This is a genomic window from Pseudomonas sp. NFR16, assembly GCF_900108875.1.
GTDB lineage: Bacteria > Pseudomonadota > Gammaproteobacteria > Pseudomonadales > Pseudomonadaceae > Aquipseudomonas.
The window spans coordinates 1,729,387-1,960,072 of sequence record NZ_FNYJ01000001.1; the positions used below are offsets into that span (position 1 = coordinate 1,729,387).

General features: G+C 60.9%; 197 protein-coding genes, 1 other RNA gene and 1 pseudogene. 72 read left to right on the forward strand and 127 right to left on the reverse strand.

The window, feature by feature from the left end:
- Positions 1 to 160 precede the first annotated feature (160 nt).
- The 3 genes from BMZ10_RS07680 to BMZ10_RS07690 all read right to left on the reverse strand — a co-directional run bounded on the left by BMZ10_RS07680 (position 161) and on the right by BMZ10_RS07690 (position 2,318).
- Positions 161 to 931, reverse strand: a complete 771-nt coding sequence (locus BMZ10_RS07680) for a molybdopterin-dependent oxidoreductase (RefSeq protein WP_093459390.1) — start codon at positions 929 to 931, stop codon at positions 161 to 163.
- Entirely contained in the window at positions 924 to 1,547 is a 624-nt protein-coding gene (locus tag BMZ10_RS07685; protein ID WP_093459391.1) for a cytochrome b/b6 domain-containing protein, read from the reverse strand. The genes BMZ10_RS07680 and BMZ10_RS07685 overlap by 8 nt, the downstream gene beginning before the upstream one ends.
- A 165-nt stretch (positions 1,548 to 1,712) precedes the next feature.
- A complete protein-coding gene (locus BMZ10_RS07690; protein WP_093460142.1) occupies positions 1,713 to 2,318 on the reverse strand; it encodes a hypothetical protein in 606 nt (201 codons plus the stop codon).
- Positions 2,319 to 2,614: 296 nt separating this feature from the next.
- Between BMZ10_RS07690 and BMZ10_RS07695 the strand changes: the two genes are divergently transcribed.
- Together BMZ10_RS07695 and BMZ10_RS07700 are read left to right on the forward strand one after the other, a co-directional pair.
- Positions 2,615 to 3,310: a heavy metal response regulator transcription factor gene (locus tag BMZ10_RS07695; protein ID WP_093459392.1), complete on the forward strand. Its 696-nt coding sequence runs from the start codon at positions 2,615 to 2,617 to the stop codon at positions 3,308 to 3,310.
- A complete protein-coding gene (locus tag BMZ10_RS07700) occupies positions 3,283 to 4,674 on the forward strand; it encodes a heavy metal sensor histidine kinase (RefSeq protein WP_093459393.1) in 1,392 nt (463 codons plus the stop codon). The genes BMZ10_RS07695 and BMZ10_RS07700 overlap by 28 nt, the downstream gene beginning before the upstream one ends.
- A gap of 14 nt (positions 4,675 to 4,688) precedes the next feature.
- On the opposite strand, the gene BMZ10_RS07705 is transcribed toward BMZ10_RS07700, so the two are convergent.
- The gene (locus BMZ10_RS07705) at positions 4,689 to 5,357 is read right to left on the reverse strand and encodes a polysaccharide lyase family 7 protein (RefSeq protein ID WP_093459394.1); all 669 of its coding nucleotides are present in this window, start codon (positions 5,355 to 5,357) and stop codon (positions 4,689 to 4,691) included.
- Positions 5,358 to 5,884: 527 nt separating this feature from the next.
- Between BMZ10_RS07705 and BMZ10_RS07710 the strand changes: the two genes are divergently transcribed.
- The 7 genes from BMZ10_RS07710 to BMZ10_RS07740 all read left to right on the forward strand — a co-directional run bounded on the left by BMZ10_RS07710 (position 5,885) and on the right by BMZ10_RS07740 (position 13,483).
- Positions 5,885 to 6,337, forward strand: a complete 453-nt coding sequence (locus tag BMZ10_RS07710; RefSeq protein ID WP_093459395.1) for a MarR family winged helix-turn-helix transcriptional regulator — start codon at positions 5,885 to 5,887, stop codon at positions 6,335 to 6,337.
- 5 nt (positions 6,338 to 6,342) lie between these two features.
- On the forward strand, positions 6,343 to 8,433 hold the full coding sequence (locus BMZ10_RS07715) for an FUSC family protein (RefSeq protein WP_093460145.1): 2,091 nt from the start codon (positions 6,343 to 6,345) through the stop codon (positions 8,431 to 8,433).
- Entirely contained in the window at positions 8,430 to 8,639 is a 210-nt protein-coding gene (locus BMZ10_RS07720) for a DUF1656 domain-containing protein (protein ID WP_093459396.1), read from the forward strand. Before BMZ10_RS07715 ends, BMZ10_RS07720 begins: the two co-directional genes overlap by 4 nt.
- Positions 8,636 to 9,595 (forward strand): efflux RND transporter periplasmic adaptor subunit, encoded by a 960-nt coding sequence (locus BMZ10_RS07725; RefSeq protein WP_256214398.1) that lies wholly within the window; start codon positions 8,636 to 8,638, stop codon positions 9,593 to 9,595. Before BMZ10_RS07720 ends, BMZ10_RS07725 begins: the two co-directional genes overlap by 4 nt.
- The gene (locus tag BMZ10_RS07730) at positions 9,592 to 11,016 is read left to right on the forward strand and encodes an efflux transporter outer membrane subunit (protein WP_093459397.1); all 1,425 of its coding nucleotides are present in this window, start codon (positions 9,592 to 9,594) and stop codon (positions 11,014 to 11,016) included. Before BMZ10_RS07725 ends, BMZ10_RS07730 begins: the two co-directional genes overlap by 4 nt.
- A 379-nt stretch (positions 11,017 to 11,395) precedes the next feature.
- Positions 11,396 to 12,217 (forward strand): aldo/keto reductase, encoded by an 822-nt coding sequence (locus BMZ10_RS07735; protein WP_093459398.1) that lies wholly within the window; start codon positions 11,396 to 11,398, stop codon positions 12,215 to 12,217.
- 249 nt (positions 12,218 to 12,466) lie between these two features.
- Positions 12,467 to 13,483, forward strand: coding sequence for a transporter (locus tag BMZ10_RS07740; RefSeq protein WP_093459399.1), 1,017 nt, complete (start codon positions 12,467 to 12,469; stop codon positions 13,481 to 13,483).
- Positions 13,484 to 13,791: 308 nt separating this feature from the next.
- Here the strand turns inward: BMZ10_RS07740 and BMZ10_RS07745 are convergent, their stop codons facing one another.
- Positions 13,792 to 14,139 (reverse strand): hypothetical protein, encoded by a 348-nt coding sequence (locus tag BMZ10_RS07745; RefSeq protein ID WP_093459400.1) that lies wholly within the window; start codon positions 14,137 to 14,139, stop codon positions 13,792 to 13,794.
- Between the two features lie 646 nt (positions 14,140 to 14,785).
- Here BMZ10_RS07745 and BMZ10_RS07750 point away from each other — a divergent pair.
- From BMZ10_RS07750 to BMZ10_RS07760, 3 genes are all read left to right on the forward strand, one after another.
- On the forward strand, positions 14,786 to 16,402 hold the full coding sequence (locus BMZ10_RS07750) for an inorganic phosphate transporter (RefSeq protein WP_093459401.1): 1,617 nt from the start codon (positions 14,786 to 14,788) through the stop codon (positions 16,400 to 16,402).
- Positions 16,403 to 16,758: 356 nt separating this feature from the next.
- The gene (gene ssuD, locus BMZ10_RS07755; protein ID WP_093459402.1) at positions 16,759 to 17,895 is read left to right on the forward strand and encodes an FMNH2-dependent alkanesulfonate monooxygenase; all 1,137 of its coding nucleotides are present in this window, start codon (positions 16,759 to 16,761) and stop codon (positions 17,893 to 17,895) included.
- A gap of 218 nt (positions 17,896 to 18,113) precedes the next feature.
- Positions 18,114 to 19,217: a sigma-54 interaction domain-containing protein gene (locus tag BMZ10_RS07760; protein WP_177182085.1), complete on the forward strand. Its 1,104-nt coding sequence runs from the start codon at positions 18,114 to 18,116 to the stop codon at positions 19,215 to 19,217.
- A gap of 76 nt (positions 19,218 to 19,293) precedes the next feature.
- On the opposite strand, the gene BMZ10_RS07765 is transcribed toward BMZ10_RS07760, so the two are convergent.
- The 4 genes from BMZ10_RS07765 to rlmM all read right to left on the reverse strand — a co-directional run bounded on the left by BMZ10_RS07765 (position 19,294) and on the right by rlmM (position 23,414).
- A complete protein-coding gene (locus tag BMZ10_RS07765; RefSeq protein WP_093459403.1) occupies positions 19,294 to 19,782 on the reverse strand; it encodes a hypothetical protein in 489 nt (162 codons plus the stop codon).
- A 225-nt stretch (positions 19,783 to 20,007) separates the two neighbouring features.
- Positions 20,008 to 21,426 carry an FAD/NAD(P)-binding protein gene (locus BMZ10_RS07770; protein ID WP_093459404.1) on the reverse strand — a complete coding sequence of 473 codons (1,419 nt, stop codon included), beginning with the start codon at positions 21,424 to 21,426 and terminating at the stop codon, positions 20,008 to 20,010.
- Positions 21,427 to 21,660: 234 nt separating this feature from the next.
- Positions 21,661 to 22,224 (reverse strand): helix-turn-helix domain-containing protein, encoded by a 564-nt coding sequence (locus tag BMZ10_RS07775; protein WP_093460151.1) that lies wholly within the window; start codon positions 22,222 to 22,224, stop codon positions 21,661 to 21,663.
- 122 nt (positions 22,225 to 22,346) lie between these two features.
- The gene (gene rlmM / locus BMZ10_RS07780; protein WP_093459405.1) at positions 22,347 to 23,414 is read right to left on the reverse strand and encodes a 23S rRNA (cytidine(2498)-2'-O)-methyltransferase RlmM; all 1,068 of its coding nucleotides are present in this window, start codon (positions 23,412 to 23,414) and stop codon (positions 22,347 to 22,349) included.
- A 278-nt stretch (positions 23,415 to 23,692) separates the two neighbouring features.
- Here rlmM and acnA point away from each other — a divergent pair, with 278 nt between their 5' ends.
- The 5 genes from acnA to BMZ10_RS07805 all read left to right on the forward strand — a co-directional run bounded on the left by acnA (position 23,693) and on the right by BMZ10_RS07805 (position 31,854).
- Positions 23,693 to 26,434: an aconitate hydratase AcnA gene (acnA, locus tag BMZ10_RS07785; protein ID WP_093459406.1), complete on the forward strand. Its 2,742-nt coding sequence runs from the start codon at positions 23,693 to 23,695 to the stop codon at positions 26,432 to 26,434.
- A gap of 921 nt (positions 26,435 to 27,355) precedes the next feature.
- The gene (locus tag BMZ10_RS07790) at positions 27,356 to 28,147 is read left to right on the forward strand and encodes a CPBP family intramembrane glutamic endopeptidase (RefSeq protein WP_093459407.1); all 792 of its coding nucleotides are present in this window, start codon (positions 27,356 to 27,358) and stop codon (positions 28,145 to 28,147) included.
- A gap of 104 nt (positions 28,148 to 28,251) precedes the next feature.
- Positions 28,252 to 29,817 carry a methyl-accepting chemotaxis protein gene (locus BMZ10_RS07795; protein WP_093459408.1) on the forward strand — a complete coding sequence of 522 codons (1,566 nt, stop codon included), beginning with the start codon at positions 28,252 to 28,254 and terminating at the stop codon, positions 29,815 to 29,817.
- A gap of 292 nt (positions 29,818 to 30,109) precedes the next feature.
- Positions 30,110 to 30,775, forward strand: coding sequence for a hypothetical protein (locus BMZ10_RS27835; protein WP_218147176.1), 666 nt, complete (start codon positions 30,110 to 30,112; stop codon positions 30,773 to 30,775).
- Between the two features lie 422 nt (positions 30,776 to 31,197).
- Positions 31,198 to 31,854, forward strand: coding sequence for a hypothetical protein (locus BMZ10_RS07805; protein ID WP_093459409.1), 657 nt, complete (start codon positions 31,198 to 31,200; stop codon positions 31,852 to 31,854).
- Between the two features lie 100 nt (positions 31,855 to 31,954).
- Here the strand turns inward: BMZ10_RS07805 and BMZ10_RS07810 are convergent, their stop codons facing one another.
- The gene (locus tag BMZ10_RS07810) at positions 31,955 to 33,835 is read right to left on the reverse strand and encodes an autotransporter outer membrane beta-barrel domain-containing protein (RefSeq protein ID WP_256214438.1); all 1,881 of its coding nucleotides are present in this window, start codon (positions 33,833 to 33,835) and stop codon (positions 31,955 to 31,957) included.
- 766 nt (positions 33,836 to 34,601) lie between these two features.
- On the opposite strand from BMZ10_RS07810, the gene BMZ10_RS07815 reads away from it, so the two are divergent.
- From BMZ10_RS07815 to BMZ10_RS07825, 3 genes are all read left to right on the forward strand, one after another.
- Complete coding sequence (locus tag BMZ10_RS07815; protein ID WP_218147177.1) at positions 34,602 to 36,470, forward strand: hypothetical protein; 1,869 nt, start codon at positions 34,602 to 34,604, stop codon at positions 36,468 to 36,470.
- Between the two features lie 314 nt (positions 36,471 to 36,784).
- Positions 36,785 to 38,443: a hypothetical protein gene (locus BMZ10_RS07820; protein WP_256214399.1), complete on the forward strand. Its 1,659-nt coding sequence runs from the start codon at positions 36,785 to 36,787 to the stop codon at positions 38,441 to 38,443.
- A 107-nt stretch (positions 38,444 to 38,550) separates the two neighbouring features.
- Positions 38,551 to 39,021 carry a hypothetical protein gene (locus tag BMZ10_RS07825; RefSeq protein WP_143070270.1) on the forward strand — a complete coding sequence of 157 codons (471 nt, stop codon included), beginning with the start codon at positions 38,551 to 38,553 and terminating at the stop codon, positions 39,019 to 39,021.
- 3 nt (positions 39,022 to 39,024) lie between these two features.
- On the opposite strand, the gene BMZ10_RS07830 is transcribed toward BMZ10_RS07825, so the two are convergent.
- Complete coding sequence (locus BMZ10_RS07830; protein WP_093459412.1) at positions 39,025 to 39,714, reverse strand: alpha/beta family hydrolase; 690 nt, start codon at positions 39,712 to 39,714, stop codon at positions 39,025 to 39,027.
- Positions 39,715 to 40,647: 933 nt separating this feature from the next.
- On the opposite strand from BMZ10_RS07830, the gene ccoN reads away from it, so the two are divergent.
- From ccoN to BMZ10_RS07900, 14 genes are all read left to right on the forward strand, one after another.
- Positions 40,648 to 42,090, forward strand: coding sequence for a cytochrome-c oxidase, cbb3-type subunit I (gene ccoN / locus BMZ10_RS07835; RefSeq protein ID WP_093459413.1), 1,443 nt, complete (start codon positions 40,648 to 40,650; stop codon positions 42,088 to 42,090).
- Positions 42,090 to 42,701: a cytochrome-c oxidase, cbb3-type subunit II gene (gene ccoO / locus BMZ10_RS07840; protein ID WP_093459414.1), complete on the forward strand. Its 612-nt coding sequence runs from the start codon at positions 42,090 to 42,092 to the stop codon at positions 42,699 to 42,701. The genes ccoN and ccoO overlap by 1 nt, the downstream gene beginning before the upstream one ends.
- A 5-nt stretch (positions 42,702 to 42,706) precedes the next feature.
- Entirely contained in the window at positions 42,707 to 42,898 is a 192-nt protein-coding gene (locus BMZ10_RS07845) for a cbb3-type cytochrome oxidase subunit 3 (RefSeq protein WP_093459415.1), read from the forward strand.
- The gene (gene ccoP / locus BMZ10_RS07850; protein ID WP_093459416.1) at positions 42,895 to 43,878 is read left to right on the forward strand and encodes a cytochrome-c oxidase, cbb3-type subunit III; all 984 of its coding nucleotides are present in this window, start codon (positions 42,895 to 42,897) and stop codon (positions 43,876 to 43,878) included. The genes BMZ10_RS07845 and ccoP overlap by 4 nt, the downstream gene beginning before the upstream one ends.
- Before the next feature lie 146 nt (positions 43,879 to 44,024).
- The gene (locus tag BMZ10_RS07855) at positions 44,025 to 44,276 is read left to right on the forward strand and encodes a type II toxin-antitoxin system Phd/YefM family antitoxin (protein WP_093459417.1); all 252 of its coding nucleotides are present in this window, start codon (positions 44,025 to 44,027) and stop codon (positions 44,274 to 44,276) included.
- A complete protein-coding gene (locus tag BMZ10_RS07860) occupies positions 44,276 to 44,722 on the forward strand; it encodes a type II toxin-antitoxin system VapC family toxin (RefSeq protein WP_093459418.1) in 447 nt (148 codons plus the stop codon). The genes BMZ10_RS07855 and BMZ10_RS07860 overlap by 1 nt, the downstream gene beginning before the upstream one ends.
- Positions 44,723 to 44,862: 140 nt before the next feature.
- A complete protein-coding gene (ccoG, locus tag BMZ10_RS07865) occupies positions 44,863 to 46,278 on the forward strand; it encodes a cytochrome c oxidase accessory protein CcoG (protein ID WP_093459419.1) in 1,416 nt (471 codons plus the stop codon).
- A gap of 12 nt (positions 46,279 to 46,290) precedes the next feature.
- Positions 46,291 to 46,824, forward strand: a complete 534-nt coding sequence (locus BMZ10_RS07870) for a FixH family protein (RefSeq protein WP_093459420.1) — start codon at positions 46,291 to 46,293, stop codon at positions 46,822 to 46,824.
- Positions 46,825 to 46,828: 4 nt separating this feature from the next.
- Positions 46,829 to 49,282, forward strand: a complete 2,454-nt coding sequence (locus BMZ10_RS07875; RefSeq protein WP_093459421.1) for a heavy metal translocating P-type ATPase — start codon at positions 46,829 to 46,831, stop codon at positions 49,280 to 49,282.
- Positions 49,283 to 49,307: 25 nt separating this feature from the next.
- On the forward strand, positions 49,308 to 49,526 hold the full coding sequence (ccoS, locus tag BMZ10_RS07880; RefSeq protein ID WP_093459429.1) for a cbb3-type cytochrome oxidase assembly protein CcoS: 219 nt from the start codon (positions 49,308 to 49,310) through the stop codon (positions 49,524 to 49,526).
- A gap of 92 nt (positions 49,527 to 49,618) precedes the next feature.
- Entirely contained in the window at positions 49,619 to 50,302 is a 684-nt protein-coding gene (locus BMZ10_RS07885; protein ID WP_093460163.1) for a sulfite exporter TauE/SafE family protein, read from the forward strand.
- A 127-nt stretch (positions 50,303 to 50,429) separates the two neighbouring features.
- The gene (gene hemN, locus BMZ10_RS07890; RefSeq protein ID WP_093459430.1) at positions 50,430 to 51,812 is read left to right on the forward strand and encodes an oxygen-independent coproporphyrinogen III oxidase; all 1,383 of its coding nucleotides are present in this window, start codon (positions 50,430 to 50,432) and stop codon (positions 51,810 to 51,812) included.
- Between the two features lie 119 nt (positions 51,813 to 51,931).
- A complete protein-coding gene (gene fnr, locus BMZ10_RS07895) occupies positions 51,932 to 52,666 on the forward strand; it encodes a fumarate/nitrate reduction transcriptional regulator Fnr (protein WP_093459431.1) in 735 nt (244 codons plus the stop codon).
- A 65-nt stretch (positions 52,667 to 52,731) separates the two neighbouring features.
- Entirely contained in the window at positions 52,732 to 53,280 is a 549-nt protein-coding gene (locus BMZ10_RS07900; RefSeq protein WP_093459437.1) for an adenine phosphoribosyltransferase, read from the forward strand.
- Positions 53,281 to 53,402: 122 nt separating this feature from the next.
- On the opposite strand, the gene recR is transcribed toward BMZ10_RS07900, so the two are convergent.
- The 4 genes from recR to dnaX form a co-directional block, all read right to left on the reverse strand.
- Positions 53,403 to 54,005: a recombination mediator RecR gene (gene recR / locus BMZ10_RS07905; protein WP_093459439.1), complete on the reverse strand. Its 603-nt coding sequence runs from the start codon at positions 54,003 to 54,005 to the stop codon at positions 53,403 to 53,405.
- A 69-nt stretch (positions 54,006 to 54,074) separates the two neighbouring features.
- Positions 54,075 to 55,103 (reverse strand): NADP-dependent oxidoreductase, encoded by a 1,029-nt coding sequence (locus tag BMZ10_RS07910; protein ID WP_093459444.1) that lies wholly within the window; start codon positions 55,101 to 55,103, stop codon positions 54,075 to 54,077.
- Between the two features lie 316 nt (positions 55,104 to 55,419).
- The gene (locus BMZ10_RS07915) at positions 55,420 to 55,746 is read right to left on the reverse strand and encodes a YbaB/EbfC family nucleoid-associated protein (protein ID WP_062385680.1); all 327 of its coding nucleotides are present in this window, start codon (positions 55,744 to 55,746) and stop codon (positions 55,420 to 55,422) included.
- Positions 55,747 to 55,813: 67 nt separating this feature from the next.
- A complete protein-coding gene (gene dnaX / locus BMZ10_RS07920) occupies positions 55,814 to 57,940 on the reverse strand; it encodes a DNA polymerase III subunit gamma/tau (RefSeq protein ID WP_093459446.1) in 2,127 nt (708 codons plus the stop codon).
- Positions 57,941 to 58,118: 178 nt separating this feature from the next.
- Here dnaX and BMZ10_RS07925 point away from each other — a divergent pair, with 178 nt between their 5' ends.
- The 3 genes from BMZ10_RS07925 (at position 58,119) to BMZ10_RS07935 (ending at position 61,754) form a co-directional block, all read left to right on the forward strand.
- Positions 58,119 to 58,889: a substrate-binding periplasmic protein gene (locus BMZ10_RS07925; protein WP_093459448.1), complete on the forward strand. Its 771-nt coding sequence runs from the start codon at positions 58,119 to 58,121 to the stop codon at positions 58,887 to 58,889.
- A 121-nt stretch (positions 58,890 to 59,010) separates the two neighbouring features.
- Positions 59,011 to 60,732 (forward strand): acid phosphatase, encoded by a 1,722-nt coding sequence (gene acpA / locus BMZ10_RS07930; protein WP_093459451.1) that lies wholly within the window; start codon positions 59,011 to 59,013, stop codon positions 60,730 to 60,732.
- 185 nt (positions 60,733 to 60,917) lie between these two features.
- Entirely contained in the window at positions 60,918 to 61,754 is an 837-nt protein-coding gene (locus BMZ10_RS07935) for a PhzF family phenazine biosynthesis protein (RefSeq protein ID WP_093459463.1), read from the forward strand.
- A 41-nt stretch (positions 61,755 to 61,795) separates the two neighbouring features.
- Here BMZ10_RS07935 and BMZ10_RS07940 read toward each other — a convergent pair whose 3' ends face one another.
- Both BMZ10_RS07940 and coaA read right to left on the reverse strand, forming a co-directional pair.
- Entirely contained in the window at positions 61,796 to 62,164 is a 369-nt protein-coding gene (locus BMZ10_RS07940; RefSeq protein ID WP_093459466.1) for a Rap1a/Tai family immunity protein, read from the reverse strand.
- A 32-nt stretch (positions 62,165 to 62,196) separates the two neighbouring features.
- Positions 62,197 to 63,123 carry a type I pantothenate kinase gene (coaA, locus tag BMZ10_RS07945; RefSeq protein WP_093459469.1) on the reverse strand — a complete coding sequence of 309 codons (927 nt, stop codon included), beginning with the start codon at positions 63,121 to 63,123 and terminating at the stop codon, positions 62,197 to 62,199.
- A gap of 80 nt (positions 63,124 to 63,203) precedes the next feature.
- Here coaA and BMZ10_RS07950 point away from each other — a divergent pair, with 80 nt between their 5' ends.
- The gene (locus BMZ10_RS07950) at positions 63,204 to 64,757 is read left to right on the forward strand and encodes a hypothetical protein (RefSeq protein WP_143070271.1); all 1,554 of its coding nucleotides are present in this window, start codon (positions 63,204 to 63,206) and stop codon (positions 64,755 to 64,757) included.
- Positions 64,758 to 64,890: 133 nt separating this feature from the next.
- On the opposite strand, the gene BMZ10_RS07955 is transcribed toward BMZ10_RS07950, so the two are convergent.
- On the reverse strand, positions 64,891 to 66,018 hold the full coding sequence (locus tag BMZ10_RS07955; RefSeq protein WP_093459475.1) for an alkene reductase: 1,128 nt from the start codon (positions 66,016 to 66,018) through the stop codon (positions 64,891 to 64,893).
- A gap of 136 nt (positions 66,019 to 66,154) precedes the next feature.
- Between BMZ10_RS07955 and BMZ10_RS07960 the strand changes: the two genes are divergently transcribed.
- Positions 66,155 to 67,096 carry a LysR family transcriptional regulator gene (locus BMZ10_RS07960; protein WP_093459478.1) on the forward strand — a complete coding sequence of 314 codons (942 nt, stop codon included), beginning with the start codon at positions 66,155 to 66,157 and terminating at the stop codon, positions 67,094 to 67,096.
- A 96-nt stretch (positions 67,097 to 67,192) separates the two neighbouring features.
- Here BMZ10_RS07960 and ffs read toward each other — a convergent pair.
- An RNA gene (gene ffs / locus BMZ10_RS07965) (signal recognition particle sRNA small type) lies at positions 67,193 to 67,289 on the reverse strand.
- Positions 67,290 to 67,519: 230 nt separating this feature from the next.
- On the opposite strand from ffs, the gene BMZ10_RS07970 reads away from it, so the two are divergent.
- The gene (locus BMZ10_RS07970; RefSeq protein WP_093459481.1) at positions 67,520 to 68,008 is read left to right on the forward strand and encodes a GNAT family N-acetyltransferase; all 489 of its coding nucleotides are present in this window, start codon (positions 67,520 to 67,522) and stop codon (positions 68,006 to 68,008) included.
- Positions 68,009 to 68,014: 6 nt separating this feature from the next.
- Here BMZ10_RS07970 and BMZ10_RS07975 read toward each other — a convergent pair whose 3' ends face one another.
- The 6 genes from BMZ10_RS07975 to BMZ10_RS08000 all read right to left on the reverse strand — a co-directional run bounded on the left by BMZ10_RS07975 (position 68,015) and on the right by BMZ10_RS08000 (position 79,249).
- Positions 68,015 to 69,820, reverse strand: a complete 1,806-nt coding sequence (locus tag BMZ10_RS07975) for a putative bifunctional diguanylate cyclase/phosphodiesterase (protein ID WP_093459484.1) — start codon at positions 69,818 to 69,820, stop codon at positions 68,015 to 68,017.
- 166 nt (positions 69,821 to 69,986) lie between these two features.
- On the reverse strand, positions 69,987 to 71,153 hold the full coding sequence (locus BMZ10_RS07980; RefSeq protein ID WP_093459487.1) for a zinc-binding metallopeptidase family protein: 1,167 nt from the start codon (positions 71,151 to 71,153) through the stop codon (positions 69,987 to 69,989).
- 236 nt (positions 71,154 to 71,389) lie between these two features.
- Positions 71,390 to 73,753, reverse strand: a complete 2,364-nt coding sequence (gene ligA / locus BMZ10_RS07985; protein WP_093459490.1) for an NAD-dependent DNA ligase LigA — start codon at positions 73,751 to 73,753, stop codon at positions 71,390 to 71,392.
- Positions 73,754 to 73,966: 213 nt separating this feature from the next.
- A complete protein-coding gene (zipA, locus tag BMZ10_RS07990) occupies positions 73,967 to 74,833 on the reverse strand; it encodes a cell division protein ZipA (protein ID WP_093459493.1) in 867 nt (288 codons plus the stop codon).
- A 264-nt stretch (positions 74,834 to 75,097) separates the two neighbouring features.
- Complete coding sequence (gene smc / locus BMZ10_RS07995) at positions 75,098 to 78,586, reverse strand: chromosome segregation protein SMC (RefSeq protein WP_093459496.1); 3,489 nt, start codon at positions 78,584 to 78,586, stop codon at positions 75,098 to 75,100.
- Positions 78,587 to 78,589: 3 nt separating this feature from the next.
- On the reverse strand, positions 78,590 to 79,249 hold the full coding sequence (locus BMZ10_RS08000; RefSeq protein WP_093459498.1) for a GntR family transcriptional regulator: 660 nt from the start codon (positions 79,247 to 79,249) through the stop codon (positions 78,590 to 78,592).
- Positions 79,250 to 79,535: 286 nt separating this feature from the next.
- On the opposite strand from BMZ10_RS08000, the gene xdhA reads away from it, so the two are divergent.
- The 4 genes from xdhA (at position 79,536) to guaD (ending at position 85,760) form a co-directional block, all read left to right on the forward strand.
- The gene (gene xdhA / locus BMZ10_RS08005) at positions 79,536 to 81,008 is read left to right on the forward strand and encodes a xanthine dehydrogenase small subunit (protein WP_093459500.1); all 1,473 of its coding nucleotides are present in this window, start codon (positions 79,536 to 79,538) and stop codon (positions 81,006 to 81,008) included.
- Entirely contained in the window at positions 81,001 to 83,409 is a 2,409-nt protein-coding gene (xdhB, locus tag BMZ10_RS08010; protein ID WP_093459502.1) for a xanthine dehydrogenase molybdopterin binding subunit, read from the forward strand. Before xdhA ends, xdhB begins: the two co-directional genes overlap by 8 nt.
- A 176-nt stretch (positions 83,410 to 83,585) precedes the next feature.
- Positions 83,586 to 84,437 carry a xanthine dehydrogenase accessory protein XdhC gene (gene xdhC, locus BMZ10_RS08015; protein WP_093459504.1) on the forward strand — a complete coding sequence of 284 codons (852 nt, stop codon included), beginning with the start codon at positions 83,586 to 83,588 and terminating at the stop codon, positions 84,435 to 84,437.
- A gap of 18 nt (positions 84,438 to 84,455) precedes the next feature.
- Positions 84,456 to 85,760 (forward strand): guanine deaminase, encoded by a 1,305-nt coding sequence (gene guaD / locus BMZ10_RS08020; RefSeq protein ID WP_093459506.1) that lies wholly within the window; start codon positions 84,456 to 84,458, stop codon positions 85,758 to 85,760.
- 99 nt (positions 85,761 to 85,859) lie between these two features.
- On the opposite strand, the gene BMZ10_RS08025 is transcribed toward guaD, so the two are convergent.
- Entirely contained in the window at positions 85,860 to 86,624 is a 765-nt protein-coding gene (locus BMZ10_RS08025) for a GntR family transcriptional regulator (RefSeq protein ID WP_093459508.1), read from the reverse strand.
- Between the two features lie 345 nt (positions 86,625 to 86,969).
- Between BMZ10_RS08025 and BMZ10_RS08030 the strand changes: the two genes are divergently transcribed.
- Together BMZ10_RS08030 and BMZ10_RS08035 are read left to right on the forward strand one after the other, a co-directional pair.
- Positions 86,970 to 88,316 carry an NCS2 family permease gene (locus tag BMZ10_RS08030; RefSeq protein ID WP_093459510.1) on the forward strand — a complete coding sequence of 449 codons (1,347 nt, stop codon included), beginning with the start codon at positions 86,970 to 86,972 and terminating at the stop codon, positions 88,314 to 88,316.
- A gap of 169 nt (positions 88,317 to 88,485) precedes the next feature.
- Positions 88,486 to 89,112: a LysE family translocator gene (locus BMZ10_RS08035; protein WP_093459513.1), complete on the forward strand. Its 627-nt coding sequence runs from the start codon at positions 88,486 to 88,488 to the stop codon at positions 89,110 to 89,112.
- Positions 89,113 to 89,232: 120 nt separating this feature from the next.
- On the opposite strand, the gene uraH is transcribed toward BMZ10_RS08035, so the two are convergent.
- On the reverse strand, positions 89,233 to 89,586 hold the full coding sequence (gene uraH / locus BMZ10_RS08040) for a hydroxyisourate hydrolase (RefSeq protein ID WP_093459515.1): 354 nt from the start codon (positions 89,584 to 89,586) through the stop codon (positions 89,233 to 89,235).
- A 372-nt stretch (positions 89,587 to 89,958) separates the two neighbouring features.
- Between uraH and puuE the strand changes: the two genes are divergently transcribed.
- The 7 genes from puuE (at position 89,959) to BMZ10_RS08075 (ending at position 97,259) form a co-directional block, all read left to right on the forward strand.
- Entirely contained in the window at positions 89,959 to 90,888 is a 930-nt protein-coding gene (puuE, locus tag BMZ10_RS08045) for an allantoinase PuuE (RefSeq protein ID WP_093459517.1), read from the forward strand.
- A complete protein-coding gene (gene uraD, locus BMZ10_RS08050) occupies positions 90,885 to 91,400 on the forward strand; it encodes a 2-oxo-4-hydroxy-4-carboxy-5-ureidoimidazoline decarboxylase (RefSeq protein WP_093459519.1) in 516 nt (171 codons plus the stop codon). Before puuE ends, uraD begins: the two co-directional genes overlap by 4 nt.
- Before the next feature lie 43 nt (positions 91,401 to 91,443).
- On the forward strand, positions 91,444 to 92,439 hold the full coding sequence (gene alc, locus BMZ10_RS08055; protein WP_093459522.1) for an allantoicase: 996 nt from the start codon (positions 91,444 to 91,446) through the stop codon (positions 92,437 to 92,439).
- Between the two features lie 209 nt (positions 92,440 to 92,648).
- Positions 92,649 to 93,152 (forward strand): ureidoglycolate lyase, encoded by a 504-nt coding sequence (locus BMZ10_RS08060; protein WP_093459525.1) that lies wholly within the window; start codon positions 92,649 to 92,651, stop codon positions 93,150 to 93,152.
- Positions 93,153 to 93,200: 48 nt separating this feature from the next.
- A complete protein-coding gene (locus BMZ10_RS08065; protein WP_093459527.1) occupies positions 93,201 to 94,499 on the forward strand; it encodes a urate hydroxylase PuuD in 1,299 nt (432 codons plus the stop codon).
- 234 nt (positions 94,500 to 94,733) lie between these two features.
- Positions 94,734 to 96,089, forward strand: a complete 1,356-nt coding sequence (locus tag BMZ10_RS08070) for a nucleobase:cation symporter-2 family protein (protein WP_093459530.1) — start codon at positions 94,734 to 94,736, stop codon at positions 96,087 to 96,089.
- A gap of 381 nt (positions 96,090 to 96,470) precedes the next feature.
- Positions 96,471 to 97,259, forward strand: coding sequence for an outer membrane protein OmpK (locus tag BMZ10_RS08075; RefSeq protein WP_093459533.1), 789 nt, complete (start codon positions 96,471 to 96,473; stop codon positions 97,257 to 97,259).
- An 81-nt stretch (positions 97,260 to 97,340) separates the two neighbouring features.
- Here the strand turns inward: BMZ10_RS08075 and BMZ10_RS08080 are convergent, their stop codons facing one another.
- Together BMZ10_RS08080 and BMZ10_RS08085 are read right to left on the reverse strand one after the other, a co-directional pair.
- Positions 97,341 to 97,565 carry a hypothetical protein gene (locus BMZ10_RS08080; RefSeq protein ID WP_256214402.1) on the reverse strand — a complete coding sequence of 75 codons (225 nt, stop codon included), beginning with the start codon at positions 97,563 to 97,565 and terminating at the stop codon, positions 97,341 to 97,343.
- Between the two features lie 31 nt (positions 97,566 to 97,596).
- Complete coding sequence (locus BMZ10_RS08085) at positions 97,597 to 98,526, reverse strand: DUF808 domain-containing protein (RefSeq protein ID WP_093459535.1); 930 nt, start codon at positions 98,524 to 98,526, stop codon at positions 97,597 to 97,599.
- A 147-nt stretch (positions 98,527 to 98,673) separates the two neighbouring features.
- Between BMZ10_RS08085 and BMZ10_RS08090 the strand changes: the two genes are divergently transcribed.
- Positions 98,674 to 99,282: a TetR/AcrR family transcriptional regulator gene (locus tag BMZ10_RS08090; protein ID WP_093459538.1), complete on the forward strand. Its 609-nt coding sequence runs from the start codon at positions 98,674 to 98,676 to the stop codon at positions 99,280 to 99,282.
- Positions 99,283 to 99,284: 2 nt separating this feature from the next.
- On the opposite strand, the gene BMZ10_RS08095 is transcribed toward BMZ10_RS08090, so the two are convergent.
- Positions 99,285 to 99,677: a response regulator gene (locus BMZ10_RS08095; protein ID WP_093459541.1), complete on the reverse strand. Its 393-nt coding sequence runs from the start codon at positions 99,675 to 99,677 to the stop codon at positions 99,285 to 99,287.
- Positions 99,678 to 100,288: 611 nt separating this feature from the next.
- Here BMZ10_RS08095 and BMZ10_RS08100 point away from each other — a divergent pair.
- The 4 genes from BMZ10_RS08100 to BMZ10_RS08115 all read left to right on the forward strand — a co-directional run bounded on the left by BMZ10_RS08100 (position 100,289) and on the right by BMZ10_RS08115 (position 104,984).
- Entirely contained in the window at positions 100,289 to 101,920 is a 1,632-nt protein-coding gene (locus BMZ10_RS08100) for a methyl-accepting chemotaxis protein (protein WP_093459544.1), read from the forward strand.
- A gap of 140 nt (positions 101,921 to 102,060) precedes the next feature.
- Positions 102,061 to 102,948 carry an urea transporter gene (locus BMZ10_RS08105; RefSeq protein ID WP_093459547.1) on the forward strand — a complete coding sequence of 296 codons (888 nt, stop codon included), beginning with the start codon at positions 102,061 to 102,063 and terminating at the stop codon, positions 102,946 to 102,948.
- Positions 102,949 to 102,993: 45 nt separating this feature from the next.
- On the forward strand, positions 102,994 to 103,884 hold the full coding sequence (locus BMZ10_RS08110) for an ion transporter (protein WP_093459549.1): 891 nt from the start codon (positions 102,994 to 102,996) through the stop codon (positions 103,882 to 103,884).
- 101 nt (positions 103,885 to 103,985) lie between these two features.
- A complete protein-coding gene (locus BMZ10_RS08115; RefSeq protein ID WP_093459552.1) occupies positions 103,986 to 104,984 on the forward strand; it encodes a sulfate ABC transporter substrate-binding protein in 999 nt (332 codons plus the stop codon).
- A gap of 55 nt (positions 104,985 to 105,039) precedes the next feature.
- On the opposite strand, the gene BMZ10_RS08120 is transcribed toward BMZ10_RS08115, so the two are convergent.
- The 10 genes from BMZ10_RS08120 to ccmA form a co-directional block, all read right to left on the reverse strand.
- Complete coding sequence (locus BMZ10_RS08120; protein ID WP_093459554.1) at positions 105,040 to 105,453, reverse strand: hypothetical protein; 414 nt, start codon at positions 105,451 to 105,453, stop codon at positions 105,040 to 105,042.
- Between the two features lie 27 nt (positions 105,454 to 105,480).
- A complete protein-coding gene (ccmI, locus tag BMZ10_RS08125) occupies positions 105,481 to 106,686 on the reverse strand; it encodes a c-type cytochrome biogenesis protein CcmI (protein ID WP_093459557.1) in 1,206 nt (401 codons plus the stop codon).
- Positions 106,683 to 107,156, reverse strand: coding sequence for a cytochrome c-type biogenesis protein (locus tag BMZ10_RS08130; RefSeq protein ID WP_177182060.1), 474 nt, complete (start codon positions 107,154 to 107,156; stop codon positions 106,683 to 106,685). The genes ccmI and BMZ10_RS08130 overlap by 4 nt, the downstream gene beginning before the upstream one ends.
- A 242-nt stretch (positions 107,157 to 107,398) precedes the next feature.
- Complete coding sequence (locus BMZ10_RS08135; RefSeq protein ID WP_093459560.1) at positions 107,399 to 107,935, reverse strand: DsbE family thiol:disulfide interchange protein; 537 nt, start codon at positions 107,933 to 107,935, stop codon at positions 107,399 to 107,401.
- Complete coding sequence (locus tag BMZ10_RS08140) at positions 107,932 to 109,905, reverse strand: heme lyase CcmF/NrfE family subunit (protein ID WP_093459564.1); 1,974 nt, start codon at positions 109,903 to 109,905, stop codon at positions 107,932 to 107,934. The genes BMZ10_RS08135 and BMZ10_RS08140 overlap by 4 nt, the downstream gene beginning before the upstream one ends.
- Before the next feature lie 3 nt (positions 109,906 to 109,908).
- Entirely contained in the window at positions 109,909 to 110,388 is a 480-nt protein-coding gene (gene ccmE / locus BMZ10_RS08145) for a cytochrome c maturation protein CcmE (protein WP_093459566.1), read from the reverse strand.
- The gene (ccmD, locus tag BMZ10_RS08150) at positions 110,385 to 110,561 is read right to left on the reverse strand and encodes a heme exporter protein CcmD (protein WP_093459569.1); all 177 of its coding nucleotides are present in this window, start codon (positions 110,559 to 110,561) and stop codon (positions 110,385 to 110,387) included. Before ccmD ends, ccmE begins: the two co-directional genes overlap by 4 nt.
- Positions 110,558 to 111,331 (reverse strand): heme ABC transporter permease, encoded by a 774-nt coding sequence (locus BMZ10_RS08155; RefSeq protein WP_093460172.1) that lies wholly within the window; start codon positions 111,329 to 111,331, stop codon positions 110,558 to 110,560. Before BMZ10_RS08155 ends, ccmD begins: the two co-directional genes overlap by 4 nt.
- Positions 111,332 to 111,462: 131 nt before the next feature.
- Positions 111,463 to 112,134 (reverse strand): heme exporter protein CcmB, encoded by a 672-nt coding sequence (gene ccmB / locus BMZ10_RS08160; protein ID WP_093460175.1) that lies wholly within the window; start codon positions 112,132 to 112,134, stop codon positions 111,463 to 111,465.
- Positions 112,131 to 112,766 (reverse strand): cytochrome c biogenesis heme-transporting ATPase CcmA, encoded by a 636-nt coding sequence (gene ccmA / locus BMZ10_RS08165; RefSeq protein WP_093459572.1) that lies wholly within the window; start codon positions 112,764 to 112,766, stop codon positions 112,131 to 112,133. Before ccmA ends, ccmB begins: the two co-directional genes overlap by 4 nt.
- A 181-nt stretch (positions 112,767 to 112,947) precedes the next feature.
- Between ccmA and BMZ10_RS08170 the strand changes: the two genes are divergently transcribed.
- The gene (locus BMZ10_RS08170; protein WP_093459575.1) at positions 112,948 to 114,576 is read left to right on the forward strand and encodes a flagellar hook-length control protein FliK; all 1,629 of its coding nucleotides are present in this window, start codon (positions 112,948 to 112,950) and stop codon (positions 114,574 to 114,576) included.
- Complete coding sequence (locus tag BMZ10_RS08175) at positions 114,576 to 114,902, forward strand: EscU/YscU/HrcU family type III secretion system export apparatus switch protein (protein ID WP_093459578.1); 327 nt, start codon at positions 114,576 to 114,578, stop codon at positions 114,900 to 114,902. Before BMZ10_RS08170 ends, BMZ10_RS08175 begins: the two co-directional genes overlap by 1 nt.
- Before the next feature lie 612 nt (positions 114,903 to 115,514).
- On the opposite strand, the gene BMZ10_RS08180 is transcribed toward BMZ10_RS08175, so the two are convergent.
- From BMZ10_RS08180 to BMZ10_RS08470, 59 genes and pseudogenes are all read right to left on the reverse strand, one after another.
- Complete coding sequence (locus tag BMZ10_RS08180; RefSeq protein ID WP_093459581.1) at positions 115,515 to 115,910, reverse strand: DUF2802 domain-containing protein; 396 nt, start codon at positions 115,908 to 115,910, stop codon at positions 115,515 to 115,517.
- On the reverse strand, positions 115,911 to 116,390 hold the full coding sequence (locus tag BMZ10_RS08185; RefSeq protein ID WP_065987319.1) for a chemotaxis protein CheW: 480 nt from the start codon (positions 116,388 to 116,390) through the stop codon (positions 115,911 to 115,913).
- Positions 116,391 to 116,462: 72 nt separating this feature from the next.
- Positions 116,463 to 117,437, reverse strand: coding sequence for a CheW domain-containing protein (locus BMZ10_RS08190; RefSeq protein ID WP_093459584.1), 975 nt, complete (start codon positions 117,435 to 117,437; stop codon positions 116,463 to 116,465).
- A 114-nt stretch (positions 117,438 to 117,551) separates the two neighbouring features.
- Positions 117,552 to 118,340 carry a ParA family protein gene (locus tag BMZ10_RS08195; protein WP_093459587.1) on the reverse strand — a complete coding sequence of 263 codons (789 nt, stop codon included), beginning with the start codon at positions 118,338 to 118,340 and terminating at the stop codon, positions 117,552 to 117,554.
- Positions 118,341 to 118,381: 41 nt separating this feature from the next.
- On the reverse strand, positions 118,382 to 119,263 hold the full coding sequence (gene motD, locus BMZ10_RS08200; RefSeq protein WP_093459590.1) for a flagellar motor protein MotD: 882 nt from the start codon (positions 119,261 to 119,263) through the stop codon (positions 118,382 to 118,384).
- Between the two features lie 7 nt (positions 119,264 to 119,270).
- A complete protein-coding gene (locus BMZ10_RS08205; RefSeq protein ID WP_093459593.1) occupies positions 119,271 to 120,011 on the reverse strand; it encodes a flagellar motor protein in 741 nt (246 codons plus the stop codon).
- Positions 120,011 to 121,168, reverse strand: a complete 1,158-nt coding sequence (locus BMZ10_RS08210) for a protein-glutamate methylesterase/protein-glutamine glutaminase (protein WP_093459596.1) — start codon at positions 121,166 to 121,168, stop codon at positions 120,011 to 120,013. The genes BMZ10_RS08205 and BMZ10_RS08210 overlap by 1 nt, the downstream gene beginning before the upstream one ends.
- 182 nt (positions 121,169 to 121,350) lie before the next feature.
- Complete coding sequence (locus BMZ10_RS08215; protein ID WP_093459599.1) at positions 121,351 to 123,627, reverse strand: chemotaxis protein CheA; 2,277 nt, start codon at positions 123,625 to 123,627, stop codon at positions 121,351 to 121,353.
- 144 nt (positions 123,628 to 123,771) lie between these two features.
- Positions 123,772 to 124,560, reverse strand: coding sequence for a protein phosphatase CheZ (locus tag BMZ10_RS08220; RefSeq protein WP_093459602.1), 789 nt, complete (start codon positions 124,558 to 124,560; stop codon positions 123,772 to 123,774).
- A gap of 19 nt (positions 124,561 to 124,579) precedes the next feature.
- Positions 124,580 to 124,954 carry a chemotaxis response regulator CheY gene (locus BMZ10_RS08225; RefSeq protein WP_175500148.1) on the reverse strand — a complete coding sequence of 125 codons (375 nt, stop codon included), beginning with the start codon at positions 124,952 to 124,954 and terminating at the stop codon, positions 124,580 to 124,582.
- Positions 124,955 to 125,218: 264 nt separating this feature from the next.
- Positions 125,219 to 125,959: an RNA polymerase sigma factor FliA gene (fliA, locus tag BMZ10_RS08230; protein WP_093459605.1), complete on the reverse strand. Its 741-nt coding sequence runs from the start codon at positions 125,957 to 125,959 to the stop codon at positions 125,219 to 125,221.
- The gene (fleN, locus tag BMZ10_RS08235; protein ID WP_062385964.1) at positions 125,956 to 126,789 is read right to left on the reverse strand and encodes a flagellar synthesis regulator FleN; all 834 of its coding nucleotides are present in this window, start codon (positions 126,787 to 126,789) and stop codon (positions 125,956 to 125,958) included. Before fleN ends, fliA begins: the two co-directional genes overlap by 4 nt.
- Before the next feature lie 118 nt (positions 126,790 to 126,907).
- Complete coding sequence (gene flhF, locus BMZ10_RS08240; protein ID WP_093459608.1) at positions 126,908 to 128,260, reverse strand: flagellar biosynthesis GTPase FlhF; 1,353 nt, start codon at positions 128,258 to 128,260, stop codon at positions 126,908 to 126,910.
- Between the two features lie 11 nt (positions 128,261 to 128,271).
- Positions 128,272 to 130,401, reverse strand: a complete 2,130-nt coding sequence (gene flhA / locus BMZ10_RS08245; RefSeq protein ID WP_093459611.1) for a flagellar biosynthesis protein FlhA — start codon at positions 130,399 to 130,401, stop codon at positions 128,272 to 128,274.
- 971 nt (positions 130,402 to 131,372) lie between these two features.
- A complete protein-coding gene (gene flhB, locus BMZ10_RS08250; RefSeq protein ID WP_093459614.1) occupies positions 131,373 to 132,512 on the reverse strand; it encodes a flagellar biosynthesis protein FlhB in 1,140 nt (379 codons plus the stop codon).
- A 1-nt stretch (position 132,513) separates the two neighbouring features.
- Positions 132,514 to 133,299: a flagellar biosynthetic protein FliR gene (gene fliR / locus BMZ10_RS08255; RefSeq protein ID WP_093459617.1), complete on the reverse strand. Its 786-nt coding sequence runs from the start codon at positions 133,297 to 133,299 to the stop codon at positions 132,514 to 132,516.
- Between the two features lie 7 nt (positions 133,300 to 133,306).
- Positions 133,307 to 133,576 (reverse strand): flagellar biosynthesis protein FliQ, encoded by a 270-nt coding sequence (gene fliQ, locus BMZ10_RS08260; RefSeq protein ID WP_093459619.1) that lies wholly within the window; start codon positions 133,574 to 133,576, stop codon positions 133,307 to 133,309.
- A gap of 25 nt (positions 133,577 to 133,601) precedes the next feature.
- Entirely contained in the window at positions 133,602 to 134,345 is a 744-nt protein-coding gene (gene fliP, locus BMZ10_RS08265; protein ID WP_093459621.1) for a flagellar type III secretion system pore protein FliP, read from the reverse strand.
- Positions 134,345 to 134,833: a flagellar biosynthetic protein FliO gene (fliO, locus tag BMZ10_RS08270; protein WP_371265953.1), complete on the reverse strand. Its 489-nt coding sequence runs from the start codon at positions 134,831 to 134,833 to the stop codon at positions 134,345 to 134,347. Before fliO ends, fliP begins: the two co-directional genes overlap by 1 nt.
- Before the next feature lie 60 nt (positions 134,834 to 134,893).
- On the reverse strand, positions 134,894 to 135,358 hold the full coding sequence (gene fliN / locus BMZ10_RS08275; RefSeq protein ID WP_093459627.1) for a flagellar motor switch protein FliN: 465 nt from the start codon (positions 135,356 to 135,358) through the stop codon (positions 134,894 to 134,896).
- 61 nt (positions 135,359 to 135,419) lie between these two features.
- Positions 135,420 to 136,388, reverse strand: coding sequence for a flagellar motor switch protein FliM (gene fliM / locus BMZ10_RS08280; RefSeq protein WP_093459629.1), 969 nt, complete (start codon positions 136,386 to 136,388; stop codon positions 135,420 to 135,422).
- A gap of 9 nt (positions 136,389 to 136,397) precedes the next feature.
- Entirely contained in the window at positions 136,398 to 136,901 is a 504-nt protein-coding gene (fliL, locus tag BMZ10_RS08285; protein WP_093459632.1) for a flagellar basal body-associated protein FliL, read from the reverse strand.
- A 209-nt stretch (positions 136,902 to 137,110) separates the two neighbouring features.
- Positions 137,111 to 138,532, reverse strand: coding sequence for a flagellar hook-length control protein FliK (locus BMZ10_RS08290; RefSeq protein WP_093459635.1), 1,422 nt, complete (start codon positions 138,530 to 138,532; stop codon positions 137,111 to 137,113).
- A 78-nt stretch (positions 138,533 to 138,610) separates the two neighbouring features.
- Positions 138,611 to 139,009, reverse strand: a complete 399-nt coding sequence (locus BMZ10_RS08295) for an Hpt domain-containing protein (protein ID WP_256214404.1) — start codon at positions 139,007 to 139,009, stop codon at positions 138,611 to 138,613.
- A gap of 21 nt (positions 139,010 to 139,030) precedes the next feature.
- Complete coding sequence (locus BMZ10_RS08300) at positions 139,031 to 140,740, reverse strand: fused response regulator/phosphatase (RefSeq protein ID WP_093459642.1); 1,710 nt, start codon at positions 140,738 to 140,740, stop codon at positions 139,031 to 139,033.
- Positions 140,740 to 141,042 carry an STAS domain-containing protein gene (locus BMZ10_RS08305; RefSeq protein WP_093459645.1) on the reverse strand — a complete coding sequence of 101 codons (303 nt, stop codon included), beginning with the start codon at positions 141,040 to 141,042 and terminating at the stop codon, positions 140,740 to 140,742. Before BMZ10_RS08305 ends, BMZ10_RS08300 begins: the two co-directional genes overlap by 1 nt.
- Positions 141,043 to 141,181: 139 nt before the next feature.
- On the reverse strand, positions 141,182 to 141,631 hold the full coding sequence (gene fliJ, locus BMZ10_RS08310) for a flagellar export protein FliJ (RefSeq protein ID WP_093459648.1): 450 nt from the start codon (positions 141,629 to 141,631) through the stop codon (positions 141,182 to 141,184).
- A gap of 6 nt (positions 141,632 to 141,637) precedes the next feature.
- Positions 141,638 to 142,996 (reverse strand): flagellar protein export ATPase FliI, encoded by a 1,359-nt coding sequence (gene fliI, locus BMZ10_RS08315; RefSeq protein WP_093459651.1) that lies wholly within the window; start codon positions 142,994 to 142,996, stop codon positions 141,638 to 141,640.
- On the reverse strand, positions 142,986 to 143,801 hold the full coding sequence (fliH, locus tag BMZ10_RS08320; RefSeq protein WP_093459654.1) for a flagellar assembly protein FliH: 816 nt from the start codon (positions 143,799 to 143,801) through the stop codon (positions 142,986 to 142,988). The genes fliI and fliH overlap by 11 nt, the downstream gene beginning before the upstream one ends.
- Positions 143,802 to 143,816: 15 nt before the next feature.
- Positions 143,817 to 144,836 (reverse strand): flagellar motor switch protein FliG, encoded by a 1,020-nt coding sequence (gene fliG, locus BMZ10_RS08325; RefSeq protein ID WP_093459657.1) that lies wholly within the window; start codon positions 144,834 to 144,836, stop codon positions 143,817 to 143,819.
- Positions 144,829 to 146,607 carry a flagellar basal-body MS-ring/collar protein FliF gene (gene fliF / locus BMZ10_RS08330; protein ID WP_093459660.1) on the reverse strand — a complete coding sequence of 593 codons (1,779 nt, stop codon included), beginning with the start codon at positions 146,605 to 146,607 and terminating at the stop codon, positions 144,829 to 144,831. Before fliF ends, fliG begins: the two co-directional genes overlap by 8 nt.
- 14 nt (positions 146,608 to 146,621) lie before the next feature.
- Complete coding sequence (fliE, locus tag BMZ10_RS08335; RefSeq protein WP_093459663.1) at positions 146,622 to 146,951, reverse strand: flagellar hook-basal body complex protein FliE; 330 nt, start codon at positions 146,949 to 146,951, stop codon at positions 146,622 to 146,624.
- A 245-nt stretch (positions 146,952 to 147,196) separates the two neighbouring features.
- Complete coding sequence (locus tag BMZ10_RS08340) at positions 147,197 to 148,624, reverse strand: sigma-54-dependent transcriptional regulator (protein WP_093459666.1); 1,428 nt, start codon at positions 148,622 to 148,624, stop codon at positions 147,197 to 147,199.
- Complete coding sequence (locus BMZ10_RS08345; RefSeq protein ID WP_093459669.1) at positions 148,621 to 149,850, reverse strand: sensor histidine kinase; 1,230 nt, start codon at positions 149,848 to 149,850, stop codon at positions 148,621 to 148,623. Before BMZ10_RS08345 ends, BMZ10_RS08340 begins: the two co-directional genes overlap by 4 nt.
- A 122-nt stretch (positions 149,851 to 149,972) precedes the next feature.
- The gene (gene fleQ, locus BMZ10_RS08350; protein ID WP_093459672.1) at positions 149,973 to 151,448 is read right to left on the reverse strand and encodes a transcriptional regulator FleQ; all 1,476 of its coding nucleotides are present in this window, start codon (positions 151,446 to 151,448) and stop codon (positions 149,973 to 149,975) included.
- Between the two features lie 170 nt (positions 151,449 to 151,618).
- Positions 151,619 to 151,915 (reverse strand): flagellar protein FliT, encoded by a 297-nt coding sequence (gene fliT / locus BMZ10_RS08355; RefSeq protein WP_093459675.1) that lies wholly within the window; start codon positions 151,913 to 151,915, stop codon positions 151,619 to 151,621.
- Between the two features lie 10 nt (positions 151,916 to 151,925).
- On the reverse strand, positions 151,926 to 152,321 hold the full coding sequence (gene fliS / locus BMZ10_RS08360; protein WP_093459678.1) for a flagellar export chaperone FliS: 396 nt from the start codon (positions 152,319 to 152,321) through the stop codon (positions 151,926 to 151,928).
- A 122-nt stretch (positions 152,322 to 152,443) separates the two neighbouring features.
- Positions 152,444 to 153,886 (reverse strand): flagellar filament capping protein FliD, encoded by a 1,443-nt coding sequence (fliD, locus tag BMZ10_RS08365; RefSeq protein ID WP_093459681.1) that lies wholly within the window; start codon positions 153,884 to 153,886, stop codon positions 152,444 to 152,446.
- Between the two features lie 76 nt (positions 153,887 to 153,962).
- Positions 153,963 to 154,343, reverse strand: a complete 381-nt coding sequence (locus BMZ10_RS08370; RefSeq protein WP_093459684.1) for a flagellar protein FlaG — start codon at positions 154,341 to 154,343, stop codon at positions 153,963 to 153,965.
- 73 nt (positions 154,344 to 154,416) lie between these two features.
- Entirely contained in the window at positions 154,417 to 155,265 is an 849-nt protein-coding gene (locus BMZ10_RS08375; RefSeq protein ID WP_093459687.1) for a flagellin domain-containing protein, read from the reverse strand.
- Between the two features lie 293 nt (positions 155,266 to 155,558).
- The gene (locus BMZ10_RS08385; protein ID WP_093459694.1) at positions 155,559 to 156,692 is read right to left on the reverse strand and encodes a flagellin N-terminal helical domain-containing protein; all 1,134 of its coding nucleotides are present in this window, start codon (positions 156,690 to 156,692) and stop codon (positions 155,559 to 155,561) included.
- Positions 156,693 to 156,856: 164 nt separating this feature from the next.
- A complete protein-coding gene (locus tag BMZ10_RS27395) occupies positions 156,857 to 157,183 on the reverse strand; it encodes a hypothetical protein (protein WP_143070272.1) in 327 nt (108 codons plus the stop codon).
- Between the two features lie 111 nt (positions 157,184 to 157,294).
- The gene (locus BMZ10_RS08390) at positions 157,295 to 157,588 is read right to left on the reverse strand and encodes a hypothetical protein (RefSeq protein WP_093459697.1); all 294 of its coding nucleotides are present in this window, start codon (positions 157,586 to 157,588) and stop codon (positions 157,295 to 157,297) included.
- Positions 157,585 to 158,880, reverse strand: coding sequence for a motility associated factor glycosyltransferase family protein (locus BMZ10_RS08395; protein WP_093459700.1), 1,296 nt, complete (start codon positions 158,878 to 158,880; stop codon positions 157,585 to 157,587). Before BMZ10_RS08395 ends, BMZ10_RS08390 begins: the two co-directional genes overlap by 4 nt.
- Positions 158,881 to 158,957: 77 nt before the next feature.
- Positions 158,958 to 159,890, reverse strand: a complete 933-nt coding sequence (locus tag BMZ10_RS08400; RefSeq protein ID WP_177182061.1) for a ketoacyl-ACP synthase III — start codon at positions 159,888 to 159,890, stop codon at positions 158,958 to 158,960.
- A 332-nt stretch (positions 159,891 to 160,222) separates the two neighbouring features.
- Positions 160,223 to 161,276: pseudogene (gene pseI, locus BMZ10_RS08405) on the reverse strand (pseudaminic acid synthase).
- Between the two features lie 89 nt (positions 161,277 to 161,365).
- On the reverse strand, positions 161,366 to 162,436 hold the full coding sequence (pseG, locus tag BMZ10_RS08410; protein WP_093459706.1) for a UDP-2,4-diacetamido-2,4,6-trideoxy-beta-L-altropyranose hydrolase: 1,071 nt from the start codon (positions 162,434 to 162,436) through the stop codon (positions 161,366 to 161,368).
- The gene (pseF, locus tag BMZ10_RS08415; RefSeq protein ID WP_093459709.1) at positions 162,436 to 163,182 is read right to left on the reverse strand and encodes a pseudaminic acid cytidylyltransferase; all 747 of its coding nucleotides are present in this window, start codon (positions 163,180 to 163,182) and stop codon (positions 162,436 to 162,438) included. The genes pseG and pseF overlap by 1 nt, the downstream gene beginning before the upstream one ends.
- Before the next feature lie 11 nt (positions 163,183 to 163,193).
- Positions 163,194 to 164,360, reverse strand: coding sequence for a UDP-4-amino-4,6-dideoxy-N-acetyl-beta-L-altrosamine transaminase (gene pseC, locus BMZ10_RS08420; protein ID WP_093459712.1), 1,167 nt, complete (start codon positions 164,358 to 164,360; stop codon positions 163,194 to 163,196).
- On the reverse strand, positions 164,357 to 165,358 hold the full coding sequence (gene pseB / locus BMZ10_RS08425) for a UDP-N-acetylglucosamine 4,6-dehydratase (inverting) (protein ID WP_093459715.1): 1,002 nt from the start codon (positions 165,356 to 165,358) through the stop codon (positions 164,357 to 164,359). Before pseB ends, pseC begins: the two co-directional genes overlap by 4 nt.
- Before the next feature lie 21 nt (positions 165,359 to 165,379).
- Positions 165,380 to 168,310: a TIGR00180 family glycosyltransferase gene (locus BMZ10_RS08430; protein ID WP_093459718.1), complete on the reverse strand. Its 2,931-nt coding sequence runs from the start codon at positions 168,308 to 168,310 to the stop codon at positions 165,380 to 165,382.
- A gap of 278 nt (positions 168,311 to 168,588) precedes the next feature.
- Complete coding sequence (locus BMZ10_RS08435; protein ID WP_093459721.1) at positions 168,589 to 172,188, reverse strand: glycosyltransferase; 3,600 nt, start codon at positions 172,186 to 172,188, stop codon at positions 168,589 to 168,591.
- 119 nt (positions 172,189 to 172,307) lie between these two features.
- Positions 172,308 to 173,909 (reverse strand): flagellar hook-associated protein 3, encoded by a 1,602-nt coding sequence (locus BMZ10_RS08440; protein ID WP_093459724.1) that lies wholly within the window; start codon positions 173,907 to 173,909, stop codon positions 172,308 to 172,310.
- Between the two features lie 13 nt (positions 173,910 to 173,922).
- Positions 173,923 to 175,959, reverse strand: a complete 2,037-nt coding sequence (flgK, locus tag BMZ10_RS08445; RefSeq protein WP_093459726.1) for a flagellar hook-associated protein FlgK — start codon at positions 175,957 to 175,959, stop codon at positions 173,923 to 173,925.
- A gap of 10 nt (positions 175,960 to 175,969) precedes the next feature.
- Positions 175,970 to 177,241: a flagellar assembly peptidoglycan hydrolase FlgJ gene (gene flgJ, locus BMZ10_RS08450; RefSeq protein WP_093459729.1), complete on the reverse strand. Its 1,272-nt coding sequence runs from the start codon at positions 177,239 to 177,241 to the stop codon at positions 175,970 to 175,972.
- A gap of 10 nt (positions 177,242 to 177,251) precedes the next feature.
- A complete protein-coding gene (locus BMZ10_RS08455; RefSeq protein ID WP_093459732.1) occupies positions 177,252 to 178,361 on the reverse strand; it encodes a flagellar basal body P-ring protein FlgI in 1,110 nt (369 codons plus the stop codon).
- 13 nt (positions 178,362 to 178,374) lie between these two features.
- Positions 178,375 to 179,088: a flagellar basal body L-ring protein FlgH gene (gene flgH / locus BMZ10_RS08460; protein ID WP_093460178.1), complete on the reverse strand. Its 714-nt coding sequence runs from the start codon at positions 179,086 to 179,088 to the stop codon at positions 178,375 to 178,377.
- Between the two features lie 119 nt (positions 179,089 to 179,207).
- On the reverse strand, positions 179,208 to 179,996 hold the full coding sequence (gene flgG, locus BMZ10_RS08465) for a flagellar basal-body rod protein FlgG (protein WP_093459735.1): 789 nt from the start codon (positions 179,994 to 179,996) through the stop codon (positions 179,208 to 179,210).
- 47 nt (positions 179,997 to 180,043) lie between these two features.
- Positions 180,044 to 180,784, reverse strand: coding sequence for a flagellar basal body rod protein FlgF (locus BMZ10_RS08470; RefSeq protein ID WP_093459738.1), 741 nt, complete (start codon positions 180,782 to 180,784; stop codon positions 180,044 to 180,046).
- Positions 180,785 to 181,054: 270 nt separating this feature from the next.
- Between BMZ10_RS08470 and BMZ10_RS08475 the strand changes: the two genes are divergently transcribed.
- The gene (locus tag BMZ10_RS08475) at positions 181,055 to 181,234 is read left to right on the forward strand and encodes a hypothetical protein (protein WP_093459742.1); all 180 of its coding nucleotides are present in this window, start codon (positions 181,055 to 181,057) and stop codon (positions 181,232 to 181,234) included.
- A gap of 49 nt (positions 181,235 to 181,283) precedes the next feature.
- Here BMZ10_RS08475 and BMZ10_RS08480 read toward each other — a convergent pair whose 3' ends face one another.
- The 7 genes from BMZ10_RS08480 to BMZ10_RS08510 all read right to left on the reverse strand — a co-directional run bounded on the left by BMZ10_RS08480 (position 181,284) and on the right by BMZ10_RS08510 (position 188,488).
- A complete protein-coding gene (locus BMZ10_RS08480; RefSeq protein WP_093459746.1) occupies positions 181,284 to 183,095 on the reverse strand; it encodes a flagellar hook protein FlgE in 1,812 nt (603 codons plus the stop codon).
- A 274-nt stretch (positions 183,096 to 183,369) separates the two neighbouring features.
- Positions 183,370 to 184,695 (reverse strand): flagellar hook protein FlgE, encoded by a 1,326-nt coding sequence (gene flgE, locus BMZ10_RS08485; RefSeq protein ID WP_093459749.1) that lies wholly within the window; start codon positions 184,693 to 184,695, stop codon positions 183,370 to 183,372.
- Positions 184,696 to 184,723: 28 nt separating this feature from the next.
- Complete coding sequence (gene flgD / locus BMZ10_RS08490) at positions 184,724 to 185,419, reverse strand: flagellar hook assembly protein FlgD (protein WP_093459752.1); 696 nt, start codon at positions 185,417 to 185,419, stop codon at positions 184,724 to 184,726.
- 15 nt (positions 185,420 to 185,434) lie between these two features.
- On the reverse strand, positions 185,435 to 185,878 hold the full coding sequence (gene flgC, locus BMZ10_RS08495; protein WP_081568811.1) for a flagellar basal body rod protein FlgC: 444 nt from the start codon (positions 185,876 to 185,878) through the stop codon (positions 185,435 to 185,437).
- Between the two features lie 3 nt (positions 185,879 to 185,881).
- On the reverse strand, positions 185,882 to 186,289 hold the full coding sequence (gene flgB / locus BMZ10_RS08500; RefSeq protein WP_093459755.1) for a flagellar basal body rod protein FlgB: 408 nt from the start codon (positions 186,287 to 186,289) through the stop codon (positions 185,882 to 185,884).
- 393 nt (positions 186,290 to 186,682) lie between these two features.
- Positions 186,683 to 187,510: a protein-glutamate O-methyltransferase CheR gene (gene cheR / locus BMZ10_RS08505; protein ID WP_093459758.1), complete on the reverse strand. Its 828-nt coding sequence runs from the start codon at positions 187,508 to 187,510 to the stop codon at positions 186,683 to 186,685.
- Positions 187,511 to 187,555: 45 nt separating this feature from the next.
- Complete coding sequence (locus tag BMZ10_RS08510; RefSeq protein ID WP_093459761.1) at positions 187,556 to 188,488, reverse strand: chemotaxis protein CheV; 933 nt, start codon at positions 188,486 to 188,488, stop codon at positions 187,556 to 187,558.
- Positions 188,489 to 188,565: 77 nt separating this feature from the next.
- Here BMZ10_RS08510 and flgA point away from each other — a divergent pair, with 77 nt between their 5' ends.
- The 4 genes from flgA to BMZ10_RS08530 all read left to right on the forward strand — a co-directional run bounded on the left by flgA (position 188,566) and on the right by BMZ10_RS08530 (position 191,144).
- Entirely contained in the window at positions 188,566 to 189,327 is a 762-nt protein-coding gene (gene flgA / locus BMZ10_RS08515; RefSeq protein ID WP_177182062.1) for a flagellar basal body P-ring formation chaperone FlgA, read from the forward strand.
- Positions 189,328 to 189,487: 160 nt separating this feature from the next.
- Positions 189,488 to 189,805: a flagellar biosynthesis anti-sigma factor FlgM gene (flgM, locus tag BMZ10_RS08520; RefSeq protein WP_093459767.1), complete on the forward strand. Its 318-nt coding sequence runs from the start codon at positions 189,488 to 189,490 to the stop codon at positions 189,803 to 189,805.
- A 49-nt stretch (positions 189,806 to 189,854) separates the two neighbouring features.
- Entirely contained in the window at positions 189,855 to 190,322 is a 468-nt protein-coding gene (locus BMZ10_RS08525; protein ID WP_093459770.1) for a flagella synthesis protein FlgN, read from the forward strand.
- An 81-nt stretch (positions 190,323 to 190,403) separates the two neighbouring features.
- Positions 190,404 to 191,144, forward strand: coding sequence for a flagellar brake protein (locus BMZ10_RS08530; protein WP_093459773.1), 741 nt, complete (start codon positions 190,404 to 190,406; stop codon positions 191,142 to 191,144).
- Between the two features lie 527 nt (positions 191,145 to 191,671).
- Here the strand turns inward: BMZ10_RS08530 and BMZ10_RS08535 are convergent.
- Both BMZ10_RS08535 and BMZ10_RS08540 read right to left on the reverse strand, forming a co-directional pair.
- On the reverse strand, positions 191,672 to 193,126 hold the full coding sequence (locus BMZ10_RS08535; protein WP_093459776.1) for an MFS transporter: 1,455 nt from the start codon (positions 193,124 to 193,126) through the stop codon (positions 191,672 to 191,674).
- Between the two features lie 230 nt (positions 193,127 to 193,356).
- On the reverse strand, positions 193,357 to 194,598 hold the full coding sequence (locus BMZ10_RS08540) for a glutamine synthetase family protein (RefSeq protein ID WP_177182086.1): 1,242 nt from the start codon (positions 194,596 to 194,598) through the stop codon (positions 193,357 to 193,359).
- 349 nt (positions 194,599 to 194,947) lie between these two features.
- Here BMZ10_RS08540 and vioA point away from each other — a divergent pair, with 349 nt between their 5' ends.
- Genes vioA through BMZ10_RS08560 form a run of 4 tightly spaced genes read left to right on the forward strand, consistent with a single transcriptional unit; the run spans position 194,948 to position 200,990 of the window.
- The gene (gene vioA / locus BMZ10_RS08545; RefSeq protein ID WP_093459782.1) at positions 194,948 to 196,066 is read left to right on the forward strand and encodes a dTDP-4-amino-4,6-dideoxy-D-glucose aminotransferase VioA; all 1,119 of its coding nucleotides are present in this window, start codon (positions 194,948 to 194,950) and stop codon (positions 196,064 to 196,066) included.
- The gene (locus BMZ10_RS08550; protein WP_093459784.1) at positions 196,066 to 196,788 is read left to right on the forward strand and encodes a class I SAM-dependent methyltransferase; all 723 of its coding nucleotides are present in this window, start codon (positions 196,066 to 196,068) and stop codon (positions 196,786 to 196,788) included. The genes vioA and BMZ10_RS08550 overlap by 1 nt, the downstream gene beginning before the upstream one ends.
- A 27-nt stretch (positions 196,789 to 196,815) precedes the next feature.
- Positions 196,816 to 197,427, forward strand: coding sequence for an acyltransferase (locus BMZ10_RS08555; RefSeq protein ID WP_093459786.1), 612 nt, complete (start codon positions 196,816 to 196,818; stop codon positions 197,425 to 197,427).
- Positions 197,428 to 197,447: 20 nt separating this feature from the next.
- Positions 197,448 to 200,990, forward strand: a complete 3,543-nt coding sequence (locus BMZ10_RS08560; protein ID WP_093459788.1) for a glycosyltransferase family 2 protein — start codon at positions 197,448 to 197,450, stop codon at positions 200,988 to 200,990.
- Positions 200,991 to 200,994: 4 nt separating this feature from the next.
- Here BMZ10_RS08560 and BMZ10_RS08565 read toward each other — a convergent pair whose 3' ends face one another.
- Positions 200,995 to 202,020: an AraC family transcriptional regulator gene (locus BMZ10_RS08565; RefSeq protein WP_093459790.1), complete on the reverse strand. Its 1,026-nt coding sequence runs from the start codon at positions 202,018 to 202,020 to the stop codon at positions 200,995 to 200,997.
- 190 nt (positions 202,021 to 202,210) lie between these two features.
- Between BMZ10_RS08565 and BMZ10_RS08570 the strand changes: the two genes are divergently transcribed.
- Both BMZ10_RS08570 and BMZ10_RS08575 read left to right on the forward strand, forming a co-directional pair.
- Entirely contained in the window at positions 202,211 to 203,395 is a 1,185-nt protein-coding gene (locus tag BMZ10_RS08570; RefSeq protein ID WP_093459792.1) for an acetyl-CoA C-acyltransferase family protein, read from the forward strand.
- A 14-nt stretch (positions 203,396 to 203,409) separates the two neighbouring features.
- A complete protein-coding gene (locus tag BMZ10_RS08575; RefSeq protein ID WP_093459794.1) occupies positions 203,410 to 204,261 on the forward strand; it encodes a 3-hydroxybutyryl-CoA dehydrogenase in 852 nt (283 codons plus the stop codon).
- Positions 204,262 to 204,381: 120 nt separating this feature from the next.
- On the opposite strand, the gene BMZ10_RS08580 is transcribed toward BMZ10_RS08575, so the two are convergent.
- The 9 genes from BMZ10_RS08580 to BMZ10_RS08620 all read right to left on the reverse strand — a co-directional run bounded on the left by BMZ10_RS08580 (position 204,382) and on the right by BMZ10_RS08620 (position 216,110).
- A complete protein-coding gene (locus BMZ10_RS08580; RefSeq protein WP_093459796.1) occupies positions 204,382 to 206,763 on the reverse strand; it encodes an efflux RND transporter permease subunit in 2,382 nt (793 codons plus the stop codon).
- Between the two features lie 27 nt (positions 206,764 to 206,790).
- Positions 206,791 to 207,891, reverse strand: coding sequence for a WD40/YVTN/BNR-like repeat-containing protein (locus BMZ10_RS08585; protein ID WP_093459798.1), 1,101 nt, complete (start codon positions 207,889 to 207,891; stop codon positions 206,791 to 206,793).
- 417 nt (positions 207,892 to 208,308) lie between these two features.
- Entirely contained in the window at positions 208,309 to 209,268 is a 960-nt protein-coding gene (locus BMZ10_RS08590) for an omptin family outer membrane protease (RefSeq protein WP_177182063.1), read from the reverse strand.
- Positions 209,269 to 209,563: 295 nt separating this feature from the next.
- Positions 209,564 to 212,230, reverse strand: coding sequence for an aminopeptidase N (gene pepN, locus BMZ10_RS08595; protein ID WP_093459802.1), 2,667 nt, complete (start codon positions 212,228 to 212,230; stop codon positions 209,564 to 209,566).
- A 32-nt stretch (positions 212,231 to 212,262) separates the two neighbouring features.
- Positions 212,263 to 213,093: a DUF2797 domain-containing protein gene (locus BMZ10_RS08600; protein WP_177182064.1), complete on the reverse strand. Its 831-nt coding sequence runs from the start codon at positions 213,091 to 213,093 to the stop codon at positions 212,263 to 212,265.
- A complete protein-coding gene (locus BMZ10_RS08605) occupies positions 213,090 to 213,350 on the reverse strand; it encodes a YeaC family protein (protein WP_093459806.1) in 261 nt (86 codons plus the stop codon). Before BMZ10_RS08605 ends, BMZ10_RS08600 begins: the two co-directional genes overlap by 4 nt.
- A 29-nt stretch (positions 213,351 to 213,379) precedes the next feature.
- Complete coding sequence (locus BMZ10_RS08610; RefSeq protein WP_093459808.1) at positions 213,380 to 214,252, reverse strand: rhomboid family intramembrane serine protease; 873 nt, start codon at positions 214,250 to 214,252, stop codon at positions 213,380 to 213,382.
- The gene (locus BMZ10_RS08615) at positions 214,249 to 215,220 is read right to left on the reverse strand and encodes a metallophosphoesterase (RefSeq protein ID WP_093459810.1); all 972 of its coding nucleotides are present in this window, start codon (positions 215,218 to 215,220) and stop codon (positions 214,249 to 214,251) included. The genes BMZ10_RS08610 and BMZ10_RS08615 overlap by 4 nt, the downstream gene beginning before the upstream one ends.
- The gene (locus BMZ10_RS08620) at positions 215,220 to 216,110 is read right to left on the reverse strand and encodes an NAD(+) kinase (RefSeq protein WP_093459812.1); all 891 of its coding nucleotides are present in this window, start codon (positions 216,108 to 216,110) and stop codon (positions 215,220 to 215,222) included. Before BMZ10_RS08620 ends, BMZ10_RS08615 begins: the two co-directional genes overlap by 1 nt.
- 181 nt (positions 216,111 to 216,291) lie before the next feature.
- Between BMZ10_RS08620 and BMZ10_RS08625 the strand changes: the two genes are divergently transcribed.
- Positions 216,292 to 217,290, forward strand: a complete 999-nt coding sequence (locus BMZ10_RS08625; protein WP_093459814.1) for a DUF1853 family protein — start codon at positions 216,292 to 216,294, stop codon at positions 217,288 to 217,290.
- Here the strand turns inward: BMZ10_RS08625 and BMZ10_RS08630 are convergent.
- From BMZ10_RS08630 to BMZ10_RS08670, 9 genes are all read right to left on the reverse strand, one after another.
- A complete protein-coding gene (locus BMZ10_RS08630; protein WP_093460181.1) occupies positions 217,253 to 218,536 on the reverse strand; it encodes an arsenic transporter in 1,284 nt (427 codons plus the stop codon). The genes BMZ10_RS08625 and BMZ10_RS08630 overlap by 38 nt on opposite strands.
- Entirely contained in the window at positions 218,536 to 219,741 is a 1,206-nt protein-coding gene (locus tag BMZ10_RS08635; protein ID WP_093459817.1) for an MFS transporter, read from the reverse strand. The genes BMZ10_RS08630 and BMZ10_RS08635 overlap by 1 nt, the downstream gene beginning before the upstream one ends.
- Positions 219,742 to 219,983: 242 nt before the next feature.
- Entirely contained in the window at positions 219,984 to 221,324 is a 1,341-nt protein-coding gene (locus BMZ10_RS08640; protein ID WP_093459819.1) for an MFS transporter, read from the reverse strand.
- Between the two features lie 228 nt (positions 221,325 to 221,552).
- The gene (locus BMZ10_RS08645; RefSeq protein ID WP_093459822.1) at positions 221,553 to 222,458 is read right to left on the reverse strand and encodes a 1-aminocyclopropane-1-carboxylate deaminase/D-cysteine desulfhydrase; all 906 of its coding nucleotides are present in this window, start codon (positions 222,456 to 222,458) and stop codon (positions 221,553 to 221,555) included.
- Between the two features lie 338 nt (positions 222,459 to 222,796).
- Positions 222,797 to 224,836, reverse strand: a complete 2,040-nt coding sequence (locus tag BMZ10_RS08650; protein ID WP_093459824.1) for an NADPH-dependent 2,4-dienoyl-CoA reductase — start codon at positions 224,834 to 224,836, stop codon at positions 222,797 to 222,799.
- 250 nt (positions 224,837 to 225,086) lie between these two features.
- Positions 225,087 to 225,914, reverse strand: coding sequence for an alpha/beta fold hydrolase (locus tag BMZ10_RS08655; RefSeq protein ID WP_218147198.1), 828 nt, complete (start codon positions 225,912 to 225,914; stop codon positions 225,087 to 225,089).
- A 732-nt stretch (positions 225,915 to 226,646) separates the two neighbouring features.
- Positions 226,647 to 228,281 carry a GMC family oxidoreductase gene (locus BMZ10_RS08660; protein WP_093459826.1) on the reverse strand — a complete coding sequence of 545 codons (1,635 nt, stop codon included), beginning with the start codon at positions 228,279 to 228,281 and terminating at the stop codon, positions 226,647 to 226,649.
- Positions 228,278 to 228,820, reverse strand: coding sequence for a sorbitol dehydrogenase family protein (locus tag BMZ10_RS08665; RefSeq protein ID WP_256214407.1), 543 nt, complete (start codon positions 228,818 to 228,820; stop codon positions 228,278 to 228,280). Before BMZ10_RS08665 ends, BMZ10_RS08660 begins: the two co-directional genes overlap by 4 nt.
- A gap of 15 nt (positions 228,821 to 228,835) precedes the next feature.
- Positions 228,836 to 230,236 carry a c-type cytochrome gene (locus BMZ10_RS08670; RefSeq protein ID WP_093459830.1) on the reverse strand — a complete coding sequence of 467 codons (1,401 nt, stop codon included), beginning with the start codon at positions 230,234 to 230,236 and terminating at the stop codon, positions 228,836 to 228,838.
- Between the last annotated feature and the right edge of the window lie 450 nt (positions 230,237 to 230,686).

Below are 230,686 nucleotides of genomic sequence, written 5' to 3' on the forward strand. Positions count from 1 at the left end.
AGCCGGGAACAGATCTGTTGAACACCGCGGCCATTGCGGTGTGATACACGACGTCTTCCCGGCTGAAGCCGGTCCTACAGGATTGCGCGACACATGACGCCTTGCCTACAGGGATTGCGCGGCAGGGAGGGCCGCAGCGCAGCGACGGCGCGAAACAACCTCAAATCCCGCTGAACCAGTTATACCCCTGATCCTCCCAGTACCCGCCCGGATAATCGTTGGTCACGAAAATCTCGACGATGTGCTTCGGATTCTTGAACCCCAATTTGGTCGGCACCCTCACCCGCAGCGGATAACCGTAATCCGGCGGCAAAGCCACCTCGCCGAAATCCAGCGCCAGCAACGTCTGTGGATGCAATGCTGTCGGCATGTCCAGGCTCGAGTAATACCGGTCAGCGCACTTGAACCCGACGAACTTCGCCGTCGTGTCCGCGCCCACATGCTCAAGGAACGTTTTGAGCGGTACGCCGCCCCACTGCCCGATCGCGCTCCAGCCCTCTACGCAGATCAGTCGCGTGATGTCACTGCGCTGCGGCAATTTGCGCAAGCCATCCAGCGTCCATGGCGCCTTGTCCCGCACCAGCCCCGACACACCCAGCTTCCAGTCCGCCACGTCCAGATCCGGAATATCGTCTTCGGAATAGAACGCGTTGAACGGGAACGGGTTTCTGATCTGCTCCTTCTTGAACGTCGGCGCCAGTTTCTGCCCGCTGAACAGCCAGGCCTGCACCCGGTCATTCCAGCGCGACATAGCCCACAGGACTTTATCCACCTGATCGCCGTCCTGCAGGTTGCAACCGGTGAGCAGGGCCATGGCGCCGACCGTCAAGCCGCCTCGCAGAAAGTTGCGGCGCTGAATACTTTCCAGCTGGCTCAGCTGCGCAGGCTCCAGCCTGACGCGCTGGATGGCGCGTTTTTTCGGCTCAATCATGTTCGACCTTCCCGTTTTCAACTGGCCGTACGCCGCCGGTGATCATCGGCAGCAAGGTTTTCGGCACCATCAACACCAACGCCAGGTGCACCACGACGAATGCGCCAATCGCCGCCATCGCCGCGAAATGCACGAAGCGGGCGAAATCATAGCCACCGAATAACGCGGTCAATTCCTGCAGTTGAATCGGTTTCCAGATCGCCAGTCCCGACACCACGATCAACACACCCGCAGCCAGTACCAGCCAATACATCAGCCGCTGCACGGCGTTGTATACGCCCTTCTCGTGTTTGAGACGAAAGCGCAGGGCGTCGAGCAGATCGCGTTTGACTGCTTTCGGGGAGACGGGCAGAAAATCCCGTTTGAAGTGCCTGCTGAACAGGCTGTAAAGGACGTAGATCAGGCCATTGATCACCAACAGCCACATCACCGCGAAATGCCAGGCCAGTGCGCCGCCCAGCCAGCCGCCGACGGTGAAGTCCTTTGGAAAGGTAAAGCGGAACAACGGCGAGGCGTTGTAAATGCCCCACCCGCTCATGAACATGCAGACCATGCCGAAGGCGTTGATCCAGTGCGTCAGGCGAATGGGCCAAGGATGAATTCTGGTTTTTTTCATCTTGAAAGGCTCTTCATGGATGAATGTGGTGAGCCGAGCCCTGCAGGAGCGCGCTTGCCCGCGCTTGCTGTGTGTCCGAACCCTGTTTTCTCAGACAGACCGCAATCGCGAGCAAGCGCTCCTGCAATGGACGCGCAGCGGTGCGACAGGCACCCCGCGACCACGTTACATCGGTGGCTGGAAGCCGTCCTTGCCGACCGCTACACCACGGGCGGTCTTGCCGTCTTCACCCGGGAAAACCACGACCTTGGCGCCTTTGACCAACTGGTCGACCTTGCCCGCTTCAACGTAAGCGATCGGCACGTCTTGCGGCACGACCAGTTGCTTCTCGCCGCCTTTGTAGCCAACGCTCAGCGTGCGGCCGTTGGCCTTGCTCAGCTTGCCCACGGTGCCGTTGGTCATGGTGCCGGTGCTGCCATCGGCATTCTGCCAACCGTAGTGACCTTCGCCGCTGCCCTTCAGGCTAGCTTCGAACACGGTCACTTCCAGCGCTTTCAACGAACCGTCGGCTTGCGGGATGGCGGCAGACCCGATGAAGCTGTCAGGCTTGATCGATTCGATATCGGTCTTGGACACCAGCCGGATGCCGGTCTGGTCAGTCAGGCCGATGCTCTGGTGAGCGCCTGAGCGGGTGGTGAAGTTCAGGGTCTTGTTGTCGACACTGTCGACTGTCCCGCGCAGTGGCTTGACCACAGGCATGTCAGCGGCAGCGGCAATAACGGCGGCGCCAAGCATGAGCACGCCGAACGTGGTGGACAGAGCAGTCTTCATCTTCATGTGAACATTCCTTGAGGCAGTTTCGAGAGTCGTGCTGGAGGGTCATGACGTGTTGAACGAAGGCCATCCTGTACCCGCAACCGGCACACCACAATGACCGGGCGATGACATTTTTGTCATTCGCACGACGCCCCCATCACCGCTCGAATCAATGACAAAAATGTAATCGGCCGCGCCCGGCCAGTTGGTTACACTCCACATCCGACGCGGCATGCAGCCGGGTTGCAGGCCCCCGATCCGACATGCCATGCCGGTGACAGCGCCACGACGTGAAGCGAGCCCGACCGACGATGCACATTCTGCTTATCGAAGACGACACCAAAACCGGTGAGTACCTGAAGAAGGGGCTCAGCGAATCCGGCTACAAAGTGGACTGGACCCAGCACGGCACCGACGGCCTGCACATGGCGCTGGAGCACGCCTACGATCTGCTGGTGCTGGATGTGATGCTGCCGGGCATCGATGGCTGGCAGATCATCGAAATCCTGCGCGCCAGGCAAGACGTGCCCGTGCTGTTTCTCACCGCTCGCGATCAATTGCAGGACCGGATCCGCGGCCTGGAACTGGGGGCCGACGACTATCTGGTCAAACCGTTCTCCTTCACCGAACTGCTGCTGCGTATCCGAACGATTCTGCGTCGCGGCGTGGTGCGCGAGGCCGATCATTATCATCTGGCCGATCTTGAACTCGACCTGCTGCGCCGCAGGGTCACTCGCCAGCAGCAGGTCATCACCCTGACCAACAAGGAGTTCGCCTTGCTGCACCTGTTCGTGCGGCGGGAGGGCGACGTCCTCTCCCGGGCGCAGATCGCCTCGGAAGTCTGGGACATGAACTTCGACAGCGACACCAACGTGGTGGACGTCGCGATCAAACGCCTGCGCAGCAAGATCGACCTGCCCTACCCGGTCAAACTCATCCACACCGTGCGCGGCATCGGTTATGTCTGCGAGGTGCGGCCATGCGAGCCCGACGCCAGCCATCCCTGACCCTGCGTTCGACCCTGGCGTTTTCGGTGGTGGCCATGCTGGCCGTTGCCAGCGCCGGCATGTACCTGTACGAAACCATGAAAGATGCGGTGATGACCCGCACCGATCACGCCGTGCTGGCGCGGCTCGATCACTTCCGCAAACTGCTGCAATACGACCTGACGCTGGACAAGCTGCAAGGCAGCCCGCAGTTGTTCGAGAACATGCTCGACAGCGAGGATGACATTTTCATCATCACCGAGCCGGACAGGCCGCCGGTCATCATGGTCAATCCGCTGCATGCGCCGTTGCCGCCGACGCCGGTGGTCGCGGCCAATGCACCGTTGAGCGTCGCCGACATGCGCAGCGGCGAACTGGCGTCAGGCGTCCTCATGCGCGCGGCCACGGTGGAAGTGATGTCCAGCGGCAGACGCGTGCACCTCACCGCCGCTCACATCGCCGTGAAAGAGATGGCCACGCTGGCGAATTTCCGCAATCGTATTTTGTCTTCGGTTGCGCTGGCCTTCGTGCTCACCGCCGTGCTGGGTTATGTGCTGTTGCGCCGAGGCCTGCGGCCGCTACGCCGAATGGCCAGCCATGCTGCCGCGATCACGCCGGCCCGTCTGGAAAGCCGGATGGACAACCGCGACACGCCGGTGGAGCTGCAACAGTTGGGCGACGCCTACAACGCCATGCTGGACCGGCTGGCAGACGGTTATCAGCGCCTGACCCAGTTTTCCGCCGACCTGGCTCATGAGATCCGCACACCGGTCGGGTCGCTGATGGGGCACTGCCAGGTCGCCCTTCGCCAGCCGCGCACGGCGGATGAATACCAGGCGCTGCTGGCGTCGAATCTCGAAGAACTGGAACGCATTTCGCGGATGGTCGAAAGCATCCTGTTTCTGGCGCGGGCGGACGACGCACAAGCGGCGCTCAATCGTCAGACGCTGGACATGGCGCAAGAGCTGCAGCGTGTCTGCGGCTATTTCGAGGGCCTGGCTGAAGAACGGCAACTGATCGTCAATACCTGCGGCGATGCCCGCCTGAGTGCCGATCCGCTGCTGCTGCGCAGAGCGCTGAGCAATCTGCTGGCCAATGCCATTCGTTATGCCGACGAGGGCAGCGTGATCGACATCCGCGTCCTCGAGGGCGGCGGTGAATGTCGCATTGAAGTGGAAAATCAGGGGCCGGTGCTGAGCGAATCGACCCTGGGCAGATTGTTCGACCGTTTCTATCGGGGCGACGCCTCGCGTCACCAGAGCTCCGACTCCAACGGCCTGGGCCTGGCGATTGTCACCGCGATCATGCAGTTGCATGGTGGCGAGGTGAAGGTCAGTCAGCCGGAACACGGCAAAATCCGTTTTGCCCTGGTATTCCGGGCCTGAGCTCGCCGCTGTCTTCAAGCCTTCTTGTCGTGGGACACCGTCAGTTTGTAGAACGTCGCCGCGCCGCCTTCGGTGGCGTAGCCGGTGTTGTCCTGGGTGTAGACGCCAGCCTTGAAATACAGCTGTCTGGTGCTCCAGCTCGCGTCCAGCTTCGCGCTCCATTGCATGTCGTGGGCGTTGACGGTCAGCGAGCCCGTCGGCGTCAAGTGGATGGTGTAGGTGAAGCGCTCCTTGAGCAGCACGCCGGTCGCGATCTGGATCACCGCAGGCTCCGAGGTCGGCGTCAGACGGAACTTGGCGACGATGTTGCCCGTCTTGGTCTTCTCTTTGTACTGGTACTCGAGCTTGATCAGCGGCTCGGTACTGCCATAGCAATGAATCTGCCCGATGACGATCTTGCCCGACGACGGCACCTGATCGACGGTCAGCGCCGCCCGCAGGAAGTTGTCGGCCTGACCGTAAGTCCAGTTGTGCACAGCGCCGTTGGGGAAGGTTTCGCGCAGCTCGGTGCGTGGGTAGATGGCGTTGTCAGTCCTTGACCCGGTTACCGGTGCCCAGAAGAACAAAGTGTCTCCCGAACGGAAGTAACCATCCTTGTAACCCGAGACCAGTTTCGGCGTGTCGATGGTAGCGGCCGGAATGCCGACGGGTACAGAAAGATTCCAAATGGCGAGGTCGATCATGTGGCTCTCGTGGTGCGCTGGCGCACAGCAAAGGGATGTCTCTGGAACGGGGTTTTGAGCCCTGTTTCCTGTCGCCTTTGCTATCGGCTGAATCGGTTGTTCTTTAACCAGCCGAAACAGTCAAGAAACCGCCGAAATCGCCTAAAAAACGATCAATGCCACTCTCTCGCCATCATTTCGGCGCAGCCGATTTTTCATGCCGTTCGTCAGGCGTGGCGAAACTCGCCAGCGCCAAGCCATTTAAGTGGCGTCATTTTTTTGAATGAGCGGGATGGAATTTTTCAAAAAAAGTTCAAACAGATGCCTAAATGCCGACAGACGGTCGAAAAATTATCCCGGTAAAGCCTTCAAGTTCGGTTTTTCGACGATTGCTGTCTGACTCACCACCGCGCTCTTCGACCCATTTTTCAGTTGACGAAAACCTTTTGTTACCGGATATTAATAGTTAGCAACCTAATAATACAGAGACTAATCATTCACTGCCTAACCAAACCGTTTCGAACGAACCTACTCCAGTGGCACCTCCCATGACTCTAGATTCACTGCAAATGCACATCACCGGCGGCGTCGTTGCAGCCTCTCGCCAATGGCGCCGGGTCTGCCAGACCACGCTGATGAACTATGGCGTGTCCGAAGCCTGCGCCGGTCCGTTGCTGATGATCGCGCGGCTGGGTGAAGGTGTCAGGCAGGTGACGGTTGCCCAGGCGTGCGGTCTGGAAAGCCCTTCGCTGGTGCGTCTGCTCGACCAATTGGGCAAGGCCGGCCTGGTGCAACGCACCGAGGATCCGACCGACCGCCGCGCCAAATCCCTGAGCCTGACACCGGAAGGCCGCGCGCTGTCGGACGCCATCGAAAGCGAATTGATCCGCCTGCGCCGCGACGTGTTCGGCAGCGTCGAGCCGGCCGATCTGGAAGCCACCTTGCGCGTCTTCAAAGCCATTGCGATGGCAACCCCGATGGCCCCGGAGCTATCATCTTGAACGACCTGTTTAAAGGCTTTTTCACCGGCGTACCGCCTGCCCGCGACTGGTTTTACGGCATCCGCACCTTCGTCGCATCGATGCTTGCGCTGTACATCGCGCTTGTCTTCGAACTGCCGCGTCCTTACTGGGCGATGGCAACGGTGTACATCGTCTCCAGCCCATTCGTCGCGCCCACCAGCTCCAAGGCGTTGTACCGCGCCGCCGGCACCTTTCTCGGTGCGGCCGCGTCGGTGCTGATCGTGCCGCTGTTCGTGCAGACGCCCTTTCTGCTGGCACTTGTGATCGCGCTGTGGACGGGCACCCTGCTGTTCCTCTCGCTGCACCTGCGCACGGCCAACAGCTACGCGCTGATGCTGGCCGGTTACACCATGCCGCTGATCTCGTTTCCGGTGGTCGACAACCCTCAGGCGGTGTTCGACATCGCGGTATCGCGCACCGAAGAAATCCTTCTCGGCATTGTCTGCGCGGCAGTGGTGGGAGCGATGTTCTGGCCGCGCCGTCTGGCGCCGGTGCTGGTCGATTCCATCGGCAAGTGGTTCAAGGACGCCTCGACCTACAGCGACCTGTTTCTTTCACGCGGCGCCACGCCCGAAGCGGTGGGCGGCCTGCGCACATCCATGGTCGCGACGTTCAACAGCCTGGAACTGATGATCGGCCAGCTGCCGTATGAAGGTACTCACCGCCAGACGTTACGCAACGCCAAAGAGCTGCGCGGCCGGATGATCCACTTGCTGCCGGTGATCGACGCCCTCGACGATGCGCTCTGGGCACTGGAACGTCGCACCCCTGAACTGGTGGCTGGCCTCGCGCCCTTGCTGATCGAATGCCGCGACTGGGTGGAAAAAACCGTCGACGGTGCGCCCATCCACTACTGGCAGGCGCTGCACGATGAACTCGATCGGCTGCAACCTACCGCCGCTCAGCTCGACGATCGCCGTCAACTGCTGCTGTCCAACGCGCTCTACCGGCTGCGCGAGTGGATCGACCTGTGGCAGGACTGCCGCACGCTGCAACACGCCATCCGCACCGATGATCACACCCCCTGGCGCGCGGTGTACCGGCATTGGCGTCTGGGGCGCCTGTCGCCATTCCTGGATCGGGGCATGATGCTGTATTCGGTGGCCACCTCGGTCAGTGCCATTCTCGTCGCTTCGGTGCTGTGGATTTTGCTCGGCTGGCAGGATGGCGCGAGCGCGGTTGCGCTGGCGGCGGTGTCCTGCAGCTTCTTTGCGGCCATGGACGACCCGGCGCCGCAGATCTACCGCTTCTTCTTCTGGACGCTGATGTCGGTGATTTTCGCCAGCCTGTACCTGTTCGTGGTGCTGCCCAACCTGCATGATTTTCCGATGCTGGTGCTGGCGTTCGCGGTGCCGTTCATCTGTGTGGGCACGCTCACCGTACAGCCGAAGTTTTACCTCGGCACGCTGCTGACGATCGTCAACACCTCATCGTTCATCAGCATCCAAAGCGCCTACGACGCGGACTTCCTCAATTTCGTCAACTCCAACCTGGCCGGGCCGGTGGGACTCGCGTTTGCATTTGTCTGGACCCTGATTGTCAGGCCGTTCGGCACCGAGGTGGCGGCCAAGCGCCTGACCCGTTTCAGCTGGGGCGACATCGTTTCGCTCAGCGAGGAAGCCACCCTGGCCGAACACCGGCAGATGGGCGTGCGCATGCTGGACCGCCTGATGCAGCACCTGCCGCGTCTGGCGATAACGGCGCAGGACACCACTGTCGCCCTGCGCGAAGTGCGAGTGGCATTGAACATGCTCGACCTGCTGGCCTACATGCCTCGGGTCAACGCGGTGCCACGCCAGTTGCTGCGGCAGGTCGCCACCGAGGTCGGCGGCTATTTCCGGGCCTGCCTCAAGGCGCGCGAGCGTTTGCCGGCGCCCAAAGGTCTGTTGATGACGATGGACCGCGCCCGCCGCTCGCTGAGTTACGAATGGATGGGCGATGACGAGTCGCGTCTGCACCTGCTGCATGCGCTCAGCGGCCTGCGTCTGGCGCTGTTGCCGGGCGTGGAGATCGTCGACGTGCTCGCCGAGCAGGAAGAACAACCGCCGTATGGCATCGATGGAGCGCCACTGTGATCGGTGATCTGGATATCAGCGGGATTTTCCTGCCCACATTTCTGGTGCTGATGGGCATCGCATATGTGATTTTTCTGGTGGTTCACGCCTTGCTGTCGCGTGCCCACTTCTACCGCCTGGTCTGGCACCGGGCTTTGTTCAACGTCGGTCTATACGCTTTGCTGCTCGGCGTCGTGGATACCCTCAGTCGATACTTGATGAAATGAAAAAACCTCTGCTGACTCTGGGCCGCGTGGTCCTGACCCTGCTGGTCGTCATTCTCGCCGCCGTCGTCGTCTGGCGCATGGTGATGTATTACATGTACGCGCCCTGGACCCGGGACGGTCATATCCGGGCCGACGTGATCCAGATCGCGCCGGACGTGTCCGGGCTGATCGAAAAGGTCGCGGTCAGCGACAACCAGCCCGTGAAAAAAGGCCAGTTGCTGTTCACCATCGACCAGGACCGCTTCCGCCTGGCGCTGCGTCAGGCTCAGGCCACCGTGGCCGAGCGCAAGGAGACCTGGGAACAGGCGCAGCGCGAGAACAAGCGTAACCGTGGCCTGGGCAATCTGGTCGCGCGCGAGCAACTGGAAGAAAGCCAGTCTCGGGAAGCCCGAGCGCTGTCGGCGCTGAACGAGGCGCAAGTGGCGGTCGATGCAGCGCAGTTGAACCTGGATCGTTCGGTCATCCGCAGCCCCGTCGACGGTTACCTGAACGACCGCGCGCCACGCGACCGCGAGTTCGTCAGCGCAGGGCGTCCGGTGCTCTCGGTGGTGGACAGCAACTCGTTCCACATCGACGGCTATTTCGAAGAGACCAAGCTGGACGGGATTCACATCGGTTCCGGCGTCGACATCCGGGTGATCGGCGACAACGCCCGCCTGCGTGGTCACGTCGTGAGCATCGTCGCCGGTATCGAAGACCGCGACCGCAGCAGCGGCTCCAACCTTTTGCCCAACGTCAATCCGGCGTTCAGCTGGGTGCGTCTGGCGCAACGGATTCCGGTGCGCATTGCCTTCGATGAAGTGCCGGCAGATTTCCGCATGATTGCCGGGCGTACCGCCACCGTGTCAATCATCGATGCCGACGGCGACGCAGTGGGCGTCCGCAGCACTGACGCGCCAGCCAGTTCTCCCGCCGTCGGCCATGCGCCGTCCACCGATAATGGAGCGAGCAAATGAAACACAGCGCGCGCCTGCTGACAGCGGGCCTGGGCTTATTGCTGTCGGCCTGTACCGTGGTCGGTCCGGATTACCAGTTGCCCAAAGACGCGGCGGTCAATCGCGCCGATCTGCAGGGCGACCTGGCCGGCGAATCGGCGAATGTGGTGTCGGCGCCCGTGCCGGCCGACTGGTGGAAGTTGTACAACGACCCCCGACTCGACGCGCTGGTCAGTCAGGCGCTGGCGTCCAGTACCGATTTACGCGTGGCCGCGGCGAACCTGCAGCGGGCGCGCTATCAGACCAACGAAGCGCAGGAGGCCGGCGGTTTCACCAACTCCGCCAAGGCTGGCGCGCAACGCCTGCAGGAAGCCGGGCAAGCATTCCTGTTGCCCGAGAAGGTGCCGGTGGCGAACATCGGTGACGTGGGGCTGACCACCTCTTATCAGTTCGACCTGTTCGGCGTGCTGCAACGCGGTATCGAAGCCGCGCAAGCCAACACCGACGCGGCGCAGGCCGCTGCCGACACTGCGCGTATCACGCTGGTGGCCGATGTCGTGCGGTCGTACACGCAAATCTGCGCCGCCAACGAAGAACGCGATATCGCCCTGCAATCGCTGGATCTGCAGCAGCAGAGCGTCAACCTGACCCAGCGCCTGCGCGACGCCGGACGTGGCGATGAAACCCAGGTGACCCGCTCGCAGACCCAGTTCAAATCCCTGCGTGCCGAACTGCCGCGTTATCAGGCGGCGCGACAGGCTGGCCTGTATCGCCTGTCGATGCTGCTCGCGCGGCCGCTCGATCAACTGCCCAAAGGCGTTTCCGAGTGCGCAGAGCTGCCTCATATCGGGCAGGTCATGCCGGTCGGCGATGGCGCCGCTCTGCTCAAGCGTCGCCCTGATGTGCGTCAGGCCGAGCGCCGGCTGGCGATGTCCACGGCGGCCATCGGCGTGGCCACCGGCGAGTTGTACCCGGACATCAGCATCGGCGCGACGGTGGGCACCGTCGGTATTCTCGACGAACTGGGCGATCCATCGACCAACCGCTGGGGCTTTGGCGGCGTGATCAACTGGACCATTCCGTCCAACGGCGCCCGTGCGCGCATTCACATGGCCGAAGCGTCGAATCAGGCCGCGCTCGCGCATTTCGACGGCGTGGTGCTCAACGCCATTCGCGAAGCACAGACCGGTCTGTCGCAATACACCTCGCTGCTGGAACGCCGCGACGCGCTGGCCGAGGCGGAAGAGTCGGCGCGTCAGGCAGCGGATCAGACCCACCGTTTCTTCCTTGCCGGCCGTGAGTCCTTCCTCGCAGACTTGCAGGCAACGCGCACCTACACCGATGTCACCGCGCAACTGGCTGCGGCCAACACGCAGGTTGCCATGAGTCAGATCGACCTGTTCCTGGCCCTCGGCGGCGGATGGGAGAACACCCATAAATGATGTGTAACCCGTGACACTGGCCGCCAAACCCACCACAGGACCGGCTTTAGCCGGGAACGCGTCGGTCGTCGCACCGCAAGATCGGTGGCGTTCACACCAGCCTCTTCCCGGCTGAAACCGGTCCTACTGACAGACCGTGTGCCCCTTGTAGGACCGGCTTTAGCCGGGAATGCGTCGGTCGTCGTATCGCAAGATCGGTGGCGTTCACACCAGCCTCTTCCCGGCTGAAACCGGTCCTACTGACAGACCGTGTGCCCCTTGTAGGACCGGCTTTAGCCGGGAATGCGTCGGTCGTCACGTTCTTGAGATTGAACCCCTGCCCGCTTGCACTGCCTGAGTTCTCTATACACACGCAGTCATCATCGGCACGAGGCCTCCCATGCGCACGCTTCAACTGGCAGACAAAACCGTTCCCGTCATCGGTCAGGGCACCTGGCGAATGGGCGAAGATCGCCATCAGCGACAAGCCGAAGTGGAGGCCCTGCAAACCGGTATCGATCTGGGCCTGACGCTGATCGACACCGCCGAAATGTATGGCGAAGGCGGCGCCGAAGAAGTCGTCGGCCAGGCCATCGCCGGCAAGCGTGACCAGGTCGTGCTGGTGAGCAAGGTCTATCCCCACAACGCCAGTCGCAACGGCATCCCCGCCGCATGCGAACGCAGCCTGCAGCGCATGAAGACCGACTTCATCGATCTCTACTTGCTGCACTGGCCGGGCTCCTACCCGCTGGAAGAAACCGTCGAGGCGTTCGAACGTCTGCGTGAGGCAGGCAAGATCGGGCGCTGGGGCGTTTCCAACTTCGACGTCTCCGACCTGCTGGATCTGAACAACGCCGCCTGCGCGACCAATCAAGTGCTCTATAACCCGCAAGAACGAGGTATCGAATACGACCTGTTGCCATGGATGCAAAACGTCGCGATGCCGCTGATGGCTTACTGCCCGATCGGCCAGGCCGGGGATTTGCTGTCCAACCCGGCCATCCTCGAGGTCGCCGATCGCCATGACGCCACGCCCGCCCAGATCAGCCTGGCGTGGGTGTTGCGTCAGGACGGCGTCATTGCCATCCCGAAAGCCGTCGACCCGCTCCACCTTCGAATCAATGCCGAGGCGGCGCAGATCGACCTGAGCATTGAGGATGAGCTGCTGATCGACTCGTCCTGGCCGGCGCCGCTGCGCAAGACGCCGCTGTCGATGGTCTAGCAGCCACCTGTGAGAGCGTGGCCTGTCCCGCGATCGGCGGCGAACCCGTCGTTAATGGCTGCACCTGTTGCTGCCGGATACACCGCGGCGTGTGGGCTGCCGAGAACTTCGTCGCCGATCGCGGGACACGCCAAGCTCCCACGAACAGCCACAACCCCTTACAAACTGTCACAGAACTGTCAAAAACCCTTGCGATGATGCGGCTTTCGACCCTGCTGCCCGTTGGGCACTCCTCGTCTGTGAGCCCGCATGAATCCAAGCATTGCCCGTCATCAGGACTCTGACATTTTTGGTCTGCTGTATGGATTTCGTTTCAGACCGGACGAGCCCGGTCGCGAGATCGATTCGGCCACGGCGCTTGAGTTTTTGCACAATCCCAGCGAACCGGGCGAGTTCGTCTGGCTGCACTTGAACCTTGCTCACGCCAGCTGCGAACGCTGGTTGAAGACCCATCTGGAATTGCCGGATGAATTCCTCGAGGCGCTGCATGAGGGTTCGAGGTCGACCCGTATCGAACACGTCGACTCCGCCCTTCTGGCCGTGGTCAACGATGTGGTCTTCGATTTCAATCGCGTCTCCACCGACATCGCCACGTTGTGGGTGTGCGTGCGCAGCAACCTGATGATCTCCGCGCGGCACCACCCACTGCGTTCGGTGGACAGATTGCGATCGTCAGTCAAGCAAGGCGAAACCTTCCGCTCGCCCCTCGAGCTGCTGGCGCATCTGCTGCGCGATCAAAGCGAAGTGCTGGCGCAGTTCATGCGCAAAACCAGCATCAGCGTCGACAAGATCGAAGACCAATTACTCTCCCAGCGCTTGAGTAACAACCGCACCGAGCTGGGTGCCATGCGCCGCGTACTGGTGCGATTGCAGCGCCTGCTGGCCCTGGAACCTGGCTCACTGATGCGCCTGTTACACCGCCCGCCCAAATGGCTGATGGAAGAGGATTTGCAGGAATTGCGGCAATCCACCGAAGAATCGGCGCTGGTGATCAGCGACCTCACTGCCCTCGGCGAACGGATCAAATTGCTGCAAGAGGAAATCGCCGCCAACCTCAACGAGCAAAGCAGCCGTACGCTCTTTACCTTGACCGTCGTCACGGTGCTGGCGTTGCCCATCAATATCGTGGCTGGTTTCTTCGGGATGAATGTCGGGGGCATTCCCTTGGCGGGTGATCCCCACGGCTTCTGGGTACTCGTAGCGTTGGTTGCAACCTTTACGTTTATCGCCGGACGCTGGGCGTTTCGTAAGAGCCGTGATTATTGAAAGGATATCGTTGAAGAACCTGATCACCCGGCTTGAGAGACAGTTGGGTGACGACCCTGCCTCAATGGCGTTAGCCTGTTCCCCTACACCCATTGACCAGTGAGCCAAGGATCCTGGCAGTCATGGCGCTGGTAGCGTCCGACACCCCAATTGCCGGCGCTGGCCGTGTCCAGGAGTTGAATGATTGAGTGGCGTGAGACGAGATCACACTGACGCCCCGGCTCAGTTATGCAAGAGCCGGGAAGTCAGGTCATTCCTGAGCAGCCATAAGAGCTAACAGCCACATGGGTACTTTGTTGAGCTAATCCTTACTCGATTACGTACGTCTGACCCTTATGAGAGTATTTACCCCCTGCGGCCGACGCGTCAAACATCACGGTGACCGTGTCTCCTGAAGAGGCTTTGCCGTTAAATCTTTGCTTATTAGACAGGTAGGTTTGCCAAAGTTTGTCCTCGGGGATAAAGGTCATTGACTTCACAGGGCCTGAACAGGTCTCGCCGGCATCATTGACAAGCCAAAAATAATAATTATGAAGATCGTTATAGCGCCCGTACATAATCATCTCGATCGGTTGCTTCAGCGAAATCTTCTCACCCGTTTTCGTACCAGTTAAGTGAGGCCAATCCATACGCGGCCGTTTATCATCTGCGCTCATCATCGTATTCCTTGATCTGTAGTTAATTTCAGAGATTAGAGTCAAGCGTTCAGCTTACCCAGGCGTATCGTTGGTCATATGCACCTCTTCTGTCCTCCAGGGACGGTCGACCTCTCACTGTGAGATAACGGTTAAAGCGAAAACGAAGATCATTAACGACTGTTCAAGGGATTGCAGTACATCGGCGCGGGCGTCGCGCTGTACGCTCTGTTTTATGTTGAACTGAACAGTAGTTCCGTATTATCGGTCATTCACGGCCGACCCCCCAGGCAACACAGCATCCGGATCGAAGGCAGCGAGGTGAGGAAAATCAGAAGCCTCCAGCCATGTATCTTTCTAACGTCCATGCAAGCAGTCCATTGCATATAAAAATAAGATGACCCCATAGTTTCTACAGTAGTGGCAACGTTAATTAACCGCCTCCGATAATGGGACAGGATCGACAAACGGTTATATTCTTTCGCGATAGATACAATAGCGATTAATCAACATCGATCTCCCAACTTGCATCACGCGCCCAGACCAATACGTCCAAAAAAATCGGACAGGCCGCTGCCGCCGCCGAGCATTTCGTGATCCACGTCGCATCTTTGTCACATTTTGAAATGATCATAGGTGCCATCCCATCTCGACAGGATCGCAAATCATGGCAACCCCGACACTGGCCCAAGGCTCTCTGCAGCAGGGCGCCGGACTGAGTTCTACCTTCGGGCGCAAGCCCGGCGTTCTGACGGTGGTAATTTTCTTCGCCATACTCGGCCTGGGTTTGCTTTACACCGGCTTCAGTCTCAAGCAGGACATGGACGAGCTGGGCACCGTGGTCCTGACCTGGACACCCTTCATCCTGCTCGGCGTGGCGTTGGTCATCGCGCTGGGCTTCGAATTCGTCAACGGCTTCCATGACACCGCCAACGCGGTCGCGACGGTGATTTACACCCATTCGCTGCCGCCGAACTTTGCGGTGCTCTGGTCCGGGACCTTCAACTTTCTCGGGGTGTTGTTCTCAAGCGGCGCGGTGGCGTTCGGCATCATCGCCCTGCTGCCGGTGGAGCTGATCCTGCAGGTCGGCTCGTCAGCGGGCTACGCGATGATCTTCGCCCTGTTGATCGCAGCGATCCTGTGGAACCTCGGCACCTGGTGGCTGGGCCTGCCGGCGTCCTCGTCGCACACACTGATCGGCTCGATCATTGGCGTGGGCGTTGCCAACGCGCTGATGCACGGCCGCGACGGGACCAGCGGCGTGGACTGGAGCCAGGCCACCAAGATCGGCTATTCGCTGCTGCTATCGCCGCTGGTCGGCTTCACCTGCGCCGCGTTGCTGCTGCTGGCCTTGCGCGCGTTCGTGAAGAACCGGGCGCTGTATAAAGCACCGGAAGGCGCCACGCCGCCACCGCTGTGGATCCGCGGACTGCTGATTCTCACCTGCACCGGCGTGTCCTTCGCCCACGGCTCCAACGACGGCCAGAAAGGCATGGGCCTGATCATGCTGATTCTCGTCGGCACGCTGCCGATGGCTTACGCCCTGAACCGTGCGATGCCGGCCGATGAGTCCGTGCAGTTCGCGGCAGTGGCGCAGGTGACTCAGCAGGCGCTGATCAAAACCGCGCCGCTGCCCGCTCCGGCCGACTCACGCCAGACGTTGTCCACCTACATCCGCGACAAGCAGGCGACGCCCGAGCTGATTCCGGCGCTGGCGGTCATGGCGGGCAAGATCGGCGATCAGGTCGCCAGCTACGGCTCGCTGTCCAAGGTCCCGGCAGAAGCGACTGCCAACGTGCGCAACGACATGTACCTGACCTCCGAGGCCATCCGCGTGATGGACAAGAACAAGGTCGGCAACTTCGACGCCGATACTCAAGGGAAGGTGCAGCTGTTCAAGCAGCAGATCGACAACGCCACCCGCTTCATTCCGCTGTGGGTGAAAATTTCGGTCGCCATCGCGCTGGGTCTGGGCACCATGGTGGGCTGGAAACGCATCGTCGTGACCGTCGGCGAGAAGATCGGCAAGACCCACATGACCTACGCACAAGGCGCATCGGCAGAAGTCGTGGCGATGCTCACGATCGGCGCGGCGGACATGTACGGGCTGCCGGTATCGACGACTCATGTGCTGTCCTCCGGCGTGGCGGGCAGCATGACTGCCAACGGCTCCGGGCTGCAGATGCGCACGCTGCGCAATCTGGCGATGGCCTGGGTGCTGACGCTGCCGGCGGCGATCCTGCTGTCAGGCGGTCTGTACTGGTTCTTTACGCAGATTTTCTGACGGTCAGCGTTTCCCTACTCTCCTTCACGGGCGCTTCGGCGCCTGTTTTTTTGCGCGTAAAGTCTGGGTGTCCAGACTGCTCATCTGGCGCGGAACCCTTGTAGGAGCGCGCTTGCCCGCGAAGAGGTGCGTCAGACGACGCTGCGCTCACGGGTAAATCGCATTCGCGGGCTAGCGTGCTCCCACAGAATTCTTCGCCACCCATGCGCGCGCGTCTGCCCTCTCAGAAGCAAACAAACGGGGCATATCTCCATCGGTTATAAAAATATGGAATTCAGTTCTTTTACGGAATAAATCGAAGCCTTTATAACGGGTGCACTCGTCACAAGCCACCGATTCTGCTCGAAGGATTTCTCATGGATGTTTTCTGGTTTCTACCGACACACGGCGACGGCCATTTTCTGGGCACCACCAAAGGTGCGCGTCCTGTCACGCTCAACTACCTGAAACAGGTCGCGCAAGCGGCTGACGATCTGGGTTACCACGGCGTGCTGATCCCGACCGGTCGCTCCTGCGAAGACTCCTGGGTGATCGCCTCGGCGTTGGTGCCGCTGACCGAACGTCTGCGGTATCTGGTGGCGATCCGCCCGGGGATCATTTCCCCGACCGTATCGGCGCGCATGGCGGCGACACTGGACCGTCTGTCGGGCGGCCGCCTTCTGATCAACGTGGTGACCGGTGGCGACCCTGACGAAAATCGCGGCGACGGCAGCTTCCTCGATCACAGCGAACGCTACGAAGTCACCGACGAGTTTCTCAAGATCTGGCGCCGCGTCCTGCAAGGCGAAGCGGTAGACTTCGAGGGCAAGCACCTGAAAGTGCAGAACGCCAAGGCGCTGTACCCGCCGATCCAGAAACCCTATCCGCCGCTGTATTTCGGTGGCTCGTCGCAAGCCGCCCATGAGCTCGCCGCCGAACAGGTCGACGTGTACCTGACTTGGGGCGAGCCGCCTGCGGCCGTTGCCGAGAAACTGGCTGACATCCGCGAGCGCGCGGCGCGAAACGGTCGCACCGTCAAATTCGGCATCCGTCTGCACGTGATCGTGCGCGAAACCAGCGAAGAGGCCTGGAAAGCGGCCGACACGCTGATCGAGCACATCAGCGACGAGACCATCGCGGCGGCGCAGAAATCCTTCGCCCGCTTCGACTCTGAAGGCCAGCGCCGCATGGCCGCGCTGCATGACGGTCGGCGCGACAACCTGGAGATTGCCCCGAACCTGTGGGCCGGTGTCGGCTTGGTGCGCGGCGGTGCGGGCACGGCGCTGGTGGGTAATCCGCAGGAAGTGGCCGAACGGATCAAGGAATACGCCGATCTGGGCATCGAAAGCTTCATTTTCTCGGGCTATCCGCACCTGGAGGAGGCCTACCGCTTTGCCGAGCTGGTCTTCCCGTTGCTGCCCGAGCCGTATCGCAGCCTCGCCGGTCGCGGCATTACCAATCTGACCGGCCCGTTCGGCGAGATGATCGCCAACGATTTGCCGCCGCAGAAGTAAGCGACACCGCCGCCCCGTTGCAGGGGTGAGCGTGCTCGCGCCAGCGATCTGAATGCACCCGTGCACCCAGTGACCATCGCTGACGCGAGCAGGCTCACCCCTGCAGGACAGCCCCGTTAGCCGGGCGAAAGCATGACGCTCGGGCCACAGGCATCGCCTCGGCGACAAGGAGTTCCCGGATGACCGCCAGCGTACCGTTTCAACCACAAGTGATCCCCATGCAGCTACTGACCTTACCGCCCTCGCCCGCCCTGGCTACGTCGATCCGCGCCACCGCGCAGGTGTTCGAAGACCCCAGATCCCAGGCGCTGCTGTCGCACATTCAGCAAGTGGCACCCAGCGACGCGAGCGTGCTGATCATCGGCGAAACCGGCACGGGCAAGGAGTTGGTCGCGCGCCACATCCACAACCTCAGCAGCCGCAAGCATCAACCTTTCGTGGCCGTGAACTGCGGTGCGTTTTCCGAATCGCTGGTAGAGGCCGAACTGTTCGGGCACGAGAAAGGCGCCTTCACCGGCGCATTGACCGCCAAGGCCGGCTGGTTCGAGGAAGCCAACGGCGGCACGCTGTTTCTCGATGAAATCGGCGATCTGCCGCTGGCCATTCAGGTCAAGCTGCTGCGCGTCCTGCAAGAGCGTGAAGTGGTTCGCCTGGGTTCGCGCAAAAGCACGCCGATCAACGTCCGCGTGCTGGCAGCGACTAACGTGCAACTGGAACGCGCGATCAACGCCGGACACTTTCGAGAGGACCTGTTTTATCGCCTGAACGTGGTGAACCTGCAGCTGAGCACCTTGCGTGAACGGCCTGGCGACATCATGCCGCTGAGTCGGCATTTCATTGAGGTCTACAGCCAGCGTCTGGGCTGCGGGCCGATCCAGATCAGCCCGGATGCCGAGCACAAACTGCGCAGCTATGGTTGGCCGGGGAACATTCGCGAGCTGGAAAACGTCATTCATCACACGCTGCTGATCTGCCGCAATGGCGTGATTCAGGCCGATGATCTGCGTCTGTCCAACCTGCGTCTGGAGCGTCAGGAAGAATCATCTCCAGCAGTCGACGATTCAACCGAAGCACTCCTTGCCCTCGCGTTTCAGAAGCTGTTCGAGGAGCAGGCCGGCGCCCTGCACGAGAAGGTCGAAGACGCGCTGCTGCGTGCGGCCTATCGTTTCAGCCATTACAACCAGGTTCATACCGCGCAGTTGCTGGGCCTGAGCCGCAACGTCATCCGCGCGCGGCTGATCAAGATCGGCGAACTGGCCGTGAACAAACGCCGCCCCGGCGAACAGTTGCAGGGCGACCGGATGATGCAACTGTCGGTCTGATGCCAGCTGCGCGACACAGCGCCCATGCGCCCTCAACGTCGGCCAGCTATTGGCACGCAGCCGTGCGTCTGCCGGATCAGGATTGAAGGTTTTGCGGGCTTACCAGCGTGCCTGCCAGTGTGCGATCGGCCAGTGACAATTTCATTTGCTGCATGGCCTGATTGAGTTCGTTGGTCGCCTGGATGAGCGAGTTGGTCATGGCCATGATTTCCATCTGCAATTGACGGATCTTGCCTTCCCGGGCGCGGGGCGAAAGTGAGCGGTCGTTCATGAAGGCCTGCATGTCGTGCATGCGTTTGGCGATACGCTCCTGCATCGAGCGAATCAGCTTGAGCTGCTCCTTGATCCGGTCAGGCAGATGGCTGGCGTCGATGTCGGCGTTTTTGTCACCTGATTTCGCCGCCTTCTGTGCCTCGGGCGACAACAGCACCTCAATGCCCCGCCGCACCTGCTCGGCGGCGCTGTCGGTGTCCGGAACGTCCTCGAGGCTTTGCTGGGGCTGGGCGACAGTCTGCTGCACCAGCGCCGCACCTTCGGCGGGATTTCTGAAACTCAAGCTCAACATGAATGCATGCCTCCATAGCCCTGATGTAATCGCTTCGGTCCCTGCCGCTGTTACACGGTTTTATCGCTTCGATCACGGGCTGTCGGCTCGTTCGGACAGCGCTTTAGAGCAGACACGGCGATTTGTGTCGGAGTCGACACAAATCGCGAAACGGCTCGAGGTCGTCGCGCGAAGGAATGCGCAACTCGCTCATCGCCAGCGGGTTGCGCATCCTTGCCGCCAGCGTCAGGCCTGAAGGGCCACCAGACGCGCGGCCAGCGCCTTGGCTTGCAACGCGACGTCGGTCACGGCAGTGCTTTCCCACCACATGCCACGTAACGGCGGGCCCATGGCGAACAGCTGCGCAGAGACCTGGCCCTGAGCGTCCAGTACGGCGCCGCCCGGATCGGCGGCGATGCCCAATGCCAGCGGGCCGGGCTGGATCAGGCCGCGCTCAAGCAGCCGCTGCGGCAAGGCGCGATCCACCCGGCGCCAGTCGTACTGGATGCCCGTTGAGTTGATCAGGGTCGCGCCGCTCTCGACGCGCGACGCTGGCTCGCCGCGATAACGCACGCGAATCTGCACCTGCCCCGGCGGCGCCTCCTCGACCCCCTGCAGCGTGGCGGCATGCACGCGCAGACGCCCCGTTTGCAGCAGCCGCTCGATCAGCTTTGCACTGGGCGGCGGAGAACGGTGGTGATGACTTTCCCACCAAGGCCGGACATGGCGTACGAACTGACGCCGCTGAACGTCAGTCGCCTGACTCCAGAGCCGGGGAATATGCACCCGCACCGTGTCGAGCGGTGCTTGCCAGTCAATGCCTTGTTCGATCGCCAGTCGGCACTGCTCGCGCAGCGCCCGAACCAGCTGCCGAGTGCTGCGAAGACTGTGATCGGCCGCCAGAAAGTCCGGCCACGCCGGAGGCTGGCGGCGCACATGAGGCAGCAAGCCATGGCGGGAGAACACGTCGATCGGGCCTCGATGCCCGGCTTGCTCCAGGGAAACCACGGCATCGACCATCGTCAGTCCGGAACCGATGATCAGCACTCGCCCCTGCCGGTCAAGTTGCGTCATGGCGGCAACGTCCCAGGGATCGACCGCGGCCGCGTTCAACGCGTTGGAGTCGCGCTGTGGCGTGCGTGCGGCGGCGAACATGCCGGTTGCCAGCACCGCGAAGCGAGCGCTCACGGCGCGGCCGTCCGCGAGGGTCGCACGCACGCCGGACTCATCGCTCTGCAGGTCCGTCACCTCGCCACGCACATGCGCGACGCAGGAACCAGACGCAGCACCGATCGCCTGCGCCTCGGCCAGACGCTGCTGCACGTAAAGGCCAAAGATCCCGCGCGGCGGGAACAGCTCCGCGATGGGCACATGCTGCTCATCGGACTCGGGCCAGCCGCCCGCCGCAATGTAGTCACCCAGCCATTGCGTCAGGTCCTCGGCGTTATCGGGGTCGACGCTCATGCGCGCCGCGTTGCCGTTCAGGGTGTGTCCCAGCTCCGTGGCACTGTAGGCCTCGCCACGCCCTAGCTCGCTGCGCGATTCCACGATCACGATTCGGCGCTGCCCCGGCAGACGCAACAGTTGTACAGCCAGCAGGGTGCCGCTCAGGCCGCCGCCGACGATGAGCACATCTGCGGGGGATCGGCTGTTATCAGAGGTCATTGCTTCTCGCCTTGTTTTCGCCACAGTGGCACGCACGCCTGATTATGGCCAGCGTGCGGATGGATTCAAACCGGACCCGCTCAGGTCCGTTGCGGTATGAAGGATGCAGAGCACGACCCATGCCGGGATCAAGGCAGGGTTGCCTGTATGAAACACGCGCAATCTGTTGATGGGCTGTTGCTGGAGCAGCAGCGCAGAGCCAGTTGGAGCGATAGTGGCGCGGCGTATCGCCGTCTACAGCACCACGTTTCTGACAAAACGCAGCCTGGCGTCGCCTTCGTTGCGATAAGCGTGCGGCTGGTTGCTGGCAAACATGAAGAACTCCCCTGCCGACACGAGGCGTGACGTATCGGGCAATACGACGGTCAGGCAGCCCTCGATCACATAGACCTGTTCACTCCAGCCTTCAGGGTCGGCTTCGGAGCGATAAGTTTCGCCCGGCATCAGGCTGAACTCCCACAACTCGACCTCCCGGCGCGCGACGGCTTTGGCCAGCAGCACGGCAGTGCTCTCGGGATGCGCTCCCGCCCAGGCAACTTCGTTGATCCGGCTGGGATCGCGGCCGTCCGGGGCCTGAATCAAATCGCTGAACGCCACATCCAGCGCTTCGGCGACACGGTCAAGCGTCGCCAGACTGACGTTTTTCTCGCCCGCCTCGATGGCGACAAGCATGCGCCGGCTGACACCGGAGCGCTCGGCGAGCGCGGTCTGGCTGAGGTCCGCTGCATGCCGCAAGCGCCGCACGTTAAGGCTGACGTGCTGCAGCACCGACGCTCGTTGCGAATGTTCCTTCTGCACTTTGATGTCCACTCCCGGCTTTGAGCACTGCCGCCTGATTGATCGTGGAAAAAACGACTGCCTGGGCCACGCCGCCCGGCGGGCTTATGCCAGCGACACACTGGCGGCCCTTGGAGCCTCGGTCAACTGGCGCGCTTGATGTCCAGCCGGCGCAAGTGACACGTCACCTCTTCGCGGTCGTGATACAGCTGTTTGCAGCCGATCGACACTCTGACCCCGCGTGCTTTGAAGCCTTCTTCGATACGCTCGAGCAAGCGCCGGACTTCGGCATAGCGCTGCTTCATCGGCAACTTCAGGTTGACCACCGCTTCGCGGCACAGGCCTTCGCCCAGCCAGGTTTCCAGCAAGGCAGCATTGCGCGCGGGCTTTTCGACAATGTCGCAGACCATCCAGTCCACCGGCTGGCGTGGTTTGTAGGTAAAGCCGTCAGCCATCAGGTGCTGGACCAGACCGGTGTCCATCAGGCTCTCGGCCATCGGGCCATTGTCGATCGCGGTCACCAGCATCCCCCGCCGGACCAGTTGATACGTCCAGCCGCCGGGCGCTGCGCCCAGATCCACGCCGGTCATGTCGCCCGACAGACGCTCGTCCCACTGATCGCGCGGGATGAAATGGTGCCAGGCCTCCTCAAGCTTCAGGGTCGACCGGCTGGGCGCCTCGCGGGGAAACTTCAGCCGCGGAATGCCCATTGGCCACATGGCGGAATTAGCGGCATCGGCCAGCCCCAGAAACACTTCCCGGCCGCTTTTGAAGGTCAGCAACAGACGCGGCAGGCTGGCGTTATCCACCAGCTTGCCGGCCTTTTCCAGGGCTTTGCGCAACGGGCCTTCGAATTTTCGGCAAAAGGTCGACAGTTCCTTGCCGTCGTTGGTGTCGACCACTTCCAGCCAGAGGCTGCCGCAGGTCGCGAATTCAGACATATGCTCGAGGATGACACTGATACGGTCGGTCTCCGGCAGGTCGAGGAACACGCCCCGGGCCCACTGCCGTGGAAAAATCAGGTCGGTGAAGCGCACACCGTTCATCAAGCGCTCCGCACCGTCGGGCTCGGTGCAGACGAACTCGGCGCAGGCCGCGTTGGGCTTGGCCCTGGCATAGCCGGACACTGCCAGACGCGCGGCATGCTCGCTGATCTCCGAGCAGACTTCGCCTTCGAAACCGGGGCGGCAATGCATAAACAGGGTATTCACCGAATCTTCTCCACAGGACGCTCATCGACACCTCGACGCAAGGCATCGGCACGGCGCACCGGCCAGACTGCCAACGCACCCTATACTCGAGGATTAATCTCAATGACTCGAAAGCGGCGCATGATAGCCGAATCAGGAACCACTGGCTCAGCCAGAGGGTCCAGTACTACTCAACGAGCATTCAAGCCGCCGCAGAGCGGACAGATTCCGGTCTTACCGTTTGCTGGTCAGTTGGGTTCACCGGTCCGTGCCGTGCGGACACGTCAAGGAGTTAGTTCATGCCCTCCCTCGATAGCCTGAAAAGCCTCAAGACACTCGTCGTCAACGACAAGACATACCACTATTTCAGCCTGCCGGACGCTGCCAGGTCGCTGGGCGATCTGGACAAGTTGCCGATGTCGCTCAAAGTGCTGCTGGAAAACCTGCTGCGCTGGGAAGACAACAAGACCGTCACGGGCGAGGACCTCAAGTCCCTCGCCGCCTGGCTCGGCGAGCGCAAGTCCGACCGGGAAATCCAGTACCGGCCTGCTCGCGTACTGATGCAAGACTTCACCGGCGTGCCCGCCGTGGTCGATCTGGCCGCCATGCGTGCGGCAGTGGCCAAGGCCGGCGGCGATCCGCAGCGCATCAATCCCCTGTCGCCTGTCGATCTGGTCATCGACCATTCGGTCATGGTCGACAAGTTCGGCGACGACAAGGCATTCGGCGAGAACGTCGACATCGAAATGCAGCGCAACGGCGAGCGTTACGCGTTCCTGCGCTGGGGCCAGAGCGCCTTCGACAATTTCAGCGTGGTGCCGCCAGGCACCGGCATCTGCCACCAGGTCAACCTCGAATACCTAGGCCGCACCGTGTGGACCAAGGAAGAAGATGGCCGCACTTATGCCTTCCCTGACACGCTGGTGGGTACCGATTCCCACACCACCATGATCAACGGCCTCGGCGTGCTCGGCTGGGGCGTCGGCGGTATCGAAGCGGAAGCGGCCATGCTCGGTCAACCGGTGTCGATGCTGATTCCGGAAGTGATCGGCTTCAAGCTGACCGGCAAGCTCAAGGAGGGCATCACCGCCACCGATCTGGTACTCACCGTCACGCAGATGCTGCGCAAGAAAGGCGTGGTCGGAAAATTCGTCGAATTCTACGGTGACGGCCTGGCCGATCTGCCGCTGGCCGACCGCGCGACCATCGCCAACATGGCCCCGGAATACGGCGCCACCTGCGGCTTCTTCCCGGTCGATGAGGTAACACTGGAATACCTGCGCCTGTCGGGCCGTCCGGACGACGCCGTGCAGTTGGTCGAAGCCTATTGCAAGGCGCAAGGCCTGTGGCGTCTGCCCGGCCAGGAGCCGGTGTTCACTGATGCGCTTGAGCTGGACATGGGCTCGGTGGTGGCAAGCCTGGCCGGCCCGAAACGTCCGCAGGATCGCGTGGCCCTGCCGGATGTTTCGCAGGCGTTCAGCGATTTTCTGGGTCTGGCGCTCAAGCCGAGCAAACACGAAGAAGGCCGTCTGGAAAGCGAGGGCGGCGGTGGCGTTGCGGTCGGCAATGCCGAACAGGTCGGCGAAGCGGAATATGAATACGAAGGCAATCGCTATCGCCTGAAAAACGGCGCCGTGGTGATTGCTGCCATTACTTCGTGCACCAACACCTCGAACCCGAGCGTGATGATGGCGGCGGGTCTGCTGGCGAAAAAAGCCGTGGAAAAAGGCCTGCGACGCAAACCTTGGGTCAAGAGTTCGCTGGCGCCGGGTTCGAAGGTCGTCACTGACTATTACAAAGCCGCGGGCCTCACCGAGTACCTCGACGCACTGGGCTTCGACCTGGTGGGTTACGGCTGCACCACGTGCATCGGTAACTCCGGCCCGCTGCGCGATCCCATCGAAAAAGCCATTCAGCAATCGGACCTGACCGTGGCTTCGGTGCTGTCCGGCAACCGCAACTTCGAAGGCCGCGTTCACCCGCTGGTGAAAACCAACTGGCTGGCGTCGCCGCCACTGGTGGTCGCCTATGCCCTGGCGGGCACAGTGCGCATCGACTTGAGCAGCGAGCCGTTGGGCGAAGGGTCCGATGGTCAGCCGGTCTACCTGCGTGACATCTGGCCGAGCCAGAAGGAAATCGCCGACGCGGTCATGAATGTCAGTACCGGCATGTTCCACAAGGAATACGCCGAAGTGTTCGCCGGCGACGCGCAATGGCAGGCCATCGAGGTGCCGCAAGCGGCCACTTACGTCTGGCAGGACGACTCCACGTACATTCAGCATCCACCGTTTTTCGACGACATAGCCGGGCCTTTACCGGTGGTTGCCGACGTGCACAATGCGCGAGTGCTGGCGATCCTCGGCGACTCGGTGACCACCGACCACATTTCTCCCGCCGGCAACATCAAGGCCGACAGCCCCGCTGGCCGCTACCTGCGCAGCAAGGGCGTGGAACCCAAGGACTTCAACTCCTACGGTTCGCGACGCGGCAACCACGAAGTGATGATGCGCGGCACCTTCGCCAACATCCGCATCCGCAACGAAATGCTCGGCAATGAAGAAGGCGGCTACACCCTGCATGTGCCGACCGACGAGAAGCTGCCGATCTATGATGCGGCCATGCGCTATCAGCAGGCGGGCACGCCGCTGGTGGTGGTTGCTGGTCAGGAGTACGGCACAGGCTCCAGCCGTGACTGGGCAGCCAAAGGCACCAATCTGCTGGGGGTGAAGGCGGTCATCGCGGAGAGTTTCGAACGTATCCACCGCTCGAATCTGGTCGGCATGGGCGTGCTGCCCCTGCAGTTCAAGAACGGCCAGAACCGCAAGACGCTGGAGCTGACCGGTAAGGAAGTCATCACCATCACCGGCCTCACCGGTGCGACGTTGCAGCCGGGCATGAGCCTGACGCTGCAGATCGCCCGGGACAACGGCAAGCAGGAAAATGTCGACGTGCTTTGTCGGATCGACACGCTGAACGAGGTGGAATACTTCAAATCCGGCGGCATCCTGCATTACGTCCTGCGACAGCTGATCGCGTCGTAAACCCGGTAATCCGGGCGTCGAGCCCGATGCCGGACCTGACAAGGACGCTCGCTCGCGAAGGCTGGGTTTCGGCCGGTACATCTTTAGTGGATGGACCGGCCTCTTCGCGAGCAAGCACGCTCCTCCAATGATTTGCGGCGCTCTCCGACTATCTTTAACGCCCCTTCTATCAACGGCGTAATACCCAACGCCTTCCCGGCTGAAGCCGGTCCTACGGAAAACTTGCAGCATCTGCAGGACCGGCTTCAGCTAGGAAAAGGCCGGTGCATGCGTGCAGATGCGGCGTCTGGAATTCAGTCTTCGCGGGCAAGCGCGCTCCTACAGGATTCGAGTCAGGGAGGAGAATCGCGAATGCCCGGAGATCCCTGTGGGAGTGAGCTTGCTCACGATGAGGCCGATATGCTCGCCGAAGAGATATCGCGTGGCAGTCGGCCTTCGAGTTTCGTGCTCGATACAAACCTGGCAACCCCACAAATCCCTCGTAGGAGCGCGCTTGCCCGCGATCTGGCGCGCAGCGGCAGCGGAATCAGATGACGGGGTGTGTCAGGCAGACTGCATGGCCGGGCTTTACGACCACTTCGTCGCCGATCGCGGGACAAGCCACGCTCCTACTGGCAGTGCATCAAGCCTTCGCGAGCTTGCTCGCTCCCACAGGTTTTGTGCTTGACCCAATACCAGGCGACGCCGCAGAAATCGTGTGGGGGCGAGCTTGCTCGCGAGACGTCTTGTCAGTCGGTAAAGCAGCATCTGAGTCAGCGCAGTATCCAAGCCCCAGTGCCATCTCTAACGCCCCCGTGCGGCAGTCTGCGCCCTACCGGACTTCACCCGCCGTCGTCCAGAACTTTCAGCCCATTCCCACAAGCACACCTGTTTAATCAACGGTAATATCGCCGCCTTCATTAAACGCTCAAGGACGGCAACATGCCGGCGCAACGCTGGATCACCCTGACCCTGCTGGCATTCGGCTATTGCATTGCACTGGTCTACGGGCAACTGAGCCTGCCGGTCGTCGTCACCCTCGGCCTGCTGGTGATGGCGGGGCTGTGCGTCACCCGCTTCAATCACCGGGCCGTGCATGCTGCGGGCTACGGGCTTTTCATCGCTTTGGCCCTCGGCCTTGCCATTCACTGGTTGCCAGGATTCTTCAGCGCCCGGGTGATTGCCGGCGTGCGTTTCAGCCCAGAAGCGGCGCCCTTTTCGATGTACCTGAACCTCGACAAACCCTTGATCGGTTTCTGGATAGCGATCGCCTGCCCGTGGGTGTTTGCCGGCGTCCTCTGGCGGCGGTCTCTGAAAACATCGGCGCTCGTGCTGCCGATCACGACGGCAGTGTGTCTGGCAACGGCCACCGCCCTTGGGGTCACCGGCTGGTCGCCCAAGTGGCCACAGCAAACCGGCCTCTGGGCACTGAATAACCTGCTGCTGGTTTCACTCACCGAAGAGCTGCTGTTTCGTGGCTACGTTCAGGGCGGGCTGACGCGTCTGCTGCGCAGATTCCCATGCCACAAGGCACTGGCGATCGTGCTGGCGGCTTCGCTGTTTGGCGCGGCTCACCTCGGCGCGGGCTGGCAGTGGATGCTTCTGGCGGGGATGGCGGGCATTGGCTACGGTATTGCTTACCGTATCGGCGGACTGCCTGCGGCAGTGCTCACCCATTTCGGGCTGAATCTGGCGCATTTCGGGCTGTTCACTTACCCGATGTTCGACCGCTGAACGTTGACCTGCGGCAAACGGACCCATGACGCAGTTCACAAGACGCTTAATTTCCTGACCCATTGGCCGATAACTCGTCAAAGCCTTCCTGGATTGAACAGCTCATGCGAAATAACCAGCCCATCACTCAACGCGAACGGACATTTCCGGCGCAGCAACGGTTGATCTCGACCACCGATGCCCGTGGCGTGATCACCTACTGCAACGATGCGTTCGTTGACATCAGCGGTTTTTCGCGGGATGAGCTGATCAAGGCCCCACACAACACCGTTCGCCATCCGGACGTGCCGTCTGCCGTCTTCGAGCACATGTGGGGCACCCTCAAACAGGGCTTGCCGTGGATGGGCATCGTCAAGAATCGCTGCAAGAACGGTGACCATTACTGGGTGAACGCGTACGTCACGCCGATCTTCGACCAGAAACAAGTCATCGGCTTCGAATCCGTGCGGATCAAGCCAACCGCCGAGCAGATCCGTCGCGCAGAAGCCCTGTATTCGCGCCTGAACAATGGCAAGCCGGCCGTGCCGACCCGGGACAAATGGCTGCCGGTGCTTCAGGACTGGCTGCCCTTCATTCTGGTCAGCCAACTGAGCTTCCTGATCGGCGTCTGGCTGAATTCACATTGGGGTTTTGCTTTGGCGGCGGCGCTGTCCGTACCGCTGGGCCTGCTGGGTCTCAGCTGGCAGCAGCGCGGAATCAAACGCCTGCTGCGTCTGGCGGAGCAGACCACTTCCGACCCGCTGATCGCGCAGATGTACACCGACAGTCGCGGCCCGCAGGCCCGCCTCGAGATGTCCATTCTGAGCCAGGAAGCGCGCCTGAAAACCTGCCTGACGCGTCTGCAGGACACTGCCGAACACCTCAATTCCCAGGCGCGGCAGTCCGACAGCCTGGCCCAGTCCAGCTCCAGCGGCCTTGAGCGTCAGCGCGTAGAAACCGAACAGGTCGCCACGGCGGTCAATCAGATGGCAGCCACGACCCAGGAAGTCGCCAGCCACGTACAGCGCACCGCCGACGCCACGCAGCAGGCCAACGAACTGACCCGCCGCGGCCGTGACATCGCCAGCGAAACCCGTGAAGCGATCCAGCGTCTGTCGACATCGGTTGGCGAAACCGGCCTGACCGTCACACAACTGGCCAAGGACAGCGACGAAATCGGCGGCGTGGTGGATGTCATCAAGGGCATTGCCGATCAGACCAACCTGCTCGCGCTGAACGCCGCCATCGAAGCGGCTCGCGCCGGGGAAATGGGCCGTGGATTCGCGGTGGTCGCCGACGAGGTGCGTCAGCTGGCGCAGCGCACGACGGAGTCCACGGGGCAGATTCACGCGCTCATTGCCAAGTTGCAACAGACCGCCAACAACGCCGTGCAGACCATGAACATTGGCCGTCGTCAGGCGGAAGAAGGCGTCGAACAAGTCATGGAGGCTGACAAGGCGCTGGTGGGCATCAGCGACGCCGTGGCCAACATCACCGACATGACCACGCAAATCGCTGCTGCAACCGAGGAGCAAAGCTCGGTGGCCGAGGAAGTCAGCCGCAACATCAGCACCATCGCCCAGCTCGCCGACCAGACCTCTGACGAAGCGCGCCGGTCGGCCACCCTGAGCGCCGAACTGACCAACACCGCGCACACCCAATACTCGCTGGTGGAGCGCTTCAACCGCTGACCTGGACGCGTCCCACCTCGAGCCCCGACAGCCTTGCTGCCGGGGCTTTCTGTTTTTCGGGGCTCAAAAAGTAGGACGTTTCTGAAATTCCACGAATACCCCACCTCACCCGTCGAAATGCCAACCGAAGGCCAAATTCGGGATTGACAGCGATCCCACTCTCCTATTAGTTGAATTTTGTTAGCGATAAATAATTAATACCACAACGGTGTTATTCGCTGATCTGACCAATTAATTAACGAGCACTCTTTCGCGCTGGGAAAGCGCGTGGCTGTGCTTAATGGAGAAGTTTATGGGCAATATATTTACACAACATCCCTTCATCGCCCCAACGGTTCCTATTTCCGACCCTACTGACGGACTGTTACAAGCATCGGATCTGCTCAAGCCAATTCCAGTCGACATCTCAATTTGGGACGACGCTCAGCCTGGGTATTCGATACAAATAAAAGTCAATGAACGTCTGGTCGGTGACTCCTACGTGTTGACTGAAGATAATCATCCAGGCGATGTCATCCGGCTTTTACTGGATCACAACTGTTTAGCCAACGATGGCGAATATCGAATCAGCTATCGCGCGACAAATCATTGGAATGGCGTATATGACGACTCGCCACAAACCACTCTCAAAGTCGATCGCACTCCCCCAGGCGCAGCCCTGCTCGCCCCACTCATCTTTCCCACCGCCAGTTTCGGCGATCGCCTCATTGGCCTGCTCCCCGGCTACGCCGGCATGGCCCGGGGCGACGTGATTCAGACGCTCTGCAATGACGTTCCCGGCCCGGCACACACCGTGGCCGCCGATGAGCTGACCCTGCGCCCGATCGAAATCGGTTTTGACCGCGAACTCCTGCACAGTCTTGCGACCGATACAGTGCTGATCGAGTACATCGTGACCGACCGGGCGGGCAACGGGTCGACCACGTCACTGCCAACGCTGGTTTCCCTGCAAGTGTAACCAATCATTTTTGCCATTCGTCTGGATATTTCAAGCAGCAAACCCCACGTTTTTGAGTGGGGTTTCTGTCAACAAAATCACAGGAGCAAATTATTTTAATTTATTTTGTGCACACTCCTTCCTCAAAACCTACAGCTCCATCAGACATGTCCGAAGAGCTAGCAAATTTGAGTTCTCTGTAACATATAAATATATATTGATTTCCCAGTAAAAACGCGGAAACACCCCGGCCTACACAAAGACGAAATACATTCAAGAGGCAGTTTCTGAGTCGCAATGCTATGTAATCCCTTGCAGGGCTGTCATTTGACAGTCTTCTGCTGCGAACACACCATAGACATCTGTAGCGCAGAGTCCTACATAGACATTCATCGATCCAAATCTTTTAATCCTCGCAACCGCGATATGATCAAGGAGTTCCAATGGAAGACGAGAAGGATATCCAGTCACCAGGCGATCCGGATGGAACGCCATCCGGCATCAATAAGGAACCAGAACAACCGGCGATGAATGCCGATGCACCGAGCAGCGAACCGCCCGCGGACGCCTCAGTGCCGCTGTACGAAGAGTTTCACGCCGTGCCCGCGCCTAAAAAGACTGCGTCGGAAACCGCGCTTTGCTACGCGGAATACCTGCACAACGCGCCGGGCTTTCCCTGGAAACAGGAGCAGGCGTTGCTTGATCCGACACCCAGCTTCGAAGCTCCGTACATCACAGGTGCCAGCGCCGACCGTCTAACGGACAGCGAGTTGATTTCGGGGATTTTTCTCAATATTCCCAGGTCGCCAAGGCTCTGGGTCGGGGATCAGCTGAAGCTGCGCTGGGGGCACAACACGTTCTATACCACCATCGGAGAATCCAAAGGCCGTAACGGCCCCCGGTTGATTCAGTACCTGAACAACGAATCCCTGGCCGATTACGACAACGGGCTCGTCGAGGTGCGGTATGAAGTGGTGCGACGTTCCCGGCTTGTCGGCATCTCTGAAACCCTGACCATCAATCTGCACCGGGAGGGCGCGCGACGTCGCCGATCCGCAAACCGTACCCGGGCCATACGCCGCCGCAGGGCGCCCCGATAACTCAACTACAGCGAGCACCACCGCAAGCTCGCATGAAAAAAGCCCCGGCTGCATGTCTGCAGCCGGGGCCATTACCGCCAGAGATCAATCGATGCTGCGATCAGAATGCCAGACGCAGGCCCACATTCGCGCCCCACGGCTGCTCGACGTGCTCACCCTTCATGTAGTCGAAGTCGGCATGGACTTGCAGCCGCTCCGACAACGAAACCGACACCCCGGCGCCCAGCTCTGCCCGCGAGCCGAACAGGCCGTTATCGAAACGCTGACCGTTGACCTTCACCTCGTTGTTGCGAGAGAACTCATGAGCCAGCGCAGCGCGCACATAGGGCTGCACCACCCCGCCGTCCTCAAGCACAAAGCTGCGGCCGACCGTACTGCCGATCTTGCCAAGCACCGACTGCGTACGACCGGTGTCGGCCTGCAGTCCGTTGTCGAGCGTGTAGCTGTCGCCGTCGATCCAGACGCTGGACATCTGCACGAAAGGCTCGACAAAGTATCCGTCGGCAAGCTTGACGTGCTTGCCCACTTCAATCGAGCCACCCAAGGCCGTGTTGCTGTAATCGCCTTTGGCCTTGGTGCCATCGCTCATCGCAACGTTCGATTCGTTGTGGAACTGGTTGAGCTTCAGCACGCCGTCAACGTAATAGCCGTCGTCCGACAGCCAGGTGCCGTAAGCACCGACGTAATAGCTGTCGACCTGACCGGACGTCCCTCTGCCGATGTCCAGATCGGACTTGCTGTAACCGCCCATCACACCGACCATCAAATGCCCGTCGCTGACCGGCACAGGCGCGTCGGCACCGAACGACAAGCCCTGCTGCTTCTGTTCATAGCTGACGCCGGAGTCGAGCGATGCGTTGAACCGGTTGCCGTAGCTGCGCATCCAGCCGCCGCCCTCCTCGCTGCCCCGCACCTCGCCGAGGCGACTGCGCAACGTCGTCAACTCACTGTTCCAGACCGTCGGCGCGGCATTGAACAATGCCAACGCACTCTGCGTGGAAGGACTGATCACCTTGCCGGAACCGACAATGAACCAGTCAGTGCCCTGGCGCTGAAGCTCGTAGGAATACACCCCAAGGTCCGCGCGGCCACCCACCAGGCCAAACTCGGCATTGCCACCTTCGGTATGAACCACCCGCAACGCCTCGAAACTCTCCGGCACCGCTTCGACACCGGTGTTTTGCACGCGCAACCGGTAACGACCCTCCGCTTTCCCGGCAACATCGAGCAGATCACCTTCGCCGCTGTCCAGGTTGATGCGCATGTCGAACAACCCACGCCCCGACAACGACTCAAGCTTAAGAGAATGGAAACCTTCTCCGGAAAAACCAATGCTTCCGCTATCCATTGCCAGCGCTTTCACGCTGTTATCCGCGTCTATTTGCCAGTGACCGCTTGAGTCGATGATCAATGAGTTTGCATTGATGATGTTGCCATCGAGACGGCCATGATTACGCAGAATGACATTCAGTGTACTGGTGTCATCGGCAACGAAATCGCCGGTGAGGCTGCTGTTATTGACTTCTACCTTGGCCGTGCTTTCAAGGTTCACGTTAACGAGCTGCCCGTTCCCTGACTTCAGAGAACTGCCATTGCGTATGATTATGTTCGCGGACGTTTTATCGTTAAGCGCCAAGGATCGCTTGGTGACGTCAATCGCAGGACCGCTAATCCCCGTAACCTTTGAATTATCGATTTCCAAAAGATTTGTCTGCGCGATTAAACCATGGGTGCCGTTTATCAAACGAACTCCCACATCATCTCCGATGACATGACTGGACTCAGCTATCAAAGCTTCGCCGCCGGACAATTTAATTCCTCCGTTACCTTCAAAGTGCTGCGACAATCCATTTCCAGTCACCCTGGTATTGTAAAGGCGAAGTTTGCCATTCGCGGAAACCATTACGCCATATCCAGCGCCAGTGAGTTCGCTGCCCGATGCATTCATCGTTGCACCTGAGCTCACATCCTGTGCGTCCATGATCAATTCAACGGCAGCACCGTCCGATCGGCTGACTGCCGATCCACGGACATTCGCAAAGCCTCCAATGATATCAATCCCTTCATGGACTACCCCTCCATCTATATTCAAGTCAGACTTTTGAACCCCGACCCAATCGGCCTGCCCACCCTGTGAAATATTTAAAACGGCCTGATTCTTTGCGAGGTAACTCCCACTTCCCATCGACGAATCCACTGTGTATGTGGTGCCGTCAATCTCAATAACAGGCCGCTGAAGATTTGCTGCCGTCCACCCTCGAAAAATCCCCAGAGCCGAAGACACGTTTCCGAGATCCGGATGAAATGACTCCGTTGCAGTGACCCAAGGCGAAATGAAGCCCACCGAGATCATAAGCACTCGACGCCTGAAAACAACCTTATTCATTCCTACGGACACGACCTTACTCCTACAGTTGAATGCAAATTCTTGTAGAAGGTGATCGAGCACTGAAAAATATTTCATTTTTTCCTACGTAGGAAATTTCCTAAAAGCATGAGGCTTTTGCCTGACGCAAAAAAACCTCGCATCCCCGACTCTGCTGCGTAACGAAGGAAAAATGCGCATGACTTCCGCGGCATGTTTTTTGTCTTCCTACAAATATACAGATGGGACTACAAAACACCGGCATGCCTGCGGTTGCACCGGATATAGAAACAGTATTAGGTAATTAAGAACTAGGGAGCTCCCTGGTCGCCCGAAGCAAAAGCCGGGCTTTGAAGCCGAAGAAAAAAATCAAAGGATATTTATGAAATTCGCAAACCAAAAACCTACCGTTATTTCCCTGCGTTCCAGTCGTGCGCCTGTTCCCATTGCTGCCCCTGACGTCGCAGTTGCATTCCACGACGCCGACGATTTGGGACTGATTCCCGTATCGGCACTTGGCGCTCCCATAACTGTAGATCTCACTGTTTGGGAGGGGGCGGAAGAAAGATATGTCTATCAATTGCTATGGGACGGCGAGCCGCATGGTCCGGAAAAAGAGATTACTTCTTCTGAACAGCCGGGCGATCCGCTGACATTGGAGATCCCGGTCGCACTGCAAACCAACGGTCGCCATAGTCTTGCCTTTCGCACCTATAGCCCAAACACCACCGTAGAGGACGAATCCGCTGTGTTCCCGGTCGTCATTGACCGATCGGCGCCGGGCAAACCCCTGCTAGCTGCTATTCAATTTCCGGTAGAAGTTCAGAATGGTCTTACTGCGGCGGAACTGGAGCAACTCGGCGACAAGCTTGACGTCGAGATTGCGGGATATACGGGCATGGCCAAACATGACGTTATCAAAACCTACTGGGGCGACGTCTTGGGACCAACCGCAACGGTCACTGAAAATGATATGGGTTTGAATAAGGTTTCGTTCGACTTCCCTAAAGATTTCCTTGACTCCATCGAACCGGGTCCGCATGCCGTTAAATACAACGTCACCGATCGCGCCGGTAACGTCTCCGAGTATTCAGTCGAAGTCACTATTCTCCTGCTACTGACGCAAATCCCTACCGATTACCCGGCGCCGCTCGTTGATCCTTCGATAGGTGATCTCATCGATCACGCCGAAGCCCGTCCCGGCGTCAAAGTAGATGTACCCCATTATCCAGGTGCCACCGAGTTCGATCTCATTACACTTTTCTGGGGAGCGGACAAACCTATGCTTCCGGTTCAAATCGCCCCAGGAGACGAGAATGAGCAGATTGTTCTGTCTGTTCGCGTTCCGTACGAGACGATTGCAGCAACTCCTATCGGACAAGTAGAAATCACTTACAGCGTTTCGCGCCAGAACCAGCTTAATGGCTCCTCTCTTCCGGCCCAAGTGGATGTGTTCATTACATTGCCAATTGCTGAACCGATGACGGCGCCTGTCATTCAAGGTACCAGCGTCCAGAACCCTGATAAAACCGATAATTTTATTGACGAGGATGACTACGAGCTGAACGGTCGTGCGATTGTTGAGTGGACTGACGAATTTGAGGTCAATGACGATCTCAATTTGTTCTGGGGAGATCAACAGCGGCTCCAGTGGCACCAAATCAATGAAGAAGACGTTGCTCAAAAGCGCGATTTGATTATTCCTATCGCTAACTCAATCATGAAAGCGCAAGGTACTGGCTCGGAAATCCCAGTGCGCTACACAGTGACGCGTGCGGGCAACCCGAACTCAGCTGCATCCCCTGCCCAGAAGGTGACTGTCAGATCCAAAGAAGAGTTGCCAGGTGGTCCTGACGGTATTGACGGTCCCACTTTCGTCGTGACTCCAGCCGGCTATATCTCACTAATTGTGGCACCAGATGGGACAGAAGGCAGCGTAGCGCCTTACCTGAACATTGCAGAAAATCAAAAACTGTTCTTCACCTTCAAAGGATTTGACCTGAATAACAATCCCATTGAGGCAGCGACCTATACAGCAAGCCGCGAACTTGATGATCGTGACGTGGTAGAAGGCTATAAGTTCAAAGTCCCCTTCAATACCCTTAGGACCATTTGCCGAGGCTATTGCGAAGCATACATTCGGGTTGAACCCGCGCCAGGTAGCAATCAGAGCGCTGTGACTTCCAGAATTACACGAGTACCCGTTGACATGCGCCGCACCAATGAAAGCGTGTGCAGCATTAGCGCATAAACCTCTTCATCAAGGCCGGGGGAACTAGCCCCCGGCATCTAACAGTAAGGATACATACCTTGACCCTATCAACGCATAACACCCAACCAAGAGCCCCTATTCCTCTGGAGCTTCCGAAAGTTCCCGCAGCATTGGAAAACGGTGTAATTCCGTTGGACGATTTGTCCGCCCCCATTAAAGTGACTTTTCCCGTATGGCCCGCGGCTGAGCCCGGTTATACCTATCAGTTGGTCTTTGACCGCATCTCAGTAGGGCCGGAAAAAACAATTACAGATTCGGATAAACCTGGAGATCTCCTTGAGGTTGAAATTCCGGTGGCATTGTTTACGGAGGGACCACACAAAGTATCGTACCGTATTTACAGCCCCACCACTGAGTACGAAGTTTTCTCCGACTCCGTCACCATCCTGATCGACAAAACCGCCCCAGGCGCCCCACAACTCGCCCCCATCATCTTCCCCGACGCCGTCCAGAACGGTCTGACGTCGTCGGAACTGGAAATGCTGAACAACGTTCTGCCCGGCAAGATCGCCAGTTACAGCGGGATGGCGGTGGGTGATGTGATTCGCACCTATTGGGGTCCGGTTGAGGGGCCGATGGCGTTCGTGGATGCGAACGACATGGGTTTGAACCGCGTGATGGTGGATTTCACCCGCAGTTTCCTGGAGCAGGCGGACGGCCTGAACGCCGCGGTGTTTTATACCGTGACGGATCAGGCAGGCAATGTGTCGATGCCGTCGGATTCGATTTCGATCCAGCTGCAGCTTTCGATGCTCAAACCGCTGCCCGCACCTGTTATCGCCGAGGCGAAAGGCGACACGCTGGACCCGGCGGATACCCTCAATGGCGCGACGCTGAACGTCGCGGCCAGCGCGAACCTGCGTGAAGGTGAGACGGTGATTGCGCGATTCGAAGGCCCAAAAGGCAGCGAACAGAAAGAGAAGCGCATTCTGCCGGACGAGGCCGGAATGGCGGTGTCGCTGGTATTCAGCAGGCCGCTGGTGACCGCCAACGACGGGCAGCAGGTCGAGGTGTCTTACAGCGTCACGCGCGCCAGCGGCATTGTGCAGGATTCGGAAACGCTGCCGCTGACGGTCATGAGTGCGGCGCTGGAGCTGCCAGCGCCGACCATGGACACCGTGGGTCCCGACGGCATTTTGCGCCCTTCGCTGATTACCGGCTGGGATGCGATGGTGCGCGTCAGCTACCGCGACATGCAGGCGAACGATCTCGTCAAGGCGCGTTGGGTGGGCAAGACCACGTTCGACACCGGCATGAAGAATGTGGGCGGCATGACTGAACTGGTGTTCGGCATTCCGAAAATGCTCATTCAGCAAAGTGAGGGCGGCAGCGCATCGGTGACCTATTTCGTCATCCGTAACGGCGTCGAAATGGAGTCGCAGACGCTGGCATTGACGGTCCGCGAAGGCATGATGGTCGACACGACGCCGGTGACCTTGCCCGGCAAGATCTATCTGATCCCGGGTCATCCGGACCTGCTCCCTTCGTTCCCGAGTGGCACGACGATCAAACGTGTTCCCAGCGGCGGCCTTGCGCCGTACACCTTCACCACCAGCGATGCGAAGGTGGCAAAAGTGGACGCAGAAGGCCTGGTATCGGTACGCGGCAAAGGTGTGGCAACCATCAGCGTGACCGACGCGTCGGGTGACTCGAAAAGCTATGTCGTCACGGTCACTGGCGTGATCGAATGCCACGGCGTCGGGTCTGGCAACTACACGCAAGTCTCCAATGGCGCGGCTCGCGTGGGCGGCCGCATCCCGAGTATTCACGAGCTGATCGAAATCCATAACGCCTATGGCAATCGCTGGCCGATGGGCAACGCCAACTATTGGTCGTCCACCGTTGCCAAGAATGTGCTGGGCGCCAAATGGTATTACGTAAAGAATCTGATTACCGGCAAGGACTACAAGCTGCTGCACATCAATAACAGCCTGGGCGTGGCAATTCGCTGATACCGGCGGATGATCAACCGCCGCCCAACACCCTGATTCCATGACCCGGAGACGTGCGCCTGACGCAGCGTCTTCGGGTTGTTCGCGCAGACGAAGAACCCGCCACCATGACTGATCCGGTTCACCACCATGTTGCAAAGCCCCAGGCCAGCGTCGAGCGGGACCACTTCGAAGCGTTGGTCAATGGCAGACCGTTCGTGTGCAGTCGGGTGGACAGCAGGTTTTGCCTGCGCGCCGAACTGGACGCCGCCCGACGTCGACGGATCTGGAAGATCAACGCGACGGGGCGGGTCGGCAACGATGGCACGACGTTCGGCGTGTTCATCGACCACTCACTCGCACCGGGCATCCATGACCTGAAAGGCAATACGCTGCTGACCGTGATCTATCACCTCACGCCCAAGCGTATGTCGCGCATTTATCACTCCGCGTATTTCCAGCAAGGCAGCATGACCTTGCTCGGATGCGCCGCCGGAGGACGCCTGCGGGGCACGTTTCACTTCGCCATTCCGGCAGTGGGCTTCTGGGTCAGTGAAGGCGTTTTCGATGTTGCCTGCCCGGACGACAGAGGCATCTGACCGTCAACCCAGCAGGCGCGCCACGACGCGATCCGCCGTGTCCTGCAGACAGTCGGCGTAGCTGACGCCTGCCGATTTCAGGGGTTTGAGGTCATGATTGGCCGTCGGCAGCCAGTGCACTTCGATGCTGGATGACAGCTTATAGCCTTCGACCGCCTCGCGATTGCCCAGCGCATCGCGCTCGCCTTGGACGATCAGGGTCGGCGTGCGTAAATCGGCCAGATGAGCCACCCTCGGCTTTTCCGGTTTACCCGCCGCATAGAACGGATAGCCAAGGCAAATCAGCGCCTGCGCCTGAAGCTCATCGGCGACCAGGCTGGCCATGCGCCCACCCATGGATTTGCCCCCGATCGCCAGTCGTCCGCTGACCACCGGACGCACCGCAGCGTAGACCTGATGCCAGCATTCCAGCAGTTTCGCCTGCGGGTTCGGCGGACGTCTTCCGCCATCAGCACGGCGTTGTGCCATGTAGGGAAATTCGAATCGCAACACGCCAACGCCTGAAGCGGCAAGCCGCGTGGCGATGTCATTCATGAACTCGCTGTCCATCGGCGCACCGGCGCCATGAGCGAGAATCAGGATCGCCAATTGTCCGTTCGAGCTATTCGACGGCGCCGTCCACAGCCATCCGTGCTGCCGGGCCAGATGCCCACATTGATCGGCGTCAGTGCTCGCCGGTTGACCTTTGCTCATGCTTGCCTCTTCGGTTACGCCTTGTCAGTGGCAACGGTTGTATGCCGGTCATTATGCCGGGCAAAGCAGCTGCCGCGCGCGGGGAAACGTGCAGGCCGGCCCTTGGCGCCTGAGCCGTCGTCGTGGACGTCACGCTGACAGACGCCCGAGTGACGCTCATGAAGATTGCCGGCGGAGACAGCCTGGGTTCAGCTCGGCGGTTCTACCCTGCCAGAGCACTTCGGACGAAAGCACCGGAAGGATGAGCGCCCCAACCCGCACGCAACCGGGCGGTTTCATTCTCGGAAACAGGCTTCGCTCCGGCATGGGTCGATCAACCGCGACGATCGCCGATGCCATCTGCCAGCTCGGGCCAAATTTTTTTGGGCGATGAAACGTGCAACCGTCGACGGCATTTTTTGTATACAACCCGAGGTGCAGAAACACTCTTGCAACGCACGGAAAGACTGCAAGAGGAACGTTTCAGCACTGTGTCGAATCATCGAGCGCCGCGTCTGCCGATGGACGCGGCGGTTCGATGCGATTGCGCGACCAAGTGTCGCACTCATCAATCGCGAGGCTTCCCACGCCAGCGTTTCGCGTCTAAGCTTGCGTCGCAGAGTGGTTCGGTAACAGCCGGCCACAGGCTTGGTAGAAGGATTGTGCACGGTACTCCAACCCGCTTGCAGACAGACAGCGCCGATCTGTTCGTCACCCGCCGGGTTGTATCCAATTCCCCCACTCACGCGCGCTGTCCCAATCGACCTGTCCCCGCACTTTCGGCCCACATAGGCAGAACCTTATTGAGCCAGTGCGTGGGCGTCTGTCTGAAAACCGCATCAGTCGTTTTCCGTTGACCTGACCCGCCGCTTGTGGCGTGGCAAAAGGTCTACGCTTACACGATGTTGCGGCCGTTACCACACTAATAAAATACCCAAACCGTGGAACCCTATAATGAGCACAGCAATCAGTCCGACTGCTTATAACTATAAGGTGGTCCGCCAGTTCGCCATCATGACGGTGGTCTGGGGGATCGTTGGCATGGGGCTCGGCGTCTTCATTGCCTCGCAACTGGTCTGGCCTGACCTCAACTTCGGCCTGCCGTGGACGACATTCGGACGCCTGCGCCCGCTGCACACTAACCTTGTGATCTTCGCCTTCGGCGGCTGCGCCCTGTTCGCCACTTCCTATTACGTCGTGCAACGCACGTGTCAGACGCGGCTGATTTCCGACGGCATGGCGGCGTTTCACTTCTGGGGCTGGCAGGCGGTTATCGTCGGCGCCATCGTCACCTTGCCGATGGGCTACACGACCACCAAGGAGTACGCCGAACTGGAATGGCCGATCGCGATCCTCCTGGCGGTTGTCTGGATCACCTACGCGGCGGTGTTCTTCGGCACCATCGTCAAGCGCAAAACCAAGCACATCTACGTCGGCAACTGGTTCTACGGCGCGTTCATCGTGGTGACCGCGATGCTGCACATCGTCAACCACATCTCGCTGCCGGTGAGCCTGTTCAAGTCGTATTCGGCCTACTCAGGCGCGACCGACGCGATGATTCAGTGGTGGTACGGGCACAACGCAGTAGGCTTTTTCCTCACGACCGGCTTTCTAGGGATGATGTATTACTTCGTTCCGAAACAGGCCGAACGTCCGATCTACTCGTATCGCCTGTCCATCGTGCACTTCTGGGCGCTGATCACCCTGTACATCTGGGCCGGTCCGCACCATCTGCACTACACCGCCCTGCCCGACTGGGCGCAGTCGCTGGGCATGGTCATGTCGATCATCCTGCTGGCGCCCAGCTGGGGCGGGATGATCAACGGCATGATGACCCTTTCCGGCGCCTGGCATAAATTGCGCACCGACCCGATCCTGCGTTTTCTGGTGGTGTCCCTGGCGTTCTACGGGATGTCGACGTTCGAGGGGCCGATGATGGCCATCAAGACCGTCAACTCGCTTTCTCACTACACCGACTGGACCATTGGCCACGTTCACGCTGGCGCTCTGGGTTGGGTGGCGATGATCTCCATCGGCGCGGTGTACCACATGATTCCGAGAATTTTCGGACGCCCGCAGATGCACAGCATCGGCCTGATCAACACGCATTTCTGGCTCGCCACCATCGGCACCGTGCTGTACATCGCCTCGATGTGGGTCAACGGCATCACCCAGGGCCTGATGTGGCGCGCCATCAACGATGACGGCACGCTGACGTACTCGTTCGTCGAAGCGCTGCAGGCCAGTCATCCGGGTTACATCGTGCGCGCCCTGGGCGGAGCGTTTTTCGCCAGCGGCATGCTGTTCATGGCCTATAACGTGTACCGCACGGTCCGTGCGTCGAACGCCGAAGAAGCCGAAGCGGCTGCCCAAATCGCCGTCGTGGGAGCGCACTGATGATCAGACACGAAACCCTCGAAAAGAACATCGGCCTGCTGTCGATCTTCATGGTCATCGCGGTGGCCGTGGGTGGCCTGACGCAGATCGTGCCGCTGTTTTTCCAGGACGTCACCAACAAGCCCGTCGAAGGCATGAAGCCGCGTCCGGCCCTTGAGCTGGAAGGCCGCGACGTGTTCATCGCCAATGGCTGCGTAGGCTGTCATTCCCAGATGATCCGGCCGTTCCGGGCCGAAACCGAGCGCTACGGCCACTATTCGGTGGCGGGCGAAAGCGTCTGGGATCACCCGTTCCTGTGGGGCTCCAAACGTACCGGGCCCGACCTGGCCCGCGTCGGCGGGCGTTACTCGGATGACTGGCATCGTGCGCATTTGTATAACCCGCGCAACGTGGTGCCCGAGTCGATCATGCCGGCGTACCCGTTCCTGGTGGAAAACCGCCTCGACGGCAAGAACACCGGCAAGAAAATGGAGGTGATGCGCAGCCTCGGCGTGCCCTACACCGACGAGGACATCGCCGGTGCCGCCGACGCCGTTCGCGGCAAGACCGAGATGGACGCATTGGTGGCCTATCTGCAAGGCCTGGGCACCCTCATCAAAAGCAAACGGTGATCACGATGGATATCGGAATGATTCGAGGTCTTGGCACGATCGTGGTGATGGTGGCGTTCATCGGCCTTTCGCTGTGGGTGTTCAGCCCTCGCCGCAAGGCTGAGTTCGACGATGCGACCCTGCTGCCCTTTGCCGACGATCCCGAGGCGATCAAACAGCTCGAGCAGGCAAAGACCTCCAGGAGCCGCGCACAATGACTACGTTCTGGGGCCTTTACGTCACCGTGCTGACGCTGGGCACGATCTTCTCCCTGAGCTGGTTGCTGCTGGCGACCCGCAAAGGTCAGCGCGCCGATACCACCGACGAAACCGTCGGCCACTCCTTCGACGGCATCGAGGAATACGACAACCCGCTGCCCAAGTGGTGGTTCATGCTGTTCGTCGGCACCATCATTTTTGCCCTCGGCTACCTGGCGCTGTACCCGGGCCTGGGCAACTGGACGGGGTTGCTGCCGGGTTACGAATACGCCGACAACGACAAGCAGGTGACGTTCTCCGACGGCAAGGCGGGCTGGACCGGTGTGCACGAGTGGGAGAAAGAGATGGCCCGGTCGGACGCCCGTTTCGGGCCGATTTTCGCCCGATTCGCCGCCATGCCGATCGAAGACGTCGCCAAAGATTCACAAGCGCTGAAAATGGGTGGGCGCCTGTTCGCCTCCAATTGCTCGGTCTGCCACGGGTCCGACGCCAAAGGTGCCTACGGCTTCCCGAACCTGACCGACGCCGACTGGCGCTGGGGTGGTGATCCGCAGACCATCAAGACCACCATCATGGGCGGGCGCCATGCCGTGATGCCCGCGTGGGGCGAAGTGGTCGGCGATCAAGGCGTGCGTGATGTCGCCGCCTTCATCCTGACCCGTCTTGATGGCCGCAAACTGCCGGACGATGCCAAGGCCGACGCTGCGGCGGGGCAGAAGATATTCGCTGCCAACTGCGTCGCCTGCCACGGCCCCGAAGGCAAAGGCACGCCGGCAATGGGCGCTCCGGATCTGACCCACCCGGCGGCCTTCATTTATGGCTCAAGCTTCGCGCAACTCCAGCAGACGATTCGCTACGGTCGTCAGGGCCAGATGCCGGCGCAGGAGTTGCTGCAGGGGAACGACAAGGTGCATTTGCTGGCGGCGTATGTGTACAGCCTTTCGCATGGCGAGAAGAGCCAGGCGGATGGGCAGGAGTAGAAGAAACGGCGCCTCGCTGGCGGAAAATGGCGAGGCCCTCTTTTCGTTACATATTGACTGTTGTGGGCGTGCTGCAGCGGGCATAGGATGCGCAACAACTGAGTAGCAACGTAACTACATTCATATGCCAAGGAGTTGCCCATCCCATGATCACGACGATAACCAGCCGGGAATTCAATCAAGACACCAGCGGAGCCAAAAAAGCCACCAAGGAGGGGCCCGTATTCATTACCGACCGAGGACGCCCGGCTCACGTGCTTCTGACTATCGAGGATTATCAAAAGCTAACCGGCGGGTCCGTCAGCATTATTGACATGCTGGCGATGCCTGGCACTGAAGACATTGATTTCGAGCCGCAACGTGCTGTTGTCACTCAACGCACGGTGGACTTTTCCTGATGTACCTGCTCGACACGAACGTTGTTTCTGAATTGCGAAAGAATCACAGGGCAGCACCCAGCGTGATGAGATGGGCACGGCCAATCCCGGCCTCCAGCCTGTATTTGTCGTCCATCACAGTGCTTGAGCTTGAGACTGGCATCCTGCGGCTCGAACGTCACGATTCTGCGCAATCGAAGCTGCTCAGAACGTGGCTGGAGCATCATGTTTTACCTGCATTTGCGGGCCGAATCCTGCCTATCGATGCCGCTGTAGCGAGCAAATGTGCCCGATTGCACGTACCGGATCCTCGCAGCGAGTACGACGCATTGATCGCTGCCACGGCATTGGTACATGGCATGACGGTGGTCACACGCAATACCGCTGATTTTGCAGGCAGCGGGGTAACGCTGCTCAACCCGTGGATCAGCCAACTAAACGAGGATCGCACTTCATACCGGGTATAGCCCGAGCGAGGATCCCGTAAGCCACGCAAACCGGCCCATCGACTAAAATCAGAGGGGCGACAGGCGTGGCGAAACCGTGAATAACGACCCCGACCGGCACGCACTGGCCGGGGCAAATTCCCCCTTCGTGGGACGTTGCGATGAGCGAACAAATACCGGTACACAACGTCACGCCGCCGGCCAGAAAAGACGGCGACACCGTCGATCTCTACGCTTCGCGGGAGAAGATCTACACCCGGGCTTTTTCCGGTCTGTTCCGCAACCTGCGAATCAGCGGCGGCATCGTCCTGTTCCTGCTTTATTTCGGCACCGTCTGGCTGGACTGGGGCGGCCACCAGGCGGTCTGGTGGAATCTGCCGGAACGCAAGTTCTACATCTTCGGCGCCACTTTCTGGCCGCAGGATTTCATCCTGTTGTCCGGCATTCTGATCGTCAGCGCATTCGGGCTGTTTTTCATCACCGTATTCGCGGGGCGCGTCTGGTGCGGCTACACCTGCCCGCAGAGCGTCTGGACATGGATTTTCATGTGGTGCGAGAAGGTCACCGAAGGCGATCGGAATCAGCGCATGAAGCTGGACAAGTCGCCGATGAGCGCCAGCAAATTCACCCGCAAGCTGGCCAAGCACAGCCTGTGGCTGCTGATCGGGCTGCTCACCGGGCTGACCTTCGTCGGCTACTTCTCGCCGATCCGCGAACTGGTCGTCGACTTCATCACTGGTCAGGCTGATGGCTGGTCTTACTTCTGGGTCGGCTTCTTCACCCTTGCCACTTACGGCAATGCCGGCTGGCTGCGCGAGCAGGTGTGCATTTACATGTGCCCTTATGCGCGCTTCCAGAGCGTGATGTTCGACAAGGACACGCTGATCGTTTCCTACGACCCACGCCGCGGCGAGAAACGAGGCCCGCGAAAAAAAGAGTTGGATTACAAGGCACATGGCCTGGGCGATTGCATCGACTGCACCATGTGCGTACAAGTCTGCCCCACCGGCATCGACATCCGTGACGGCCTGCAGATCGAGTGCATCGGCTGCGCAGCCTGCATCGACGCCTGCGACACGATCATGGACAAGATGAACTACCCGCGCGGGCTGATCAGTTACACCACCGAACACAACCTGTCCGGCCAGACCACGCACACCCTGCGGCCGCGTCTGATTGGTTATGCGGCGGTGCTGCTGGTGATGATCGGTGTGCTGACGGGTGCGTTCTTCATGCGCTCGCTGGTGGGTTTCGACGTCAGCAAGGACCGCGTTCTGTACCGTGAAAACGCCGAAGGGCGCATTGAAAACGTGTACAGCCTCAAGGTGATGAACAAGGATCAGGTCGATCACGTCTACGTGCTGGACGCCACGGGCCTTGCGGACCTGAAGCTGCAAGGGCGGCGCGAGATCAGGGTGCCGGCGGGTGAAATCGTCACCCTGCCGGTCGAGCTGTCGGTGGCGCCAGAACAACTGCCGTCGAGCACCAACGAGGTGAAATTCATCCTGCGGGACGTCGAGCACAGCGGCAGCGAAATTCAGGCAAAAAGCCGTTTCATTGGTCCACAGGTGCGTTGAGAGAAGTCATCAATGAGCGTCACAACCGCTGCAAGTCCCTGGTACCGGCATCTGTGGCCATGGATCATCATCGCCATCCTCGCCTGCTCGGTCACGCTGACCCTGTCCATGGTGACGATTGCCGTCAATCACCCGGACAACCTGGTGAACGACAACTATTACGAGGCCGGCAAAGGCATCAACCGTTCGCTGGATCGCGAATGGCTCGCGCAGACGCTGAAGCTGCGCGCCACGATCCAGCTGGACGCGCTGACCGGTGAGGTCGATGTGCGGCTCAACGGTGACAGTCAGCCGGAAACCATGGTGCTCAACCTGATTTCGCCGACGCAGCCGGAGAAGGATCGCAAGGTCGTTCTGGCGCGCAACCCTGCGCAACCCGGGCGTTACGTCGGGCAACTGAGCGACCGGGTTGAAGGCCGGCGTTTCGTCGAATTGCTGGGCGTGGACAACGCTCGGACCTGGCGCCTGTTCGAAGAGGAGCTCATTGCCCGCGACAAAGCGCTGGTGCTGGGCGACGAGCCGCTTCAGGGCGCGGAAAAGAAGTGACGACGTGAACACTCCCCGCCCCTGCTATCACTGCGCACTGCCCGTTCCATCGGGCAGCCGCTACCTCGCCACGGTGCTCGGCGAGCCTCGGGATTTCTGTTGCCCAGGCTGTCAGGCCATCGCCCAGGCCATCGTCGAAGGCGGCCTGGAAAGCTATTACCAGCACCGCAGCGAGGCCTCGACCAACCCGCAAACCCTGGTGCTGCCACTGCCTGACGAGCAGACCCTGTACGACCGTGCCGATGTGCAGGCGTCATTCGTGCGTCACGACGAGTCCCTCGCGGAGACCACGCTGATGATCGACGGCATCAGTTGCGCGGCCTGCGGCTGGCTGATCGAGCGCCATCTGCGCACCTTGCCGGCCGTGGCCGAAGCGCGCCTGAACCTGTCCAGCCATCGTCTGCACCTGCGCTGGGACGATGCGCAACTGGCGCTGAGCGAGGTGATGAGTCAGCTGCGCAGCATTGGCTACGCGGCTCATCCTTACCAGACCGATCAGGCGACCGAGCGTCTGGCCTCGGACAATCGCCGCAGCCTGCGGCAACTGGGCGTGGCAGGCCTGCTCTGGTTCCAGGCGATGATGGCGACGATGGCGACATGGCCGGAGTTCAGCCTCGATCTCAGCCCGGACATGCACACGATCCTGCGCTGGGTGGCGATGTTTCTGACAACGCCGATTGTCTTCTACAGCTGTGCACCCTTCTTCATGGGTGCATTGCGCGACCTGAGAACCCGACGTCTGACGATGGATGTTTCGGTGTCGCTGGCCATCGGCGCGGCTTATCTGGCAGGCATCTGGACGGCGATCACCGGTGTAGGTGAGCTGTATTTCGACGCGGTCGGCATGTTTGCGCTGTTCTTGCTGACCGGGCGCTATCTGGAACGCCGCGCGCGGGAACGCACTGCCGCTGCGACCTCGCAACTGGTGAATCTGCTGCCGGCGTCCTGTCTGCGCGTGAAAGAAGACGGCCAGACCGAGCGCATCCTGCTCAGCGACCTGCGTCTGCACGATCGGGTGCTGGTTCATCCTGGCGCGGTTTTGCCCGCGGACGGCAGGATCGTCGCCGGACAATCCAGCCTCGATGAGTCGCTGCTCAGCGGTGAATACTTGCCCCAGCCGCGGCGCACGGGCGATGCCGTCACGGCGGGCACGGCCAACGTCGAAAGCGCCTTGACCGTCGAAGTGCTCGCGCTGGGCCATGACACCCGCCTGTCCGCCATCGTCCGGCTGCTGGAGCGGGCGCAGACGGAAAAGCCGCCGCTTGCCCGCATTGCCGACCGGGCCGCGCACTGGTTTCTGATGATTTCGCTGGTGCTGGCCGCCGCCATCGGCCTGTTGTGGTGGCAACTGGACCCCGCGCGCGCCTTCTGGATCGTGCTGGCGATGCTGGTTGCAACCTGCCCTTGCGCGCTGTCGCTGGCGACGCCGACCGCATTGACCGCCGCCACCGGCACGCTGCACGCCCTGGGCCTGCTGCTCACGCGCGGCCATGTGCTGGAGGGGCTGAATCAGGTCGACACGGTCATCTTCGACAAGACCGGCACGCTCACCGAAGGCCGGCTGACGCTGCGCGCCATTCACAGCCTTGGCGCGTTGAGCAGTGACGAGTGCCTGTGCCTGGCGGCTGCGCTGGAAAATCACTCGGAGCACCCGGTCGCCAGGGCATTCGGCAGCACGCCGCTGACCGCACAGGATGTGATTGCGATGCCAGGGCTTGGTCTTGAGGGTCGCGTGGATGGTCGGGTTCTGCGCATCGGTCAGCCTGCGTTCGTCTGCGCGTTGAGTGAGAGCCAGGTTCCGTCGCTGCCCGAGCAGGTGGGTCAATGCCTGCTGCTGGGCGACGCGCACCAGGCGCTGGCCTGGCTGGTGCTGGATGATCGGGTGCGTGACGACGCCGCGGGCTTGATCGACGCGTGCCGCCAGCGCGGCTGGAAGACGCTGCTGTTGTCCGGCGACAGTTCGCCGATGGTTGCCAGCGTCGCCGCGCAGCTGCGCATCGACGAAGCGCGCGGCAGCCTGCAGGCGCAGGACAAACTGGCGATTCTTGGGCAGTTACGGGCGCAGGGACACACCGTACTGGTGGTCGGCGACGGGGTCAATGACGTGCCGGTGCTGGGCGCGGCGGACATCAGCGTGGCGATGGGGTCGGCGACCGACCTGGCGAAGACCAGCGCCGACACGGTCCTGCTGTCCAATCGCCTGGAGGCGCTGGTGCAGGCATTCAGCCTGGCGCGCCGAACTCGCCGGGTAATCATCGAAAATCTGCTGTGGGCCGGTCTGTACAATGGCCTCATGCTGCCGTTTGCCGCGCTGGGCCTGATCACGCCGTTGTGGGCGGCGGCCGGCATGTCGATCAGTTCGCTGGTGGTGGTGCTCAACGCTCTGCGACTGACCCGCGTGAAGCAACGCCCACCCGCGCCCGCCCTCAGCGCCGACCGCCGTGCGCTGCCAGCATGACCGCACCACTGCTTCAGGAGGCCCGATGCCTGCGCTGTACGTCATGATTCCCGTCGCGCTGTTGATAGTGGCGGTGGCGATCTACATCTTTTTCTGGGCGGTGAACAGCGGTCAGTATGACGATCTGGACAGCCCGGCGCACAGCATCCTGTTCGACGATCAAGATCCCGCGCACAAGGCTGGCGTCGATGAAGCATCAGGAAAAACCGTACCGCCTGCGCGCGAGAAACCCGCGGATGATTGATCCGGATTCCAGCCCCTCGCGGTTGCGGGCAAGCGCGCGCCTACAAGGCGAACAGCTCGTTTCCCACGTCGAACGCTATGCAGGCCGGGCCCATGGCTGACCTCCTCCCCCAACTCGTCAGCGCGCTGATTCTCGGCCTGCTTGGCGGCGGCCACTGCCTGGGCATGTGCGGCGGGTTGATGGGCGCGCTGACCCTGGCGATCCCCAGGGAACAACGCAGTCGGCGCTTGCGCCTGCTTGCGGCCTATAACCTGGGGCGAATTTTCAGCTATGCCTGCGCCGGGTTATTGATCGGCCTGCTGGGTTGGGCGGTGATCAACAGTCCGGGCGCGATGTTGCTGCGGGTCGTTGCCGCGCTGTTGCTGATCAGCATGGGTTTGTACCTGGCCGGCTGGTGGAGCGGCCTGACGCGCATCGAAGGCCTGGGCCGCTGGCTGTGGCGCTTCATCCAACCAATCGCCAGCCGCCTGCTGCCTGTGTCGAGCACGCCGCGTGCCCTGTTGCTCGGCGCGTTGTGGGGCTGGTTGCCATGCGGACTGGTTTACAGCACGTTGCTGTGGGCCGCCAGCCAGGGCAACGCCTGGTACAGCGGCCTGCTGATGCTCGCATTTGGCGTCGGCACCTGGCCCGTGCTGCTCGCCACCGGCCTTGCCGCCGGACGCACCCACGCGCTGCTGCGCCGCCGCAGCGTGCGGGTGGCGGGCGGTCTGCTGGTCATCGTGTTCGGCCTGTGGACGCTGCCCGGCCCGCATCAGCACTGGCTGATGGGGCATTGACGGCACCGCTCGTCCGGCGCGCGGAGGTCTCTCGCCGAGGGATCTGCCTGTATTGATCCAGATCAACGTTTCCCTGCTGTTCACTCCCTAAACTGCTTCCACCGCCAGTCTTTTCGGGAATGCCCGCATGCTCGACGACCTTCGTTGGGATTCAGAACTCATCCGCCGCTATGATCTGGCGGGACCCCGTTACACGTCCTACCCCACTGCCGTGCAGTTTCATACGCAGACAGGCGCCTTCGACCTGCTCCACGCCCTGCGCGAGAGCCGCAAGGCGCTCAGGCCGCTGTCGCTGTACGTGCACATCCCGTTCTGCGCCAACATTTGTTACTACTGCGCCTGCAACAAAGTGATCACCAAGGATCGCGGTCGCGCCCAGGCGTACCTGCAACGGCTGGAACACGAGATCGAGATGATCGCCTGTCACGTCGACGCTCGGCAGGTCGTCGAGCAGCTGCACCTGGGCGGGGGCACGCCCACCTTCCTCAGTCACGTGGAACTGCGGCAGCTCATGGCGCACCTGCGCAAGCATTTCCACCTGCTGGACGATCATTCCGCCGACTACGGCATCGAAATCGACCCCCGCGAAGCCGACTGGTCGACCATGGGCCTGTTGCGCGAACTGGGCTTCAACCGCGTGAGCCTCGGCGTGCAGGATCTCGACCCACTGGTGCAGCGCGCAATCAACCGCCTGCAAAGCCTGGAAGAGACCCGCGCCATCGTCGAGGCTGCGCGCACGCTGCAATTTCGGTCGGTGAACGTCGACCTGATCTACGGCTTGCCGTTGCAGACACCCGACGGCTTCGCCCGCACGGTCGACGAGGTGATCGCGCTGCAGCCCGACCGGCTTTCGGTGTTCAACTACGCGCACCTGCCGGAACGCTTCATGCCGCAGCGGCGCATCGACACCGCGCAACTGCCCGGCCCCGAGCACAAGCTGCAGATGCTGCAGCGCACCATCGAACAATTGACCCGCGCAGGCTATCGCTACATCGGCATGGACCATTTCGCCCTGCCCGACGACGACCTGGCGATCGCGCAGGAAGAAGGCACCCTGCAGCGCAATTTTCAGGGCTACACCACCCACGGTCACTGCGATCTGATCGGTCTGGGCGTCTCGGCCATCAGCCAGGTCGGCGATCTGTACGCGCAAAACAGCAATGACCTGACCGAATACCAGAGCCTGCTCGCCAGCGATCAACTGGCCACCAAACGCGGCCTGCTGCGCAACGCCGACGACCGTTTGCGACGCGCAGTCATCGGCCAACTGATCTGTCATTTCCAGCTGGATTTCGCCAGCATCGAGGCCACCTTCGCCATCGACTTTCGCAATTACTTCGCTGATGAGTGGCCGCAGTTACTGGACATGGCCACAGACGGACTCATCGAACTGGATGCCAGAGGGCTGGCCGTCACGCCATCGGGACGGCTGCTGGTGCGGTCGATCTGCATGGTGTTCGATGCGTATCTCAGCATGCAAAACCGTCAGAGATTTTCCCGCGTCATATAGGAGTTTTCCTTTGCATGGGCAGGAATGTTTGTCACGCCATGGAAGGCACGTGCTAGTCGGGGCTTTGACCGTGGGTTACCCTTTCGACTTATGTGTGTATTTTCACAAGGAATTACCCGATGTCTGAGCCAGTAAAACTGCGCGCTCATACCCAGGCTCACTGCAAGGATTGCAGCCTGGCCCCGTTGTGCCTCCCGCTTTCGCTGAACCTGGAAGACATGGATGCACTGGACGAAATCGTCAAACGCGGCCGTCCACTGAAAAAAGGTGAATTCCTGTTTCGCCAGGGCGACACGTTCGATTCGGTCTACGCCGTGCGCTCTGGCGCGCTGAAAACCTTCAGCCTCAGCGATGGCGGCGAAGAGCAACTCACCGGCTTCCACCTGCCGAGCGAACTGGTCGGCCTGTCGGGCATGGACGCCGAGGCCTATCCGGTGTCGGCGCAGGCGATGGAGACCACCTCGGTCTGCGAAATTCCATTCGAGCGGCTCGACGAGCTGTCCGTGCAACTGCCTCAATTGCGCCGGCAGCTGATGCGAGTGATGAGCCGGGAAATTCGCGACGATCAGCAGATGATGTTACTGCTCTCGAAAAAAACCGCCGACGAGCGAATCGCGACCTTCCTGGTCAACCTGTCGGCGCGTTTCCAGGCCAGGGGGTTCTCGGCCAACCAGTTCCGCCTGAGCATGTCGCGCAATGAAATCGGCAATTACCTGGGGCTTGCGGTGGAAACCGTGTCGCGGGTATTCACCCGATTCCAGCAAAACGCACTGATCGCCGCCGAAGGCAAGGAAATCCACATTCTGGACCCGATCCAGCTGTGCGCACTGGCCGGTGGTTCGCTGGAAACCTGATGCATCGAGGCTTGGGCAGGCTTAGACTAGCGCCTTTGTTTCAGTCTCCTGCCCAGGATCCTTCGATGATTTTCGACGAATTCAGCTTCAAATCCCTGATCCGCCCGGTGGTGGATTTCCCCAAGCCCGGCGTGATCTTCCGCGACATCACCCCGCTGTTTCAGTCGCCCAAGGCGCTGCGCGTAGTGATCGACAGCTTCATCCAGCGTTACATCGACGCGGAATTCACCCACGTCGGCGCAATGGATGCGAGGGGTTTTCTGATCGGCTCGATCATCGCCTACGAACTCAACAAACCACTGGTACTGTTCCGCAAGCAAGGCAAATTGCCGGCCGACGTCCTGGCCGAGGGCTACCAGACCGAATACGGCGAAGCGTTCCTGGAAGTTCACGCCGACAGCCTGTGCGACGGCGATTCGGTAGTGATGTTCGATGACCTGATCGCGACCGGTGGCACGCTGATCGCCGCGGCCAACCTGATCCGCCGCATGGGCGCGAAGGTTTACGAAGCAGCGGCGATCATCGACTTGCCGGAACTGGGCGGTTCGCGGCGCCTGGAAGACATGGAGATCCCGACGTTTTGCCTGACGCAGTTCGCGTTGACCGATAAATAACGGCGCAGTGATTTTCCACTGTGAGCGCGCGTTTGCCCGCGATTGCGGTGTGTCGGCCAAGACGGTGTATCTGACCCACCCTGATCGCGGGCAAGCACGCTCCTGCAGTGAATGGTTTGATTTCAGAGCTGTATCGGCTTGCGACCCGCGAACGAGTGCGCCAGCGTGCCGCCATCCACCAGCTCAAGCTCGCCACCCAGCGGCACGCCGTGGGCAATCCGGGAGGTCACCAGACCTTTGTTGTTGAGCAACTGGGCGATGTAATGCGCCGTCGCCTCGCCCTCCACGGTGGGGTTGGTCGCCAGGATCACTTCGGTGAACGTGCCCTGCTCCCCGATGCGCGCCATCAATTGAGGAATGCCGATCGCTTCAGGACCCAGCCCGTCCAGCGGCGACAGATGGCCTTTGAGCACGAAGTAACGTCCGCGATAACCGGTCTGCTCGACGGCGTAGACATCCATCGGCCCCTCCACGACGCACAACAATGTGTCGTCACGGCGATTGTCGGCGCATTGCGGACACAGCTCATCTTCGGTGAGCGTGCGGCATTGCTTGCAGTGTCCAACGCCTTCCATGGCCTGACTCAGCGCTTGAGCCAGTCGCGAGCCGCCACTGCGATCACGCTCGAGCAACTGCAACGCCATGCGTTGAGCGGTTTTCTGACCCACGCCCGGCAAAATGCGCAGGGAGTCGATCAACTGGCGAATCAGAGGGCTGAAGCTCATTGAAGAAACGTCCGACAAAAACACGAGACGCGGTTTATACCCGCGCCCCCGATTAGCGTCAAATAACGCTTACGACACCTTCACCACCAGCTTGCCAAAGTTCTTCCCTTCGAGCATGCCGATGAAGGCGTCCGGCGCATGCTCCAGGCCTTCCACCACGTCCTCGCGGAATTTGACTTTGCCGTCCTTCACCAGTGGCACCATCTCCTGCATGAATTCATCCAGGCGGTGGTAATACTCTTCGTAAACGATAAAGCCCTGAATTTTCGCGCGCTTGGTCAGCAGCGTGCGCATCAGCAGCGGCAGGTAGTTCGGGCCATCGGGCAGCCGCTGAGCGTTGTATTGCGCAATCAGGCCGCACAGCGGAACCCGCGCATGCTGGTTGAGCAGCGGCAGCACGGCCTCAAATACCTTGCCGCCGACGAGTTCGAAATAGATGTCGATCCCGCTCGGGCAGGCTTCGCTCAGCTGCTCGGCAAAATGCTCGCTGTGGTGATCGATGCAGGCGTCGAAACCCAGTTCGTCCATCACGTAGCGGCATTTGTCGATGCCGCCCGCAATGCCCACCACGCGCAGACCGTGCAGCTTGGCGACCTGGCCGACGACCGAGCCGACGGCGCCGGACGCTGCGGCAACCACCAGCGTCTCACCCGCTTTGGGCTGACCGATGTGCATCAGGCCCATGTAGCCGGTGATGCCGGGCATGCCCAGTACGCCGACAGCCATGGACGGACTCGGAATATCCTTCGGCACGGGCATGAGGTTTCTGCCGTCCGAAACGCTGTGCGTCTGCCAGCCGGTCTGCCCCACCACCAGGTCGCCTTCCTTGAACGCGGGATTGCGCGACTGCTCGACGACACTGACCGCACCGCCTTCCATCACCGCGTCGATTTCCACCGGAGGCGCGTAGGACGGCGCGTCGCTCATGCGACCGCGCATGTAGGGATCGAGGGAAAGGTACAGCGTGCGAAGCTGAACCTGCCCTTCCTGCAGGTCAGGCAAAGCTTCACGTTCCAGACGAAAGTTCTCCGGCGTCGGGGCGCCCTGCGGACGGGAGGCCAGGACGATACGCTGGTTGAGAATCAGATCTTGCGACATCGGGAGCGGCTCCTTGATGGATCAATGAAGGACTATAGAAGCAGACCGTTCTGCCCGGACGGGGTTCGGTTGAATGCAACAGGTCATATGAAGGACATCATTTTTCGCCCTGACATCGGATCTCAATTTGCTCAGCGGCAACCGGTGCGTCCACTGAACATGCAGCGATCGCGAATCCGTCCTCGCGAGCAAGCTCACGCCTACAGGTCACGAGCTCGGCTCCGGCATCACGGTGAGGTGGAATACTGTTCACGGGCCCATAAAAAATGCCAGGCACTCGGCCCGGCATTCTGGGTGCAACACAACCAACCCTGGATCAGAACGGCAGTTTCATGCCTGGCGGCAGCTGCATGCCGGCGGTCATGCTGGCGGTCTTCTCCTGGCTGGCGGCCTCGATCTTGCGCACGGCGTCGTTGACGGCGGCGGCGATGAGGTCTTCCAGGATTTCCTTGTCTTCCTGCATCAGGCTGTCGTCCAGACTGACGCGCTTGACGTCATGGCGACCGGTCATCACCACGCTCACAAGGCCTGCGCCGGACTGGCCGGTCACTTCGGCATTGGCCAGTTCTTCCTGCATCTTGGCCATTTTTTCCTGCATCTGCTGGGCCTGCTTCATCAGGCCAGCCATGCCACCTTTCATCATGGGAGTTCTCCTCGAAAGTCGTTGGGGTCGTAACGCGGCGCCAAGTGAGCTTAGCGCCTCGTGGTGATTAATGGGCCTGCGCCGGGGCGTCCACCGGCACAATCGTGTCTTCGCGAATGAACGCGCCAAACTGCTCCAGCATCTGCTTGATGAACGGATCGCCATGAATCGCGGCTTCGGCCTGACGCTGACGATCGGCCCTGCGACGTGCCGCGGCCTGCGCTGGCGTCTCCTGCTCTGGCTTGATCAGCTCGATACTCAGATGGATAGTGCGTTCATGGTATTGGTTCAGCGCATCGTTCAAACGGCGCTGTTGCGTCGAGTTGAACAGCGCACTGTGCGCCGGATCCAGGTGCAGCAGCCAATTGTCGCCCTCGACCGAAATCAGCGTGCAGTTGGCGGCGATGCTGCCGGTCATGCCGGACACCGGCAGTTTCGGGAATATGTCCAGCCATTCTGCGGCAAGACCGGTGGCTGGCCTGGCGGCGGGCAGCAACTCCGGCTCCTTTTCCACCGCTTCGGCGGTGTCGTGGGCGAGGTCGTCAAGGTACGCAAACGAGGCAGGATCGATGTCAACATCCGGCTCGTAGTAATCGTCATCCGGTGGCGGCTCGTCGTCGCGCTCCATCGGCGCCGGCACATAGGCAACCGCATCCGGCACATGCTCGAGCATTGCGGGGGTCACCACATCGGCGGCGGCCTGCAGCTGTTCCTGCGACTCGACTTCCGGCGCGTCCGGCACCGGGCTCGCAGGTGCAGGCGTTGGCATCGGGGTAAGATCAGGCTGCTCGGCCACAGTGTCCAGGACAGGCTCGGGAATCTCTTCGGCCATCGGCTCGGCAACCGGCTCGGGCTCGATCACAGCGGCCAACGGCGCCGCCTTCGGCTCGTTCCAGGGCAGATCGATCTCTTGCGTCGCAGTGGCCGGCTCAGGCACCGGGGCGACCGGCACAACGGGCGTTTCGACAGCAGGCGCCGGCGCACTGACTGCCGGGCTGCGGTCTGGCGTCGGCGCGATGGCCGCCGTACTTGCCACCGCTGTCCGGGAATCAACCGTGGCCGGGCTGATCCCCACTGACTTTAACGATTGCCTCGGTGCCGATTCACTGTCCGCGGGGCGGAAGGCGAGCATGCGCAGCAGGACCATCTCGAACCCGCCTCGCGGATCGGGAGCCAGCGGCAGATCGCGCCGCCCGATCAGGCCCATCTGATAGAAGAACTGAACGTCTTCGGCCGGTAAGGCCTGAGCCAGCGCCAGCACGCGATCGCGGTCGCCATGGCCATTGTCGACACCTTCGGGCAGCGCCTGCGCGATGGCGACGCGGTGCAGCACATTGAGGATTTCCGACAGCACACCGCTCCAGTCCGGCCCTTGCTCGGCCAGATGGCGAACGGCTTCGAGCAGCGAGCGAGCGTCACCCTCGATCAACGCGGTCAGCACGTCGTAAACCTGGCCATGATCCAGCGTGCCGAGCATCGCCCGGACATCCGCCGCCAGCACCTTGCCTTCCCCGAACGCGATGGCCTGGTCGGTCAGGCTCATGGCATCGCGCATCGAGCCGTCGGCCGCGCGCCCCAGCAGCCACAGCGCATCGTCTTCAAACGGAATGTTTTCAGCGCCCAGCACGTGGGTCAGGTGCTCGACCACACGCTCCGGCGTCATGTTTTTCAGGGAGAACTGCAAGCAGCGCGACAGAATCGTTGCCGGGAGCTTCTGCGGATCGGTGGTGGCGAGGATGAATTTGACGTAGGGCGGCGGCTCTTCCAGCGTCTTCAGCAACGCGTTGAACGAGTGGCTGGAAAGCATGTGCACTTCGTCGATCAGGTAGACCTTGAAGCGCCCGCGGCTCGGCGCGTACTGGACGTTATCGAGCAGCTCACGGGTGTCTTCGACCTTGGTGCGACTCGCCGCGTCGATCTCGATGAGGTCGACGAAACGGCCTTCGTCGATTTCACGACAGACCGAGCATTCGCCGCAGGGCGAAGACGTGATACCGGTTTCGCAGTTCAGGCATTTGGCGATGATCCGCGCGATGGTGGTCTTGCCGACGCCACGGGTGCCGGTGAACAGATAGGCGTGGTGCAGACGCTGGCTGTCCAGCGCGTTGATCAGGGCCTTGAGCACATGGGTCTGGCCGACCATTTCGCGGAACGAGCGCGGACGCCATTTACGTGCAAGAACCTGATAACTCATTGAAAACCGTCGCGACTGGGATGCGGAAGACCGCTAATGCTAGCGGAGCGGGGGCAAAAATGCATCCGGGCAATATGAGTGCGCGCATATAAACAATCTGCGACTAGACTGCCACGACAGCGGAAACGCCGAATGAATGCCCACTGATAGCGCCATTATGCTCATATAGAGGCACCATATGCGTCTGCTGGCACTGAGCGCTTTGTTGGTGATAAGTGGGACGGGACATGCCGAGCACGCGCCGCTGAGGTTTTCCATTGCCGACGCGTGGGCCATGCCGCTGGTGCAGATCGATGATCATCAGGCCACCGGCGGCATCCTGTTTGACATTATGCAGAGCATGGCGGCCCAGGCCGACCGCGCGGCCGAATATCGCGTGGTGCCCATCCAGCGCGTGCAGCGCACGCTGGAGCGCGGCGCCATCGATGTGCGCTGTTACGCCGCGCAGTCGTGGATGCCGAACCTCTCGGGCGATTACACCTGGAGCCTGCCGCTGTTGATCCAGCGCGACCTGCTGATCAGCACGCCCGACAACGCCGCGCCGGTCGAACCCGGGCAGCTCGACAACGAGGCTATCGGCACGGTGCTGGGTTACGTGTACCCCACGCTGCAGTACAGTTTCGACAGCCAGCGTCTGAGACGCGACGATGCCCGCAGTGAGGTTCAGGTCCTGCAGAAACTGCAGCTGCATCGCTACCGCTACGCCGTCGGCAACCAATGGTCGCTGGACTGGTTCAACCGCAACCTTCCCGAAAATCAGCAACTGCGCCGCGTGGCTGTCATCGACGAGCAACCGGTGGGCTGTATCGTGCACAACGACACGCAGATTCCCGCGCAGCAATTGATGCGAATCCTGCTGCGCATGCGCATGTCCGGGGAGATCGACCGGATCATGAGCCGCTACAACACGGTGTCGGGATTACCGGCAGACCGTCCTTCAACGCCCTGATCGAGCGCAGCGCGACGCGTCAAGACCGGACGCTTAAAGCTGTAGCAATAACGTCACATTGCGGGATTAGGCTCCCTCGACATAATTAGTTACACCTTGAATCCAGCGAGCAGGAGCCGTGATGAGCGACATACCCGAAGACCCCGCCACGCCGTCCGCCAGCACGACGTTCACCAACTCCCCCACCGACACCAGCCGTCGTCGCTTTCTGGGTGGTGTGGCCGTGTTGGGCGCCGGGGCGACGTTAAGCAGCGTTGTCGCCGCGAGCGACACCGGCAGCGACGGCAAGTCCGCCGCCCTTGAAACCACGTTAAGCGGTACTGAACTGGACAAGGCGCTGGCCGATAACGTCAAGACCATCGTGGTCATCTACGGCGAGAACCGCAGTTTCAATAACCTGTTCGCCAATTTCCCCGGCGTCGAGAAGCCATTGTCGGCGGTGAAAGCCGATGACTGTCGGCAGCGTGATCGCGACGGCAAACTGCTGGAGACCCTGCCGCCGGTCTGGGGCGGTGTCTGTCAGATCGGTCCGCAGAGCATCGATGGCGTGACCTACCCGGCCGGCGTGCAGTATCAGGAAAACCTGCCGAACGCGCCTTACGCACTCAAAGGCCCGAGCGCGGAGGACTTGCCGTTTGGCCTGGTCACGCGCGATCTGTGGCATGTGTTTTATCAGAACCAGATGCAGATCAATGGCGGCAAGAACGACGGCTTCGTCGCCTGGGCCGACTCCGGCGGCCTGCCCATGGGTTATTACAGCCAGAGCCAATACTCCTTGCGCCTGTGGGATGTGGCCAAAGAGTTCGTGCTCTGCGACAACTTCTTCCAGGGCGCCTTCGGCGGCTCGTTCCTCAATCACCAATACCTGATCAGCGCAAAAGTGCCGTTTTATCCGGACGCTGCGAGTTCGGTCGCCAAGTCGCAGATCGCCGTTCTGGAAAGCAGCGACCCGCTGGACTATCGCCTCAAACCGCTGGAAAAATCCCCCGCCAGCGCCATGTCCGGCCCTCCTCAGTTCGGCCCCAGCGCCCTGACGCCCGATGGCTACGCGGTCAACACGATGGCCCCGCCCTACTGGCCGACCTGGCTGCGGGACAAGGAAAAGCCCGATTATTCCCAGCCTAACCTGGCCAACGTCCTGGTTCCGCAGAGCCATGACCACATCGGCGACAAGCTGTCGAAGAAGAACATTGACTGGGCCTGGTACGCCGGCGCCTGGCAGGTGACGCTGGACGAATACAAGGACTCGACCGGCATCCCGAAGATCCCGAACTTTCAGTATCACCACCAGCCGTTCAACTACTTTAAGCAACAGGGTCCGGAAAACGCCGCCGAGCGTAAAAAACGTCTGCGCGACGGCGGCCTGGGCGATGAGTCGGCCACCAACCGGTTCCTGGCCGACGCCGAAGCCGGGAAACTGCCTGCGGTGACGTTTTACAAGCCGCAAGGCAACTTGAATATGCACGCCGGTTACGCCGACGTGGCGGCGGGTGACCGGCATATCGATCGCGCCGTGAAGACCCTGCGCAACAGCCCTCAATGGAGCAACATGGTGATTGTCGTCACCGTCGACGAGAACGGCGGCTGGTGGGACCATGTCGCGCCGCCCAAAGGCGACCGCTGGGGCCCGGGCACGCGAATTCCGGCCATCGTCATTTCGCCGTTCGCGCGCAAGGGCTCGGTCGATCACACGATTTACGACACCGCCTCGATCCTGCGCCTGATCACCCGCGTTCACGGCCTGGAAAAACTCGACGGCATCGTAGAACGCGACAACGCAATGACCGTACGCGGCCAGGCGCCGATGGGCGACCTGACCAACGCCCTGCACTTCCCGAACTGACCGGTCGATCCGCGATCTGGCCTGAGCGCCGGATTGCGGACACCGCCGATGCTGGCCGTTTGCGCAGCCGTTTGTCCCGGTGACCACCATTCAGTTGCTCGCAGAATCCGGCCGGATCTGTCTATGTACAGCGTTTTCATGCCTGCCTAGAGTGGCCAGCTCCCCTAACCGACATCGGAGCGTCCATGCCACACTCATTCAAATTCCAGCAGGTCGATGTGTTCTCCAGCGCACCGACACAGGGCAACCCGCTGGCCGTCGTCAGTTCCGCCGATGATCTGACTGACGCGCAAATGGCCGCTTTCGCACGCTGGACCAACCTCAGCGAAACCACCTTCCTGCTGCGTCCGACGCATCCGGAGGCGGACTACCGCGTGCGCATTTTCACGACCACACGCGAACTGCCATTTGCCGGGCACCCCACATTGGGCAGTTGCTTCGTCTGGCTGGACAACGGGGGCGTCGCCCAGGCCGAGGAAATCGTTCAGGAATGCGGCGCGGGGCTGGTGCGCATCCGCCGCGACGGTTCGCGCCTGGCCCTGTGCGCGCCGCCGTTGTTGCGCAGTGGTCCGGTTGAAGACGACGTGTTGCAGCGCATCATCGCGGGCCTTGGATTACGCCGTGAGCAAGTCACCGGGAGCCAGTGGGCAGACAACGGCCCGGGCTGGGTCGCGGTCATGCTCGCCAGCCGCAATGACGTGCTCGGCGTACGTCCCGACTACGCCGCACTGCGCGGTCTGAACGTTGGCCTCGTCGCGCCGTGGACCGGGCCGGACGCCGAGGCCGATTTCGAAGTCCGCGCTTTCACGGGCGATCTGGGCGCCGAAGATCCGGTGACCGGCAGCCTCAACGCCAGCATCGCCCAATGGCTGATTCCGGCCGGTCTCGCGCCACGCCAGTACACCGCCCGCCAAGGCACGGCGATGGGCCACCGCGGTCAAGTCCACGTGGAGCAGATCGGTGAGCAGATCTGGGTGAGCGGCGAGGTGCAAAAGTGCATCGCCGGTCAGGTGACGCTCTAAGGCAGGTCGTTTGCGGCGAGTCGAATCCGCCGCAAACCGGATCACCGACAGGGAAAGGCGTTTTTCAGCGCGGCGACCACCAGCACTGATTCGTTCAGATGCAGGCTCTGCGGGTGTTCTTCGAGCGACTGGACGACGATCCGCATCGACTGGACCATGGGAATTCCGCCCTCGGGCACGCACACCAGCCGGGGTGTATTACCGGCCTCATGAAACAGGTCCAGGGTGTCCATCGTCGCCTGCAGCACGCCCACGCAATGACCGATGCCGACCGGATTTTTCGCGGCGCCGCCGCTCATGCTGTTGATACCGTCCTGACATTCGAGCAGCAACTTATTGCCGTCCGCCATGGCGTACGTACTCACACTCAGCAGTAGCGCCGTGAACATCCACGTGATCGCTCGGGTCATCGGGGCCCTTCCGGTTTCATCGTCGATTGCCGCTAGCGCAGCCACAATTCCTTCACCGAATGATCCGCCGCCTTACGTACTACAAGGCTTGCGCGCTCACGGGTCGGCAAGATGTTTTCCAGCAGATTGGGACGGTTGATGTCACGCCAGATCTTGCGCGCGGCGTCGGGGGATTTCTCCGGCGGCAGGTCGGCGAGCTCGCGGAAATAGGCCCCGCGAGCGCGGAATGCAGTGCGTTGCAGCATCAGGAAACGCTCGACGTACCAGCGTTCGATGTCACCTTCGTCGGCATCCAGGTAAATGGAGAAATCGAAGAAGTCCGAGACGATGCTCCCGGGTTTCTGCCCGTCATTGCCCTCGGTCTGGAGGACGTTCAGCCCTTCGAATATGAGGATGTCAGGCTGACTGACCTTCAGGAATTTGTCCGGCACGATGTCGTAGCTGATATGCGAGTAGACCGGCGCGCTGATCTCGGCAGCGCCGGCCTTGAGGTCCGAGAGAAACTTGACCATGCGCTTGCGATCGTAGCTTTCCGGAAAACCCTTGCGGTGCATGATGCCTTCGGCGTCGAGCTTGGCGTTGGGGTGCAGAAAACCGTCGGTAGTGACCAGATCGACCCGAGGGTGATCGGGCCAGCGCGCCATCAACGCCTGCAGCACACGCGCGAACGTGCTCTTGCCCACGGCAACGCTGCCGGCGACGGCGACGACATAGGTCTGTTTTTTCGCAGGACGGCCCAGAAAGGTGTCCTTGATGCTTGCCAGGTTTCGCGCGGCGCTGACATGCAGGTTGATCAGTCGCGACAGCGGGAGGTAAATATTGGCGACATCTTCAAGGGAAATATCTTCGTTCACGCCTCGCAATGCAGCCAGATCTTCTTCGAACAAAGTCAGTGGCGTGCTGGCGCGCAGCCCCGCCCACTCTGCGCTGCTCATTACGAGATAGTCATCAGGCGCCATCTATAGCCTTCCAATCCAGGTGTCCGTTTCGACAATGGTGCGAAGACTATCGTATTGACCCAAAAACGGGGCAGATTTCTTTGATCTGGCAAGGGTTACAGATCGCAGATACCCACCGTTACAGTTTTTCGGAAACCACCTACCTTTCCAAAGTCGTCCACCTTACAGCCCGACCGTCCAGAACCCATGATCATGTTGGCATGTGGTTACTTGTTGTTTCCACTGCAAGGCGGAGCGCGCTCAGCATGACGCTGGCACGTCTGCGTCCTATGAAAATCATGAATTGTGGATTTGATTCAGCGATGACAATAAAGCTCGACTGGCTGACCAGCAATGCGGAAGAAATGGAACTGGCGAAGCGCTACTGGGCCATGAATGACGATGGGGATTTTCTGGAGAAAGTAAACAACCTCGTGCCCTTTCGCCACATCACACAAAGCGGAACCCTCGCGGCCTACGTGCGCCAGCTATGCAAAGCCTTCGATGAAAACCTCGTGTGTCGCCACTGTAACGGCTGCATGGAGGTGAAAAGCCGGTCCAGCGCCAAGAAATACCTGCAGACGTCTCCACGGCCCTGCCCGGACTGCGAGACGATACACGCTGAGCAGGAACGCCTTGAAAAGGAGGCGGCGGCCGTGGAACTGGAACGGCAACTGAGCGCCTATATCGAGACGCTGCCATCGGGGCCTATCGACTACCTTGCGATGAGCGACAGCGAGGTATTGCTGCTGCGGGCGCTGGACCTGGCGCTCTCACCACGTTTGACCCGCGACGCTTTCATGCTTGGTGACTGCACCGCACTGGCTCCCGCTTATACCGATCAACTCGTCCTCAGGCTGATTGACGCAGGCATTCTCCTGGAAGATCCGCCTAATGCGATGCCCGAGACTTATTGCTTACATAACGGAAGGCTTGCCGCACATTCTCGATACATCGCCTACTCCCTGGCCGCCGACGAGCAACTGGGACGTGGCGAGGAAGCGATGCAAGTGTTGGCCGATCGCAAATATCAGGACGCCAACGGGTTGTTCGACCTCTGGCTGGACGTCGCCTGCGCCGACGCGATGCGTTATCTCCACGACAAATGCCAGGCGTTTGACCATGACCTTGACGAGGCTCAACTTGAGGAGATCAAGAGCACCCTGCGCAACGCGTTGAAGACACACAGCATCTCGCAGATCTGGTTCGTGATCTGGAAAAACGTCAAGGACGCTGCCAGCCTCGCCCGTCTGGTTTACTACTCGGCGACCCGCGCCACGGCGACCATTCCGGGAAAAATCCGCAGAACGCTGGAGAAAGTCGAAAAGGAAGGCACCGAGCTGCGCATGTGGGAGCGCCCCGACCAGCAACCAGCAGGAACGCTGGCCATGATGTTCAACGAGTTGTTCGGTGTAGATGAGGACACACCCGGCGCGAAAGTGCACGCACGCCTTCTGCAATTATCGGCCGGGGAGTCATTCGCAGGCGCTGAGCTTGCGCAACCGGAACAGGTGCGCAAACTGCTATGTGACGCAATGATCAACGACACCGGGGCCCAGATGCTTCAGCAGTTCGCTGAGCTGGTCCGCGAGGGTCATGACACGGGCTACGCGATCATGATGATGCTGGGCAGTGAATCCGGCGCGCCCGCCTGAAAACTGAGCTGCTGGCGCCGATGTGATGCATCGGCGCCACGCTTGAAACCAGCGACGTCAGCCGCCAATGAAGATTTCTTCGCGAGCAAACCTTTCGTCATCGAGTGCTTTGACACTGACAAGACCGCAGCGATCAAGCCGATTCGTAAGGCGGGTAATCCACGTAACCCTCGGCGCCGCCACCGTAGTAGGTGTCGCGGTTCGGGGTTGCCAGCGGCCAGCCGTTTTTCAGGCGGGCAACCAGATCGGGGTTGCCGATGAAGGGCTGGCCGAAACCTGCCAGATCAATCAGCCCGGCGTCGACCAGATCCTGAGCGCGCTCAAGGGTCATGTCTCCGGCCAGAATCAGCGCCGTGCCAGCCAACTGCGCCTTGCATTGCGTGAGCAAGTCACGCAGCGCCTGTTCCTGCGCCTGCGCGCCTTCGCTGGCGAGGAAGAAGTGCGTCTGGTCCATCACGTGGACATAGGCAATGCCGCGCTCGCCCATGCCCGCGCAAAGCGCTGCATAGGTTTCATCGATCTGCGGATAGAGCGGCATATCGAACAGCTGGCCGTAAGGCGAGATGCGGATGCCGACACGGTCGGCGCCGATTCTGGCGCAGACTGCATCCACCACTTCGAACACGAAACGCAGGCGATCCTGCAGGTTCTCGGCCGAATAACGGTCGCTGCGATCGTTCACCCGCGGATTGAGGAACTGCTCGATCAGGTAGCCGTTGGCGCCATGGATTTCAACGCCGTCGAACCCGGCGGCAATGGCGTTTTCCGCGGCTTGCGCGAAGTCCTCGACGACCCGACCAACCTCATCGGTCGCCAGGGCGCGTGGCACGGAGGTCGGTACGAAACCGGGCTCGCCATCGTCCGCATAACCGAACGCAATGGCGCCCTGAGCGGGTTTGTTCGTCGAACTGACCGGCGCTTTGCCGCCTTCCTGAATCGAGGTGTGAGAGACACGGCCCACGTGCCACAGTTGAGCGAACATCTTGCCGCCCACGCTGTGCACCGAGTCGGTGGTCAGCTTCCAGCCCTTGATCTGCTCGGGGGTGAAAATGCCCGGGTTGAACAGATAGCCTTGCCCTTCGCGGGAAATCGGCGTGCCTTCCGACACGATCAGGCCTGCGGTGCCACGCTGGGTATAGTGCAACGCGATCTGCTCGGTCGCGACGTCTTCGGGCGCGCGTGAGCGAGTCATCGGCGCCATGACGAAGCGGTTGTTGAGGGTCAGGCCGTTCAGCGAATAAGGGGCAAACAGGTCAATCATCGAGTGATCTCCAAGGTGGGTGGCGAGCGACTCATCGAGTCGCCCAGACAATGCCCATAGGTTATTGGAGAATTTTGGTAACATTTAAGCCATTCACTACGAAGTGATATGAATCCTGGTCACCAATGAGGTCACGATGAACGCTTCCGACAGCCTCAAGGGCATCGACGTCTTTGTCAGCGTCGCGATGCTGGGCAGCTTCTCTGCCGCCGCCAAGCGCCTGGGACTGACCAACTCGGCGATCAGCAAAAGCATCGCTCGACTCGAGCAGCGGCTCGACACGCGCCTTTTCAACCGCACCACGCGACGGTTGTCGCTGACCGACGCCGGGGCGCAGTACTACAGGACCTGCTCCGAAGTGCTGGGTTGTCTGGAAGAGGCCGAACAGGTGTTGAAGACCGAAAATGCCGAGCCCCACGGCAAGGTCCGTCTGGACCTGCCCGCCTCGTTCGGGCGCCTGCACGTATTGCCGCTGATGCTCGACTTCCTGCACGAGCATCCGCTGCTGTTGCCGCACATCACCTTCTCCGACCGCTTCATCGATCTGGTGGATCAGGGCATCGACATCGTCGTCCGAATCGGTGCGCCGGACGCCTGGCCTGCATTGCTGGGGCACAAGTTTCTCGGCGCGCAGCGGCTGGTGTTTTGCGCATCGCCCGGCTACCTCGCGGCGCACGGCACGCCCCGCCAGGCCCACGAACTGGCGGATCACGCCTGCGTGCTTTACGGCCATGAGAATGGCAGCGTCACGGCCTGGTCGATGGCGGGCGAGCAAGGGAACGTCGACCGCCACGTCATGCACGGCCGCATTGCCATCGGCGACGGCGAGGGTCAACTCATGGCCGCCTTGGCCGGCCTGGGCATCACCCAGTTGCCGACGTGGCTGGTGGACAAGCACCTGCAGAGCGGCGCGCTGGTCGAAGTGCTTCCGGAACTCGCGGTGCGCAGCCTGCCGATCAACCTCATCTGGCTGAAAAGCCGGCAAAGTCTGCCGAAAGTCAAAGCGCTGCTCAGCGTGTTAGGGGCCTGCCTGACGCCTGCCGGAAGGACCCATGTCGAGGCCGAAAAGGACACTTGAATGTCGGACACGACGAATCATCGCGAGGAGCCGCATGGCCGTGCGTGACGTAAAGATGGAGGATGACTGAAGCAGGAGGGATTCGTTAGGAGGCAACCCCACCAGCCACACCCCGGCACACAATGTTCCCGCTGTGGCTGCTCCCTTCCGGGCCTGACCAGGTTAACGGGTAATCGTTGCGGGGGGACCGATGGGGTCACCATAACGACACTCGCCAGTCGGCGAGCCGCGCCATTGTACCGGTCTGGCGCGAAGTTACAACCTCTTGTTTCAGATTGAGAATTTTATCGGCTCCAACCCGTTTCGATGACGCCAGACGGCGCGGCGCAGGGCAGAAATGCGGCACAATCAGTGCCTGATTTTTTCCACCTTCGTACACAGCGTGGCAGATTCTGCCTGAACCCTGCCCGTCCCGGACGCCCCATGCACAGCACGTTGATGAAATACCAGGCGTTGTCGGCATCGCAGCACGCCCGGTTGCTGGAAATCGAACTGCCGAGGCAGCAAGTGAGTTACGTCGGCGACATCCATGGCGGCCTGCATTCGTTGACGGCACGGCCGGCATGCGACATTCAGGGTTACGCGCTGCTGGTGGACGACATCCCTCGAGGATTTTTCCTGCTCAAGCGCAGGACGCTGCTGCCGCCTTGGGCCAGTGGCAATACCGCAACCTTTCACGCGCTGATGATCGATCATCGGCATCAAGGGTTGGGACTCGGCCGCGAATGCCTGGCCAGGCTGCCGGCTGTTGTGCGCGAAGGCTGGCCGGAGGTGGAGCAACTGATGTTGGCGGTGGAAGCCGACAATGAAGCCGCCCGCCGCCTTTATCTGAACGCGGGCTGGCAGGACGTCCCTGCGCCGACGGGCATCGCGCTGGGGCGCGAAAGGCTGATGCTGTTGAAACTGCGCTGAGGGCCGTCAGCCTCCCAGCGCCCGCAACTGCCTGACTTTATGAGTGCGTTCGCCGTTCATCCAGTGTTCCAGGCCGCTGACCGTCATCGGCCGGGCGATAAGATAACCCTGGACTTCGTGGCAACCCAACTGACAGAGGATTTCGTAAACGGCCTCGGTTTCTGCGCCTTCGGCCACCACTCGGTAGCCCAGACGCCGGGCCAGATCGACGATGGCCTCGACCAGACGACGGTCCTTCTCATTGACGTCGAGGTGCTCGACCAGCGACTTGTCGAGTTTGACGGTGGTCGCGGGTATCTGGCGCAGGTAGCTCCAGTTGCTGTAGCCGGTGCCGAAGTCATCAATGGCGATGTCGATGTCCAGCGCCCGCAGACGCTCGAGTTGCAGACGCGTGAGGTCCGGATTCTCACACAACGCGCTTTCGGTGAACTCCAGTTCGAAGCGACCGGGGTCCAGCCCGCTGATGGCCAGCTGCTCGAACAATGCATCGCTGAACAGCGAGTTCGCCAGATCGATGGCCGACACGTTCATCGCGACCTTGAACGCATAACCCTGTGCCTGCCAGCGCACGGCCTGTTCGACAGCGTAGCGCAGCACCCACAGGCTGAGCGAGCGAATCAGCGCAGTCTTTTCGGCCAGTGGAATGAACTCGGCCGGGCTGATCGGCCCCAGCACGGGATGCTGCCAGCGCAGCAGCGCCTCGACGGTGACGACCCTCCCGCTCGACACCTCCATACGCGGCTGAAACACCAGTGACAACTGATCCGGGCTGCGCACCGCGTCCGCCAGTGAGGCGAGCAGGAGAAAGGCGCGCTGCTGGGCGAAATCCAGATGCGGCTCGTACCATCGCCATCCGGTCGCCTTGCCACGCGCCTCATCGGCGGCGCTGACCACCAGTCGAATCCAGTCCTTTTCATCCCGGCGATCCAGTCCCAGCGGCAATACACCGATGCCGACGTCCATCTGGATGGGGATGTTGCGGCAGATCAAGGGTTCGCGAAAATGCTTGAGCAAATGCCGGAACAATTGCTCAGCCTGTTCCGGCCCGGTATGACGGGTGATCAAGGCGATGCGCGTCGGACTGACCTTGTACAGCGCCGTGTCTTCGGGCAACAACCGGCGACAGCTGTCGATCATGCCGCGCACCAGCTCCTGCGCGAAGCTGTATCCCAGCGCCTTGACGATGCTGTCCAGAAACGCCGGATCGACCATATCGAGGGCAACCAGTGCGTGTTCATGCCGATCGGCCAGCGCAACGATGTCCTCCTCAAGTCGCCGTCGATTGAACAGGCCGGTGGGCTGATCGACATAGCTGGCCTTGCGCAGGTTGTTCAGTCGCTTCATGACCAGCTGACCGTACATTTCCAGCATCGTCACCTCGCGCGGGCCAAGCGCGGCGCGGGGTCGGTTATCGATAATGCACAGCGTGCCCAGTGCAAGGCCGTCGGCCGTCACCAGTGGCACGCCGGCATAGAAACGGATGTGCGGCTCGCCCGTGACCATGGGGTTGTCGCGAAAACGCGAATCCTGTGTTGCATCCGGAATCTGCAACACGTCACGTCCGAGAATGGAGTAAGCGCAGAAGGAAATGTCGCGCGGGGTTTCGCGCTCTTCGAGGCCGGTGCCGGCGCGAAACCACTGTTGGTGTTCGCTGACGATGGACACCAGCGCGATGGGCACCTCGAACACCAGCGCGACCATGTCGACGATATGATCCAGCACATCGTCGGCGGTCGAGTCGAGAAGCCCCATGTGAGTGATGCGGGACAGCCGCGAAGCCTCGTTAAGAGGCATCGGAGCACTATTGGCCATATCTGAAATCCCTGTTCAACTGCTCAGCGCCAGTAGTATCAAAACGATATTGTTAGGCAAAGTAGCACTAGATTCAGACGTTTGCAGAAGCTCGCAGACCGGCGGTGCTGACACGGTTGGCGCGGCAAAGTTGCAGCGATTGCGGGGCGTCGGGCACCCGCGCGGCTCATTGCACCTGGAGCACCTCGTCCGCTTTGCCGCCTGCCCCTTGAATCACCAGATGAATGAAATGCAGCTTGGTGATGACGGCGGGCGGCAGCACAAACGGATAGAAGTCAGGCTGGCCCATGGCGCGCGACAGCTCGTTGAGCATGCCGGCAAGCTCGATCCACGCATTGACGAACGTCAGGAACGCGGGCCCGCCCGGATGCTGCGGGTCGAAAAGCGTTTCCAGTCCGAACGGCTGGTAGTCGAGGTCCATGTCGCGGGCGCTCATCCCCAGGCTCAACGCCGTGTCGACGGCATCCATCATGTGCAGGTAATGTGCCCAGGTTTCAGCCCAGTCTTCCCAAGGATGCATGGTGGCGTAGGCGCTGACGTAATGCTGCTGCCAGTCCGCCGGGGCGCCGTGCTGGTAGTGATGATCCAGCGCATCGGCGTAGCTGGCGCGGTCATCGCCGAACAGGTTGCGAAAACCGTCCTGCCAGTAGGTGTCAGCGATCAGGCGATCCCAGTAGTAATGTCCGACTTCGTGGCGGAAATGCCCGAGAAGCGTGCGGTAAGGTTCGTGCATCTGGACACGTACTTTCTCACGAATAGCGTCGTCGGCTTCTTCAACGTTGAGGGTGATCAGGCCGTGGGCGTGCCCTGTGGTCGGCAGATTGCCTTCCAGATCGACACCGAGAAATTCGAACGCCAGACCGCGCTGCTCGTCCACGCTCTTGGGGATGACCTGCAGCCCCAGTGTGATCAGCTGCGCCACCAGGCGCCGCTTGGCGGTTTCGATCTTGCGCCAGCGCTCCGGGTTTTCCGGCACGGATAAGTCGGGAATGGTCTTGTTGAGGCTACAGGCCACGCAGAACTCGCCGGCATTGAGCGCCGGAAACAGCCAGTTGCACCCAGCGGGGGTATCCAGATTCGCGCAGCGGCGATACAGCCCGGCCTGAGGCTCATCACTCAAACGCCAGGTGTTGAGGTCGGGCCCCGGCTCAAGGGCCGCGATCCTGCCCTGCTCCGGCAGATAACCCAGTGCTGCCGAACACGCCAGACACTGGCTGTTACGGAAGAATACCGACTGCCCACAACGGCACTGCCAGACCTTGTTGTTGCGCTTGCTTTCACCGGCAAAGGGCGCCGCGATCCGAGTGCTGAGTTGTTCGAAGAACTGGAACATGGCCATCTCCTGAGTGGGCTGCAAGCACTAGATCATCGGGGGTTGCGGCGGTTCCGTGGATTTTATCCGCGAGGGGCATGGGCAGTGGGTGCATCGGATATGCGTTCCCCCAGTTAAAGCGCCTTCCCGGCTGAAGCCGGTCCTACCGGGACAGACCGCCTTCCCGGCTAAAGCCGATCCTACTGGGGAAGAGGTCGGCATTAGCGCTGTGCTTACGCCCCCCTACAGCAAACGGGTCATTCCACCGGAACGTTGTGCTTCTTGAGAAACGCAACAAACGCCTCTTCGTCCAGCACCTTGAGCCCCAGCTCGTTGGCTTTGGTCAGTTTCGAGCCGGCCCCCGGACCGGCGACCACGGTGTGGGTCTTGGCCGAGACGGAACCGGACACCTTGGCGCCCAGGCTTTCGAGCTTGTCCTTGGCGACGTCGCGACTCATCAGTTCCAGCGAGCCGGTCAGCACCCAGGTCTGCCCTGCCAGCGGCAAACCTTCGACAATTTTCTTTTCGCTCTGCCAGTGCATGCCGAAGTCTTTGAGCTGTTGCTCGATGGCGATCGCGCGGTCGGCGTTCGCCTTGATATCAAAGAAGGCTCTGACCGATTGCGCCTGTTTCTCCGGCAGGGTCTGGCGCATGTCCAGCCAGTCAGCCTTGACCACGCCTTCCAGCGTGGTGAATTTGTCCGCCAGTTTTTGCGCGGCGCCGGGGCCGACCGATGGAATGTTGAGTTTGTCGAGCATGCCGCCCAAGGTGGCGCTGGCCGCGAACTCGGCGCCCAGATCGCCGGTGTCCTGCAACACCATGTTGCATTCGCCAAGCAATGCGCCAATGACGTTCTGGTTGTGTTCGTCCTCGAAGAAGCTGTGAATCTCGTGTGCCACTTCCAGGCCGATGTCCGGCAGGTACGTCAGCACTTCAGGCAGCGCGGCCTTCACCCGCTCCAGCGAACCGAGCGAGCGTGCGAGCACTTTGGCGGTTTCCTCGCCGACGTCGGGAATGCCCAGCGCATAAATGAAACGCGCCAGCGTCGGCTGCTTGCTGTCGTCGATGGCCTTGAGCAGTTTCTTGCTGGAGATTTCGGCGAAGCCTTCCAGGTCGATGATTTGCTCGTATTCCAGCTTGTACAGGTCAGCGGGCGAGCCAATCAGCTTTTCGTCCACCAACTGCTCGATGGTCTTGTCGCCCAGGCCTTCGATGTCCATCGCGCGTCGGGACACGTAGTGGATGATCGCCTGTTTGAGCTGCGCACCGCAGGCCAGGCGACCGACGCAGCGATACACCGCCCCTTCGCTGACCGTTTCCTTGCCCTTGCTGCGCTTGATCAGCTGCGTGCGTTCGACCTGCGAGCCACACACCGGGCAGGTCTGCGGAATCTCGACTTTGCGGGCGTTGTCGGGACGCCGCTCCAGCACGACCTGAACCACCTGCGGGATCACATCGCCGGCACGACGGATGATCACGGTGTCACCGATCATCAGGCCCAGGCGCGCGACTTCGTCCATGTTGTGCAGCGTAGCGTTGGCCACGGTGACGCCGGCCACCTTGACCGGCTTGAGGCGCGCGACCGGCGTCACGGCGCCGGTGCGGCCGACCTGGAATTCCACGTCAAGCAGTTCGGTGAGCTCTTCCATGGCCGGAAATTTGTGTGCGATGGCCCAGCGCGGCTCACGTGCGCGAAATCCCAGTTCGCGCTGGGAAGCAATGCTGTTGACCTTGAACACCACGCCGTCGATCTCATACGGCAGGGACAGCCGACGCTCGCCGATGTCGTGGTAATACTTGAGGCAATCCTCGATGCCCTCGGCCACCTTCAGCTCTCGGCTGATCGGCATGCCCCACTCTTTGAGCTGCTTGAGATTGCCGATGTGAGTCTCGGCAATGTCGTGGGACACCTGACCGATGCCGTAACAGCAGAATTCCAGCGGGCGATTGGCGGTGATCTTCGAGTCCAGCTGGCGCAAGCTGCCGGCCGCGGCGTTGCGCGGGTTGGCGAAGGTCTTGCCGCCAATCTCCAGCTGACTGGCGTTCAGACGCTCGAACCCGGCCTTGGACATAAACACTTCGCCGCGCACTTCGAGGGTTTCCGGCCAGCCTTTGCCGTGCAACTTCAGCGGGATATTGCGCACTGTGCGCACGTTGACGCTGATGTCCTCGCCCGTGGTGCCATCGCCGCGAGTGGCGCCGCGGACCAGCGCACCGTTCTGATACAGCAGGCTGACGGCCAGACCGTCGAGCTTGGGCTCGCAGCTGTACTCGACCTTGGTGGCACTGCCGAACAGATCACCGGTGGGCAGATCGAGGCCTTCGTTGACCCGCCGATCAAACTCGCGCAAGTCGGTTTCTTCGAAGGCGTTGCCAAGGCTGAGCATAGGGATTTCATGCCTGACCTGGGTGAACGCCGACAGCGCCGCGCTGCCGACACGCTGGGTCGGCGAATCGGGCGTGACCAGATGCGGGTTGTCTGCTTCCAGCGCTTTCAACTCGTGGAACAGGCGGTCGTACTCGACGTCCGGAATGCTCGGCTCGTCGAGGACGTGATACCGGTAGTTGTGCAGGTCCAGCTCTGCGCGCAGTTCCAGGATTCGTTGTTCGACGGTGTTCATACGGTGTTCTCTCGAAAAGCAAAAGAGCAGCCGAAGCTGCTCATTCGTGGTCGTGCTAAACCTGTAGGAGCGTGGCTGGTCCCGCGATCGACGGGGAACCCGTCGCAACCTCGGCTAATGCGGTATTTCTGGACAAACGCGTTTGCGGGATTTGCTGCCGCTTCGCGACAGATCGGGGGACAAGCCACGCTCCTACAGGGTTGCGTCGCTCAATCAACGACGCTGAGTCAGCGCGCGGCGTTCGAACTCGACGATGCGCTGGCGGTAATGCTCGATGGTCTGCGCGGTCATGACGCTGCGCTGATCATCCTTGAGTTCGCCGTTGAGTTCATGGGCCAGTTTACGCGCCGCGGCCACCATCACATCAAACGCCTGCTTGGGATGACGCGGACCTGGCAAGCCGAGGAAGAAGCTCACCGCACGAGTGCTGAAATGGTCGATATCGTCCAGATCGAACACGCCCGGCTTGACCGCGTTGGCCATGGAGAACAGCACTTCGCCATTGCCTGCCATGCTTTCGTGGCGATGGAAAATGTCCATTTCACCGAAGCGCAGGCCGCTTTCCAGAATGTTTTGTAACAAAGCAGGCCCTTTGAAACCGCTTTCGTCGCGAGAAATGACGCTGATCACCAGCACCTCTTCCACCGGCGCCAGGTCCTTGTCTTCAGTGATGCGCTGGGTCGGCTTGTCGTCCGGGAAGTCGTCGTCGCGGGCCGAGAACAGGTTCGGGCCGTCGAGGTCCAGGTTCAGGTCGCCCTGCTGCGGTTCGTCCTTGCGCTTGCCGCGCTTGCTTTCACGCTCAGGGCGCTCCGCCCGCTCAGGCCGCTCGCGAGCCGCGCTCATGGCCGGCAGATCCTGCTCGTCCAGTTGCGGCTCTTTATGGGTTTCCAGAACACGCGCAGGGCCCAGCACCTCGGCGGACGAACCTTCGTCGTCGTCCGGCAGGTTGGAGAAGCTGCGGTCCAGCCTGAATTTCAGCTTGCCTTTGCCGCCGCGCATCCGGCGCCAGCCGTCAAAAAGAATCCCGGCGATGACAATTATGCCGATGACGATCAGCCACTCTCGCAGACCGATTTCCATGTAATCCCGTGCCTCTAATGAAAATTCTGAAAAGTAAGGGCGTAAACCCCTTTAAAACGTGGAGCCAACTCTATGTTCTGAATGGCGTTTTACCCACGCGAAATGAAAAAGTGGACATTAAGCTAGCACGACCAAAGGTAACTTTACACCGTCTGTTACATCTGGCATGCCGCGAGGATCTGTACCTCTGCGGCGGTTGATCCTGTACCGAGCCATCGAGCGCCACTTTTCCCTCATCAATCCGTTCGGCTGCGCCGCAGCCCGTTATGCATCCACCAGCGCCATGGCCTCCTCTACGTCCACCGCCACGAGGCGCGAACACCCGGGCTCATGCATTGTCACGCCCATCAGTTGATCGGCCATTTCCATGGCGATCTTGTTGTGGGTGATGTAGATGAACTGCACCGTTTGCGACATCTCCTTGACCAGTCGGGCATAGCGGCCCACGTTGGCGTCGTCCAGCGGTGCGTCGACCTCGTCGAGCATGCAGAACGGTGCCGGGTTGAGTTTGAAAATGGCAAAAACCAGCGCCAGCGCGGTCAGGGCTTTTTCGCCGCCGGACAGCAGATGGATCGTGCTGTTCTTCTTGCCCGGGGGACGCGCCATGATCGTCACCCCTGTATCGAGTAAATCTTCGCCCGTCAGTTCCAAGTAAGCGCTGCCGCCACCGAAAACTTTTGGAAAAAGTGCCTGAATTCCGCTGTTTATCTGATCAAAGGTCTCTTTGAAGCGATTGCGCGTTTCTTTGTCGATCTTGCGAATGACGTTTTCCAGCGTGTCCAGTGCCTCGACCAGGTCGGCATCCTGAGCGTCGAGGTAACGCTTGCGCTCGGACTGCTGCTGGTATTCATCGATGGCGGCCAGGTTGATGGCGCCCAGACGCTGTATCCGCGCGGCGATGCGCTCCAGCTCCTCCTCGGCTTCCTTCTCGTTGGCCTCCGGCGTCAAGGTCGCCAGCACGCCATTCAGATCGTAGCCGTCTTCGTGCAATTGCTCCTGAAGCGTCTTGCGTCGCACCGTGAGTGACTGCCATTCCAGCCGCTGCTGCTCCAGTTGTCCACGCAGCAACTGCGATTGCTGCTCGGCCTGGGTACGACGTTTCTCGGCTTCACGCAGGTCGCGGTCGGCGTCTTCCAGAGCGTTTTTCGCGGTGCGCATTTCGTCGTCGACGACCATACGCCGCTCCAGCAGCTCTTCGAGTTTCAAGCGCAGTTCTTCAAGCGGCGCCTCGCCCTCTTCCAGGCCCAGACTCAACTGTTCACGCTTCTCGGTCAGGCGCTCGGACTGCATCTCCAGACGCTCCAGGGCCTGACGCGTCGAGTCGTGCTGAGCGCGCAAGGAGCTCAGCCTGACGGCCAACTGATTGCCGTGATCCTTGTGCTGCCGCGCTTCCTGACGCACCCGATCAAGCCGTTCACGCAAGCTGTCGCGCTGGGCCAGCAGCAGTTCGCGCTGCTCGGTGTCGAGCGCCATGCTGTCGAGCGCGTCCTGCAATTGCAGGCGCGACTCGCCCAAGCTCTCCTGCTCGATGGCGCGCTGCTCGCCGAGCTCGGTCAATTCTTCATCCAGCCGCGTGCGGCGCAGGGTCAATTGCTCGACCTTGGCTTTGGCTGCCGACAGCTGAGCCTTGAGCTCACTTTGCTGACGGGCTTCGTCCTGCAGGCGTCGGCGCAGTTGCTCACGACCGTCTTCCTGCACGCGCTGCTGCTCGCGCTGGGTGAGCAACAGTTCTTCAAGCGCAGCCAGCGTGGCTTCACGCTCCTCGCGTTCGGCTTCCAGACGCTGCAACTCCTGGCCGCGCGCCAGTACGCCGCTCTCGGCCTCGCTGGCGCGACGCACCCGCAGAAAGTCACGGCCGACCCAGTAGCCGTCGCGACTGATCAGGCTTTGCCCGGCGCTCAGTTGCGAACGCAGTGCCAGGGCATCGTCGAGGGTTTCGACCGGCTTGACCTGACCGAGCCAATGGCTCAGGTCGACGCCGGTTTCGACTTTGTCGAGCAGACTGCCCGGAATGCGGGTCCTGTCGGCTGCGGGGCTGACCAGACGCAGATCACCCTGATTGAAACCGGCCAGATCAAGGCCCGAGAAAGTGTCGACCAGCACCGCATGCAGATCGGCGCCCAGCACGGTTTCCACGGCCAGCTCCCAGCCCGATTCGACGCGCAAGCCTTCAGCCAGACGAGGACGCTCGCTCAACTGATGCTCGCGCAGCCATTCGGCGGTGCCGGTGCCGGGATCCAGCGCCGCCTGTTGCAACGCTTCCAGCGAAGCGATGCGGCCATTCAGACGCTGCAGATCGCCCTGCGCCTGCTGTTGCGACTGAGTCGTCTGCTGCAGTTCGAGGCGCAATTGCTCGAGGCGCTCGACCAGCTGTTCTTCTTCGGCGGTCAGGTCTTCGAACGCCATTTCCCGCGCCGCGAGGTCTTCGCTGAGCGCCAGGATTGCCGCGTCTTCCGGGTCGGCCGCCAGCAACTGGCGCTCTTCGCCCAACCGGCGCTGTCGTTCGGCCAGGCGCTCCAAACTGGTTTCCAGCTGCTGGATCCGCGATTGCTGGACCTCGGCCTGGCGTCGCGGCTCGGCGGACGTCAGGTTGAAGGCGTCCCATTTCTCCTGCCAGCCGTGCATTGCACTTTCAGCCTCTTCCAGCGCGGCGGCGGACTCCTCGGCGGCGGCGAGGGTCATTTCCTGCTCGGGCTCAAGCATTTCCAGCTCTTCGCCCAGCGTCGCCAACAGCGTGCGGTCATGGCCCAGATGAGATTCGGTTTCCTGCCGCGCGCGCTCGGCTTCGCGCAGATCGTCCTGCAACTGACGCAGCCGCTGCTGGCCGTGCTGAATGCTTTGCTCGACACGGGCAATGTCGCCGCCGACCGAATAAAAGCGGCCCTGCACCTGATTGAAGCGCTCGGAAAGATCGTGATGCCCATCGCGCAAGCGTTCGATGGACGCATCGGCGCTGCGCTGATCGGCCACCAGCGCCTCGAAACTGACTTCCTGAGTGCCGATGATTGCCTCGCGCTGCGCGACCTGATCGTTCAGCGCCTGCCAGCGCAACGCCGACAGCTGCGCCTTGAGCTGGCGCTCCTCGGCTTTATATTCCTGATACTTCTCGGCGGCCTGGGCCTGACGATACAGACGTTCGAGCTGGCGCTCGAGTTCTTCGCGCAGGTCAGTCAGGCGCGCCAGGTTTTCGTGGGTACGGCGGATGCGGTTTTCGGTTTCCCGGCGGCGCTCCTTGTACTTGGAAATACCGGCGGCCTCTTCGATGAAGTTGCGCAGATCCTCAGGCTTGGCTTCGATCAGCTTGGAAATCATCCCTTGTTCGATGATCGAGTAGCTGCGCGGACCCAGGCCGGTGCCGAGGAAAATATCGGTGATGTCGCGACGACGGCACTTGGTGCCGTTCAGGTAATAGCTGTTCTGGCTGTCGCGGGTGACCTTGCGGCGAATGGAGATTTCCGCGTAGGCGGCGTATTCGCCCACCAGCGTGTTGTCCGAGTTGTCGAAGACCAGCTCGATGCTCGCCTGACTGACCGGTTTACGGCTGGTAGAGCCGTTGAAAATGACATCGGTCATCGACTCGCCGCGCAGGTTTTTGGCCGAGCTTTCGCCCATGACCCAGCGCACCGCGTCGATGATGTTGGACTTGCCGCATCCATTGGGGCCGACCACGGCCGCCATGTTGCTGGGGAAGTTCACCGTCGTCGGATCGACGAAGGATTTGAACCCGGCCAGCCTGATGCATTTAAGGCGCATGGATCAGCTGGCCGCCAGGGCAGACAGGACCGACTGGCAGCTGCGCTCGGCGTAACAGGTCAGCACCTCGCGAATGCGCGACAGGTCACGGGCAATCACCGCTTCGAGCAACTGGCCGAACAGCGTCAGGTATTCGCTCATCTCGGCTTTGCGTTGCTCCAGCGCCAGGTAGTAGAAACGGCTCATGGAAGGCTGCAGGTTCTCGACGGTTTCTTCCAGATACGGATTATCGGCGAACGGATAGGCCGCGCGCATGACGTTGAAACTGTCTTCGACGAAGCCCTTCACGTCCTTGCGCTCGCAGCTGGCGATCAGACGTTGCTGGATTTGCAGGAAGGGCGCCAGATCGGTCTGTTCTTGCCAGCTTCTGGCCACGGCCAGGCCAAGCAGAATGTACAGCTCACTCATCAGCGCGCAGAGGCTGGTGATGTTGTGCGGGGTCAGGACCGACACTTGAGCGCCGCGACGCGGCAGGATGACGATCAGATGGCGTCGCTCGAGAACCAGCAGCGCCTCGCGCACCGATCCCCGACTCACGTTGAGTGCCGCAGTGACCTTCTGCTCCTGAATCCGCTCTCCTGGCTTGAGCTCGCCGCGAATGATCCGCTCCGCGAGATGATGAGCGATCTGCTCAGCGAGGCTGTCCGGTGCCTTGAACGTCATTTCTTTCCTTTAAATCCAATAGCTGCACACAAGCGGCGCAGTGTATCGCACTGCATACCTGTGGCGCAGGGCCATATGTGTGGAAACTGGCACGAAATAAGCAAAACTTTGAGCGTGGTCCCACCCTTTCATTGCACAGACACCCCGCCGTTAATCGGCAAGTCGGCGAAATTCCATAATTCCTGACTTAAAGGTCAGAAAATTATTGACCCGATAGTCAGAACTGATAGATTCATCGACATGTTCGATTACAAACTTTCTATTACAAGAAAATGAGGCACAACCGGTGATCCAGTTTCTACTGAACCAAGAGCTAAAAACCGAGCATGCTCTGGACCCGAACCTGACGGTGCTCAACTATCTGCGTGAGCACGTGCACAAGTCCGGCACCAAAGAGGGCTGCGCCAGCGGCGATTGCGGCGCGTGCACCGTGGTGGTGGGCGAGTTGTCGACCGATGAGCAGGGCCAGGATCACCTCAGTTATCGCAGCCTCAATTCGTGCCTGACGTTCGTCGCCGCGCTGCACGGCAAGCAGCTGATCAGCGTCGAAGACCTGAAGCATCAAGGCCGGTTGCACAGCGTGCAGCAGGCCATGGTCGATTGCCACGGATCGCAATGCGGCTTTTGCACGCCAGGGTTCGTAATGTCGCTGTTCGCGTTGCAGAAGAACAGCTCGCAGACGGACTCCGACCAGGAAAAGCAGGCTCAGGCCCGTGAAGCGCTGGCCGGCAATCTGTGCCGCTGCACCGGCTATCGCCCTATTCTCGCCGCCGCCGGGCAGGCTTGTGGCGGGCAGCGTCAGCCCGACCAGTTCGATGCTCGCCAGGCGCAGACCATCGCCCGCCTCAAGTCCATCAGACCGCAGCAGACGGCCGAGCTGAACAGCGGCGACAAGCGCTGCCTGGTGCCGTTGACCGTCGCCGACCTGGCCGATCTTTACGACGCCTACCCGCAGGCCAGGCTGCTGGCGGGCGGCACCGATCTGGCGCTTGAAGTCACCCAGTTTCATCGCACGCTGCCGGTCATGATCTACGTGGGCAACGTGGCCGACATGAAAAAGATCGAGCACTTGGAGGACCGTATCGAGATCGGCGCTGCCACTGCGCTGACCGACTGCTACGAAGCGTTGAGCAGCGAGTACCCGGATTTCGGCGAACTGCTGCACCGTTTCGCGTCGCTGCAGATCCGCAATCAGGGCACGCTGGGCGGAAACATCGGCAACGCGTCACCCATCGGGGACTCGCCTCCCCTGCTGATTGCGCTGGGCGCGAAAATCGTCCTGCGCAAAGGCGAGACGACTCGTACGCTGGCGCTGGAGGATTACTTCATCGATTACCGCGTGACCGCGCGCCAGGAAAGCGAATTCATCGAGAAGATCATCGTGCCCAGGGCCAGCGTGAAGCAGGCGTTCCGTGCCTACAAGGTTTCCAAGCGGCTGGACGATGACATCTCCGCCGTTTGCGCGGCCTTCCGTCTTCAGGTCGAGAACGGCGCCATCGTCGATGCCCGTGCGGCCTTCGGCGGCATGGCGGCGATCCCCAAACGCGCTGTGCACTGCGAGCAGGCCCTGATCGGACAGCCCTGGACATCGGCCACGATCGAGCGAGCCTGTCATGCGCTGGAACAGGATTTCACGCCGCTGACGGATTTCCGTGCCAGCAAGGAATACCGCTTGCTGAGCGCGCAGAACCTGCTGCGCAAATACTTCATCGAACTGCAAACGCCACACATCCAGACGCGGGTGACTGCATATGTCTAACCACCATCCAGCCAAAACCCAAGAAGAACTGGTCGCCCTGTTCCAGCAGGACCTGACCACTGGCGTCGGCCGCAGCGTCAAGCACGACAGCGCCGACAAACATGTGTCCGGCGAAGCGGTTTACATCGATGACCGCCTGGAATTCCCCAATCAGTTGCACGTGTACGCGCGCCTCTCCGATCGTGCCCACGCCCGGATCGTCAGCGTCGATGTCTCGCCCTGCTACGACTTTGAAGGCGTGCGCATTGCGATCACCCATGAAGACATTCCGGGCCTCAAAGACATCGGCCCGCTGCTGCCCGGCGATCCGCTGCTGGCCATCGACAAGGTCGAGTTCGTCGGCCAGCCCGTGATCGCCGTGGCCGCCCGCGATCTGGAAACCGCGCGTAAGGCAGCGATGGCAGCGATCATCGAGTACGAAGACCTCGAGCCGGTGCTGGATGTCGTCCAGGCCTACCGCAATCGGCATTTCGTGCTCGACAGCCACACTCACCAGCGCGGCGATTCGGCCGTAGCGCTGGAGACTGCGCCGAACCGCATCCAGGGCACCTTGCACATCGGCGGCCAGGAACATTTCTATCTGGAAACGCAGATCTCGTCGGTGATGCCCTCCGAGGACGGCGGAATGATCGTCTACTGTTCCACGCAAAATCCGACCGAAGTGCAAAAGCTCGTCGCCGAGGTGCTCGACGTGTCGATGAACAAGGTCGTGGTGGACATGCGGCGCATGGGCGGCGGATTCGGCGGCAAGGAAACCCAGGCCGCGAGCCCGGCCTGCCTGTGTGCAGTGGTCGCGCGGCTGACCGGCCAGCCGACCAAAATGCGCTTGCCGCGCATGGAAGACATGGTCATGACCGGCAAGCGCCATCCGTTTTATGTCGAGTACGATGTCGGCTTCGACAATGACGGTCGGCTGCAGGGCATTCAGCTGGAACTGGCCGGCAACTGCGGCTATTCCCCCGACCTTTCAGCCTCTATCGTCGATCGCGCCATGTTCCATGCCGACAACGCTTACTACTTGGGCGATGCGACGATCAACGGTCATCGCTGCAAGACCAATACGGCGTCGAATACGGCCTATCGGGGCTTTGGCGGCCCGCAGGGCATGGTCGCGATCGAGGAAGTGATGGATGCGATCGCCCGGCACCTGGGCAAGGATCCGCTGGCCGTGCGCAAGGCCAATTACTACGGCAAGACCGAGCGCAACGTCACCCACTACTACCAGACCGTCGAGCACAACATGCTCGAAGAGATGACCGCCGAACTCGAAGAAAGCAGCCAGTACGCCGAGCGTCGCAAGGCCGTCATGGCCTACAACGCCAACAGTCCGATTCTGAAGAAGGGTCTGGCGCTGACGCCGGTGAAATTCGGGATTTCCTTCACGGCCAGCTTCCTCAATCAAGCGGGCGCGCTGATCCACATTTACACCGATGGCAGCATTCACCTGAACCACGGCGGCACGGAGATGGGCCAGGGATTGAACACTAAAGTCGCTCAAGTGGTGGCCGAAGTGTTCCAGGTCGACATCGACCGCGTGCAGATCACCGCCACCAACACCGACAAGGTACCGAACACCTCGCCGACAGCAGCCTCCAGCGGTGCGGACCTGAACGGCAAGGCCGCGCAGAACGCCGCTGAAACGCTCAAACAGCGCCTGATCGAGTTCGCGGCGAAGCATTACGCTTGCGACGCAGCGCAGGTCGAATTTCGCAACGGCCATGTGCGGGTGGGCGAACAGGTCATCAGTTTCGACACCCTCGCGCAACAGGCCTGGATGGGCCAGGTGTCGTTGTCCAGCACCGGCTATTACAAGACACCGAAAATCTTCTATGACCGCAGTCAGGCGCGCGGACGGCCCTTTTATTACTTCGCCTTCGGTGCGGCGTGCACCGAGGTGCTCGTCGACACGCTGACCGGTGAGTACAAGATGCTGCGCACCGACATCCTTCACGACGTCGGCGCCTCGCTGAATCCGGCCATCGACATCGGTCAGGTCGAAGGCGGCTACATTCAAGGCATGGGCTGGCTGACCACCGAAGAACTGGTGTGGAACGCCAAAGGAAAGCTGATGACCAACGGCCCGGCCGGCTACAAGATTCCGGCGGTGGCGGACATGCCGGCGGATTTACGGGTGAAGCTGGTGGAAAACCGCAAGAACCCGGAAGACACGGTGTTCCATTCCAAAGCCGTCGGCGAACCGCCATTCATGCTCGGCATCGCCGCGTGGTGCGCGATCAAGGATGCGGTGGCGAGTCTGGGGGATTACAAGCATCAGCCGAAAATCGACGCGCCTGCGACGCCGGAACGGGTGTTGTGGGGCTGCGAGCAGATGCGCAAGCTCAAGGCCGCAGCGCCGGAAGCAGAAGGCGTGGCCCATGAACTGACGGTTTCACCTATTTGATCAGTGGCGTTCGAGCTGACGCCTTCGCGAGCAAGCTCGCTCCCACCGGGAACGATGCAACACGACCCATCGCATTTCAGCTGGAGGAATGCGCTCCCTGTGGGAGTGAGCTTGCTCACAAATGGGCCGGGAAGGACAAAGAAAATTTGATCGCCTCACGCGATCAGGAGAAACCCATGAACAACTGGATCAGCGCCCTCGCCGAGTTGCAAACCCAGGGCACGCCGTGCGTGCTGGTGACGATCATCGAGGAGCGCGGCTCGACGCCGCGCAATGCCGGCTCGAAAATGGTGGTCAGCGCCGAACGTATTTTCGACACCATCGGCGGCGGCCATCTGGAATACAAAGCCATGGAAATCGCCCGCGAGCTGCTCGCCAGCGGCAGCCAGCAGACGCGTCTGGAGCGGTTCAGCCTCGGCGCCAGTCTCGGCCAGTGCTGCGGTGGCGTGAACGTATTGCTGTTCGAACCGATGGGCCGCCCTCAGGCGCAGATTGCTGTGTTCGGCGCCGGGCATGTAGGCCGCGCGCTGGTGCCGCTGCTCGCCAGCCTGCCCTGCCGGGTGCGCTGGATCGATTCGCGGGAGGCCGAACTCCCGCCACACGTGCCCGATGGCGTCACTCGGATCGTCAGCGAAGAAGTGGTCGACGAAGTGGATAACCTGCCCGCTGGCAGCTACTGCATCGTCATGACCCACAATCATCAACTGGACCTGGAACTGACCGCCGCCATCCTCAAGCGCGGCGACTTCGCCTGGTTCGGCCTGATCGGCTCCCGGACCAAGCGCGCAAAATTCGAACACCGCTTGCGTGACCGCGGCTTCGACCCGGCACTGGTGCAGCGGATGCGCTGCCCGATGGGTCTGGCGGAAGTGAAAGGCAAACTGCCGATGGAGATCGCCGTGTCCGTGGCCGCCGAGGTGATTGCAACGTATAACGCCCGTTTTGGGCTCGAGGGCGAGGAGCGGCGTGCCACGTCCGAACCCGTTGCCAAGCTCATGCCTGTCTCGCGACGCAGCCAGGTTTCCTGAATAAAAGTGAATCTTGAAATGACCATTGAAAAGAAAGCCTACCGCGCCGCCATCGTTCACAGCCTGGGCGACCCTGCTCAGGTCGCTGTCGACGCGTCCTACGAGTATTTCGAAGACGGTCTGATGATCGTCGAGGACGGCCGGATCACTGCGGTGGGAAATGCCGCAGACCTGCTGGGCAGTCTGCCGCGCGAGGTCGAAGTGCTGACCTACACCGACGCCTTGATCACTGCCGGTTTCATCGACACCCACATCCATCTGCCACAGACCGGCATGGTCGGGTCCTATGGCGAACAGTTGCTGGACTGGCTGAACACGTACGTTTTTCCGTGCGAAAAACAATTTGCCGACCCCGCGCATTCGGCCGAAGTGGCGGACATCTTTCTCAAGGAATTGCTGCGTAACGGCACCACCACGGCGCTGGTATTCGGCAGCCGGCACAAAGAGTCGGTGGACGCGCTGTTCAGCGCCGCGCAGAAGCTCAACCTGCGGATGATCGCCGGCAAGGTGATGATGGACCGCAATGCCCCGGAATACCTGGTCGACACGGCCGAATCCAGCTACCTGGACAGCAAGGCGCTGATCGAGCGCTGGCACGGCAAGGGGCGTTTGCATTACGCGGTTACGCCGCGCTTCGCCCCGACCAGCACGCCGGAGCAGCTGACGCTGGCCGGGCAATTGCTGACCGAATACCCGGACTTGTACATGCAGACCCACATCAGCGAAAACCTGAAAGAGGTCGAGTGGGTCAAGGCGCTGTTCCCGGAGCGCAAGAACTACCTGGATGTCTACGACCATTTCAACCTGCTGGGCGAGCGTTCGGTGTTCGCCCACGGCGTGCACCTGTGCGATCAGGAATGTCAGCGCCTGGCCGAAACCGGGTCAGCCGTCGCCTTCTGCCCTACTTCCAACCTCTTTCTGGGCAGTGGCCTGTTCAACCTGCCGATGGCAGAAAGGCACAAGCTCAACGTAGGACTGGGCACCGACGTGGGCGCCGGCACCAGCTTCTCGATCCTGCAGACGCTGAACGAAGCCTACAAAGTGATGCAATTGCAGGACGCCAGGCTGAGCCCGTTCAAATCCCTGTACCTGGCCACTCTGGGCGGTGCGCGAGCGCTGCGGCTGGACGACAGAATAGGCAACCTGCAAGCGGGAAGCGAAGCTGACTTCGTGGTACTGGATTTCAACGCCACGCCGCTGCTCTCCTACCGCATGAAACAGGCGACCAGTATCGAAGAGCAGCTGTTCGTACTGATGACCCTGGGCGATGACAGGACGGTCAGCGAGACCTATTCAGCGGGGGTTCTGGTGCATAAGCGCTGAGGCATCCGTGGGGCGTCCTGGAGATGATGATCGTTCCCACGCTCTGCGTGGGAACGATCAAACTGAACTTAGTGCGAGCTGATCCACTGAGTAGCGCGCTTAAACAGCTGTACTGCGCCCCGATTTCTTCTTCGGCAGCATCAGGTGCGAGAACACCGCGTGGAGGTCATCCGAGGCGCTGTCTTCGTCCAGGTTGAGCTTGCTGTCGATGTGGTCCATGTGATGCATCATCAGATTGACCGCCAGGGCGGCATCGCGCGCTTCGATGGCATCGATCAATTGCGTGTGTTCGTCGTACGAACAGTGCGAGCGGTTGCCGCTTTCGTACTGCGCGATGATCAGCGAGGTCTGGGAAACCAGGCTGCGCTGGAAGCTGATCAAGGGTGCGTTCTTCGCCGCTTCGGCAAGCTTGAGGTGGAACTCGCCTGACAGCCGGATGCCCGCCCCACGGTCGCCCCTGGAAAAACTGTCGCGCTCATCGCTGACCATCTTGCGCAGCTCGTTGAGCTGTTCAGCGGTGGCGTGCTCGACTGCCAGCTCGGTGATGGCCTTCTCGACCATACGGCGGGCGAAGAACACCTGACGCGCTTCCTCGACGCTTGGACTGGCAACCACCGCCCCACGGTTCGGACGCAGCAAGACCACGCCTTCGTGAGCCAGACGCGAGAGCGCGCGGCGGATAATGGTGCGACTGACGCCGAAAATCTCGCCCAGCGCTTCTTCGCTCAGCTTGGTGCCGGGCGCAAGGCGCTGCTCGAGAATGGCTTCGAAAATATGGGCGTAGACGATGTCGTCCTGGGTCCCGCTGCGACCTGCCTTGGCCGTGCGCGGTTGTTTCTTGAGGGGTTGCAACTGATCGTTCATGGGCACTCGTGAGAACTGAATCCGGCACCTGGGCCGTGACCGTGATCGCTGATGGGCAAATCAATAGCAGATATCGCCGCAAAGTCACAGTAAAAGTAATGGCGCATTGTACACAGTGTGGAAAGTCTGCACAGGCCCCGTCCCGAAGGGCCTTTATGCACACAATCGGCAAAATCTCCGAAACAAAACAGAAAACATTATTTGCATTATTTGTATACAAACGCATAATTCGCCCGTGCACGTTTCTGACCTTTCAGTCAACAAATCAGCCTGGCGGGTCGTCACACACCACGGAGCAGTTACCGGCTCTGAAAAAAACAACAAAGACGCCCGAGGAATTTCACTGTGGAAACTCGCAAACCCGAAGCCACGTCGCTGGACCTCACACCCGCGCGCACCGGTCTGCTTGAACGCATCTTCAAGTTGAGCCTGCACCGGACCACCGTCAAAACCGAGCTGCTGGCGGGCCTGACGACCTTCATCACCATGGCCTACATCATCTTCGTCAACCCCAACATTATGGCGGACGCCGGGATCGACCATGGTGCCGCCTTCGTCGCCACCTGCATCGCCGCCGCGATGGGCTGCCTGTTGATGGGCCTTTACGCCAACTGGCCGGTAGGCCTTGCGCCGGGCATGGGCCTGAACGCGTTCTTCACCTACACCGTGGTCGGCACCATGGGGTACAGCTGGGAAACGGCGCTGGGCGCGGTGTTTGTGTCCGGCGTGCTCTTCATGTTCCTTACCCTCTCACGCATTCGCGAATGGCTGCTCAACAGCATTCCGGTGAGTCTGCGCTTTGCCATGGGCGCGGGTGTGGGCCTGTTCCTCGGCCTGATCGGCCTGAAGACCGCCGGCATCGTCGTCGACAGCCCGGCCACGCTGATCCGGCTCGGCTCGCTGCGTGAGCCCGGCCCACTGCTGGCGGCGGTGTGTTTTCTGATGATTGCAGTGCTCAGTTATCACCGCGTGTTCGGCGCGATCCTGATCAGCATCATCACCGTGACGCTCGCCGGCTGGGGTCTGGGCCTGGTGCATTACAACGGGATTTTCTCGACCCCGCCCAGCCTGGCGCCCACCTGGATGGCGATGGACCTGGCGGGCGTGCTCAACGTCAGCATGATCAGCGTCGTACTGGCATTTCTGTTTGTGCACATGTTCGACACCGCCGGCACGCTCATGGGTGTCGCACAGCGCGCCGGTTTGGTGCGTGAAGATGGCCGGATCGAGAACCTGTCCCGCGCCTTGAAGGCTGACAGTGCGTCGAGCGTGTTCGGCGCGATGGTCGGCGTGCCGCCTGTCACCAGTTACGTGGAAAGCGCCTCGGGCGTGGCGGCCGGGGGTCGGACTGGTCTGACCGCCGTGACGGTCGGCGTGCTCTTCGTGGCAACGATGTTCTTCGCCCCGCTGGCTGGCATGATTCCCGCTTATGCGACGGCGGGCGCCTTGATTTACGTGGCCATGCTGATGATGGGCGGCATGGCGCATATCGATTGGGAAGAAGCGACTGAAAGCATTCCGGCGATCGTGACCGCGATCATGATGCCGCTGACGTTCTCGGTGGCCGACGGAATCGCGCTGGGTTTCATTACCTACGTGGTGTTGAAGGCCGGGACCGGGCGGCACCGGGAAATCTCGGTCAGCCTGTGGGTGCTGTGCGCGATTTTCATTGCCAAGTTTGTGTTTCTGTAAGCCCGCGAATACCCAACTGCAGGAGCGTGCCTGCCCGCGATGCGTCATCTCAGCCAAAGATCTGGTGACGGGAAGAACGCAATCGCGGGCAAGCGCGCTCCTACAAGGGTTCTGCAATAACGCCGGAAGGCGTTTTTGCTTTTCTGATGTTCGACAAGGAGAAACCTGCATGCCTCTGGAAACCTGGCTGCTGTTCAGCGGCGCTGCGCTGGTGGTGATTCTGATTCCCGGCCCGCTGTCACTGCTGATGATCGGCAACAGTCTGAATTACGGCCTGCTGCGCTCGTATCCCGCGTTCCTTGGCGGGGTTTGCGCATCGATCTGCCTGCTCAGCGCGTCGGCACTGGGGCTTGGCGCACTGTTGATGGCCTCGGAGCAGCTGTTCAGCGCGCTGAAAATCGTCGGCGGTCTGTACCTGTTCTATCTCGCCTGGCAGAGCTGGAAGCAATCGCGCCTGCCGGAGCGTGGCGCGCAGGTGCCGGACGCGGTGGTTCATCCGGGTTTTGCCGCGCTGTTCTGGCGGGCTTTTGTACTGGGCGCCAGCAATCCCAAGGACATCCTGTTCTTCGCCGCGTTTCTGCCGCAGTTTCTCAAGGCGGATCAGCCGTTTCTGGGTCAGTTGATCACCATGATCGTGACCTGGACGGTGCTCGATCTGGCCTGCAAGTTGTTCTACGGCCTTGGCGCCCAGGGTGCCGCGCGCTACCTGCGTACCGGCAAAGGGCAAAGCTGGTTCAACCGCATCAGCGCAGGGTTGTTCGGCACGGCCGGAACGGCGGCGTTGATCAGTCACTGATGAACGGTGCAGCGCGGCGGGCAGGAAGCGTCGCCGCGGTTTTCGCCAGGCGAAAAAAAGCCCGCAGTGTGGGGCGGGCAAGAGGAACAGGGGCAAACGTGCAGCAGTTGGAAGCGGACGTTAACTGCCGCGATACGTGGAGTAGCTGTAAGGCGAAATCAGCAGCGGAACGTGGTAGTGATCCTGCCGGGCGTCGATGCCGAAACGCAGCACCACTTCATCGAGAAATGCCTGATCACCCAGCGTCACACCTTTGCCACGGTAGTAATCACCAGCGAGAAACTGCAGCTGGTAGACGCCTGAGCGGTATGCCTCGCCTTCCAGCAACGGAGCATCGCATCGACCATCGCTGTTGGTTGTGGCCTCAGCAATTTTCTCCAGGCGTTCGCCCTCGACCCGATAAAGGGCGATGCGGATGCCGCTGCCCGGGCAGCCGTGCGCGGCGTCCAGCACGTGTGTGGTCAGTCGTCCCATGGCTTGTCAGTGCCTCGCTTGATGGTTGGAATCAGGAATCGCACCCTTTCAGTGCCTGACGGGTGCGAGCGATGAACAATTAAGACACTTTCGATTTAAATTGTACACAATTAAAATGACTTTTCACTCGGGCTGAAACCGTCAGACATTGAACCCCCTGAAATCCCTGCTGTTGCTGACGCCATTGAAGTTTTCGCAGAGATCCTGACCACTCAGGCAAGTTTATTGCAGCGACATACGGCAGTCGAAAAGCGAAAAAACAGGCTTACAAACCGTAAATAAAGTTGTATACAATCTATCCATCGCAGCGGCGGCCATCGTCAAGCACTGACGGCCACTGCAACAGACAATACGTAGATAAGGAAGATTGCAGTGAGCGCCGACTATCCACGCGACCTGATCGGTTACGGCAGTAACCCGCCCCATCCTCAATGGCCAGGCAACGCCCGTATCGCGTTGTCGTTCGTGCTCAACTACGAGGAAGGCGGCGAGCGCAACATTCTGCACGGCGACAAGGAATCCGAAGCGTTCCTGTCCGAGATGGTCGCGGCGCAGCCTCTGCAAGGCCAGCGCAACATGAGCATGGAATCTCTCTACGAATACGGCAGCCGCGCCGGTGTGTGGCGCATTCTCAAGCTGTTCAAGCGATTCGATATCCCGCTGACCATCTTCGCCGTGGCCATGGCCGCGCAGCGTCACCCGGACGTGATCCGCGCGATGGTCGACGCCGGTCACGAAATCTGCAGCCACGGCTATCGCTGGATCGACTACCAGAACATGGACGAGGCGCAGGAGCGCGAGCACATGCTCGAAGCGATCCGCATCCTGACCGAACTCACCGGTGAACGCCCGCTGGGCTGGTACACCGGCCGCACCGGCCCAAACACTCGCCGGTTGGTGATGGAAGAAGGCGGCTTTCTGTACGACTGCGACACTTACGACGACGACCTGCCCTACTGGGAGCCGAACAACCCGACTGGCAAGCCGCATCTGGTGATCCCGTACACGCTGGACACCAACGACATGCGCTTCACCCAGGTGCAGGGTTTCAACACGGGCGACGACTTTTTCGAGTACCTCAAAGACGCGTTCGACGTGCTGTACGCCGAAGGTGCCGAAGCGCCGAAAATGCTGTCGATCGGTCTGCACTGCCGCCTGATCGGCCGTCCCGCGCGTCTGGCGTCGCTGCAGCGCTTCATCGAATACGTCAAAGGTCACGAGCAGGTCTGGTTCGCCCGTCGCGTCGAAATCGCCCGCCACTGGCAGGCCGTTCATCCTTTCCAGTCGCAGGTGAGCCAATGAGCCGTTTCCAGAGCCTGACGCCTTCGGCCTTGAGCCGCGAAGCGTTCATCGAGGCGTTTGCCGACATCTACGAACATTCGCCCTGGGTCGCGGAACGCGCTTGGGACCTGGGGCAAGGCGCGGACCTTGACGATGTCCAGACGCTGCATGCCCGAATGAGCGACATCCTGTTGGGCGCCGATCACGCCACGCAACTGGCGCTGATCAACGCTCACCCGGACCTTGCCGGCAAGGCTGCCGTGCAGGGCCAACTGACCCAGGCCAGCACCGATGAGCAGGCTGGCGCCGGTATTCACCAGTGCACGCCCGATGAGTTTGCACGCTTCACCGAACTGAACGAAGCCTACAAAGCCAAGTTCGCGTTCCCCTTCATCATGGCGGTGAAAGGCAGCAACCGGCATCAGATCCTCGCGGCTTTCGAGACGCGCATTCACAACTCGGCAGACGCCGAGTTCGCCTGTGCGCTGGCCGAGATCAACAAGATCGCCCTGTTTCGCCTGCAAGCCCTCTGACCGCCCTCTCCCACGCCACTGACCAAAAAGGCAGACAAAAAGAATGAAAGCTTACGCCGTACCCTTCGAAAAATTCGTCAACCTGGCCGACGCGCGCCTGGGCACCAAAATCCTTTCTGTCACCGACGACTGGTTTGCCGACGCCAACCGCCTGTTCCAGCCCACCCCGGCGGTCTGGAAAGAAGGCGTGTTCGACGACAACGGCAAGTGGATGGACGGCTGGGAATCGCGCCGCAAGCGTTTCGAAGGCTATGACAGCGCCGTGATTCGTCTGGGCGTGGCGGGCTCGATCAAGGGCGTGGACATCGACACCTCGTATTTCACCGGCAACTACCCGCCATCGGCCTCGCTGGAAGCTTGCTTCCTGGCTTCGGGCGAGCCGGACGACAACACTGTGTGGACAGAAGTGTTGCCCGCCGTCGAGCTCAAGGGCGACAGCCATCATTACCACGAAATTTCCGACACACAGGCGTACAGCCACCTGCGGTTCAACATTTATCCGGACGGCGGCGTGGCGCGCCTGCGCGTGTACGGCGTGCCGCACCGCGACTGGTCGGCAGTGGGTGACAACGAACAGATCGACCTGGCTGCGACCTTGAATGGCGGCCGTGCGCTGGCCTGCTCCGATGAACACTTCGGCCGCATGAGCAACATTCTCAACCCGGGCCGTGGCGTGAACATGGGCGACGGCTGGGAAACCGCACGTCGCCGCACGCCAGGCAACGACTGGGTGATCGTGGCGCTGGGTCATGCCGGCGAAGTGGAGCAGATCGTCGTCGACACCTTGCACTTCAAGGGCAACTACCCGGACAGCTGCTCGATCCAGGGCGCGTTCGTCAAGGGCGGCACCGACAGCCAGATCGAAACCCAGAGCCTGTTCTGGCGAGAGCTTCTGCCGAGCCAGAAGCTGGAAATGCACGCCGAGCATACCTTCGTCGAACAGATCAAGGCGCTGGGCCCGATCACCCACATCCGCCTGAACGTATTCCCCGATGGTGGCGTGAGTCGCTTGCGGGTGTTGGGCAAGGTGGCGAAGTAATGCTGAGTCTGTAAGAGCGTGGCTTGTCCCGCGATCTGTCGCGAAGCGACAGTAATATCGGCTAATTCGGTGTATCAGACCGACCGCATTTCTCGGATTTACGACGACTGCGTCGCCGATCGCGGGACAAGCCGCGCTCCTACAGAAGATCGCGTAAAGACAAAAACTGCTGTGTTTTCATTTACGAATTTCGAGAAAGAAGAACCCGCATGCGCACACTGATTATCGAGCCGTTGACCAAAGAAGCCTTCGCCCCTTTCGGTGATGTGATCGAAACCGATGGCAGCGATCATTTCATGATCAACAACGGCTCGACCATGCGCTTTCATCGTCTGGCCACCGTTGAGACGGCAACGCCGGACGACAAGGCGATCATCAGCATTTTCCGCGCCGACGCGCTGAACATGCCGCTGACCGTGAGCATGCTGGAGCGCCATCCGCTGGGCAGTCAGGCCTTCATTCCGCTGCTCGGCAACCCTTTTCTGGTCGTGGTCGCGCCCTGTGGCGATGCACCTGAACCAGAGTTGACCCGCGCCTTCATCACCAATGGCAGGCAGGGTGTTAATTACCATCGCGGCGTCTGGCACCACCCGGTGCTGACGATCGAAAAGCGGGATGACTTCCTGGTGGTTGATCGCAGTGGCAGTGGCAATAACTGCGATGAGCATTTCTTCGAAGAGAGTCAGAAGATGATTCTCGATCCCCACTTATAAGAAAGGGCCTTAGCGTCCGTAAGTGACGACAGGCAAACGGTAAAGACTGTGGCTGCACATCTGATGGAATGGCTGAATCTGGGCGTGCGCTGGATTCACATGATCGTCGGGATCGCCTGGATCGGCGCGTCCTTCTACTTCGTCTGGCTGGAGAACAACCTCAATCGCGCCAACCCGCGCGACGGTCTCTCGGGTGATCTGTGGGCGATCCACGGTGGCGGCATCTACCACCTGGAAAAATACAAGCTGGCGCCTCCGACCATGCCGGACAACCTGCACTGGTTCAAATGGGAAGCCTACTGGACCTGGATGTCGGGCATCGTGCTGCTGTGCATCGTGTTCTACTCCAACCCCACCCTTTACCTGCTCGCCCCCGGCAGTACGCTGAGCGGCGGCGAAGGCATCGCCATCGGTGTCGGCGCGCTGATCGCCAGCTGGTTCATCTACGACCTGCTCTGCGATTCGCCGCTGGGCAAAAGGCCTGGCTTGCTGGGCCTGGTGCTGTTCGTGCTGGTCATCGGCGCCTGCTACGGGTTCAGTCAGGTATTCAGCGGGCGCGGCGCCTATCTGCACACCGGCGCGATCATCGGCACGATCATGGTCGGCAACGTGTTCCGCATCATCATGCCGGCACAGCGCGCGCTGGTCGCGGCGATTGCCGAGAACCGCACGCCGGATCCGATGCTGCCTGCCAAAGGCCTGCTGCGTTCACGGCACAATAACTACTTCACCCTGCCGGTGCTGTTCATCATGATCAGCAACCATTTCCCGAGCACCTACGGCAGTCAGTACAACTGGCTGATCCTGGCCGGTATCGCGGTGGTGGCGGTGGTCGTGCGTCACTATTTCAACACGCGCCACAACAGCCACAAGTTCGCCTGGGCGTTGCCGGTCGGCGCGCTGGGGATGATCTGCCTGGCTTATGTCACCGGTCCTGCGCAAATGCCTCGTGGTCCGGAAGTGGCGAAGATCGAATACCAGCCACTGCCTGCGACGGCCATTGGCGGCCATCGCGCCGATGAGCCGAAACCCGCGGCTGCTCCCGCGCAGGCCCCCGCCGAGCCCACACAGGCCAGCACCGGTGGCGTGGACTTCGAGAAGGTTCACAGCGTCATTCAGGAACGCTGCGCGGTCTGCCATTCGGCCAAACCGACCAGCCCGCTGTTCAGCAGCGCGCCGGGCGGCATCATGTTCGACACCCCGCAACAGATCCAGCAACTGGCGCCGCGCATCCAGGCCCAGGCCGTCACCGCGCAGATCATGCCGCTGGGCAACATCACCCAGATGACCCAGCAGGAACGTGATCTGCTGGGGCAATGGATCGACAAGGGGGCGCAGACGAATTAAACAGCCGAGCCACGCGCTCAGTGTAGGAGCGTGGCTTGCCCCGCGATCGGCGACGCAGTCGTCGTAAAGTCAGCATCCCGGGTTCTGCCTGACACCGCGCTTGCCGATTTTACGGCTGCTGCGCAGCCGATCGCGGGACAAGCCTCGCTCCTACCGTGAATGTGCTCAACCAAGGCTCCACCGCCCAGCCGCAACGGGCGTACTCAAAAACAAGAACAAAATCCGAGGTGTTGCATGTCCGAGTCAACTCACGCGCGAATCCCTGCTGCGCCACCACGACAGCCCCTGCCACTGATGCAACTGATGCTGGTGGGCCTGCAACACGTCCTGTTGATGTACGGCGGCGCCGTTGCGGTGCCGCTGATCATTGGCCAGGCCGCCGGCCTCTCACGGGAAGAAATCGCCTTTCTGATCAACGCCGATTTGCTCGTCGCCGGCATTGCCACCGTCGTGCAGTCACTGGGCATCGGCCCCCTGGGCATCCGAATGCCGATCATGATGGGCGCAAGCTTTGCCGCTGTTGGCAGCATGGTGGCGATGGCCGGGATGCCGGGCGTGGGGTTGCCGGGTATTTTCGGGGCGACCATCGCCGCCGGCTTCTTCGGCATGCTGATCGCGCCGTTCATGTCGAAAATCGTGCGCTTCTTTCCGCCGCTGGTGACCGGCACGGTCATCACCTCCATCGGCCTGTCGCTGTTTCCGGTGGCGGTGAACTGGGCGGGCGGCGGCAACAAGGCCGCAAGCTTCGGCGATCCGCTGTACCTGGCCGTCGCCGCGCTGGTGCTGCTGACCATCCTGCTGATCAATCGCTTCATGCGTGGATTCTGGGTCAACATCTCGGTGCTGATCGGCATGGGCCTTGGCTATGTGCTTTCCGGCCTGATCGGTATGGTTGACCTCAGCGGACTGGCGCAGGCCGAGTGGGTGAAAGTGGTCACGCCGCTGCACTTCGGCATGCCGCAATTCAGCCTCGCGCCGATCCTTTCGATGTGTCTGGTGGTGGTGATCATCTTCGTCGAGTCCACCGGCATGTTTCTCGCGCTGGGCAAGATCACCGACCGGGAAGTGACACCCGGCATGCTCCGCCGCGGCCTGCTCTGCGATGCCGCAGCATCGTTCCTGGCAGGTTTCCTCAACACCTTCACGCACTCTTCCTTCGCCCAGAACATCGGGCTGGTACAGATGACCGGCGTGCGCTGCCGTTCGGTGACCATTGTCGCGGGCGGTTTCCTGGTGATCCTCAGCCTGCTGCCCAAGGCGGCGTATCTGGTGGCCTCGATTCCTCCTGCGGTGCTGGGTGGCGCGGCGATCGCCATGTTCGGCATGGTCGCTGCCACCGGGATCAAGATTCTTCAGGAAGCCGATATCTCCGACCGGCGCAATCAATTGCTGGTGGCCGTGAGCATCGGCATGGGCCTGATCCCGGTGGTGCGACCTGAATTCTTCAGCCAGTTACCCGGCTGGATGGGCCCGATCACCCACAGCGGCATCGCCATGGCGACCTTGAGCGCGGTTCTGTTGAACCTGCTGTTCAACGTCCTGGGCGGCGCCGAGCGCGCGGCCATGGCAGGACCCTTGCACTCGCACTGATCGGCAACGCATGCGTGCCCTGTTTTCGAACCCGGTGCTCTGTCGCAGAGCACTTGAGGGTTGTCGCGCGAGTCAGTATCCTCCGCCGCCGCTCAAACGCCGCTCGAAAACAAAGGTCCCGCGACCCACAACAATATTCTGACTGAACGGACAGGTTACCGCTCAGCCGCTGCGCCCTCGAAATGGCAACGGAACACCCTGAAATCGACTGTTTTCCAAACAGCCGACGAGACTTTTTTGTCTTTTTTCAGGGCCTTGGCTCAGCTCTTGCTAACCCTATGAAGCTGACCAGGCAGACAACTTATTCAGCCGCAAACAAGGCGCCGGAACAGAGCGCCGTTTATTAGAAAACAACGACTTTTCGTTCAAGGGAGTAATCGCATGAACCGTACGCTTTCCAGCCTGATGGCCGCCGGTAGCCTGTTGGCCGCCGCCCCGGCGATGTCTGGCGATCTGCTGCAGTGGCAGAGCAACAGCCTGACTTACCTTTATGGCAAGAACTTCGCCGTGAACCCGGACGTTCAACAGACGTTCACGTTCGAGCACGCAGACAGCTGGAAGTACGGCGACAACTTTATCTTCCTGGACTACATCAATTACAACGGCAAAAAAGATTCGGGGCTGGGCAACGCCTCGACCTACGGCGAAATCTCGCCGCGCCTGTCTTTGGGCAAGATCTTCGACCAGAAGTTGGAACTGGGCCCGATCAAAGATGTGCTGCTGGCGACCACGTACGAATTCGGTGAAGGCGATGTCGAGTCCTACCTGATCGGCCCGGGCTTTGACTTGAACCTGCCTGGCTTCGATTACTTCCAGCTCAACTTCTACAAGCGTTACACCGACGGCCACCGCGCAGGCTACGGCGCCTGGCAGATCACGCCGGTCTGGTCCTACACCATTCCGGTGGGCAAGTCGGACATCCTGATCGACGGTTTCATGGACTGGGTGGTGGACAACAAACAGTCCAACACGCATGGCGACTACCATTCCAATCTGCACTTCAACCCGCAGATCAAATACGACCTGGGCAAGGCGCTGAACCTGGCCGACCGGCAACTTTATGTGGGGATTGAATACGATTACTGGAGCAACAAGTACGGGATCAACGACACCCGTTACTTCGATACCGATCAGAACACGGCGAGCTTTTTGTTGAAGGTGTTTTTCTGATGATTCGCTGTATTGATGGCGACTGACGCCATCGCCCTCGCCATCGCGGGCAACTCACGCCCGCGAAAGCGAAGGCCCAGGTCAGGGATGCCCTTCCCAGGGCATGGGTTTGCCCGCGCGGACCTTGGCGTTGAGCGAACGCAGCAGGTCCAGCGGATCACGGTCTTTCATTGCATGGCTCTGCTCGTCGACCCAGGACATCACCTGTTGCCGATCGAGCGTCGGCCGGCGATGGAGGATTTCGACGAGTTGCCGCTCACAGTGCTGGGCATAGGCAACCACGCTGGAAAACAAAGGGCTGTTCATACGGTCGACACCTCGCCACCGAAAATACCGTTCAGGCCTTGAAAAGGCGCCAGATTCTTTTTGCTCCCAGTACCACCGCCAACACAATACCACCGGCGATGATTCCCGCGACCGCATTGAGCAGCGTGGGGACGACAAACGCCAGCGCACCCGCAGCCGAAGCCAGGCTTTCGATGTCATGGTGCAACACCGGCAAGCCATGGGTGAGAATGCCGCCGCCCACCAGAAACATCGCCGCCGTGCCGATCACCGACAGGCTTTTCATCATGTACGGCGCCGCACTCAAGACCCCGCGTCCCAGTGCCCGTTGCATCCGCCGCCCGCCGCCCTCGCCTTTGAGCTCGCTCAGGTAAAGCCCGCCGTCATCGAGCTTGACGATCGCGCCTACCAGGCCATAGACGCCGATGGTCATGACAATGGCGATGCCCGACAACACGATAACCTGTTGCGTCAGCGACGCATCGGCGACCGTGCCGAGGGTGATGGCAATGATCTCTGCCGACAGGATGAAGTCGGTACGCACCGCGCCCTTGATCTTGTCCTTCTCGAATGCCACCAGGTCGGTCGCCGGGTCGGCCACGGCGTCCGTCAGTTTCGCGTGTTCGCCCTCATCGTCTTTGGCGCTGTGCAGAAAGGAGTGCGCCAGCTTTTCGAAGCCCTCGAAACACAGGTAAGCGCCGCCGATCATCAGCAGCGGCGTGACCGCCCACGGGATGAACGCACTGATCGCCAACGCCGCCGGCACCAGAATCAGCTTGTTGAGAAACGATCCCTTGGCCACCGCCCAGACCACCGGCAACTCGCGCTCGGCGCGCACGCCCGACACCTGCTGCGCATTGAGTGCAAGGTCGTCGCCCAGGACCCCGGCGGTTTTCTTGGCGGCCATCTTGGTCATCAGCGCCACGTCGTCGAGCACTGTTGCGATGTCGTCGATCAGTACCAGCAAACTGCTTCCTGCCATGGGCGTCATTCCGTCAGATATGTTTCAAAGTAGGCGCTGAGCATAAACTGCCAGACCGGCGCGGGTCTCGCCTTGCATCATGTTGAGCCTGTCGCAAGCCCGGTGCTACCATTCGCCACCGCCGAGCAGGCAAGGAAATACCGGTTTATGAGCAGCATCCGCGAGCGCAACAAAGAACTGATACTGCGCGCAGCCAGTGAAGAATTCGCCGATAAAGGGTTCGCCGCCAGCAAAACCAGCGACATCGCAGCCAAGGCCGGTGTGCCCAAGCCCAACGTCTATTACTACTTCAAATCGAAGGAAAACCTCTACCGCGAGGTGCTCGAAAGCATCATCGAGCCGATCCTGCAGGCGTCGACGCCGTTCAATCGCGAGGGGGTTCCTGCCGAGGTGCTCAGCGGCTACATCCGCTCGAAGATCCGCATCTCCCGGGAATTACCATTCGCCTCGAAAGTGTTCGCCAGTGAGATCATGCACGGCGCCCCGCACTTGACGCCGGAGCAGGTCGAGCAGCTCAACGGCCAGGCGCGGCACAATATCGATTGCATTCAAGGGTGGATCGATGACGGTCTGATCGCCCCGCTCGATCCTCATCACCTGATGTTCAGCATCTGGGCCGCCACTCAGACCTACGCCGATTTCGACTGGCAGATCTCGACGGTGACCGGCAAGGCCAAGCTGGACGACGCCGATTACGAGGCGGCTGCGCAGACGATCATTCGTCTGGTGCTCAAAGGCTGCGAGCCGGATCGCTGAGTTCAGGCAACGCTTCCGGTCTGCAGCGCCGTGTCGACGCCATCGAGCAACTGACCGAAACTCCAGGGTTTGCGAATAAACGTGACTTTGTGCGTGACGCCCGAACTTTCCGGCGTCTCGTGACCCGACATGATCAGGATCGGAATCTGCGGCCACTTGTCGCCCGACAGATTGGCCAGGTCGGCACCGTTGAGCGTGCCGGGCATGAGGATGTCGGTCAGCAGCAGAGACACTCTGTCTGCATGATCGTCGAGGAATTTCGCGGCCTCATCGGCGCTTTCCAGCGCATGGGTCGAAAAGCCCTCGTCACCCAGAATCTCGCAAACGAAATCGCGAATGATCGACTCATCTTCGACCACCAGAATGAGTCCTTTATGTTGTCCGTCTACTGCCATTTTCGCCACATCCACAGTAATTTTTCCCATTGCCTGCCCGGCCGGCCCTGTCCTGGACTCGGGTATTGTCCGTACTGTGAACTGCGCGAGCGCCGGAAATTCCATCCAGTGATGACATTTGGTCGAAACGGTCGTAACAGAGGCGTCAGGACAAGACGGACGGGCTTTTCCTGCGGGCATAAAAAAACCCGCCGAAGCGGGTTTTGCAACACCGTCCAACTTCCTGTTGGCCGCCAATGCCTGGCAACGGTCGATCGTCCCTGATCCTGCAGCCTTCCGTTGCTGCAGTTGATGGATCCAATGTACCTCGGCAATGGGATCCAACCTAGAGCAAAATTCTCCATTTCGTGTAAGCCTTTGGCTATACATGATATTAATCTGACGTCATTTTTACAGCACGCTTGCTCCCACTGCGACTTAGCCTGCAGGGCACACGTATAAATCCCTGCGCAGCTCTCAGGTTTATCCCGCTCAAGCCGAGATCATTTAAGACAGCCCCACTTCGCTGCATGGATTCACTGTGCAGACTCACTGTGGCAGATTCACTGTGTGCGGCCGTTCCGCCGGACGGTCAGCCGACATAACAAGAACAAAAGAACGGAGTGACGGGTATGAATATGCGCAATCTCTCAATCAGCCGGCGTCTGTGGCTGATCCTCATCGTCGCTGTGTTGATGCTGTTCACGCTGGCCGCGGCCATGCTCAAACAAATCCATGACGATCTCTACGACGCCAAGGCGCAAAAAACCATGCATGTGGTGCAGACCGCCGCTGGTCTGCTCGACTACTACCATGGGCTGGAAAGCGCCGGGACTCTCAGCCGCGTGCAGGCGCAACAACAGGCGATGGATGCCATCCGCGGACTGCGCTACAACCAGACCGACTATTTCTGGATCAACGATTTGCGCCCGGTGATGATCATGCACCCGGCCAATCCCAAGCTGGTCGGTCAGGACCTTTCCGGCGTGAAAGACCCCGATGGTTTCCAGGTTTTCAATGAGATGGTCACGCTGGCCAAAGCCAAAGGCGCCGGCATGGTCAACTACCGTTGGCCGAAGCCGGGCGCCAGCGATGCCGTACAGAAGACGTCTTACATTACTTTGTTCACGCCCTGGGGCTGGATCATCGGTTCCGGCGTCTATGTCGATGACGTGCAGGCCGAGTTTCGCCAGCAGGTGATCAAGGCGCTGTCGATCAGCGCCGGCATTATTCTGGTGATGGCGCTGCTGCTGATCCTGATCGGCCGCAGCATTGCCGGTCCGCTGAAAACCACTGTCGAGGCCATGGCCAGTATCGCCAGTGGCGAGAGCGATCTGACGCGCAGCCTTGAAACTCACGGCAATGATGAAGTGACCCAGCTTGCCCGCCATTTCAACGCCTTCACCGCCAAGCTGCGTCGGGTCGTCAGCGAGCTGCAACGGTCTGCCGTCGGGCTGGGTGAAGCCAGCAGTGAGCTGGGCAGCAATGCCATACAGGCGCAGGAACGCAGTCATCAGCAGTCCTTGCAGATGGAACAGGTGGCGACCGCCGTCAATGAAGTGACCTACGGCGTGCAGGATGTGGCGAAGAACGCCGAGCATGCCGCCAGCGAAATGCGCAATGCTGAGTCTCAGGCGCAGCAAGGCCAGGCCAACATCGACAGCAGCCTCAAGCAGATCGACCATCTCTCCGGCACGATCGATCAGGCCGTGGAGGTGATCCGCACGCTGGCCAGCGAAAGCACGCAGATCGGCGGTGTACTCGATGTCATCAGCTCGATTGCCGAGCAGACCAACCTGCTCGCCCTCAACGCGGCCATCGAAGCCGCCAGGGCGGGCGATCAGGGCCGGGGCTTCGCCGTGGTGGCCGATGAGGTGCGCATGCTGGCCCAACGCACGCAAAAATCCACTGCCGAAATCCAGGCCATGATCGAGCGCTTGCAACGCCACTCGGACGCCGCCGTAAAAGTGATCGGCGACAGCAGTCGCTCGTCACAACTGACGATCGAACAAGCCCACCTGGCCGGACAGAGCCTGACGTCGATCAGTCAGGCCCTGCGCAACCTCAACGGCCTGAACGCCTCGATTGCCAGCGCTACGCTGCAACAGTCCCATGTGGTCGAAGACATCAACCAGAACGTCACCCAGGCGGCGCAACTGTCGCAGAGCACGGCAATTGCCGCCGAGCAGTCGAGCGCCGCCAGCAGTCAACTCAAAGGGTTGAGCGAACAGTTGAACGGCCTGCTGCGACAGTTCAGGGTCTGAAGTACGCTGCAGTTGTGGGCGCTGAAACGTCGGCTCCCACGACTGATCGGCTCGACATGGCGGTTAGCCTGGGCATGTCTTGAAAGTCCATCGACATCGCGCCACTATGTATACAATAAATAAAATTATTGAATACATACATGCCAACCAACCAATCTCTGCCTTCTTCATCTCACTGCCACGACTGGGCCGAAGCGCTGCTCAATGGCTTCAGCCAGGTATTGCTGCAACGCCATCCGGTGTGCGGTTTGTTGTGCCTGCTGGCGATCCTGATCAGTGCGCCCTCCTCCCTGGGCGGCGCGCTGCTGGGTGCAGTCGCAGGCTTGCTGACGGCGCAGCGACGTGGCTACGCAAAGCCCGAGCGCCAGTCGGGCGTCTACAGCTACAACGGCGTGCTGATCGGCCTGTTGATCTGCTACCGCTTCGAATGGTCGCCCCTGTTACCGCTGCTGATCATGGCCTGCGGCGGAGCCAGCGCGATGCTCATGCATGCCTGGCTGCAGCGCACACCGCGGCCCTCGTGCCTGAAGGCATACACTGCGCCCTTCGTGCTGTTCAGCTGGGGGCTGCTGTGGTTTGCCGACCCCGCACCCACGGCCCGCTCTGTCGACACGAACCTCATCCAGGCGCTGCCACTGGGATTAGGGCAAGTTTTCCTGTTGGATCATCCGCTGGCGGGCGTGCTGATCGGCCTCGGTCTGCTGCTCGCCAACCGAACCGCAGCGCTGTGGGCACTGCTCGGTTGCGCCGGCGGCATCGCCTTCGCGCTCTGGCAGCACGAGACCGATTCTGCACTGCTGGGCCTCTCTGGCTACAACCCCGCGCTGGCGGCCCTGGCGTTCAGTCATCAGCGGCATAAGCCGTGGATGCCGGGCATCGCGGCAGGCCTGGCCATCCTGCTGCAACCCGGATTTACCGGACTGGGGCTTGCCGCCCTGACAGCGCCGTTCATTCTTGCCTGCTGGCTGGTGCAGGCGAGCGCGCGGATGCTGCAGCCATCGACCCTCGATCAGCGGTTGCGCTCCTGAGCGGTTTGTCCCAGGCTCAGCCGACCTTGCAAGCGGAACCCTCCCATGGACAGCCACACTGACCTGCGCGAACAATTGCGCATCATCGTCTTTCAAAGCGACACGAAGCCCGGCCGGCGCTTCGATAAAATCCTGTTGGTGATCATCCTCTGCAGCCTGCTGGTGGCGATCATCGACAGCATCGAACGGGTTCATCGCGATTACGGCGATATCCTGGCGTGGGTCGAATGGGGTTTCACTGCCATTTTCGCCCTCGAGTACCTGGTGCGCCTGTACTGTTCGCCGCAACCGTTGAAGTACGCCTTCAGCTTTTACGGCCTGATCGACCTGCTGGCGATTGTGCCGGGCATCCTGGCGATCTATTACAGCGACGCACAGTATCTGCTGATCGTGCGCGTGGTGCGGATGCTGCGGATCTTCCGCGTGCTCAAGCTCAGTCCGTATCTGAAGCAGGCCAATTACCTGCTCGCCGCCCTGCGCGGCAGCAAACAGAAGATCATCGTCTTCCTGGTGACGGTGTCGACGCTGGTGACTGTCTTCGGCACGTTGATGTACGTCATCGAAGGTCCGCAGCACGGCTTCACCAGCATTCCCAAAGGCATCTACTGGGCTATCGTGACGCTGACCACGGTCGGCTTTGGCGACATCGTCCCGAAGACGCCCGTGGGGCAGATTCTGTCGTCGCTGGTGATGATCACCGGTTATTCGATCATCGCCGTGCCAACGGGTATTTTTACCGCCGAACTGGCCAACGCCATGCGCGGTGACGCGTTGCAGCACGATTGCCCGGTCTGCGCCAAAAGCAACCACGAACAGAGCGCTGCTTTCTGCTCCCGCTGCGGCAATGCGCTGTTCCCGAAAGTCGACTCCATTGCGGCCACGACCCCAAGCGCAAATCCAGGCGCGGCCAGTGGCAAGCCGGACATAAGCACATGAGTTTTTAATCTATAAGCGCTTAAAGGTTTTCGTTATAGTCGCGGCCATTAGCCATCGCTTTCATCATAAGAATAACGCTACTTACGACAAAGGAATTCGCAGTGAACAGACTCTTCGCCGCCTCTCTGCTGGCCGCTGGCATGGCCTTCGGCAGCGCCGCGCATGCCGCGCCCGAATTGCTCAACGTCTCGTATGACGTGATGCGCGACTTCTACAAGGATTACAACGCCGCCTTCCAGAAACACTGGCAGGCCGAACACAAGGAAGACGTCGCGCTGAAAATGTCGTTCGGCGGCTCGAGCAAGCAGGCGCGCTCGGTCATCGACGGCCTCCAGGCAGACGTCATCACCATGAACATGGCGACGGACATCAATGCGCTGGCCGACAACGGCAAGCTGGTGCCTGACAACTGGGTGACCCGCCTGCCGAACAACAGCGCCCCGTTCACGTCCGCCACGGTGTTCATCGTGCGCAAGGGCAACCCGAAGGCCCTGAAGGACTGGCCGGACTTGATCAAAGACGGCGTCGAGGTAGTGGTGCCGAATCCGAAAACGTCCGGCAACGGCCGTTACACCTATCTGTCGGCGTGGGGCTATACGCTGAAGAACGGTGGCGATGAAGCGGCTGCCAAGAAGTTCGTCGGTGCGCTGTTCAGCCACGTGCCGGTGCTGGACACCGGTGGCCGTGGCGCCACCACGACGTTCATGACCAACCACATCGGCGACGTGCTGGTGACCTTTGAGAACGAAGCGGAAATGATCGCCCGCGAGTTCGGTCGCGATCAGTTCGAAGTGGTTTACCCAAGCGTCTCCGCCGAAGCCGAGCCGCCGGTGAGCGTGGTCGACAAGGTGGTCGACAAAAAAGGCACTCGCGCCCTGGCCGAGGACTACCTGAAATACCTGTGGTCGCCGGAAGGTCAGGAGATCGCGGCGGCCAACTACCTGCGTCCGAGAGACCCGGCGGTGCTGGCCAAGTACACCGACCGCTTCCCGAAAGTCGATTTCCTGTCGGTGGAGAAAACCTTTGGCGACTGGCGCACCGTGCAGAAGACCCATTTCATCGACGGCGGTGTGTTCGACCAGATCTACCCGGCCAAATAAGCCACGGCAGAAACCAGAACGGCGACCTGAAGAGGTCGCCGTTTTTCGTTGTCGCTCAGTTACCGAATTGTCTGCTCAAGCCTGGCGGAACGCCGCTCGAATCGGTTTCCTGCCACGGCCCACTGGGCGATGTGGACCAGGTCCAGCCGTTGTTCCAGCGATAGTACGTGCGCTGGCGGTAGAAGGTGTTCGGCACATTATCCAGCACATGCACGCCAAGTCTGGCATCCCAGTGGCTGTTGCCGCCGGGCGGCGGGGCGAAGTTGGCCGAGGTTTTCGGAGCCGACGGAATCGGCGCCGAGGGCGGGGTCTGCGGCGTGGTGCGTGGAGTCCCGGGCTGTGGCGTCGGCGACGGTCCGGGAATGGTCGGGATCGGTTCCGAACTCTGTGGCCCCGGATGCTGCACCGCACAGGCTGCGGTCAATCCCACCATCAGACTCAACAGGGCAAAACGTGCGACGCGATACATAAGGCTCTCTACTCGCTGCTTGATCGGCTATTGATCGGGGCTGTCGATGGTCAAGGCCTGGCGCGCGGTCACGTTGCTGGGCAGCGGTTGACTGCGGCCTATCCACTCGCCGGAAGTGGGCTGACCTGCGCGGGATACCCGAGCAACGAGTTGGACTTCCGGAAAGTTCGACAGTTTCAGCTGCGGCATCATCGCATCGGCATCGGTGAGCTCCACGTCCACCGGCAGGTCGGCGACCGTTACGCGCTTGACCGCCAGAGGCGCTGGAGGCCCGGATACCGCACGGGCAAAAATGAACACCGTGTCACTCGGCTGGACGTTGCCGCTCAGCGCCGCAGACAGGCTGACGCGCACGCGCAGACGCGCTTGTTGAGCCGTTGCCAGCGGCGCCTCCACAGGCGTGCCGCCGCTCTGCACCAGCTTGTCGCTGGCCCGGGCGATGCCGCCTTCCAGGGCCGAACGCGAGGGATCGTTCGCCGGCAAGACCGCCAGCAGTCGCTTCCAGTAATCCATCGCCGCCTGATAGTGCTGCCCTTCGAACGCGTTGATGCCCATCAGGCCCAGACTGGTGACCTCCTTGGCGTCGAGTTTCAGCGCCTCATCCGCCAGCGCCTGGATCTGCGGCGTCCAAGCCTTGTTCCCGGCAAAGTACAGCGCCTGCGCCCATTGACCGAGCAACTCGGGCTGACGTCCGGCCAGCGCCACTGCGCGCTCGAACATCGCCGCCGCGTCGGCAGGACGGTCCTGCGCCATGTAGGTACGGGCGAGGAAATAAATGCTTTCGGCCGAATCCGGCTGAGCCTTGACCGCACGTTCCAGGCGGTTGGTCATCTGCGCCAGTGAGCCCGGCGGTTGCGCAAATTCGCGCGTCAACTCGACCTTGTCGACCGCCCCAAAATGCAGGTACAGCGCCAGCGCCAACACGGGAACCAGTACCGCGGCCAGCACCGGCAACGGCTTGCCCAGCTTTGAAACGCGTTCAGCCTCGCCACCTTCCGTGTCGGCCAACAACTCGCGCGCCGCTTCGGCACGACCACTGTCCATCTGCGCAGCAGACAGCACGCCCTCTTGCTGCTGCGTCTGCAGCTCGGCCAGACGTTCCTGGTACAGCGCAACATTGAGGGCGGTGCGGTCTTCTTCGCTTTGCGCGCGGCGTCCACGCACGACAGGAATCAGCAGGAAACTCAGGGCAACCAGCAACAGCAGGCCGGCGGCTAGCCAGAAATCGATCATTCGCGGTTTTTATCCAACAGGTGGGCGAGGCGCTGACGCTCCTCGTCGGAAAGCACATCGTCACTGTCATCGCGCTGACGACGGCGGCGGGCAACGATCACGCCGATCAACAGCACGCCGCCCAGCAACAGCCCGGCCGGACCGAACCAGAGCAGCCAGGTGTGCGCGTTGAGCTCGGGCTTGTAACGCACGAACTCGCCATAACGATCGACCATGAAGTCAATGATCTGCTGATTGCTCTGACCTTCACCGAGCATGCGATAGATCTCTTTACGCAGATCGGCGGCGATGGGCGCGTTAGAGTCGGCGATGTCCTGATTCTGGCATTTCGGGCAACGCAATTCGCGGGTCAGCTCGGCGTATCGCGCGCGCTCGGCTTCGTCCTTGAAGGTGTAGGCGTCGATGGCGGCGTGAGCGATGCCCAGGCTGCTCAACGACAGCAGCGCCGCCGCGAAAAAGCGACGACTCACTCGAGCCACCTGCCCCACGAACCCCCGCGCAACCGGTAGACCAGAACTTGCTCGCGATGAGGCGTGTACAGCCTTTCGCGCTGCAGCGTCAGTGCCTGCGTCTTCGCGAGCAAGCTCGCTCCTACAGGTCACGGGCTGAACCGGTCGATCATTGCCGCAAGTTCCGGGGTGGACAGAAGCCCCTGTAGGAGCCGAGCTTGCTCGCGATGAGGCCCGTGATATCACTGCCGCGCGTGGGCCATTCATTGTTTGCCCTCGTCGACCAGTCCTTGATACAGGCCTGCCAGTTTTTCGCGCCAGACCGTGTCGTCGATCACCCCGACGTGCTTGTAACGAATGATGCCCTTGCTGTCGATCAGGAAGGTTTCCGGCGCGCCGTACACCCCCAGGTTCAGACCCAGACTGCCGGCTTCATCATTGATGTTGAGCTGGTACGGGTCATGAAAATCCTGCAGCCACTTCAATGCATCGGCGTTGACGTCCTTGTAGTTGACGCCGTAGATGACCACGCCTTGCCCGGCAAGTCGGGTCAACACCGGATGCTCGACGCGGCAGGCGACGCACCAGGTGCCCCAGACGTTGACCAATGCCGGCTTGCCCAACAGGTCGGCGCGGGTCAGCGGCTTGCCCCCTTGCACGGCAGGCAAGGCGAACTCGGGGAACGGCTTGTCGATCAGCGCCGAGGGCAGCAAATCAGGCTGAAGAAACAGGCCCTTGTACAGAATGCCCGCCATGCCCAGGAACAGCACCAGCGGGAGCAGCAACACCCAACGCTTCATACCGCGGCCCCCGACAGGCCCAAGGCTTCACGCACTCGGGTTCTGACCTTGACCCTGTAACGCTTGTCCAGCGCCGCCAACAGGCCGCCCAACGCGGTGATCAAGCCACCGAACCAGATCCAGCGCACGAACGGTTTGACGTGAACGCGCACCGCCCACGCGCCGTTTTCCAGCGGCTCGCCCATCGCGACGTACAGATCCCGGGTGAAACCGGCGTCGATGCCGGCCTCGGTCATCATCGAGCGCTGCACGGTGTACAGGCGTTTTTCCGGATGCAGCACGGTGATTTCCTTACCGTCTTCGAGCACACGAATGGTGCCTTCGTCAGAGGTGAAATTGGGGCCCTGAATGTGCCGGGCGCCTTCGAAGACGAAGCGATAGCCGCCCAGCTCGACGGAATCACCGGGGGCCAGACGCAAGTCGCGCTCGGCACTGTTCTGGCTCGACAGCACCACGCCCAGGGCCACGACGGCGATGCCGATGTGCGCCAGTTGCATGCCCCAGTAGCTGCGGGTCAGCGAGCGCATGCCTTTGAGCAGACCTTTGTGGCGGGTCTTGTCGAGCAAGTCGCGCACACCGGCCAGCAACACCCACGCCGCCAGCAGGAACGTCGCGACGACGGCCCAGTGGAAATCGGCCATGGCAAAGCCTGCGACGACCGCCAGCACTGCGCTGCCGACCAGTACCGGCGCAAGCATGCTCATCAGCCACGTCACCGGCGTGTCTTTCCAGCGCACCAGTACACCCACCGCCATCACCGCCATGAGCAGGCCCATCAGCGGCACGAACAGCGCGTTGAAATACGGCGGGCCCACCGACATTTTCGCCCCGCTCAGGGCGTCCAGTACCAGCGGATAAAGCGTGCCGAGCAGAATCATCGAGGCAGCGACGACCAGCACCAGGTTGTTGCCCAGCAGCAGGGTTTCCCGCGACCACAGGCTGAAACCGACGTGGCTCTTCACCACCGGCGCGCGAATCGCGAACAGGGTCAATGAGCCGCCCACGACCATTAACAGAAACACCAGAATGAACACGCCGCGTGCCGGATCCGACGCAAACGCATGCACCGACGTCAGCACGCCGGAGCGCACCAGGAACGTGCCAAGCAGGCTCAAGGAAAACGCCGCGATGGCCAACAACACTGTCCAGCTTTTGAACACGCCGCGCTTTTCCGTGACCGCCAGCGAGTGAATCAGCGCGGTGCCGACCAGCCAGGGCATGAACGAGGCGTTTTCCACCGGGTCCCAGAACCACCAGCCGCCCCAGCCCAATTCGTAATACGCCCACCAGGATCCCAGGGTGATGCCAAAACCCAGAAATGCCCACGCGATGATCGTCCAGGGACGCGACCAGCGCGCCCAGGCCGCATCCAGACGCCCACCGAGCAAGGCCGCAATCGCGAAAGCGAAGGCCACCGAGAAGCCCACGTACCCCATGTACAGCATCGGTGGGTGAATGATCAGCCCCGGGTCCTGAAGCAAAGGGTTGAGGTCGCGCCCGTCCTGCGGCACCTGCGGCAGGATGCGGCTGAACGGGTTGGAGGTCAGGATCAGAAACAGCAGGAAGCCGATGCTGATCATGCCCATGACCGCCAGCACGCGGGCCAGCATGATTTGCGGCAGTTGTCGCGAGAACACCGACACCGCAAAGGTCCAGCCGCCGAGGATCAGCGCCCACAGCAGCAAGGAGCCCTCATGCGCGCCCCAGACAGCGCTGAATTTGTAGTACCAAGGCAAGGCGCTGTTGGAGTTTTCGGCGATATAGGCCACCGAGAAATCATCGACCATGAACGAGTACGCCAGGCTGCCGAAGGCGAACAGCAAAAAGGCAAACTGCCCCCACGCTGCCGGCTGAGCCAGGCTCATCCACAGACGATCGCCGCGCCAGGCGCCGAGCAACGGCACCACGGCCTGCACCAGGGCAAAGCACAGCGCCAGGATCATGGCCAGGTGGCCGAGTTCGGGAATCATGGCTTACCCCTGTTTTTCTGGCTGCGCCGCAGGCGAGGCGGATGCGCCCGGCGCCGGCTGGCCGCTGTCTTTGAGCGCCTTGGTCACTTCAGGCGGCATGTATTTCTCGTCGTGTTTGGCCAGCACTTCATCGGCCACCACTACGCCATCGGCATTGAGTTTGCCCAGCGCGACGATGCCCTGCCCTTCGCGGAACAGGTCCGGCAGGATGCCGCGATAGGTGATGGTCACCGACTTGTTGAAATCGGTGACGACGAATGTCACGTCCAGCGAGTCCGCCGAGCGTTGCAGCGAGCCCTTCTCGACCATGCCGCCGGCGCGGATGCGCGTGTCATGCGGTGCCTCGCCGCCCGCAATCTGGGTCGGCGTATAAAACAGGTTGATGTTCTCTTGCAAAGCGCTGAGCGCCAGAGTGACCGCAATGCCGACCCCGGCGAGTATCGCCACGATGATCAACAGGCGCTTTTTCCGCAGCGGATTCACGTATTGCTCTCCCGGCGCAAACGACGCGCCTCTTGTTGCAGGTAACGCCGACGCGCCAACAGCGGTGACAGAACGTTGATGACCAGCACCGCCATGCAGATGCCGTAAGCGGTCCAGACGAACAGCCCATGTTTGCCCATGGCCAGAAAGTCGCCAAAAGACGCAAAGCTCATCGCACGCCTCCACGGCCTGGCGCACGCCCCAGGCTCTTCAAGACTTCGTCCTTGACCCAACTGGCGCGAGACTCGCGCTTGAGAACCTCCAGGCGCATCCGCAGCAGCAGGACGGCGCCGAAGAAGCAATAAAAGCCCAGCGCGGTGAACAGCAACGGCAGCCACATTTCAGCGGGCATGGCCGGTTTTTCGGTGAGGCTGAACGTTGCGCCCTGATGCAGCGTGTTCCACCACTGGACCGAGTATTTGATGATCGGGATATTGATGACGCCGACAATCGCCAACACCGCACAGGCCTTCGCGGCGCTGTCGCGATTGGTGATGGCGTTACCCAGGGCGATCAACCCGAAGTACAGAAACAGCAGGATCAGCATTGAGGTCAGCCTTGCGTCCCACACCCACCATGAACCCCATGTGGGCTTGCCCCAGATCGCACCCGTGACCAGCGCCACGGCAGTCATCCACGCGCCGATGGGCGCAGCGCATTGCAGGGCGACATCGGCCATCTTCATCTTCCAGACCAGCCCGACGACGCCGCAGACGGCCAGCATCACGTAGCAGGACTGAGCCAGCATCGCCGACGGAACATGGATGTAGATGATGCGGAAACTGTTGCCTTGCTGGTAATCCGGCGGGGCGAACGCCAGGCCCCAGACCACGCCGATGCCGATCAGCAACGCGGCGGCGATGCTCAACCATGGCAACAGACGACCGCTGATGCCGTAGAACCATTTCGGCGATCCAAGTTTGTGGAACCAGGCCCAACTCATGCCGCTTTTAGCCTTGGCGCTTGTGTTCATCACGCTGCCTTTTCATCACGGTGTGCTTTATGACCAGGCGCTTCTTATCACTGAAGCGTCCAGGGCCGACCTCGAAAAACTGTCCGAACGGTCAAGCCCGATTATTCGCCAACGCTGATTTTCAGGCCAGCAGCTATTGCAAAAGGTGTAAGGGTTACCGCCAGAGCCGTCAGGCTGCCAAGCCAAAGCAGATAGCCGGTCGCAGGCATGCCCTCAAGTGCAGCCTGAAGGGCGCCGCTGCCCAGAATCAGCACCGGGATGTACAGCGGCAGAATCAACAACGCCAGCAGCAGACCGCCGCGTTTGAGTCCCACTGTCAGCGCTGCGCCGACGGCGCCCAGCAGACTGAGCACCGGCGTGCCCAGCAGCAGTGACAGCAACAGCACCGGCAGACACGCGCTCGGCAGACCCAGCATCAACGCGAGCACCGGTGCCAGCAACACCAGTGCAAGCCCGGAGAACGCCCAGTGCGCCAGCACTTTGGCCAGCACCAGCAAGGACAAAGGGTGCGACGAAAGCACCCACTGTTCAAGTGAACCATCTTCAAAATCACTGCGAAACAGCCCGTCCAGTGACAACAGGACCGACAACAGCGCGGCGACCCAGACCAGACCCGGCGACAGGCGCTGCAGCAGTTGCGTTTCAGGGCCCACCGCCAAAGGGAACAGCGCGATGACGATGGCGAAGAATACCAGTGGATTGAGAAGCTCGGCCGGGCGCCGGAACAGCAAGCGGGCCTCGCGGGCGATCAGCCGTGTGAACACATGACTCATACGGCCCATTGCCCCAGGTCCAGATCCCGATAACCGGCCGGCTTGCGGGTCAGCGTATGGTGGGTGGTCAGCACCACGGCCCCGCCCTTCTCGCAGTGCCCGGCCAGATGTTCCTCAAGCTGGGAGACCCCTTGCTTGTCCAGCGCGGTGAACGGCTCGTCGAGCATCCACAATCCGGGGCCCGGCAGATAGAGCCGCGCCAGCGCCACGCGGCGACGCTGACCGGCTGACAGCGTGTGGCACGGCACGTCTTCGAATCCTCGCAGTCCAACCGCTTCGAGCGCCCGCCAGATGTCGTCGGTGTCGACCGCGCGGTGCAGGGCGCAGAGCCAGAGGAGGTTCTCGACCGGTGTCAGCAGGTCTTTGATGCCTGCGGCGTGACCGATCCACAGCAGGTTGCGTGTCAGTTCGCCGCGTTGCTCGCCAAGGGGCCTGCCATCGAGCAGAACCTCGCCGGCAGTAGGCGGCATCAGGCCGCACAGCAGGCGCAACAGGCTGGTCTTGCCGCTGCCGTTCGGGCCGCTGACCTGCACCATGTCACCCGCTGTCAGGCGCAGCTCGAGATGCTCGAACAGCAGCCGCCAGTCTCGCTCGCAGGCAAGCGCCACGGCTTCTAAAACGGGGATCGACATGTGGACCTTCTTTTCGGATAGCAGGTGTGCACGGCGGTTCAAGTCAGGGTCGCGGCGGCCGTTATACTGATGCAGCTTAACGGTAGCCCGCCGATGACGTCGGCGCGGGATTATACATGTCAGGAACGCTGACGCCGCCTGACCAGGCCACCAGAGCGCAAATTTATCGAGTCAGGATCCGATGACAGGCGACATACCCCATCTCTCTCCAGTAGCGGCCGCCACGGCCTTGTTGCGCGCGGGCGTTCCGGCCGGCGAAGTGCTCAAGCTGATGGAGCCGCGCGAAGGCCTGCTGAATTCGGGACAGGTCGCCAACGCCGAGGTGGTGAGCCTCAAGCAGCAGGGTCAGGACTTCCAGTTGCTGCTCAAGCTGACGATGGACAACGGACGGCAGACCACCCTCCCGGTCAGCAGCTCATTACCGTTGACGCCGGGCACCAACGTCAATGTCGCCCAAGGCTCGGCCGACACGCTGACCATCAGCGTGCAGGACCTGCAGAAAGCCGTCAGCAACAGCCTGACGAGCATCGACACCCGTCAGCTGCCGGCCGGCACGTTGCTGCAAGGCAAGGTGCTGACCACGCAAGTGGCCGCGCAGAACGTCGCACAACTGACCGGCCAGACGTCTGCTGGCGGCGCTGCGCAGCCAGCCGGTTATCGTTCCATCGTCATGCTGCTGAACACCGCGCTGGCTGGCAGCAGCCTGACCATCGACAGCCCGCAGCCGTTGCGCGTCGGCAGCCTGCTTAGCGCTCAGGTACAGAGCAGTCAGGCGCTCAATTTCGTAGCGCTGCCCAACCGCCTCGATGAACTGGCGCTGGCGCAGCAACTGTCGACACAGCAAAGCCGTCAGGGATCGCTGCAAAGTCTGCTGACCGCGCTGCAAAATCTGCCGCCGCCGGCCAGTGGCGGAGCCGACAACCTCACACCGTCGCTGCGTGCGAGCATCGAGCAACTGCTGGCTGACTTGCCCGATCTGACGCAGATGACCAGCGCCAAGGGCGTCGCCCAGGCCTTGAGCGCCAGCGGGCTTTTCATGGAGTCGCGGTTGCTCGCGGGGATGAACCCGACGCTGGTGCCGGACATGAAGGCCAACCTGCTGAGGCTGATCACCCAGATCCTTCCCGGCCTGCCGAACAACGCCAGCTATGACGCCGCTGCCGCCGCGAATACCTTGGCGCGCGCCATGCCCAGCGTCATCCGCAATGCGTTGGGCACCCTTGGCCTGGTCGCCGCCCCGAGTCAGCCGACCAATTTCCCGCTGCCGGCGCGTACGCTGGGCAGCCCGCAGGACAAGGACGATCTGGAAACGCTGTTGAAACTGGCGGCCGGCGCCATTTCGCGTCTGCAGAGCCATCAACTGGGCGGGCTTGAGCAGACGCGCACCCATGCCGATGGTACGCAGGTGACGACCTGGCAGCTGGAAATCCCGATGCGCAATGCCCATGACATCGTGCCGCTGCAAGTCAAGGTCCAGCGCGAGGAAAAACCTGAAACCGACGACCACGCACAGGGCGCCCATGCCGAGCAGCGCGAGAAGGAAAAACTGTGGCGGGTCGAACTGGCATTCGATCTCGAACCGCTCGGCCCGCTGCAAGTGCAGGCGCAGCTGATCGCAGGGAATATCGCCAGTCAGTTGTGGGCCGAACGCGAAGGCAGCGCCGAGCTGATCGCCGGTGAGCTGGACAACCTGCGCGCACGCCTGGTGGCGTGCGGCCTGAACGTCAAGGAACTGGAATGCAACCGCGGCACCCCGCCGCAGGGACCGCGAACGGTGCTGGAACAACGCTGGATCGACGAGAACGCCTGATGAGCACACCCGAACACACCCCGCGTCAGGCCATCGCGCTCAGTTACGACGGTCAGCAAGCACCGACCCTGACCGCCAAGGGCGACGACACGCTGGCGGAAGCGATTCTGGCCATTGCGCGGGAGTACAAAGTCCCGATCTACGAAAACGCCGAACTGGTAAAAATGCTCGCGCGCCTTGAGCTGGGCGACAGCATTCCGCAAGAGCTGTACCTGACGATTGCGGAAATCATCGCGTTCGCCTGGCACCTGAAGGGCAAATTCCCCACAGGCTTCGACCCGAATCCGCCGCCAGTGGAAAGAGACATCACCCCCGGGCGGAACTGACCCGCCATCGCCTGCAAATGCTCCTGCCAGCGGTCACCGGCTTTTTCGTAAATAGATTCGGGCCTACGGGGGACTTGTGGCGATGGCAGGTTGCGAGCCGAGCACAACATCCGTGGGAGCGAGCCTGCTCGCGAAGGCTTGATGCACTACCGGTAGGAGCGTGGCTTGTCCCGCGATCGGCGACGCAGTCGTCGTAAAACCTGGCCATGCAGTCTGCTTGACATACCGCGTCATCCGATTCCGCTGCCGCTGCGCGCCAGATCGCGGGCAAGCGCGCTCCTACAAAAAGGCTACGCGGCGCTGACTGGTATCGAGCCAAGTCACAAACCTGTGGCGCATCCTCGCGAAGGCCGATTTCCAGACGCTACCTTTCGACCGCATGCGCCGGCCTCTTCCCGACTGAAGCCGGTCCTGCAGCCGCTGCCTCTCCAACGGATGCACCGCCCTCTTCCCGGCTAAAGCCGGTCCTAGAGACTCTGCAAGCTTTCCGTAGGACCGGCTTTAGCCGGGAAGCCGTCCGGTGTGACACCGTCGATCGAAGGGGCTTTAACGGCAGTTGACTGACTCCCACCGCGAAGCAGGATCAGAGGGCGGCAGGTGATGCCGCCCTCTTCAGTTATGCCCGTGCAGCTTGCTCATCAACTGTGCTTCGGCCTGGGTCAGTCCGCACGACTGCGTGAGCTCGTCGACGCTGGCGCCCATGCTGACCAGGCGTGCGGCCTGGGCGAAGGACAGTGTGGAAGGGTCGCGCTGCTCCAGCGCGGTGATCTTGTCCGGCAGCGGCGAGACGATGGAGCGCAGCTCATGCAGGTCTTCGCCCATTTTCACCGTGCCGCCCTGATAATGCTCAAGGCGACGGGCCAGTTCGCGAATGCGCTGGTCACGCAGCGAGTCCGCTTCAAGCTGCTGCGTGGCCAGTGTGCGCTGGCGCTTGGTGTGGAGCATGAACATCGCAACGCTCGCGACCCACAACACCGCCAGGAAAATTACCGCAACCTCAAGAATCAATCAGATGTTCTCCAGCTCGGACCACTCTTCCTCGGACATCATCTTGTCCAGTTCCACGAGGATCAGCAGTTCGCCGTTCTTGTTGCAGACGCCCTGGATGAACTTGGCGGACTCGTCGTTGCCGACGTTCGGCGCCGTTTCCACTTCCGACTGACGCAGATAAACCACTTCAGCCACGCTGTCGACCAGGATCCCGACCACTTGCTTATCGGCCTCGATGATCACGATACGCGTGTTGTCGCTGACTTCAACCGGTGGCAGACCAAAGCGCTGACGGGTGTCGATGACCGTGACGACATTACCGCGCAGGTTGATGATGCCCAGCACGTAGCTTGGCGCGCCCGGGACCGGAGCGATCTCGGTGTAGCGCAGCACTTCCTGAACCTGCATCACGTTGATGCCATACGACTCGTTGTCCAGGCGGAAGGTGACCCATTGCAGAATCGGATCTTCGGAACCCTGTGCTGACGACTTCTTCATACCCCTAACCCCTTGCGTGTTGTGCTGTAAGGACGACGCGATCAGCGCCGGCCTGTGTGTAGTTGAAGCTGTTTATTTGCGTGATTGCATCTGCCTGACCGCGCCGCTGGCAATCAGCTCGGCCAGTTCGGAAACGTCCAGCAGCGCACACATGTGCTCGATCACCGTCCCGGCAAGCCAGGGCCGCTGACCGCGTTGAGTGCGCCATTTGATTTCGTTCGGGTCCAGGCGCAGCGAACGGCTGACCTGATGCACCGCCAGTCCCCACTCATAGCCCTGCACCGAAATCACGTATTGCAGGCCCTGCCGGAAGTCGTCGCGATACCGGTCCGGCATGATCCAGCGCGCGGTGTCCAGCACCTTGAGGTTGCCGGCCTGGCTGGGCAGGATGCCGAGAAACCAGTCCGGCTGACCGAAGAGCGGCGTCAGGTCATGTCCGGCCAACGGGTAGATCGAACCCAGGCACACCAGCGGCACCGCAAGCGTCAGGCCGGCGACATCGAACAGCAGGCATTCGAACGGCTCATCCGCCCATGCCGGACGCTCGTCCGAGGTCGGCGGCGGGGTCGGCGTGCGCTGCGCAGGCAGGTGCACATCGGCTACCGGCTCTACCAACGCCACCACAGATTCGGCGACCACAGCTTCAGGCAATGGCGCCCCAACCTCGGGCGCTTCAATCACCGGCGGCGCGATCACCGGCGGCAACAAGACCGGTTTTTCCAGCACGCGAGCGGCGACCGGTTCAGCCACGACCGCAGGACGGCTCACAGGCGCTGCGACAGCCGGTGATTCGTGGGGTGTAAACGCCAGCGATACCGGGGCCGGACGCGACATCGACGGCTGAACCACCGGCGCAGCAGCCTTCACCGCCTCGGCGACAGCCGTGCGCATGCGTTCATCGTGGGCCTGCTCCTCGAGCACGGCCGCTTGAAACTCATCGATGCTCTCGACGACCTGCAATTCCTCGGTCGCGTCCTGAAGCAACGCGTCGAGGTAATTCTGCAGCGCCAGTTGTGGTCGTGATGCGATGTCCAGAGGGCGGTTCATACGGGAGCCCGAAAATAAGTGATGCGATTACCGCCTGAACCAGATATCGGCTGCAGGGTCAGCCGACTTGAGCGCGCAGGCGCTTTGCTCGGGAATATACGATCAGCGGACACCTCAGGCCACCTGCCCGACGAGTTGCTCGGTGAGCATGTGCTTGAGCAACGTCCGGTAGGCCAGTACCCCACGACTCTTGTTGTCGTACTGCGACGGCGTGACCCCGGCACGGCTGGCATCGCGCAGCCGGGTATCGACTGGAATGAACGCCTTCCAGACATGCTCCGGATAACTGTCGCGCAGCAACTTGAGGGTACTCATCGAAGCTTGGGTGCGGCGGTCAAACAACGTCGGCACGATGGTGTACGGCAACGGCACCTTGCGCGAGCGGTTGATCATCGCCAGCGTGTTGACCATCCGTTCCAGGCCTTTGACCGCCAGAAATTCGGTCTGCACCGGAATCGCCAACTGCTGACTCGCCGCCAGCGCATTGACCATCAGCACGCCCAGCAACGGCGGGCTGTCGATGATCGCGTAATCGAAGTCCTGCCACAGTTGCGCCAGGCTCTTGGCAATCACCAGGCCAAGGCCACTCTGCCCCGGCGACTGGCGCTCGAGCGTGGCCAGCGCGGTGCTGGACGGCAACAGAGAAATACGTTGATCGCTGGTCGGCAACAACAGTTGACCCGGCAGCCCGTCGGGCACCGAGCCCTTGTGCAGGAACAGGTCGAAACAGCTGTGCTCCAGCGCATCGGGATCATGGCCGAAATAGCTGGTCATCGAACCATGCGGGTCGAGGTCAACGACGACCACGCGCTTGCCCGCCTCGGCCAGCAAACCGGCTAGGGCGATTGAGGTGGTGGTCTTGCCGACCCCGCCTTTCTGATTGGCTACTGCCCAGACTCTCATGTGTTCGTATTCCCCCCGACCATGATGATGACCGAGACCGATTAAGGGGCAGGTGACGAAGATTTGACGCCTTGCGGCGGTTTGGCTGGGACAGGTGCAGTTTGTGTGCCAGCACGGCGCAATGCAGCATCGGGTTTTGCATTGGCCGCCGTGCCGGACCCGGTCAGGCTGCGACGCACGTCCAGATTGCGCGAGATCACCAGCACGACGCGGCGGTTGCGCGCACGGCCATCGGCGGTCGCGTTGGAGGTCAGCGGCTGGAACTCGCCATAACCGACCGAAGCCATGCGCACCGGGTTGATCCCGTCCATGGCCAGCATGCGCACGATGCTCGAGGCCCGCGCCGACGACAGCTCCCAGTTGCTCGGATACTGCGCCGAATTGATCGGCTGGTCGTCGGTGAAGCCCTCGACGTGGATCGGGTTGTCGAACGGCTTGATGATTTTGGACACCTTGTCGATCAGGTCGAACGCCTGATTGCTCGGCATGGCATCGCCGCTGCCGAACAGCAGGCTGGAATTGAGCTCGATCTCGATCCACAGCTCATTGCCGCGCACGGTCATCTGCTTCGAAGCGATCAGATCACCGAACGCTGCATTGACGTCGTCGGCGATGGATTTCAGCGGGTCTTGAGCGCCCTGCCCCAACGCCGCGTCGGTCTGTTCGCTGTCTTGCACCAGCGGGTCGGCTGGACGCACCGTCTGCGGCTTCTGCTCGCCGATCGGGATGGGTTTCACGCTGCGCTCGGCTTCGTTGAACACGCCGACCAGCGCCTCGGACAGCACTTTGTACTTGCCTTCGTTCAGCGAGGAGATGGAATACATGACCACGAAAAACGCAAACAGCAAGGTGATGAAGTCCGCGTAGGACACCAGCCAGCGCTCGTGATTTTCGTGTTCTTCGTGGCGACGTCGTCGGGCCATCAGTCCATCACTCCATGAAGCCTTGCAGCTTCAGTTCGATCGAACGCGGGTTCTCACCCTCGGCGATGGACAGCAGGCCCTCGAGCAGCATTTCGCGATAGCGCGACTGACGCAGGGCAACGGCCTTGAGCTTGTTGGCGACCGGCAGCAGGATAAGGTTGGCCGACGCCACGCCGTAGATGGTCGCGACGAACGCCACGGCGATGCCGCTGCCCAGCTGATTCGGGTCGGCCAGGTTGCCCATGACATGAATCAGGCCCATTACCGCACCGATGATGCCCACGGTCGGCGCGTAACCACCCATGCTTTCGTAAACTTTCGCGGCCTGAATGTCGCGGCTCTCCTGGGTCATGAAGTCCACTTCCAGAATGCTGCGAATGGCCTCGGGCTCAGCACCGTCGACCAGCAATTGCAGGCCTTTGCGCGAGTAGGCATCAGGCTCGCTGTCCGCGACCGACTCAAGGCCCAGCAGGCCTTCCTTGCGCGCGGTCAGGCTCCACGACACGACACGGTCAATGCCGCCGGCCAGATCGATGCGTGGCGGAAACAGAATCCAGATGAAGATCTGGATCGCCCGCTTGAACGCGCTCATCGGCGTCTGCAGCAGGCACGCCGCCAGCGTTCCGCCGAGCACGATCAGTGCAGCAGGCCCGTTCAGCAAGGCGCCGAGATGACCGCCTTCCAGAAAGTTGCCGCCGATGATGGCGACAAAGGCCAGAATGATCCCTATAAGCGTCAAAACATCCATCAGACACAGGCCTCGACCAGATGGCGCCCGATATCGTCCAGGCTGTAGACGGCGTCAGCCAGGTCGGCCTTGACGATGGCCATAGGCATGCCATAGATGACGCAACTGGCTTCGTCCTGCGCCCAGATGTGGCTGCCGCCCTGCTTGAGCAGGCGCGCGCCTTCGCGACCGTCCGCGCCCATGCCGGTGAGGACCACGGCGAGCACTTTATCGCCGTAGGACTTGGCCGCCGACCCGAAGGTGATGTCCACGCAGGGCTTGTAGTTCAGGCGTTCGTCACCCGGCAGGATTTTCACCGCCCCGCGACCGTCGACCATCATCTGCTTGCCACCGGGGGCGAGCAACGCAAGGCCCGGACGCAGAATGTCGCCGTCTTCCGCTTCTTTGACGCTGATCCGGCAGAGCTTGTCCAGACGCTCGGCGAAGGCCTTGGTGAACGCTGCGGGCATGTGCTGGATGAGCACGATCGGAGCCGGGAAATTGGCGGGCAGTTGAGTGAGGACGCGTTGCAGCGCGACCGGGCCACCGGTTGAGGTGCCGATCGCGACCAGTTTGTAAGCCTTGCGCTTGGGCGCAGGCGACGCCGGTGCATGATGCCCGGCTGAATGGCCAGTGGAAGACGTGCGCGCTGGCGCAGGGGCCGGGCGTGCGGCAGGCGTCGGCGCGGCGTGAGTCGTGCGTGGGGCCGTGGAGGTGGGCGCGGGCGCCGGCGTCGGAGCTGGCGCCGCTGCGCTGCTGCCCAATCCGCTGAAACGACGGTTGCTGCGGGAGATGCTGTGCACCTTTTCGCACAGCATCTGCTTGACCTTCTCGGGATTGCGCGAGATGTCCTCGAAGTTTTTCGGCAGGAAATCCACAGCGCCGGCGTCGAGCGCATCGAGGGTGACACGGGCGCCTTCGTGGGTCAGCGATGAGAACATCAGAACCGGTGTCGGGCAGCGCTGCATGATGTGACGAACCGCGGTAATGCCATCCATCATCGGCATTTCGTAGTCCATGGTGATCACGTCAGGCTTGAGCGCCAGGGCCTGGTCAATGGCTTCCCTGCCATTGGTGGCGGTGCCGACCACTTGAATCGTGGAATCTGAAGAGAGAATTTCCGAGACGCGACGACGGAAAAAACCCGAATCGTCCACGACGAGAACCTTGACTGCCATAAACACTCCATTGGGCCCGCGCTACCCCGAGGGCAGGCGCGGCCTGAATCACATCGCTTGGGCCACAATTGGCGAGCGGCACCGACTTGCAGGACCGGCCCTTTCCGGCTGAGGCCGGCCCTGCAACGTCACCCAACCGAATCGGTCCTGCCAGGTACCGCCACCGACGCCGGCCCCATCGATCAGATACGCCGTGCGGCGTAACGCTTGAGCATGCTCGGAACATCGAGAATCAGCGCGATGCGACCGTCGCCGGTAATGGTGGCGCCTGACATGCCCGGCGTCCCCTGCAGCATCTTGCCCAGCGGCTTGATGACCACTTCTTCCTGGCCGACCAGTTGATCGACGACAAAGCCGATCCGCTGCGTGCCCACCGAAAGGATCACCACGTGGCCTTCTCGCTGCTCTTCGTGAACGGCAGAGCTGACCAGCCAGCGCTTGAGGTAGAACAGCGGCAGTGCCTTGTCGCGCACGATGACCACTTCCTGACCGTCGACGACATTGGTGGTCGACAGGTCCAGATGGAAGATCTCGTTGACGTTGACCAGCGGGAACGCGAACGCCTGGTTGCCCAGCATCACCATCAGGGTCGGCATGATCGCCAGGGTCAACGGCACCTTGATGACGATCTTCGAGCCCTGGCCCTTGGTCGAGTAGATGTTGATCGAACCGTTGAGCTGGGCAATCTTGGTTTTCACCACGTCCATGCCCACGCCACGGCCGGACACGTCGGAAATCTCGGTCTTGGTCGAGAAGCCCGGCGCGAAGATCAGGTTGTAGCAATCGGTGTCGCTCAGACGATCTGCGGCATCCTTGTCCATGACCCCGCGCTTGACTGCGATGGCACGCAGCACTGCCGGGTCCATGCCTTTGCCGTCATCGGAAATCGACAGCAGGATGTGGTCGCCTTCCTGTTCCGCCGAGAGCACCACGCGACCGCCCCGGGCCTTGCCCGATGCTTCACGCTCTTCCGGCGATTCGATGCCGTGGTCAACCGCGTTGCGCACCAAGTGCACCAGCGGGTCGGCCAGCGCCTCGACCAGGTTCTTGTCCAGGTCGGTTTCTTCACCCACCAGTTCAAGGTTGATTTCTTTCTTGAGCTGACGCGCCAGATCGCGGACCAGTCGCGGGAAGCGACCGAAGACTTTCTTGATCGGCTGCATGCGGGTTTTCATCACCGCGGTCTGCAGGTCAGCGGTGACCACGTCCAGATTGGACACGGCCTTGGACATGGCTTCGTCCGAGCTATTGGCACCCAGGCGCACCAGACGGTTACGCACCAGCACCAGCTCGCCGACCATGTTCATGATTTCGTCCAGCCGCGCGGTGTCGACGCGCACGGTGGTTTCCGCTTCGGCTGGCGGCTTCTCGCCAGCGGCAGGTGCCGGGGCACGCGCGGCGGCAGGTGCGGCAGCTGGAGCGGCCTTGGCCGGGGCAGCGGCGGCCGGGGCAGGCGCTGCTTTGGCAGGCTCGACTTTCGGCGCTTCGACCTTGGCGGGCTCGACCTTCTTCACCGGCGCGACGGCGGTGGCGGCCACGCCCGGTTCGAATTTGCCTTTACCGTGAAGCTGGTCGAGCAAGTCTTCGAATTCGTTCTCAGTGATTTCGTCGCCCGAGCCTTTCGCCTCGGTGGCGGCCGGCGTTGCAGCGGCAGCAGCCACAGGGGCAGCGGCACCGGCTTCGGGCGAGAACGAGCCCTTGCCATGCAGCTGATCGAGCAGTGCTTCGAATTCGTCGTCGGTGATTTCGTCGCTGGCGGCTTCGGAAGCCGGCGCCGCGGCGGCAGCTGGCGCGACCGCATCGACAGCGAACTGGCCCTTGCCGTGCAGCTGATCCAGCAGCGATTCGAATTCGGCGTCAGTGATCTCGTCGCTTGGCGCGTCGCCAGACGACTGTGCAGGCGCCCCCGGGGCCGGGGTCGAAGCAACGGCACCCGCCGCTTCGGCCTTGACCGCATTCAGCGAGTCCAGCAGTTGTTCGAATTCCTGATCGGTGATGTCTTCGGAGGGCGCTTCGGCCACCGGCTCCGGCGCCACAGGAGCGGGCGCTGCAGCCACTTCGTCAGCCGACGCAGGCTCTGCCAGGCGGGAAAGCGCAGCAAGCAGTTCAGGCGTGGCCGGCGTGATGTCCGAACGCTCGCGCACCTGACCGAACATGCTGTTGACGGTGTCCAGGGCTTCGAGCACAACGTCCATGAGTTCCGCGTCGACCCGGCGCTCACCTTTGCGCAGGATGTCGAACACGTTTTCGGCGATGTGACAGCATTCAACCAGCTCGTTGAGCTGGAGGAAGCCGGCGCCCCCTTTTACAGTGTGAAAACCGCGAAAAATTGCATTGAGCAGGTCCGCATCGTCCGGCCGGCTTTCCAGCTCGACCAACTGCTCGGACAACTGCTCCAGAATCTCGCCGGCCTCTACCAGAAAATCCTGAAGGATTTCTTCATCGGCGCCGAAGCTCATTGGGGGTGCTCCTAAAATTAACCGTCAAACCGATCCGGAAGCTGTTCGGCGATCTGCGCGCATTGCCTTCGTCGAAGCATTGGCGCGCCAGATCAACAGCCACTTTCACATAGAACCCTGAATCGCAGACCCGCAAGCGGGGATCTAGAAGCCAAGGCTGGATAGCAGATCGTCTACATCATCCTGACCGGATACGACGTCTTCACGTTTATCGGCATGAATCTGCGGACCTTCACCCTTGGAATGAAGTTTTTCCTGTTCTTTTTGCTGACGGAACACTTCCTGGTCGTGTTCGATCCCTGCAAAGCGATCGACCTGACTGGCCATCAGCACCAGCTTGAGCAGATTGCTCTCCACTTCGGTGACCAGCGTGGTCACACGCTTGATGACCTGGCCGGTGAGGTCCTGGTAATCCTGAGCCAGCAGAATGTCGTTCAGGTGGCTGGCGACCTCGGCGGTCTCCTTCTCGCTGCGCGTCAGGAAACCATCGACGCGACGGGCCAGATCACGAAACTCATCGGCACCGATCTCGCGACGCATGAAGCGTCCCCAATCGGCGCTCAAGGCCTTGGCATCGGCACTGAGGCCATTCATCAACGGCGTGCTCTGCTCGACCAGGTCCATGGTGCGGTTGGCCGCACCTTCCGTCAGCCTGACAACATACGACAGGCGTTCGGTGGCATCGGTGATCTGGGACACTTCTTCGGCTTGCGGCATGTGCGGGTCAATCTGAAAATTGACGATCGCACTGTGCAGCTCGCGCGTCAGTTTGCCGACTTCCTGATACAGGCCGCGATCCCGGGTCTGATTAAGCTCATGGATGAGTTGCACGGCATCGCCGAACCTGCCTTTTTCAAGGCTCGCGACGAGTTCTTGTGCATGTTTCTTCAGGGTCGACTCGAAGTCACCCATTGTCGAATCTTTGGAATCCATAGCGCCCTCGCAGCGGACATCAGCTATTGACGCGCTCGAATATCTTCTCGATCTTTTCTTTGAGCACTTGCGCGGTGAATGGCTTGACCACGTAGCCGTTCACACCGGCCTGAGCGGCTTCGATGATCTGCTCGCGCTTGGCTTCGGCAGTGACCATCAATACCGGCAAGTGACGCAGACGCTCGTCGGCGCGGACCTGACGCAACAGGTCGATGCCAGACATGCCGGGCATGTTCCAGTCAGTCACCAGAAAGTCAAAAGCCCCGCTCTGCAGCATCGGCAATGCGGTGGTACCGTCATCTGCTTCGGCCGTGTTGGTGAACCCAAGGTCACGCAACAGGTTTTTTATGATCCGCCGCATCGTTGAGAAGTCATCAACGATGAGGATTTTCATGTTCTTGTCCAATTCGACCTCCAAGCAGTCTTTAACGCGCCCAGCACCTGGACGCGCGTTCAATCAATACCGGCACAACCCAGTGATCGGCTCTACGAAAATAATAAGGAATGGTGCACATCGAGGGGTCACGAACACGGCGCAACAGGCCGTTCAAAGACCTGATCCGACCGGCTCCTGCCTTGTCTCTCCTGCTTCCCACACCACATTCAGCACAGCCGGTCTTACTTGCAACACGCGAACACCCTGTTCACGTGCGATGAATCAGCGCGCGCGCCACTCTCCCAACCGTCCACGCAACCGCGCGGCGCACTGGCTATGCAGCTGGCTGACCCGAGATTCGCTGACCCCCAGGACCTCACCGATTTCCTTGAGGTTCAGCTCTTCGTCGTAATACAGCGCCAGCACCAGGCGTTCACGCTCCGGCAGATTGGCGATGGCATCCGCCAGCGCAGCCTGGAAACGTTCATCTTCCAGATCGCGCGACGGCTCCAGCGACTGGCTCGCGCCGTCCTCGTGCAGCCCTTCATGCTCGCCGTCCTGCAACAGGTCGTCGAAGCTGAACAGGCGACTGCCCAGGGTATCGTTCAAAATCCCGTAGTAATCATCGAGACTCAATTGAAGTTCGGCAGCAACCTCGTGATCTTTAGCGTCACGGCCGGTTTTTGCTTCAATTGCACGAATCGCGTCGCTGACCATGCGCGTATTCCGGTGAACCGAGCGTGGCGCCCAGTCGCCCTTGCGCACTTCGTCGAGCATCGCGCCGCGAATACGAATACCCGCATAGGTCTCGAAACTCGCGCCCTTGGTGGAGTCGTACTTGGTCGACACCTCGAGCAGACCGATCATGCCGGCCTGGATCAGGTCCTCGACCTGAACACTGGCCGGCAGGCGCGCCAGCAGGTGGTAAGCGATGCGCTTGACCAGCGGGGCGTAACGCTCGATCAGTTCGTACTGAGAATCTTTGGATGATTTGCTGTACATGCGATAGCCACTTGCGGTCATGACACGGGCCCTGCGCTGGTCTGATGCACCAGGCGTTCAACGAAAAACTCAAGGTGACCGCGCGGGTTCGCCGGCAGCGGCCAGGTATCGACCTTCTGCGCGATGGCCTTGAACGCCAGCGCACATTTGGAACGCGGGAACGCTTCGTACACCGCACGCTGCTTCTGGACCGCCTTGCGCACGCACTCGTCGTACGGAACGGCGCCAACGTATTGCAGCGCGACATCGAGGAAACGGTCAGTCACTTTGGTCAGCTTGGCGAACAGGTTGCGCCCTTCCTGCGGGCTCTGTGCCATGTTGGCCAGCACGCGGAAGCGGTTCATGCCGTAGTCGCGGTTGAGCAGCTTGATCAGCGCGTAAGCGTCAGTGATCGAAGTGGGCTCATCGCACACCACCAGCAGGACTTCCTGAGCGGCGCGCACGAAGCTGACCACCGACTCGCCGATCCCGGCAGCGGTATCGATCACCAGCACATCCAGGTTGTCGCCGATGTCGCTGAACGCCTGAATCAGACCGGCATGCTGCGCCGGTGTCAGGTGCACCATGCTCTGGGTGCCGGAAGCGGCCGGCACGATGCGTACGCCGCCCGGCCCCTGCAGCAGCACGTCGCGCAGCTCGCAGCGGCCTTCGATGACATCCGCAAGCGTGCGTTTGGGCGTCAGCCCCAGCAATACGTCGACGTTGGCCAGACCCAGATCGGCGTCCAGCAACATGACGCGACGCCCGAGCTCGGCCAGCGCCAGTGAAAGATTCACTGAAACGTTGGTCTTGCCGACGCCACCTTTGCCACCGGTCACCGCGATAACCTGTACGGGATGCATGCTGCCCATGTTAATTTTTTACCTTGTCTTGCTTAGACCTAAGCCACATGTAGGGCTGCACGTTCAGAGTGTGAACAATGCCTGGCAGACCATCGATGCAGGTATATTCCAGTGTCATTTTCCCTACCTAGCCCGCACGCTTGCCGGGACTGTGATAAAGATCCGCAAACATATCCGCCATCGCTTCCTCGCTAGGCTCCTCCTGCATCTGCACACTGACAGCCCGGCTTACCAACTGGTGCCGGCGTGGCAAATGCAGATCGTCCGGTATCCGTGGACCATCGGTGAGATAGGCCACGGGCAGTTCGTGAGTGACCGCCAGGCTGAGGACTTCGCCCAGGCTGGCCGTCTCGTCGAGTTTGGTCAGGATGCACCCGGCCAGACCGCAACGCTTGTAACTGTGATACGCCGCCGTCAGCACCTGCTTCTGGCTGGTGGTGGCCAGTACCAGATAGTTGCGGGCACGGATGCCACGACCGGCGAGGCTCTCCAACTGCAGGCGCAAGGCCGGATCGCTGGCTTGCAGGCCCGCGGTGTCGATCAACACCACGCGCTTGCGCAGCAGCGGCTCCAGCGCCTGCGCCAGAGACTGGCCCGGATCGACGTGCGTCACTGGCACGTTGAGGATCCGGCCTAGGGTTTTAAGCTGTTCCTGAGCACCGATACGGAAACTGTCCATGCTCACCAGCGCGATATTCTGCGCGCCGTATTTCAACACATAACGGGCGGCCAGTTTGGCCAGCGTGGTGGTCTTGCCCATACCGGCAGGACCGACCATCGCAATCACACCGCCCTCTTCCAGCGGCTCCACGTCCGGCGTTGCGATCATGCGCGCCAGATGGGCCAGCAACATGCGCCAGGTGTGCGCCTGATCGCCACCTTCGGGCACCATCGCCAGCAGATCACGCGACAGCGGACCGGACAGGCCGATGCGTTGCAGACGACGCCACAGATTAGCCTGTTGCGGGCGGCTGCCTTGCAGCTGGTTCCAGGCCAGCGAACCCAGCTGGACTTCCAGCAGTTCGCGCAGCCCGTTCAATTCGGAGCGCATCGAGTCGTAGGCGCGCTGGCTGACCGCAGGCTCCACGGGACGCTCGGCGCGTTCGGCACGATCGGCCGCCATGGCCGCATGCATCGATGGGCGAAACGGTTCTTCAAGCGTCGGCTCGATCTGCTTGCTGTCATCCATCGCCAGCCCTGCGAACAACTGACGATTGGCGACAGTGTCCAGCTCGCTGCGGTGGGTCAGCTCAGCCTGAGCGGTGACGATGCGCGACTGAGTCTTGCGCAGCTCGTCTTCGAGCTCGATGTTCGGCACACGCGGCGCCAGCGCAGACAATTTGTAGTCCAGCGCGGCAGTCAGTTCCACGCCGCCGGCAATGCGCCGGTTGCCGATGATGGCCGCTTCGGCGCCCAGCTCATCACGAACCAGCTTCATGGCTTGTCGCATATCGGCGGCGAAAAAACGCTTAACTTGCATAACTCACTACCTCAGCCGTTCGGCCCGACAGTCGCTACGATGGTGACTTGCTTATTGTCAGGAATTTCCTGATAAGCCAAAACATGCATATTCGGAACAGCCAGGCGTCCAAAGCGGGACAACATGGCGCGAACCGGACCTGCGACCAACAAAATGACCGGCTGACCCTGCATCTCCTGACGCTGCGCTGCTTCGATCAACGAGCGCTGAAGTTTCTCAGCCATGCTCGGTTCGAGCAGAACGCCTTCTTCCTGACCCTGTCCAGCCTTCTGCAGACTATTGAGCAATATCTGTTCCAACCTTGGCTCAAGCGTGATAACAGGCAGCTCCGGCTCAATGCCGACAATGCTTTGCACGATTGCCCGGGACAAACCGACCCGTACGGCTGCGACCAATGCGGCGGTATCTTGACTCCGCGCAGCGTTGTTGGCGATAGCCTCGGCAATGCTGCGGATATCGCGCACCGGGACCTGCTCGGCCAGCAACGCCTGAAGCACCTTGAGCAGCGCCGACAGCGACAACACGCCCGGCACCAGTTCCTCGGCAAGTTTTGGCGATCCCTTGGCCAGCAAAGCCATCAATTGCTGGACTTCCTCATGGCCAATCAACTCATGAGAGTGCTTGTACAGAATCTGGTTCAGGTGGGTTGCCACAACAGTGCTGGCGTCCACCACGGTGTAACCCAGCGACTGTGCCTGCGCCCGCTGGCTGATTTCGATCCAGACAGCCTCCAGACCGAACGCCGGGTCTTTGGCATTGATGCCGTTCAGACTGCCAAATACCTGACCTGGGTTGATCGCCAGCTCCCGGTCTGGGTAGATCTCGGCTTCGGCCAGCGTCACGCCCATCAGCGTCAGGCGGTAGGCGCTGGGCGCCAGGTCGAGGTTGTCGCGGATGTGAACGGTTGGCATCAGGAAGCCCAGCTCCTGGGAAAGCTTCTTGCGCACGCCCTTGATCCGCGCCAGCAACTGACCACCCTGATTACGATCCACCAGCGGAATCAGACGATAGCCCACTTCCAGGCCGATCATGTCGATCGGGGTGACGTCATCCCAGCCCAGCTCTTTGGATTCCTGCGCACGACTCGGCGCAGGCAGCAACTCTTGCTGACGCTTGACCTCTTGAATCGCGGCCAGCTTGACCATGTTCTGCTTTTTCCACAGCAGGTACGCGCCCCCGGCAGCCAGCAGCCCCAGGCTGATGAACGAGAAGTGCGGCATGCCCGGCACCAGCCCCATGACCACCATGATGCCCGCCGAGACGGCCAGCGCCTTGTGCGACGAAAACATCTGGCGCCCGACCAGCTTGCCCATCTCTTCGGAACCGGAAGCACGGGTCACCATGATCGCTGCGGCGGTCGACAGCAGCAGCGAAGGCAACTGCGCCACCAAACCGTCACCGATGGTCAGCAGCGCGTAAACCTTGCCGGCGTCGGCGAAGGTCATGTTGTGCTGGAGGATGCCCACCAGCATGCCGCCGATGAGGTTAATGAACAGGATCAACAGACCGGCGATGGCGTCACCGCGCACGAACTTGCTGGCACCGTCCATGGAACCGTAGAACTCGGCTTCCTGGGCGACTTCCAGACGACGACGCTTGGCTTCCGGCTGATCGATGAGGCCGGCGTTGAGGTCGGCGTCGATCGCCATCTGCTTGCCGGGCATCGCGTCGAGGGTGAAACGCGCGCTCACCTCGGAAATACGGCCGGCACCTTTGGTCACCACGACGAAGTTGATGATCATCAGAATCGCGAACACCACGATACCGACGACGTAGTTACCGCCGATCACCACTTCACCGAAGGCCTGGATCACCTTACCGGCGGCGGCGTGGCCGTCCTGACCGTGGAGCATCACGACGCGGGTGGAAGCGACGTTCAGCGCCAGGCGCAACAGCGTGGCGATCAGCAGGATGGTCGGGAAAACCGAAAAATCCAGCGGGCGCAGTGCGTAAACGCAGACCAGCAACACGACGATGGACAGGGCAATGTTGAACGTGAAGAACACGTCCAGCAAAAAGGGTGGCATCGGCAACATCATCATTGCCAGCATGACCAGCAACAGCAACGGCACGCCCAACTGACCACGGCCGAGGCCGACCAGTCCGATGCGTGCGTTAGAGATTAACTGAGAGCGATCCACCGATTTTTTACCTGCGCGTTAACCAAAACTTTGACGCCAGAGGCGTTGTAATGCAGGTGTTGCAAAAACCTGTCCAACATTGGCAGCGGGCTAAAAATATCAGAATGCCAGTATTTGGATTTGGAAGTTTGCGTCGTTGCTTCCGACGCCTGGATCAAGAGAGTCCGCCTAAAACAGAAGCAGGAGCTCTTCCCGGCTGAAGCCGGTCCTACGGGGTGCGCGGTGTGTCAGTTGATCGTTCCCACGCTCCGCGTGGGAATGCATCCCTTGACGCTCCGCGTCACTTAGCCTGTGGGACGCAGAGCGTCCGGGGCGGCATTACCACGCGGAGCGTGGGAACGATCGTAATGTCCTGACGGCGCGCTCGCCGCATCCATGCTACCCGGCCCACTGCGCAAGACCTGCGTTCAGCCTGCACCGAAGTCGCGTTTTATGGTGTTTGGACTACCGCGTAGAAGATCAAAGCAACGGCAAAAGCAGGAGCTCTTCCCGGCTGAAGCCGGTCCTACGGGGTGTCAGGTGCGTCAGTTGATCGTTCCCACGCTCCGCGTGGGAATGCATCCCTTGACGCTCCGCGTCACTTAGCCTGTGGGACGCAGAGCGTCCGGGGCGGCATTACCACGCGGAGCGTGGGAACGATCGTAATGTCCTGACGGCGCGCTCGCCGCATCCATGCTACCCGGCCCACTGCGCAAGACCTGCGTTCAGCCTGCACCGAAGTCGCGTTTTATGGTGTTTGGACTACCGCTTAGAAGATCAAAGCAACGGCAAAAGCAGGAGCTCTTCCCGGCTAAAGCCGGTGCTACGGGGTGCGCGGTGCGTCAGTTGATCGTTCCCACGCTCCGCGTGGGAATGCATCCCTCGACGCTCCGCGTCACTTAGCCCGTGGGACGCAGAGCGTCCGGGGCGGCATTACCACGCGGAGCGTGGGAACGATCGGAAGAAGGGCATCAGATTAGCGGAGATAAACCCTAAGAATCCCGTCTCAAATCCGGCGGAATCGGCAAATCTTCACGCAGCGGATCAGGCCGCTTGCCGCGCCCCTGACGGAACTGGCGAATCTGATAGACGTAGGCCAGCACCTGCGCCACCGCCAGGTACAACCCTGCCGGAATTTCTTGTTCCAGCTCGGTGCTGTAGTAGATCGAGCGCGCCAGCGCCGGCGACTCCAGCAGCAGGATCTGATGCTGGGCCGCTATCTCGCGGATCTTCAGCGCCAGGAAATCGCTGCCCTTGGCCAACAGCACCGGCGCCCCGCCCTTGTCCGCGTCGTATTTGAGTGCAACGGCATAGTGAGTCGGGTTGGTGATGATTACGTCGGCTTCCGGAATCGCCGACATCATCCGCCGCTGGGACATCTCGCGCTGCAGCTGGCGAATCCGCTGCTTGACCTCCGGCCGGCCTTCGTTGTCCTTGTGCTCGTCGCGCACTTCCTGCTTGGTCATCATCAGCTTGTTGCGTGCTTCCCACAGCTGCACCGGGACATCCACCGCTGCGATGATCAGCAGCCCGAACGACATCCACAGCGTGTTCCAGCCCACCAGTTGCAGGCTGTGGATGACCGCCATTTCCATGGGTTCGTGCGCGATGGCGAGCAGGTCGTTCTTGTCCTTCATCAACACCACGACCGCGACGATCAGCACGATGAAGAACTTGGCGAACGATTTGACCAGCTCGATGAGCGCCTTGGGCGAGAACATGCGTTTCAGACCGGCCGCCGGGTTCAGCCGACTGAACTTGGGCGCCAGCGAGCCCGCCGCGAACAGCCAGCCGCCCAGCGACACAGGCCCGACCAGGGCGGCGATGGTCAGCGCCACCAGCAGCGGCTGGATCGACCACAACGCCGCCTTGCCCGAAACCATCAGCATCAGCGTCATGCTGCGCTCGTCCATCAAGGTCTCGCGGGTGATGGTCAGGTTGTCGCGCATCAACTGCATCATCATCTCGGCCATCGAACCGCCGAATGCCAACAACCCGGCAGCACCGACCAGCATCACGACGACGGTGTTCAGTTCCTTGGAGCGGGCGATCTCGCCCTTCTCCCTGGCCTCACGTTTGCGTTTGTCCGTGGGGTCTTCTGTTTTGTCTTGACCGCTCTCGCTTTCAGCCATGTCAGCGCGCCTTGACCATGTCCCTGAGCAACTGCAAGGCGTCGACCGCCAGCGGTTGGTATTGAGTGAGAATGTCGCCGAGCGAGACCCACAGGACCCACATGCCCAGCACCAGCGTCAACGGAAAACCGATGGTGAAGATGTTCAGCTGCGGCGCCGCCCGGGTCATCACGCCCATCGCGATGTTGAGCACCAGCAACGCGGTGATCGCCGGCAGCACCAGAATCAGCGCCGCGCCGAGCACCCAGCCCAGGCGCAGCACCAGCTCCCAGAAATTGGCGAGCATCAGCCCCTCACCCACCGGCAGCGTGGTAAAGCTTTCGATCAGCACTTCGAACACCACCAGATGCCCGTTGGTGGAGAGAAACAGCAAGGTCACCAGCATCGTGAAGAACTGGCCGATCACCGCCACCGACACTCCGTTGATCGGGTCGATCATGGAGGCGAAGCTCATGCCCATCTGCACGGCGATGACCTGGCCGGCAATGACGAAGGCTTGAAAAAACAGCTGCAGCGACAGCCCGAACGCCGCGCCGATGATGATTTGCTCGGCGATCAGCAGCAACGCACTCAAGTCCAGCGCGTGAACCGGCGGCATCGGCGGCAGGCTGGGGGCGATCACGACGGTGATCGCCAGCGCCAGATAAAGACGCACACGGTTGGGGACCAGCGTAGTGCCGAAGATCGGCATGGTCATCAGCACCGCAGCGATCCGGAACAGCGGCAACATGAACGCCGCCACCCACGTGCTGATCTGCGTGTCGGTCAGCGCCAGCACAGGTTCCATTCGTGACTCAGCCGATGACTTGCGGAATGCTGGTGTACAGCGAAATGATGTATTCCATGAACGTGCGCACCAGCCACGGACCGATGACGATCAGGGTCACCAGCATCACCAGCAGACGCGGCAGGAAGCTCAAGGTCTGCTCGTTGATCTGCGTGGCCGCCTGAAACATCGACACGATCAGACCCACGATCAGACTGGGCACGACCAGAATGGCCACCATGGTGGTCGTCAACCACAACGCGCTGCGAAACAGATCGATTGCCACTTCCGGGGTCATGCTGCGCACTCCTCGTCAAACAGGTTCATACGCCACCGAAACTGCCGGCCAGCGTGCCGATGACCAACGCCCAGCCATCCACCAGCACGAACAGCATCAGTTTGAACGGCAGGGAAATGATCAGCGGCGAGAGCATCATCATACCCATGGCCATTAACACGCTGGCGACGATCAGGTCGATGATCAGGAACGGGATGAAAATCATGAAGCCGATCTGAAACGCAGTCTTGAGTTCGGACGTCACGAACGCCGGGACGATGATGGTCAGCGGCGCGGCATCGGGCGAAGCGATGTCAGTGCGCTTGGACAGGCGCATGAACAGCTCGAGGTCGCTGGACCGGGTCTGCGCCAGCATGAAGTCCTTGACCGGCACTTCCGCCTTGGCGACCGCATCCTGGGCCGTCAGTTTTTCGGCCAGATACGGTTGCAACGCGTCGGTGTTCACACGATCGAACACCGGCGCCATGATGAACAGCGTCAGAAACAGCGCCATGCCGGTCAGGATCTGGTTGGACGGCGTCTGTTGCAGGCCCAGCGCCTGACGCAGGATCGAAAACACGATGATGATGCGGGTGAAGCTGGTCATCAGCATGACGAACGCCGGAATGAAGCTCAGCGCCGTCATGATCAGCAGGATCTGCAGGCTGACCGAATACTCCTGCTGGCCGTTCGCGCCGGTACCCAACGTGATCGCCGGAATCGACAGCGGGTCGGCGCCGAACGCCAGCGGCGCTGCCAGCAACAACAGCAGCGTCAAAACAATGCGCATCAGTTCTTATCCTTCCGATCCGGGTTGCCGAAGCTGTCTTTACCCACGCGCTGCCCGCTCAGCCCTTTGTTGCCGAGCGCTTCCATCAACCGCCTGGCGAATTCCGGTGTGGCGTTCTGGCTCTCGGGCACTTCGACTGGCTCGTTCATGACGTGCAACGCCGTGATGCTGCCGGGCGATACACCCAGCAGCACTTGCTCGTTGCCGACCTGAACCAGCACCAGCCGATCGCGCGGACCCAGCGCCCGCGAGCCGACCAGTTCGATCACCTGATTACCCGCAGGGCCCGCGCGCTGAACCCGGCGCATGAGCCAGGCCAGCACGAAGATGAGGCCGATGATCAGCAGCAGACCCAGCACCAGTTGCAGCAACTGACCGCCGATGCCGCTGGTCAGCGCGCCGGCCACTTGCGGCGCGGCAGGCGCCGGAGTCGTCGCCGAGGCTGCAGCGGCAGGCGCCGCAGCGGGCGCTGCCGGATCGGCTGCCATCACCACCCAAGACATCGCCAGCAGCGGCAAGCCCGACAGCGTTCTCAGAAAACCGCTCATTCAGCGCAGCTTCTTGATGCGTTCACTCGGGCTGATCACGTCGGTCAGGCGGATGCCGAACTTCTCGTTCACCACAACCACTTCGCCGTGGGCGATCAGCGTGCCGTTGACCAGCACGTCCAGCGGCTCGCCCGCTAGACGGTCCAGCTCGATCACCGAGCCCTGGTTCAACTGCAGCAGGTTGCGAATGTTGATGTCGGTACTGCCCACTTCCATGGAAATCGACACCGGAATGTCGAGAATCACATCCAGGTTCGGGCCATCCAGCGAAACGGGAGCATTGTTTTTCGGCACGCTGCCGAACTCTTCCATCGCCATGCGATTGGTAGAGGAATGACCGGCATCGGCAGCCAGCAGTGCGTCGATGTCCGACTGACCACCCTCTCCGGCTTCGCCCAGCGCAGCCGCCCACTCATCGGCCAGGGCCTGATCGTCAGCGGAGTTCATATCGTTTTCATCAGCCATGGTTGTCCTCGGCGAGCATTGATTCGTTTACACAGCACATTCATTTGCTGACGACAAAGTGTCAGCGACGTTCTACCGGTTCGACCACTTGCAGGGCCAGATTGCCCTTGTGTGAACCGAGCTTGACCTTGAAGGACGGCACACCGTTGGCGCGCATGATCAGGTTTTCCGGCAGTTCCACCGGGATCACGTCACCGGGCTGCATGTGCAGGATGTCGCGCAGCTTGAGCTGACGACTGGCGACCGTGGCCCGCAAGGGCACCGAGACATCCAGTACGTCCTGCTTGAGCGCGTTGACCCAGCGTTCGTCCTGATCGTCGAGATCGGACTGGAAGCCGGCGTCGAGCATTTCGCGGACCGGTTCGATCATCGAGTACGGCATGGTCACGTGCAGGTCACCGCCACCGCCGTCCAGCTCGATGTGGAACGTCGACACGACGATCGCCTCGCTCGGGCCGACGATGTTGGCCATGGCCGGGTTCACTTCCGAGTTGATGTACTCGAAGTTCACTTCCATGATCGCCTGCCAGGCTTCTTTCAGGTCAATGAAGGCCTGATCGAGCACGATCCGCACCACGCGCAGTTCGGTCGGGGTGAATTCACGCCCTTCGATCTTGGCATGACGGCCGTCGCCACCGAAGAAGTTGTCCACCAGTTTGAACACCAGCTTGGCGTCCAGGATGAACAACGCGGTGCCGCGCAGCGGTTTGATCTTGACCAGGTTCAGACTGGTCGGCACGTAGAGCGAGTGCACGTATTCGCCAAACTTCATCACCTGCACCCCGCCCACCGCCACGTCGGCAGAACGACGCAGCAGGTTGAACATGCTGATGCGGGTATAGCGGGCGAAACGCTCGTTGATCATTTCCAGGGTCGGCATGCGTCCGCGGACGATGCGGTCCTGGCTGGTCAGGTCATAACTTTTGACGCTGCCCGGTTCGATGACGCTTTCGGTCTGCACCAGACCATCGTCCACGCCATGCAACAGCGCGTCGATTTCATCCTGGGACAGCAGGTCTTGCACGGCCATGTCGTGGTCCTACTGCAGTACGTAGTTAGTGAAGAGTACTTGTTCGATGACGCTCTTGTTCAGCTCTTTCTGGCCCACTTCCTGGACCACGGCAGCGGCTTTCTGGCGCAGCATCTCCATGCCCACCGGTGTGGCGATGGTATCGAACGGCTGACCGGAGAACATCATCACCAGGTTGTTGCGGATAACCGGCATGTGCACCTTCAGCGCTTCGAGATCAGCGTGATCGCGGGCCAGCAGCGTAATGCTGACCTGCATGTATCGCTGACGACCGTTGACGTTGTAGTTAACGACAAAGGGTGGCGTGAGAGGTTCGAAAATCGCTTCCTTCTTGACGTTGGCAGCCTCGGCGGCAACGGCAGGATCAGGCTTGCTCTCGGACTTGTGCATGATGAACCAGGTGGCACCGACCGACAGACCGATGGCCAGCAGCAAACCCACCACAACCAGAATGATGATCTTGAGCTTGCCTTTCTTTGCGGGGTCTTTAACTGCGTCGTCGCTCTTCGCCATGCCAATAATCCGTCACTATCCAAGGGGTTCAGTGTTGCGTGACAGAGCAGGAGCAAGGGTTGTGCCACAAGTGCAGCTGCAAGCTATAAGCTTCAAGCGACAAGTAAAAGCAGAAGCGGCGAGGCTGAAGAAATTGACATTCCCCAGACACCCGCCGCTTTTGATCTTGCCTTTACTTGCCGCTTACAGCTTGCAGCTTAAAGCTGCTCTTAAGCGTAATAATCGACCGCGCTGGAACCCACCACCGTCAACGGCGCATTCGCTGCTGCAGTCGCCGCGTCGACCGGCGCGCCGTCAGCGATCAGGTCGCTGCCGCCGTTTGCCCTGCCGGTGCCATTGCCGCGCTGATTGTCACCGCCCGATTGCTGTTGCGCCTGTTGCTGCATGTTGCGTGACTGGTCGGACACATTGACGTCAACCTGGCCCATGCCCTGCTGAACGAACGAATCACGCAGGCGCGACATCTGGCTTTCCAGCGCTTCGCGCACGCCGACATGGGCGCTCATGAACGTCACCTGAGTCTGCTGATCCGCCGCCATATTGACACGGATGTCCAGCCGTCCCAGCTCAGCCGGTTCGAGCTGGATATCAGCCTGCTTGAGGTTCTGGCTGGACAGGTACATCACGCGGTTGACGACACCTTCAGTCCAGCCGCCCTGATTCATCGCCAGCGGTTGATTGAGCAGAGGCGTGGCCGGTGCTGCACCGGTCTTCGCCTGCGCGGCTTGCGACAAGGCCGCCAGACGCTCAGCGAAATTGTCCACCCGCGTATCGGCGCTCGCACCCTTCACGTCTTTCAGTCCGTCAGCCAGCAAACCACTGAACGCCTTGTCACCACCGCCTTCCGTGGTGCTGTCGTCCACGGGTTTATCCCCCAGTGCTGACAGGTTATTGGCGAGCAGCTGCGAAGGATCGACATTGGGGTCTTGCTTGCCGGAGGTTTTGCCGGCATCCGCCGTCGCGCCTGTGGTTTTCGCCGCCTGCTGGGCTTTGTTTTCCAGCGCGACCTGAACGGCGGTCAGGCCTTCGAGCGGATCGGCCGAGGGGTCGAACTTCTCGTCGGTCGCATCAGTAGGTGCCTGCACAACTGGTGCTGCAATGACCGGCGCAGCATTGGCCAGCAGCGCCGGATCGACCACCGGCTGCTGTTCAGGCTGCTGCGCAACAGGCAGCTCAGGCTGGACAGGCGGCGTGACGACCAGACTCGGATCGAGCGTCGGGTCTGGCACTGCGGCGGCCACTGCGGCAGCGGCAGCGCCGTCGGCCGTGCTCGAGGTGTCATCCTCGTCGCTGTCGTCGCGGGTGTCTTTGTCGCTTCCGCTGTCGTTCTTGCCAGAGACTGCTTTGGCAGGCAAGCCTTTGCCGTTATCGGCAACGGTCTTGTCGGGGGCGGCAGACGAATTGCTGGCGGCGTGCTTGTTGTCCGCTGCCGAACTCTTGGCGCTGGAAGGCTTGGACGGGCTGTCATCGACGCCGTTCGCCTTGGGCGCAGCCTGCCTGGCGAACACGTCAGAGAAGCTGGAAGTGTTGTCCTTGACGGGGTCCGGCGCCTTCGCCGTGGTGGTGGCACTGGCTTTCTGGGCTTTGGCAGCCGTCAGAGCAGTCAGTAATGGGTTGTTGGCGAGGGCCATGTTGATCTCCGCAAGAGCACGATTGCACAGAGACAAAGCAAATGGCGGGCCAGTTTTGGAAAATCGGAAAAAGCCGGCTCAGTGGCCGGACAGGCAGGTGTGCAACTCTTGATCGAAAAATGCCCGCACGAGGCGAAATTCTTCTTCGATCGCTGCCACCATTCTCTGGACTTCGTCGTCACTGACCGGGACGGAAGCGCGACCGGCGTCTTCCAGCTCACGGCACAGTTCGGAGAGTCGCGTCGCACCCATGTTGCCGCTGCTGCCCTTGAAGCTGTGCGCCATCATGCCCAGCTGTCGAAGCGCCTCCCCCGACATTGGTCTCACACCTGGCGCGAGCATCAGACGGTTCAATTCCCCAATGCGCTCCTCGGAATCCTTGATGAACACTTCCAGCAGCCTGGGGTATTCGCCGTCCATCACCTCGCGCAGCGTACTCAGCGCGGCCACATCCACATGTTCAGTCAACTTGTTCACTCCTTGATCAAGAATCGCGGATTATGCCAGACCCTCCCAGGCGAATTCCACGCTGGCCGTGCGGCCTCCGTCGGTCCACTGACAGCGGTCACTGAGCTGTCTTACCAGGGACAGTCCGCGGCCTGACAACTGGTTCACCGCGGGCGGCAGTGACAGCACATGGCAGGCATCGAAACCGGCGCCGCTGTCCTGAACGCTGATGGTCAGGCGCCCGCCACTGCCCGCCGGAATCACCTGAAAAGCGATGCGAATGAAGCCGTCCTGCAATGCATCCAGTCGCTCGGCCCGCAGTGTGTAATAGAGGCCGAACCCTTCGGCGTCGCGCTTGAGCGCCGAATTCAGCCCCAACACGCCATGCTCCAGCGCATTGCTGTACAACTCGGAAAGCACAATATACAGCTCGCTGCTCTGCAAGCGCAGGCCATGAACTTCTTGCAGCAACTGCAGCAGATACGGCAGCGGGTTGAAGCGCTTGAGCGTCGAGGCACGAAACTCGAAGCTGGCGCCCCAGTCCAGCGGGCTGGAGTCGCCGCTGTCGGTGTAGATGACCGACGGCGGGCCGAGCAGATCCGGCTCGGTGTAAGCGACCTCGACCATGCTGACGTCGTCGCGGGCCTGCCCACGAAATCGCGCCAGCGCCCACTGAACCTCTTCGATGAGCAACGCCGGGTTGCGGTTGGTCACCAGCACATTCTGCAGACGCCGGGCGCCGAACAGCTCGCCGCTCTCATCGGTGCTGTCGACCACGCCGTCGGAAAGCAGAAACACCCGGTCGCCAGCACCAAAGGGATAAACCTGGGTGTTGTCGTCGAAACTGCCCGCGCTCAGCACGCCCAGCGGCACGTGAGTCGACACCAGAGGCGTGTGCGGCCGGCCGTCGCCGTGCAGCAGATAAGCGTCCGGCAACCCGCCATTCCAGACTTCCACCAGTTGCTGTTTGAAGTTCACGCAGATCAGCGCGGCGCAGCAGAACATGTCCACCGGCAGAATGCGCTTGAGCTTGGCGTTCATCTCACGCAGCGTTTCCGGCAGGCCATAACCTTTGGCAGTCATGCCGTAGAACACTTCGGCCAGCGGCATGGCGCCCACCGCGGCAGGCAGACCGTGTCCGGTGAAGTCGCCCAACAGCAGGTGCATGTTGCCCGACGGTGCCCAGGCGGCGAGCAACAGGTCACCGTTGAACAACGCATAAGGCGACTGCAGGTAACGGATATTCGGCGCGCTCAGGCAACCGGAGTGCGCGACCTGGTCGAACACGGCCTTGGCAACGCGTTGCTCGTTGAGCAGGTATTTGTGGTGGCGCGTGATCATGTCGCGCTGCTGCAGAACGGTCTCCTGCAGCAGGCGCAGGCGGTTCATCGCGTTGATCTTCGCCGCCAGCACGATCGGGTTGTACGGTTTGGCGACGAAGTCGTCGCCGCCGGCGTCGAGGCAACGGGCGAGGTCCTCGCCTTCGGTCAGCGAGGTCAGAAAGATGATCGGCACCAGCGACTCGCCGGCCAGCTCCTTGATCCGCCGCGCAGCTTCGAAGCCATCCATCACCGGCATCATGGCGTCCATCAGCACCAACTGCGGACGCCTGCGTTCGAACAGGCCGACGGCTTCGGCGCCATCACTGGCCGCGAGCACGTCATGGCCCTGCCGGCTGACGATCGCCGACAGCAGCATGCGGTCACTGGCGTTGTCGTCGGCGATCAGAACCGTCAGGCGTTCAGCCGCAGACAGCGCCATCAGCCGATGTTGAAAAGTTTGGAGAAGTTGGAAATCGCGAGGATTTTGACGACGTCGGGGTTGCAGTTTGCCAGCCGTACATCCGCCCGTTCGCCGCCAGCGTGGTCACGCAGCAGCAGGAGCATGCCCAGCGCCGAACTGTCCAGATAATTGGTTTCTTTCAGGTCGACCACGTACCGCTTCGCCTTGGTTTCTTTCTCATAGGCTCCGCGAAAATCCTGATGCGTCGAAAAATCGAAGCGTCCCTTGATCTTGATGGTCAGTTGCTGCTCGTCGGGGGAACGATCGGAGGTTACTGACATAGGCAAATCCCTTGTATGAAACAGCGTCGGACGCTTGAAGTTTTAGCACTGCTTGAGAGGCGCGGCAAATGGTTGGTGATTTGTGCGCAGATGAAAAGAGCGGCATGAGCGGTGCGGGCGCGCCCGGTCGATCGGTCAATCAGAACGCATCGTGCCTGGGCAGGCGCTGGGACAGCTCGTCCAGCAGTTTCTGCTCGCGCTTGTCTTCCAGCGCGCGGGCTTCGTCGATGTAGCGTTGCACCAGCTTGCGCAGTCCCTCAACGCGGGCGTAAGCCTTTTGCCATTCGCCGCGGGCCTTGTTCAGGTTGTTCTGATGCCAGTTCAGGCTCTGCCGCTGCTGCGCAACCGCCGTTTCCAGCTGATTGAGAAAGCGCTGGTAATTCATCAGCCACTGGCCCGACACGCCGTGAGCGCCTTTGTCGATCCATTGTTGCTGATAATCCGAGCGGAATTTCTCCAGCTCACCCAGTTTGGTTTCGGCAATTCGCACCTGACCCTGGAAATGCCCCAGACGCTGCACGGCGGTCTTTTCGGCCTTTTCGGCCATTTCCACCACCGGCGCCAGACGGGATGCGCGGCTCTGCGCCATGGGCTATCAACCCCCGCCCTGGGGATTGAAGATCTTCGCCAGCTGCTCTTCGCTGCTCTGCATGCTTTCGTTGTCGTGCAGACCCTGGCGCAAGTACTTCACCAGTTGCGGCTGCAAGTTGATGGCAAGGTCGGTCTCGCGATCACCGCCGGCCACATAAGCGCCAACACTGATCAGGTCGCGGCTCTGCTGATAGCGCGACCACAACTGCTTGAAATATTGCGCCTGAACCATGTGCTGCGGATCGACCACCGATGGCATGACCCGGCTGATCGAGGCTTCGATGTCGATGGCCGGGTAATGCCCCTCCTCCGCCAGCCGCCGGGAGAGCACGATGTGACCGTCGAGCACGCCCCGCGCCGAGTCGGCGATCGGGTCCTGCTGATCGTCGCCTTCGGACAGAACGGTATAAAACGCGGTGATCGAGCCACCACCTTTCTCGGCATTACCGGCGCGCTCGACCAGCTTGGGCAGCTTGGCGAACACTGAAGGCGGATAGCCCTTGGTCGCGGGCGGCTCGCCGATGGCCAGTGCGATCTCCCGCTGCGCCTGGGCGAAACGGGTCAGCGAATCCATCAACAGCAGGACATTCTTGCCCTTGTCACGAAAATATTCGGCTATTCGCGTGCAATACATGGCCGCGCGCAAACGCATCAGCGGGGCATCGTCGGCAGGCGACGCCACCACCACCGAGCGCTTGAGGCCTTCTTCGCCCAGGATGTGCTCGATGAACTCTTTCACCTCGCGGCCCCGTTCGCCGATCAGACCGACGACGATGATGTCGGCCTCGGTAAAGCGGGTCATCATGCCCAGCAGCACACTCTTACCCACACCGGTACCGGCGAACAGACCCAGACGCTGACCGCGCCCGACGGTCAGCAATCCGTTGATGCAACGAATGCCCACGTCCAGCGGCACGCTGATCGGATCGCGCTTGAGCGGGTTGATGGTCGGGCCGTCCAGCGGCACCCAGTCTTCGGCCTTCATGCCGCCCTTGCCGTCCAGCGGCCGACCCGCGCCGTCGAGGACGCGACCGAGCATGGTCATGCCCATGGGCAGACGGCCAGTGTCCGGCAACGGAACGACTCGCGCGCCAGGGGCGATGCCGGCGACGCTGCCCACTGGCATCAAGAACACTTTGCCGCCGGCAAAGCCCATGACTTCGGCTTCGACTTCCACCGGATGATGGCTGTCGTCGTTGATCACTACGCAGCGGCTGCCCATGGCGGCGCGCAGACCTTCAGCTTCAAGCGTCAGGCCCACCATGCGCAACAGCCTGCCCTCGACCACCGGCTGCACAGGCAGACGGATGGCGTCAGCGTACGTGCTCATACGCTTGCCGAAACTGGTGCGCTCAAGACGCATCGCTGGCTTCCGCCCTGCTCAGGCTCTGTTCTTCCGCGCTTTTGATCGCCGCTTCGAGGTCGACACTCACGTCGGGCATTGCCGGGTGCAGCGCCTGCTCGTGCAGTTGGTCGAACATTTTCGCAATCGCCACGCTCAAGCGCGTCTCGATGGACGCATCGATGCGGCTGTGCTCCGTCTCGACCCGGCAACCACCGGGCTGCAGGGTGTCGTCTTCGAGGATGCGCCAGTTCTCTTCATGACGCTCGCGCAGGGCTTTGACCTGGGCGAAATCCTGGGAATTGACCAGAATGCGCACGTTATTGGCGCCCATCGGCAGCAGCCGCAGGGCATCCTGCAGCACCTTGCCGATCTGGCCGGATTCGGTTTTCAGCTCACGCTGGATCACTTCGCGGGCCAGATGCTCGACCAGTTGAACCAGCGACTTCTCGATCTGCGCGTCCTGATCGGCGATGGGCTCGAACAGGTGACTCATCAGGGTTTCCAGACTCTCGAGCTTGGCCGCCAAAGCCGCGTCCGCCTCCTGACGCACTTTGAGCTGGGCGCTGTGAAAGCCGTCTTTCTCGCCAATGGCAAAGCCTTCGTTGTAAGCGTCCTGGCGGATGCTTTCCAACTCTTCCAGCGTCAGTGGCTGGACTTCCTCCAGCGGCACTTCTTCGCTTTCGGCCAGCTCCGGCTCTTCAACCGGCTCAGGCTCGGGTGCTTCCACATGAGGATCGAAGCTGGGCAGCGCCCAGACGTCCAGACTGCTGGCATCCTTGGCGCGGATGAGCTCGCTGGGTGCTGCTTTATCGGAGCTGAACATCGACTGCACCTGTTGTTAAATCATTTCCTCGCCACCTTTGCCGCCGAGAACGATTTCCCCGGCCTCCGCCATACGACGGGCAATGGTGAGGATTTCCTTCTGGGCCGCTTCCACGTCGCTGACGCGAACCGGACCCTTGGCTTCCAGGTCGTCGCGCAACAGTTCGGCAGCACGCTTGGACATGTTCTTGAAAATCTTTTCCTTGATCGCGTCGTCCGAGCCTTTCAATGCCAGTACCAGTACATCGGAGGAGACCTCACGCAACAAGGCCTGAATGCCACGGTCGTCGACGTCAGACAGGTTGTTGAAGACGAACATGAGGTCTTCGATCTGTGTCGACAGGTCTTCGTCCACTTCGCGGATGGAGTCCATGAGCTGGCCTTCGATCGAACTGTCGAGGAAGTTCATGATGTCCGCGGCACGCTTGATACCACCCAATGTCGTACGCGACGTGTTGGCATTGCCCGAGAACTGCTTCTCGAGGATCTGGTTCAATTCTTTCAGCGCCGCTGGCTGAACGGTGTTCAACGAGGAGACGCGCAGGATGATGTCCAGACGCACCTTGTGGTCGAAATGGCTCAGCACTTCACCGGCCTGGTCGGCGTCCAGATACGCGACGACGATGGCCTGGATCTGCGGGTGCTCGTAGCGGATGACGTCCGCGACGGCGCGCGGTTCCATCCACTTCAGGCTGTCCAGACCGCTGGTGTTGCCGCCCAGCAGAATGCGGTCGATCAGGCCGTTGGCCTTGTCCTCGCCCAGCGCCTGGGTCAGCATTTTGCGGATGTAGCCGTCCGAGCCGATGCCCACGCCGGTCTGATCGCCGACCACGTCGACGAACTCGCTCATCACCTGCTCCACCTGCTCGCGGTGCACATTGCGCATCTGCGCCATGGCCACACCGACGCGCTGAACCTCTTTAGGGCCCATGTGGCGCAGAACCTGGGCGGCGTCAGTCTCACCCAGGGTGAGCAGCAGGATCGCAGCCTTATCGACGCGGCTCAGTTTGACCGCAGCAGCACGACTATCACTCATCTGTGTTGATCCACTCTTTTACGACCTGAGCCACCCGAGCCGGGTCTTCAGCCACCAGGCTCTTGATTGCGTTGAGCTGCGCGTCATAACCCTCGCTCGGGCTAGGCAGCAGAATGCTTTGCGGACCGCCCAGACTCACGCGGTCGTTTGCCAGTTCGCCATCCAGACCCACCATGCCGCCCAGTTCGACGTCACCGTCGGCCATCTTGCTCTTCGGATTGGTGATGTTGTTCAGCACCGGACGCAGCACACCGAACACCAGCACCAGGATGAAGATCACACCCATGGCCTGCTTGAGAATGTCCCAGAACCAGGGTTGCGAGTAGAACGGAATATCCGGAATCACTTCACCACGGTCAGTCGAGAACGGCACGTTGATCACGCTGACGCTGTCACCGCGGCTGGCATCGAAGCCCACGGCGTCCTGCACCAGACGCGTAAAGCGCGCCAGCTGGTCGGCAGTCCACGGCACCATGGTGGTTTCACCGTTGGCCGGGTTGACCTTGACCTGATCGTCGACCACCACCGCTACCGACAGGCGATTGATCTTGCCCTGCTGTTGTTTGGTGTGGCTGATGGAACGGTCCAGCTCGAAGTTCTTGGTCGACTGGTTACGCTTGTCCGACGGATAAGGCGCAAGCATCGGCTGACCGGTGGCCGGGTCCATGATCTGCTGACCGTTGGCGTCCAGCAGCGGCTGACCTGGGGCGATCGGACCGGTTGCGCCAGCAGCACCGGCGGCAGCGTTCTGAGGCGCAGTGGCCGGGCCAGGCGGCTGGTTGCTCAGAGCACCCGGAACGCCTTGCGGACCGCTGCTGCTGGAGCGTTGTTCGTTGACGGTCTGCTCGCTGCGCAGTGCCGGCTGATCAGGGTTGAAGCTTTCGGCGGTGGATTCGACCGCGCTGAAATCGACGTCAGCCGAGACTTCAGCCTTGTAGCGGTCATTGCCCAGCACCGGTTGCAGGATGTTCTGTACACGCTGGGTCAGCATGGTTTCCATGCGACGGGTGTAATCGAATTGCTTGCCGGCCATGGTCAGTTCGGAGTTTTCCGCCTGATCGGACAGCAGATTGCCTTTCTGATCGACGACCGTGACCTGAGACTTGGTCAGCTCAGGAACACTGGTCGCCACCAGATTGACGATGGCGGCAACCTGACCTGGCTCAAGCGAGCGACCGGCGTACATTTCCACCAGCACCGAGGCGGTGGGCTTGCGGTCGTCACGCACGAACACCGAGCTTTTCGGGATCGCCAGGTGCACGCGAGCGGCCTTGATGTTGTTCAGGCTGGAAATGGTGCGCGCCAGTTCGCCTTCCAGACCACGGCGATAACGCGTGGCCTCCATGAACTGGCTGGTGCCCAGGCCCTGATCCTTGTCCAGGATCTCGAAGCCGACGTTGCCGTCGGTCTGCGCGATTCCAGCGCCGGCCAGCTTGATGCGGGCACGGGACAAGTCGTCGGACTTGACCAGCAGCGCGCCGGAGTTGGGCTCGACGGTGTAAGGAATGTCGGCCTGCGCCAGCGTATCCATCACCTGCTTGGTGTCCATGCCCGACAGGCTGCCATACAGCGGCTTGTAGTCCGGCTGTTGCGACCAGAGCACGACGGCAAAACCAATCGCCACGCTGGCGGCCAGACCGACCATGAGGCCGACCTGACGCAGCATGGTCATCTCGGAAAGATTTTGCAGGAACGCCAAACCGAACATCGGCGGTTTGCTTCCTGTCGCACCTGCCTTGGCAGGTACGTTATCGGCGACGGCTTCAGCCATGACTTAAATCGTCCTCAAACCGGCATTTGCATGATGTCTTGGTACGCCTGAACCAGCTTGTTGCGCACCTGGGTCAGCGCCTGAAACGAAACGCTGGCTTTCTGCGAGGAGATCATCACGTCAGTGAGATCCACACCGCTCTTGCCCATCTCGAAAGCAGTCGCCAGCTGGTTGGATGCCTGCTGGGTGTCGTTGACCTTGTTCACGGCCATGCCGAGCATGTCGGAAAAGCTGCTTGCACCCACTTGTTCCGGAGCCGCGATGGCTTTGGGTCTGGCCATGGCGTCCATCTGCATGGAGCGCATGTCCAACATCAAGCGATTAAATTCAACACCTTGGTTCATGGACGTCTCTCTCAAAAGGGCCGCAAATTTTTGACACGGATTCAGCGGTTACCCATGTAGTAGCAACAACGGTGCCAGACCAATAGCGGCACATTGCCACCTTTCAATGAAAGTATTGAGGTGTTAAGGACGGAGCATTTGGAACGGCAGGCGCGCTGGCCTGCCACCGCGGTTCGCCAGTCACAAGAGAGGTGGCTGACACGGCGCAATCGCAGGCAAGCACGCTTCTACAGGGCTTATTTCATTCAGCTGGCGAACAGATAACCTTCGACATCCATCCCTGCATCGCGCATCTGCGCCAGTTTGTAGCGCAGGGTGCGCGGGCTGATGCCCAGGCGCTCGGCGGCTTCCTTGCGGCGGCCGCGCTCGGCGCGCAGGGTGTCGATGATCATCTGAAACTCGCGGCGACGCAGATCCTCTCCCAGGGCACCGGCCTGCTCAGCGCCACCCACCTCCGGTGACGAATCCATGACGCTGGACGTTGTCGGCACGCCGGGCAAAACCTGAAGGACAGGGGCAGCGGCCGGGATCGACGCGAAAGTGATCGGCCCGGCCAGACAGAAGTCCTGCGCCTGAATCACCCCGCCCTGCTGCAGAATGAGTGCGCGCTGCACGGCGTTGTCCAGTTCTCGAACATTGCCCGGCCAGCTGTATTCGACCAGACACTTTTGCGCATCGGCCGACAAACGAACCGGCGCGTGCTTCATTTTATTGACGTGCTTGGCGAGCAATCGCTCAGCCAGCGGCAGGATATCGGCGGGCCGCTGACGCAACGCCTGCCACGCCAGCGGAAACACCGACAGCCGGTAGAACAAGTCTTCACGGAAGCGCCCCGCCGCCACTTCGCCCGCCAGATCACGGTTGGTGGTCGCCAGCACGCGGATGTCCAGCTCGATCGGCTTGCGCGCACCGACGCGCTCCACTTCCCGCTCCTGCAGCACGCGCAGCAACTTGGCCTGCAGCCCCATCGGCATCTCGGAAATTTCGTCGAGCAGAATCGTGCCGCCGTCAGCCTGCTCGAACTTGCCCGCCTGCGCGGCAATGGCGCCGGTGAACGAGCCTTTTTCATGGCCGAACAACGTCGCTTCGAGCATGTTGTCCGGAATCGCCGCGCAATTGATGGCAATGAAGGGTTTGCCGGCGCGCGGCGATTGCTGATGAATGAACCGCGCCAGCACTTCCTTGCCCGTCCCCGACTCGCCGGAGATCAGCACGGTGGAATCGCTCTTCGCCACGCGGCTGGCCAGATTGAGCAACTGCACGCTGGCAGGCTCGACGGCAATCGGACCCTCGCCGTCAGCTGGCCCGAGTCGACCCAGCGCGTGACGCGCCACCAGCGCCAGCAGCGCCTTGGGTTCGAACGGCTTGACCAGATAATCGGCGGCGCCTTGACGCATGGCTTCCACCGCACGATCGACCGCGCCGTGGGCCGTCATCAACAGCACCGGCAATTGCGGGTAGCGGCTGCGCAACTGCGCCAGCAGCTGATGACCGTCCATGCCAGGCATGTTGACGTCGCTGACCACCAGACTGAATGACGCCTCGCCCGCAGCCTGCAGCGCTTCTTCGGCCGAGCCGACAGCCTGATAATCGTGACCGGCCAGCTCGAGCGTTTCGCCCAGGGCTTCGCGCAGGGAATGATCGTCCTCGACCAGCAATACCTTGATCGTCATGAATAATTACCCGTCCCGCCGGTGCCCGGAACCAGCGGCAAGGAAACGATGGCACAGGTGCCGCGCCCCGGACGCGAACGGAATTGCACCTGCCCCTGGTGAGCGCGAGCAACCGCCATGACCACAGCCAGTCCCAGACCGGTTCCGGTGGTTTTGGTGGTGAAGAAAGGCTCGCCGATACGCGCCAGCGCCGCAGGCTCGATGCCGCTGCCGCTGTCACTGATGCACACCCGCAGCCTGTTGCCGCGGTTGTACGCATGAATCTTGACGCGCGCCTGACCGGCACTCGCCTGCACCGCATTTTCGATAAGGTTGAGCAGCGCGCCGACCAGCGTGTCGCGATTGCAGAGCAGTTCGCCGTGCGGGCTGTTGCACTGCCAGCGCACGGCGACATCGCGTACGTGCGTCTGCGCAGCGGACTCCAGCGCCGACACCAGCGCCGCCGGACTGACACGGTCGGTCAGCGGCAGCTCGCCACGGGCGAACACCAGCATGTCACGCACTTGATGCTCAAGCTCATGCAGCCGCTCTTTGAGCCGCCCGGCAAACCGTTGCTGGGTCTCGACATTCAGCGCCTGCTCTGTCAAATGGCTGGCGTAGATCATGGCCGCCGACAAGGGCGTGCGGATCTGATGGGCGAGCGAGGCCACCATGCGCCCCAGCGACGACAAACGTTCATGACGCGCCAGCTGGCTTTGCAGATGACGGGTTTCAGTCAGGTCGTTGAGCAGCACCAATTGCCCGGGCTCGGCGTCCAGCGAACGCGTCGCGATCGACAGCCGACGACCGTCCTTGAGGGAAATTTCATGGCCGTCGTCTTCGCGCGGAGCGAAGCAGCGGGTGATGACATGACGCCAGAGCATGCCCACCAAAGGCTCTCCGAGCAGGTCGCACGCTGCCGGATTGGCTTCGCGGACCATCCCGGTGCCGTCAATGACGATGACGCCACCCGGCAGCAAGTCCAGCAGGTTCTGCAGACGGTTGGCCAAACGCTCCTTCTCCGCCAGCTCTTGCATGCGCTGAGCACTGACCACCGCCAGTTCGCCCTTGAGCTCGGTGACGCGGGCTTCCAGCAAGCTGTACGAGTCAGTCAGCTGCGTCGACATCTGATTGAACCACGCGAAAGCATGTTCGAGCCCTTGCGGATTTTCCACTTCCAGGGACGGCTGCACGTGCGAACCCGCCGGTAAGACAGGTTCGGAAGACATCTGAGCGGCCTGAGGCATAGTTGATCTCTCGTGTGGCGAACCGTCAGTAAACGGTGTGATACACGAGACTTAGCAATCCTCATGCCGAAAAAAAACCGCTGAAAAATCAGCGGTTTGTTTTTCAGGGCGTCAAACGAGTGTCAGTCGTCGCCCTGATCGTCCCCTTCACGGCGGCTCATTCCATACTTTCGCATCTTCTCCACCAGCGTGGTACGGCGGATGCGCAGACGCTCGGCGGCGCGTGCCACAATGCCGTTGGCATCGTCGAGCGCCTGCTGGATCAGCCCCTGCTCCAGACCACCGAGGTAATCCTTCAGGTCAAGGCCTTCCGGAGGCAGCATGGCACCGTTGGCGAAATTGGGCGTATGACCGTTGATGGCCACACGCTCTTCCAGATCACTGCGCAGACTGTCGACCAACTGCTCGTCTTCGTCGTCAACGTAGCGGAATTTCTTAGGCAGCTCGGCCACGCCGATCACGCCATATGGATGCATGATCGCCATGCGCTCGACCAGGTTGGCCAGCTCCCGCACATTGCCCGGCCAGCCATGACGGCACAGCGACATGATTGCGGCGGAATTGAAACGGATCGAACCGCGCTTCTCGTGCTCCATGCGCGAGATCAGTTCATTCATCAGCAGCGGAATGTCTTCCACACGCTCGCGCAGCGGCGCCATTTCAATTGGGAACACGTTGAGACGGTAGTAAAGGTCTTCGCGGAAGCCACCGCTCTCGATCATGTCTTCGAGATTCTTGTGGGTGGCGGCAATGATGCGCACGTCGACGCTCTGCGTCTTGTTGCTGCCCACGCGCTCGAAGGTGCGTTCCTGCAGCACGCGCAGCAGCTTGACCTGCATCGGCAGCGGCATGTCACCGATTTCATCGAGGAACAGCGTACCGCCATTGGCGAGCTCGAAACGTCCCGCACGACTGGTGATCGCACCGGTGAATGCGCCCTTCTCGTGACCGAACAGTTCGCTCTCGAGCAATTCGGCGGGAATGGCGCCGCAGTTGACCGGCACGAAAGGCGCGTCGCGGCGCTTGGAGTGATAGTGCAGGTTGCGCGCGACCACTTCCTTGCCGGTACCCGATTCGCCAAGGATCAACACACTGGCGTCGGTGTCGGCCACTTGCTGCATCATCTGGCGGACATGCTGAATGGCCCGGCTGGTGCCGACCAGACTGCGGAAAAGATTGGGCTCGCGCTGGCGGCCACGCTCACGGGCCTGATCGTACATCTCGCGATAGACCTGGGCGCGGTGCAGGGAATCCAGCAGCTTGCTGTAGCTGGGCGGCATTTCGACGGTAGACAAAACCCGCCGACGCAGGTCTTCTGCGAGCTCGACAGAAGAATTTTCGCCCATCAGCAGAACCGGAAGGAACTCATCCCATGCAGCGATGGTCTTAAGCAGCCCTTGGAGACTGCCCGGCGTATTGACAGAGCCGACCAGTACGCAAAGGACTTCCCGAGTGGATGCCAGAGAGCCCACCACTTGCTGCCAGTCAGTGCTGGAGCAGGAGAGGTTCTCATCGCCGAGAAAATTCAGAATCACCGCCATGTCACGGCGGCGCTGGCTATCGTCATCGATCAGCAGAATTTTGATTTCACGCCACATGCAATAGCAACTTCCCTAGTCAACTCGATGCCCATTCAGGGGCAAGCTTGGCTTATGTATGGTCCGCAGAGACGCCACAGAAACCAGAAATTAGTGAACATCACTAGTTAAGTCAAAAAACCGTACACAGTCAATTTTATGGCGCACAAAATTTTTCGATCAACCAAGCGTCAACCAAACAGATGGTAAACCTTTGCAGCGCTTTTCGCTCGCTGGATCTGCGACATTTCATCGACAATCGCCTGACGTTCGCCCACGGCGACGTCAATCATCTGCCTGTACACGCCCAGCAGCTCCTCCAGATTGCTGCGCAACTCAGGCTCATCGTCGCTCGCCTGACTGATCACTTCATCGACACAGGCACGGCAGGCCAGATCGAGTTGGCCGATCGCCTCCCAATCGCGCTGAGCGAGAGCATCGACCAAGGCCTCACGGGTTTCTTCGATTCGCTTGAGTGCAACACTCATGGTGGTCTCCTTACAGCGCGGGTTGCTGTTCGCCGATGGCATCCCAACCTTCTTTGACGGTGGTCAGCAATTCACTGACCTCGTCGAGGATGCGGGGATCGGACTTGATATTGGCCTGAGCCAGACGCTTCATCATGTACACGTAGAGATTGTCGACGTGGGCCAGTTCTTCTGCCTGCTTTTCCATGTCCAGCCCTTCGCGCAGGCCACCGATGATCTCGATCGCCTTGCCGATGAGGACGCCCTTGGCCGGCACATCCTTGCGACCGATGGCGCCTTTGGCCTGGGCAATACGATCCAGGCCGGCTTCCATCAGCATTTGTACCAGCCGATGCGGGGTCGCCACGGCGGTCTGGGCTTGTGAATTGACCTTCTGATACTGCCGAAGGGCTGCCATACGGTTCATGTTCTTACCTCGCACAACTCGAAGTTTTCTATATTCAGGGTATCGACACGGCCTGAAAAAACTTTAAGGCCAGATGCCAAAAACCCGGCACTTGGGCCGGGTCTCTGAGCGGTCGTCAACGATCAGCTCTTGGACGCATTGAGCGAGTCGAAGAACGAGGTGATGCTGGTCGCCGAGGCCTTGAGTTGTCCGACCAGCAAGTCCATTGCGTTGTACTTGGCCGTCAAGGTCGCAGTCAGCGTCGTGACGCGCAAGTCCAGGGCAGTCTGCTGAAGCTGAAGATCATTCTGCTGTTTGTTCAGGCTGGTGGTGCGCGTCGCGAGGATGCCGCCCGTCTGGGTGTAAGGCGTGATTGCCGCATTCATTCGCGCGATCAATCCATTGCTGCCGTCGCCCGTGCCGCTGAACAATTGCTGCACATCACCCGCCAGGCCTTTGGCCATGGCCGCGTCGAATTTGGTGCTGTCCAGAGAGAGCGTGCCATCGGTCTGAGCAGTAGTGATTCCCAACTGGGACAACACCGAAAGATTTCCACCCGCGCCGGTGGTGACCAGCTCATTGCGCAGCGCCGACAGGATCGAACGCGGCATGGAGTCACCGGTCAGGGCGGCGGGCGTGACAGTCGCACCGGTGTCTTTATCCGGCGTGTCGCTGATCGTGGCTTTGGTCACCGTACTGATGGCCTTGACCACAGAATTGTAGGAATCGATGAATGCCTGCAGCGACGTCTTCAGACCGTCGGTGTTGGTCGCGACGGTGACCGTGACCGGAGCCTCCACACTGCCTGGCAGCAATGTCATCGAAACACCGCCCAGGTTTTTGTCGATGGTGTTGCTCTTGCTGGTGAAGTTGAAGCCGTCGATGGTGACGTCCGCATTCACCGGCATGCTGCCGATGTAACCGGCAGAACTGGCGGAAGTCGTGTCCACCGGGACCCCGGCATTGATCTGTAAACCAGTGATATCGCTGGTTGTGGTGATGTCAGAGCCAAGGCCGGTCGCCGTCGAACCAAACACCAGACGCGAGCCATTGGCGTCCGTGATGATGTTGGCGCTGATATTGGTGGTTTTGGTGTCGGCGTTGATCTGCTTGGCGATCGAAGCCAGGGTTGCACCATCGGCGATGGTGTAGGTCTTGCCAATGCCATTTTGACTGACGGTAAGGGAACCACCAGTCGGAATAGCACTGGTCGTGGCGCTGCCGGCGAATGCGGCGGTGGCGACACTGGAACTGGTTGCCAGCTGGTTCACGGTCACCGTGTGGGTGCCTGGAACAGCGCTGTTGTCGGAGGTCACGCTGACTTTGGTGGCGTCCGAAGAAGTTGCGGCATAGCCTGCGAATTGAAGCTTGCTGGTAGTGCCTGAAGGCGGCTTGAGCAATGTCTGAAACGCCGACAACGCCGATTGCAGCGTGCCGATGCCCGAGAGCTTGGTGGTGACCAGTTTGGTCTGGGTGGTGATCTGCGTCTGCTTCGCCAATTTGTCAGAGTTGACCAGCGCACTGACGATATCGCCAATAGCCAGGCCAGACCCGAGGCCGGTTGAAGGGGTAATTGGACTAGCCATGTAAGTCTCCTTTCAGTTTGAGTCGGTCTTTTGACTGTTCAAAGCTCAAAATAACCGCGTTCACGTTTCATGCCATTTAAACTTTTGCGTCAAACAACAGGCTGTGTGCGTTCTGCAGACTGTCGGCAATTTTCAGGGCCTCGGCGGACGGCAACTGGCGTACGACCTCACCCGTTTCACTGGCAATCACCTTCACAACAACTTTTCCCGACGCCTCATCGATAGAGAATTCAAGATTACGTCGCACTGACTGAACGAATTTTTCGATTTCCTGCACGGCGGTTTTCAAGGCCTGCGAGTTATCTCCGGATCCTGAGTCTTTACTCGACGCCGTATCTGCGTTGCTGGCCGAAGCCGGGGCAGTGACGACTTGAGGGACGGCAGCCGGCTTCTCCGCGACTACAGGCACCGGTTGCACAGCAGCGTAAGACAAGTTCAGCTTTGCGCTAATATCCATGCCCACTCACCTCTCAAAGTAAAAAAGCGGGAGAGTACGCAAGCACACTCCCCCGCCAAAACTCATTCCGATATTACTGAAGCAGTTTCAGTACAGCGGAAGGCAGTTGGTTAGCCTGGGCCAGAACAGCGGTGGAAGCCTGTTGCAGAGTTTGCTGTTTGGTCAGGTTAGCGGTCTCGGCTGCGAAGTCGGTGTCCTGAATACGGCCCAGTGCAGCGGTGGCGTTTTCGTTGACGTTCTGCAGGTTGGAGATGGTGCTGGTCAGACGGTTTTGCGAAGCACCCAGGTCAGCACGGGTGCTGTTGATCTTGGCCAGAGCCGCGTCGATCGAAGTGATCGCCTTGTCGATGTTGCCCGAAGCAGTGGCGCTGGTGCCGGAGATGGCAACCGAACCGCTGGCAACCGACAGAGAGGTTGCGTCGAACTTGCCGGTCAGGGTCAGGGTGATCTGGTTAGCCGAACCTACGTCCGAACCTACTTGCAGAGTCATGCTGCCAGCCGAACCGTCCAGCAGGTTCTTGCCGTTGAGGTTGGTCGAAGCGGAGATACGGGTCAGTTCGTCCGACATCTGAGCGAATTCAGCGTTCAGAGCGGTACGGTCAGCAGAACCGTTGGTGTCGTTTCGTGACTGTACAGCCAGTTCACGCATACGCTGCAGAATGTTGGTGGATTCTTGCAGAGCGCCTTCAGCGGTCTGAGCCATCGAGATACCGTCGTTGGCGTTCTTGATTGCTACAGTCTGACCACGGATTTGCGAAGTTTCGCGGGTAGCGATCTGCAGACCAGCGGCGTCGTCTTTGGCGCTGTTGATTTTCAGGCCGGAAGACAGACGGGTCATCGAGGTTGCCAGAGCATCGGAGGACTTGCCCAGGTTCTTCTGAACAGCCAGGGAGGCAACGTTAGTGTTTACGCTTAAAGACATGATGAATTCCTCGTTGGTTGGGTGCTGCGGCTTTCCGGCCCTGGCAACCGCCGGGTGTGGCCTAGAGAACCTTCGTAATGTTTATCGTCGTGGTTGCAAGGAGCTTGAGGCCTTTTTGAAAATTTTTTGCCACCAGAGCGCCACCCCTGCTTTTGACGGGGGTTACACAGCGTTTCGGCCCGACCTGCCCAAGCTTTAATCCAGACGCCAAGCCCTTTATTTCCAACGAGTTTTGCCAGGACGCGCCGATGGGCGCGCCCCTTTCATGCATGACTCCGATTAGCGCTGAGGCCTTACTGCAGCAGCTTGAGCACCGCCGCCGGTAGCTGATTGGCCTGTGCCAGGATGGCGGTCGAGGCTTGCTGGAGGGTTTGTTGTTTGGTCAGCTCGGCGGTTTCAGCTGCGAAGTCAACGTCCTCGATCTGCCCGCGGGAGGCCTCGGCGTTTTTCGTCATGTTTTGCAGGTTCTGAATCGCACTGGTCATGCGATTTTGATTTGCCCCCAAATCAGCGCGGGCAGCATTGATCTGACTGATCGCTTTATCGATGGACTGGATGGTGTACTCGATATTCTCGATGCGCGCCGCTTTGTTAAGGCTAACGTCCGTTGCCTGCGCGTCAGCCACAGTTTTTTCGGCATCAAATACTGCTTTTTTGGCAGTGTTCAGCGCGTCAATATCAGCCTGGACGGGCGACGCAATAGCCGCGAAAGTCGTTTCAGCCGTCACCAGGTCTGCCTTCGCGGTTGTCACCGCATCGGTCATCACCTGCGTCACGGAATTGCTATCGGTGTTTCTCGCACCGGTCCCATCGATTGACAGGGGGGTGTATTGGCCTTTGACGATTGCTTTGGAGCCACTGGTAGTAGCACTTGCTGCCACCGCTGGCCGATCCTCGCGGGCCGCAAAAATCGTCTCGCTGGAGAAGTCATCACTCAGCGAAAGACTGATTTTTTCCGTGGCACCAACATTCGCACCCACTTGAAAACTTAGCTCTCCCGCGCTGCCGTCGAGCAGATTCAACTCTGCACCGAACGTCGTACCTTTGGCCGTTCGAGACACCTCAGCCGACAATTTTTGAAACTCGAGATTCAGAGCATCTCGCTCTTTCGGTCCTTTATCTCCGTTCGTTGCTTGCAGGGCTATATCGCGCATGCGCTGCAAATTATTCATGGTCTGATCGAGCGCACCTTCAGCCGATTGAATAATAGAAATGGCGGCGCCTGCATTTCGCATAGCGGCGGTCATTCCGCGAACTTGAGTGGTGAGTCTAGATGCAAGCTGCAACCCCGCAGCATCATCCTTGGCGCTATTGATCCGCAACCCCGAAGACAATCGAGTCATTGCGGTACTCAATGAATCCGAAGAGCGGTTCAAGTTGCGTTGGACAGACAGCGACGCGATATTGGTATTTACGGTTAAAGCCATTTTGAATTCCCTCGTTGATAGAAACGGCAGGCTTTCAGCAAAGCGGGGAAGTCCATTTCTCCCGGAAAACCTACAACTTCTTTATCGACGAGCCCTCACCGGGCTTTAATTAAAACCGGACAGTGAAAGTGTGCCATCACGACAAATGCCGGATAAATAACCGGCTAACTACATGACCGACGGCAAAAATATTTATTTAATGAAAACAGGCCGCGACAGTGCCTTTTAACATTAAACCTATAAAACTCAGCGTAGGAATATTCTTTGATTAAGAATTGCGTGGCGCCAATACTGTTGTGATGGTCAAGCCGCCAACCGGTTTGAAAGATATATAAAGCCGGAAGAAGTCCTTGATAAATCCGCCGCTTCGCAGGCTTCTGGACCAGTTCCCGGCCTTCGGCAAACACGATGCAGCCGGGGGCCACGTCGCGGTTGATGATGCTGACGCCTTGGGCGGCTTCGTCCAGGTACCGATCAATGACCGCGCGCACCTGTAGATCACGCCCGTCCGGCAAGAGATTGCTGATTTACCGCGAGGTTTAATCCAGCAGCCCTTCGCGGCCCAGCACGGGTATGTCGAGTTGTTTACGCATGCAATGTCCTCATTGGGAGGGCGCGCCAGGCGCGTGCGCCGAAGGGTCCGAACCGACGAGCGCCACCCACTCATATTCCAGCCAGTCCGCGACGCCGATCCAGTCTTGCCGTTCCTGGCAGGCAAGTATCGCGCTCAACACCTGCGCCCACGCCTGCTGCGCTGTTAAAGGGCGCTGGACGATCAGGGGCATGGCGGCCTCGATGAGCTCGACCGTCTTGAGCGCCGCCTCGATGTCACGGCCCAAGCGGAACAGCAAAGCGCACTGCTGGGCATCGCTGACGATGCGGGCTTCGGAAATCATGGCGCGGTCCAGTCCGGGTCGAATTCAGTGCCGACGATCAGTGCGCCGTCACGGCTGGTATTGAAAAAACGAACCTCAGGGTGCTGAACGATATAGCGCTCGAGCTCGATCAGGTAGCTGCGAAAGTTGAGCTGGGTCCTGACCTTCTCGCCGCGCCCGTCGTGCACCCAGTGCCGGGATATCCCGACCTGCGGGCCGAGGTCGCCATCGTCCCAACCGGTGTGGGTTTTGTTGCCGGGGAAAGCAAAGTCCGCCCCGAACAAAGTAATCCTCGCAGCGCCCATCTTCACCGCCAGATCGATGGCCGGATGGATCACGCTCCCGGCCACGAACAGCTGCGCGCGCGGCACCTGCTGACGGATCTCTGCGTACAGCGGGCTGCTCGAATAACCGACGTAACGCGGCCCTTGCCAGCCGGCGAGCAGTTCGGCGTCGATTCTCGGCAGATACACCAGCGTCATGAGGGCCGAATCATCAGGCGGCAGGTGTCGCGAAGTGATGTTGTGATCAATGCTGACCACCACGTCCGGGAGGATGCCTTGCCTGCGCAGCGGAACCAGCGCGGTGTCCACGCAGATCAGCAGCGGCCGCTCTGGCAACTGACTCAGCGCTCGCAGCCGCGGCAAGTGCTGCTGCAGGCTGGGGCCGGTCGCAATGACGAACGCGTCACGACCGGTTTGCGTGCCGAACAGGCCCGCGACGTCCGGGTCGGACTCCAGCAGTTTCATACCCTGCTCCAGCAGTCGCCGGTTTTCGGGATGACGGGGATCGAAAGGCTGATTGTTGAAGCCGACATGCACCTCGCTCACCAGCCGGTCGCGGATGCGTGCATTGGCATCGTCGCTGAGTACCAGCTCGGCAGGCAGTGCGAAGAAAGGCAGCCGGATTTCAGGATGGTCAGCCGCGTAATGCAGGCTGATGCGCGGGTCGTCGAGCCAGTCGTCCTGTTCCAGCGACTGCAGCACCAGCATGAACAAAGCGCCGTTGAGGATGTGGACGTGCACCTGATCGGCGGCTGTGGAGGCCAGCAGCACACGCTGCAAATCCCCAAGACCGGTGCCGTAGACATGCAGCTGCGGACTGTCTGGCGGCAGGCTCGCCGCCTGCTGCTGCGCTTCCTTGATGCGGTCATGTCGGCTGGTGAGCTGGATGCCGCCAACGCTGAGGGTCGGACTGGGCCCTTCGAGCAGCTCGACGGAGAGCGCCAGGCTCTCTTCGGCGAGCAGACGTTGCATGACATGCGGCCAACGCTGCATCAGGACAGCACCGTTGCGCTGGAAAATGTCGCTCATCAAAGACGTCCATTCAATGATCGGGCATGACACGAAACGGCGACCTGCCGGTCAGGTCGCCGTAGGGATGACTCAGTTCACGGACGATAAAGGATCGCCGATCCCCATGACAACCCGACGCCGAAACCACTGACCGCGATGCGCTTCCAGCTGGAGTTGAGCACGTGCTTTTCGAGCAGCAGCGGAATGCTCGACGACACGGTATTGCCGGTCTCCAGCATGTCCTTGACGAATTTCTCGGGCGCCTTGCCGTCTTCGAAACGACGCGCGACGGCGTCGACGATGGCAGCGCTGCCCTGGTGGATGCAGAAGGCATCGATGTCGCTCGATTGCAGCCCTGAATCACTGAGCAGCTCGTTCAGGTGCGCTGGCACCTTGACCAGCGCGAAGTTGAACACCTGACGACCGTTCATGAAAAACGCGCCATCGGTGGTCTTGAGGAATTCCGCGCCCGAGCCGTCGGTGCCGAACATGGATTTGCCCAACTGCCACGGCGCGTCTTCGCCCAGCCAGGTCGCCGTGGCGGCGTCGCCGAACAGCATGGTGGTGTTGCGGTCTTCAGGGTCGACGATCTTCGAGTACGGGTCGGCGGTGATCAGCAGGCCGTTTTTCAGACCGGCGGCTTCCATGAAGCCCTTGATCGCATAGATGCCGTAGACGTAACCGGAGCAGCCCAGCGAGATATCGAACGCGGCCACGCGGGTGGTCAGACCCAGCTTGTGCTGAACGATGGCGGCGGTGTGCGGCAGGCCTTCCTCGTCGCCGTTCTGAGTGACGACAATCAGCACGTCGATGGCGTCGCGGGACAGGCCAGGGTTGTTGGCGAACAGCTGGTTCGCGGCTTCGACGCACAGATCCGAAGTTTCCTGAGCGTCATCCTTGCGTGGCAGAAAAGCAGAACCGATCTTGCCCAGGATGAACTCTTCATCCTTCCCGAATTTGGCACCCTGCGCGTAATTGTCAACGCCGGCTGCAGGCACGTAACTCGCTATGCTTTTAATGCCAATCATCATGGCTTCCCAATAAAAAACTGCTGAACATCACCCGGCGCCCAGAGGCGGGGCATTGAAAATCTGGGGCTTGAGGCCTGAAAAAGAGGCAACGGGAAAACGACGGCGCGCCCAGAAAGTCTCTGGAATCAGCCTGATGCCTTCACTGCCTGCAAGCACGATACAGTGAAGATGCCCGTTATGACTCATAGGTCACCAAAAGTTTTACAAGCTTTTAGCTGACCGATGAGTGCTGTGCAAGGGCGGATTGGACTTCAGACAGGCAATTGACATGAAGATGTCACGCGATTGTGGCGCAAGCGCATTGCGCTACGGCGCGGGCCGGTTGCGCGTCAGCCGATCACATCCCAGCTCAATGCCGTGCCGCGCAGCAACGCGTGCCTGGCCTTGCGACCGAGTACGGCATCGATGTGTTTTGGGCGCAAGCCCCAGCCCCGGCCGGATGGCGCGTACATTGTCCTTGCTGAAGGCTTCGCCTTCGGCGATGTCGCGCACCACGTAAAGCGAGCGGCGATACTGCAGCGACTTCTGTTCTGCCTGGGTGGCGCCGTACTGCACGTGACCCAGGCCTTGCCAGGCACGTTCGGTTTCAGTAACCAGGCTGGCCATTTCCGCAGGTTCCAGCGAGAAACTGGCGTCCACGCCGCCTTCGGCCCGGTCGAGGGTGAAGTGCTTTTCGATGACCGTCGCGCCCATCGCCACCGCTGCCACGGAGACGCCGACGCCCATGGTGTGATCGGACAACCCGACCTGGCAGCCGAACAGCCCGGCCAGATGCGGGATCGTGCGGATATGGCTGTTGATCGGCGTGGCCGGGTACGTGCTGGTGCACTTGAGCAGGACCAGATCCTTGCAGCCCGCTTGCCGCGCGGCACGCACGCTCTCATCGAGCTCGGCGACGCTGGCCATGCCGGTGGAAATGATCATCGGCTTGCCGGTCGCCGCCACTTTGCGGATCAGCGGGATGTCGGTGTTTTCGAAGCTGGCGATCTTGTAGGCCGGCACATCGAGGCTTTCCAGAAAGTCCACGGCGGTCTCGTCGAACGGCGTGGAAAACGCCAGCAGGCCCAGTTCGCGGGCACGGGCGAAAATCGGTGCGTGCCACTCCCATGGCGTGTGCGCCTGCTCATATAACGCGTACAGCGACGTGCCCGCCCACAGGCTGTTCGGGTCCTTGATGAAGAATTCGCCTTCGGCGATGTCCAGCGTCATCGTGTCGGCGGTGTAGGTCTGCAGCTTCAGCGCGTGGGCGCCCGCCCCGGCCGCCGCTTCGACGATGCGCAGCGCCTGCTCCAGCGACTGATTATGGTTGCCGCTCATCTCGGCAATGATGAAAGGCGGGGCATCGGGACCGATCGTCCGGGATCCGATCTTGAATTGACTCATCGTCGCTCACTCGTGCAATGACGCTCGACCGGCAGCACGCCGGTCAGAAGAATAGGTCGGGCAGTGCGCCGCGCGCCCTGCCCTGTCTGTCAGTTATCGGCCGCTGCGGCCAATGCATCAGCGATGCGTCTGGCCCCGCGACCGTCCACCAGCGCGCGGGAACGGTCGGCGTACGCCTGACGCAACGCAGGATCTTCGCGCAGACTCGCCACGGCCGAGGTCAGCCGCTGCGGCGCCAGGTCCTCGTGACGGCCCAGATACAGGTGTACGCCTGCCTCGGCGAGCAGTTGCGCATTGAGCTGCTGATTATTGGCCACGGAAATGCAAAGGGTCGGCAAACCCAGCGCCGCTCGCTCCCAAGTGGTCCCGCCGCCAGCGCCAATGAACAGATCGGCCTGCTGCATCAGCGAAAAAAAGTCGCTGACCTGGGTGTACAAGCGCCAGCCCGGATGCGCGTCCACCCGTGCACTCATTGTCTCCCAGTGCGGGTTGTGCAGACCGGCGACGAAATCCACCTGCAAATCGGCAAACCCCTGCAGCGCCAGCATCGTGGCATGGACCTGCCCCGCCGCATCGAAACCACCGAAGTTCACCAATACCCGCTCAACCTTCGGCCTGATCGGGATAGGCTCGCACTGGAACTCATCGCGCATCAAGGCGAAACGCGGGCCGAGAAAGGTCTGGCATCGCGCGTCGATCCATCGGGCGTAAGGCGTGTCCAGCGCCTGAGCGGTGTAGTTCTGGTCCAGCAGGACATCGACCGCGTGGGGCCGATTGGCCAGATCGTCGATCGCCATCAGCCGTCTGGCGAAGGGCCGTGCGGCCTTTTCCCAGCGCGCGTCCAGACCGTAATGATCGACGATCAGCCAGTCGAATTGCGCCTCGTCACTCAGTTGCCCTGCGAGGGCGTCAATGTCCTCCTGCCAGGGCAGAGAAGACTCGATGGTTGCGCCTTGCGACTGCTGCTCGTAGCGTTCAGGCAGCGGATAAGTGATGAACGACTGCTCGGCCAGCCGCTGAAGCAGATGCCCCGGCAACTGTCGACAGGCGAAGCGCACATCGGCACCGTCGCGACGCAGCACGTTGGCCAGGGTCACGCAGCGGGCGATATGGCCGCTGCCGATGGTCATCGAGGCGTCGGCGCGGATCAGTACACGCATCAGTCCAGTTCTCCGCCGGCCTTGAGGGCTGCATAAAGGTATTCGGCGCGCAGCCAGTCCTGCGGCTCATCGATATCCTGTACCAGATGCCGGGGCAGGATCACCGGCAGGCTCAGGTCCGAATAAACCGCGTCACCACGCAACCAGGCCTCGCTGCGTCCCCAGTAGAATTGCGCCGCATCCTGATAAGCGGCGGGCAAATCCTGCGAGCGCACGTTGCGAAACTCCGGGTACAACGCCTGCAGACTGCCCTGTTCGTTGATCGTCAACGCGCGCTGCACCGGAAAGCCGAAGCTGGACACTGCAAATGCGAAGGACTTCTCCGGCGCGCTGTGCAACGCGTCCAGCCCCTGACTCAGAAAACGCGCTTGCAGCAACGGCGCTGTGGCGTAGAGGCAGCAGGTGTAATCGAAGCGCTGCTGCAGCGCGCCGATGGCATGCTGGATGACGGCGACGGTGCCGGTGTGGGCATCGGCGAGATCGGCCGGGCGCATGAACGGCACGTCGGCACCGTAAGCGCGGGCGACCTCGGCAATGCGCTCGTCGTCAGTGCTGACGATGACCTGATCGAACAGGCCGCTGTTCAACGCCACGCGGATGGACCGCGCGATGATCGGTTCGCCGCTGAAGGGTTTGATGTTCTTGCCGGGAATGCGCTGGCTGCCGCCACGCGCGGGAATGACCGCCAGGGCGCTCCCGACTTTTTTTCCCTGCCAGAGTCGCTCGTGTTCGGTCAGCTTGCGCATGCGCATTCCATTCAGTCAGATTCGACCAACAGTCGCTTGAGCTGGTCGATCACAAAATCGTGTTGTTCGTCAGTCATCGCCGGAAACAGCGGAAGGCTGATGGCCTCGTGGTAATAGGCCTCGGCCTGCGGAAAATCGCCGGGGCGAAATCCAAGGTCGCGATAATACGGCTGCAGATGCACCGGGATGTAGTGAAGGTTGACCCCGACGCCCGCCTCGCGCAAGCCCTCGAACACTTCGCGGTGACTCAGGCGCAGGCGCGCAGTCTGCAGTCGCACCACATACAGGTGCCACGCCGACTCGGCGTCGGGCTCGGACGTCGGCAGTTGCAAGGCAAGGCCCGCCAGCCGGGTCTGATAGCGCTCGGCAAGCTGGCGACGTCGGGCGAGAAACGCGTCGAGCTTGTTCAGCTGGGACAGACCGAGCGCCGCCTGCATGTCGGTGATGCGGTAATTGAAACCCAGCTCGATCTGCTGATAGTACCAGGGGCCGTGGCTCGGTTGGTCCATGTGCGCCGGATCGCGGGTCATGCCGTGGCTGCGCAGGCGCTGTAAACGCTCGGCCAGCTCGGCGCGATTGGTCAGCACCAGCCCGCCCTCGCCAGTGGTGACGATTTTCACCGGGTGGAAGCTGAACACCGTCATGTCAGCGAAATCACCACAGCCCACCGGCCGTCCTGCGTACCGTGCGCCGACCGCGTGAGAGGCGTCTTCGATGACCGTGAAACCGTAACGACGCGACAGCGCCGCGATCTGGCGCATGTCGCAGCTCTGTCCGGAAAACGCCACCGCGACCAGCACGTTGGGCAGCGTTGCATCACGCTCGGCGGCCTCAAGCTTGAGCGCCAGCGCCTTCACGTCGATGTTCCAGGTGAGCGGATCGATGTCGACGAAATCGACATCGGCCCCGCAGTAACGCCCGCAGTTGGCTGATGCAAGAAAGGTGTTGGGGCTGGTCCAGAGTCGGTCGCCCTGCCCCAGCCCCGCGGCCAGACAGGCAATGTGCAGCGCCGCCGTTGCGTTGCACACCGCAACGCCATAGCCCGCTTCACACCGCTGCGCCATCGCCGCTTCGAAACGTTCGATGGTCGGCCCCTGGGTCAGCCAGTCGGACTTGAGCACCTCGACCACGGCGTCGATGTCCGCCTGATCAAGGCTCTGCTTGCCATACGGAATCATGGCTTGACGTCGGCATGCAGCTCGCCGATCTGGCGGACCGAGAGAAACTCGGGGTTGGTGTCCGAGCGATACTCGAAGTCATCACTCACCGCCTCACGTTTTTCGCCGGTGGCATCGATGGCGAAATCGGTGTCTACGTTGTTGAACCGGATCGACGGCACGATGGTGTAGTGATCGCCGAACTCCAGCGTCATGCGCGCATCGTCCTGCGGCACCATCAGCTCGTGCAGCTTTTCACCGGGCCGGATGCCGACGATTTTGTGCGGCAGATCGGCGGCCATGGCTTGGGCCAGGTCGACGATGCGCACCGATGGAATCTTCGGTACGAACACTTCGCCGCCGTGCATGCGCTCGAAGCTCTGCATCACGAAATCGACGCCGTGATCCAGGGTGATCCAGAACCGGGTCATGCGCGGATCGGTGATCGGCAACTCGTGAGCGCCGCCCGCGATCAGTTTGTTGAAGAACGGCACGATGGAACCCCGCGATCCGGCGACGTTGCCGTAGCGAACCACGGCGAAACGCGTCTGCTCTTCGCCGCCGATGTTGTTGGCGGCGACGAACAGTTTGTCGGACAGCAGCTTGGTGGCGCCGTACAGGTTGATCGGGCTGGCCGCCTTGTCGGTGGACAGCGCGATCACCTTCTTCACGCCATTGGCAATGGCCGCCGCGATGATGTTCTCGGCGCCATTGACGTTGGTGCGGATGAACTCGGTGGGGTTGTACTCCGCCGCCGGCACATGCTTGAGCGCCGCCGCGTGCACCACGTAATCGATGCCGCGCATGCCTTGCTGAAGACGCTCGGCATCGCGCACATCACCCAGAAAATAACGCATGCACGGTGCGTTGAATTCCTGCTGCATCTCGTACTGCTTGAGCTCATCGCGGGAGAACACCACCACGCGCCGGGGCTGATAACGCGCCAGCAGCGTGCGGATGAACTGGCGACCGAACGAGCCGGTCGCGCCTGAGATGAACACTGATTTACCGTTGAACATGACCAATTTCCTCTGCCGGCGTCAGGCAATCAACTGGGACCAGTTGACGGCGTGAGCGTCACCCAGGGTGAACGGCTGACCACTGAGCGACAGGTTGGGGTTATACGCCTGGTCCTGCTCGAAACGGGCTGCCCACTTCGCCCGCAAGGCTGCCAACGCTTCGGGAGCCTCGGGCAGCGTCCCCGGATGAATGATTTGCACCTGCGCCGTCCAGACGATCATGTGCCCGGTCTGGCCAATCTTCAGGCAGAGATCCAAGTCGGCGAACCCTTGGCCAAACGTGTTTTCGTCCAGCCCCTGAACCTCCTCGAAAAGCGCACGGCGCACCATCAGGCAAGCGCCAGACACCGCTGAATAGCTTTGCTCCAGGACCAAGCGGTGCAGGTAACCCGTCGCACCTTTGGCTTCACCTTTGAACGGCGTCGCGATGCCCGTCTCGCGGTTCAGGACCAGCCCGGCTTGAGTCACCGTGCCTTGCGCATCGACCAGCTTGGCCCCCACCACGCCCACCTCCGGACGCAGTGCCTGGTTCAGCAACGAACCCAACCAGTTCGGGTTGATCACCTCAGCCTCGCCGGAGAGCAAGACCAGGTATTCGCCCCGCGCCTGCGCCGAGACACGGTTGATCAACGCCGGCCCATTGCTCTGGGCGCTGTCGATGAGCACGCGCACGCGGCCCCCTGGTTGCTCCTGCGTCTTGAGCCAGGTCAGCATACCTTCCGGCAGCGCGCCATGGGCCGCGACCAGGAGCTCGTAAGCAGTGTAACGGGTGCGCTGCGCGACACTGTTCAAGCAGCGCTGCAATGCCTGCAGATCCGTCGTCGGGTCGACGATGATCGACACCTGCGGACGGTGGCTGTGGCGATAATCGATCTGCCAGGTGCCGGGCTGTGCGGACGTCACCAGCGCCTTGTAGCCTCGGGTGCCGAGGTGACGGATCAGGGCCATGCGTTCATGACCGTTCTCCTCCAGCACTGGCGCGTCGGTGATCAGCAGCACTTCGTCGAGGTGAGCCAGCTCGGTCGTACCGTTTTTCTCGATGATGCGCAGTAACAGATCGAGCTCCAGCGCATCGCTGTAATCCGCCGAATAGCCGCCGACATCCACCAGTGCTTCGCGACTGACCAGCCAGTGCCGGGCCATCAGGGCAGGCAGGCTTTGCAAAAGATCCAGGTTGAAACCTGGACGGAACACATCGACCAGCGCGCCGTTCTCCAGCCGCTGGATTTCATCGACGCAGATCGCCTTCAGCGGCGGAGCCGATTGCAGCTCCAGACCCGCGCGCAGCAGGCCTGAGGCCGTGAATACATCGCCCACCTCGGCCAGCACCACCCAATCGCAGATCAGCTGACGGACAATCTGGTTGAGCTTGTCGACGTAATTGTTCTGAGTGACTTTGACGAAGTGCAAAGTGTTGTTGAGGGTGGTCGTCGCAGGCGGTTCGCCTGTGGTAAACACCACCGCACGGAACGCTTTTGAATGGCCTTCGACCAGGCTGTCAAGGGTCAGCTGCAGCTTATCCATGTCGTCCTCAAGGTCGAGCAGCAGCAGACCGAACTGAGGACCACCGCCCACCGCCGAGAGATGTGCCGCAATGCCCTGCAACTGATCGGCATCCGGAGAACGGGCCGCGAGCCAGTTCAAGAGGCGACCGGACGGCATGCTGTCCAGGGTGTGGCGCTCATCATAAACCGGCAGTGCTTCCAGACGCTGCGTCCAGTTCCGCATCTGCAACGCATCGGTCTTCTCATTCTGACCGACCAGCTTCTGCGTCAGGCTTTTGACAACCACGCGGTTGAAGGGGTTGAGCTTCATGGCCGCCCAGAGACGGTTGGTCACCGTTTCCGGTACGTCATTCTCGTGCCCTTGCAACAATTGCTCCTGACGCACCCACACACCTTCCAGTTCTTCTAACTGGAGCGTTCCCGCAGGCAGCCCGTGAATCAGGAATTCAATGCGCGTGAGTTGATCGAAGAACGCCTGATTGTAGAAAGGCATCTCGACGTACTGGCGCGGCTCGAAGAGGCGCTCGGGACCGGCCGATGGCTCGGTCCAGACAGACTTCAGCAGCCGGGCCACCGACAGCGCGTTGCCACTGCGCAGGCTGTCGACGAGGGCAGCGAAGCTCTCACGGATGAAGAGTCTGGCGCGCAACGCGTGGGTGTCTTCGATCGCTGAAAGCTGGTCGGCAAGAAAATTCGCGAATGCCTCGCGCTCCTGGCCAGAGCGCGCATCCTGCTGGGTCAGGGCGTCGAAAATGCCGGGCTCGAGCCCCGCCTTGCGCGAGTCGAATTCGCGAACGATGTACGGCACATCGAGGATGCGGGCCTTGGCGCGCGCCAGCAGATAGAACGCCTGACCGATTTCCTGCCAGCGCTTGTTGGTCTCCTCGGGCAGCACACCATGCCAGTCGCGCAGCAAGGCGGTGCGCGTCACCGCGTTGCAGGGCGGAATGTACTGGCTGAACGCGTCGATGATCCGCTGTTGACCCGTGGCTGCGCTGTAGTCCTCATGGACTTTTCTGTCGCGTCGCAGGTACTCCACGCTGCTCGCCGCAGCTTCGTACATCAGCGAGTAGCCGTGACACAGGCCATAGTCGGGCTGGGCCTGGAGGAAATCGACTGAGTCGGCGAGGGCCTGGTGAACGAGGAAGTCGCCATCCTCGGCCAGCACCATATAAGGCGTGGCAACCTGAGCGAGACCATGGGCCACGCCGGCCGTCCTGGCGTTGGCGGCGTATTGCGGCAGGTGCAGGTAGTGCGTCAGTGCCGATGCCTCATCGACGAATGCAGCGGGCGCCTGGGAAAAATCCAGTACCAGAACCTTGCAGGGCAGTGTCCGGTAATGCTGAAGCGCCCTGCGCAAATGGGCCGGTCGATTCTGGGTGACAATCATGACAGTCAAGGCGTCGTTGAGCACTGACAGACGACTGATGGGCAAAACATTGTTCATATCCGATTCCTTAAACCCGGCCCGTTGGCCAACTCACGCAGGAAGATGACGTCCCACCGGAGGGACAACCGCCTCGCGGACGATTGTCAACGAGGTGAATCAGCCATCATCGAACGCACACAACCACGGCACTGCGGTGCCGCGTCGGCTGCGCCAGAGAATTGGCTGGCTTTGGAGGGGGTATTGCACGAAACGCGCCAGCATTGGCAAAGGAGGGAAGAGCTCCGGCGCGTCGGACAACAAGCAGAGGCGCACGCTCTGCTTGCCGCGTCAGCCGATTAGTCGGCGAGCCAACCGTTGACCCAGTGTCCGAGGTTGTCGCCGCGCAACATGAAGTCGCGTTCCACCGCCTCGCGCAAGGCATCGCCCTGACGATAGCTGGCATCGGGATCGCTAAGGTGGCCGCGAATGGCGTCCAGCCACTCAGCGGTGGTGTTGGTCAGAATCGAGGTGCGCGGCAGATAGCCTTGGTATGCCGCCGTTTCGGTGCAAATGACCGGGTAGCCACAGGCGCCGTATTCCAGCAGCCGCAGGTTGCTCTTGCAGTCGTTGAAGATGTGTTTTTCCAGTGGGGCCACGGCCAGGTCCAGGTTCAGGCTCGCCAGCTTTGCCGGATAGCGTTCCAACGGGATGATCCCGTGGAACTCGTGGATATAAGGCCGCAACGCCGGGGGGCACATGCCGAAGAATACCCAGTCGACTTCATCGGCCAGCTCTCGGACCACCTCAGCAATGATCTCTAGGTCACCCGTGTGGCTGGTGCCACCTCCCCAACCGACACGCGGTTTTTTGCTGGTTCGGCGCTGGCTGCTCAACCCGGTCCATAGCGCGGGGGTCAACAGGTTGGGCACCACTCGGATATCGTCATGCATCGAAGACAGGGCATCGGCGAGCGGCTCGGTGGACACCACCACCCGATCGCACATTGAAATACCGCGTCGAACCAGCCGCTCCATTTCCTTGATGTCGGGCATGCCGCGCACGTGCTCGTTCTTTTTCGGCACATGAATGACGTAGTCATCCAGCTCGTAAATCCGGCGTGCGCGGGAAAAGGTCTTCAGGTCGCCCATTTCATCGATCCGCTGCTGGCTGTAGCGCCCCTGCAGCACGATGATGTCGGGAGAATAGCGCTCGACATCAATGATGCCGGGATGCGCATAGCTGATCACGCCTGTCGAGTAGCCGGCGGATTCCAACGCGAAAAAAGGCTCCGTGACGCGATAATGGCCGATGGCCGAAGCGTTGATCGGCAACCCCAGCACCACCGGCACCTGCGGTGTGGAGAAAGGCGTCCAGCCGCTGTTCAAGCCCGGTTCAAGACTGAAACTGGCCGTGCCCAGGCTGCGCAACAACAGGTTCGGGTTGTAAGCCGGATCGCGCGCCACCAAAGGCAGCCAGCGCAAGTAGAACAACTCGTCTTCCCGTTCGCGGCGCTGCTGCCAGCTCGCATCATGCAACGGCTTGGGCCGGGTTCCCTGGGCAAGCAACGCCAGCGGCGTCCACACCACCAGGTAGCCCTTTTCACGGATTCGCAGGCACAGATCGACATGACTCAGGCTGCAGGCAAAGTCGGTCTCGCTCAGGCCGCCGACGCCCTCAAACAACGACTTGCGCACCAGCAGGCAATCGGGCCCGACGGCACTGAGGTCGTGGACCACTTGCAACCGCTGCATGTAGCCATTGGCCTGCAGCGACTCGCCGCGGAACGGCATGCCGGCAGGGCCGTGCAAGCCCAGAATCAGACCGGCATGCACGATGCTGGCGTCCGGGCCGTACATCTTCGGTCCCACAACCCCGACTTCCGGTCGACGAGCCTGGTCGAGCATCTGATCGAGCCAGTCGGATTGGGTCACGACGGTGTACGGATCCAGGAACAGCACGTACTCGCCACGCGATTGGCCGCACGCCGCGTTATACAACTCGGCGCTGCTGATTTGGGTCGGCATTTCAAGCACCCGCAGGCGGTTGCTGTCCAGTTGCCCCATGGCGGCCAGCCAGGTCCGGGTGTCGGGACTTTCACTGCCGTGGTCGAGGATCAGCACCTCGTAGGCGGCGTACGCGGTCTTTTCCAGCAAGCTCTCCACGCAACGCTGCAATGGGGCCAATTGATCCTTGATGATGATCATGATCGACACCAACGGGACGGTGTCATGAAGGTAATGAATACGGTTGATCAGCGGCAGCTGTTTATCGGGCTGTATTTCGCAGGCGATCCCGCAACGCCGCAGGTGAGCATCCACGACACGGTGGTTCTGCTCGATGACTTCAGGCGAGGCCAGCCAGTGTGATAAGGCAAACTGCGACTCGACCGTGACTTCGCTCAGATGACCGATGATGCGGTCCCCGCCCTCCTCGACCAGACGCCACAACAGATCATGAGGCGCGAGTTCACCAAAGCGGGCATCCAGGCCGCCGGCCTGCAACACCGTTTCGCGGTGGAACGCCATACACCGGCCGACATAGGGATAGCTGCGCAGCAGATCGAGGTTGAAATCCGGCTTGAACACCGGCTCGGCCGATTGCCCGTCGAACAGCGCGCCTTCGTCGCTGTACACACACCGCAATGCGTCGTTCATCGCAACCCGTTCGGCCAGCATCAACAGCGCCGGTTTGACCAGACGGTCGCCGCCACGCAGCAGGTAGAACCACTGCGCGCCATCCAGTTGCGCCAGCAGGTCATTGAGCTGAGTCCAGGGATCGTCCTGCAAAGGCATCACAAAGACGCGGCCATCCAGGCGCGGCTGCACACAATCGCACGACAGTACCACGGTCAGTTCCGGGGCATAGAGCTGTTCTTCCAGGCTGCGCAACGTACTGTCCAGGCTGGCGCGACTGCCGGTGCGGTCGATGATCACTGGCACGATTTTCGGCCGCGAAGGCCAGTGCATCAGGGTGTTAGGCAGTTGCAGTTCCTGGGCCGGGGTCACGTTGCGGCACGCCAACCACTGCTCGTACAGCTCTGCGAAGCTCTCGCTGGCGGTGCCCACCCGCCACGCCTGGGTGGTCTGCAGCGTGCCCAGCGAACGCGACAGCGCCAATTCTTCCCACACCGGTTCGGCGGCCAAGTCTTCCTTCAATGGCATGTACCTGACCCAGCCCTTGCCAAGTGCAGGCTCTCCCCCGCGCATCTTGATCATCTGCAACAGCCACTCTTGCTCGGTTTCGACCGATGCTTGCAGGGTTTGCTGACGGCTGAGGCGTTCAGGGTGCAAACGCTCCACGCCCAGGACGTTGTTGAGCACTACCACATTGCCGCGCCGCATCATGCAGACGTAGAGCGCCAGATCGAGCAACGCCGCAAAGCAATGGCCGGATTGGGTCAGCCCCGGCAGGTAGTTGAGCACGTCGTCCCGGCGAAACAGGGCACTGCTCAATCCTCCGAGGAAGTTCAACGGGTAGATGTGAACGATGTCCATCAGGTCTTCGCCTTTGAACAGCGCGCTGGTGGGGGACAGCGGCGAGTTTTCCATGCGCGACGGTAACTGGATGTCGTCGGCGTCCCAGAGCAGCCGTTGCGACAGCACCAGACTGACGTCATCGCGGGCCATCAGCGGTTCCACCTGGGCCGACACCGCGCTCGCGAAGATCTGATCGTCGTCGCAGAGAAACTTGATGAATTCGCCCTGCGCTTGCGCCAGACATTCGCGCAGGTTGCCGATGAAGCCCAGACGCTGTGGGTTGCGCACATAGCGCATCGGGACCGGGCTGCTTTTGGCGAACGTCTCGAAAATCGTACGGATGTCATCGCCACGCGAGTCATCGCACACGATCACTTCCAGGTTCGAATAGCGCTGAATCAACGCGCCTTGCAAAGCCCGCTGGAAGAAACGTGAATTGAAGGCGGGAATGACGATGCTGACGAGAGGAGCTGAATTCACGGGACTAGACTCACAGGCGGCAAGCGAGGACTGACATCCGCCCCTGCTGAACCGCTGAAAAAACGGTTGGCGCACTGCGCTGGCAGTACCGTTGGCCGGTACTGCCACGGGTCAGGCGATTACAGCTTGCTGAACAGGTTCAGCGAAGACAATTGAGTAAAGACCAGCTGCGAGGCCTGCAGCATGGTTTTCTGCAAGGTCAGGCGAGCGATCGCGTCCACAGGATCCGAGGCGGTGATGCTGCTCGACTCGGTGCTGGCGTTGTCGATCTGGCTCTGGTTGGTCACACCCTGAGAAGTAGCCGTCGCAGCCCGCGCACCGCCGTCACCGACCGCAGTCGACACCTGGTTCAATGCGCTTTTCAGGTTGGAGATGGTCGAATCCAGCGTCGCTTGCAGCTTCTGCTTGGCCACCGGATCTCCGTCAACTTTGCCATTGAGCGCGTTGATCACCGAGGTCAGCGTGTTGAGGACGTTCTGCGTCTGCTGGTTCGTCGGTTGCACGGTGAACTGATCGCCCGCCGCCACATCAGGGGACGTCGCCGGAGGAACGAGGCTGAAGGTGAACGTCACGCCCGAAGCGGTAGCCTTGTCGCCTGCCAACGTGCCGGTGGACACCGGCGTGCTGGTCGGATCGTAAGGCGCGGCGTACAACGCGAACGTGCTGGTGCCGGTGAAGCGCAGGACCGCGCCGCCCGAAGGAAACGCCTCGCTGAACGCAGCCGGATCGGTCACCGTCGAACCGGTGATGACCGTTGCAGCCGAGTTCGCTGGCAGACGCGCCGTGGTGACGCTGGCCGACGATGCCTCCAGCGTGAAACTGTGACCGGACACCGCAGCGTCGATCGTCGCGGTGCTGGCTTTATCGGCGTCGGTCAGGTTGACGTTCAGCGTCAGTTCCAGGCCGCGGAAGCCGATGGTCTGGTTCGCTGCGCTGCCCGAGCTGAAGCCACCTGCTGCGGTCGCGTCGGCGGTGACGTCCTGAAGATCCTTGTCGAGAATCTTGATCTGCGAGCCGCTCTCGAACGAGATGGTGTAAGGCTGGCCGGCCAGGAAGCTGGAATCGTACGTCCCGCTGTTGGTGACGACACCGCTGGACAGCGAGACCACCGAATCGGTCTTGGAGGCAGCGGTCGGGGTCAGCGTCGTGCGCGTGGTGTTGATCGCCTGCTCGAACGCGTCCCAGCCAGTGGTATTGCTGGCCATGGACATGCCGCCGCCAATGTCCAGGTTATTGCGGGTCTGGTCGCCCTGATAGCTGTAAGTGCCGTCCGGGTTGATCGCATAGGGCGGCGTCGTGGCTTTGGAGCCGGCGAACAGATAATTGCCGTTGGCGTCCTTGCTGTTCATCAGGCCAAGGATCTGCGACTGAAGCGAGGCGAGCTCTTCTGCACTGCTCTGGCGGTCGGCATCGGTGTAAGTCGAGTTACCCGCACCCAACACCAGTTCCTGCGCGCGCTGGATGGCGCTGGTGATCGAGGTCAGTGCGGTTTCGGTCTGCACGACGCCGGTGTTGATCGTGTCGATGTTGGACTTGTACTGGTTGAGCATCGAGCTCATCTGCTGCAACTGCAACACGCGCGAGGCACCGACCGGGTCATCGCCGGCGGTATTGAGCTTGACCTGACTGGCCACTTCGTCGCCGGTCTTGACCACATTGGAGTAGGTGCGCGAATAGTTCGAAGCGCTGGTTTCGTAAAACTGAGCAGTAGAGATACGCATCGGTCACGACTCCTTAAAGACTGTTGATCAGCGTGCTGAAAATGGCTTGGGCGGCTTTGATGATCTGCGACGACGCCGTGTAGTACTGCTGGTACTTGACCAGGTTGGCGGCTTCCTCATCCAGCGACACACCCGAAACGCTGTCACGCGACGACTTGGCCTGATCGAGCACGGCGGAAGTCGCCGCCGCATCGCTCTTGGCCTGATTGGCTTGCGAGCCGACCGTGCTGATCAGCTTGGCGTTGGCATCGCTCATGCTCATGCCGGTGCCGTTGCCGGCAGAGGTGTCGACCGTCTGTTTGGTCTGCAGCCCGAGCAACGATTGCGCATTGCGGTTATCGGACGAACCCGCACCGGTCATGGCGATGCTGTAGGTATCGCCCGAAGCCGGCTTGCCGGCGACAGAAATATTGATCTTGAACGATTGGGCCGCATTGGCCGAGTCGGTGTAGCCGATGTCCAGCGTCAAGTCGTTGTTGCTGCCGGGCACGATCAGACCGCCCACCGCGTTGCCGGACTTGTCCAGCACTGGCTGGCCGGTGGAATCGAGCAGTTTGTACGATTGCGAACCGTCCGCGGCGACATCGCCCATGACCAGACGCATCGGCATGGAGCCCGAAATGGCGCTCTGCAGGTCAGCCTTGGCGGTCGAGTCGTAGATGTTCGACGTCGTCGCCAGAACAGGCTGGGTGAAAGTCCCGGTCCCTTTCAAGTTGCCTGTGCCGGTCAGCGGCGCGGCCATGGCCAGGCTCTTGGTGTCGGTCATCACGGTCTTGATGCCGTCGGCGCCGGTTTTGGTCGGGCTGATCTTGAAGCTGTCGCCCTCGGCGGACGAACCGTTGAACTTGAGCGAGAAGCCGTCGATGACCGGCGCCGGGTCAGCGGTGTTGAACGAACCCATGTCCTTGCCGTCAGGCAGACGCTTGACGCTGTACTGGCCGCCGGTGCCGAAAGTCACCTGGTAGTCATTGGTGGTCAACGCATTGGCGTCGGTGATCGACACCGCGAAGTTACCCGAAGTGGTGTCGTTGTTCTTGTTGGCCAGGCTGCGCTGAGTCAGCAGGCTTGGGTCGTTGACGCTGTTGAACAGGTTGGAGCCGAACGCGCCATTGGCGTCCACGCCCTGCCCCAGCTGGCTGTTGATCTCGTCGGAGACCACCAGCGCCAGACGACCGAGCTCGGCGGTTGCCGGTTGCAGCACGTCGCTGCGGTAGCGCACCAGACCACCGATGGTGCCGCCGGTGACGACCGATGTGACATCGACGGTGCTGTTCTGATAATTGAGTTTGAGCGAGTAGACGCTCGGGTCGCTGTCGCTGGGCGACGCGCTGAGCGTATTGGCTTTGCTGCCGGTCACCAGCGGCTGGCCGGTACCGATGTAGATGTCGTAGTTGCCGTTGGTCTCGACGACTTTGGCCCCGACCAGATCGTTGAGCTGACGCACCGCTTCATCGCGCGCGTCGAGCAGCGAGTTGGGCTGGTTGCCGGTGGCCTTGGCCTGAGTGATCTGGCTGTTCAGGTCGGCAATCGAGGACGCCAGCGAGTTGACTTGACCGGTGAGGGTCGTCAACTGGCTGTTGATGCCGGCGTTCTGATCCTTGAGCTGGGTCGAGATCGCATTGAAGCGGCCCGACAGCGCCGAAGCACTTTTCAGGAAATCACTGCGCTCGGCCGAGCCGGTCGGCGTGGTCGACAGCTTCTGCAGACTGGTGAAAAAGTTGGCCATGACCGAACTGATGCCGGTCGAGCTGTCGGACAGGATCGAGTCCAGCTTGCTGGCCTGCCCCAGATACGCCTGGGCATCGGAGTTGAGCGATGTACTGGTTTGAACCTGGGTGTTCAGGAAGCCGTTGTAGATGCGGCGCACGTCGGACAACGTGGTACCGGTGCCGATGAAACCCACACCGATGTTCTGCTGCGCACCTGCAGTGGTCATGACCTGCTGACGCGAGTAACCGAGCGTGTCAACGTTGGCAGTGTTGTTGCCGATGGTGGTCATCGCTGCACTGCTGGCGTTCAGTCCCGAAAGCCCAATTGAAATCAGTGACATGGTTCAAACCTTATAAAGTCGTGGAAGAGCCCGATGCGGCTGCGTAGTTCTGGTAACTCTTCATCTGTTTCGCTATCTGAGAAATCTTGCTGGCATAGTCCGGGTCCGTGGCGTAACCGGCCTTTTGCAGCTCTTTCACAAACTGTTCCGGGTTATCGGCAGATTTCAGCGTGGCTTGATAGCGATTGTTGTTCTGCAGGAAGCTGACCAGATCGTGGAAGCTGCTGGCGTACGAGTCGTAGGAACGGAAATCCGCCGTTTCCTTGACCATCTTGCCGTCGCGGAACTCACTGGTGATTGCACGGGCTTCCGGACCTTGCCAGCCGGTCTGCGCCTTGATACCGAACAGGTTGTGGCTGCTGCTGCCATCGGACTGACGCATGATCGATTTGCCCCAGCCGGTTTCCAGCGCCGCCTGCGCCACCAGCACGGTCGGGTCGACGCCGATACGCGCGGCAGCATCCTTGGCCAGCGGCAGCATGGTGGCGACGAATTCGTCGGCATTGGCGAACGCCGCTTTGCCGGGTGCCAGCGGGGTCTGAACGCGACTGCGCACGAAGCTGTTGGCCTGGGCGCCAAATTCCGGGCCGATGGTCCAGTCGCCGTTGCCCTGGCTGCCGGCGCGCTTGGCGGCTGCCACGGCGTTGGAGACGGCAATGCGATTTTTCAGGGTCGTCGCGCCGGTGGCCGCATCCTGACCGGCCGCCGTGTTCGGCACGATGCCAGCCATGATGCGATCGCTGAGCTTGCTCGGCAGCGAGATACGACGCGAATTGAGCGCCGCGACGTCGTTGTGCACGGCACCGTCAGTGGTCGCTGGCGCCACCGAACGGCTGGCCCACAACGGACGCTGCGCAACCCGCGTGGCAAGGCCGGTCTGCGCCGGTGCCCCATCGGTTTTCGCGGCGGCATTGAGCTCGCCCGTGGCAGGCGCCACCTGAGCATTTTTGGTTTTGGAGAGCTGACGCATCAGCACGTCCTGCAGGCCGATGCCGCCGCCCTCGCGGGACATGCTGACCGACAACTGCTGGTCGTACATGTCCTGATACTGGCGGGTCGCGGCCGTGTTCATCGGGTTGTCCTTGGCCAACACTTCGTTGGCCGAACGCATGGCCTTGAGCATCTGGCTGACGAACAGCGACTCGAACTCCTGCGCCACCTTTTTCAGGTTCGCATCACTGTCACGATCGCCGCCGTTCTTCAGGGAGGCCAAGCGATTGAGGTCGGTGTACGCCCCCGAATCGCTGACTGTCCCTGCCGTTGAGCCAGTAGGAATACTCATCGCCCTTCCCTTAAATCACGATCAGATCGGCTTGCAAGGCGCCAGCCTGTTTCAGCGCTTCGAGAATCGCCATCAAGTCGCCAGGTGCCGCGCCGACCTGGTTGACCGCTCGCACAATCTCGTCCAGCGTGGTGCCCGGACCGAATTTGAACATCGGATGCATCTCCTGCTGCGCGTTGATCTTGGAGCGCGGCACCACGGCGGTCTGGCCGTTGGAGAACGCACCCGGCTGGCTGACGACAGGGTCTTCGGTGATGGTCACGGTCAGGCTGCCGTGAGTGACCGCGGCAGGCGAAACCTTGACGTTCTGACCGATGACGATCGTGCCGGTACGCGAGTTGATGATGACTTTGGCCGAGGTCTGACCCGGATCGATTTCCAGGTTTTCCAGCACCGACAGATAGTCGACACGCTGGTTCGGATCCAGAGGCGCCGTCACGCGTACCGAGCCGCCGTCCACAGCCTGTGCAACACCCGGGCCAAGCATATCGTTGATCTTGTCGACAATGCGTTTGGCCGTGGTGAAGTCGTTGCGGTTGAGGTTCAGCGTCAGGGAATTGCCCTGGTTGAAGCCACTCGGCACGGCGCGTTCTACCGAAGCACCGCCAGGAATACGACCCGAAGACGGAACGTTGACGGTGATCTTGGAACCGTCACGGCCTTCGGCGTCAAAACCACCGACGACCAGGTTGCCTTGAGCGACCGCATAGACGTTGCCGTCGATACCTTTCATCGGCGTCATCAACAGGCTGCCACCGCGCAGGCTCTTGGAGTTACCGATGGACGACACGGTGATGTCGATCTGCTGACCGGGCTTGGCGAACGGTGGCAGGTCGGCATACACGGCCACCGCCGCGACGTTCTTCAGCTGCACGGTGCCCGAACCTGCCGGAACCTTGATGCCGAACTGCGACAGCATGTTGTTGAAGGTCTGCAGGGTGAACGGCGTCTGGGTGGTCTGGTCACCCGTACCGTTCAGACCCACCACCAGACCGTAACCGATCAACTGGTTGGTCCGCACGCCCGAGATGCTGGCAATGTCCTTCAGGCGCTCGGCGTGAGCGCCCAGCGCTGCGGTGAACAACAGCGCTGCCGCTATCAGTTGCTTGAACGTGATCATGGCTATCCCGGTATCAGAAAGGGAACAACGGACTGAGGAAGAATCGGTCGAACCAACCTGGCTGGCTGGAATCGGCGAAGGCTCCCGTACCGGAATAAGTGATCCGCGCATCGGCCACGCGGGTCGACGAAACGGTGTTGTCAGTGGCGATGTCGTCGGCGCGGATGAGGCCTGCAATGCGCACCAGTTCGTCACCGGTATTGAGGGTCATCCATTTCTCGCCCCGCACCGCCAGAATGCCGTTAGGCAAGACATCGGCTACCGTGACCGTCACCGAGCCGGTCAACGTGTTGCTCTGCGCGGCAGTGCCGTTGCCTTTGGTTGCACGATCGCCGGTATAGCCTGCATCCAGGCTCAAGTCACCGCTGCCGATCGGGTTGTTGGTGCTGACGCCGGCGCCGAACAGCGAAGTCAGGCCCAGGCTGGTTTTACTGGTCTTGCTGATACCGGAACTGGCGGCCTTGCTGGCAGCGGTACGCTCGGACAGGGTGATGGTGATGATGTCACCGACCCGGTAAGCCTTGCGATCGCCATAGAGGTTCTGCTCGAAACCAGCCTGATAGATCGAGCCGTTATTGGCCGCCGACGGCAGCGGTGTTCGCGGCAACACAGGCGCGTAGTAAGGGTCATTGGGTTTGGCCGAAGGCGCAACGCAACCGGTCAGCAGCGCGATACCGCAAAGCGGTGCTGCGAACAGGGAAAGCCGCAATACAGAAAGCCGTTTCATGACACTTAAAACCTCGCGGTGTAGCAGGCGTTTTTCAGACGCCCCGTCGGATTGATCAGGTGTTTCGTTGCAGGACATCAGGTGTTTCAGTTTCCGTTCAGCCCATCGCTCGTGGCGACTTACAGGTTCTGGGTCACGTACTGCAGCATCGAGTCAGCGGTCGAAATCACTTTGGAGTTCATCTCGTAGGCGCGCTGTGTGGTGATCATGTTCACCAGCTCTTCAACGGTGCTGACGTTGGAGTTTTCCAGGGTGTTCTGCTTGACCACGCCCAGACCGTTCAGGCCTGGCGTTCCCACTTGAGGCGCGCCGCTGGAAGCGGTCTCCAGGTACAGGTTGCCGCCTTGCGACTGCAGACCGGCCGGGTTGATGAAGTCCGCGGTCTGGATGTTGCCGATCACCTGCGGGGTCGCGGCGTTTGCAGCAGTGGTGACCGATACGGTGCCGTCTTCGCCGACGGTGAAGGTTTGCGAATCCTGTGGCACGACAATCGCCGGCTCCAGTGCGTAACCGCTGGAGGTCACGATCTGGCCGTTCTGGTCCAGGTGAAAGGTACCGTCACGGGTGTACGCCAGGGTGCCGTCAGGCTGACGGATCTGGAAAAAACCACGACCGTTCACGGCCATGTCCAGCGGCTGGTTGGTGGTTTGCAGGCTGCCGGCAGTGAAGTTTTTCTGCGTGCCGACGATGCGCACACCAGTACCCAGCTGCAGACCGGAAGGCAGCTCGCTGTCCTGAGTGGACTGAGCGCCAGGCTGGCGCTTGATCTGATAGAGCAGGTCCTGGAATTCGGCGCGATCACTTTTGAAACCCGTGGTCGACACGTTTGCCAGGTTGTTGGAAATGGTCGTCAGGTTCATGTCCTGAGCGGCCAGACCGGTTTTCGCTACATAGAGTGCCGGAAGCATTCGTTAATCTCCTCGAGCGCCTGATTGTCGGCGCAAGCTGTCAGTCATTAGCCCATTTGCAAGACGCGAGCCATCGACTCGTCATCCTGCTCGGCGGTCTTCATCATCTTGATGTGCAGTTCGAATTGACGGGACAACGCCAGCACCGAGGTCATTTCCTCGACCGCATTGACGTTGCTCGACTGCAGAAATCCGGACTCCACCTGCACATTGGCATCGGCTTGCGCCGGTCTGCCGTCTTTGGTGTGCATCAGACCGTCAGGGCCTTTTTCCATGTTTCCAAGGTCTGGCTTGACCAGCTTGATGCGGTCGATCTCGGCCATGACCTGAGGCGTTTCACCCAGAGAGCGAACGCTGATCGTGCCGTCGGCGCCGATCTCGATCTGTTGCTGTGGAGGCACGGCAATCGGCCCGCTGTTGCCCATGACCGGCAAACCATTGCCATCACGCAACACGCCGAGGGCGTCAATGTTCATGCTGGAGGTGCGGGTGTAGGCTTCGCCGCCGTCAGGCGTCTGGACCGCCATCCAGCCATCGCCTTTGACGGCAACGTCCAGTTCGCGGCCGGTATCGATCATCGAACCCTGACTGAAGTCGGTGCCCGGGCGCTCGCTCATCGCATAGGCGCGAGACGGCATGACCTCGCCAAACACCGGCATCGAGCGGGCCTGTTCAAGGTCACGCTGAAACCCGTTGGTCGAGACGTTCGCCAGGTTGTTGGCATGCGCCTTTTGCGCGATGGCGTTTTCTGACGCACCGCTCATGGCCACGTAAAGCAACTTGTCCACAGTCTTCCTCCTCCGACAGACGCTTGCCGCCTGTAGCTGTACTGCTGAGGTCATAGCAATAATCGAACCAGTTTTTCAGATGCGATACAAACGGCTGATTTTCCAGCAGTTACGGGCCGAAGAACCCACGCGGGCCCGCGCGAACTGTCTTGCGCGACGGCGGACCGCCGCTTTCCGGAAAATCCCGGTCGGCGGACGCCAAAAAACCCTCACGAGGAGCGATAATTGCAGCGCTTTGCTCACCGGCCTTTCTGCCAACAGGAAACTGTCATGCGTCTGCGTTTTGCCCTGCTCTTTTCCCTCGCCGCCTGCTCGACTGTGGTCATGGCGGCACAAGCGCCCTATTACCTGTGGCAAGGCAAGGACCGGACGGTCTGTGCGCAGACCAGCCCCGGCAAGGGCTGGATCCGTGTGAGCAATGCGTTCGTGAAGGCCGACTGCTCGATCTGACGACAGCGACACACGCCGCTCGACGGCGTCGGCCAGCGTGCAACCGGCCTCAGGTTGCGCGAATCAGCGTCTGCATCAATTCAGCCTCGGTGGACAGCGTCTTGGAGTTGGCCTGATACGCCGTCTGCGCCTGAATCAGCTCCACCAGTTCGTGGGTCAGCGCAACGTTCGAGCCTTCCAGCGAGTGGCTGACGATCGTGCCGAGCGCGCCGATCCCCGGTGTCTCGTAATTGGCGACGCCGGATCCGTGGGTCTCCACCCAGCGCGTGTCGCTGACCGGCTGCAGGCCCTGCTCGTTGGCAAAACTGGCGAGCATGATCTGGCCGATGTTGCGCCGCACACCGTTGCTGAAACCCGTGCTCATCATGCCGTTTCTGTCGATGGACAGATCGGTGGCCTCGCCTGCGCTGTGGCCGTCGACCACCACGCCGGAACTGCCCGTTTCACCCCGGTGCTGGCTCAGCTTGCCGAAGTCCAGAACGATACCGTCCGCGTTGCCCACTGCGCCGTTGCTGACCCAGCGACCGTCCGGCTTGTTGCTGACCAGGGGCTTGGCCGGCACCCAGCCATTGAGCGTCAATTGGTTGTTGTCCGCCGACAGGCCCGGGCCGCCGAGCAGCGAGCGCAGCGAACCGTCGGCGCTGAACAGCATGCTGGCCGTCAACGCCTCGGTGCTGTCGGGATTTTGCGGATTGCGCCCATCGACGAGCAGGTGCATTTTCCAGCTATTGCTGCCGTCCTTGACGAAGTACTGAGTGATCTCGTGGCGATTGCCCAGACTGTCGAAGATGCCATTAGTGAATGCCTTGTTGTAGGTGGAGATGTCGGACCGGTCGAATGCCGGAACCGCCCGCGGCATCAGCGCATCGGCCGGGTCGAGAAACGGGCCGCCGGCATCCGCCAGCGGCAGCGCAACCGAGAGCGGACCCGCCGCAGGGCTCGGTGTCCAGCGCCCGTTGACCTGAATCGCCGGCTGCCACCTGTGCAACGACAGTTCGGTGTCGGAAACCACCTTGACCGCTGCGTCGGCTCCGGTCAGGGAAAGGTTGCCTGCGGCGGAAGTCTGCAGTCCGATTTCCAGCGGCGTCGTGCTGTAGGGATCCAGCGGACTGACGCCGTCGACCAGAATGTACGAGGTCCAGTTGTTGTCTGCGGTTTTGACGAAGTACTGCTTGAGCTCGTGGTCCTGAGGCGGGACCGCTGGCTTGGCCGGCACCTGAACATACTGATTGCCGCTGGCATCGGTGCCCAGCACTTCCTTGACGGCAGGCACGCCGGCGTCCTGAATCGTCAGGCTCGACACACGGGTGTAGGTCTGCGGATTACCGGGATCGAACGCCGGCAGCACATCCAGCGACGCGGCCGCCGAATCCAGCACCAGAATCTGTTCCACTTTGCCGGTGGCTTTGGGCGCCATGCTCGCCGTATCGATTTTCAGGTCGCTGCGCACCCCGCTGATCACCTTGCCGTCCGGCGTCACGGCATAACCCTGCAAGCGGCTGCCGTGAGTATCGACGACGAAGTTTTCGGCATCTTTGAGGAAGGCGCCCGACCGGGTGTAGCTGATGGTGCCGCCGTCGCTCATGACAAAAAAACCCTTGCCCTGAATGCGCATGTCGAGCGCCCTGCTCTGACCCGCCATTGCGTCGCCGAGCTTGAAGTTCTGCGAGATGCCGGCCACGCGCACGCCGTCGCCACTGGCGGAGCGGCTGGCGCCGAGTGAAGACGAGGAATAAACGGCAGAGAATTCCGCTCGCGAAGATTTGAAGCCGGCGGTGCCGACGTTGGCGATGTTATTGCCCGCCACTTCCATGCGCGTGTGCGCCGCGTGCAAACCGGACACTGCGATATTGAATGACATGAACACTCCCTGAGTCGTGTTGAACGACACGTTCGTCAATGCATTGAATGTGCGCAGACAAACAAATGCCGTTGTGCAGCCAGACGGCAGCCTTCAACGGTATTGGTTTGCCAGCGATTCGAGTCTCGCATTAACGAAAGTAGGAATTTTCCAGTTAATCAGTGGGACCGCTCTCCATGTTTTAAACGCCATTGAAAGGGCAGCAGCAGGCATACGGCAGGCAAAAAAAACCCCTCCAAAGAGGGGCTTGAGTACCGCAGTCAATCGACCGTTATCAGGTCATCTGAATCGTGGTCTGCATGATGGTGCTTTCAGTCGAAATGGTTTTCGCGTTCGCCTGATAGTTACTTTGCGCCTTGATCAGCTCAACCAGCTGGCCGGTCAGGTCGACGTTGGATTCTTCCAGCGCAGAACCGGTAATGTTTCCCAGCGTACCCGACTCTGGAGCACCGGTGACCGGGATGCCCGAAGCGTACGTTTCGCGCCACATGGTTCCGCCCGCCGGGGCCAGGCCCTGGACGTTGGCGAATGTGGTCAGCGCCACTTGGCCGATCACGCGGGATTCGCCGTTGGTGTACGTGGCGAACAGGTTGCCGCTGGAGTCAACGTTCATGGCGCTGATCTGGCCGGTGTAGTTACCGTCCTGGCTCTTCGAAATTGCGCCCGCCGCAGCGTTGGTCTGGGTGGTCGCCAGCATGTTCAATTTCATGTCCACTTTGGCGGCGCCGTTCTCGACCCAAGTCGTGGTCGAACCTACGGTTTTGCTCTGCGCAGGCTGCCAGTCCTGGATCGTGAACGTACCGTCGGCGTTGACCGTCACACCGCCCGTGGAAACCGGCGCAGGCGTAGTGATCAGGTTGCCCGACTCATCGAACTTCAACTGAGTCTGATCCGCAGCAACAGCCGGCTCGGTGGTCGGATCGGACATGTTGCGACCGTCGATCAGGGTGTACATGGTCCAGGAGTTGGTGTCTGTCTTGCGGAAATACTGGGACAGCGTGTGTGCGTTACCCTGACTGTCGTAGATCGGGGTGCTGTAAGTCGAGGTGTAGGTGGTGGTGTCCGCCGGATCGAACGCCGCGCCGGTGTTGATCGGCTCGGACGAGTTCAGGTTCGACTTGATGGTGATGTTGGCGGTGGTTTTCGGCGCCATGTTCGACGTGTCGACCTTGAGATTGGTCAAAACACCGGTCATCACGTTGCCATTGGCATCAACGCCGTAACCCTGCAGGTTATTGCCGTTGGTATCAATGATGTTGCCGGCCGAGTCGGTGTGGAAGTTACCGGCGCGGGTGTACAGCTTCTCGCCATTGTTGCTCATCATGAAGAAGCCGTTACCGTTGATCGCCAGGTCCAGATCGCGACCGGTGCCGGTGGTCAGAGAACCCTGAGTGAAGTTCTGAGTGACCGCTGCGGTATAAACACCGCTGCCTACGTTAGTGCCACCGGAAGTTCCACGGATGGATTGCGCGTACTGGTCGGCAAACTCCGCACGGGAAGATTTGAAGCCGACAGTCGCAACGTTGGCAATGTTGTTGCCCGTGACGTCGAGACTTTTGTTCGCTGCGTAGAGCCCACTAAGACCGATATTGAAAGACATCTTTAACTCCTGCGCCGTCTAGTCGGCTCTAGATTCCGATTTGTTGAACTTTGGACAAGGCAATGTTGGTGCCGTCGGCCAGGTTGAGGGTCATCGCGCTGCCCGCCGTACCCATGGTGACACTGGTCACCGTTGCAGGCAGGTAGGTGCTCAAGCCAGTGTTCTTGCCATCCAGGCTGCCGGTCGCCTTGAAGCTGTAGTTGCCGGCGGCCAGTGTCTGGCCTGCTTCGTCCTTGCCGTCCCAGGTGAAGCTGGCCTTGCCGGCTTTCTGCTCACCCAGATCAATCGTGCGCACGATGGTGCCGGTGCTGTCGTAGATATTGACGGAGGTCGTCGTGCTGGTCGAAGGCACCACGACCGAACCGGTCATGCCCTTGGTGGTGTCGACGTGGGTTGAGCCGGTGTCGGCGATCACCGAGCGGCCGACCAGCGAAGACGCCTGCAACGCTTGCGAGGACTGATACATGCCACCGATCGCGTCGACGGAGGTGCTCAGGTTCTGCATGGTTTCAAGGCTGCTGAACTGCGCCAGTTGCGCCACGAACTCGCTGTTGTCCTGAGGATCGAGCGGATTCTGGTTCTGCATCTGCGTGACCAGCAGTTGCAGGAACGAATCCTTGCCCAGCGTGCTGGCGCCGGTGCTGCTGTCGCCCGCCTTGCCGGAGGTGACGGTCTGCAGCGACTTGATGTAATCGCTGCTGGATGTGTCGTTAGTAACGGTCATTGCATGAGCCCCTTATCACTGACCGAGGGTCAGGACCTTCTGCATCATTGTTTTAGCGGTGTTCATGATTTCCGCATTGGTCTGGAACGAACGGCTGGCCGAGATCATGTCTGCCATTTCATTGACGACGTTGACGTTCGGGTAATAGACGTAACCGTTCTTGTCGGCGGCCGGATGGTTTGGCTCGTAACGCGCTTCCAGGTTGGAAGCGTCTTCGACGATGCCGGAAACCTGAACACCGGTGCCGGCCTGGCCCTGGTCTTCGAACAGCGAAGCGCTGCCGCCGGACTCCTGGCCTTGGAAGACCGTCGCGAACACCGGGTGACGGGCGCGGTAGGTCTTGTCCAGACTCGAGGACACGGTTTCGGCGTTGGCGATGTTACTGGCCACGGTGTTAAGGCGAGTGTTCTGGGCACTCATGCCGCTACCGGCAATATTGAAAACACTGGATAGAGACATGAATTACTCTCCGCGCAGGGCCGATACCAGCCCTTTGAACTTACTGTTGAGCAACGTGAAACTGGCCTGAAAACCGATGGCGTTTTCGGCGTAGTTGGCATTTTCGACCTGAGCATCGACGGTGTTCTGGTCCAGCGATGGTTGCGACGGCGTGCGGTACAGCAGGCTCGCGTCGCTGTCGGTCAGGCCCTCGGCTTCGATATGACGGTTGTTGGTCATGTTCAGGGCGAAAGTGCCCTTGTTGGCCTTGTCGCTTTCAGCGGCCAGCACCTTGGAGAAATCCAGGTCGCGCGCCTTGTAGTTCGGCGTGTCGGCGTTGGTGATGTTGTTGGCCAGCACTTCGGCACGTTGAGCGCGGAAGTTCAGCGCCTTTTCGTGAATGCCCAGTGCGTTGTCAAAGCTGATGCTCATGTCGGGAACCTTTACCGGTTGACCAGATGTTCGTGACAGAGAGATAGCAAGCGTCGTGCCAGTTTTTCAAAGCACCGTATTTCGCGGGCTACAGGGGAGGTTGATGGCGCAGATGCCAGAAAAGCGGCAAGTGATTTCCGCTGATGGCGAGGAAAGCGGCAACGCAGGTGCCGTTTTTTTGCCGCTGAGGTCGCGTCCGGGCTGACGAGGGCAGGAAGATCAAAAACAAGAGCACAAGCGACTTGCGTCACCGCTTTTGATTCTGCCGAAGACGTAGGAGCGCACTTGCTCTGGGCCGCATCGGACGATCTGCCCAACACTGCAAGAATCAAAACCCAAAGAAACAAAAACCCCGATCCAACGGGGTTTTCATCCAATCACAATCGCAGCCCGTCACTTGGCCTGATAAATGATCCCGGGACTGCACTGGACCATTTGATAATGATCCGGCAAACCGTTCAGGGCCTCGGACGCCCCAAGGAACAGATAACCGCCCGGCTTCAGCGTCGCGTGAATGCGCAGCAGAATGTCCTTCTTCACCTCCGCCGAAAAGTAGATCAACACGTTACGGCAGAAAACGATGTCGAACTTGCCCAGCGCCGCATAACTGTCCAGCAGGTTGAACGACCGAAACTCCACACGACTCTTGATCGGCGCCTTCACCGTCCAGCGCCCGGGCGTCTTCTGATCGAAATAACGCTGCAGACGATCAGGCGACAGACCGCGACCGATCGCCAGACTGTCGTACTCACCCGTCTTGCAGTTGTTCAACATGCTGCCGGAAAGATCCGTTGCGACAATCTGCACACCCGACTTCAACTGCCCCGGGTTGCTGCGCTCGAACTCATCGATCGACATCGACAGCGAATACGGCTCCTGCCCCGACGAACAGGCTGCCGACCAGATGCGCAGTCGCTGCCCCGGGCTCGCCTTGATCTGCTCGGGCAAGACCTTGTTCTTGAGCACCTCGAATGGATACGTATCGCGAAACCACAAGGTTTCGTTGGTCGTCATCGCATCCACGACCTGTTCGCGCAACCCGCTGCGCGGCTGGGTCTGGATCCGCTGGATGAGCTCGCCCAGCGACTTGATGCCCTGCTGTTCCATCAACTTGTTGAGCCGACTGGACACCAGGTACTGTTTATTTTCACCCAGCAAGATGCCACAGGCTTTTTCCAGGAAGCCCCGGAACTGTTCAAAATCCAAATTACCTGTAGACATGCCGCCTCTCAAATCATGTGAACAGCAAGGAGGGAGGTTCCCTCCTCAGCTGATATCTGCCGCCCTGATACGATCTACCACTCTAGCTGCCAGATCGTCCGGCCGAAACTTTGCCAGGAAATCGTCCGCTCCGACCTTCTTCACCATTGCCTGGTTGAAAACGCCCGACAACGATGTATGCAAGACGATGTGCAGCTTCTGCATGCGCGGATCACTGCGGATCTCGGCAGTCAGGGTATAGCCATCCATCTCCGGCATTTCAATGTCGGAGATCATCATCAGGAACTCTTCTTCCGGTTTTTTCCCTTCGTCCACCAGTTTGCGCAAGAACTCCAGCGCTTGCCGACCATCATTGAGCGCGGTGACCTCCACGCCAACGGTCTGCAGGCAACGCGTGACCTGCTTGCGCGCCACCGACGAGTCGTCGACCGTCAGCACACGCAGGGACAACGCCTTGTGCTGCACTTCTTCGGTCACCACGCCGGCGGAAATATTTTCTGAAACCGGCGCCACTTCGGCGAGGATTTTCTCCACGTCGATGATTTCGACCAATTGATTGTCGATCCGCGTCACTGCCGTCAGGTAGTGGTCGCGACCGGTTCCCTTGGGTGGTGGATGAATGTCTTCCCAGTTCATGTTGACGATGCGTTCAACCGAGTGCACCAGAAAACCCTGAATCTTGGTGTTGTATTCGGTGATGATCACGAACGCATTATCGATATTGCCCAGCGCTGTCGAACCGGTCGCCATCGCCAGATCGAGGATGGGAATGGTCCCGCCCCGAATATTTGCCACTCCGCGCACAATCGGACTGGATTTGGGCATGTGGGTAAGTTTTGGGCACTGAAGCACCTCTTTTACCTTGAACACGTTGATCCCATACAACTGCTTGCCGTCCAGCCGGAACAACAACAGTTCAAGGCGGTTCTGCCCTACCAGTTGAGTGCGCTGGTTAACTGAATCCAAAACACCAGCCATGCACTGCTCCTCCCCAAATCGACCAATTGCGCGTTGCTGGATGAGCATACGGCACGGGCCTTGCTATTTACCCAATCATGAACAGACAAATGACAGTATCCCGACGCCTCGCCACTGCAACCCGCAGCTTTTTCTGCGTGCTGGCTGCCGTGTGTCTGCTTGGCACCGCCGGCCTGAGCCGTGCGGACAATGTGACGCTGCCTGAACAACTTATCGGCGTCACCCAGGGCTTTCTTGAATTCACCGTTGAAGACTATCTGGCTACCAGCCAAACCGCAGGCCGATATGAAATCGAAGTCAAACAACTGGATCCGCGTCTGCGCATGCCGCACTGCGACAAGGATTTGACAGCCACCCTGGAAAGCCCTGCGCAGCCCATCGGCCGCGTCACGGTCAAGTTGCGTTGCGAAGGCAGTGCTCCATGGACGGTGTTCGTGCCTGCCCAGGTACATCTTTATCGCAATGTCGTGACCGTGGTCCGGCCGATGAAGCGCGATGCGATCGTTGCCGAAGGTGATGTGGCGATGCGCGAACGCGACGTGGGCTTGCTCGGCCAGGGTTTCCTGGATTCGGTGGATCAGGCGATCGGGCAGAAACTTGTCCGACCAACGGTCATCGATCAGATTCTGACGCCCGTACATCTGGAACAGCCGCAGATGGTCCGCAAAGGCGATCAGGTCGTCATCAGCGCTCGCAGTGGTTCGATGAGTGTGCGCATGCCTGGCGAGGCCCTGTCGGCAGGCGGTCTGAACGAGCAAATACGGGTGAAAAACCTCAATTCTCAGCGCGTGATCAAGGCCAACATCGTCGCCCCCGGGCAGGTCGAGGTGCCTATGTAAAGGGCCGTAACCTCTGGCGCAACGCTTGCGCTTTTCCTACACTCGGAACCGTCATGTCCTATGCGAAGTCTATTCGAGACTGTTTTCGCACTGGCCCTAAAGTTATTCCGGGTTTGGCCGAAACCAAGGCAAGCGTCCTAGAACCCAGAGGTTTTCAATCATGGTCATCGACTTCAGTCGTTTGAATAGCTCCAATGCCGTTGGGGGTACAACTCGTACTTCCAGCACGAAAGAAGCCAGCAAAACCGAAGCTCCGGCTGCGGTGAGCACTTCGACGAGCGTGAACGGCAGCGGCGAGGCAGTACATTTGAGCAGCGAAGCTCAACAGTTGCAGAAGATCACTGATTCGTTGCGTGATCAGCCAGTCGTCAACAGCAGCCGCGTGGCTGAGTTGAAGGCGGCGATCGCCGACGGCAGTTACAAGGTCGACAGCAACCGTGTTGCGAACAAACTGCTTAATTTCGAAGCCCAGCGCTAGCCCCCGGTCTGCGCAGGGGCTTCTGGACGCTTAAATCCCAGGGCATGCGATGCAAGACACTACTTTGCTTCAACTGATCACGGACGATATTGCGCCGACCCGGCATCTGCTGGAGATCCTGAAGGCCGAGTCACTGGCGCTTCACGGCCGCAATATGGTCGAAATGGAACACATCCTGGCGCAAAAACAGGCGCTGGTGATTGTCCTTGAGCAGCACGGACGCAGACGCACCCAGCTGATGACGAGCCTTGGCCTGCCCGCCAACCGTGCGGGACTGGAAGAAGTGGCGAAGCATTCTTCGGTTGGCGAAGCGTTGTTGAAGTCAAGCGACGAACTCAGCACGCTGATGAGCGAATGTCAGGCGGCCAACGAGCAGAACGGCAGCCTCATTCAGTTGCAGCAGCTCACAACGGCGCAGCAGCTGCGAATCCTCAACGGTGGCGACACGCCGACGCTGTATGACAGCCGGGGTTCGACGTCCGGTAGAGCCAGACCACGTCCGCTTAGCCAGGCGTAAGTTCTTGTATCAAGGCGCGCGACATGATGGCAAAATGCCTCGCGTCGCACGCTGTCGTTTTTTGCCTGGAGATGGAAAACCGTGAATGCCTTAAGCGCGGAAGATGTTCCGCAGCCCCCAAAGGTACTGACCACGCCTTTGGAAATTGCCGCCAACCTGCGGCTTCTGATGGAAAGCCATGATCCGCTGATCATCACTTTTCACGAGCGTAGCCAACGCTTCCAGAGTTATGTGACAGACGTAGACCGTGACAGCAACGAAATCACGCTGGATGAAATGATCCCGCGCGATGGAGAACGCTTTCTGGCCAACGGCGAGGCATTCCGGGTCGAAGGCTTCCATGATGGCGTTCGTATCGCCTGGGAAGTCAAAGCGAAGATGGACGTCATCGATGATCCGCGCTGCTATCGCGGACCGATGCCTGAAGAAGTCGTTTATCACCAGCGCCGCAATGCCTTCCGCGCGGCCTTGAAGCTGGCGTCGCTGGTCGACATTGAAATCGGCGGGGACAAGCTGAAGTCGCCGCTGCGCGGCAAACTGCTCGACATCTCCGCGACCGGCTGCAAGCTGCGTTTCGAAGGCGATGTGTCTGAACGCATGCAACTGGGACAAGTCTACGAGCGTTTCGTCGCTCACCTGCCCTTCGGCGCCATGACCACGCCGGTCGAGCTGCGTTACCTGCACTTCGAAGAGAAGATCAACATCACTTTTGCCGGTGTGCGCTTCCACAACATGAGTGGACTGGTGCAGCGTCAGGTCGAACGCTTCGTCTACCAGCTGCAGCGCGAAGCCCGTCGCTTCGACAAAGACGACGACTTCTGATTCAACCGGCCAGCGGGCGCTTGCGGCAAGCGCCCCGCACCCGAACGATCAGAACGCTGACAAACCGATCCCGTACTGCGCCGCAGCGATTGCGGCGACTGTCCATACCCCGGCATCAACGCCCTGCATGCCTTCGCGTCAGCCTTCGCGAGCAAGCTCGCTTCCACCAGGTTCGCGCAAGCATCGGATGCCAAGTCGGACGCTGGATTTTCGTGGAGATGAGCCACTGTCTTTGGCGCTCCATTCGATCCACGGCGTAACACCACCCGACGCCTTCCCGGCTAAAGCCGGTCCTACGAAAAACCTGCAGCGTCCGTAGGACCGGCTTCAGCCGGGAAGAGGCCGGTATATGCTGTGGAGATACCGTGGTTGGAAATCAGTGTTCGTCCGATGGCGGCCCGAGCAACTTGCTCTCACCCGCTCGCGCAAGCATCGGATGCCCGGCAACACGCAGACCTTATGTGGGAGCGAGCTTGCTCGCGAAGAGGCCGGGAACCGGGCGGCGTTTGCAGCCGCCAGGTCTCGCGTCAGAGCGGGCGGTCGACGCCGACATCCCGCGATGCATCGTGAACCGCGTCCGGCCGGGCGTCTTGCGCGACGGTGGTGACATCGTCATCGACCACCGCAACCGGCCGCACGACGCCTTCGCCTGACGGCACCACGCGTTCGGGGCCGGCTTCGGTCTCGGCACCGGGCTGCTCCGGTTCCGTCGCGTCGGTCGCGGTCTGCATCTGGTCCTGAACCACTTGTTCATCGACCCGAGGGTCAAGCGCCACGACCAGCGGCGAGCTGGACATGCTGTCCGGCATCGCGATGTGATGCAGCGGCGCATCTTCCACCTGGTGCAGGTTGGTGACGGCTTTGGGACGAATACGCAGCACCAGCACCAGTGCCGTGAAGCAGACGAAGGCGTACAGCATGTTGCTGCCGAACATCTTCATCAGCACGCCCGAGACCAGCGGTCCGATACTGGCGCCCACGCCATAGGTCATCAGCAACATGGCCGTCAGCGACACGCGGCGCTCGCCTTCGACGTGGTCATTGGAAAACGCGACCGCCAGCGGGTAGAGCGAGAACTGCAGCAGCGACGCCACGAACCCGACCGCCAGCAACACCTCCATCGGCACGCTGGGGAAAATCGCCAGTGGCAGCGCGGCCAGTACCAGCAACCCCGCCACGCCGCGAATCAGCCAGGCACGATCGTAGCGGTCCGACAACCTGCCCAACGGGCCTTGCACCAGCAGGCCTGCGCCGATGCAACTGGCCATGAACATACCGACATGTTCGGTGGACAGCCCCTGCTGCGCGGCATACAGCGGCGCCAGGCCATAAAATGAGCCGATGATCAGACCGGCGCTCAACACCGTGGTCAGCGACTGCGGTACGCGGCGCATGAAGAACAACGGTTCGAGCGGCGCCGGACGCATCGGCGCCGGGTGAATGCTGCGGGTCATCGCCACTGGCACCAGGCACAGGGTGAAACACAACGCCACCAGCATCAGCAATTCAGGGCCCAGCTGCGGATGGATCACCAGAATCAGTTGGCCGAGCACCAGCCCCAAGTACGAGGCGATCATGTAGCCGCTGAACACCAGGCCACGCTGCTTGGGCGATGCCTGCTCGTTGAGCCAGCTCTCGATGACCATGTACTGGCACATCATCCCGAGGCCAACGATCATGCGCAAAAAGATCCACGCCGGCAGGTAATCCACCAGACCATGCCCCAGAACGGCAGCGCCGACGATCCCGGCGCACGTCGCATACGCACGAATGTGCCCGACCCGGCCAATCAGCCGGTGGCCGATCTTGCCGCCCAGCGCCAGACCGACATAGTTGGCGGCCATCAGGGCACCGACCCACAAGCCATCGACCTGATCGGCCGCCAGACGCAAGGCAAGGTAGGTGCTCAACAGGCCCGAGCCGATCAACATCATCAGCGAGGCGAAATACAGCGCTCTAAAGGACTTCCAGATTTGGCGCATCGGCTTTCCAAAAACGGGAAACCTTCATCAGAGAGGATTCCCGAACCGCGGTTCTTGAGCCTGGGTGCTTCAGACTGTGTGAAACCATCACGAACAAACGTCAGACGTCGCACGCAACACGCGATAAGGCCGCAAGCGCCCTACACCGGGCGCTCTGATCGAGCCTGCTCGCCTGTTTTCAACGACATACCACGTGCATCACTCCGAAGGAGCATGGCTCGCAATGGTGTTCACACATCCTGAGCCAATACTCGGCGCTCCCAGGGCGTGATTTCATCGAAGAAACTGGTCAGTTCCAGGGTCTTCGATGCGATGTAGCCTTCGATGAATTCGGTCCCAAACAGTTCCTTGGCCAATGGGCTGCGTTTCAGACGCTCTAGAGCGGCATGCAAGGTACATGGCAGGGAAAGATTATCCGGCACGACAAACTCTCCTTGAATCGGTGCCGACGGTTCCAGTTTCTGCTCGATCCCGTACAGCCCGGCTGCAAGACTAGCTGCAATGGCCAGATACGGGTTGGCATCTGCACCGGGAAGCCGGTTTTCAACCCGTCGGGCGACTGGCGCACTGGCCGGAATGCGAAGGCCGGCGGCGCGATTGTCGTGTGACCAGCAGGCATTGTTTGGCGAGGCAAACGGATGGCACAACCGCTGGTACGAATTGACGTTGGGCGCAAACAATGCGGTGAAGTCCGCCATCGCCGCCTGCTGCCCGCCGAGAAAATGGCGAAATTCGGCGGTGGCTTCGCCCCGCCCGTCACTGAAAAGGGTGTTGCCGGTCGCCGTCTCCACCACGCTCTGATGAATGTGCATCGAGCTGCCCGGCGTGTGCGCCAGCGGCTTGGCCATGCAGACCACAGTCAGACCATGCTTGAGCGCGACTTCCTTGAGCAGATGCTTGAACAGGAACGTCTGATCGGCGAGCAGCAACGGGTCGCCGTGCAGCAGGTTAATCTCGAACTGGCTGACGCCCATTTCGTGCATGAACGTGTCCCGCGGCAGGCCAAGAGCCGCCATGCCCTTGTAGACCTCGCTGAAGAAGGGTCGCAGGCCGTTGTTGGAACTAACGCTGAACGCCGAGCGTCCTTCTTCGCGGCGGCCGTCCAGCCCGACCGGCGGCTTGAATGGTTGAGTCGGGTCGCTGTTGGGTGCGAACACGAAGAACTCAAGCTCGGTCGCCACCACCGGCGACCAGCCATAGCGGGCGTAACGGGCGATCACCGACTTGAGCTGGCCGCGGGTCGAGAGACTGGAGCTTTCGCCGGTCAACTCGTCCGCATCGCAGATGGCCAGCGCGCGAGGCTCGTCGCTCCAGGGCAGACGGTGAATCTGTTGCGGATCGGCGACCAGCGCCAGATCACCATCGTCGCTGCCGTAGAATTTTGCCGGCGGGTAGCCGCCCATGATGCATTGCAGCAGCACGCCGCGGGCCATCTGCAGGCGTCGGCCTTCCAGAAACCCTTGCGCCGTCATCACCTTCCCGCGTGGCACACCGTTGAGGTCCGGGGTGACACATTCAATTTCATCAATGCCCATCAATCGCTGCGCGAGTGAATTGTGGCCATCGCTACTCATGACTCAAATCCTTTGTTTTTCTGGCAGGCCGCACAGCGGCAAGGCGTACAAAATAAGCGTCAGTCGTTCGGAATATCAAGCGGAGTCGGCAAATCCTGGGCCTTGGCGAGCCCGGCAGGAATTGGCCGGGTTCTTGCTATTTCGTGTCATGACCGGCGCGAACGCCATTTTGCTGACAGCGGCTTCGGTCTGCGGGACGTATTCGTACCCGACCATTGAGCAGCAGCCTAACTAGAGCGCAGACCTGATGAGCAAAACCACACCAGTTACCCGGCCAATGCTCGCGCCGCTTGAAGAATTCATCCCGTACCTGGAAAGGATCTGGGACAGTCGCACCCTGACCAATGGCGGCCCGTTCCACCAGCAACTGGAAAAAGAGTTGGCCGTGTATCTGGGCGTCGAACATCTGTCGCTGTTTACCAACGGCACCATCGCCCTCGTCACCGCTTTACAGGCATTGCGCATCACGGGCGAAGTCGTCACGACGCCGTACTCGTTCGTGGCCACCGCTCACTCGCTGTTGTGGAACGGCCTCAAACCGGTGTTCGTGGACATCGATCCGCACACATATAACCTCGACCCTGCGCGGATTGAGGAAGCCATCACTCCGGCGACCACCGCGATCATGCCGGTTCACTGCTACGGCCAGCCTTGTGACGTCGAAGCGATCCAGCGCATTGCCGACCGCTACGGCCTGAAGGTTATCTACGATTCGGCCCACGCCTTCGGCGTACGCGAGAACCAGCAAAGCATCCTGCGGCACGGCGACCTTTCAGTCATGAGCTTCCACGCGACCAAGGTGTTCAACACCTTCGAGGGCGGCGCGATCATCTGCCCGGACGCGAAGACCAAACAGCGTATCGACTATCTCAAGAACTTCGGTTTCGCCGATGAAATCACCGTGGTCGCCCCAGGCATCAACGGTAAAATGAGCGAGGTCAATGCGGCATTTGGCGTGCTGCAACTCAAGCACATCGACGCCGCCCTGGCCCGCCGCCAGCGCGTAGATACCATCTACCGCGAAGCGCTTTCGAATATCGAAGGCATCGAGGTCGCCTGGCCGGACCGCGAAGGCCACAACTATTCGTACTTCCCGATTCTGGTCAATTCGCAGTTTCCGCTGAGCCGAGACGAGCTGTTCGAGCGCTTCCGCTCTCGCGACATCCTCGTGCGTCGGTATTTCTACCCACTGATTTCGGCGTTCCCGATGTATCGCGGGCTGGAGTCTGCCCGCGTGCAAAATCTGCCGATCGCCACAAGCGTGTCCAGCCGGATCCTGTGCCTGCCGATTTTCGACAGTCTCACCGATGAAGAAATCACCCATGTTCTGGACGTCATTGTTCAGGCCAGAAACGGAGTCAATTAATGCGTAGTTGTTCGGTGTGTTCGTCGCAGTTCGCGAACTTCTTGCCGCTTGCGTCCCATTACTTCGAAATGCTCAACGAGCTGAACGTCAGCTACTCGCTTGATGATTTCGAAACCCTGAACACCGGGCAGTACAGCTGTCCGCAGTGTGCAGCGTCGGATCGCGATCGTCTGTATGCGTTGTTCGTGAAAACGTTCGTGAGGCGCCCAGAAGGACGGCCGCTGCGGATTCTGGACATTGCGCCTGCGCCCTTGCTGTCCCGGTTTCTGCGCAGCATTCCGGACAGCCAGTACCGCTCCGCCGACCTGTTCTCCCCATTGGCGGACGACATCGTCGACATCATGGACATGAATATCTACCCCGATAACAGCTTCGATTTCATCGTCTGTTCCCATGTCCTGGAGCACGTCCCCGACGACCGCAAAGCCATTGCCGAACTTTATCGTGTGCTCGACAAAAATGGCCTGGCGATCCTGATGGTGCCCATTCTGCTGACCGCAGAACACACCGACGAAGACCCGGATGAAACCGACGTCAATGTGCGCTGGGCGCGATTCGGCCAGGATGACCATGTGCGCATGTATGCCAAGCAGGACTACATGTCGCGCATCCGCGCGGGCGGGTTCGAACTGTTGGAACTCGACTCTCGATCGTTCGGCCAAGGCACGTTCCGGCAACAGGGCATCACCGAGCAAAGCGTTCTTTATATCGGCACGAAGTAGTCTGTGGGCAGTGAGAGGTAGTCGACGATGGGCCGTTCAAACGAAGTAAACGAAGGTTTTCGCACGCTGGGCGACAACGTCAAAATCTACCCCGGCGCCAAAGTGTATGGCCGGGAGTTCATCAGCATCGGTTCGAACGTCATCATTGACGACTTCGTGTTCATATATGCCACGGCGCCGCTCTACATCGGCAGTTATGTCCACATATCCTCGTTCTGCTCGATCAGTGGCGGCGGCACGGTTGTGTTCGAGGATTTCTCCGGGCTGGCATCGGGCGTGCGCGTGGTGTGCGGCAGCGATGACTTTCTGGGCGGAGGCCTGACCAATCCGACCGTGCCCGCGGAGTATCGCAACACCCGACGATCATTCGTGCACATTGGCCGTCATGCGATCGTCGGCGCCAATGCGGTCATCCTGCCGGGCGTCACCATTGGCGAAGGCACCGCGGTGGGTTCGGGCTCGGTCATCAGCAAATCCCTGGAACCATGGAGCGTCTACGCAGGGCTGCCTGCCAGGCGCATCAAGGCCCGCCCACACGAAGTCATCCTGGAAAGCGAGCGCGCACTGGCCAGCGACGGTCTGTTCCAGCCCATGGCCGCCTCTGTGTTCCGAGACGCTTTGAACGCCTCACGTTCTTGAATTTTCTATCAGGTATTTGAATGAGCCTTCGCCGTTTAGTCAGCATCGCTATCCCGGCCTACAAGCCCGACTTCTTCGAAGCCACGCTGCAAAGTGCCTTCAGCCAGACACATGATCAGATCGAGATCGTGATCTGCGATGACTGCAAGAGCGATGCGATGTACCAGATCGTTGAACGACTGCGGCCTCAGAGCCCATGGCCGATTCGCTATATGCGCAATCAGACGCCGCTGGGTGAAACTCTCAACGTCGCCCGGTGCATCCGGGAATCACGCGGCGAATACATCAAATTCCTGTATGACGACGATCTGCTGGACCGCGACTGCATCAGCGCGCTGGTAGCGCTCTTCGAAGCGCATCCGAACGTCACGCTGGCCAGCTCGCGCCGCAGCATGATCGATGAGAACGGCGAGCTTCAGCCCGATAACCAGGCGACCCTTTTCCCCTTCTCCCATGACGTGATCATGGCCGGAGCGCCACTGGCGTCGTTTCTTGGGCAATTCCCGATCAATTTCATTGGCGAACCCAGTTGCGTAATGGTCCGACGCGCGGACGTGCTGGCTTTCGGCGACGATCTGATGGCCCTCAATGGCACGTCTATCACGTGGGTCGGGGATCTGGCGATCTACGTGAAGCTGATGCGAATGGGCGACGTGGCGATGCTGGCCAAGGCTTTGTCGTTCTTTCGGGTCTCCAGTGCGCAATACAGCGCCGAAGGCCGCAACAAGCCCAATCTGGGGGAGCAGGCACAGCGAGTTTTTCGCCAGCGAATCCTCGAACTGGGCTGGACCAGAAGTTTCGATGAATACCGCATGCTCAAGATCGCGCCGCTGGCTGAGCCTACCCGCTTCAGCGAAGTTGACCTGCTGCCCTACTTCGTCAATTCCGGTTCGACTTCCGGGGATGGCTTAGGGTTCGGCGTCGGTCACTGGCTGGCGCAGCGCACCGTCAATCCGACCCAGCAGAAGCTGATCGATGAGCGGCTCGAAGCCAGTAGCGCTGGCTCCTCGCTGCTGGTCGTCGTGATGGACGATGCACGCCAGCCGCGCAAGCTCGACGCCACGCTGCACAGCATTTTGATCCATCAAGCGCTGTCCCCTGCGCTCAACGTGATGGTGCTGTCTGAGCGAGAGGCGCCTGCCGGCCTTGACGTCAGCGGGCCTCTGCAATGGCGTGGCGGCGTGGCAGGGCAAACGGCCCTGGCGCTCAACGGTTTGCTTGAAACGCATTATTGCGACTGGTTCATCATTGTCGAGGCAGGCGCCAGTTTCACTGCCCACGGGATTTCCAGGCTGCGGCTCAAACTCCCTGACCTGACCCAATGCCCGGCTTTGTTCGCCGACGAACTGCACCGTTTCACCGAAGGGCGGCACGAGACGGCGTTTCGCCCGGATTTCAACCTGGACTATTTGCTCAGCTACCCCTCGGCAATGAGCAGGCACTGGGTTTTCCATCGCCAGACCATCCTGGGCATTGACGGCTTCGATCCGGATGCGGGCAACGCCATGGAGCTGGATCTGATCCTGCGGCTGATCGAGAACGAGGGCGTGGCGGACCTGCATCACCTCGCCGACCCGCTGCTGATCTGCGACGCCGTGGACGCCGAGCGAGATGAACGCCTCGACCAGGGCGACGCCGAGGTCCGCGCGCTGAGTCGACACCTGCATGCCCGTGGCTACGTCGACAGCCAGGTCTGCGAGACCGCGCCCGGCCTCTACCAGATTCGCTACCAGCACACGGAACGTCCCCTGGTTTCGATCCTGATTCCAACCAAGGACCAACTGGGTATTCTCAGCCGCTGTGTCGAAAGCGTCCTGGAAAAGACCGCCTACAGCCACTACGAAATCATCATCATCGATAACAACAGCGTGGAAGCCGACGCGCTGGAATGGCTGGCGGGGGTGGAAAGCATGCAAAGCGAGAAGGTGCGCGTGTTGCGCCACCCCTTCCCGTTTAACTATTCGGAAATCAACAACATGGCGGCCCGCCACGCCCGTGGCGAATATCTGGTGCTGCTGAACAACGACACTGCGGTGCTCCACGACGACTGGCTGGATAATCTGCTCAACCACGGGATGCGCCCCGAGGTGGGCGTGGTCGGGGCGAAATTGCTGTTTCCGGACGGCGCGATCCAGCATGGCGGCGTGGTCATGGGCATCGCAGGTCCGGCCTATCACGTCTTCGTGGGCGCTCCCTTCGAGAGCGCTGGCTATATGCAGCGCCTGCAGGTCGATCAGGATTACAGCGTGGTGACCGCTGCCTGCATGATGGTGCGCAAATCGCTGTATCTGGAGCTTGGCGGGTTGGAGGAAACGCACTTCAAGGTTTCCTACAACGATGTAGATTTTTGCCTCAGGGTCCGCGAGGCGGGCTATTTGGTGGTCTGGACACCCCATGCGCGATTGCTGCACGAATCCAGCGTCAGCCAGATCCAGATCGACCCGCACGCCGGATGGCAGAAGATAGAACGATTCCGTGGCGAACAACTGGCCATGTACCGACGCTGGCTGGCGGTCATGGCCCACGACCCTGCCTATAACCCCAACTTTGCCGTGAGCAGGACCGGCTTCGAGCTTGAAAACAACGTTGACCTCACCTGGCGCCCGTTGCCGTGGCGACCGCTTCCATTGGTTCTGGTGCAACGCCTATTGCAGTGGCAGCCCAGCGATCAGCGCCTCACCGCTCCCCTCAACGCGCTACGCGAGCAGGCCAGGCTGGACGGTGCCGTCTCGCAGAGGCTGCTCGACTTTGTGGAACTCGAGCGCCTGCGTCCCGACACGGTGGTGTTTCAACAGCCACTCGCCGAGGCCGACGTCAACAACATGCGGGTGATGAAGTCGCTTTCCCCTGCTTTTACCGTCCTGGACCTGGACCGTCTGCCGGCATCAGGAACAAGCGATCCGGCCTTTGTGCAAAGCCTGGGGCTGGTCGAGCGAGTGGTGGTATCTTCGCCGGCCCTGGCTGAGTCGCTGGCCGGTCTGCACCCTGATATCCGGGTCGCCTCGGACTGCCTGCCCGTCGAATGGAAGCAGGGCATTTATGCGCAACGGCGCGTGGGTGGCAAGATGCGCGTGGGTTGGTGCGGCGATGACCCGCAGCTGGATCTGGCGCTGCTGGACAAGGTCGTTCGTACGATGGCAGATGAAGTGGACTTTATCGTGATGGGGTGGTGCCCGATGGCGCTGCGGCCCTACGTTAATGAAATACACCCTCACGTGCTCGCGCATCTGGAACCTGGGGCCATGGCCGCGATGAATCTGGATCTGGCATTACTCCCGCATCGGCAGAACGACCTGCGTAATGCTCAAAGTCAGGGCCGCGTGCTGAAATTCGGTGCCTGCGGCTTCCCGGTGGTTTGCAGCGACAGTTCGCCCGGCGCCGACTCACTGCCTGTCCTGCGCCTGACGAATCAACCCGAGCGCTGGATCGAAACCATCCGCGGCTACGTCAAAGATACCGATGCGCTGGCGCTGGCCGGTGACACGCTGCAACGCGAGACGCTGGAAAACCGGGTCCTCGACGGACGCTGCCTGGAAGACTGGCGAAGCGTGTGGCTGCGCTGACGCGTCAGAAATCGTCGGGCGAGACGGGCATCGCCGCCGCCCGATAGTGTCCCGGACTCTGCCCGGTCCATTTCTTGAACGCCCGGTGAAACGCGCTGGGCTCCTGAAAGCCGACCAGCGCGGCGATGTCCACCACGCTCATGTCGGTTTCACGCAGCGTCTGCTGCGCGATGCCACGCCTGACATCGTCCTTGATGCCCTGAAACGCACAGCCCTCACGCTCCAGACGGCGCCGAAAGGTGGTCGGGCTGAGTTTCAGTTCATCGGCCATCTCCAGCAGGGTCGGCCAGTGACCGTAATGGCTGTTGCGAAGACGCTGATACACCTGCGCCGCCAGCCCGCGCTGATTGCGGAAGCGGATCACCAGCCACTGCGGCGCAGTGCGCAGAAACGATTTGAGCGACGGCAGCGACTGCACCACCGGCAAACGCAGGTAATGGCTGGAGAACTCGATCTCGGTGCGCTGCTCGCCAAAACTCAGGTTGAATCCCCACAGCAGCGAGTCGTCGCTGAGTCGCTCGCGGTGCTGGCGAAACTGCGCGCGGTCAATGGTGATCCGTCGTCCGCCCAGCCAGCACAGCAGGCTGATCATCAGCAGCAGAAAAGTTTCTTCGCCAAAGCGTTGCTTGACGGGATCGTCGGTGCGGGTCTCCACGGCAATCACCGCTCGCTGGCCGCGCACGATGAGGCTGCCGCGAAAATCGCGCAGGAACAGGCCGAAATTGTTCAGGCATTGGCGCAGCGCTTTTTCAAGGTTCGGTTCCTGAATGAGCGCCCGGCAGATCAAGGCGAAGCTGCCCAACGGCATGCCGTGCGAGTCGAGGGCGAAAAACTCATCGCCCAGCTCCTTGATCTGAATGAGCCACAGCGCTGCGAACGCGCTGGCCGACACCCTGGCGGCCGGATCATCGAGCAGGGCCATGTCGATACCCGCCGCTTCCAGCACCGATTGCAGGCGTAACGGTTCGTCCCGCAAGGCGTGCACCACCAACTGGACGAAATAAATCGACACTGAATCCTTTTCCCGCATGAGCAGCTTTTCCTCTTATTGGTATGCGCCACTGGCCAGACCGTGATGGTAAAGAACGCCAACTGATCTGGACAGTTTTGGCATAGGCCCGCTGCAAACGTCGATCTAGACTTGCCCGCAATCAGCCCTTGGCCGAAATGCCGTCTGTCGGTGCTGCCCACCCTAAATACAACAGGTTTCAGGAGTCGACATGAGCACTACCGAAGTTTTCGTCGTCAGCGCGCTGCGCACCGCCATCGGTGGATTCGGCGGTTCCCTCAAGGATGTCTCGCCCATCGAACTGGGCACCCAGGTCAGCCGCGCTGCCATTGCCGGGTCGGGGCTCGCCGCCGAGCACATCGGCCACGTGGTCATGGGTCATGTCATTCCGACAGAAGTGCGCGATGCCTACCTGTCCCGCGTCATCGCCCTTGAAGCGGGCCTGACCAAGGAAACCCCGGCCATGAACGTCAACCGCCTGTGCGGCTCGGGTCTGCAGGCCATCGTGTCGGCCGCCCAGTCGGTGATGCTCGGCGACGCCAAAGCGGTGCTGGCCGGCGGCGCCGAATCCATGAGCCGCGGCGCTTATATCATGCCGCAAGCCCGCTGGGGTGCGCGCATGGGCAACGTTCAGGCGTACGACTACATGCTCGGCGCGCTGCACGATCCGTTCGCCAACATCCACATGGGCATCACCGCCGAAAACATCGCAGAGAACTACGGCATCACCCGAGCCGAGCAGGATGCATTGGCGCTCTCCAGCCAGCAGCGCGCGGCCCGGGCCATTGCCGAAGGCCGCTTCGAAGGTCAGATCGTGCCCATTGAAATCGCCACCCGCAAAGGCACCGTGACCTTCGCTCAGGACGAACACGTGCGCGGCGATGTCACCGCCGAGCAGCTGGAAAAAATGAAAACCGCATTCAAGAAAGACGGCACCGTGACCGCCGGCAACGCGTCGGGCTTGAACGATGGCGCCGCAGCGCTGGTGATGGCCAGTGGCGAGATGGTCCGCGAACAGGGCCTCAAGCCGCTCGCGCGCCTGGTCGCGTACGCGCACGCCGGGGTCGAGCCATCGATGATGGGCCTGGGGCCGATTCCCGCCAGCCGCAAGGTTCTGGAACGCGCAGGCCTGACCGTCGCAGACCTGGACGTGATCGAATCCAACGAGGCTTTCGCCGCACAGGCCTGCGCGGTCGCTCGCGAGCTGGGTTTCGATCCGGAAAAGGTCAACCCTAACGGCTCCGGCATTTCGCTGGGCCACCCGGTCGGCGCGACGGGCGCCATCATTGCGACCAAGGCGATTCACGAGCTGCACCGGATTCAGGGCCGCTACGCACTGGTGACCATGTGCATCGGCGGCGGTCAGGGCATCGCTGTCATCTTCGAACGCGTTTGAGCGGGGAGTCTCCAATGAGCCTGCAACACATTGCCGTGATCGGCGCCGGCACCATGGGCAACGGCATCGCCCAGGTGTGCGCCGTCGCGGGTTTTGACGTGACACTGGTGGATATTTCCGACACGGCGCTGGAGCGCGGTGTCGCGACCGTGCGCAAGAACCTCGAACGTCAGGTGAACAAGCAGACGATCGACAACGATCTTGCGCAAGCCGCCTTGCAACGTATTCAGACGACCACCGACTACGCGCAGCTGGACGGCGCGCAACTGGTGATCGAGGCAGCCACCGAGAACCTGGACCTCAAGCTGCGGCTGTTGAAGATGATCGCCAGTCATGTGGGGCGGGACTGCGTGATTGCCTCCAACACCTCGTCGCTGTCGATCACGGAGCTGGCGGCCAGCGTGGAATTTCCGGAGCGTTTCATCGGGCTGCATTTCTTCAATCCGGTGCCGATGATGGGCCTGATCGAAGTCATCCGCGGCTTGCAGACGGCCGATGAAACCCACGTCGCCGCGATCAAGCTGGCCGAACGCCTGAACAAGACCGCGATTACGGCAGGTAACCGCCCAGGCTTTGTGGTCAACCGGATCCTGGTGCCGATGATCAACGAAGCGATTCTGGTGCTGCAGGAAGGCTTGGCGACTGCACAGGACATCGACGACGGCATGCGCCTGGGCTGCAACCAGCCAATCGGTCCGCTGGCCCTGGCGGACCTGATCGGCCTGGACACATTGCTGGCCATTGTCGAAGCGTTCCATGACGGCTTCAACGACAGCAAATACCGCCCTGCCCCGCTGCTCAAGGAAATGGTCGCCGCAGGCTATCTGGGACGTAAGAGCGGACGAGGTTTCTTCGTCTACAACTGACAGGCTGGGCGAAAAATACAGGTTGGCTGTACCGGGCAGTTGCGGCGAGTGCCCCGTGCTTCGCCCTCATGAAAAAACCGCAGGCAGCGTACGGCCTGCGGTTTTCTTGTTCCCGGTCGATCAGTGCGAGAACAGCGAGTTGCCGACCTTGCCGGCCATCTTCTCCGGTTTGATGAGGAAACGCGCCAGCGCTGGCAACAGCCACAGGGCGCCGAACATGTTCCACAGCAGCATGAACGTCAGCATCAGGCCCATGTCGGCCTGGAACTTGATCGCCGAGAAAATCCACGTGCACACCCCGATCGCCAGGCACAGGCCGGTGAACAGCACAGCCTTGCCGGTCGATTTCAGCGTCTCATAATACGCCTCCTGCAACGGCAGCCCCGCACGCAGGAAACTCTCCAGACGGCTGTAGATGTAGATGCCGTAATCGACGCCGATCCCTACGCCCAGCGCCACCACCGGCAAGGTCGCGACCTTGACGCCAATGCCCATGAATGCCATCAGCGCGTTGCCCAGCACCGAGGTCAGGACGAGCGGCAAGACGATGCACAACGTCGCGGCCCACGAGCGGAAAGTGATCATGCACATCACGGCCACGCAGATGTACACCAGGATCAGAATCGTCAGCTCAGCCTGCTTGATCACCTCGTTTGTCGCGGCCTCGATTCCGGCGTTACCCGCCGCCAGCAGGAATTCCAGGCCTTCCTTGTTGTTCTGCTGCGCGAATTCCTGCACCGCATGCACCGCTCGGTCCAGGGTTTCTGCCTTGTGGTCGTTGAGGAAAATCAGCAGCGGCGCCAGCGAGCAGGTGTTGTTGTACAGCCCGTCCGCCCGGGAAATGGAGCTGTTGAGCACGTCCTTGTTGCGCGACAGCGACTCCCATTTCAGGTTGCCCTCGTTCATGCCCTTGATCACTTGCTTGGACACAGTGACCAGTGAAATGGCCGATTGCACGCCCGGCGTATTTTCCATTTTCCACGACAACTCGTTGATCGCCGACAGCGTCTGAAAGGCAGAGCAGCCCTCGGGCGGTGTCTTGACCATGACCACCAGCACATCGGAACTGGTCGAGTAGTTGCTGATGATGAAGTTGTTGTCTTGGTTGTACCGCGAATCCGGCCGCAGCTCCGGCGCCCCTTGATCAAGATCGCCGATCTTCAGGTTGTGCCCGTACCAGAGGCCTGCACCCAACGCCACCAGCGCCAGGATTACCGACACCCGCGCGACCTTCGGCGCGGCAAAGTTCGACAACAGTCGCCAGAACGGATGCTCGCGTACGGCGTCCAGCTTGCTGCGCACCACGGCTTTTTTGCTGATGCCGACGTAGGAAATCGCCACTGGCAGCAGGATCAGGTTGGTGAATACGATCACCGCGACGCCGATCGAGGCGCCAATGGCCAACTCGCGGATCACCCCGATGTCGATGATCAGTAACGTGATGAACCCTACGGCGTCGGCCAGAATCGCGATCATTCCCGGCAGAAAGAGCTGGCGAAACGTGCGTCGTGCCGCCGTCAGGGCGTTCTCGGCGTCACTCGATTGCAGCGCAATGCCGTTGATCTTCTGCACGCCGTGGGAGATACCGATCGCGAAGATCAGAAACGGCACCAGCATCGAGTAAGGATCGAGCCCGAATCCCACGACATGCATCAGCCCCAACTGCCAGATCACGGCGATCAGCGTCGTGCTCAACACGGCAATCGTGCTGCGCAGGCAGCGGGTGAACCACATCAGCAGCACCAGCGTGATCAGAAACGCGACCCCGAAGAACATGACGACCATGATCAGGCCGTCGATCAGGTCACCGACTTTCTTGGCGAAGCCGACGATGTGGATGTCGACATTGGGGTTCTGTGCTTCGTATTTGTCGCGGATCTTTTCTTCGAGCTGATGGGAAAACTGGCGATAGTCCAGCGGCAACAGCCTGCTCTGGTCGGCCGGATCCGGATAGAACTCCTGCAGCGGCACGTCGACGATGCTGGACTTGAAGTTGTTGGCGACGAGACGACCCACCTGCCCGGATTTCAGAACGTTATTGCGCAGCTTGTCGAGGCTCTCCTGCGAACCGTCGTAGCTCTGCGGGATCACCTCGCCACCGGCAAAACCCTCCTCGGTGACCTCTGTCCAGCGCACGCTCGGGCTCCAGAGCGACTTGAGGCCCGACCGGTCGACGCCGGAAATGTAGAACACCTCGTCGTTGATCTGCCGCAGGGTCTCCATGTACTCCTTGGAGAAGATATCGCCCTGCCGGGCCTCCACTGAAATCCGGACCGTATTGCCCAGGTTGGCCAGATCGTTGCGGTGTTCCATCATGTTCTGAATGAACGGATGCCCGAGCGGGATCATCTTTTCGAAGCTGGTGGAGGGGCGCACCAGGGTGGCCTGCCAGAACAGGAAAATACTGACCAGCAGGCAAAGGCCGATCACTGTCGGCCGATTGTTGAAGATCAGGCGTTCCAGCAGTGTCGGCTTGTCGTGATGCTGTTGAAGATTGGTCATGGGAAAGCGTCCTGGCCTGGTCGGTTCTTATTGTTGAGCGACATCGGCGCCCGTTGGCGAGGTGACGCGAACGCCGCCCTGTCCCACCAGAATCAGATTGCCCTTATCGTCCTCGGTGACGCCGGCGAGCGAAATACGGTCCGAGCGGTTCGAGACCGTGAAGCTCTCCCCATCGTCGGTACTGCGCATCACGCTACCGCCATTTCCTACGAGCACTATTGAGTTGTCCGGCAACAGCGAGGCGTTGGCGATACTGAATTCCAGCGGCCCGCGTTCGCCTTGCAGCGCAACGGGTTCCCAGTGACTGCCGAAATCCGTGGAGCGGAACAGGTTGCCGCGCAGACCGTACGCCAGCAGCGTGTTGGCCTGTGAGGTGCCGACCACGCCGAACAGCGAACCCTGATAAGGGCCTTCGAGTTTTTCCCAGGTCTGGCCGTCATCGGGCGAGCGAAACATGCTGCCCTGCTCTCCTACGGCGAACAGTCCGGCGTCCTTCACGTAGGCGATGCCGTTGAGGTGAAACTGGTCTTCGTTATCGAGACGCTCGCCGATGTCCTGCCAGTGCTGGCCGCCGTCGGTGGTTTCCAGTAATGCGCCGTAAGCACCCACAGCGATGCCGGTCTGCAGGTCTTTGAACCAGACGTCCAGCAATGGCGCTTCACGCTTGAGGTCTTCGAACTGTTTGCTCCAGGAAGCTCCGCCGTCGTTGCTGGCGAGGATCTGCGCGTCATGGCCGACCGCCCAGCCGTGCTGGTCGTCGACGAAGTAAACCGCTGTCAGCAACTGGCGCGTCGGCACTTTCGCCTGGGTCCAGGTTCTGCCCTCGTCATCGGAAAAGAGAATGTGGCCGCGATCCCCCACCATGACCACGCGCTTGCCGGCATGGGTCACGTCCAGCAACAGACTGCGGGAAGCTTTGGCGGATTCGAGGGCGAAAACAGCGGAGTCCCCGGCGTTGGCGGGCGCATCAGCTGGCGTGCTGTCGGCGGCGAGCGCAGCGCCGCAGAAGGTCATTGAGATGAGCAACGACAACATCGTGTTCAGAGGCTTGCCCGTGTGCGACGTCCGGGAATTGTCACTGCCTCGAATGACCGCGGACCGAGTGCGCCGAATGACTGGCTCACGCATGGAGCTTCCCCTTCCTTTATTTTTATTGGGTTCTCCGCAGCCCCCGTCGAAAGCCGCAAGCGCTCTAGCTCGCGTACGACATGGCCCTGCCGAAGCGAACCCATCCTATCCAGCTTTGGAAACGTATGACAATCGACATGACGTTATCTTTTGTTAAGCAACGACCCGGTGATTGCAGCGTTATCACCAGGATTGATTGAGAACTCTAGACGCTGGAATTGGCTGTGGAGCAACATACAAGCAAAGCGCCATCTTTCGTGCTCCTTGCCCATGGCTGAGGTGCGGGGAGCCCATCAGTGGCCGTCTCGGGCGACGCATGGCCACTGTCCTGGCCATGCATTTGCGGCCGCGCGCGCCTGAGGATCTGACTGATGACAGGGTCAGGCTTGCGAGGATTAGCGTTGGCAGGGTCGATCGTCAGAACGCATAACTGACCGCCAGCGTCGACAGGGTGGTCCGCGCAGATTGTCCGGCAACTTTGCCCGAATAGTGATCGGTTTGACCTTCCTCCCTGTCCTCTACCGCCATGCTGCCCCTGGATTCGGCGTAAACCTGGTGATCCACGCCGGCCTTCATCGACAACTGAGGGTTGAAGCGATAGGACAATGCCAAGGCAAAGCTTTGCATACGCCCCGAGTTTCCATTGTGGTCGGTGAAGGTTGTGTCGCGCAGATAATGCTGGTCGACCGCCCGAGCCCTGACCCACTGACTGTGTTTGAAACGACCTTCCAGGCTCCAGTCTCGAAAATGCAGCAGCCCTACCAGCCCGACATAAGGTGTGTCGTACGTCTGTTCATAGCCGATACTCTTTTCCGCGTCCGGAAACTTTCCGGAAATGTCGCGATATCCGGCTCCGGAGGAGTACGTGTAATGCCCGCCGCGTGATTCCCAGCCATATTGACTGCGCTGGTAACCGATCGTGGCGCCGATGGCAGCGTGTGCGTTTTTGAAGAGCCAGGCGGTGCCCGCAATGTCGGCCTGCCAAGCCTTTTCGACGCGGGTATCAGGATGATCGGAGTAGTGACTCCAGTTTGTGTGGTCGCCTTTCAACCAGTCGTAGTCCTTCATATGGCTGTTGCCCTTGGTGACTGCCGTCCAGCCACGCAGATCGAGGGAAAGCCAATGCGCCGGATAGTACGTCAGGCCCAGATGCAACGTGGGAACCTGCTTCATGTCCCAGTTCAACTGGCTGATCTTTTTGCCGTTGTCCGGGTGAAACACCTTCTCGCGAGCCTGACCGTTCAACAGCCCGACGCCCAGGTTCATCTCGATACTGCCCAGCTCAAACCGTTGCTCACCCGTAACCTGAGCGGTCGCCATCGCCTCATGACCAAACGCGACCAGCCCCAGCATCAACAGCGTATTCCGTCCCTTCATCAACACTTCCGCACCTTTCATAAGAGGATGTGCGTTGCGCCAGCGACCTGCCGCAACAAAGCGTTTAAAGAATGAACGTCACTGAAGGATGTTTCTGCCGGCCCGCTCCTACTGTGTCGTATGAAAGCCAGACATTGGGTGATGGAAATTGCCTACAACAATTGATTGCCACGCAGTCCGTGGTGATGGTGCCGGGAGAAACCAGGAAGAGTTTTATAAGAAAAGCGGAAAGAAAAACGCGCAAAAAAAGGGCCTTCCGCTCTCACGCAAGGCCCTTCTTACCCCGGGTGATCGATCAATCAGCCAGGCTTTTGCTCACCACTTCATACACGTCGGGCGAGAGTTCGCCGGATGCGCGGATGCGCTCCAGTTCGGCTTTCATCAGTGCCTGACGCGCGCTGTCGTATTTGCGCCAGCGGGTCAGTGGCGCCAGTTGACGGGAGGCGATCTGCGGATTGAAGCCGTTCAGTTCGATGACCAGATCGGCCAGGAAGCGATAACCCGAGCCATCGGCGGCGTGGAAGTTGATCAGGTTTTGCCCGGCGAATGCACCGATCAGGGCACGGACCTTGTTCGGGTTCTTCAGGGTAAAGGCCGAGTGCTGCATGAGTGCTTTCACACGATCCAGACCGCCCGGCAGCGTGCTGCCAGCCTGCACGCTGAACCACTGATCCATGACCAGCGCGTTGTCTTTGAAGTTCTCGGCGAACACCGCGAGCGCCTTGGCTTTCTCGTCCTCGAATGGCGAGTTGACCAGCACCGCAAGGGCAGTAAGGCGTTCGGTCATGTTGTCGGCGGTATCGAACTGGTCGATCGCGGCGGCCAGCACGTCCTGCCTTTTCGTAAGCATCAGGTAAGACAGTGCGATGTTCTGCAGCGCGCGGCGGGCAAAGTGCTCGGACTCGGCCACGTATGCGGTCGTTTTCGACAGCTCGCGGTTAGTCTGGTAGCGCTTCCACAGCGCGTCACTGAGGCCATTCGCCAGTTGCTTGCGGGCAAACTCACGGGCAGCGTGAATGGCATCGACGTCCGCCACTTCGCTGATCTCGATCAGATACGCCTCGCCCGGCAGGGACAGCATTTCCGCGACCATGGCCTGATCCAGGCTTTCATCCGCCAGCACCGTGCCCAACGCGGTCATCAGTCGTTGATCCAGAACCAATGGCTCGCCTTTCTGATGCTGGGCGATCAATTCTTGCAACACTTGAACCGACAGTTGTTGACCGGCATCCCAGCGATTGAAACCGTCGCTGTCGTGCTGCATCAGGAACATCAGCTGATCGCGGTTGTACGGGAAGCTCAGCTTGACCGGTGCCGAGAAGCCGCGCAGCAGCGAAGGCAGCGGCTGTTCGGCGACGTCGACAAAGGTGAAGGTCTGCTCGGCCTCGGTGACCGAGATCACGCGCGAATGACCCGATGCGGCTGTCTCGCCCTGCAGGCGCAGGGGAATTTCGTTGCCTTGCTTGTCCAGCAAGCCCAGTGAAACCGGGATGACGAAAGGCTTTTTGGCCTCGCCGGGCTGGCCTGGCGTGGTGGGCGCGGACTGGCGGAACGTCAGGCTGTAGGTCTTGGCCGATGCGTCATAGGACTCGGTCACCGCCAGACGTGGCGTGCCGGCCTGGGAATACCAGCGCTTGAACTGGGTCAGGTCGACGCCGTTGGCGTCTTCCATCGCTTTGACGAAGTCGTCGCACGTCACGGCCTGACCGTCATGGCGCTCGAAATACAGATCGCTGCCTTTGCGGAAGCCCTCTGCGCCCAGCAAGGTATGAATCATGCCGACGACTTCCGAGCCTTTTTCGTACACGGTCAGGGTGTAGAAGTTCGAGATCTCGATGAAGCTGTCCGGGCGAACGGCGTGGGCCATCGGGCCGGCGTCTTCGGCGAACTGGTGGGTGCGCAGGTAGGCAACGTCCTGGATGCGTTTGACCGTCGCCGAGTTCATGTCGGCCGAGAAGCCCGAATCGCGGAAGACCGTGAAGCCTTCCTTGAGCGACAGCTGGAACCAGTCGCGGCAGGTCACGCGGTTGCCCGACCAGTTATGGAAGTATTCGTGGGCGACAATGGCTTCGACGCGCTGGTGCGCAGCGTCAGTTGCGGTTTCGGCGCGGGCCAGCACGGCGCTGGAGTTGAAGATATTCAGGCCCTTGTTTTCCATCGCCCCCATGTTGAAGTCGTTGACCGCGACGATCATGAAGATGTCCAGATCGTATTCGCGGCCATACACCTCTTCGTCCCAGCGCATGGACTTCTTCAGGCTGTCCATCGCGTGCTGGCATTTGTCGATGTTTTCGGGCTCGACGAAGATGCGCAGCGTGACCTTGCGCTGGCTCATGGTGACGAAGGTGTCTTCGACGCACCACAAATCTCCTGCGACCAGCGCGAACAGGTAAGCCGGCTTCTTGAACGGGTCTTCCCAGGTCGCCCAGTGGCGGTCGTCGCCTTCAGGGCCCAGGTCGATCAGGTTGCCGTTGGACAGCAGGATCGGAAACGCCTGCTTGTTGGCAATGACCGTCGTGGTGAAGGTGCTCATCACGTCCGGGCGATCGAGGTAATAGGTGATCTTGCGGAAACCCTCGGCCTCGCACTGCGTACAGAACATGCCGCTGGACTTGTACAAGCCCTCCAGCGCGGTGTTGGTTTCCGGGTGGATCTTCACGCTGGTGTCCAGGGTGAAGGTCGCGGATTCAGGCTGAATCGTCAGGCTGTCGGGCGTCAGCTGGTAATCGCCGGGCGCCAGGTCCACGTCGGCCAGCTTGACCGACAGCAGCTCCAGCAACTGGCCGTCCAGAACCAGCGGAGGCAAGCCGGCGCCTCGCTCGGGATTGCGACGCATGACCAACTGCGCGTGCACCAGCGAGTGGTCGTCGAACAATTCGAATGTCAGGTGCGTCTCGTCGATGAGGTACTCAGGCGCCTGATAATCCTTCAGGTAAATCATTTTCGGCTGTTCGGTGCGCATGATTCTGTCCTTATGCTTTTTCTGTTACACGGCTACTGGTGCACGGCAAGTTGATACGCCGTGTACTTGCGGATGTTGATCACGCCCGTGTCGAAGATCAGGTATTGACCCTTGACGCCCAGCAGCGTGCCTTCGGCGATGGGATCTTTGTCCAGATTGAAGCTGACGATCTTGGTCGGATAAGCCTCGACCGGGTAACGAATCTGGATGGGCTCGACATCGTGCAGCAACTGAATTGCCTGCAGGCCGAAACGCGTTTGCAGCGCGGTCAGACCTTCGGCGCAGGACTCGAACAATTGCTGACGGATGGCACTGAGGTCAACCGATGGGGCATCACCTTTAAGCAGCGCCCGCCAGTTGGTGCGATCCGCCACCTGGCTGCGAAACAGGTCCTCGACGAACCCGGACTGCTGACGGGTTGCCACACGCACGATCGGCAGGGCCTGACTGGCGCCCTGATCCAGCCAGCGTGTCGGCAACTGCGTGGCGCGGGTGATGCCGACTTTGACGCCCGACGAATTGGCCAGATAAACCACATGGTCAGTCATGCAGAATTGCTGGCCCCACGAAGGATCGCGGCACGTGCCGTGTTCGTGATGGCATTTCTCAGGGCTCATGATGCAGATATCGCATTGCGCCAGCTTCTGCATGCACGGGTAGCAATAACCCTGGCTGAAGCTGGTCTTGGTCCGACGCCCGCAATGGCTGCAGTGAATGGCGCCCAGATACTCCAGCCGCACAGTCTTGCCGATCAGCGGGTTGACCGGAATTTCCGACTCACCCAGACGAAAAGCGTATTCAACGTTCGAGGCGTCCAGACGCGCCGACATTTTATTAACGGATCCGCGGCCAATCTCGATCAATGGATAGCGTCCGATTTGAACAGGATATTGGGCACCGGTGCGGATTTGGAGGCGCATTCCTGCGGCCCCATGTAACCAATGCGCTGGTCCTCCGGCACATTGCGCACTTCCCAGGCGATGAGCGCCTGCAGCGACAGTTCACGTTGTTCCTGAGTCAGCTTGCGGCCATCGGACCACTTGCCGATTTCCACGGCCAGTTTCAGGCTCTCGTAGATGTCCGGGGTGATGTTTTCAATCATTTCTACAAACGAAGACATGGGTTTCTCCCAGAATTAAGCGGGCGATTTTAATGTGTACGGCGGGCCAATGCACCGCCCACAAGACCTGTTGCACAACCGATGATCAGTCCGCCGACATGCGCGCCGTTGGCGATTTCGCCGAAACCGAGCAGGCTGATCAGGCCGGACATGCACAGCACCAGCCAACCCAGCATCATCACCAGCACACCGCGCGGCAGACGATATATGGGGTTTGGCGCCAGCCATTGAAAGAGCCAGCAATGACCGAGCAGGGCGTAAAGCACGCCTGACAAGCCGCCAAACAGGCTCGGACCGCTCCAGAAATACTGGCCGTAGTTCGAAAAAGCGGCGAATGCCAGCGTCAGACCCAGCAACTGCCAGCTGCCCTGACGCATTTCGATGCGCCGTCCCAGCTCCCAGAACCACAGCGCGTTCATGACCAGATGCAAGAGACCGAAGTGAATCAGCATCGGCGACACGACGCGCCACCATTGTCCCGCTGCCAGCGACATCTGAACCGGCGTGAACATGACGTAATCGCCACTGACCCGGAAGTCGTTGAAGGTCAGCCAGCTGAGCGCTTCGAAATTGTCGCCCAGCAGCGTCACGCCCGCCACGATCAGGCACAGCAGCAGGATCACGCTGGTCACCGGGCTGCTGCGGACCTGAACCAGCGGACTCGGCCGGGTCAATGCCACCACTTCCCGACCGGGTGGCAACTGTGCAGTCGGGTCGCCCTGCGGGTATTGCTGATACAACTGACGAATGTCGTCGGCCAGTTGCGGCGCATCGGGCACCCAGAGCACCTGCTCTCCCGCTTCCTCACTGACCCGATGAGGCACATTAAGGCGGCGAAGCAATTCGACAAAACCGCTCAGATCGGTGTTCAGCGGCAGACGTAGTACGGCAACCGGGTTCATCGGGCAGTCTCCGGCCGCGTGACGTCGACCCAGACGAACTTGCTCGGGTCTATTCGGGTTTCCTGGTCCAGCCGGTACGCCACCAGCTTGCCGTACAGCACCGCGCTGTAATCCAGGCACGCCAGGTTGGGACGGATCGGCGCGGGAATGCCGCTGCGCCAGTAATGACCGACGAACAGCAACGGCTCGTCGACGCCATAACGCAGCAATGCGCTTTTTTCGCTGTCCGACAGCGGCCGTTTCGCGACAGGCTCCGGCAGCGCATCTGGCTGGAACACGACGTCACCATAGGTCTGCGGATCGTCTTCCCAGAACTTGGTGCGGAACGAGGCGCGGGTCAGGCCATCGCCGCCGGTCAAGGTCATGCCATGGGGCAAGCGCATGTCGGTCCCGCGCAGCAGGCGGTCGAACACCCCACTGGCGAAGCTGCCCTGAATGGCCGAGGCCTGCACGAACGCCTGATCGACCCGGCCGTCGCCGTGACGACTGCGCAGCGGCTCGATCAGACTGGCGTCCCAACACGCGTGCACCAGCCGAAAACGCTCGGCGTCGATGAACAGCGGCAGTTCGTAGAACCATTTCAGAAAATCTTTCCAGTCACCGGGATGCTGCTCGAACTGAGCCAGCGTTTCACCCAGCAGCCGCGCATGACGCGGAGTGTGTTCACGCACGAACTGCTTGCCGCTTTCCGGCGGCGCCGGCGTGCTCCAGCCCAGGGCGTTGAATTCATGGTTGCCCATGATGCAAAACGCCTGACCGGCCTCAACCATGTCGTGAACGATGTGCAGCGCTTCGCGAATGCGAGGGCCGCGGTCGATGATGTCGCCCAGAAACAGGGCGATGCGTTCAGGGTGGCGCCAGACGCCAGCCTGAAAGCGGTAACCAAGGGTGTCGAGCAAGTGCTCAAGGGTCTGGGCACATCCATGCACGTCACCGATCAGATCGTAGCTACGCGCGGGATCGAGCATCAGTCGCTCCCGCCGCCAAGCCGACTGCCCCAACCGAGTTTGGTCCGGCAGACTTCGTAATAATTGTGATCGAGCGGGTGAATGAGTCGCAGCTTCTGGGGCTTCTTTTTCACGGTCACGGTGTCACCCGGTGCGCAGGTGAAGTGATTCTGTCCATCGCAGGAAACCTGTGGGTAAATCGTCATGTCCTTTGAGACAACGATTTTCAGCTCACTGTTTCCATCGACGACAATCGGCCTTCCGGACAGCGTGTGCGGGTACATCGGCACGATGACGATGGCGTCCAGCTTGGGGTGCATGATCGGTCCGCCCGCCGACAGCGCGTAGGCGGTCGATCCGGTGGGCGTGGCGACGATGAGCCCGTCGGCCTTCTGGCTGCAGACGAACTGCCCGTCGATGTAGATCTCGAATTCGATCATGCGCGTGGACTTGCCAGGGTGCAGCACCACGTCATTGAGGGCGTCGCCCTGACCGATGGCCTCGCCATGACGGCGGACTTCGGCCTGCAGCAGGAAGCGGTTTTCCACCAGATAGTGGCCGTCCAGCACCTCGGCGACTTTCACTTCCAGTTCATCGGGGCGAATGTCGGTGAGAAATCCCAGGCTGCCGCGGTTGATCCCCAGCACCGGCACATTGTGTTTGGCCAGCGCGCGCGCGGCGCCCAGCAGGCTGCCATCACCGCCGACGACGATGACCATGTCGCAGACCTCGCCGAGCATCTTGCGCGAGGACGTCTGCAGCCCGTGCCCGGGCAGCACTTCAGCGATGGTGTCTTCGAGGATGACGTGCAGATGCCGCGATATCAGGAATTTCTTGAGTCGGCGAACGGTCTCGAGAACTTGGGAACTGCCCAGGCGACCAATGATGCCGATGTTACGAAATTGCTCCATGGGGCTCCCGCAGGTTCGATGCACGTCTATAAAGTAGGCGATTATGGGCGAAGGGGTCGGCAGCGGCAAACCAACAAACGTGATCGGCCTGATGAATGCATGAGGTAATGCATGAGGTATTGAATACGTTTCGCATTTCCTCCTGATAATCCACCTGGACGCGTCCTGCTATCCTCAGCCGATGACCCCATTCCCGACCCTCACCGCCCTGCCCCGTCAATTGCGCACGCCTGCGGTGCGTGACCTGGCGTGGGTGATCCTGTCACCGCCCATGCTTGCCGTCACCGAATGGCCGCAGCGCCACCCGCTGAGCGCCAGCGGCTGGGTAGAGGAGCCGCAAGCGCTTGCGGCGTTTCTGCAACGACTGGATGACGACAGCAGCGCCTTGCAGGACTGGCTCGCGAAAAGCTCGATTCGTCGTCTGGGCCTGTATTACGAGCGCCTGTGGCAATTTGCGATTGAGCATGCGCCAGGCGTCGAGATGATCGCTGCCAACCTGCCCATCCGCGTCGCCGGCCATACGCTGGGCGAGCTCGACATGCTGCTGCGTGATCGCGAAGGTGTTCATCACGTCGAACTGGCGGTCAAGTTCTACCTCGGCCAGGAAGACGCTGACGGCCGCCGCACGGAAAACTGGCTGGGACCGGGCTCTCACGATCGGCTGGACTTGAAGCTGGCGCACCTGAATACCCACCAGTTGCCGATTTCCGCACGCGCTGAAAGCCGCCAGGCGCTGGCGGCGTCAGGCATCGAGCCGTCGAGCGCCGAGGGGCTGAAGGCCGAACTGTGGCTGGGTGGCTACCTGTTTTATCCCTGGCCCATCACCACGGCCGCACCTGACGAGGCCGCTGAAGACCACGCCCGCGGACAATGGGTGCACCGAAAGGACTGGCCCAGCTTTGCCGCCAGCGGTGCGCAAGGACGCTGGCAACTGCTGCCGCGTCCGGCCTGGCTGGCGCCCGCGCGGTACGAAGAAGCGTGGAGCGTCAGCCATTTCGACGCATGGCTGGAACGACTCGACCCGCTGGCGCCGGCGCAGTTACTGGTGCGCCTGACCGAGCACGCCGATGGCCATTGGCTGGAAGCCGAGCGGCTGTTTCTGGTGTCGGATATCTGGCCCGCCCAGTGCGACGCTGTCGACGTCACACACTCAATCGCAGCACCAGCGCCGCCAGGGTGATCAACAGCACCGGCAGTGTCAGCACGATGCCAACGCGGAAGTAATAACCCCAGCCGATGCTGACGCCCTTGCGCGCCAGCACGTGCAGCCACAACAACGTCGCCAAGCTGCCGATAGGCGTGATTTTCGGCCCCAGATCGCTGCCGATGACGTTGGCATAAATCATTGCTTCCTGCAGCGGGCCCTGGGCGTGGCTTGCGTCGATGGACAACAGCCCGATCAATACCGTCGGCAGGTTGTTCATCACCGAAGACAGCAGCGCAGTGAGCACTCCGGTCCCCATTGCCGCGCCCCACAGGCCGTGTTCGGCGAAGCGGTCAAGCCAGGTCGCAAGGTACGTGGTCAGGCCCTGATTGCGCAGGCCGTAGACGACCAGGTACATGCCCAGCGAGAAAATCACGATCTGCCACGGTGCGCCTTTCATGACCTTGCGCGTCGAGATCTGATGACCTCTGGCGGCCACGCCCAGCAGGATCGCCGCGCAGACCGCCGAGATGGCGCTGATCGGAATGCCCAGCGGCTCAAGGGCGAAGCACCCCACCAGCAGAATGCACAATACCCACCAGCCGGTCATGAACGTGGCCCGGTCGTGAATCGCCGAGGACGGCTCGGCCAGTTGCGAGGCATCGAACGTGGCCGGAATGTCGCGGCGAAAGAACACCAGCAAGACCACGAGCGTCGCCGCCACGCTGACCAGATTGATCGGCACCATCACCGAGGCGTAGCGGTTGAAACCGATGCCGAAGTAGTCGGCGGACACGATGTTGACCAGGTTCGACACCACCAGCGGCAGGCTCGCGGTGTCGGCGATGAACCCTGCGGCCATGACGAACGCCAGCGTGGTGGCCGCCGAAAAACGCAATGCCAGCAGCATCGACATGACAATCGGCGTGAGGATCAACGCGGCGCCGTCGTTGGCGAACAGCGCGGAAACCAGGGCGCCGAGCAGCACGATGAACGAGAACAGCCGACGACCCTTGCCCCGCCCCCAGCGCGCGACGTGCAATGCCGCCCAGTTGAAGAAGCCGGCCTCATCCAGCAACAGGCTGATGATGATCAGCGCGATGAACGTGCCGGTGGCGTTCCAGATGATGTGCCATACCTGCACGATGTCGACCGGATGGACCACCCCGGCCAGCAGCGCCAGCACTGCACCGAATGTCGCGCTCCAGCCGACACCCAGCCCTTTTGGTTGCCAGATCACCAGCGTGATGGTGACGAGAAAAATGAGGGCGGCGATCAGGATCAATGTCGGGTACTCGGAAGCAGGATGGCGAGGATGCCGAGCAGCGGCAGGAACGAACACAGGGTGTAGACGTAAACGATGCCGTGCAGGTCGGCAAGATGGCCGAGCAACGCGGCGCCAATCCCGCCGAAGCCGAACATCAGGCCGAAGAAGATGCCGGCAATCATGCCGACATTCCCTGGTACCAGCTCCTGCGCATACACGACAATGGCGGAAAACGCCGACGCCAGAATGAAGCCGATGATCACGCTCAGAACGCTGGTCCAGAACAGGTCGGCGTACGGCAGCGCGAGGGTGAACGGCGCAACACCAAGAATCGAGAACCAGATCACCGCTTTACGACCGATCTTGTCGCCGATCGGACCGCCGAAAAACGTGCCCGCCGCCACGGCTGCCAGGAACAGGAACAGGTGCAGCTGTGAACTGGCGACGCTCAGCTGGAATTTTTCGATCAGAAAAAAGGTGAAGTAACTGGTGAAACTGGCCATGTAGAAGTATTTGGAGAACACCAGAAGCGCCAGCACCACCAGCGCTGCCGTCACACGCCCTTTCGACAACCCGTGGGTTGCGGCCTGACCGGCCTTGAGCCTAAACAACGCCAGATGCGCCTTGTACCAGCGGCTGATCGCGTACAGCAGGCCCACCGAAAACAACGCCACCAGGCCGAACCAGGCGATGTGCCCTTGTCCGAAGGGGATGATGATCGCCGCCGCCAGCAGCGGCCCGATGGCAGAGCCGCTGTTACCACCGACCTGAAAGGTCGACTGCGCCAGGCCAAAGCGTCCACCGGACGCCAGCCGGGCGATACGTGATGCTTCCGGATGAAAGGTCGAGGAGCCAATGCCGATCAATCCCGCCGCCAGCAGGATCAGCGGAAAGCTTCCTACCGTCGCCAGCATCAGCACACCCGCCAGAATGCACAGAGATCCGACAGGCAGCACCAGCGGATTGGGGTGGCGATCGGTGTAATAACCGACCCACGGCTGTAACAGGGAGGCCGTGATCTGGAAGGTCAGGGTGATCAGCCCGACTTGGGTGAAACTCAGGCCATAGCTGGCTTTGAGCATCGGATAGACCGACGGCAGAATCGACTGGATCAGGTCATTGAGCAGATGCGCCAGCGCCACGGCGCCGATGATGCGCAGCACCAGAGGGCTGGACTGGGGCGTTGCGGTGGTCGCGGTCGAAGGGCTGGTGACGGCCATCAGGGTTCATCCATCGAACGATTGATGTGCCGCGCGCAGGTCATTACAAAAGATGTCAGCGGCACAAGGGGTCGCCAATGTGCCATTTTTTGGGGCGCCGGTGCCATTTTTTGTTGCGCCGATGCCCACCGCCACACGTTTTCACAGGTTCACAGCCCTCCCTGATACATCCCCTCTGCGCGATCTGATGCAACGAGCCGGACAGGCGCGCGGGTGAATGCGCGCCTGTCAATTCCCCTGAATCACGCCGCGGCCTGAAGTGCAGCTTTGGGCAGCAACGAGCCTTCAACGTCATGCAGCGAAACCTTAGACGTTTCCGGCAGTGCCAAGCCGCCCGCCAGCGCAAGCAGCGACACGACGATCAGGTAAAACGCGGGAGACAGATTGCTGCCGGTCACGCCGATCAACCACGTCGCCATCAAGGGCGCTGTGCCACCGAAGATGGTGTACGCCATGTTGTAGGTGATCGCCGAGGCGGTGTAGCGAGTGCGTGTCGGAAAGGTTTCCGACAACAACGCAGCGGTCACCACGCCACACAATACGGCGCCTACCGCCAGCAGCATGACGCCGATGATCGAGGCGGTGAAGGAGCCGGAACTCGCCATCAGGAAAGACGGATACACGACCACGATCAGCAGGACGCAGGTGCTGATCAGTGTCTTGCGTCGTCCCACTTTGTCGGAAAACGCCCCGGCCAGTGGACAGATCGCTGCCGCGAACAGCAAGGCGATCAGGGAAACCAGCAAGGCCGTCGCGCGGCTGAGCCCACCGGCGACTTGCAGGTAGGTCGCGAAGTAAGTCGTGAACATGTAGAACGACAGCGCGGTCAGCGACACGAACGCGCCCAGGCAACAGATCGCGGCGCCATGGTTGCGCAGGGTTTCCTTAAGCGGCGAGTGGGCGACGGCATGCTCTTGCGTCACCGCCTGAAAGGCCGGCGTCTCGTCCAGTTTCCAGCGCAGATACAGGCCAACCAGCCCCAGCGGCGCGGCGATCAGAAACGGCAAGCGCCAGCCCCAACTGCTCATGGCTTCGCCAGACAGCGAAGCTTCGAGTGCGTAGGCAATGATGGCCGCCGCAGCGAACGCGGAAAAGGTCGAGACCGGGACGAAGCTGCCGTACCACGCGCGCTGGGTGCGCGGGGCGTGCTCCATGAGGTAGGCGCAGGCGCCCGCATATTCGCCGCCCGCTGAGAAGCCTTGGGCGCAGCGGATGATCGTCAGCAGAATCGGCGCCATCACGCCGATTGCGGCGTACGTGGGCAACAAGCCGATGATCGTTGTGGCGCCGGCCATCAGCAGGATGGTGAACGCCAGCGTTCGTTTGCGCCCGATCTTGTCGCCCAGCATGCCGAAGAACACACCGCCCAGCGGCCGGAAGGCGAAAGCCACGGCGAACACCGCGAAGGTTTTCAATAACGCGGCGCTGGCATCGCCGCTGGGGAAGAACTGTTGGGCGATAGTGGTGGCGAGAAAGCCGTAGACCGCGAAGTCGAACCATTCGACGAAATTGCCGATGGCGGCCGCAACGATGACTTTTCTCAAAGTGGCAGGGTCGACCTGCTCGATGGCTGGAGTTGTCATGCATACCTCGGCGCGCGTGGGAGAAAATCCGATTATCGATACAGCGCCTGGGTCGCCTTACTCCAGAAGAGTCGCCGACGTACTCAGGACCGACCTGTCGAGGTGTCTGTTCCGCAGGATTCGTGCCAGCGCAGGTGAGAGGGCCGTGGACGCTTTATCGCCGTGCCCGGCAGATGTCTCAGCGTCTGGCGTCTGAATGTGTGCCCTCAGCGGGCGTGATGGGTTGAATCAGCGTCGACGCTCGCCTGTGAAACCTCGTTTGCCCTGCAGGCCGCCGGTGTGCACGAAAATCAGTTTCGAACCGTCGGCCAGTTGCCCCGCTTCCACAGCCTGTCGCAGCGCCAGCAACGCCTTGCCGGTGTACAGCGGCTCGAAGGGAATGCCGCTTTGCGACTCACATTCGGCGATGAACGTCAGCAGTTCCGGATCGGTTCTGGCGAAGCCGCCTCGGCTTGCGTCGAGTAACTCGTAAGCCCGATCCATCGAGGACCCGAGCATCTGCTGAATGTGTTGCGCGACGCCATGCCCCTCGGGCACCGCCATCGCGCCGTAGGCCTTGCGTCCCTGCGATTCCGCCAGCACCAGGCCGGCCAGGGTCGTCCCGGTTCCGCAGGCCAGCCACCAACCGTCGTAGTCGTCCCATCCGATATGGCCGAGCTGGCGACGCGCCTGAACCACAATGTCGGCACAGCCCGAAGCGCCATCCACCCCGCCCCCGCCCTCAGGAACCGGGTGAAGCTGCGGGTATCGCTGGCGCCAGGGCAGCCAGAAATCCGCTTCGTGACGCGCGCGATACCCGGCATACCCGAGCCAGTGCAACTCCATGCCGAAGGCATGCAGATCGAGCACCGTGGGGGTTTCGACGGGGTGACCGCGCAGCAGGCCGACGGTGGCGAAACCGAAGCGCTTGCCGGCCGCCGCCAGCGCATGAAGATGGTTGGAATGCGCCCCGCCAAGGCTGATCACACCCTCGGCCCCGGCATCATTCGCAGCGCGCAGGTGATGCTTGAGCTTGAACCATTTGTTGCCGCTGATGAGCGGGTCGATCAGATCCAGTCGCAGAATGGCGACGTCGACGCCGGACTCGCGGAGCCAGTCAAGATCAAGGCGGTGCAGCGGAGCGTCGGGCAGCATGGCATGGCTCGTCAGACAAAGACGACAAAGTCTAACCTGACCGGCTGCAACACAACCCAAATGCCACCGCTCAACCTGTAGGAGTGAGCTTGCTCGCGATGACTTATTCCGGTCATTGCATCTCCACAGCATGCACTGGCCTCATCCCGGCTTAAGCCGGTCCTACGGACGCCGCGAGTTTTTCGTAGGACCGGCTTTAGCCGGGAAGACGTCGGGTATGACGCCGTTGATCGATGGGCGCTTTGAAGACCGTTGGCTCACCCTGCCGAGCGCCTTCACCTGCATGTCGCTGCCACAGCACATTCACGCCGGCCACATCGCAGCACGCCCTCCAACCCTTACAGCTGCGCCGCCAGTCGCGATCCCTGGTTGATGGCACGCTTGGCGTCGAGTTCTGCGGCCACGTCGGCGCCGCCGATGAGGTGCACGCTCTGCCCCGCCGCCGCCAACCCGTCGTACAGCTCGCGCAGCGGATCCTGGCCGGCGCAGATGACGATGTTGTCCACCGCGAGCAGCTTTTCCTCGCCCTCCGCGCCGATGCGAATGTGCAGACCGGCGTCGTCAATCTTCAGGTACTCGACGCTGTTCAGCATTTGCACCTGCTTGTTTTTCAGGCCCGTGCGGTGAATCCAGCCAGTGGTCTTGCCCAGGCCATCGCCGACTTTGGAGGTCTTGCGCTGCAGCAGAAATACTTGACGCGCCGGCGCATGAGGATGGGGTTTGACGCCTGCAACGCCGCCGCGGGCCGACAGCGCACCATCAATGCCCCACTCCTCCCAGAACCCGTCGCGATCCAGACTGGTGGCGACGCCCTGGTGCACCAGAAATTCGGACACATCGAAGCCGATACCGCCTGCGCCGATCACCGCCACCGCCTTGCCCACTGGCTTGCGCTGCAGGATCACGTCGAGGTAACTGAGCACTTTGTCGTTATCGATGCCGGGAATGGCCGGTGTACGCGGCGCAATCCCCGTCGCCAGAATCACCTCATCGAAGCCCTTGCCGACCAGATCGTCCACTGACACGCGCGTGTTCAGGCGCACATCGACGCCGGTGGTCTGCAGCTTGCGGCCGAAGTAGCGCAGGGTTTCGTAAAATTCTTCCTTGCCCGGAATGCGCTTGGCAATGTTGAACTGCCCGCCGATTTCACTCGCCGAATCGAACAGCGTCACCTCATGACCGCGCTCGGCCGCCACGGTCGCGGCCGCGAGCCCGGCGGGGCCTGCACCGATCACGGCGATTTTTCTGACCTGCGTGACGGGCAGATAATTGAGCTCGGTCTCGTGGCACGCCCGAGGGTTGACCAGGCAACTGGTGAGCTTGCCGCCGAACGTGTGGTCCAGACAGGCCTGGTTGCAACCGATGCAGGTGTTGATCTCATCGCCTCGTCCCGCGGCCGCCTTGTTGACGAAGTCAGGGTCGGCCAGGAAAGGCCGCGCCATCGACACCATGTCGGCATCGCCTTCGGCCAGCACTTGTTCGGCGACCTCCGGCGTATTGATGCGGTTGGTGGTGATCAGCGGGATCGACACCGAACCGCGCATTTTTGCCGTGACCTTGACGAACGCCGCGCGCGGCACCTTGGTGGCGATGGTCGGAATCCGCGCTTCGTGCCAGCCAATGCCGGTGTTGATCAGCGTCGCCCCGGCCTGCTCGATCGCCTTGGCCAGCTGCACGACTTCTTCCCAACTGCTGCCGCCTTCAATCAGGTCAAGCATCGACAAGCGATAGATGATGATGAAGTTCGCGCCGACGGCCTCGCGCACCCGACGCACGATTTCCACGGGCAAACGCATGCGGTTCTCGTAACTGCCGCCCCAGCGGTCCGTGCGATGGTTGGTGTGGGCGACGAGAAACTGGTTAATGAAATAGCCTTCCGACCCCATGATCTCGACGCCGTCATACTCGGCGGTCTGTGCCAGCGTCGCGCAGTGAACGAAGTCCTGAATCTGCTTCTCGATCCCCTCTTCATCCAGCTCTTTGGGCTTGAACGGGTTGATCGGCGCCTGAATCGCACTCGGCGCAACCTGCTTGGGGCTGTAGGCATAACGCCCGGCGTGAAGGATCTGCATGCAGATCTTGCCGCCCGCCTCGTGCACCGCCTTGGTCACGATGCGATGGTGATCGGCCTCCTCGGACGTCGTCAGCTTGGCCGCGCCGGAATACACACCGCCCTCGTCGTTCGGCGCGATGCCCCCTGTGACCATCAGGCCGACACCACCGCGAGCGCGCTCGGCGAAGTACGCCGCCATGCGCTCGAATCCGCCGGGTTTCTCTTCCAGCCCGGTGTGCATGGAACCCATCAGGGTGCGATTGCGCAGCGTGGTGAAACCCAGGTCCAGGGGAGCCAGCAAATGCGGGTAGTGAGCAGCGGCCATACAAAACTCCATCGAGCGTCATCACGGGGGCGCGAGCGTCTACTGCGCTCGTCGATTGCTTCAGGGACTTGAACTATAGCCCTGTTCATGACGCAAACAGTAAACAGCCCCCCGGTCACGCTCAATGTCCGAAAGTGACAACTTGATGATCGTAATGAACAGCAGGCATAAGAGAGATAGAACGAAGGCGCAGCCAGGCTGCGATGAGGCAGGTGCGTTGGGCGCGTGTGCGCCCGCAGCGTAAGATGGATCAGCCCTGGACGAAGGCCAGCAAATCCTTGTTGATGACGTCGGCGTGCGTGGTCGCCATGCCGTGCGGGTAACCCGGGTAGGTCTTCAGCGTGCCCTTTTTCAGCAGTTTGATCGCCAGGTGAGCCGAGTCGGCAATCGGCACGATCTGGTCATCTTCGCCGTGCAAGACCAACACCGGAACATTGATGGCTTTCAGGTCCTCAGTGAAGTCGGTCTCGGAGAACGCCTTGATGCAGTCGTATTGCGCTTTCGCACCGCCGATCATGCCCTGACGCCACCAGTTGTCGACGACACCGTCGAGGGTCTGGACGCCCGGACGGTTGAAACCGTAGAACGGGCCCGACGGCACATCGCGATAGAACTGGGCACGATTGCCTGCCAGCGCCGCGCGAAAACCGTCGAACACGTCCATCGGCAGGCCGCCCGGGTTCTTTTCGGTCTTCAGCATGATGGGGGGCACCGCGCCGATCAGCACCGCTTTGGCCACACGCCCGTCTTTCCCGTATCTGGCAACATAGCGCGCCACTTCGCCACCGCCGGTCGAGTGACCGATATGCACGGCGTTCTTCAGGTTCAAGTGCGCGGCGAGTTCGGCGACATCGGCGGCGTACGTGTCCATTTCATTGCCCGTGGCGGTCTGCGAAGAACGCCCGTGCCCGCGGCGGTCGTGGGCGATGACGCGATAGCCCTTGGAGACGAAGAAGAGCATCTGCGCGTCCCAATCGTCGGCGCTCAGTGGCCAGCCGTGGTGAAAGACGATCGGCTGACCGCTGCCCCAGTCCTTGTAGAAAATCCGGGTGCCGTCTTTGGTAGTAATGGTGTCCATGCGCATCGGGCCTTTTTCAGAAGGTGAGGTGCCAGCGGACTGGCTTGACTGTGCGAAGAGGGGCAGCGGCAACGCGGCGGCGGCCGCGACACCGAGGGAACTGATCATCACGGCTCGCCGGGTAAGACCATTCGAAAACATGTTGTCGTCGGTCATCGCAAACACTCGTAGGGGATCCAGCCTTGAGGGGGCAATCAGCGACGCGGCGGTCACTGTCGGACGCCGCAGGGTCACTGCATTTGAGCGAGCTGCAGATTAAGCGCGCCACGTGCCGTTCATCCATCATCCATGGAGTTAGCCGATCCACACGAAAGTATGAGCGCAAGGCCGGTCAGCGGGAAACCAGCGGTTGAATTGGCCACTCAGCACGCGGCGACCGCGCGCCTGTACCAGCTATGGCTTCGATGACGGGGGCGTACACGTACTTTGCACAGGGTAAGTGATCGAACATCCGGCGCAGCGCCCGATGCGCTCGCTCTCTGTCATTCCTGCTCAGATGAACGCGCTGCTGCCGAATGCGCAAACTCGGCCTTCACTGCCTGCAAAGCCGGCGGCCGCCTTCAGTGCATGACCTGCGCCCCATTCGGGATGATCGTGTTCGGCTCGGTTACCGCCTGGCGCAGAGCCGCGAGGTAAACTGCCATGGCGGCGTTCACGCACAAAGAGGGGCATCGAAAGGACCCCGTGCACCTTGCATGAAGCTCACGCAAGGTGCACGGCGATGTTGCCGTGTCAGACTTCGCCCACCAGCACGTCGGCGATGCGAATGCTCAATGCAGCGCCGGTCAGCGTCGGGTTGACGCACGACGACGACGGCATGACGCTGGTGCCGGCGATGAACAGGTTCGGGTGGTCATGGGTGCGGCAATCGCGGTCGACCACCGAATCCTTCGGATCGTCACCCATGATGGTCGTGCCCATGATGTGCTGACGGTTCTGGAAGCCGGTGTCCGTGCTCAGAATATCGGCGTCGAGCAGCTTGGCGAACTGTTTGAAGTCCTCCAGCGCTTTCTCTTTACCGGCATGCCAGTAGTCCGGAACGCTGTAGTAGATTTCCGGGACCGGCAGCCCGATTGCATCGAACTTGGTCTTGCTCGGCGTGACGCGGTTTTCCGGCAGCGGCAAGGTTTCGAAATCCACCGCCCAGTTCAGCGAACGCGCCGATTGCAGACGGATCTGCTCATCGAGTTTGGAGCCCAGAACGCCCTTCGCGATCAGATTGGAGGTGATCTGCGAGGTCGGCACCGTGTTGCGCACCTTGATCTTGTAGCTTGGGAAGTCTTTGCGGAACTCGCCGTCGCGACTGTTCAGGTAAACCAGCAACTGAGTCGGACCTTCGCCCGGCCACATGTCTTCCTTGGCCATGACGTTCATGCTGATACCAGTGTGGTCCATCAGATTGCGGCCGACCTGATCGGAGGAGTTGGCAATGCCGTTCGGGTATTTTTCCGACGTCGACATCAGCAGCAGCTTCGGCGATTCGATACCGTAGGCGGCAAGCACGAAGTAACGGGCGGTCAGCTTGTGCTGCGACTTGTCCGGGCGCATGTACCAGATCGAGGTGATCTTGCCATCGTCACCGGCCTCGATTTTGTAAACCACCGAGTTCTCGAGCACTTTGGCGCCATGACGCTCGGCTTCGTCGATGTGCATCGAGCCATCGTACTTGGCGGCAATCGGACACACCGGGTTGCAGTTGTTGTTGCCGGCGCACGGCGGGCGCTTGCCGTAAGGGCGAGTGGCACGGCCGTTGGGCTCCAGAATCGGGTTGTAACCGCCTTTGCTCAAAAGCTCCGACAGGCGCTTGAACATGTAGCTCGGCTTGAGGCCTTCCATCGGGTACGGAATCGAGCGCGGCGGGTAGGCTTGACCGCCCTGCCCGCTCTCGTCCTGACCGTCGACGCCGGACACGCCCAGCTCGGTTTCGGCGCGGGCGTAGAAAGGCTCCAGCTCGTCATAACTGATCGGCCAGTCACGGCCACGGCCATACAGCGATTTGAGGCGGAAATCGTTCGGCAGCATGCGCCACAACGAAGAACCGAAATGCCAGGTGGTGCCGCCGACCACACGCAAGTACGAGGTGTTGTATTTGACCGGGCCGACCTGCTGCAGGTAGTCGCCATACGTGGATGGCGCGTGGGGCATGCTCGGGTAAGGGGAACCGGCGCCTTGCAGCTTGGCGTTGGCCAGCGACAACTTGACCGGGGCATTGCGGAACGTTTCCACGACATCACGACGGTTCACCCGAGGACCGGCCTCGAGCACGATGACCGACTTGCCCGCTTTGGCCAGGCCAGTGGCGATCAGGCCGCCCATGACGCCGGAGCCGATGATGACCACGTCGGCATCGAATTGATCGCTGCTCATACTTTCGAATCCTGAATAGCTGCTGGTTTGGCGCCCCACGAAGCAGGGCCGCCACCGTAGGTGGGGATGGCGAGAATGCCGTGGGTAGGCTGGTACATCATGGCCAGCGAGTAGCTGATCAGTTCGGCATCGGCAGGCTCGCCGACAATGCCCAGATACCAGGCGGAAATGATGCTGGTGGCCGTGGCTTTCAGCGAAGCATCGGCATTGGCCTGCGCCAGATATTCATCGACGTGCTTGTAACCCTGAGCGCCGATCAGCTGCTTGAGAGCGATGACGTTGGTCGAGAAATTGGGCGCACGCTTATCCAGCGCCGCGTAGTAACGCGCGGCCAGCACGGCGTTCACCGGTCGACTCACCAGAAACTGCGACAGGGCGATGAAGTCGTCGTTGGAAACCTGAGCAGCCATTACCGACTGCCATGGCATCACGCTGCCGACCAGCGCCGTCAGACCCAGGGTGATCGAGCCTCGCAGCAGGTTGCGACGCGAGACGCCCGCCGGGCCCAGGTCTTGAGCCGATACATTTTTTTGCGTCATTGAACTGTCCATTATTCAAGCTCCCTTGCGACGGCGGGAGATCAACGCCATCACAACCAGGCCGATCAGCACGCAGACGAGGATGATGGCCGGGATAGTGAATCTGGCGAGCACGGCGAGCGGCGCTTTCGGGCCGCCTTCACGGGCCAGCGCAACGTCGGCGGCCGTCACTGTCCGCTCGGCATTGCCGTAGCGCGACAGCACATAGTTGCTGACGTCGGCGATCTGCTGGTCGTTGAGGCGATCCGTAAACAGTGCGTCAGGGCCGAAGGCAGGCATGTCGATCGCCACGCCGTCGACTTCGCGATGCACGCCATACACGATGGCGGCGATCAGGTTGTCGCTGCGGCTGGTCGCGGTGTTGTGAAACAGCGACGGGTATTCCTTGTTGCCTTGACCGTCAGCCTGATGACAGTTGGCGCAGGTGCCGCTGAAGATGTGCCAGCCCGAATTGTCCTCAGGCTTGCCGCCGCGCAGAGTCAGTTCGTCAGTCGATGCCTGGCCGAATTCATGGCGCGCCTTCGCTTCGCCCGTCTTGACCGGCTGGGTCTGCAACAGGTACGCCGCGATGGCTTTGAGGTCGGTATCACTGAGGTGCTGCAGGCTGTTTTCAACCGCCTCGGCCATGGGACCGGCTGCCTGAGCCTTGCCTTCGACGTGCCCGGTGCGCAGGTACGCCACGATCTCGTCGCTCGACCAGGCGCCAATGCCACTGACTTTGTCGGAGGTGATGTTCGGCGCGTACCAACTGCCCAGTGTGCCGCCCGCCAGCGCCTTGCTGTTGTCCGCCGCCATCAGCACGTTGCGCGGGGTGTGACAGGTGTCGCAGTGCGCCAGCCCGTTGACCAGATAATCGCCGCGGTTGACCTCTGCGGATTTGGCCGGATCCGGCGTGAAGCGTTTGTCGCTGTGAAACAGCGCGTTCCAGCCGATCATCGAGGCGCGGATGTTGAACGGGAAATCCAGCGCGGTTTTCCGGGTCGGCGTATCCACCGGCTCCACTTCTTTCATGAAGTAGTCGTAGAGGGCGGCGATATCGCTGTCGGTCATTTTCGAATACGAGGTGTACGGCATGGCCGGGTACAAATGCGTGCCATCGGCCGTTACGCCATCACGCACCGCACGCGCGAATTGGTCGGCGGTGTAGTTGCCGATACCCGCAGTTTTCGAAGGCGTGATGTTGGTCGAGTAGATGATGCCCATCGGCGAACTGAGCGGATACCCGCCCGCGAACGCTTTGCCGCCCGGCGCGGTATGGCACGCCACGCAGTCGGCCGCAACCGCCAGACGTTTGCCCGCCGAAGCGCTGCTTTCAAGCTGCTCGCCGAAGGCCGGTCCCGCCGCGGCGATCATCAGTGTGAACAATCCTGCAAAGGCATACCCCATGCTTTTTCCCTTATCAATGCGACGCGACATGAGTTCAACCCCAGGAACTGCGTTCTCTGTTTTTTCAAGGATCTGGAATCATGCGAGCACGCGGACGCCTGACCTCATTCGATGCAGATCAAGACGTACGATGTCGTATGAATTTCGGCGAATATTTCACAGAATGTAACATTAAGCAACAAACAAAAAAGGCTATGTGCCATCTTTTATTTTTTTGGGCGAAGGCTCTAGCACGGCGCTTTGATGATGACTCTCAACAAGCGCGCTCAGGGCAGTGTGAAAATCGAAGTGAGGATATGAGGTTTTCTGTTACAGAGCGTGCGTGATTCAGGAACGTTTGTGCGCTTATTTCGTCGCGGGCCACGAATTCTGGCCATTTGTAGGGAAAATATCCCTCCTGTTGGGCTCTCAGCCCGACTTCTCGCGCCAAGGCGCGCCTGAAAGACAGCCACGGCATATCGCCTTGGCGTCACCCTTAAA

What these genes read in the sequence shown, in the direction of transcription:
- alc (WP_093459522.1), top strand. Translation starts at nt 91,444, where the DNA reads ATGAAAGCTTACGCCGTACCCTTCGAAAAATTCGTCAACCTGGCCGAC.
- BMZ10_RS08110 (WP_093459549.1), top strand. Translation starts at nt 102,994, where the DNA reads ATGGACAGCCACACTGACCTGCGCGAACAATTGCGCATCATCGTCTTT.
- BMZ10_RS07710 (WP_093459395.1), top strand. Translation starts at nt 5,885, where the DNA reads ATGACTCTAGATTCACTGCAAATGCACATCACCGGCGGCGTCGTTGCA.
- BMZ10_RS08585 (WP_093459798.1), bottom strand. Translation starts at nt 207,891, where the DNA reads ATGCGTGAGCCAGTCATTCGGCGCACTCGGTCCGCGGTCATTCGAGGC.
- BMZ10_RS08510 (WP_093459761.1), bottom strand. Translation starts at nt 188,488, where the DNA reads ATGGCTGGTGTTTTGGATTCAGTTAACCAGCGCACTCAACTGGTAGGG.
- BMZ10_RS07900 (WP_093459437.1), top strand. Translation starts at nt 52,732, where the DNA reads ATGATTTTCGACGAATTCAGCTTCAAATCCCTGATCCGCCCGGTGGTG.
- BMZ10_RS08580 (WP_093459796.1), bottom strand. Translation starts at nt 206,763, where the DNA reads ATGACCAATCTTCAACAGCATCACGACAAGCCGACACTGCTGGAACGC.
- BMZ10_RS08605 (WP_093459806.1), bottom strand. Translation starts at nt 213,350, where the DNA reads ATGTCTTCGTTTGTAGAAATGATTGAAAACATCACCCCGGACATCTAC.
- BMZ10_RS08185 (WP_065987319.1), bottom strand. Translation starts at nt 116,390, where the DNA reads ATGAAGAAGTCGTCAGCACAGGGTTCCGAAGATCCGATTCTGCAATGG.
- BMZ10_RS08210 (WP_093459596.1), bottom strand. Translation starts at nt 121,168, where the DNA reads ATGGCAGTCAAGGTTCTCGTCGTGGACGATTCGGGTTTTTTCCGTCGT.
- BMZ10_RS07845 (WP_093459415.1), top strand. Translation starts at nt 42,707, where the DNA reads ATGGATATCGGAATGATTCGAGGTCTTGGCACGATCGTGGTGATGGTG.
- BMZ10_RS08120 (WP_093459554.1), bottom strand. Translation starts at nt 105,453, where the DNA reads ATGTATCGCGTCGCACGTTTTGCCCTGTTGAGTCTGATGGTGGGATTG.
- flhF (WP_093459608.1), bottom strand. Translation starts at nt 128,260, where the DNA reads ATGCAAGTTAAGCGTTTTTTCGCCGCCGATATGCGACAAGCCATGAAG.
- flgD (WP_093459752.1), bottom strand. Translation starts at nt 185,419, where the DNA reads ATGACCGTTACTAACGACACATCCAGCAGCGATTACATCAAGTCGCTG.
- BMZ10_RS08370 (WP_093459684.1), bottom strand. Translation starts at nt 154,343, where the DNA reads ATGGATATTAGCGCAAAGCTGAACTTGTCTTACGCTGCTGTGCAACCG.
- fliT (WP_093459675.1), bottom strand. Translation starts at nt 151,915, where the DNA reads ATGAGTGTTGCACTCAAGCGAATCGAAGAAACCCGTGAGGCCTTGGTC.
- BMZ10_RS08610 (WP_093459808.1), bottom strand. Translation starts at nt 214,252, where the DNA reads ATGAACCCGGTTGCCGTACTACGTCTGCCGCTGAACACCGATCTGAGC.
- BMZ10_RS08155 (WP_093460172.1), bottom strand. Translation starts at nt 111,331, where the DNA reads ATGAGTTGGGCCTGGTTCCACAAACTTGGATCGCCGAAATGGTTCTAC.
- fnr (WP_093459431.1), top strand. Translation starts at nt 51,932, where the DNA reads ATGTCTGAGCCAGTAAAACTGCGCGCTCATACCCAGGCTCACTGCAAG.
- ccoP (WP_093459416.1), top strand. Translation starts at nt 42,895, where the DNA reads ATGACTACGTTCTGGGGCCTTTACGTCACCGTGCTGACGCTGGGCACG.
- dnaX (WP_093459446.1), bottom strand. Translation starts at nt 57,940, where the DNA reads ATGAGTTATCAGGTTCTTGCACGTAAATGGCGTCCGCGCTCGTTCCGC.
- motD (WP_093459590.1), bottom strand. Translation starts at nt 119,263, where the DNA reads ATGGCCCGACGACGTCGCCACGAAGAACACGAAAATCACGAGCGCTGG.
- BMZ10_RS08620 (WP_093459812.1), bottom strand. Translation starts at nt 216,110, where the DNA reads ATGGAGCAATTTCGTAACATCGGCATCATTGGTCGCCTGGGCAGTTCC.
- BMZ10_RS08175 (WP_093459578.1), top strand. Translation starts at nt 114,576, where the DNA reads ATGAGCACACCCGAACACACCCCGCGTCAGGCCATCGCGCTCAGTTAC.
- ccmD (WP_093459569.1), bottom strand. Translation starts at nt 110,561, where the DNA reads ATGAGCTTTGCGTCTTTTGGCGACTTTCTGGCCATGGGCAAACATGGG.
- guaD (WP_093459506.1), top strand. Translation starts at nt 84,456, where the DNA reads ATGACCATTGAAAAGAAAGCCTACCGCGCCGCCATCGTTCACAGCCTG.
- BMZ10_RS08390 (WP_093459697.1), bottom strand. Translation starts at nt 157,588, where the DNA reads ATGATTTCCGAAGCCCGCATCGTCAGCGATGCCCAGCAGTGCGCTTTG.
- BMZ10_RS07765 (WP_093459403.1), bottom strand. Translation starts at nt 19,782, where the DNA reads ATGTTGAGCTTGAGTTTCAGAAATCCCGCCGAAGGTGCGGCGCTGGTG.
- BMZ10_RS08525 (WP_093459770.1), top strand. Translation starts at nt 189,855, where the DNA reads ATGCAAGACACTACTTTGCTTCAACTGATCACGGACGATATTGCGCCG.
- xdhB (WP_093459502.1), top strand. Translation starts at nt 81,001, where the DNA reads ATGTCTAACCACCATCCAGCCAAAACCCAAGAAGAACTGGTCGCCCTG.
- uraH (WP_093459515.1), bottom strand. Translation starts at nt 89,586, where the DNA reads ATGGGACGACTGACCACACACGTGCTGGACGCCGCGCACGGCTGCCCG.
- BMZ10_RS08655 (WP_218147198.1), bottom strand. Translation starts at nt 225,914, where the DNA reads ATGGACACCATTACTACCAAAGACGGCACCCGGATTTTCTACAAGGAC.
- BMZ10_RS07705 (WP_093459394.1), bottom strand. Translation starts at nt 5,357, where the DNA reads ATGATCGACCTCGCCATTTGGAATCTTTCTGTACCCGTCGGCATTCCG.
- BMZ10_RS08225 (WP_175500148.1), bottom strand. Translation starts at nt 124,954, where the DNA reads ATGAAAATCCTCATCGTTGATGACTTCTCAACGATGCGGCGGATCATA.
- BMZ10_RS08645 (WP_093459822.1), bottom strand. Translation starts at nt 222,458, where the DNA reads ATGCTGCCCGACGCTCCGCTGCACCGCCTTGATCTTGACTGGCTCCGC.
- BMZ10_RS08140 (WP_093459564.1), bottom strand. Translation starts at nt 109,905, where the DNA reads ATGATTCCCGAACTCGGCCACCTGGCCATGATCCTGGCGCTGTGCTTT.
- pseC (WP_093459712.1), bottom strand. Translation starts at nt 164,360, where the DNA reads ATGATTCCGTATGGCAAGCAGAGCCTTGATCAGGCGGACATCGACGCC.
- BMZ10_RS08670 (WP_093459830.1), bottom strand. Translation starts at nt 230,236, where the DNA reads ATGTCGCGTCGCATTGATAAGGGAAAAAGCATGGGGTATGCCTTTGCA.
- BMZ10_RS07745 (WP_093459400.1), bottom strand. Translation starts at nt 14,139, where the DNA reads ATGAGCGCAGATGATAAACGGCCGCGTATGGATTGGCCTCACTTAACT.
- fliP (WP_093459621.1), bottom strand. Translation starts at nt 134,345, where the DNA reads ATGCGCATTGTTTTGACGCTGCTGTTGTTGCTGGCAGCGCCGCTGGCG.
- pseF (WP_093459709.1), bottom strand. Translation starts at nt 163,182, where the DNA reads ATGCGCAAGCTGACCGAACACGAGCGACTCTGGCAGGGAAAAAAAGTC.
- BMZ10_RS08135 (WP_093459560.1), bottom strand. Translation starts at nt 107,935, where the DNA reads ATGAAGCGTTGGGTGTTGCTGCTCCCGCTGGTGCTGTTCCTGGGCATG.
- BMZ10_RS07955 (WP_093459475.1), bottom strand. Translation starts at nt 66,018, where the DNA reads ATGATTGACCTGTTTGCCCCTTATTCGCTGAACGGCCTGACCCTCAAC.
- ccmI (WP_093459557.1), bottom strand. Translation starts at nt 106,686, where the DNA reads ATGATCGATTTCTGGCTAGCCGCCGGCCTGCTGTTGCTGGTTGCCCTG.
- coaA (WP_093459469.1), bottom strand. Translation starts at nt 63,123, where the DNA reads ATGGCGCCTGATGACTATCTCGTAATGAGCAGCGCAGAGTGGGCGGGG.
- fliA (WP_093459605.1), bottom strand. Translation starts at nt 125,959, where the DNA reads ATGACCGCAAGTGGCTATCGCATGTACAGCAAATCATCCAAAGATTCT.
- BMZ10_RS08095 (WP_093459541.1), bottom strand. Translation starts at nt 99,677, where the DNA reads ATGGCAGTAGACGGACAACATAAAGGACTCATTCTGGTGGTCGAAGAT.
- BMZ10_RS08215 (WP_093459599.1), bottom strand. Translation starts at nt 123,627, where the DNA reads ATGAGCTTCGGCGCCGATGAAGAAATCCTTCAGGATTTTCTGGTAGAG.
- BMZ10_RS08070 (WP_093459530.1), top strand. Translation starts at nt 94,734, where the DNA reads ATGTCCGAGTCAACTCACGCGCGAATCCCTGCTGCGCCACCACGACAG.
- BMZ10_RS08090 (WP_093459538.1), top strand. Translation starts at nt 98,674, where the DNA reads ATGAGCAGCATCCGCGAGCGCAACAAAGAACTGATACTGCGCGCAGCC.
- BMZ10_RS27835 (WP_218147176.1), top strand. Translation starts at nt 30,110, where the DNA reads ATGGGCAATATATTTACACAACATCCCTTCATCGCCCCAACGGTTCCT.
- fliL (WP_093459632.1), bottom strand. Translation starts at nt 136,901, where the DNA reads ATGGCGAAGAGCGACGACGCAGTTAAAGACCCCGCAAAGAAAGGCAAG.
- BMZ10_RS07960 (WP_093459478.1), top strand. Translation starts at nt 66,155, where the DNA reads ATGAACGCTTCCGACAGCCTCAAGGGCATCGACGTCTTTGTCAGCGTC.
- BMZ10_RS08195 (WP_093459587.1), bottom strand. Translation starts at nt 118,340, where the DNA reads ATGAGAGTCTGGGCAGTAGCCAATCAGAAAGGCGGGGTCGGCAAGACC.
- BMZ10_RS08100 (WP_093459544.1), top strand. Translation starts at nt 100,289, where the DNA reads ATGAATATGCGCAATCTCTCAATCAGCCGGCGTCTGTGGCTGATCCTC.
- BMZ10_RS08220 (WP_093459602.1), bottom strand. Translation starts at nt 124,560, where the DNA reads ATGGATTCCAAAGATTCGACAATGGGTGACTTCGAGTCGACCCTGAAG.
- ccoG (WP_093459419.1), top strand. Translation starts at nt 44,863, where the DNA reads ATGAGCGAACAAATACCGGTACACAACGTCACGCCGCCGGCCAGAAAA.
- BMZ10_RS07915 (WP_062385680.1), bottom strand. Translation starts at nt 55,746, where the DNA reads ATGATGAAAGGTGGCATGGCTGGCCTGATGAAGCAGGCCCAGCAGATG.
- BMZ10_RS08340 (WP_093459666.1), bottom strand. Translation starts at nt 148,624, where the DNA reads ATGACGATCAAGGTATTGCTGGTCGAGGACGATCATTCCCTGCGCGAA.
- BMZ10_RS08345 (WP_093459669.1), bottom strand. Translation starts at nt 149,850, where the DNA reads ATGCCTCAGGCCGCTCAGATGTCTTCCGAACCTGTCTTACCGGCGGGT.
- flgM (WP_093459767.1), top strand. Translation starts at nt 189,488, where the DNA reads ATGGTCATCGACTTCAGTCGTTTGAATAGCTCCAATGCCGTTGGGGGT.
- BMZ10_RS08035 (WP_093459513.1), top strand. Translation starts at nt 88,486, where the DNA reads ATGCCTCTGGAAACCTGGCTGCTGTTCAGCGGCGCTGCGCTGGTGGTG.
- flgK (WP_093459726.1), bottom strand. Translation starts at nt 175,959, where the DNA reads ATGTCACTGATTTCAATTGGGCTTTCGGGACTGAACGCCAGCAGTGCA.
- ccmA (WP_093459572.1), bottom strand. Translation starts at nt 112,766, where the DNA reads ATGTCGATCCCCGTTTTAGAAGCCGTGGCGCTTGCCTGCGAGCGAGAC.
- vioA (WP_093459782.1), top strand. Translation starts at nt 194,948, where the DNA reads ATGAGCAAAACCACACCAGTTACCCGGCCAATGCTCGCGCCGCTTGAA.
- BMZ10_RS08615 (WP_093459810.1), bottom strand. Translation starts at nt 215,220, where the DNA reads ATGCTCGATCCCGCGCGTAGCTACGATCTGATCGGTGACGTGCATGGA.
- hemN (WP_093459430.1), top strand. Translation starts at nt 50,430, where the DNA reads ATGCTCGACGACCTTCGTTGGGATTCAGAACTCATCCGCCGCTATGAT.
- fliI (WP_093459651.1), bottom strand. Translation starts at nt 142,996, where the DNA reads ATGCGTCTTGAGCGCACCAGTTTCGGCAAGCGTATGAGCACGTACGCT.
- ccoN (WP_093459413.1), top strand. Translation starts at nt 40,648, where the DNA reads ATGAGCACAGCAATCAGTCCGACTGCTTATAACTATAAGGTGGTCCGC.
- BMZ10_RS07760 (WP_177182085.1), top strand. Translation starts at nt 18,114, where the DNA reads ATGCAGCTACTGACCTTACCGCCCTCGCCCGCCCTGGCTACGTCGATC.
- fliS (WP_093459678.1), bottom strand. Translation starts at nt 152,321, where the DNA reads ATGAACCGTATGGCAGCCCTTCGGCAGTATCAGAAGGTCAATTCACAA.
- BMZ10_RS08000 (WP_093459498.1), bottom strand. Translation starts at nt 79,249, where the DNA reads ATGACGTTCAAGGCACCGGACAGCCTCGCTGAGCAGATCGCTCATCAT.
- BMZ10_RS07885 (WP_093460163.1), top strand. Translation starts at nt 49,619, where the DNA reads ATGGCTGACCTCCTCCCCCAACTCGTCAGCGCGCTGATTCTCGGCCTG.
- BMZ10_RS08025 (WP_093459508.1), bottom strand. Translation starts at nt 86,624, where the DNA reads ATGAACGATCAGTTGCAACCCCTCAAGAAACAACCGCGCACGGCCAAG.
- flhB (WP_093459614.1), bottom strand. Translation starts at nt 132,512, where the DNA reads ATGGCTGAAAGCGAGAGCGGTCAAGACAAAACAGAAGACCCCACGGAC.
- BMZ10_RS08570 (WP_093459792.1), top strand. Translation starts at nt 202,211, where the DNA reads ATGAGCACTACCGAAGTTTTCGTCGTCAGCGCGCTGCGCACCGCCATC.
- BMZ10_RS08395 (WP_093459700.1), bottom strand. Translation starts at nt 158,880, where the DNA reads ATGAGCGACATTTTCCAGCGCAACGGTGCTGTCCTGATGCAGCGTTGG.
- flgE (WP_093459749.1), bottom strand. Translation starts at nt 184,695, where the DNA reads ATGTCTTTCAATATCGGTCTTAGTGGGCTCTACGCAGCGAACAAAAGT.
- flgC (WP_081568811.1), bottom strand. Translation starts at nt 185,878, where the DNA reads ATGTCTCTATCCAGTGTTTTCAATATTGCCGGTAGCGGCATGAGTGCC.
- BMZ10_RS07860 (WP_093459418.1), top strand. Translation starts at nt 44,276, where the DNA reads ATGTACCTGCTCGACACGAACGTTGTTTCTGAATTGCGAAAGAATCAC.
- fliE (WP_093459663.1), bottom strand. Translation starts at nt 146,951, where the DNA reads ATGAACCAAGGTGTTGAATTTAATCGCTTGATGTTGGACATGCGCTCC.
- BMZ10_RS07685 (WP_093459391.1), bottom strand. Translation starts at nt 1,547, where the DNA reads ATGAAAAAAACCAGAATTCATCCTTGGCCCATTCGCCTGACGCACTGG.
- BMZ10_RS08060 (WP_093459525.1), top strand. Translation starts at nt 92,649, where the DNA reads ATGCGCACACTGATTATCGAGCCGTTGACCAAAGAAGCCTTCGCCCCT.
- BMZ10_RS07795 (WP_093459408.1), top strand. Translation starts at nt 28,252, where the DNA reads ATGCGAAATAACCAGCCCATCACTCAACGCGAACGGACATTTCCGGCG.
- BMZ10_RS08640 (WP_093459819.1), bottom strand. Translation starts at nt 221,324, where the DNA reads ATGACAACTCCAGCCATCGAGCAGGTCGACCCTGCCACTTTGAGAAAA.
- BMZ10_RS08085 (WP_093459535.1), bottom strand. Translation starts at nt 98,526, where the DNA reads ATGGCAGGAAGCAGTTTGCTGGTACTGATCGACGACATCGCAACAGTG.
- uraD (WP_093459519.1), top strand. Translation starts at nt 90,885, where the DNA reads ATGAGCCGTTTCCAGAGCCTGACGCCTTCGGCCTTGAGCCGCGAAGCG.
- BMZ10_RS07825 (WP_143070270.1), top strand. Translation starts at nt 38,551, where the DNA reads ATGACTGATCCGGTTCACCACCATGTTGCAAAGCCCCAGGCCAGCGTC.
- pseG (WP_093459706.1), bottom strand. Translation starts at nt 162,436, where the DNA reads ATGCGTGTACTGATCCGCGCCGACGCCTCGATGACCATCGGCAGCGGC.
- flgJ (WP_093459729.1), bottom strand. Translation starts at nt 177,241, where the DNA reads ATGAGTATTCCTACTGGCTCAACGGCAGGGACAGTCAGCGATTCGGGG.
- BMZ10_RS07750 (WP_093459401.1), top strand. Translation starts at nt 14,786, where the DNA reads ATGGCAACCCCGACACTGGCCCAAGGCTCTCTGCAGCAGGGCGCCGGA.
- acnA (WP_093459406.1), top strand. Translation starts at nt 23,693, where the DNA reads ATGCCCTCCCTCGATAGCCTGAAAAGCCTCAAGACACTCGTCGTCAAC.
- ccoS (WP_093459429.1), top strand. Translation starts at nt 49,308, where the DNA reads ATGCCTGCGCTGTACGTCATGATTCCCGTCGCGCTGTTGATAGTGGCG.
- fliJ (WP_093459648.1), bottom strand. Translation starts at nt 141,631, where the DNA reads ATGGCGCAGAGCCGCGCATCCCGTCTGGCGCCGGTGGTGGAAATGGCC.
- ligA (WP_093459490.1), bottom strand. Translation starts at nt 73,753, where the DNA reads ATGAACACCGTCGAACAACGAATCCTGGAACTGCGCGCAGAGCTGGAC.
- flgH (WP_093460178.1), bottom strand. Translation starts at nt 179,088, where the DNA reads ATGAAACGGCTTTCTGTATTGCGGCTTTCCCTGTTCGCAGCACCGCTT.
- fleN (WP_062385964.1), bottom strand. Translation starts at nt 126,789, where the DNA reads ATGGGCAGCATGCATCCCGTACAGGTTATCGCGGTGACCGGTGGCAAA.
- BMZ10_RS08375 (WP_093459687.1), bottom strand. Translation starts at nt 155,265, where the DNA reads ATGTCTTTAAGCGTAAACACTAACGTTGCCTCCCTGGCTGTTCAGAAG.
- BMZ10_RS08205 (WP_093459593.1), bottom strand. Translation starts at nt 120,011, where the DNA reads ATGGATGTTTTGACGCTTATAGGGATCATTCTGGCCTTTGTCGCCATC.
- BMZ10_RS08625 (WP_093459814.1), top strand. Translation starts at nt 216,292, where the DNA reads ATGACCCCATTCCCGACCCTCACCGCCCTGCCCCGTCAATTGCGCACG.
- fliM (WP_093459629.1), bottom strand. Translation starts at nt 136,388, where the DNA reads ATGGCCGTGCAAGACCTGCTGTCCCAGGATGAAATCGACGCGCTGTTG.
- BMZ10_RS08290 (WP_093459635.1), bottom strand. Translation starts at nt 138,532, where the DNA reads ATGGCCCTCGCCAACAACCCATTACTGACTGCTCTGACGGCTGCCAAA.
- BMZ10_RS07910 (WP_093459444.1), bottom strand. Translation starts at nt 55,103, where the DNA reads ATGTCGCAAGATCTGATTCTCAACCAGCGTATCGTCCTGGCCTCCCGT.
- BMZ10_RS07730 (WP_093459397.1), top strand. Translation starts at nt 9,592, where the DNA reads ATGAAACACAGCGCGCGCCTGCTGACAGCGGGCCTGGGCTTATTGCTG.
- BMZ10_RS08455 (WP_093459732.1), bottom strand. Translation starts at nt 178,361, where the DNA reads ATGATCACGTTCAAGCAACTGATAGCGGCAGCGCTGTTGTTCACCGCA.
- BMZ10_RS07725 (WP_256214398.1), top strand. Translation starts at nt 8,636, where the DNA reads ATGAAAAAACCTCTGCTGACTCTGGGCCGCGTGGTCCTGACCCTGCTG.
- smc (WP_093459496.1), bottom strand. Translation starts at nt 78,586, where the DNA reads ATGCGCCTTAAATGCATCAGGCTGGCCGGGTTCAAATCCTTCGTCGAT.
- BMZ10_RS07980 (WP_093459487.1), bottom strand. Translation starts at nt 71,153, where the DNA reads ATGTTCCAGTTCTTCGAACAACTCAGCACTCGGATCGCGGCGCCCTTT.
- BMZ10_RS07940 (WP_093459466.1), bottom strand. Translation starts at nt 62,164, where the DNA reads ATGACCCGAGCGATCACGTGGATGTTCACGGCGCTACTGCTGAGTGTG.
- fliH (WP_093459654.1), bottom strand. Translation starts at nt 143,801, where the DNA reads ATGTTCAGCTCCGATAAAGCAGCACCCAGCGAGCTCATCCGCGCCAAG.
- flgA (WP_177182062.1), top strand. Translation starts at nt 188,566, where the DNA reads ATGAACAGACAAATGACAGTATCCCGACGCCTCGCCACTGCAACCCGC.
- fliR (WP_093459617.1), bottom strand. Translation starts at nt 133,299, where the DNA reads ATGGAACCTGTGCTGGCGCTGACCGACACGCAGATCAGCACGTGGGTG.
- fliF (WP_093459660.1), bottom strand. Translation starts at nt 146,607, where the DNA reads ATGGCTGAAGCCGTCGCCGATAACGTACCTGCCAAGGCAGGTGCGACA.
- zipA (WP_093459493.1), bottom strand. Translation starts at nt 74,833, where the DNA reads ATGGAAATCGGTCTGCGAGAGTGGCTGATCGTCATCGGCATAATTGTC.
- BMZ10_RS08190 (WP_093459584.1), bottom strand. Translation starts at nt 117,437, where the DNA reads ATGAACCGCCCTCTGGACATCGCATCACGACCACAACTGGCGCTGCAG.
- ccoO (WP_093459414.1), top strand. Translation starts at nt 42,090, where the DNA reads ATGATCAGACACGAAACCCTCGAAAAGAACATCGGCCTGCTGTCGATC.
- BMZ10_RS08170 (WP_093459575.1), top strand. Translation starts at nt 112,948, where the DNA reads ATGACAGGCGACATACCCCATCTCTCTCCAGTAGCGGCCGCCACGGCC.
- fliD (WP_093459681.1), bottom strand. Translation starts at nt 153,886, where the DNA reads ATGGCTAGTCCAATTACCCCTTCAACCGGCCTCGGGTCTGGCCTGGCT.
- BMZ10_RS08480 (WP_093459746.1), bottom strand. Translation starts at nt 183,095, where the DNA reads ATGTCATTCAATATCGCAGTGTCCGGTTTGCACGCGGCGCACACGCGC.
- BMZ10_RS08650 (WP_093459824.1), bottom strand. Translation starts at nt 224,836, where the DNA reads ATGGCCGCTGCTCACTACCCGCATTTGCTGGCTCCCCTGGACCTGGGT.
- BMZ10_RS07935 (WP_093459463.1), top strand. Translation starts at nt 60,918, where the DNA reads ATGCCACACTCATTCAAATTCCAGCAGGTCGATGTGTTCTCCAGCGCA.
- BMZ10_RS08430 (WP_093459718.1), bottom strand. Translation starts at nt 168,310, where the DNA reads ATGAACAATGTTTTGCCCATCAGTCGTCTGTCAGTGCTCAACGACGCC.
- BMZ10_RS08400 (WP_177182061.1), bottom strand. Translation starts at nt 159,890, where the DNA reads ATGATTGGCATTAAAAGCATAGCGAGTTACGTGCCTGCAGCCGGCGTT.
- BMZ10_RS08080 (WP_256214402.1), bottom strand. Translation starts at nt 97,565, where the DNA reads ATGAACAGCCCTTTGTTTTCCAGCGTGGTTGCCTATGCCCAGCACTGT.
- BMZ10_RS08590 (WP_177182063.1), bottom strand. Translation starts at nt 209,268, where the DNA reads ATGAAGGGACGGAATACGCTGTTGATGCTGGGGCTGGTCGCGTTTGGT.
- BMZ10_RS07975 (WP_093459484.1), bottom strand. Translation starts at nt 69,820, where the DNA reads ATGGCCAATAGTGCTCCGATGCCTCTTAACGAGGCTTCGCGGCTGTCC.
- fliQ (WP_093459619.1), bottom strand. Translation starts at nt 133,576, where the DNA reads ATGACCCCGGAAGTGGCAATCGATCTGTTTCGCAGCGCGTTGTGGTTG.
- flgB (WP_093459755.1), bottom strand. Translation starts at nt 186,289, where the DNA reads ATGAGCATCAGCTTTGACAACGCACTGGGCATTCACGAAAAGGCGCTG.
- BMZ10_RS08575 (WP_093459794.1), top strand. Translation starts at nt 203,410, where the DNA reads ATGAGCCTGCAACACATTGCCGTGATCGGCGCCGGCACCATGGGCAAC.
- BMZ10_RS07770 (WP_093459404.1), bottom strand. Translation starts at nt 21,426, where the DNA reads ATGACCTCTGATAACAGCCGATCCCCCGCAGATGTGCTCATCGTCGGC.
- BMZ10_RS08550 (WP_093459784.1), top strand. Translation starts at nt 196,066, where the DNA reads ATGCGTAGTTGTTCGGTGTGTTCGTCGCAGTTCGCGAACTTCTTGCCG.
- fliN (WP_093459627.1), bottom strand. Translation starts at nt 135,358, where the DNA reads ATGGCTGATGAAAACGATATGAACTCCGCTGACGATCAGGCCCTGGCC.
- xdhC (WP_093459504.1), top strand. Translation starts at nt 83,586, where the DNA reads ATGAACAACTGGATCAGCGCCCTCGCCGAGTTGCAAACCCAGGGCACG.
- BMZ10_RS08540 (WP_177182086.1), bottom strand. Translation starts at nt 194,598, where the DNA reads ATGACGGCGCAAGGGTTTCTGGAAGGCCGACGCCTGCAGATGGCCCGC.
- fliO (WP_371265953.1), bottom strand. Translation starts at nt 134,833, where the DNA reads ATGGCAGCCGATCCGGCAGCGCCCGCTGCGGCGCCTGCCGCTGCAGCC.
- BMZ10_RS08475 (WP_093459742.1), top strand. Translation starts at nt 181,055, where the DNA reads ATGCGTCTGCGTTTTGCCCTGCTCTTTTCCCTCGCCGCCTGCTCGACT.
- BMZ10_RS07805 (WP_093459409.1), top strand. Translation starts at nt 31,198, where the DNA reads ATGGAAGACGAGAAGGATATCCAGTCACCAGGCGATCCGGATGGAACG.
- BMZ10_RS08555 (WP_093459786.1), top strand. Translation starts at nt 196,816, where the DNA reads ATGGGCCGTTCAAACGAAGTAAACGAAGGTTTTCGCACGCTGGGCGAC.
- BMZ10_RS08560 (WP_093459788.1), top strand. Translation starts at nt 197,448, where the DNA reads ATGAGCCTTCGCCGTTTAGTCAGCATCGCTATCCCGGCCTACAAGCCC.
- BMZ10_RS08305 (WP_093459645.1), bottom strand. Translation starts at nt 141,042, where the DNA reads ATGTCAGTAACCTCCGATCGTTCCCCCGACGAGCAGCAACTGACCATC.
- BMZ10_RS08440 (WP_093459724.1), bottom strand. Translation starts at nt 173,909, where the DNA reads ATGCGTATCTCTACTGCTCAGTTTTACGAAACCAGCGCTTCGAACTAT.
- ssuD (WP_093459402.1), top strand. Translation starts at nt 16,759, where the DNA reads ATGGATGTTTTCTGGTTTCTACCGACACACGGCGACGGCCATTTTCTG.
- BMZ10_RS07810 (WP_256214438.1), bottom strand. Translation starts at nt 33,835, where the DNA reads ATGGACGCACAGGATGTGAGCTCAGGTGCAACGATGAATGCATCGGGC.
- acpA (WP_093459451.1), top strand. Translation starts at nt 59,011, where the DNA reads ATGAGCGACATACCCGAAGACCCCGCCACGCCGTCCGCCAGCACGACG.
- BMZ10_RS07855 (WP_093459417.1), top strand. Translation starts at nt 44,025, where the DNA reads ATGATCACGACGATAACCAGCCGGGAATTCAATCAAGACACCAGCGGA.
- BMZ10_RS07870 (WP_093459420.1), top strand. Translation starts at nt 46,291, where the DNA reads ATGAGCGTCACAACCGCTGCAAGTCCCTGGTACCGGCATCTGTGGCCA.
- BMZ10_RS08635 (WP_093459817.1), bottom strand. Translation starts at nt 219,741, where the DNA reads ATGGCCGTCACCAGCCCTTCGACCGCGACCACCGCAACGCCCCAGTCC.
- pepN (WP_093459802.1), bottom strand. Translation starts at nt 212,230, where the DNA reads ATGCGCACCGAACAGCCGAAAATGATTTACCTGAAGGATTATCAGGCG.
- BMZ10_RS07690 (WP_093460142.1), bottom strand. Translation starts at nt 2,318, where the DNA reads ATGAAGACTGCTCTGTCCACCACGTTCGGCGTGCTCATGCTTGGCGCC.
- BMZ10_RS08075 (WP_093459533.1), top strand. Translation starts at nt 96,471, where the DNA reads ATGAACCGTACGCTTTCCAGCCTGATGGCCGCCGGTAGCCTGTTGGCC.
- BMZ10_RS08660 (WP_093459826.1), bottom strand. Translation starts at nt 228,281, where the DNA reads ATGAGCAGCGATCAATTCGATGCCGACGTGGTCATCATCGGCTCCGGC.
- BMZ10_RS07815 (WP_218147177.1), top strand. Translation starts at nt 34,602, where the DNA reads ATGAAATTCGCAAACCAAAAACCTACCGTTATTTCCCTGCGTTCCAGT.
- BMZ10_RS08565 (WP_093459790.1), bottom strand. Translation starts at nt 202,020, where the DNA reads ATGCGGGAAAAGGATTCAGTGTCGATTTATTTCGTCCAGTTGGTGGTG.
- fliG (WP_093459657.1), bottom strand. Translation starts at nt 144,836, where the DNA reads ATGAGTGATAGTCGTGCTGCTGCGGTCAAACTGAGCCGCGTCGATAAG.
- BMZ10_RS07925 (WP_093459448.1), top strand. Translation starts at nt 58,119, where the DNA reads ATGCGTCTGCTGGCACTGAGCGCTTTGTTGGTGATAAGTGGGACGGGA.
- fleQ (WP_093459672.1), bottom strand. Translation starts at nt 151,448, where the DNA reads ATGTGGCGTGAAATCAAAATTCTGCTGATCGATGACGATAGCCAGCGC.
- BMZ10_RS08665 (WP_256214407.1), bottom strand. Translation starts at nt 228,820, where the DNA reads ATGACGCAAAAAAATGTATCGGCTCAAGACCTGGGCCCGGCGGGCGTC.
- BMZ10_RS08535 (WP_093459776.1), bottom strand. Translation starts at nt 193,126, where the DNA reads ATGCGCCAAATCTGGAAGTCCTTTAGAGCGCTGTATTTCGCCTCGCTG.
- ccmB (WP_093460175.1), bottom strand. Translation starts at nt 112,134, where the DNA reads ATGAGTCATGTGTTCACACGGCTGATCGCCCGCGAGGCCCGCTTGCTG.
- BMZ10_RS07790 (WP_093459407.1), top strand. Translation starts at nt 27,356, where the DNA reads ATGCCGGCGCAACGCTGGATCACCCTGACCCTGCTGGCATTCGGCTAT.
- BMZ10_RS07695 (WP_093459392.1), top strand. Translation starts at nt 2,615, where the DNA reads ATGCACATTCTGCTTATCGAAGACGACACCAAAACCGGTGAGTACCTG.
- BMZ10_RS08300 (WP_093459642.1), bottom strand. Translation starts at nt 140,740, where the DNA reads ATGGCGCTGTCTGCGGCTGAACGCCTGACGGTTCTGATCGCCGACGAC.
- BMZ10_RS07680 (WP_093459390.1), bottom strand. Translation starts at nt 931, where the DNA reads ATGATTGAGCCGAAAAAACGCGCCATCCAGCGCGTCAGGCTGGAGCCT.
- cheR (WP_093459758.1), bottom strand. Translation starts at nt 187,510, where the DNA reads ATGTCTACAGGTAATTTGGATTTTGAACAGTTCCGGGGCTTCCTGGAA.
- BMZ10_RS07735 (WP_093459398.1), top strand. Translation starts at nt 11,396, where the DNA reads ATGCGCACGCTTCAACTGGCAGACAAAACCGTTCCCGTCATCGGTCAG.
- BMZ10_RS07740 (WP_093459399.1), top strand. Translation starts at nt 12,467, where the DNA reads ATGAATCCAAGCATTGCCCGTCATCAGGACTCTGACATTTTTGGTCTG.
- flgG (WP_093459735.1), bottom strand. Translation starts at nt 179,996, where the DNA reads ATGCTTCCGGCACTCTATGTAGCGAAAACCGGTCTGGCCGCTCAGGAC.
- BMZ10_RS08385 (WP_093459694.1), bottom strand. Translation starts at nt 156,692, where the DNA reads ATGGCTTTAACCGTAAATACCAATATCGCGTCGCTGTCTGTCCAACGC.
- BMZ10_RS07970 (WP_093459481.1), top strand. Translation starts at nt 67,520, where the DNA reads ATGCACAGCACGTTGATGAAATACCAGGCGTTGTCGGCATCGCAGCAC.
- BMZ10_RS08105 (WP_093459547.1), top strand. Translation starts at nt 102,061, where the DNA reads ATGCCAACCAACCAATCTCTGCCTTCTTCATCTCACTGCCACGACTGG.
- recR (WP_093459439.1), bottom strand. Translation starts at nt 54,005, where the DNA reads ATGAGCTTCAGCCCTCTGATTCGCCAGTTGATCGACTCCCTGCGCATT.
- BMZ10_RS07700 (WP_093459393.1), top strand. Translation starts at nt 3,283, where the DNA reads ATGCGAGCCCGACGCCAGCCATCCCTGACCCTGCGTTCGACCCTGGCG.
- pseB (WP_093459715.1), bottom strand. Translation starts at nt 165,358, where the DNA reads ATGTTCAACGGTAAATCAGTGTTCATCTCAGGCGCGACCGGCTCGTTC.
- BMZ10_RS07830 (WP_093459412.1), bottom strand. Translation starts at nt 39,714, where the DNA reads ATGAGCAAAGGTCAACCGGCGAGCACTGACGCCGATCAATGTGGGCAT.